The sequence below is a fragment of the Marinobacter sp. EN3 genome, assembly GCF_000475315.1.
Classification (GTDB): domain Bacteria; phylum Pseudomonadota; class Gammaproteobacteria; order Pseudomonadales; family Oleiphilaceae; genus Marinobacter; species Marinobacter nauticus.
Map to the genome: position 1 here is coordinate 571663 of NZ_AXCC01000001.1, position 217291 is coordinate 788953.

General features: G+C 57.3%; 202 protein-coding genes, 6 tRNA genes, 1 pseudogene and 1 riboswitch (1 of these 210 cut by a window edge). Of the genes and pseudogenes, 70 read left to right on the forward strand and 139 right to left on the reverse strand.

Annotated features, from left to right (window positions below; genetic code table 11):
• The 9 genes in view from Q675_RS22185 to Q675_RS22225 are tightly spaced (at most 34 nt apart) and all read left to right on the forward strand, a layout consistent with a single transcriptional unit that may run on beyond the window.
• On the forward strand, positions 1-57 hold the 3' end of the coding sequence (locus tag Q675_RS22185; protein ID WP_023010542.1) for a pyocin activator PrtN family protein. It extends 207 nt beyond the left edge of the window; 57 of the gene's 264 nt are visible here — the last part of the coding sequence; its start codon lies off the left edge, out of view; its stop codon occupies positions 55-57.
• Positions 58-77: 20 nt separating this feature from the next.
• Positions 78-272, forward strand: a complete 195-nt coding sequence (locus Q675_RS22190; RefSeq protein ID WP_023010543.1) for a hypothetical protein — start codon at positions 78-80, stop codon at positions 270-272.
• Complete coding sequence (locus Q675_RS22195; protein WP_152525347.1) at positions 269-577, forward strand: hypothetical protein; 309 nt, start codon at positions 269-271, stop codon at positions 575-577. Before Q675_RS22190 ends, Q675_RS22195 begins: the two co-directional genes overlap by 4 nt.
• Positions 567-761 carry a hypothetical protein gene (locus Q675_RS22200; RefSeq protein WP_023010545.1) on the forward strand — a complete coding sequence of 65 codons (195 nt, stop codon included), beginning with the start codon at positions 567-569 and terminating at the stop codon, positions 759-761. Before Q675_RS22195 ends, Q675_RS22200 begins: the two co-directional genes overlap by 11 nt.
• A gap of 10 nt (positions 762-771) precedes the next feature.
• A complete protein-coding gene (locus tag Q675_RS22205; protein ID WP_023010546.1) occupies positions 772-1146 on the forward strand; it encodes a hypothetical protein in 375 nt (124 codons plus the stop codon).
• 34 nt (positions 1147-1180) lie between these two features.
• Positions 1181-1555 (forward strand): hypothetical protein, encoded by a 375-nt coding sequence (locus tag Q675_RS22210; RefSeq protein WP_023010547.1) that lies wholly within the window; start codon positions 1181-1183, stop codon positions 1553-1555.
• A gap of 5 nt (positions 1556-1560) precedes the next feature.
• Entirely contained in the window at positions 1561-2406 is an 846-nt protein-coding gene (locus tag Q675_RS22215; protein WP_023010548.1) for a DUF2303 family protein, read from the forward strand.
• Positions 2407-2422: 16 nt separating this feature from the next.
• Positions 2423-2788: a hypothetical protein gene (locus Q675_RS22220; protein WP_023010549.1), complete on the forward strand. Its 366-nt coding sequence runs from the start codon at positions 2423-2425 to the stop codon at positions 2786-2788.
• Complete coding sequence (locus tag Q675_RS22225) at positions 2785-3045, forward strand: hypothetical protein (RefSeq protein WP_023010550.1); 261 nt, start codon at positions 2785-2787, stop codon at positions 3043-3045. Before Q675_RS22220 ends, Q675_RS22225 begins: the two co-directional genes overlap by 4 nt.
• An 88-nt stretch (positions 3046-3133) precedes the next feature.
• Here the strand turns inward: Q675_RS22225 and Q675_RS0119000 are convergent.
• Positions 3134-3436: pseudogene (locus Q675_RS0119000) on the reverse strand (addiction module antidote protein); the annotation flags it as partial.
• Positions 3437-3448: 12 nt separating this feature from the next.
• Positions 3449-3754: a type II toxin-antitoxin system RelE/ParE family toxin gene (locus Q675_RS22230; RefSeq protein ID WP_023010552.1), complete on the reverse strand. Its 306-nt coding sequence runs from the start codon at positions 3752-3754 to the stop codon at positions 3449-3451.
• Positions 3755-4103: 349 nt separating this feature from the next.
• Between Q675_RS22230 and Q675_RS37695 the strand changes: the two genes are divergently transcribed.
• The 4 genes from Q675_RS37695 to Q675_RS38045 are packed head-to-tail and all read left to right on the forward strand — an operon-like array spanning position 4104 to position 5789.
• The gene (locus Q675_RS37695; protein ID WP_023010553.1) at positions 4104-4916 is read left to right on the forward strand and encodes a Bro-N domain-containing protein; all 813 of its coding nucleotides are present in this window, start codon (positions 4104-4106) and stop codon (positions 4914-4916) included.
• A 2-nt stretch (positions 4917-4918) separates the two neighbouring features.
• Complete coding sequence (locus Q675_RS22235; RefSeq protein WP_023010554.1) at positions 4919-5284, forward strand: hypothetical protein; 366 nt, start codon at positions 4919-4921, stop codon at positions 5282-5284.
• Positions 5281-5499 carry a hypothetical protein gene (locus Q675_RS22240; RefSeq protein WP_023010555.1) on the forward strand — a complete coding sequence of 73 codons (219 nt, stop codon included), beginning with the start codon at positions 5281-5283 and terminating at the stop codon, positions 5497-5499. Before Q675_RS22235 ends, Q675_RS22240 begins: the two co-directional genes overlap by 4 nt.
• On the forward strand, positions 5496-5789 hold the full coding sequence (locus Q675_RS38045) for a hypothetical protein (protein ID WP_023010556.1): 294 nt from the start codon (positions 5496-5498) through the stop codon (positions 5787-5789). The genes Q675_RS22240 and Q675_RS38045 overlap by 4 nt, the downstream gene beginning before the upstream one ends.
• An 801-nt stretch (positions 5790-6590) precedes the next feature.
• On the opposite strand, the gene Q675_RS22245 is transcribed toward Q675_RS38045, so the two are convergent.
• Positions 6591-7667, reverse strand: a complete 1077-nt coding sequence (locus Q675_RS22245; RefSeq protein WP_023010558.1) for a site-specific integrase — start codon at positions 7665-7667, stop codon at positions 6591-6593.
• 94 nt (positions 7668-7761) lie between these two features.
• Between Q675_RS22245 and dusA the strand changes: the two genes are divergently transcribed.
• The 5 genes from dusA (at position 7762) to Q675_RS22270 (ending at position 12285) form a co-directional block, all read left to right on the forward strand.
• The gene (gene dusA / locus Q675_RS22250; protein ID WP_031211000.1) at positions 7762-8814 is read left to right on the forward strand and encodes a tRNA dihydrouridine(20/20a) synthase DusA; all 1053 of its coding nucleotides are present in this window, start codon (positions 7762-7764) and stop codon (positions 8812-8814) included.
• Between the two features lie 117 nt (positions 8815-8931).
• Entirely contained in the window at positions 8932-9897 is a 966-nt protein-coding gene (gene tal, locus Q675_RS22255) for a transaldolase (RefSeq protein ID WP_023010560.1), read from the forward strand.
• A 26-nt stretch (positions 9898-9923) separates the two neighbouring features.
• Entirely contained in the window at positions 9924-10373 is a 450-nt protein-coding gene (locus Q675_RS22260) for a TerB family tellurite resistance protein (protein WP_022991577.1), read from the forward strand.
• A gap of 14 nt (positions 10374-10387) precedes the next feature.
• The gene (locus tag Q675_RS22265) at positions 10388-11515 is read left to right on the forward strand and encodes a 3-deoxy-7-phosphoheptulonate synthase (RefSeq protein ID WP_014421087.1); all 1128 of its coding nucleotides are present in this window, start codon (positions 10388-10390) and stop codon (positions 11513-11515) included.
• Entirely contained in the window at positions 11512-12285 is a 774-nt protein-coding gene (locus Q675_RS22270) for a glycerophosphodiester phosphodiesterase (protein WP_011785396.1), read from the forward strand. The genes Q675_RS22265 and Q675_RS22270 overlap by 4 nt, the downstream gene beginning before the upstream one ends.
• A 28-nt stretch (positions 12286-12313) precedes the next feature.
• Here Q675_RS22270 and sthA read toward each other — a convergent pair whose 3' ends face one another.
• From sthA to Q675_RS22320, 10 genes are all read right to left on the reverse strand, one after another.
• Positions 12314-13705, reverse strand: a complete 1392-nt coding sequence (gene sthA, locus Q675_RS22275; RefSeq protein WP_011785397.1) for a Si-specific NAD(P)(+) transhydrogenase — start codon at positions 13703-13705, stop codon at positions 12314-12316.
• A gap of 72 nt (positions 13706-13777) precedes the next feature.
• The gene (gene nqrM / locus Q675_RS22280) at positions 13778-14020 is read right to left on the reverse strand and encodes a (Na+)-NQR maturation NqrM (RefSeq protein ID WP_011785398.1); all 243 of its coding nucleotides are present in this window, start codon (positions 14018-14020) and stop codon (positions 13778-13780) included.
• Between the two features lie 12 nt (positions 14021-14032).
• Positions 14033-15082 (reverse strand): FAD:protein FMN transferase, encoded by a 1050-nt coding sequence (locus Q675_RS22285; RefSeq protein WP_031211001.1) that lies wholly within the window; start codon positions 15080-15082, stop codon positions 14033-14035.
• A 9-nt stretch (positions 15083-15091) separates the two neighbouring features.
• The gene (nqrF, locus tag Q675_RS22290) at positions 15092-16318 is read right to left on the reverse strand and encodes an NADH:ubiquinone reductase (Na(+)-transporting) subunit F (protein ID WP_011785400.1); all 1227 of its coding nucleotides are present in this window, start codon (positions 16316-16318) and stop codon (positions 15092-15094) included.
• Between the two features lie 37 nt (positions 16319-16355).
• Positions 16356-16964: an NADH:ubiquinone reductase (Na(+)-transporting) subunit E gene (gene nqrE / locus Q675_RS22295; RefSeq protein WP_011785401.1), complete on the reverse strand. Its 609-nt coding sequence runs from the start codon at positions 16962-16964 to the stop codon at positions 16356-16358.
• The gene (locus tag Q675_RS22300; protein WP_014421083.1) at positions 16964-17629 is read right to left on the reverse strand and encodes an NADH:ubiquinone reductase (Na(+)-transporting) subunit D; all 666 of its coding nucleotides are present in this window, start codon (positions 17627-17629) and stop codon (positions 16964-16966) included. Before Q675_RS22300 ends, nqrE begins: the two co-directional genes overlap by 1 nt.
• 2 nt (positions 17630-17631) lie before the next feature.
• The gene (locus tag Q675_RS22305; RefSeq protein ID WP_022991580.1) at positions 17632-18435 is read right to left on the reverse strand and encodes a Na(+)-translocating NADH-quinone reductase subunit C; all 804 of its coding nucleotides are present in this window, start codon (positions 18433-18435) and stop codon (positions 17632-17634) included.
• Positions 18428-19636, reverse strand: coding sequence for an NADH:ubiquinone reductase (Na(+)-transporting) subunit B (locus Q675_RS22310; RefSeq protein ID WP_011785404.1), 1209 nt, complete (start codon positions 19634-19636; stop codon positions 18428-18430). The genes Q675_RS22305 and Q675_RS22310 overlap by 8 nt, the downstream gene beginning before the upstream one ends.
• Before the next feature lie 4 nt (positions 19637-19640).
• Positions 19641-20987 carry a Na(+)-translocating NADH-quinone reductase subunit A gene (locus tag Q675_RS22315; RefSeq protein WP_023010562.1) on the reverse strand — a complete coding sequence of 449 codons (1347 nt, stop codon included), beginning with the start codon at positions 20985-20987 and terminating at the stop codon, positions 19641-19643.
• Positions 20988-21310: 323 nt separating this feature from the next.
• Positions 21311-22714: a glyceraldehyde-3-phosphate dehydrogenase gene (locus Q675_RS22320; RefSeq protein WP_412917493.1), complete on the reverse strand. Its 1404-nt coding sequence runs from the start codon at positions 22712-22714 to the stop codon at positions 21311-21313.
• Between the two features lie 237 nt (positions 22715-22951).
• Here Q675_RS22320 and mfd point away from each other — a divergent pair, with 237 nt between their 5' ends.
• Positions 22952-26473, forward strand: a complete 3522-nt coding sequence (mfd, locus tag Q675_RS22325; RefSeq protein WP_023010564.1) for a transcription-repair coupling factor — start codon at positions 22952-22954, stop codon at positions 26471-26473.
• A 29-nt stretch (positions 26474-26502) separates the two neighbouring features.
• Complete coding sequence (locus Q675_RS22330; RefSeq protein ID WP_031211002.1) at positions 26503-27297, forward strand: CsiV family protein; 795 nt, start codon at positions 26503-26505, stop codon at positions 27295-27297.
• Here Q675_RS22330 and Q675_RS22335 read toward each other — a convergent pair.
• Genes Q675_RS22335 through Q675_RS22355 form a run of 5 tightly spaced genes read right to left on the reverse strand, consistent with a single transcriptional unit; the run spans position 27278 to position 31518 of the window.
• A complete protein-coding gene (locus Q675_RS22335) occupies positions 27278-28066 on the reverse strand; it encodes an S-methyl-5'-thioinosine phosphorylase (RefSeq protein ID WP_023010566.1) in 789 nt (262 codons plus the stop codon). The two genes, Q675_RS22330 and Q675_RS22335, sit on opposite strands and share 20 nt — an antisense overlap.
• Positions 28063-29304 carry a mechanosensitive ion channel family protein gene (locus Q675_RS22340; protein WP_023010567.1) on the reverse strand — a complete coding sequence of 414 codons (1242 nt, stop codon included), beginning with the start codon at positions 29302-29304 and terminating at the stop codon, positions 28063-28065. Before Q675_RS22340 ends, Q675_RS22335 begins: the two co-directional genes overlap by 4 nt.
• 23 nt (positions 29305-29327) lie before the next feature.
• Entirely contained in the window at positions 29328-29828 is a 501-nt protein-coding gene (locus Q675_RS22345) for a L,D-transpeptidase (RefSeq protein WP_023010568.1), read from the reverse strand.
• A 58-nt stretch (positions 29829-29886) separates the two neighbouring features.
• A complete protein-coding gene (locus Q675_RS22350; RefSeq protein ID WP_011785412.1) occupies positions 29887-30564 on the reverse strand; it encodes a TetR/AcrR family transcriptional regulator in 678 nt (225 codons plus the stop codon).
• Between the two features lie 60 nt (positions 30565-30624).
• On the reverse strand, positions 30625-31518 hold the full coding sequence (locus Q675_RS22355; protein ID WP_023010569.1) for a hypothetical protein: 894 nt from the start codon (positions 31516-31518) through the stop codon (positions 30625-30627).
• Between the two features lie 157 nt (positions 31519-31675).
• Here Q675_RS22355 and Q675_RS22360 point away from each other — a divergent pair, with 157 nt between their 5' ends.
• Positions 31676-32293, forward strand: coding sequence for a riboflavin synthase (locus tag Q675_RS22360; RefSeq protein ID WP_023010570.1), 618 nt, complete (start codon positions 31676-31678; stop codon positions 32291-32293).
• Between the two features lie 3 nt (positions 32294-32296).
• Here Q675_RS22360 and Q675_RS22365 read toward each other — a convergent pair whose 3' ends face one another.
• The 5 genes from Q675_RS22365 to Q675_RS22380 form a co-directional block, all read right to left on the reverse strand.
• Positions 32297-33436, reverse strand: a complete 1140-nt coding sequence (locus Q675_RS22365) for a class I SAM-dependent methyltransferase (protein WP_023010571.1) — start codon at positions 33434-33436, stop codon at positions 32297-32299.
• A 195-nt stretch (positions 33437-33631) separates the two neighbouring features.
• Positions 33632-34687, reverse strand: coding sequence for a class I SAM-dependent methyltransferase (locus Q675_RS22370; protein ID WP_031211003.1), 1056 nt, complete (start codon positions 34685-34687; stop codon positions 33632-33634).
• Positions 34688-34820: 133 nt separating this feature from the next.
• On the reverse strand, positions 34821-34994 hold the full coding sequence (locus tag Q675_RS38280; RefSeq protein ID WP_014421070.1) for a hypothetical protein: 174 nt from the start codon (positions 34992-34994) through the stop codon (positions 34821-34823).
• 126 nt (positions 34995-35120) lie between these two features.
• Positions 35121-35798: a carbonate dehydratase gene (can, locus tag Q675_RS22375; RefSeq protein ID WP_011785417.1), complete on the reverse strand. Its 678-nt coding sequence runs from the start codon at positions 35796-35798 to the stop codon at positions 35121-35123.
• 68 nt (positions 35799-35866) lie between these two features.
• Positions 35867-40747, reverse strand: coding sequence for an NAD-glutamate dehydrogenase (locus tag Q675_RS22380; RefSeq protein ID WP_022991590.1), 4881 nt, complete (start codon positions 40745-40747; stop codon positions 35867-35869).
• A 143-nt stretch (positions 40748-40890) separates the two neighbouring features.
• Between Q675_RS22380 and Q675_RS22385 the strand changes: the two genes are divergently transcribed.
• The 6 genes from Q675_RS22385 to Q675_RS22410 are packed head-to-tail and all read left to right on the forward strand — an operon-like array spanning position 40891 to position 47864.
• The gene (locus tag Q675_RS22385; protein WP_011785419.1) at positions 40891-41853 is read left to right on the forward strand and encodes an AAA family ATPase; all 963 of its coding nucleotides are present in this window, start codon (positions 40891-40893) and stop codon (positions 41851-41853) included.
• A gap of 31 nt (positions 41854-41884) precedes the next feature.
• A complete protein-coding gene (locus tag Q675_RS22390) occupies positions 41885-42823 on the forward strand; it encodes a DUF58 domain-containing protein (RefSeq protein ID WP_023010573.1) in 939 nt (312 codons plus the stop codon).
• Positions 42820-43287, forward strand: a complete 468-nt coding sequence (locus Q675_RS22395; RefSeq protein ID WP_023010574.1) for a DUF4381 domain-containing protein — start codon at positions 42820-42822, stop codon at positions 43285-43287. The genes Q675_RS22390 and Q675_RS22395 overlap by 4 nt, the downstream gene beginning before the upstream one ends.
• Positions 43284-44303, forward strand: coding sequence for a vWA domain-containing protein (locus Q675_RS22400; RefSeq protein ID WP_023010575.1), 1020 nt, complete (start codon positions 43284-43286; stop codon positions 44301-44303). The genes Q675_RS22395 and Q675_RS22400 overlap by 4 nt, the downstream gene beginning before the upstream one ends.
• Positions 44296-46128 (forward strand): VWA domain-containing protein, encoded by a 1833-nt coding sequence (locus Q675_RS22405; RefSeq protein ID WP_023010576.1) that lies wholly within the window; start codon positions 44296-44298, stop codon positions 46126-46128. The genes Q675_RS22400 and Q675_RS22405 overlap by 8 nt, the downstream gene beginning before the upstream one ends.
• Positions 46122-47864, forward strand: coding sequence for a BatD family protein (locus Q675_RS22410; RefSeq protein WP_023010577.1), 1743 nt, complete (start codon positions 46122-46124; stop codon positions 47862-47864). Before Q675_RS22405 ends, Q675_RS22410 begins: the two co-directional genes overlap by 7 nt.
• 45 nt (positions 47865-47909) lie before the next feature.
• Here Q675_RS22410 and ccmI read toward each other — a convergent pair whose 3' ends face one another.
• Genes ccmI through ccmA form a run of 9 tightly spaced genes read right to left on the reverse strand, consistent with a single transcriptional unit; the run spans position 47910 to position 55151 of the window.
• A complete protein-coding gene (ccmI, locus tag Q675_RS22415; protein WP_023010578.1) occupies positions 47910-49184 on the reverse strand; it encodes a c-type cytochrome biogenesis protein CcmI in 1275 nt (424 codons plus the stop codon).
• A 33-nt stretch (positions 49185-49217) separates the two neighbouring features.
• A complete protein-coding gene (locus Q675_RS22420; RefSeq protein WP_023010579.1) occupies positions 49218-49700 on the reverse strand; it encodes a cytochrome c-type biogenesis protein in 483 nt (160 codons plus the stop codon).
• Entirely contained in the window at positions 49700-50236 is a 537-nt protein-coding gene (locus tag Q675_RS22425) for a DsbE family thiol:disulfide interchange protein (RefSeq protein WP_023010580.1), read from the reverse strand. Before Q675_RS22425 ends, Q675_RS22420 begins: the two co-directional genes overlap by 1 nt.
• Positions 50233-52230: a heme lyase CcmF/NrfE family subunit gene (locus tag Q675_RS22430; RefSeq protein ID WP_023010581.1), complete on the reverse strand. Its 1998-nt coding sequence runs from the start codon at positions 52228-52230 to the stop codon at positions 50233-50235. Before Q675_RS22430 ends, Q675_RS22425 begins: the two co-directional genes overlap by 4 nt.
• Positions 52231-52264: 34 nt before the next feature.
• Positions 52265-52744, reverse strand: a complete 480-nt coding sequence (gene ccmE / locus Q675_RS22435) for a cytochrome c maturation protein CcmE (protein ID WP_014421059.1) — start codon at positions 52742-52744, stop codon at positions 52265-52267.
• Positions 52745-52758: 14 nt separating this feature from the next.
• Positions 52759-52992, reverse strand: coding sequence for a heme exporter protein CcmD (ccmD, locus tag Q675_RS22440; RefSeq protein WP_011785431.1), 234 nt, complete (start codon positions 52990-52992; stop codon positions 52759-52761).
• A 3-nt stretch (positions 52993-52995) separates the two neighbouring features.
• Positions 52996-53739, reverse strand: a complete 744-nt coding sequence (locus Q675_RS22445) for a heme ABC transporter permease (RefSeq protein WP_014421058.1) — start codon at positions 53737-53739, stop codon at positions 52996-52998.
• A gap of 58 nt (positions 53740-53797) precedes the next feature.
• Positions 53798-54523 (reverse strand): heme exporter protein CcmB, encoded by a 726-nt coding sequence (gene ccmB / locus Q675_RS22450; RefSeq protein ID WP_023010582.1) that lies wholly within the window; start codon positions 54521-54523, stop codon positions 53798-53800.
• On the reverse strand, positions 54513-55151 hold the full coding sequence (gene ccmA / locus Q675_RS22455; RefSeq protein ID WP_023010583.1) for a cytochrome c biogenesis heme-transporting ATPase CcmA: 639 nt from the start codon (positions 55149-55151) through the stop codon (positions 54513-54515). The genes ccmB and ccmA overlap by 11 nt, the downstream gene beginning before the upstream one ends.
• A 160-nt stretch (positions 55152-55311) precedes the next feature.
• Here ccmA and Q675_RS22460 point away from each other — a divergent pair, with 160 nt between their 5' ends.
• A complete protein-coding gene (locus Q675_RS22460) occupies positions 55312-56676 on the forward strand; it encodes a flagellar hook-length control protein FliK (RefSeq protein ID WP_031211004.1) in 1365 nt (454 codons plus the stop codon).
• The gene (locus Q675_RS22465) at positions 56673-56993 is read left to right on the forward strand and encodes an EscU/YscU/HrcU family type III secretion system export apparatus switch protein (protein ID WP_011785436.1); all 321 of its coding nucleotides are present in this window, start codon (positions 56673-56675) and stop codon (positions 56991-56993) included. Before Q675_RS22460 ends, Q675_RS22465 begins: the two co-directional genes overlap by 4 nt.
• On the opposite strand, the gene Q675_RS22470 is transcribed toward Q675_RS22465, so the two are convergent.
• The 18 genes from Q675_RS22470 to flhA form a co-directional block, all read right to left on the reverse strand.
• Entirely contained in the window at positions 56973-57824 is an 852-nt protein-coding gene (locus Q675_RS22470; RefSeq protein ID WP_227499488.1) for an ATP-binding protein, read from the reverse strand. The genes Q675_RS22465 and Q675_RS22470 overlap by 21 nt on opposite strands.
• Positions 57749-59197: an ATPase, T2SS/T4P/T4SS family gene (locus Q675_RS22475; RefSeq protein WP_023010587.1), complete on the reverse strand. Its 1449-nt coding sequence runs from the start codon at positions 59195-59197 to the stop codon at positions 57749-57751. The genes Q675_RS22470 and Q675_RS22475 overlap by 76 nt, the downstream gene beginning before the upstream one ends.
• Positions 59194-59394, reverse strand: a complete 201-nt coding sequence (locus Q675_RS38375) for a hypothetical protein (protein WP_023010588.1) — start codon at positions 59392-59394, stop codon at positions 59194-59196. The genes Q675_RS22475 and Q675_RS38375 overlap by 4 nt, the downstream gene beginning before the upstream one ends.
• 26 nt (positions 59395-59420) lie before the next feature.
• On the reverse strand, positions 59421-59813 hold the full coding sequence (locus Q675_RS22480) for a DUF2802 domain-containing protein (RefSeq protein ID WP_011785439.1): 393 nt from the start codon (positions 59811-59813) through the stop codon (positions 59421-59423).
• Between the two features lie 62 nt (positions 59814-59875).
• Positions 59876-60364 (reverse strand): chemotaxis protein CheW, encoded by a 489-nt coding sequence (locus Q675_RS22485; RefSeq protein ID WP_011785440.1) that lies wholly within the window; start codon positions 60362-60364, stop codon positions 59876-59878.
• Between the two features lie 129 nt (positions 60365-60493).
• A complete protein-coding gene (locus Q675_RS22490; protein ID WP_023010589.1) occupies positions 60494-61270 on the reverse strand; it encodes a chemotaxis protein CheW in 777 nt (258 codons plus the stop codon).
• A complete protein-coding gene (locus tag Q675_RS22495) occupies positions 61263-62060 on the reverse strand; it encodes a ParA family protein (protein ID WP_011785442.1) in 798 nt (265 codons plus the stop codon). The genes Q675_RS22490 and Q675_RS22495 overlap by 8 nt, the downstream gene beginning before the upstream one ends.
• A gap of 21 nt (positions 62061-62081) precedes the next feature.
• The gene (locus tag Q675_RS38195; protein WP_157680627.1) at positions 62082-62228 is read right to left on the reverse strand and encodes a hypothetical protein; all 147 of its coding nucleotides are present in this window, start codon (positions 62226-62228) and stop codon (positions 62082-62084) included.
• A gap of 23 nt (positions 62229-62251) precedes the next feature.
• Entirely contained in the window at positions 62252-63034 is a 783-nt protein-coding gene (gene motD, locus Q675_RS22500) for a flagellar motor protein MotD (RefSeq protein WP_011785443.1), read from the reverse strand.
• A 19-nt stretch (positions 63035-63053) separates the two neighbouring features.
• The gene (locus Q675_RS22505) at positions 63054-63794 is read right to left on the reverse strand and encodes a flagellar motor protein (RefSeq protein ID WP_011785444.1); all 741 of its coding nucleotides are present in this window, start codon (positions 63792-63794) and stop codon (positions 63054-63056) included.
• Positions 63794-64939, reverse strand: coding sequence for a protein-glutamate methylesterase/protein-glutamine glutaminase (locus Q675_RS22510; RefSeq protein ID WP_014421049.1), 1146 nt, complete (start codon positions 64937-64939; stop codon positions 63794-63796). Before Q675_RS22510 ends, Q675_RS22505 begins: the two co-directional genes overlap by 1 nt.
• A gap of 33 nt (positions 64940-64972) precedes the next feature.
• Positions 64973-67102: a chemotaxis protein CheA gene (locus Q675_RS22515; protein ID WP_023010590.1), complete on the reverse strand. Its 2130-nt coding sequence runs from the start codon at positions 67100-67102 to the stop codon at positions 64973-64975.
• 18 nt (positions 67103-67120) lie between these two features.
• The gene (locus Q675_RS22520; protein WP_014421047.1) at positions 67121-67906 is read right to left on the reverse strand and encodes a protein phosphatase CheZ; all 786 of its coding nucleotides are present in this window, start codon (positions 67904-67906) and stop codon (positions 67121-67123) included.
• Between the two features lie 21 nt (positions 67907-67927).
• Positions 67928-68311 (reverse strand): chemotaxis response regulator CheY, encoded by a 384-nt coding sequence (gene cheY, locus Q675_RS22525; protein ID WP_011785448.1) that lies wholly within the window; start codon positions 68309-68311, stop codon positions 67928-67930.
• Between the two features lie 160 nt (positions 68312-68471).
• Positions 68472-69215 carry an RNA polymerase sigma factor FliA gene (locus Q675_RS22530; protein WP_023010591.1) on the reverse strand — a complete coding sequence of 248 codons (744 nt, stop codon included), beginning with the start codon at positions 69213-69215 and terminating at the stop codon, positions 68472-68474.
• A gap of 32 nt (positions 69216-69247) precedes the next feature.
• The gene (locus tag Q675_RS22535) at positions 69248-70060 is read right to left on the reverse strand and encodes a MinD/ParA family protein (protein ID WP_011785450.1); all 813 of its coding nucleotides are present in this window, start codon (positions 70058-70060) and stop codon (positions 69248-69250) included.
• A gap of 73 nt (positions 70061-70133) precedes the next feature.
• Complete coding sequence (gene flhF / locus Q675_RS22540) at positions 70134-71447, reverse strand: flagellar biosynthesis protein FlhF (protein ID WP_023010592.1); 1314 nt, start codon at positions 71445-71447, stop codon at positions 70134-70136.
• A gap of 55 nt (positions 71448-71502) precedes the next feature.
• Positions 71503-73677 (reverse strand): flagellar biosynthesis protein FlhA, encoded by a 2175-nt coding sequence (gene flhA / locus Q675_RS22545; RefSeq protein ID WP_014421044.1) that lies wholly within the window; start codon positions 73675-73677, stop codon positions 71503-71505.
• Positions 73678-73900: 223 nt separating this feature from the next.
• On the opposite strand from flhA, the gene upp reads away from it, so the two are divergent.
• Positions 73901-74539 carry a uracil phosphoribosyltransferase gene (gene upp / locus Q675_RS22550; RefSeq protein ID WP_011785453.1) on the forward strand — a complete coding sequence of 213 codons (639 nt, stop codon included), beginning with the start codon at positions 73901-73903 and terminating at the stop codon, positions 74537-74539.
• 2 nt (positions 74540-74541) lie between these two features.
• Positions 74542-75798, forward strand: coding sequence for a uracil-xanthine permease family protein (locus Q675_RS22555; protein WP_022991613.1), 1257 nt, complete (start codon positions 74542-74544; stop codon positions 75796-75798).
• Between the two features lie 52 nt (positions 75799-75850).
• Here the strand turns inward: Q675_RS22555 and flhB are convergent, their stop codons facing one another.
• From flhB to Q675_RS22670, 23 genes are all read right to left on the reverse strand, one after another.
• Positions 75851-76987, reverse strand: coding sequence for a flagellar biosynthesis protein FlhB (flhB, locus tag Q675_RS22560; protein ID WP_011785455.1), 1137 nt, complete (start codon positions 76985-76987; stop codon positions 75851-75853).
• 2 nt (positions 76988-76989) lie between these two features.
• A complete protein-coding gene (gene fliR, locus Q675_RS22565; RefSeq protein ID WP_022991614.1) occupies positions 76990-77775 on the reverse strand; it encodes a flagellar biosynthetic protein FliR in 786 nt (261 codons plus the stop codon).
• 4 nt (positions 77776-77779) lie between these two features.
• Positions 77780-78049, reverse strand: coding sequence for a flagellar biosynthesis protein FliQ (fliQ, locus tag Q675_RS22570; protein WP_023010593.1), 270 nt, complete (start codon positions 78047-78049; stop codon positions 77780-77782).
• Between the two features lie 8 nt (positions 78050-78057).
• Complete coding sequence (gene fliP / locus Q675_RS22575; RefSeq protein ID WP_011785458.1) at positions 78058-78819, reverse strand: flagellar type III secretion system pore protein FliP; 762 nt, start codon at positions 78817-78819, stop codon at positions 78058-78060.
• 4 nt (positions 78820-78823) lie between these two features.
• Complete coding sequence (fliO, locus tag Q675_RS22580) at positions 78824-79273, reverse strand: flagellar biosynthetic protein FliO (protein WP_023010594.1); 450 nt, start codon at positions 79271-79273, stop codon at positions 78824-78826.
• 1 nt (position 79274) lies between these two features.
• Complete coding sequence (gene fliN / locus Q675_RS22585; protein ID WP_023010595.1) at positions 79275-79775, reverse strand: flagellar motor switch protein FliN; 501 nt, start codon at positions 79773-79775, stop codon at positions 79275-79277.
• Positions 79768-80766 carry a flagellar motor switch protein FliM gene (gene fliM / locus Q675_RS22590; protein WP_014421039.1) on the reverse strand — a complete coding sequence of 333 codons (999 nt, stop codon included), beginning with the start codon at positions 80764-80766 and terminating at the stop codon, positions 79768-79770. Before fliM ends, fliN begins: the two co-directional genes overlap by 8 nt.
• Before the next feature lie 42 nt (positions 80767-80808).
• A complete protein-coding gene (gene fliL / locus Q675_RS22595; protein WP_023010596.1) occupies positions 80809-81309 on the reverse strand; it encodes a flagellar basal body-associated protein FliL in 501 nt (166 codons plus the stop codon).
• Positions 81310-81490: 181 nt separating this feature from the next.
• A complete protein-coding gene (locus tag Q675_RS22600) occupies positions 81491-82675 on the reverse strand; it encodes a flagellar hook-length control protein FliK (RefSeq protein ID WP_023010597.1) in 1185 nt (394 codons plus the stop codon).
• A gap of 97 nt (positions 82676-82772) precedes the next feature.
• Positions 82773-83123, reverse strand: a complete 351-nt coding sequence (locus tag Q675_RS22605; protein WP_011785464.1) for an Hpt domain-containing protein — start codon at positions 83121-83123, stop codon at positions 82773-82775.
• Positions 83124-83146: 23 nt separating this feature from the next.
• Positions 83147-84871: a fused response regulator/phosphatase gene (locus Q675_RS22610; RefSeq protein WP_023010598.1), complete on the reverse strand. Its 1725-nt coding sequence runs from the start codon at positions 84869-84871 to the stop codon at positions 83147-83149.
• A 10-nt stretch (positions 84872-84881) separates the two neighbouring features.
• Positions 84882-85187 (reverse strand): STAS domain-containing protein, encoded by a 306-nt coding sequence (locus Q675_RS22615; protein ID WP_014421036.1) that lies wholly within the window; start codon positions 85185-85187, stop codon positions 84882-84884.
• 137 nt (positions 85188-85324) lie between these two features.
• Positions 85325-85768 carry a flagellar export protein FliJ gene (gene fliJ, locus Q675_RS22620; RefSeq protein WP_011785467.1) on the reverse strand — a complete coding sequence of 148 codons (444 nt, stop codon included), beginning with the start codon at positions 85766-85768 and terminating at the stop codon, positions 85325-85327.
• Positions 85768-87159, reverse strand: a complete 1392-nt coding sequence (gene fliI / locus Q675_RS22625; protein ID WP_011785468.1) for a flagellar protein export ATPase FliI — start codon at positions 87157-87159, stop codon at positions 85768-85770. Before fliI ends, fliJ begins: the two co-directional genes overlap by 1 nt.
• Positions 87140-88030, reverse strand: coding sequence for a flagellar assembly protein FliH (locus tag Q675_RS22630; protein WP_023010599.1), 891 nt, complete (start codon positions 88028-88030; stop codon positions 87140-87142). The genes fliI and Q675_RS22630 overlap by 20 nt, the downstream gene beginning before the upstream one ends.
• Positions 88030-89073 (reverse strand): flagellar motor switch protein FliG, encoded by a 1044-nt coding sequence (gene fliG, locus Q675_RS22635; RefSeq protein ID WP_011785470.1) that lies wholly within the window; start codon positions 89071-89073, stop codon positions 88030-88032. Before fliG ends, Q675_RS22630 begins: the two co-directional genes overlap by 1 nt.
• Positions 89066-90772: a flagellar basal-body MS-ring/collar protein FliF gene (gene fliF / locus Q675_RS22640; RefSeq protein ID WP_023010600.1), complete on the reverse strand. Its 1707-nt coding sequence runs from the start codon at positions 90770-90772 to the stop codon at positions 89066-89068. Before fliF ends, fliG begins: the two co-directional genes overlap by 8 nt.
• 15 nt (positions 90773-90787) lie before the next feature.
• The gene (gene fliE, locus Q675_RS22645) at positions 90788-91156 is read right to left on the reverse strand and encodes a flagellar hook-basal body complex protein FliE (RefSeq protein WP_011785472.1); all 369 of its coding nucleotides are present in this window, start codon (positions 91154-91156) and stop codon (positions 90788-90790) included.
• Between the two features lie 255 nt (positions 91157-91411).
• On the reverse strand, positions 91412-92857 hold the full coding sequence (locus tag Q675_RS22650; protein WP_023010601.1) for a sigma-54-dependent transcriptional regulator: 1446 nt from the start codon (positions 92855-92857) through the stop codon (positions 91412-91414).
• 23 nt (positions 92858-92880) lie between these two features.
• Positions 92881-94116: a sensor histidine kinase gene (locus Q675_RS22655; protein ID WP_023010602.1), complete on the reverse strand. Its 1236-nt coding sequence runs from the start codon at positions 94114-94116 to the stop codon at positions 92881-92883.
• A 213-nt stretch (positions 94117-94329) separates the two neighbouring features.
• A complete protein-coding gene (locus Q675_RS22660; RefSeq protein ID WP_011785475.1) occupies positions 94330-95778 on the reverse strand; it encodes a sigma-54 dependent transcriptional regulator in 1449 nt (482 codons plus the stop codon).
• Between the two features lie 70 nt (positions 95779-95848).
• On the reverse strand, positions 95849-96178 hold the full coding sequence (locus tag Q675_RS22665; protein WP_023009853.1) for a hypothetical protein: 330 nt from the start codon (positions 96176-96178) through the stop codon (positions 95849-95851).
• A gap of 80 nt (positions 96179-96258) precedes the next feature.
• A complete protein-coding gene (locus Q675_RS22670; protein ID WP_023009852.1) occupies positions 96259-97617 on the reverse strand; it encodes a DUF1329 domain-containing protein in 1359 nt (452 codons plus the stop codon).
• Between the two features lie 219 nt (positions 97618-97836).
• Between Q675_RS22670 and Q675_RS22675 the strand changes: the two genes are divergently transcribed.
• On the forward strand, positions 97837-98319 hold the full coding sequence (locus tag Q675_RS22675; protein WP_023010603.1) for a DUF6586 family protein: 483 nt from the start codon (positions 97837-97839) through the stop codon (positions 98317-98319).
• Between the two features lie 57 nt (positions 98320-98376).
• Positions 98377-98637, forward strand: a complete 261-nt coding sequence (locus tag Q675_RS22680; RefSeq protein ID WP_011785479.1) for a hypothetical protein — start codon at positions 98377-98379, stop codon at positions 98635-98637.
• Between the two features lie 7 nt (positions 98638-98644).
• Here Q675_RS22680 and Q675_RS22685 read toward each other — a convergent pair whose 3' ends face one another.
• Positions 98645-99139 carry a cell division inhibitor SulA gene (locus Q675_RS22685; protein WP_014421027.1) on the reverse strand — a complete coding sequence of 165 codons (495 nt, stop codon included), beginning with the start codon at positions 99137-99139 and terminating at the stop codon, positions 98645-98647.
• 39 nt (positions 99140-99178) lie between these two features.
• Entirely contained in the window at positions 99179-99790 is a 612-nt protein-coding gene (gene lexA, locus Q675_RS0119020) for a transcriptional repressor LexA (RefSeq protein WP_031210455.1), read from the reverse strand.
• Between the two features lie 166 nt (positions 99791-99956).
• On the opposite strand from lexA, the gene Q675_RS22690 reads away from it, so the two are divergent.
• The 3 genes from Q675_RS22690 to Q675_RS22700 are packed head-to-tail and all read left to right on the forward strand — an operon-like array spanning position 99957 to position 102383.
• Positions 99957-100958: an amidoligase family protein gene (locus tag Q675_RS22690; RefSeq protein ID WP_022991632.1), complete on the forward strand. Its 1002-nt coding sequence runs from the start codon at positions 99957-99959 to the stop codon at positions 100956-100958.
• Complete coding sequence (locus Q675_RS22695) at positions 100951-101688, forward strand: gamma-glutamyl-gamma-aminobutyrate hydrolase family protein (RefSeq protein ID WP_031210454.1); 738 nt, start codon at positions 100951-100953, stop codon at positions 101686-101688. The genes Q675_RS22690 and Q675_RS22695 overlap by 8 nt, the downstream gene beginning before the upstream one ends.
• Positions 101689-101699: 11 nt before the next feature.
• On the forward strand, positions 101700-102383 hold the full coding sequence (locus Q675_RS22700; protein ID WP_023009851.1) for an SIMPL domain-containing protein: 684 nt from the start codon (positions 101700-101702) through the stop codon (positions 102381-102383).
• A 9-nt stretch (positions 102384-102392) separates the two neighbouring features.
• On the opposite strand, the gene Q675_RS22705 is transcribed toward Q675_RS22700, so the two are convergent.
• Complete coding sequence (locus Q675_RS22705; RefSeq protein WP_023009850.1) at positions 102393-106160, reverse strand: translocation/assembly module TamB domain-containing protein; 3768 nt, start codon at positions 106158-106160, stop codon at positions 102393-102395.
• Positions 106157-107905: an autotransporter assembly complex protein TamA gene (locus Q675_RS22710; RefSeq protein WP_023009849.1), complete on the reverse strand. Its 1749-nt coding sequence runs from the start codon at positions 107903-107905 to the stop codon at positions 106157-106159. The genes Q675_RS22705 and Q675_RS22710 overlap by 4 nt, the downstream gene beginning before the upstream one ends.
• Before the next feature lie 205 nt (positions 107906-108110).
• Here Q675_RS22710 and Q675_RS22715 point away from each other — a divergent pair, with 205 nt between their 5' ends.
• Entirely contained in the window at positions 108111-109115 is a 1005-nt protein-coding gene (locus Q675_RS22715) for a hypothetical protein (protein ID WP_023009848.1), read from the forward strand.
• Positions 109116-109128: 13 nt separating this feature from the next.
• Here Q675_RS22715 and Q675_RS22720 read toward each other — a convergent pair whose 3' ends face one another.
• The 4 genes from Q675_RS22720 to Q675_RS22735 form a co-directional block, all read right to left on the reverse strand.
• Positions 109129-109638, reverse strand: coding sequence for a shikimate kinase (locus Q675_RS22720; RefSeq protein WP_023009847.1), 510 nt, complete (start codon positions 109636-109638; stop codon positions 109129-109131).
• Entirely contained in the window at positions 109635-110861 is a 1227-nt protein-coding gene (gene sstT, locus Q675_RS22725) for a serine/threonine transporter SstT (RefSeq protein ID WP_014421019.1), read from the reverse strand. The genes Q675_RS22720 and sstT overlap by 4 nt, the downstream gene beginning before the upstream one ends.
• A gap of 126 nt (positions 110862-110987) precedes the next feature.
• Positions 110988-111064 (reverse strand) — tRNA-Met (locus tag Q675_RS22730).
• A 108-nt stretch (positions 111065-111172) separates the two neighbouring features.
• On the reverse strand, positions 111173-112489 hold the full coding sequence (locus tag Q675_RS22735) for an acetyl-CoA C-acetyltransferase (RefSeq protein WP_023009846.1): 1317 nt from the start codon (positions 112487-112489) through the stop codon (positions 111173-111175).
• 191 nt (positions 112490-112680) lie between these two features.
• On the opposite strand from Q675_RS22735, the gene Q675_RS22740 reads away from it, so the two are divergent.
• Positions 112681-114087 (forward strand): 3-oxoacyl-ACP reductase, encoded by a 1407-nt coding sequence (locus Q675_RS22740; RefSeq protein WP_022991640.1) that lies wholly within the window; start codon positions 112681-112683, stop codon positions 114085-114087.
• A 131-nt stretch (positions 114088-114218) separates the two neighbouring features.
• On the opposite strand, the gene Q675_RS22745 is transcribed toward Q675_RS22740, so the two are convergent.
• The 6 genes from Q675_RS22745 to Q675_RS22770 form a co-directional block, all read right to left on the reverse strand.
• A tRNA-Val gene (locus Q675_RS22745) sits at positions 114219-114294 on the reverse strand.
• Positions 114295-114303: 9 nt separating this feature from the next.
• Positions 114304-114380: transfer RNA gene (locus Q675_RS22750), tRNA-Asp, on the reverse strand.
• A gap of 42 nt (positions 114381-114422) precedes the next feature.
• A tRNA-Val gene (locus tag Q675_RS22755) sits at positions 114423-114498 on the reverse strand.
• 179 nt (positions 114499-114677) lie between these two features.
• Complete coding sequence (locus Q675_RS22760; protein ID WP_022991641.1) at positions 114678-114947, reverse strand: hypothetical protein; 270 nt, start codon at positions 114945-114947, stop codon at positions 114678-114680.
• A gap of 45 nt (positions 114948-114992) precedes the next feature.
• Complete coding sequence (locus Q675_RS22765) at positions 114993-115850, reverse strand: DUF2846 domain-containing protein (RefSeq protein WP_022991642.1); 858 nt, start codon at positions 115848-115850, stop codon at positions 114993-114995.
• 117 nt (positions 115851-115967) lie between these two features.
• Entirely contained in the window at positions 115968-116927 is a 960-nt protein-coding gene (locus Q675_RS22770) for a hypothetical protein (RefSeq protein ID WP_023010605.1), read from the reverse strand.
• A gap of 186 nt (positions 116928-117113) precedes the next feature.
• Here Q675_RS22770 and purE point away from each other — a divergent pair, with 186 nt between their 5' ends.
• From purE to Q675_RS22800, 6 genes are all read left to right on the forward strand, one after another.
• Positions 117114-117605 (forward strand): 5-(carboxyamino)imidazole ribonucleotide mutase, encoded by a 492-nt coding sequence (gene purE / locus Q675_RS22775; protein WP_011785495.1) that lies wholly within the window; start codon positions 117114-117116, stop codon positions 117603-117605.
• Between the two features lie 163 nt (positions 117606-117768).
• Positions 117769-118887 carry a 5-(carboxyamino)imidazole ribonucleotide synthase gene (locus tag Q675_RS22780; protein ID WP_023009845.1) on the forward strand — a complete coding sequence of 373 codons (1119 nt, stop codon included), beginning with the start codon at positions 117769-117771 and terminating at the stop codon, positions 118885-118887.
• Positions 118888-118960: 73 nt separating this feature from the next.
• Complete coding sequence (sodB, locus tag Q675_RS22785) at positions 118961-119539, forward strand: superoxide dismutase [Fe] (protein ID WP_011785497.1); 579 nt, start codon at positions 118961-118963, stop codon at positions 119537-119539.
• 256 nt (positions 119540-119795) lie between these two features.
• Positions 119796-121856, forward strand: a complete 2061-nt coding sequence (locus tag Q675_RS22790) for a putative bifunctional diguanylate cyclase/phosphodiesterase (RefSeq protein WP_023010606.1) — start codon at positions 119796-119798, stop codon at positions 121854-121856.
• Between the two features lie 23 nt (positions 121857-121879).
• A complete protein-coding gene (locus tag Q675_RS22795; protein WP_022991647.1) occupies positions 121880-122467 on the forward strand; it encodes a LemA family protein in 588 nt (195 codons plus the stop codon).
• 10 nt (positions 122468-122477) lie between these two features.
• Entirely contained in the window at positions 122478-124457 is a 1980-nt protein-coding gene (locus Q675_RS22800) for a M48 family metallopeptidase (RefSeq protein WP_023009843.1), read from the forward strand.
• An 89-nt stretch (positions 124458-124546) separates the two neighbouring features.
• Here Q675_RS22800 and gspD read toward each other — a convergent pair whose 3' ends face one another.
• From gspD to Q675_RS22830, 6 genes are all read right to left on the reverse strand, one after another.
• Positions 124547-126496, reverse strand: coding sequence for a type II secretion system secretin GspD (gene gspD, locus Q675_RS22805; RefSeq protein WP_022991649.1), 1950 nt, complete (start codon positions 126494-126496; stop codon positions 124547-124549).
• Between the two features lie 34 nt (positions 126497-126530).
• The gene (locus Q675_RS22810) at positions 126531-127379 is read right to left on the reverse strand and encodes a type II secretion system protein N (protein WP_022991650.1); all 849 of its coding nucleotides are present in this window, start codon (positions 127377-127379) and stop codon (positions 126531-126533) included.
• 1 nt (position 127380) lies between these two features.
• Positions 127381-128172: a type II secretion system protein N gene (locus Q675_RS22815; RefSeq protein ID WP_023010607.1), complete on the reverse strand. Its 792-nt coding sequence runs from the start codon at positions 128170-128172 to the stop codon at positions 127381-127383.
• Positions 128173-128338: 166 nt separating this feature from the next.
• Positions 128339-129991 carry a chaperonin GroEL gene (gene groL / locus Q675_RS22820; RefSeq protein ID WP_023010608.1) on the reverse strand — a complete coding sequence of 551 codons (1653 nt, stop codon included), beginning with the start codon at positions 129989-129991 and terminating at the stop codon, positions 128339-128341.
• 76 nt (positions 129992-130067) lie between these two features.
• Positions 130068-130355, reverse strand: a complete 288-nt coding sequence (gene groES, locus Q675_RS22825) for a co-chaperone GroES (protein WP_011785505.1) — start codon at positions 130353-130355, stop codon at positions 130068-130070.
• 196 nt (positions 130356-130551) lie between these two features.
• Positions 130552-131109: an FxsA family protein gene (locus Q675_RS22830; RefSeq protein WP_023010609.1), complete on the reverse strand. Its 558-nt coding sequence runs from the start codon at positions 131107-131109 to the stop codon at positions 130552-130554.
• Positions 131110-131181: 72 nt separating this feature from the next.
• On the opposite strand from Q675_RS22830, the gene Q675_RS22835 reads away from it, so the two are divergent.
• Both Q675_RS22835 and Q675_RS22840 read left to right on the forward strand, forming a co-directional pair.
• Positions 131182-131943, forward strand: a complete 762-nt coding sequence (locus tag Q675_RS22835; protein ID WP_023010610.1) for an SDR family oxidoreductase — start codon at positions 131182-131184, stop codon at positions 131941-131943.
• A 23-nt stretch (positions 131944-131966) separates the two neighbouring features.
• Complete coding sequence (locus Q675_RS22840) at positions 131967-132290, forward strand: MGMT family protein (RefSeq protein WP_023010611.1); 324 nt, start codon at positions 131967-131969, stop codon at positions 132288-132290.
• 42 nt (positions 132291-132332) lie between these two features.
• On the opposite strand, the gene Q675_RS22845 is transcribed toward Q675_RS22840, so the two are convergent.
• Positions 132333-133847 carry a fumarate hydratase gene (locus tag Q675_RS22845; protein WP_011785509.1) on the reverse strand — a complete coding sequence of 505 codons (1515 nt, stop codon included), beginning with the start codon at positions 133845-133847 and terminating at the stop codon, positions 132333-132335.
• Positions 133848-134324: 477 nt separating this feature from the next.
• Between Q675_RS22845 and Q675_RS22850 the strand changes: the two genes are divergently transcribed.
• Positions 134325-137135 carry a hypothetical protein gene (locus Q675_RS22850; protein ID WP_023010613.1) on the forward strand — a complete coding sequence of 937 codons (2811 nt, stop codon included), beginning with the start codon at positions 134325-134327 and terminating at the stop codon, positions 137133-137135.
• Positions 137136-137246: 111 nt separating this feature from the next.
• Here the strand turns inward: Q675_RS22850 and Q675_RS22855 are convergent, their stop codons facing one another.
• Complete coding sequence (locus Q675_RS22855; RefSeq protein ID WP_023010614.1) at positions 137247-138302, reverse strand: CaiB/BaiF CoA transferase family protein; 1056 nt, start codon at positions 138300-138302, stop codon at positions 137247-137249.
• A gap of 186 nt (positions 138303-138488) precedes the next feature.
• Here Q675_RS22855 and Q675_RS22860 point away from each other — a divergent pair, with 186 nt between their 5' ends.
• Entirely contained in the window at positions 138489-139505 is a 1017-nt protein-coding gene (locus tag Q675_RS22860) for an AraC family transcriptional regulator (RefSeq protein ID WP_023010615.1), read from the forward strand.
• A gap of 10 nt (positions 139506-139515) precedes the next feature.
• Here the strand turns inward: Q675_RS22860 and Q675_RS22865 are convergent, their stop codons facing one another.
• Together Q675_RS22865 and rmuC are read right to left on the reverse strand one after the other, a co-directional pair.
• Positions 139516-140391 carry a hypothetical protein gene (locus Q675_RS22865; RefSeq protein WP_023010616.1) on the reverse strand — a complete coding sequence of 292 codons (876 nt, stop codon included), beginning with the start codon at positions 140389-140391 and terminating at the stop codon, positions 139516-139518.
• 4 nt (positions 140392-140395) lie between these two features.
• Positions 140396-142042, reverse strand: a complete 1647-nt coding sequence (gene rmuC / locus Q675_RS22870) for a DNA recombination protein RmuC (RefSeq protein ID WP_023010617.1) — start codon at positions 142040-142042, stop codon at positions 140396-140398.
• A 250-nt stretch (positions 142043-142292) separates the two neighbouring features.
• Between rmuC and Q675_RS22875 the strand changes: the two genes are divergently transcribed.
• The 4 genes from Q675_RS22875 to Q675_RS22890 all read left to right on the forward strand — a co-directional run bounded on the left by Q675_RS22875 (position 142293) and on the right by Q675_RS22890 (position 146078).
• On the forward strand, positions 142293-142676 hold the full coding sequence (locus Q675_RS22875) for a hypothetical protein (RefSeq protein WP_023010618.1): 384 nt from the start codon (positions 142293-142295) through the stop codon (positions 142674-142676).
• A 132-nt stretch (positions 142677-142808) separates the two neighbouring features.
• Positions 142809-143615: an ATP-dependent zinc protease gene (locus tag Q675_RS22880; RefSeq protein WP_022991663.1), complete on the forward strand. Its 807-nt coding sequence runs from the start codon at positions 142809-142811 to the stop codon at positions 143613-143615.
• Positions 143612-145129, forward strand: a complete 1518-nt coding sequence (locus Q675_RS22885) for an inactive transglutaminase family protein (RefSeq protein ID WP_014420997.1) — start codon at positions 143612-143614, stop codon at positions 145127-145129. Before Q675_RS22880 ends, Q675_RS22885 begins: the two co-directional genes overlap by 4 nt.
• Position 145130: 1 nt before the next feature.
• The gene (locus Q675_RS22890) at positions 145131-146078 is read left to right on the forward strand and encodes an alpha-L-glutamate ligase-like protein (protein ID WP_031210452.1); all 948 of its coding nucleotides are present in this window, start codon (positions 145131-145133) and stop codon (positions 146076-146078) included.
• Positions 146079-146148: 70 nt separating this feature from the next.
• On the opposite strand, the gene Q675_RS22895 is transcribed toward Q675_RS22890, so the two are convergent.
• Positions 146149-147744 (reverse strand): BCCT family transporter, encoded by a 1596-nt coding sequence (locus Q675_RS22895; protein WP_023009832.1) that lies wholly within the window; start codon positions 147742-147744, stop codon positions 146149-146151.
• 272 nt (positions 147745-148016) lie between these two features.
• Here Q675_RS22895 and Q675_RS22900 point away from each other — a divergent pair, with 272 nt between their 5' ends.
• Both Q675_RS22900 and Q675_RS22905 read left to right on the forward strand, forming a co-directional pair.
• Positions 148017-149660: an FMN-binding glutamate synthase family protein gene (locus Q675_RS22900; protein ID WP_023010619.1), complete on the forward strand. Its 1644-nt coding sequence runs from the start codon at positions 148017-148019 to the stop codon at positions 149658-149660.
• 110 nt (positions 149661-149770) lie between these two features.
• A tRNA-Pro gene (locus tag Q675_RS22905) sits at positions 149771-149847 on the forward strand.
• A gap of 50 nt (positions 149848-149897) precedes the next feature.
• On the opposite strand, the gene Q675_RS22910 is transcribed toward Q675_RS22905, so the two are convergent.
• Positions 149898-151163, reverse strand: coding sequence for an MFS transporter (locus Q675_RS22910; RefSeq protein WP_011785521.1), 1266 nt, complete (start codon positions 151161-151163; stop codon positions 149898-149900).
• A 2-nt stretch (positions 151164-151165) separates the two neighbouring features.
• On the reverse strand, positions 151166-152350 hold the full coding sequence (locus Q675_RS22915; protein ID WP_081698829.1) for an MFS transporter: 1185 nt from the start codon (positions 152348-152350) through the stop codon (positions 151166-151168).
• A 90-nt stretch (positions 152351-152440) separates the two neighbouring features.
• On the opposite strand from Q675_RS22915, the gene Q675_RS22920 reads away from it, so the two are divergent.
• Positions 152441-153163: a Crp/Fnr family transcriptional regulator gene (locus Q675_RS22920; protein ID WP_023010621.1), complete on the forward strand. Its 723-nt coding sequence runs from the start codon at positions 152441-152443 to the stop codon at positions 153161-153163.
• Here Q675_RS22920 and Q675_RS37700 read toward each other — a convergent pair.
• Both Q675_RS37700 and putA read right to left on the reverse strand, forming a co-directional pair.
• Positions 153160-154548, reverse strand: a complete 1389-nt coding sequence (locus Q675_RS37700; protein WP_023010622.1) for a diguanylate cyclase domain-containing protein — start codon at positions 154546-154548, stop codon at positions 153160-153162. The two genes, Q675_RS22920 and Q675_RS37700, sit on opposite strands and share 4 nt — an antisense overlap.
• 146 nt (positions 154549-154694) lie before the next feature.
• Entirely contained in the window at positions 154695-158324 is a 3630-nt protein-coding gene (putA, locus tag Q675_RS22925; protein ID WP_023010623.1) for a bifunctional proline dehydrogenase/L-glutamate gamma-semialdehyde dehydrogenase PutA, read from the reverse strand.
• A 199-nt stretch (positions 158325-158523) separates the two neighbouring features.
• Here putA and Q675_RS22930 point away from each other — a divergent pair, with 199 nt between their 5' ends.
• Complete coding sequence (locus tag Q675_RS22930) at positions 158524-158976, forward strand: winged helix-turn-helix transcriptional regulator (RefSeq protein ID WP_011785524.1); 453 nt, start codon at positions 158524-158526, stop codon at positions 158974-158976.
• A 1-nt stretch (position 158977) separates the two neighbouring features.
• On the forward strand, positions 158978-160114 hold the full coding sequence (locus Q675_RS22935) for a glycerate kinase (protein WP_023010624.1): 1137 nt from the start codon (positions 158978-158980) through the stop codon (positions 160112-160114).
• On the opposite strand, the gene Q675_RS22940 is transcribed toward Q675_RS22935, so the two are convergent.
• Positions 160103-160744 (reverse strand): Crp/Fnr family transcriptional regulator, encoded by a 642-nt coding sequence (locus Q675_RS22940; protein WP_022990937.1) that lies wholly within the window; start codon positions 160742-160744, stop codon positions 160103-160105. The genes Q675_RS22935 and Q675_RS22940 overlap by 12 nt on opposite strands.
• Positions 160745-160856: 112 nt before the next feature.
• Between Q675_RS22940 and Q675_RS22945 the strand changes: the two genes are divergently transcribed.
• Positions 160857-161045 (forward strand): DUF2892 domain-containing protein, encoded by a 189-nt coding sequence (locus Q675_RS22945; RefSeq protein WP_011785527.1) that lies wholly within the window; start codon positions 160857-160859, stop codon positions 161043-161045.
• Between the two features lie 90 nt (positions 161046-161135).
• Here Q675_RS22945 and Q675_RS22950 read toward each other — a convergent pair whose 3' ends face one another.
• The 21 genes from Q675_RS22950 to Q675_RS23050 form a co-directional block, all read right to left on the reverse strand.
• On the reverse strand, positions 161136-161501 hold the full coding sequence (locus Q675_RS22950; protein ID WP_011785528.1) for a MerR family transcriptional regulator: 366 nt from the start codon (positions 161499-161501) through the stop codon (positions 161136-161138).
• Positions 161482-161784 carry an integration host factor subunit alpha gene (ihfA, locus tag Q675_RS22955; protein WP_011785529.1) on the reverse strand — a complete coding sequence of 101 codons (303 nt, stop codon included), beginning with the start codon at positions 161782-161784 and terminating at the stop codon, positions 161482-161484. Before ihfA ends, Q675_RS22950 begins: the two co-directional genes overlap by 20 nt.
• A 3-nt stretch (positions 161785-161787) precedes the next feature.
• Positions 161788-164160, reverse strand: a complete 2373-nt coding sequence (pheT, locus tag Q675_RS22960; protein WP_023010625.1) for a phenylalanine--tRNA ligase subunit beta — start codon at positions 164158-164160, stop codon at positions 161788-161790.
• Between the two features lie 62 nt (positions 164161-164222).
• Entirely contained in the window at positions 164223-165221 is a 999-nt protein-coding gene (pheS, locus tag Q675_RS22965) for a phenylalanine--tRNA ligase subunit alpha (protein WP_011785531.1), read from the reverse strand.
• 137 nt (positions 165222-165358) lie between these two features.
• Positions 165359-165712 (reverse strand): 50S ribosomal protein L20, encoded by a 354-nt coding sequence (rplT, locus tag Q675_RS22970; protein ID WP_011785532.1) that lies wholly within the window; start codon positions 165710-165712, stop codon positions 165359-165361.
• A 50-nt stretch (positions 165713-165762) separates the two neighbouring features.
• Positions 165763-165954, reverse strand: a complete 192-nt coding sequence (rpmI, locus tag Q675_RS22975; protein ID WP_007151842.1) for a 50S ribosomal protein L35 — start codon at positions 165952-165954, stop codon at positions 165763-165765.
• A gap of 92 nt (positions 165955-166046) precedes the next feature.
• On the reverse strand, positions 166047-166592 hold the full coding sequence (infC, locus tag Q675_RS37795) for a translation initiation factor IF-3 (protein WP_081698830.1): 546 nt from the start codon (positions 166590-166592) through the stop codon (positions 166047-166049).
• Positions 166589-168514, reverse strand: coding sequence for a threonine--tRNA ligase (gene thrS, locus Q675_RS22985; RefSeq protein WP_023010626.1), 1926 nt, complete (start codon positions 168512-168514; stop codon positions 166589-166591). The genes infC and thrS overlap by 4 nt, the downstream gene beginning before the upstream one ends.
• 151 nt (positions 168515-168665) lie before the next feature.
• On the reverse strand, positions 168666-171266 hold the full coding sequence (locus Q675_RS22990) for a TRAP transporter permease (RefSeq protein ID WP_023010627.1): 2601 nt from the start codon (positions 171264-171266) through the stop codon (positions 168666-168668).
• Positions 171267-171346: 80 nt separating this feature from the next.
• Complete coding sequence (locus tag Q675_RS22995) at positions 171347-172330, reverse strand: TAXI family TRAP transporter solute-binding subunit (protein ID WP_011785536.1); 984 nt, start codon at positions 172328-172330, stop codon at positions 171347-171349.
• Positions 172331-172517: 187 nt separating this feature from the next.
• Positions 172518-174905, reverse strand: a complete 2388-nt coding sequence (locus Q675_RS23000) for an efflux RND transporter permease subunit (RefSeq protein ID WP_023010628.1) — start codon at positions 174903-174905, stop codon at positions 172518-172520.
• A gap of 46 nt (positions 174906-174951) precedes the next feature.
• A complete protein-coding gene (locus Q675_RS23005; RefSeq protein WP_023010629.1) occupies positions 174952-176100 on the reverse strand; it encodes a WD40/YVTN/BNR-like repeat-containing protein in 1149 nt (382 codons plus the stop codon).
• 145 nt (positions 176101-176245) lie between these two features.
• A complete protein-coding gene (locus tag Q675_RS23010) occupies positions 176246-177634 on the reverse strand; it encodes a DUF1329 domain-containing protein (RefSeq protein WP_023010630.1) in 1389 nt (462 codons plus the stop codon).
• Between the two features lie 205 nt (positions 177635-177839).
• Entirely contained in the window at positions 177840-180482 is a 2643-nt protein-coding gene (gene pepN, locus Q675_RS23015) for an aminopeptidase N (RefSeq protein WP_023010631.1), read from the reverse strand.
• 31 nt (positions 180483-180513) lie between these two features.
• Entirely contained in the window at positions 180514-181350 is an 837-nt protein-coding gene (locus Q675_RS23020; protein WP_031211007.1) for a DUF2797 domain-containing protein, read from the reverse strand.
• The gene (locus tag Q675_RS23025) at positions 181347-181646 is read right to left on the reverse strand and encodes a YeaC family protein (protein ID WP_011785542.1); all 300 of its coding nucleotides are present in this window, start codon (positions 181644-181646) and stop codon (positions 181347-181349) included. Before Q675_RS23025 ends, Q675_RS23020 begins: the two co-directional genes overlap by 4 nt.
• A gap of 175 nt (positions 181647-181821) precedes the next feature.
• Positions 181822-182496 (reverse strand): rhomboid family intramembrane serine protease, encoded by a 675-nt coding sequence (locus tag Q675_RS23030; RefSeq protein ID WP_011785543.1) that lies wholly within the window; start codon positions 182494-182496, stop codon positions 181822-181824.
• 16 nt (positions 182497-182512) lie between these two features.
• Positions 182513-183526, reverse strand: coding sequence for a metallophosphoesterase (locus tag Q675_RS23035; protein WP_011785544.1), 1014 nt, complete (start codon positions 183524-183526; stop codon positions 182513-182515).
• A 2-nt stretch (positions 183527-183528) separates the two neighbouring features.
• Positions 183529-184413 carry an NAD(+) kinase gene (locus tag Q675_RS23040; protein WP_011785545.1) on the reverse strand — a complete coding sequence of 295 codons (885 nt, stop codon included), beginning with the start codon at positions 184411-184413 and terminating at the stop codon, positions 183529-183531.
• Positions 184414-184489: 76 nt separating this feature from the next.
• Positions 184490-185725 carry a DNA repair ATPase gene (locus Q675_RS23045; protein ID WP_023010633.1) on the reverse strand — a complete coding sequence of 412 codons (1236 nt, stop codon included), beginning with the start codon at positions 185723-185725 and terminating at the stop codon, positions 184490-184492.
• A gap of 133 nt (positions 185726-185858) precedes the next feature.
• Positions 185859-187922 carry an NADPH-dependent 2,4-dienoyl-CoA reductase gene (locus tag Q675_RS23050; protein WP_011785547.1) on the reverse strand — a complete coding sequence of 688 codons (2064 nt, stop codon included), beginning with the start codon at positions 187920-187922 and terminating at the stop codon, positions 185859-185861.
• Between the two features lie 135 nt (positions 187923-188057).
• On the opposite strand from Q675_RS23050, the gene Q675_RS23055 reads away from it, so the two are divergent.
• Complete coding sequence (locus Q675_RS23055) at positions 188058-189104, forward strand: AraC family transcriptional regulator (protein ID WP_023010634.1); 1047 nt, start codon at positions 188058-188060, stop codon at positions 189102-189104.
• A 23-nt stretch (positions 189105-189127) separates the two neighbouring features.
• Here the strand turns inward: Q675_RS23055 and Q675_RS23060 are convergent.
• Together Q675_RS23060 and Q675_RS23065 are read right to left on the reverse strand one after the other, a co-directional pair.
• Positions 189128-189204: transfer RNA gene (locus Q675_RS23060), tRNA-Asp, on the reverse strand.
• A 118-nt stretch (positions 189205-189322) separates the two neighbouring features.
• Positions 189323-190354 (reverse strand): AraC family transcriptional regulator, encoded by a 1032-nt coding sequence (locus Q675_RS23065; RefSeq protein WP_031211009.1) that lies wholly within the window; start codon positions 190352-190354, stop codon positions 189323-189325.
• 236 nt (positions 190355-190590) lie between these two features.
• On the opposite strand from Q675_RS23065, the gene Q675_RS23070 reads away from it, so the two are divergent.
• Positions 190591-191466, forward strand: a complete 876-nt coding sequence (locus Q675_RS23070) for a MaoC family dehydratase (RefSeq protein ID WP_022990953.1) — start codon at positions 190591-190593, stop codon at positions 191464-191466.
• A 3-nt stretch (positions 191467-191469) separates the two neighbouring features.
• On the opposite strand, the gene Q675_RS23075 is transcribed toward Q675_RS23070, so the two are convergent.
• Genes Q675_RS23075 through Q675_RS23085 form a run of 3 tightly spaced genes read right to left on the reverse strand, consistent with a single transcriptional unit; the run spans position 191470 to position 196157 of the window.
• Positions 191470-193038, reverse strand: coding sequence for a response regulator (locus Q675_RS23075; protein WP_022990954.1), 1569 nt, complete (start codon positions 193036-193038; stop codon positions 191470-191472).
• A 51-nt stretch (positions 193039-193089) separates the two neighbouring features.
• Positions 193090-193710 (reverse strand): response regulator FixJ, encoded by a 621-nt coding sequence (gene fixJ, locus Q675_RS23080; RefSeq protein WP_014420970.1) that lies wholly within the window; start codon positions 193708-193710, stop codon positions 193090-193092.
• A gap of 38 nt (positions 193711-193748) precedes the next feature.
• Positions 193749-196157, reverse strand: a complete 2409-nt coding sequence (locus Q675_RS23085; RefSeq protein ID WP_022990955.1) for a Lon protease family protein — start codon at positions 196155-196157, stop codon at positions 193749-193751.
• A 226-nt stretch (positions 196158-196383) separates the two neighbouring features.
• Here Q675_RS23085 and Q675_RS23090 point away from each other — a divergent pair, with 226 nt between their 5' ends.
• Positions 196384-196773, forward strand: coding sequence for a PilZ domain-containing protein (locus tag Q675_RS23090; protein ID WP_014420969.1), 390 nt, complete (start codon positions 196384-196386; stop codon positions 196771-196773).
• Here Q675_RS23090 and Q675_RS23095 read toward each other — a convergent pair whose 3' ends face one another.
• The 4 genes from Q675_RS23095 to Q675_RS23110 form a co-directional block, all read right to left on the reverse strand.
• Positions 196774-197235 carry a flavodoxin family protein gene (locus Q675_RS23095; RefSeq protein WP_022990956.1) on the reverse strand — a complete coding sequence of 154 codons (462 nt, stop codon included), beginning with the start codon at positions 197233-197235 and terminating at the stop codon, positions 196774-196776.
• 32 nt (positions 197236-197267) lie between these two features.
• On the reverse strand, positions 197268-198311 hold the full coding sequence (gene recA, locus Q675_RS23100) for a recombinase RecA (protein WP_011785554.1): 1044 nt from the start codon (positions 198309-198311) through the stop codon (positions 197268-197270).
• 157 nt (positions 198312-198468) lie between these two features.
• Entirely contained in the window at positions 198469-198969 is a 501-nt protein-coding gene (locus Q675_RS23105; protein WP_014420967.1) for a CinA family protein, read from the reverse strand.
• Positions 198970-199006: 37 nt separating this feature from the next.
• Positions 199007-200107 carry an FAD-dependent oxidoreductase gene (locus Q675_RS23110; RefSeq protein WP_014420966.1) on the reverse strand — a complete coding sequence of 367 codons (1101 nt, stop codon included), beginning with the start codon at positions 200105-200107 and terminating at the stop codon, positions 199007-199009.
• 73 nt (positions 200108-200180) lie between these two features.
• Here Q675_RS23110 and Q675_RS23115 point away from each other — a divergent pair, with 73 nt between their 5' ends.
• Together Q675_RS23115 and Q675_RS23120 are read left to right on the forward strand one after the other, a co-directional pair.
• Positions 200181-200885 (forward strand): TIGR04283 family arsenosugar biosynthesis glycosyltransferase, encoded by a 705-nt coding sequence (locus tag Q675_RS23115; RefSeq protein WP_023010635.1) that lies wholly within the window; start codon positions 200181-200183, stop codon positions 200883-200885.
• Complete coding sequence (locus Q675_RS23120) at positions 200882-201505, forward strand: TIGR04282 family arsenosugar biosynthesis glycosyltransferase (RefSeq protein ID WP_023010636.1); 624 nt, start codon at positions 200882-200884, stop codon at positions 201503-201505. Before Q675_RS23115 ends, Q675_RS23120 begins: the two co-directional genes overlap by 4 nt.
• A 794-nt stretch (positions 201506-202299) precedes the next feature.
• On the opposite strand, the gene corA is transcribed toward Q675_RS23120, so the two are convergent.
• Complete coding sequence (corA, locus tag Q675_RS23125) at positions 202300-203409, reverse strand: magnesium/cobalt transporter CorA (RefSeq protein ID WP_227499491.1); 1110 nt, start codon at positions 203407-203409, stop codon at positions 202300-202302.
• Positions 203410-203512: 103 nt separating this feature from the next.
• Between corA and Q675_RS23130 the strand changes: the two genes are divergently transcribed.
• The 4 genes from Q675_RS23130 (at position 203513) to Q675_RS23150 (ending at position 207435) form a co-directional block, all read left to right on the forward strand.
• Positions 203513-204283, forward strand: coding sequence for a hypothetical protein (locus tag Q675_RS23130; protein WP_200861820.1), 771 nt, complete (start codon positions 203513-203515; stop codon positions 204281-204283).
• A gap of 207 nt (positions 204284-204490) precedes the next feature.
• Complete coding sequence (locus Q675_RS23140) at positions 204491-205288, forward strand: undecaprenyl-diphosphate phosphatase (protein WP_023010640.1); 798 nt, start codon at positions 204491-204493, stop codon at positions 205286-205288.
• Between the two features lie 87 nt (positions 205289-205375).
• Positions 205376-206734 carry a magnesium transporter gene (gene mgtE / locus Q675_RS23145; RefSeq protein ID WP_023010641.1) on the forward strand — a complete coding sequence of 453 codons (1359 nt, stop codon included), beginning with the start codon at positions 205376-205378 and terminating at the stop codon, positions 206732-206734.
• Positions 206735-206841: 107 nt separating this feature from the next.
• Positions 206842-207435 (forward strand): tyrosine-type recombinase/integrase, encoded by a 594-nt coding sequence (locus Q675_RS23150; protein ID WP_023010642.1) that lies wholly within the window; start codon positions 206842-206844, stop codon positions 207433-207435.
• Positions 207436-207984: 549 nt separating this feature from the next.
• On the opposite strand, the gene Q675_RS23155 is transcribed toward Q675_RS23150, so the two are convergent.
• Positions 207985-208269 (reverse strand): hypothetical protein, encoded by a 285-nt coding sequence (locus Q675_RS23155; RefSeq protein ID WP_022989550.1) that lies wholly within the window; start codon positions 208267-208269, stop codon positions 207985-207987.
• Between the two features lie 558 nt (positions 208270-208827).
• Here Q675_RS23155 and dmeF point away from each other — a divergent pair.
• The 3 genes from dmeF to Q675_RS23175 all read left to right on the forward strand — a co-directional run bounded on the left by dmeF (position 208828) and on the right by Q675_RS23175 (position 212156).
• The gene (gene dmeF / locus Q675_RS23160) at positions 208828-209793 is read left to right on the forward strand and encodes a CDF family Co(II)/Ni(II) efflux transporter DmeF (protein ID WP_022989549.1); all 966 of its coding nucleotides are present in this window, start codon (positions 208828-208830) and stop codon (positions 209791-209793) included.
• A gap of 51 nt (positions 209794-209844) precedes the next feature.
• Positions 209845-210013: riboswitch (yybP-ykoY riboswitch) on the forward strand.
• Between the two features lie 8 nt (positions 210014-210021).
• The gene (locus Q675_RS23170; RefSeq protein WP_023010643.1) at positions 210022-210579 is read left to right on the forward strand and encodes a manganese efflux pump MntP family protein; all 558 of its coding nucleotides are present in this window, start codon (positions 210022-210024) and stop codon (positions 210577-210579) included.
• Between the two features lie 887 nt (positions 210580-211466).
• On the forward strand, positions 211467-212156 hold the full coding sequence (locus tag Q675_RS23175) for a VIT family protein (RefSeq protein ID WP_022989546.1): 690 nt from the start codon (positions 211467-211469) through the stop codon (positions 212154-212156).
• Positions 212157-212852: 696 nt separating this feature from the next.
• Here Q675_RS23175 and Q675_RS23180 read toward each other — a convergent pair.
• The 4 genes from Q675_RS23180 to istA form a co-directional block, all read right to left on the reverse strand.
• On the reverse strand, positions 212853-213599 hold the full coding sequence (locus Q675_RS23180; RefSeq protein WP_023010644.1) for an inovirus-type Gp2 protein: 747 nt from the start codon (positions 213597-213599) through the stop codon (positions 212853-212855).
• 257 nt (positions 213600-213856) lie between these two features.
• On the reverse strand, positions 213857-214768 hold the full coding sequence (locus Q675_RS0119030) for a DUF3987 domain-containing protein (protein WP_081698831.1): 912 nt from the start codon (positions 214766-214768) through the stop codon (positions 213857-213859).
• Positions 214769-214778: 10 nt separating this feature from the next.
• Complete coding sequence (gene istB, locus Q675_RS23185; protein WP_023010646.1) at positions 214779-215519, reverse strand: IS21-like element helper ATPase IstB; 741 nt, start codon at positions 215517-215519, stop codon at positions 214779-214781.
• Positions 215506-217011 (reverse strand): IS21 family transposase, encoded by a 1506-nt coding sequence (istA, locus tag Q675_RS23190; protein WP_023010647.1) that lies wholly within the window; start codon positions 217009-217011, stop codon positions 215506-215508. Before istA ends, istB begins: the two co-directional genes overlap by 14 nt.
• Positions 217012-217291: the final 280 nt, after the last annotated feature.

Below are 217291 nucleotides of genomic sequence, written 5' to 3' on the forward strand. Positions count from 1 at the left end.
ATCGACGACCAACGCCGCAAAGCCCGCCGGGAGTGGGACCAGGTAAACGCGGCCTGATAACGAAAGGGTAGCCCGACATGGACATCAAGACAGTCACCAGCACGTTGCGGCCGCTGTTCAACCTCTCCAATGAGGTGACGGAGACCAACTTTAGTTACCAGATGCTGCTGGCCACGCAAATTCTGCAAACCGGCAAGCCGGTGGAGCAGATGACTCTCGCGGAGATTCAGCAGCTGATCGAACAAGCCAACGATGAATACGAAGGATCGTGAACCCAGGAGAACGCATGAAGACCATTGAGGAAAGCGAACTGCTCAGCTGGAAGGCTATCTGGCAGGCGGTAAAGGACGGCAAGCGCGGCGACATCATCCGCGCGATCGACCAGCACGTGCACCGGTACCCGGAAGACCTGCACGACGAAGTGCGCCGGCGGGCAGTGCACATTGTGCGGTCCACCCAGCGCGCCCCGGAGGAGGTAGCCGAACGCATCCGCCGGGTGTCAACGACTATCCGGATATTGCAAAAAGGCCGCTTTACCGGCCGCGGAGTCACCACGGAGACAAGCCATGCAAATTGATTTGCCAGAGAACACCCGCGTCATCGACCTGATCCGGCTTGCCAAGGCCCAGGGCAAACGCCTGGTGTGGAAGCAGGACGGATTCCGGTACCGGCCACACGTAGAGGAAGCCGCCAATGATCAGCCACCTGTTGTTACTCGCCTGCGCCCTCGGTTGCGTCTGGTGGATAGCAAGAACCAGTGAGGACCACATCATGATCACCATGAGAGCCACCGCCAACGATATCGAACGCGCCCTGCGTGACCTGCACGATCTGGCCGCCAACGGCAACTGCAGCAACGCGCGCCACGCCGGCCAGTTCCTGCTGGCCCTGTGGGACGGCGACCTGAACCCCCTGAACCTGCGCGAGTTCAAGTACCTGGAACCCCGCTACATGCGACAGGCCCTGCAGTTGTTCACCTTCCTGATGACCACCGGCACGGACCTGCAGAAGTTCATGGGTGCGGAGGCGATCGACAGGGTGGCAGATAACCTCAGCGCCATGAACTGTGACACCTTCCGCGACCGCTGTAACAGCGGCACCCGACCGGCAGCGCCACCCGCACCAGCGGCCCGCACGTTGCCCTGATATCACCAATAACAGAACCCACAGGAGTATCACCATGGATGCACCAGCACCCAACCACCGGGACACCGATGTTGTCCGCTTCCTGGAAGACCTGGACGGCGGCGTATTCCTGCAGAAGATCGCCCGCGCCATCAGCGAAGTGGCCGGCGGAGTTGTGGACCACGATGCCAAGGGCAACCTTGACCTGAAGCTGAACTTCCAGCGCATCGGCAACAGCTACCAAGTGAACATCGCCCACACCCTCAAGTACACCGTGCCCACCATGCGCGGCAAGATCTCAGAGGAAGACACCACTGAAACCCCGATGCACGTGAACACCGGCGGCAAGGTGAGCATCTTCCCGGAGAACCAGAACCAGTTGTTCACCCGCAAAGGTGAGCCACAAACCCCACAAAACACCGAGGAATGATCCCCATGGAAAAGCAAGCGCTTGAATACCTGTCCGCCACCCTGAAGGCCAACGGCGCACTGGAAGCAGTGCTGGAAGAATCCTGCCATACCGCTATCCCGCTGCCGGAAGGTGTGAAAATTGAGAGCCTGGAACGCTTCATGCCACTTCGCCGCCGGTACCGGGGCGAACTGACCACCACCCAGATTGACCAGTTCGCGGAGTACACCAACCAGATGGCCGGTGAAGTTCAGGCCAACGGCGCAGAGCCAGACGTGACCATCCCATGCTTTGTGGATCCGGAGTTCATGACTGCCAAGGTGTTCTTTGATTTGGGCACGATCGAAGAGCCGGGCCACGGCGACCACACCGCGCACCTGAAGCTGCCGAAAACCGCCGCCTTCCAGGAACTGCTGGGCAAGGATGGCCGTGCCATGGACCAGAAGGAACTTGCCGAATGGCTGGAAGACTGGGCACCGCAGCTGGAAGCCACCAACGAGGAAGGCACCGCCCTGCCCCTGCCCTCAGCAGTGGCAGCCGTGCGCCGGATCACCATTGGCGCGAAGCAGGAAACCACCAGTGAAGACAAAACCTTCGGTGGCCGCCGCAGCGCCATGAGCGAGATCGAAGCGCAGAACAAAGACACCCTGCCGGCCTTCATCGAATTCACCTGCGAGCCCTACCACGGCCTGCCCAGCCGCACATTCCGCCTACGGGTAAGCCTGATCACCGGCGAAACACCGCGCCTGATAATGCGCATCGTGCGCCTGGAGCACCACCAGGAGGACATGGCCAACGAATTCCGCGAGAAGCTGGAACACGAACTGGACGGCCAGTTTGTGGACACCTTCGTGGGCAACTTCAAGCCGTAACAGAGGACGGAATTTGATGAACCAGGAACAAATGATTGACCTGCTCAGAGAGCGCACCCTGAAGATCTGCGAACTGTCGCTGGAAGTCAGCAAGCGCGGACTGGCTCAGGCATTCGTTAGCCTGTTCGGCAACACCAAAGCTATGAGTGCAGATGTCCAGCCAATCGATGCAGTACACAGAGAAGACTCTGCCTTGCCAAGGCCGGGGAAACTGGCCGAGGTGGACATTCTTTTCTACTTCTATGACTTCCACAACCAGCAGGAGCAGGAAGAGCACTTCCGGGAGCAACTGACGGAGGCGGACCAGTACATTGCCTACCTCCAGTTGCTGCTGGCTCAGGACAAGCCGATCAAGATGGCGGCTATGCGGGGTGCGGCGTGATCACCGCCCGCCTGAACAGACTCCTGGCCGCCTACCAGCAGGCCAGGAGGCTGGTAGGCAATGCAAACCGGGGCAAGGCCATTCCCGGAGTGGCCCTGCGCTGGTGCGCTCGGATCCGGCAGGCCATCAAGGCAGAGATTCTGGTGGTGGAAGCGGTGATCAGGCCGGAGCGGCTTTTCCAACTCCGGCCACAGATTATCCCTGGAAACATTCCAGCAAACGAGAGAGAACTTAAGCGTGTTTCAACCTGCTACTAGAGCGACGCTTAACTGCGGAAGTCTTCAGGCCGCGACGGCTATGGTGCGTATAGGTAGCCGTTGCCGTTCTGGTGACTTGCGGCTTAGCAGGCTCAGCTCGCAGGTTGACACCCAGCCCCTTCAGAATGCGATTGATAGTCTCAAATCGCGGCTTTGCACCAGGGCTCAACGCCTTATAAAGACTCTCCCGGCCAAGGCCGGTATCTTCCGACAGCTTACTCATACCCCTTGCTCTGGCGACCTCACCGAGCGCTTCAAGAAGCTCGTCCATGTCACCATCAACAAGAATCTCGGACAGGTAGGCAACGATGACCTCATCATCATCCAGGTACTCCGCCACATCGAAGGGGCGAACACCGTACTTTTCAATTGCTTCCTGATTAACAGTCATATTCATCACCTCTCACGGGTTCTTCCCGTGAATATCAGCAGCCATTTCCTTGGCCTTCTCTATGTCTTTATCCTGAGTGGACTTATCTCCGCCAACCAGAAGCCAGTAAACCTCGTCTTCAACCATCGTGTAGTAAAGACGATACCCCGGCCCCGTGAACAACCGCATTTCAGAAACACTGTCGCCAACGGGTTCATGGTCACCAAAGTTGCCCTTACGGGCCCTTTTAATCCGGCGAAGTATGCTGGCCTTCCCTATCGGATCCCTCAGCTTAGCCAGCCAATCACTGAAAACATCCGTTTCGTTCAGTTTGTTCATGATCAAAGTGTATCCAACCGAATACAGAAAAACAATGCAGGAATAGTAACGAATAGTACAGAAAAATTGACCACCAGAAACCGCCCGGCCTATACTAACCCCGTCGCTGCAAAATCAGCGGCCGGGTTTGGCGACCCGCGCAGTACAGGAGAGCACACCGCGTCTCCGTTCGAGTCAGCGGTTTTTTTGTGCTCAGAGCATGGCAAGCCCAGCGTTATGGGGCGGGCCGTGCGGGAGACCCTTCGGGGTCTGCCGGATCCTGTACCCGGTTCGCCAACCCGTGCGGTCCCGCTCCACCTGTTTGGCGACAGGTCGGCGGGTTCCTTAACCGAGTACAGGAACCAATGTCATGCATAATCACACCCAAGGTGCGCCCGCACCGTCCGGATACCTGGTATTTGAAGGCACTGAACTCTCTATTATCGACCACAACGGCCAGCCCTGGCTCGCAGCAGCCGACCTTGCCCGTGCATTAGGCTACTCCAGGGCCGATAAAGTAAGTCGTTTGTATCGCGAGAACTCTGACGAATTCACAAGCGGTATGACGGAGACCATCACTCTCAGCAGCGGGGGCTCATCCGAGAACACCGATTCGGGGTTCTCGGGAAACCTCACTAAAACAGTCCGCATTTTCTCCCCACGCGGCTGCCACCTCCTGGCCATGTTCGCCCGCACAGACAAGGCGAAGCACTTCCGCAAGTGGGTACTGGATGTACTCGACAAAATATACATGCATCCACCCGCCGACCGCGCCAGCTACCAGTTGCGCGAACAGCTCTCCGCTGCCATCCGGTCCGTCACGGTCGGCTTCCGCAGCAAAGGCGCGTCCTACGCCATCAACGAACGCATCCGTAACCACTTCGGAGTGCGCCGGGTGGAAGACCTCACCACCAGGCAAGCGCAGGATGCCATCTTCATGGTGGAGCAGCTGCGGCCAATCACCCAGCGCTGGGTGAAAGCCATGAACCGGGCAGAGAAAGACTTCATCCGCCAGGTGCTCAAGGTAGAAACCGGCCCCATGCTCAGCGCACCCACACTGGTGTGCCTGGATATCGACAGCAACGGCATCGTGAACCCCTTGCACCATCCAGAGCTGGACAAACTGCAGAAAGCCAACCGCGGCATGCACGACATGCTGGCACTGTTTCAGGAGGAGGAGTAACCATGACTCAGGCAATCAACCAACTGACCACCGAGCAAATGACCGAATGGCTGTATGGCCGCGCGGAAGAAATCTTCCTGCTGTGCGCCATCATCAACCGCCGTGGGTTGGCCCATGCCTTCTGTGACCTGTCTGGCCATATTCAGTCGCTGGACAGTGAGGTATTCCCGACGGACTCCAACTACTGCCCGTCGGAAGCAACCCCGGCAGTAGCAAAGGTAAGGGTGCAGCTGGACTTCACATCATTCCTGATCGATCAGGCACCCGACGATTACCAGGCCCGCATGCAGCAGATGGACGACTACGCCGCCCTGCTGGACAGAATCATTGAAGCCGGCAAACCCATCACAAGGGAGAACGCAGCATGACACACCCACTCACCGGCGGCATGAGCGCCACCCAGATCCGTCAAACCCTGCAGGCCATCGACCTGCTGCAGCCAGCGGTCAAGCTTCACCACATGAACCTGGAAGACCAGGCGGATGTACTCGAGGAGCTGGAGCGCAAGGGCAAGTCACTTTCCACCATCACCCTGCGGGAATTGTCGCTGGTGGTGCAAAAGCAGCAGCGGAAGGCGGTATGAGCTCAGAGGTAAAGGGCGGCTTCCTTGCACGGAATGCCGCCCTGCTCTGCCAGGACAGCCAGTTCCGGCTGTATCTCGACAGGCGCAGGGCGGCCAAGTTTAACCTGGACATTCCCGATGGCACCCACACAGAGGAGGATGCCCGGGAATTCATCCTGCAGGCCTGCGGCATCCAGTCACGGGCGCAACTGGACCACAGCCCGCAGGCTGCCACGGTTTACCGGCAGATCAGGTATCACTACCAGCGTTGGCAGGATCGGCAGAGCCGGCGAGATCCGCTATCTCGGTGAACAGGTAATTGCACGCATCAGCAACCCGCCCCGAAACAAGCCCTGCTGACAAGACCTCCTGCAGCCGGCTGCCAGTTTTGGCCAGATCACCGATGGCCACCAGGGCTTCCTCGCACTGGTTCCGTTTGTTCAGCTTCTCATTCGTTTGCATCTCTATACTCCTTTGAGATTAAAAGAAAAGTGTGGCCACACTTGAGAAGCTATAACGGTTCTTCCAATCTGCAAGGAGGGAGAAGATCACATTTAACAACGTTTTTACAAAGTGCAGGGTCGCCGCACGCCATCCAAAAACACAACCTGTAGTGCTAAACGGATAAGAAAAACCCACATATAGTTGACAAATAGTTACAAAACGATGAGCATTGGAGATGAATGGCTCTATCTTTAGAACCGTTCGGAATGGGTAGGAATTGCTGTGTTGAGGTTGCAGCCCCAACACAGCAGGGCGGGCCCGATAAATCACCTAGCAGCCGCCACCGATGTCGCAATCGGGTGTGAAGAGTAGTTTACTGAGTGCAAACTTTCAACTTTTCACCATTAGGATTCTTCTGCTGGGTTTAGCCAACAGGTGTTAAAGCAATGGCTGACTCCAAGAAACCCGGACAAAGCTCCGGCCGCGACGGCGGTATATATCGTGAAACTGGCCCACGAGGGGGCTCAACCGACAACTGGGCAACGGTACCCGACAACAAACCGTTACCTCCAACCTCGAAACCAGGAAACAGCTGGCACAGGGTGCGGAGAACCCCAGACAGTAACCGTTAAATCGGTTAAGAAAGGCGGCGAGTCCGCCTTTCTTTTTTATCTCACATTCAAACGCGGTCGATAGCGCCATCCTTCATACTTGTCGTGAGGCTCATGCTGGCTCAGATGGGTGTACCTCTGAAGAGAAGACCAAGTGGTATGCCCACTCACCCCCGCCACCCGCGGAATATCCCATCCACGCTCGAATAACCAGCTGATGCACTCGTGCCTGAGATCATGAAAGTGCAGGTCCGCAATGCCCAGGAACTTGCACCACTCCGTAAACCGGGTACTGATGGATTTTGAGTTGAAGGGGAAGATTCTCTCATCCACCTCCGGCTGCTGCTGGATGATGGACCAGGCCTCATCAGTGAGATAGACACGCCGGTTATTGCCGGCTTTCTGGCTCGGGTGCTTCATATCAGGAACGATCACACTCTGGGTCCGCTCATCCAGGTCAGTCCATCGGATCCTGGTAATTTCATCCTGACGGCGAGCTGAAAACAGCGCAAACAGTATGACATCGCCAGTGCGCACCTTGCGCCGGGACTCCGTAGACTTACCGTATTCAAGAATCTTCTCCAGCTCACCGAGTGTAGGCCTTCGATCCCGTTTGCCGGGCTTCGCCACCAAGCGCTCCCGGCGGCAGGTCTCTGCAGCATCGTTCAAAGCATCCAGCGCCACGGGTATTCCCCAGGCACTGCGTGCAGTCTTGAGCACGCCACGCAGCCAGATCAGGTCATTGGCAGCCGTCTGCGGCTTCACCGTTTTGACCCGCTCGGCAACGTGCGCCACAAAATCCTGACTCTGGATCTCCAGCGCATCGAGCTTTGCCAGGTCATAGGTCTGGAGCCGCTCCATATCCATGGCCTTGCTTCGCCCAAAGCCAGCGCCAAACTCTCGCTGGTACCGGACGATCAAATCACCGATGGTCACACCACGATGACGAACCTTATCAATAGCGCCGGGCTCCTGGAGCTCCAGTTCACGACGGTTTGCCCAATCTTTCGCCAAAGCCTTACGGTCAAAGGTGCGGCTTTCACGATATACTATCTTCCCTTTCCGCTTGAGGCGGATCGCAGCCCGGTATGATTTGGTACCATCGGCACGGGTTCTTGCAGTAATGGTAGGCACGGTGCTCCACGCTCCCTGATGCGGTGCTCCAAACGGATTTCGGGAGCACTTTTGGAGCACCAATACTACAAAAACGGGTAAAAATGGGCAATAAATGGTCTATAATAGCGAGCTAGAAAAAGCAGGAAATTCAGCGGAAAGCAGCGCAAACACTGGCGGGAAGCTATCTCGTCGGCTTTCAGTCGCTCCAATGATGGACTGGACCACCCCGCACTTTCGTTACCTGGCCCGCATCCTCAGCAAGCGGGCGCTGCTTTATACAGAAATGGTCACCACAGGTGCGCTCATCCATGGCGATACCGAGCGCTTTCTGCGCCACGATGTTTCAGAGTATCCGCTGGCGCTTCAGCTCGGCGGCAGCGACGCTAACGAGTTGGCCCATTGCGCGCGTCTGGCGCAACAGTTCGGATTCAGCGAGGTTAACCTGAACGTGGGTTGCCCCAGCGACCGGGTGCAGAACAACATGATCGGCGCCTGCCTGATGGGTCATCCAGACAAGGTAGCAGAGGGCGTGGCCGCAATGATTGAGGCCACCGACCTTCCGGTTACGGTAAAGCACCGCATTGGTATTAACGGCCGGGAATCCTGGGACGAGCTGTGCGAGTTTATTGAAACCGTGGCAGCAGCCGGCTGCAAAACGTTCATTGTGCATGCCCGCATCGCCGTTCTTGAAGGCTTGAGCCCGAAGGAGAACCGCGATATTCCACCCCTCAAATACGACTGGGTGTATCGTCTGAAACAGGCCTATCCGCACCTGGAAATCATCATCAACGGCGGCATAAAAACCTTCGGGGAGTGCCACGAGCACCTGACCCACACCGATGGCGTGATGCTGGGGCGAGAGGCCTACCACAATCCCTGGCTGCTGGCCGAGGTAGACGCTGAGCTTTTCGGCGAGCCACCGGCCGTTACCAGTCGCCATGAGGCGCTCCGGGCCATGTTCCCGTTCATTCAGCAGGAGCTGGACCGGGGCGTGTACCTCACCCACATTACCCGCCATATCATGGGCCTGTTCCTCGGGCAGCCGGGGGGACGGCAGTTCCGCCGCCATCTGAGTGAGAATGCCAACAAACCCGGCTCCGGGCTGGAAGTAGTCGAACAGGCGCTGGCGAAAGTCAGAGAACCGGAACCCAGTTTGGAAACCTGATCGCCACCATACCTTTTGTTGTCTTGTTACTGTCGTAAGCTGCCGTTATTGTAGGAGTTAAAAGGGCATTGTGGATGAATGCCCGAATAACACCGAACCATCGGGGTGACAGGACGAATGAACAGCAAACTCGCACAGCTTAAAACCATGACCACGGTTGTGGCCGACACCGGCGATATCGAAGCTATCCGGCAGTGGCGCCCGGAAGACGCCACCACCAACCCTTCTCTGTTGCTGAAGGCCGCGGCCTCTGAGGCGTATCGGCCCATGCTGGAAAAGGCCGTGGCCCATGCTGCACAACACGGTGGCTCGGATGCCGAACAGCTGACGGTCGCAACCGACATGTTGGCAGTGCTGGCTGGCAAGGAAATTCTCGGGCTGATTCCGGGCGTGGTCTCCACCGAGGTAGATGCCCGGTTGTCCTTCGACACCTCTGCCACTCTGGAACGTGCCCGCCGCCTGGTGGACTTTTACGATCGCCAGGGCGTGGACACTAACCGTGTTTTGATCAAGATCGCCTCCACCTGGGAGGGTATCCGTGCAGCAGAGCAGCTTGAGAAGGAGGGCATCCGCTGCAACCTGACGCTGCTCTTTTCTTTTGTGCAGGCAGTGGCGTGCGCCCAGGCCGGCGCCCATCTGATTTCACCGTTCGTTGGCCGTATCCTCGACTGGCACCTGGCCAGCTCCGGGCGCGACAGCTATCCGGCCGAGGAAGATCCTGGCGTACTTTCGGTTTCACGCATCTACAATTACTACAAGGCCAATGGCTTCAACACGGTGGTAATGGGTGCCAGCTTCCGCAACACCGGCGAAATCGAAATGCTGGCCGGCTGCGACCGGCTCACCATCAGTCCGGCACTGCTGCAGGAGTTGAAGGATGATCAGGGCTCTCTGGCCAGGAAACTCAACCCGGAGACGGCCTCCTCGCACGACAAGCCGGGCCAGATTAACGAGAAGCAGTTCCGCTGGGAATCCAACGAAGACGCCATGGCCACCGAAAAGCTGGCTGATGGCATTCGCCGTTTTGCGGCAGACCAGATCGAACTGGAGCACCGGGTCCGCCAGCTCGCCCAGGCGGCCTGACATTTGTTGAAACGAAGTAACTGACCATGATCGAACGCCTGAAGAAACTGTTTTCCGTTGCCGAGTCAGAGCCGGTCGAGCCGGATGCACATCAACTGGCCGTGGCAGCCACGGCCCTGATGGTGCAACTGTCACGGGTCGATAACCAGGAAGATGAGCGGGAACTGAAGACCATTGTCGACTGTGCGGTGAGGGCTCATCAGATTACCCGGGAAGAGGCTGAGGAAATCCTGCACGATGCCCTCGCCCACGCCGAGGACGCCACATCGTTGTATCAGTTTACCGGGCAGATTAACGATCATCTGGATCAGCAACAGAAGCAATCCCTGTTGGAGAGCATCTGGCGGGTAGCCTTTGCCGACGGCCGTATCGACAAATACGAGGAACACCTTATTCGCCGAATGGCAGACCTGCTGCATCTTAATCATCGCGAGTTCATGCAGGCCCGGCACCGGGCGGAAGAATCCGCATCCTGATTCAAGGAGATTCCATGTTAGCCATTCTTCACCCCAATACCGCTCTCGATAGTGAAGCCTATCGCCAGACCATGGAATACCTGGAAAACCTTCCGGGCGTCAGTATCCGGGTACACGAAATTCAGGGTGCCAGCCAGCGACTGACCGAAATCTACCTGCTGGGCGACACCAAATCCCTGGAAAAAGCAGAAATTGAAGCCCTGCCGGCGGTGGAACGCGCCATCCGGATTTCCGAGGATTACCGGATTCTTGGGCGCCACAAGGATGACCAACGCCAGAGTGGGTTTACTTATAACGGCGTGGAGTTCAGCCAGAACAACCTGAACATTTTCGCCGGCCTTTGCGCGGTGGACGTACCCGAGCATGTGGAAATGATGCTGCAGGCGCTGGAAGACAACGGTGAGGTATGTACCCGAATGGGTGCCTACAAGCCGCGCACCAACCCTTACTCCTTCCAGGGCCACGGCAAGGGCTGCCTGCCCTGGGTGTTCGAGAAAGCAGGCAAGCATGGCATCAAGGTGATTGCCATGGAAATCACCCATGAAAGCCATATCGAGGAAATCGACACCTGCCTGGAAAAACTCGGCCGGCCAACCGGCGTGATGTTGCAGGTAGGCACCCGCAACACCCAGAACTTCGAGCTGCTCAAGGCCATTGGCCGGCAGAGCACCTACCCGGTGCTCCTGAAGCGTGGTTTCGGTATCACCCTGAACGAATCCCTGAATGCAGCCGAGTATCTGGCCAGCGAGGGCAACGCCAACGTCATTTTCTGTTTACGCGGTATGAAAACCGAGGCCGGCCTGCCCCACCGCAATATGGTGGACTTTGCCCATGTGCCTGCGGTCAAACGCCTGACCCGCATGCCGGTGTGTGTGGACCCATCACACTCCGTGGGCAGCCGGGACCAGTCACCGGATGGTATTCTTGATGTGATGCACGCGACCGCACAGGGGGTCATTGCCGGCGCCAACATGGTGCTGGTGGACTTCCACCCAAAACCGGAGAAAGCCCTGGTTGACGGCCCTCAGGCGCTTCTGATGAGCGAACTGCCGGCCTACCTGGAAGATATTCGCCTGTGCCACGAGACCTGGAAGAAACGCCAGGCCATCTACCAACGCCTCAGGGAAACTACAGCAGAATGATCGTTTATGGTCACCGTGGAGCCAAAGGAGAGGCTCCGGAAAACACCATGCCTGGCTTCATCCATGCCCACCGGCATGGCATCCGGCATTTTGAGCTGGATCTGGTGCTGTCTAAAGACGGCATCCCGGTACTGGTGCACGATCTGACCGTGGACCGCACCACCGGCCAGAAAGGCAGTGTCGGCAAGTATACCGCCGCCGAACTGGCCGAGATGGATGCGCGCCGCAATACCAGCTCATGGTCCCGGAAAACCGGTATACCCTCGCTGGAGAATCTGCTCGATCAGTTTGATGACATTGAGCACCTTCAACTGGAAGTGAAAAAGGATGCACGGCACAGGCTGAACATCCTGTGCAATCGCCTGACCGAGATCATCCAGCGCCGGGATTTGTACCAGACGGCCGCCATCACCTCGTCCGATCCCTGGTTTCTGCGAGAAATCCGGCGGCGCGACAAAAACATACGCATCGGCCTGGTAGCCGAGCGCAAGTTTCCCAAGCCACTGAACCTGGCCACCCGGCTGGGCTGCGAATATTTCTGTGTGAACTGGAAAATTCTGACCAAAGGCATGGTCGAGACGGCACATCGACGGAACATGCATGTCTCTACCTGGACGGTTAACCGTATCCACGACATGCTGCTTCTGGAAGAGATGGGGGTCGACAGTATTATCACCGATTACCCCACCAGCACCCGTATGTTTTTCGACAACCGGGCCAAGGCGGTGTTGAATCTGCCGATCCGGGAAACCTCACCAGAGCCCGCCTGAAGCAAGGCTCTGGTGGGCAACGGTCTGATCAGAAGATACGGTTCAGGCCGTTGAGGGCAGCTACCCGATAAGCTTCCGCCATGGTCGGATAGTTGAAGGTGGTATTGATGAAGTAGTTCAGGGAATTGGCTTCCCCTTCCTGATTCATAATGGCCTGGCCGATGTGAACAATCTCGGCAGCCTGGTCACCAAAGCAGTGTATCCCCAGAATTTCCCGGGTCTCCCGGTGGAACAGAATCTTCAGCATGCCCACGGCTTCGCCGGTAATCTGCGCCCTCGCCAGATCCTTGAAGAACGCCTGGCCGACATCGTATGGCACTTTGGCTTCGGTCAGTTCGCGCTCGGTTTTACCAACAGAGCTGATTTCCGGAATGGTATAAATGCCGGTAGGCACGTCGTCCACAAAGCGGAAATACTCGTCCTGGGTAATGTCAGACGAGGCCGCCCGCCCCTGGTCGTAAGCGGCACTGGCCAGGCTTGGCCAGCCAATCACATCGCCGGCGGCATAGATATGCTCGACTTCCGTGCGGTAATGCTCGTCTACTGCCAGCTGGCCCCGGCTGTTCGGTGTCAGGCCCACGTTCTCAAGCCCCAGATTCTCGGTATTGCCGCTACGGCCATTACACCACAGGAAGGCATCGGCCCGAATCTTCTTGCCGGATTGCAGTGACAGTACAACGCCGTGATCGTCACCTTTCACGGATTCATACTGCTCATTGTGGCGAACCAATACACCGTTGTTACGCAGGTGGTAACTCAGGGCATCGGAAATTTCATCATCCAGGAACGACAGCAAGCGACTGCCCGGGTTGATCAGGTCTACCTTCACACCCAGTCCAGCAAAGATAGAGGCGTATTCCGACCCAATGACACCGGCACCGTAGATAATCAGGGTACGCGGGGTGTGGGACAGATTCAGAATGGAGTCTGAGTTGTAGATCCGATGATGACGGAAGTCGACATCGGGCGGCAGGTACGGGCGGGAACCGGTGGCAATGATGGCCTGTTTGAAATGGATGGTTTCCACGGACTTGTTGCCACGGATTTCCAACCGGTGCTTGTCGACAAATGCGGCACGGCCGTTGATAAGGTCTACCCGGTTACGGGAATAGAACTGAGTGCGCAGCTTCACCTGTTTGCCAATCACCTTCTGGGCGTTCTGCAATACCCGCGGAAAAGAGAACCAGCGCGGTTCACCAATGTCCCGGAACATCTGGTTGGTGTTGAAGGTGATGATCTGCTTGACCGAGTGACGCAGTGCCTTGGACGGAATGGTGCCCCAGTGGGTGCAGTTACCGCCAACCGTAGGCTTGTCTTCAATGATCGCGACGCGCCTGTTGTGCTTCGCCGCATTCATTGCCGCCCCTTCTCCCGAAGGACCGGCGCCAATAACCACCACGTCGTAATGATGCTCTGCCATGCGCGCACTGACTCCTTATCTACACTCTGAAAGCGTAGCTATAGTTATTAATGTATTGTTGGCCTGGAGCGGTTATTTGTCGGCCTTGGTGGCATCGTATGCCAGGTCTTCCGCTTTTACTGGCTCATCCGAGCCGCTCCGGCTCTCTTCGCATTTCTGGGTATTGCCCCCGCAAATCTCACAGGAAGTACTGATTCCCAGAGCGCCAATACCACCGCAGGTTCCGCTGATCGGCTTTCGACCGAAAATCACACCGATCGACATACCGGCAATCAGCAGCACCACAATAAACAACACCAAAAGAAAGGTACCCATTACTGCCCTCCTTTACTGGACAAGGTAAGACGAGAACGCCGGTGTCTGATGGGTTTCAAAGCCGTTGTCTCCCCTCACAATAAAAAATGCGGGAATGTTTTCACGGGTTGCCAGGCCCATGGCCTTGTCAAAACCCATCACATTAAAGCCGGTTGCCAAGGCATCTGCCGTGATACAGTCTTCTGCAATAACCGTAACCGATGCCAGTCGATGACCAATCGGCTTTCCCGTCTCAGGGTCTATTGTATGGGAGTACCGCTGGCCGTTCGATTCGTAATAGTTACGATAATCGCCGGACGTCGCCATGGCCTGAGCATCCAGCGCCACCACACTATTTACTGCCCGGCCCTGCTCTATCGGTTGCTCAATAGCCAGACGCCAGGCGGTACCGTCCGGCTTGCGTCCATTGGTACGCACTTCGCCGCCCACTTCCACAAGGTAAGCGCCAACACCTTCACTGTCGAGGTAACGGGCCACCGCATCCACGCCATAGCCCTTGGCAATACCCGACAGATCAATGTACTGGGGCTTCTCGCTGCGAATGGCACTGGCCAATTCATCGAACTCCAGGTGCTCCCAACCGGTGCCACCAAGTACGGTGTTCAGTTCATCGTCGGAGGGTATCTGTTCAGGCCGCGCCTTGGGCCCAAACCCCCAGAGATTCACTACCGGGCCAATGGTCACGTCGAACGCCCCACCCGTCAGTTCAGCAATCTCGACTGACCGCCGGATAACCTCGAACAATGCCGGCGAAAGCTCAACCCACTCCGACTGGTCCCGCAGACTGTTCAACTGAGACAGCTCGGAATCCGGCTTCCAGGTCGACATGGCATTGTCCACCTGATCCAGCGTGCTCTCGATGCCCTTGGCCAGAGTCTGAAGCCGTTGCTCATCTTCTGGCAATACGACGTTAATGTGATAGGTCGTCCCGAAAATCCCGCCAGAGATCTCCCAGACTTTTTCTTCTTCCTGAAACGAACAACCCGCCAGGGTGGCCAGAGCCAGCGCCATAAAGACGCTGACCACGGCTACCCTGGCGGGTCGGAACATGCGGGATGTCATGCGGTCTGATTAACCTCCGAAGTCATCCAGCATGATGTTCTCGTCCTCTACACCAAGATCTTTCAACATCTTGATCACAGACGCGTTCATGATTGGGGGTCCACACATGTAGAACTCACAGTCTTCCGGAGCCGGATGGTCCTTCAGATAGTTTTCGTACAACACGTTGTGGATAAAGCCCGTAGGGCCGTTCCAGTCATCGGTTGGCAGGGGGTCTGAAAGCGCCACGTGCCACTCGAAGTTGTCGTTCTCTGCAGCCAGACCGTCGAAGTCTTCCACGTAGAACATTTCGCGTACGCTACGCGCACCGTACCAGAAGCTGATCTTGCGCTTGGAGTTCAGGCGTTTGAGCTGGTCGAAGATGTGAGAACGCATCGGCGCCATACCGGCACCACCACCGATGAATACCATTTCCGCATCGGTATCCTTGGCGAAGAACTCACCAAACGGTCCCATCACGGTAACCTTGTCGCCCGGCTTCAGGTTGAACACGTAAGTGGACATGATACCCGGCGGATGGTCGGTACCAGGAGGTGGCGTGGCAATACGGATGTTGAACTTGAGAAGACCTTTTTCTTCCGGGTAGTTCGCCATGGAGTAGGCCCGGATGGTTTCTTCCTTGTTCACGCCCTTGTAGCGCCAGATATCGTGCTTGTCCCAGTCTTCGTGGAACTCTTCCTCGATATCGAAATCCTTGAAGTTGATTTCGTACGGAGGGCACTCCAGCTGTACATAACCGCCAGCGCGGAAGTCTACCTCCTCGCCTTCCGGCAGCTTCAGTACCAGTTCCTTGATGAAGGTGGCCACGTTGTGGTTGGAGATAACCTCACATTCCCACTTCTTCACACCGAAGAACTCTTCCGGCACTTCGATCTTCATATCCTGCTTCACAGGAACCTGGCAGGACAGGCGCCAGCCTTCTTTTTCTTCACGGTTGGTGAAGTGGGTCTTTTCCGTCGGCAGCATGGCGCCACCGCCGTCCAGAACCTTGCACTTGCACTGGGCACAGGTACCGCCACCGCCACAGGCAGAGGACAGGTAGATGCCGCTGTTGGCCAGAGTACCCAGCAGCTTACCGCCCGCGGCGGTCTTGAGCGTGTGCTCGGGGTCGTCGTTGATCTCAATGGTCACGTCACCGGTGCTTACCAGCTTGGAGCGGGCTGCGAGGATAACCGCAACCAGCGCCAGAACGATAACGGTGAACATGACCACGCCGAGAATAATTTCTGTATTCATGGTCTCGCCTTTTCGTTAAACCGAATCACCGGGTGAATTACAGGGAGATGCCTGAGAACGACATGAAACCCAGTGACATCAGACCAACGGTAATGAAGGTGATGCCAAGGCCACGCAGTCCGTTCGGAACATCGCTGTACTTGAGCTTTTCACGGATACCCGCCAGAGCAATGATGGCCAGAGCCCAGCCAACGCCAGCGCCGAAGCCATACACCAGACTCTCGCCAAAGGTGTAGTCACGCTCAACCATGAACAGTGACGCCCCAAGGATGGCGCAGTTAACCGTAATCAGCGGCAGGAACACACCCAGCGCCGCGTACAGGGCCGGAATGTATTTATCCAGCACCATTTCCATGATCTGTACGATCGCGGCGATAACACCGATGTATGTCAGCAGGCCCAGGAAGCTCAGGTCCACATTCGGCAGACCGGCCCAGTCCAGGGCACCTTCACGCAGGATGGTGTTATAAAGCAGGTTATTCACCGGTACGGTGACGGTCAGTACCACCACAACGGCGATACCCAGACCAGTCGCCGCTTCGATCTTCTTGGAGATGGCCAGGAAGGTACACATCCCCAGGAAGAACGCCAACGCCATGTTTTCAACAAAGATCGCCTTAAGCAGGAGGCTCAGATAGTGTTCCATCAGAAGGCCTCCTTGACGGTATGGCGAGACAGTTTGTAGTCAGGCTCTTCTACTTGCTCCGGCTTCCAGGTACGCAGGCCCCAGATCGCCAGGCCGATGATGAAGAACGCACTCGGCGGCAGCAGCAGCAGACCATTCGGTACGTACCAGCCGCCTTCGTTAACGACAGGCATCAGGCTTACGCCGAACAGCGAACCGGCACCCAGCAGCTCACGGAAGAACGCCACGAACAGCAGAATAACCGAATAACCCAGGCCGTTACCGATACCATCCAGGAAGCTCATCAGCGGCGGATTGGTCATGGCGAAACCTTCCGCGCGGCCCATAACGATACAGTTGGTGATGATCAGACCAACGAATACCGATAGCTGCTTGGAGATTTCATAGGCATAGGCCTTGAGAATCTGGTCTACCACGATGACCAGGGAAGCAATGATGGTCATCTGCACGATGATCCGGATACTTCCCGGGATCTGGGTTCTTACCAGAGAGACCGCCAGGTTGGAAAATGCGGTAACGGCTGTAACCGCCAGACACATGACGATACTCACGCTCATGCTGGTGGTTACCGCCAGCGCCGAACAGATACCAAGGATCTGAAGGGCGATCGGGTTGTTACTGAAGATTGGTTCGAAGAGAACCTGTTTGGCTGTTGAGCCTGCCATGATCAGACCTCCCCTTCACGAAGTTTTTTCAGGAACGGGGCGAAGCCGCGCTCACCCATCCAGTAGTTCACGAGCTGCTCGACACCACGACTGGTCAGTGTGGCACCAGAGAGCGCGTCAATCTTGTGTTCCTTGTCCTTGGCATCGGCGCTGACCCCACCTTTCACCAGACGGATCTGGGGTTCGGTCGGATCGTCACTGTAGAGTTCCTTGCCTACCCACTGCTGTTTCCAGCGCGGGTTATCAACTTCACCACCCAGGCCCGGCGTTTCCGCGTGGGCGTAGAAACCCAAACCTTCAATAGTATTGAGGTCGCCTTCAAGGGAAACGAAGCCGTACAGGGTAGACCACAGACCGTAGCCGTGAATCGGAAGCACCACACGAACCAGCTCGCCGTTCTCGCTCAGGGTGTAGACCTTGGCAACGTTCGGACGACGCTTGATGCCAGCTTTGTCTTCAGACGACGGGATGTTGGTCGACATCTCCGGATCGGAAGCAGCCTTGTACATGTCGTACTTCATGGGATCCTGAACCCCCACAGCAGACGGCTCTACAAAATCGCCCTTGTCGAGGTCGACCAGGCGGACATCGAAGCGTGCAAACGTCTCTTCAATGTCCTGCGCGGTTGAGCCTGGCTCAAGCATGCCGGCGGCAGAAAGGATGTTAGTTTTGATGTCCAGATTCTGGTTCTGGATCTGCGCGGGACGGAGCATGACCGCAGCCGTGGAAACCACAACCGAGAACACAATACTCAGTACCAGCGCCACCATCAGGGTTCTGGAGACGGTATCTTTTGCTTTAGCCACGAGCAAGCCTCCGTTTGATGTTGGCCTGAACCACGTAGTGGTCCATCAGCGGCGCAAACAGGTTAGCGAACAGGATCGCCAGCATGATGCCTTCAGGGAAGGCCGGGTTGATCACACGGATCAGCACCGTCATCACGCCCACCAGGATACCGAAGCACCAGCGACCGGTGTTGGTCATGGCGGCAGATACCGGATCCGTTGCCATGAACATCATACCGAAGGCAAAGCCGCCCATAACCAGGTGCCAGTGTGCCGGTACGCCGAACATCGGATTGGTTTCTGAACCGATAAGATTCAGCAGCAGCGACATACCGATCATGCCGATCAGCACACCACCGACAATCCGGTAGGAGGCGATCTTCATGGCCAGCAGGATCAGACCACCAATCAGAATGGCGATAGTGGAAGTTTCACCCATGGAGCCCTGAATGGTGCCCACAAAAGCGTTCATCCAGCCAATCTGGGCTTCCAGTGCTTCGAGGCCACCAGAGGCAGCCCAGCTCAGGGCCGTAGCGCCACTGAAGCCGTCTACCGCCGTCCAGACGGTATCGCCGGAGATCTGTGCCGGATAAGCGAAGTACAGGAAAGCACGGCCGGTCAGTGCCGGGTTCAGGAAGTTCTTGCCGGTACCGCCGAACACTTCCTTACCGATAACCACACCGAAGGTGATACCCAGCGCCACCTGCCAGAGCGGGATGGTCGGCGGGCAGATCAGCGCGAACAGAACGGAAGTGACGAAGAAACCTTCGTTCACTTCGTGCTTGCGCACGGTCGCGAACAGGACTTCCCAGAAGCCACCTACAATAAAGGTAACCGCGTAAATGGGCACGAAATAAGCCATGCCATAGACGAAGTTATCCCACAAGCCAGCGCCGGCTCCGGTTACCGCCAGTGCGGTAATGAATGCCTCACGCAGTCCACCGTCGGCAATCATCGCATCCGGGTTGGAAGCCAGGAAGTTGTTGGCCTGGAAGCCAATGTTCCACATGCCGAAGAACATGGCCGGGAACGTACACAGCCACACCGTGATCATGATGCGCTTGAGGTCTATGCCGTCACGCACATGAGCGGTGGTTTTGGTCACGCTCGCAGGCGAATAGAAAATGGTATCAACGGCTTCGTACAGTGCATACCAGCGCTCGTACTTGCCGCCTTTCTCAAAGTGGTGCTCGATTCCATCGAGAAACTGTCGGATTGCCATCGTATTAGCCCTCGATCTCGATTCGGGTCAGGTTCTCACGGAGAATCGGACCGTATTCATATTTGCCGGGGCACACGAAGGTGCACAGCGCCAGATCTTCTTCGTCCAGCTCCAGGGCACCCAGTTTCTGTGCCATTTCAGTGTCGCCCACAATCAGCGAGCGCAGCAGCTGCGTTGGCAGAATATCCAGAGGCATCACCTGCTCATAGGCACCCACCGGCACCATCGCACGCTCACTACCGTTGGTCGTGGTCGTGAAGTTGAACAGCTTGCCGGGATTGAGCTTGGACAGATAGATGTTCAGCACGGAGAACTTGTTGGGACCCGGCGACAACCAGCCCATGAACTCGCGTTTGCTGTGTTCTTCCAGAACAGTAATCTGGTTGGCGAACCGCCCCAGGTAAGCACAGGGGCCATCACCGCGACGGCCACCGAACACAGAGCCGGAGATGGCACGGACTTCACAGTCTGTGGCAACTTCACCGTCCAGAAGTTCCGGCAGGCTGGCACCCAGACGGGTACGAACCAGGCGCGGCTTCACAGCCTTGGGGCCACCAATAGCGACAATGCGCTCGACCGGCACTTCACCGGTTTCGAACAGCTTGGCGATATCGATCACATCCTGGTAGTTGATAAACCAGACAGTCTTGCTGGCCGATACCGGGTCCAGGTGATGGATATGGGTACCGACATTGCCTGCCGGATGCACGCCATCAAACTGATGCACTTCGATATTGTCAGCCTTGGGCACGGCAACGTTAGAGCCGGGCTTGCCGGTCACAAACACTTTGCCGTTGGTCAGGCGGGAGATAATAGTCAGGCCTTTTTCAAAAGCCTTGCTATTTTCGCCGATGATAACGGTGGGGTCTGCCGCCAGCGGATTGGTGTCCATAACAGACACAAAAATCGAATTCGGCGCAGAGTCGATCTCAGGAACCTTGCTGTAGGGACGTGTACGGAAAGCTGTCCACAGGCCGGACTCTACCAGGTTATCAACCACCTGCTGGCGTTCCAGGCCGGCGAGGTCGGAATCGCTGTAGCGGGCATAGGTTTCCGCATCGTCGCCATCAATTTCGATCACGACAGACTGGAAAACGCGACGCTCACCGCGATTGATTTCTTTCACCACGCCTGCAGCGGGGGAAGTATAACGAACGCCTTCGGTCTTCTTGTCCGTGAACAGCAGCGTACCGCGCTTGACACGGTCTCCCTCTTTCACAGCCATCGTCGGCTTCATGCCGTGATAGTCAAAACCGATGAGCGCCACGTGGCGAACCGGCTTGCCGTCAGTAATGGTCTGTTCGGGAGCGCCGCTGATGGGAAGATCCAGGCCTTTTTTGATCTTGATCATTAGCCTCATCCAATCATCAGAAACTATTCTGTGGATTTGTAACGCCCGGCCCCTGCGGCCCTGGTTTCCTGTCCGGATTGCGCCGAACGGCTGCACCTTGAGGTTCAAATGCCATAGCAGTTGCTGCTGTTTGCCATTTGACGCAGGAAAAGATGAGAAACGGGGTGCCAGACATACCCAAAATCGCGCCAATTATAGAGATTAAGGAAACCTATTTCCACCGGTAACAAAAATGGTTTTGTACGGCCGAAGTAACAAAAAACCCCGGCAGCTGGCGCTACCGGGGCTTTCTGTCAATCAACTGCCGAGACCGGCCTACGACTTTAGTCGCGGGCGCGCTTCGGGAAGATCGGATAGGTTACGCCGGCCATCTGGTTCACACAACGCACAACCTGGGCGCTGTAGCCGAATTCGTTGTCGTACCACACGTACAGGATCAAACGCTTGCCATTGGCGATGGTAGCCTGGGCATCGACGATACCGGCATGGCGGGAGCCCACGAAATCGGTGGAAACCACTTCCGGAGAGTTCACGAAGTCGATCTGCTTCTGCAGCTCGGAGTGAAGCGCCATATCGCGCAGATATTCGTTTACCTGCTCGCCATCCACATCGCTTTTCAGGTTCAGATTCAGGATCGCCATGGACACGTTCGGTGTCGGCACCCGGATCGCATTACCGCTCAGCTTGCCTTTCAGCTCCGGCAGTGCTTTGGCAACAGCTTTGGCCGCGCCGGTTTCGGTAATAACCATGTTCAACGGGGCGCTGCGGCCACGACGACTGCCCTTGTGGTAGTTGTCGATCAGGTTCTGGTCGTTGGTGTAGGAGTGAACGGTTTCAACGTGGCCATCCTCAATGCCGTACTCGTCATTGATGGCCTTCAGTACCGGAGTGATGGCGTTGGTGGTACAGGAAGCAGCAGACAGGATCTTGTCTTCGTCGGTGATCCAGTCGTTGTTGATGCCATAAACGATGTTCTTGATGTCGCCCTTGCCCGGCGCAGTCAGAATCACTCGACTGACACCCTTGGACTTCAGATGCAGGCCCAGGCCCGCTTCATCGCGCCACTTACCGGTATTGTCGACCACGATGGCGTTGTTGATGCCGTACTCGGTGTAGTCCACCTTGTCCGGACCATCGGAGTAGATCACCTTGATAAAGTTGCCGTTGGCGATCAGCGCAGAGTTCTCGGCATCGACCGTGATGGTGCCATCGAAAGGACCATGCACGGAGTCACGACGCAGCAGGCTGGCACGCTTTTCCAGATCGTTGTCAGCACCACCCTGGCGAACAACGATCGCACGCAGGCGCAGGTTGTTGCCGCCACCGGCTTTTTCAACCAGGATCCGCGCCAGTAGTCGGCCGATCCGGCCAAAGCCGTAAAGCACCACATCCTTCGTTTCTTCCTTGGCATCCTTGGCCGCCTCTTCGGCGTACTTGCCAACCACCGGGCCGATTTCCTTTTTCAGAAACTCGGTGAGGTCACCGCCCTCTGCCTTGAATTTGACCGCCAGCTTGCCAATATCCACGTGAGCGCGGCCAAGCTCCAGCTTGTCCATCGCCTCGAGAATGGGCAGCGTATCGTGAACAGACAGCTCGCTGTCCTCAACCTGACGCACAAACCGGTGGGCGCGGATGATATCGATAACAGACTGGTTAATGATCGCACGGCCGTATACGGACGTAACAACGTTGTTTTTACGGTACAGGCGGCCGATCAGCGGGATCATCGCTTCTGCGGTGGACTCCCGGTCAGTCCAGTTGGACAGGTGCTGGTTGATCTGTTCGTGACTCACGGTTGGAACCTCGTATAGCACTGGAAATAATTTGGGGCGCACATTATCCAACTTAAAAAGCCGTACGGCAAATAGCCGTTTGTATGCCCCGACCATGACACTGTCACAACCGGGCGATAGAATAGCGCCGCCCCGGTTAATGATGCATCTATTCAGGAGAACGCTTGACCCATGACCCAAGGCCAGGCCCAAGCCCCGCTTATCGCCCCCGCTGCCCCTGAAAAGGCTGCCGACCACAGAAAATGGGGGCAGCTGAACGGCTGTGCAGACGCCTTGGCCATCTGCGAGAGCGCCCGCGCCCACAAAGGTCTGACGCTGGTCATTACCCAAAGCACCAGCGAAGCCATCCAGCTGGAGCAATCCATCCGATTTTTCCTGGGGCTGCCCACGGAAGAAGACGGTGCCACCGTTACCTCCGACGGCATCGAACTTTTATCCCTGCCGGACTGGGAAACGCTGCCCTACGATCTTTTTTCGCCACACCAGGACATTACCTCGCGGCGGATTCGCTCCCTGCACCGGTTACCCACCACACGCCACGGCATTCTGGTGGTACCGGCCCGCACCCTGATGCACCGGCTGGCGCCCCCGAGCTACCTGCAGGGCAATACCCTGCTGCTGGAAGTGGGCCAGACCCTGGATATCGACAGCTGGCGCATGCAACTGGAGGCCGCCGGCTATCATCACACCGACAATGTGTACGAACACGGCGAGTATGCGGTGCGAGGGGCCATCCTCGATATTTACCCCATGGGCTCGAACCTGCCCTATCGCATTGATCTGTTCGATGACGAAATCGAGACCCTCCGGACCTTTGACCCGGAAACCCAGAGATCCATCGATAAAACCGAACGCATTGAACTTCTGCCGGCCAATGAATTTCCCTGGCACAAGGAAGCCCGGTCAGGCTTTCGCAATCGCTGGTTTGAATATTTCCCCAATGCCGACAAAGACGCGCCGGTTTACCAGGATGTTACCCACGGCATCACACCGCCTGGCATTGAGTACTATCTTCCACTGTTTTTCGATGAAACCGCCACGCTGTTTGATTATCTGCCGGGCAGCACCCTGGTATTCACCGCCAACGGTCTCAATGATGCCGTCAATGCCTTTGATGCGGAAACCCGGGCCCGTTACGAAGACCGCCGTCACGATCGCCTGCGCCCTATTCTGTCCCCATCCGAGCTGTTTCTGCAGCCGGATGAAGTGTTCGGGCAACTCAAACACCACCCCCGCATTACCTGCAGCAGTCAGGCCGAAGACGGCGCGGGCGCCAGCAACTGCGGTACCGAATCTCTCCCGGATGTCGCCATGGACGGGCGCGCCGCTGATCCGGCTGGGCGCCTCAAACGGTTCATCCAGGAGTTCCACGGGCGCATCCTGATCTGTGCTGAATCGTCCGGGCGCCGGGAGGCGCTGATTGACAACCTGGCCGATCACAAGCTCAAGCTGTCAACCGTGCAGAGCTGGTCGGAATTCCTCGAAAACGAGAGCACCACTCTGGCCATCACCATTGCCCCACTGGAACAGGGCATGGTGTTGCCCGGCCAGAATCTGGCACTGATTACCGAATCGGCGTTGTTTGGCGAGCGGGTGCTGCAGCGTCGTCGTCGCCAGAAACCAACCGAAACCGACGATGCCGGATACCGGGACCTGTCTGAACTGAGAATTGGCGCACCGGTCGTGCATATCGACCATGGCGTGGGGCGCTACAAGGGGCTGGAGACACTCACCGCCGGCGGCCAATCCGACGAATTCCTGACCCTGGAATACGCCGGCGGCTCCAAACTCTATGTACCGGTGTCCAGCCTGCACCTGATTTCCCGTTACGCCGGCACCGATGAGGAACACGCACCGCTCCACAAGCTCGGAACGGAGCGCTGGAGCAACGCCAAGCAAAAAGCGCTGGAAAAGATCCGCGACACCGCAGCAGAACTGCTGGATGTTTACGCCCGCCGGGAAGCCCGGAAAGGCTTCCAGTTTGAAGACCCGAAAGAGGCCTATCGGGCCTTTGCTGCCGGATTCCCGTTCGAGGAGACGCCGGACCAGCAGGTGGCCATCGAATCGGTGTTCGAGGATATGACCAGCGAACGCCCGATGGACCGACTGGTATGCGGCGATGTCGGCTTCGGTAAAACCGAAGTCGCCATGCGCGCAGCTTTTCTGGCCACCTGGTCTGGCAAACAGGTGGCCGTTCTGGTACCCACTACTCTTCTGGCCCAGCAACATTACGAGTCGTTCCGTGACCGGTTCTCGGATACGCCGGTAACTGTAGAGCTTCTGAGTCGCTTCCGCAGCGGCAGCCAGACCAGCAAGGCCATCACTGCCATAGAGGAAGGCAAGGCAGATATCGTCATTGGCACCCACAAGCTGCTGCAAGGCGATATCAACTTCAAGAATCTGGGTCTGGTGATTATCGACGAAGAACACCGGTTTGGCGTTCAGCAGAAGGAAAAACTGAAATCCCTGCGGGCCGAGGTGGATATGCTGACCCTCACCGCCACACCGATTCCCAGAACCCTGAACATGGCCATGGGCCACCTGCGCGACCTGTCCATTATCGCGACCCCACCAGCCCGCCGGCTGTCGGTGAAAACCTTTGTGCGCCAGCGCGACGACGCCATGGTGAAAGAAGCTATTCTCCGGGAAATCCTGCGGGGCGGTCAGGTCTATTTCCTGCACAATGATGTCGCCACCATCGAGAAAACCGCGGAAGATCTTCGCAAACTGATTCCCGAGGCGCGGGTGGGTGTGGCACACGGCCAGATGCGCGAGCGCCAGCTGGAACAGATCATGTCGGATTTCTACCACAAGCGTTTCAACGTACTGGTGTGCACCACTATTGTGGAAACCGGCATCGACATCCCCAGCGCCAACACCATTATTATTGAACGAGCAGACAAATTTGGCCTGGCGCAGCTGCACCAGCTTCGGGGTCGCGTGGGCAGGTCTCATCACCAGGCGTACGCCTATCTGCTGACACCACCGCCAAAGGCCATTTCCACCGATGCCAGGAAGCGACTGGATGCGATTTCCGAATCCCAGGACCTGGGCGCAGGCTTCATGCTGGCCACCCACGACCTGGAAATCCGGGGCGCTGGCGAGCTGCTGGGTGAAGAACAGAGCGGTCAGATCGAAAGCATCGGCTTTACCCTCTACATGCAGCTGCTGGACGAAGCCGTAAAAGCGATTCGCGACGGCCGCACGCCCAACGCCGAATTGCCTCTCAGCCACGGCACCGAGATGAACCTGCGCATTCCGGCCCTGATTCCGGACGACTACCTGCCAGATGTCCACAACCGCCTGATGCTGTACAAGCGCATTGCCAGCGTGAAGGATCGTGAGGCATTAAAAGAACTTCAGGTTGAGATGATTGACCGCTTCGGATTATTACCAGCCCCGGCCAAGAACCTCATGCGCCAGGCACAGCTACGTTTGCAGGCAGAGACTCTGGGCATCGTGAAAGTGGATGCCGGTAAGGAATGGGTGCGGCTTGAGTTCGGGGCAACGACACCGGTCGACCCTCTCGAACTGGTTAAAAAAGTGCAATCCGCTCCGGATCGATACCGGCTCGAAGGCGCCAACAGCTTTCGCTTCCGGCTGAATGATGACTCAACCGATGGTAAACTCGACGCCATCGCAGCGATGCTCGAAGAACTGGCGCCCGACAAGGCCCCGGCAAAGGCATCATGACAAAAAAGGATTCAGGTGGAGTAACGCCCTTGCAAGCTCACATTTTATGCTCCCGGCAAACCCTGGCCAGTGCCGCGCTGTTCGCCTCAGTTGCATTCACACCGGCAACCCTGTGGGCCCAGGGCGCTTCAGGCAATGTCCCGAACGACTACTACCGGGCAGAGCTGGTGATTTTACAGCGTCTGGTGGACCCGGCCGGCATTGAAGAGCAGATGGCGAACAAGTCGGTGGAACCTGTCGAAGAGGCCGGCAAAACCCTTTGGGTGGAGCAGGAATCCGGGGAGCGGGTAACCGAACTCAACCTGGTACCCCGCAACCAACTGCACCTGGGCGAGGCGGCCAACCGGCTCGAGCGAAGCGGTAACTACCGGGTATTGGCGAGTGCCGGCTGGTATGAAGCCTTTCCGCCCGACTACGAGGGCGGACCTCTGCGTGTCGCAATCGGTGACTGGCTGGCCGAGTCTGGCCAACGAGCGGTGGAAGGCCAGATCACCATTGACCGCCAGCGCTACCTGCACGTTAATGTGCAGCTTAACCACTGGGCCGTCAGCGACGATCCCGAGGCTGTGCCGGCAGAGCCTGAAACACCGCCTCAGACCGAAGCGGTTGCGGAGTTTTCCGATCAGGACTCTGGCAATACACTTGATAGCGAAACCGGTGGTTCAGCATCAGAAGGCACCGGTACCGCTTACCAACTCCGTCCGGCACCAGTAGAACTGGTGACCTGGATTCGTGAAACGCGGCGGATGCGCAGTGAGGAAATCCACTTCATCGACTCCCCCACCGTCGGCGTCCTGGTTTTCTTCAAGAAGATTGAGGGGTAAGCGCAAGCTGCCCCAGACTTGCCATGGAACGCTCCAGAATCTGCCGAACGCCGGACATGCCCTGGGCAATCGCTTCTTCAATCTCGGCCATGGTAATAATGTGGTCGGTTTTACCCGCAGCCCAGTTCACCACCAGCCCGAGGCTGACGTACCGCAAGCCCAGCTCTGCCGCCAGCACTGCCTCGGGCATGCCGGTCATACCAACGATGTCACAGCCATCCCGCTCCATCCTGCGGATTTCCGCCGCCGTCTCCAGCCTCGGCCCCTGCGTCGCGCCATAGACGCCAAACCCGGAAAATGACAGCGACGCCGCGCGAGCAGCATCAATCAACACCTGACGCGCTTCCTGATCGTAGGGCCAGGTAAAATCGATGTGTGTGACGTCCTCCAGCTCGCCTTCGAAGAAAGTGCTGGCCCGGCCCCAGGTGTAGTCGATCAGTTGATCCGGGATCACGATGTGGGCCGGCCCCATATTGGCATGTATGCCACCAACCGCGTTTACACCCACCAGCACCCGAGCGCCGGCATCATGCAACGCCTGAATGTTGGCCCGGTAATTGACCTGATGGGGCGGAATCCGGTGCGGGTTACCATGACGCGCCAGAAAGATAACAGGCTGATCACCCAGTTGCCCCCGCACCAGCGTGGAGGAGGGCTCCCCCCACGCAGTTGTCACTGTCTCTTCTCCGGTGATCTGGATATTGCTCAGGCTGGTCAGCCCCGTACCACCGATAATGCCTACCGGCACATTGTTATTCGTTCCTGTCATTCCCCGTCTCCGGATTCTGAATCGGCTTCGCCGTAGCCACCTTCATGGTCAACATTCTTTCCGGATTTTCCGGAATCCGCATCCTGATCGGCGGACTTGTCTTTGGAATCCTCACGCCTGGAGGAATCGCGCCCGTCTACCCGCACCCCATCCGGCAGATGCAGCGTGCGCGTCGGGAAGGCCACCTCGGCGCCATGGTTTTCGATGATGTCACTGATTTTCAGTAACACATCTTCCTTCACCTCATGGAAACGCACCCACTGGGTGGTTTTGGTAAAGGTGTATACCATGATATCCAGTGACGATGAATTAAACGCCAGAAAATTAACGATCAAGGTCTCGTTGGCATCAATCTCTTCATGATTCTTCAGCATCTCCCGGATTTCGTCCACGATGGTTTTCATGGAATGCACATCGGCATAGCGAATGCCGATGGTCTCGTAGATCCGGCGATTGGTCATACGTGATGGGTTTTCCACTGCAATAGTGGTAAACGCCGCATTGGGGACATAAAGCGGGCGCTTGTCGAAGGTGCGAATGGTGGTCAGTCGCCATCCGATATGCTCAACCGTACCCTCAATGCTCCGATCCGGGGATCGAACCCAATCCCCCACCTTGAACGGACGGTCCAAATGGATAATGAAACCACCGAAAAAGTTCGCCAGGAGATCTTTCGCGGCAAAACCAACCGCGATGCCCCCGACACCACCAAATGCCAGCACGCCCGAAATACTGAAGCCCAGGGTTTGCAGGGCGGTCAGAGCGGCGGTAATAATCACAACCGCGCGCGACAGCTTGCTGATGGCATTGACCGTGGTGTAATCCATCGGCTTGCGCATCTTGATCGGAGAGGTGAGGATATTCTCGAACTGTTTGATCAGCCGAATAAAAAACCAGACCACCACCCAGACAAAACCGATCTGAAGCAACGTTCCGTTAGCCTTGAAGACCTCAGCCTCGGAAAAATGGTGAGCCACTTCGGCAGCCCAATACACCCCTTGGAGCCACACGAAAGCCACGACAGGGCGACGGACCGCGTGCAGAATAGCATCATCCCAAAGGTTATGAGTGCTGGCGAATTTGCGCTCCAGCGCAGAAATCACATGACTGGCAATATAGGCAACCGCCGCCGTCCCCAGCACGAGCAGGAAAACCAGCACACCGGCCCGCCAACCTTCAGATAGCAACCCGAACTGCTCTATCCAGCCATTCAGTACACCCAAAACTTCGCCAATCATCCTGTCCCTCTGAATTATGCGGATTAATAGATACTGACTGGAGTCCCCGCTGGAACCCGGTCAAAAAGCTCAACAATATCGGTATTGCGCATCCGGATGCAGCCATGGGATCTGGCAACTCCCATAGGTTCACTGTCCGGCGTGCCGTGGATATAGATAAAACGACGAAAAGTGTCTACCCCCGGCCCACGGTTTCGCCCCCATTCACAGCCACAAAGCCAGAGTATACGGGTAAGAATCCAGTCGCGCCCCGGGTTCGCTGCCGCCAGACTCTGGCTGTAGATCTCGCCAGTGGGGCGGCGCCCACGATACACCGTATTTAATGGCTGCCCTGCCCCGATTCGGGCGCGGATATAATGCTTGCCAACAGGGGTACAGCCACTGCCGTCGGCCTGGCCGGGGCCATTCAGGCCGGTGGATACCGGGTAGCGGGCAATGATATCACCCGATTGAGTAGCCAGTGTCAGGAACTGATTGGCGATATCAATGGACAGGGTAACCCCGGGGGGCTTGTTATCGGGCATTGGTAACGACTTCCCTCCGGCTGCGAACCAGAGGGAAGACTACCCGAGGCGGGGGAGTTCAGGCAACCGAAACGCCTGAAGCGGTAGGCGGCACCAGCATTTTGTCTGGAGCCTTCATGCCTGCGGCCAGGAACGGCACCAGGCGTGCGGCAATTTCCTGAACCGTGGTTTCAACGCCGAGCTTGTTTTCGAGAATATCAATCAGGGCATCACTGCTGGACATGGTGAAGGCCGTCGCTCCCAGCATGAACTGGATGCGCCAGTAGCGATCAACCGAGGACAACTCAGGCGTGGCCTCTTTGAGCAAGCGCATGAAACGACCAAATGGCTCACTGTATTCCTGTTCGAGAAATTTACGCAGGTGGCCCTGAGACTGGGTATAGGCAAGACCGAGCAGGCGCATGAAGATGGATATGCCTTTCTCATTACGCTGAGGCATGCGCACGGCACTTTCCGTAAGCGCCCACAGGGTCTGGTTCAGCGTGGGCGGCTGGCCATCACAACGCTCTTCGAGTTCATCAAAGGCGGTATCCAGGGTGGCCGAAAACGGCGTCAGGAACCGGGCGAACACGGCGTGGATCAGGGCATTCTTAGACCCAAAGTGATAATTGACAGCGGCCAGATTTACCTTAGCCTTACTGGTAATCATACGAAGCGATGTTTCCGAGAACCCACGCTCGGCAAACAGCTCTTCGGCAGCGTCAAGAATGCGGTCAACGGTATCAGACTGCGCCATTTTGTTGTCAGAGCCTCTAGCAAACGTCTGTTTGAAACATACGTTTGAAGGTCTGTCATGTCAAGCTCGGTCTTCAGGAACCGCCGCCACTGCCTGCCAACCCCGGTCTATCGCGTCCTGATTGCCGTCGAAAAACGCTTGCTGGACTTTGCCATAGGCTTTCTCGGCTTCCAGCAGATAGATAAGATACAGCCGAACATGTTCCCGCCGGGTAAGATAACGCGGCAACACCCGTTGCTCAGACAGTCTGAGCAATTCACTGAAGCGGGTATGACGCAGTGTCGGGTTGTACTCTGCCATACGCGCACACTGCCATATCAGCCCGTCCTTTCCCTCCAGGTGGGCCGCATGTTTGCGGGCATCCCGAAGCATGCGCTGACGGCGAATGATCAAATCCATATAGGAGGGGCTGGACGTGTAAATCCGACGGATAAACGGCACTCCCAGCAACAGAATAATCACGAAAGCGCCAAAACCGCCACCGGCTACCCAGGCCGGCACAAAACCGGTCAAACCACTGAGGAAAAACGTCGCAGCCAAAAGGGCACTGAAGATCCAGAGGTCCCGGCTACGCCGCGCAGCTGCCATCTGATAGTTATCCGGCCAGTCCGACATAGCCAGCAAGTTGAAGTCCATCAGCAGAACCCGGTCACACTGCCGTAGCATAAGACGCAGCTTGCGCTGTCGTGACTCCGCCAGCGCCTGCTCGATATCCGGGCTCTCCGACCCGGTCTCGGCAGTCCGATCCTGCGATTCCTGCGCCTCGGGCTGCTCGCTGCCGGATTCAGTATTCTGGCCCTGGTCATCACCAGCCTGCAGGGCAGCGGTTCTTTGCGCCGCATTGAGGGCGGATTCCGGTGTCGCCGGCACCGGATCAGCAGCCCGGCCGGGGCGAAGCACCGCTCCGGATGCGTTGGCCGGATCCGTCTTGTCTACTGCTGTATTTTCCGCCATTGAGCTCACTGTTCTTCAGGTTCTTTATGCAAGTATCGACCTTTACGAATAATTCTTGAATGTCGGCTTTGCCGGCATACGCGGCTTGCTGGCTTCTTGGCAACACTGACAGGCACCGGTATGCTTGCGCCAATCAACGGGTTTCAGGAGATTATGTATGTTTACCGGTATCGTTCAGGGCATTGCACGGGTCGAAAACGTGATCGCGGCGCCGGGCCTGAGTACCTTTTTGATCGATTTCCCGGAAGATCGGGTTCAGGGCGTAACCATCGGTGCCTCGGTTGCCATCAACGGCACCTGTCTGACGGTTACCCGCCAGGAAGGCCACCGGCTGTACTTCGACGCCATGCAGGAAACCCTGCGCTTGACCACCCTCGGCGACCTGAAACCCGGCGACGAAATCAACTTCGAGCGCGCCGCCCGAATCGGCGATGAAATCGGCGGCCATCTGCTCAGTGGCCATATCCACACTACCGCAACCATCGTCGATATTCTGCGGCCGGAAAACAACGTGACCCTATGGTTCGAACTACCGGAAACCTGGGCGAAGTACATCTTCCCCAAAGGCTACATTGCCATCAATGGCGCCAGCCTGACCATTGGCGAGGTGGAAGGTAACCGCTTCAACGTCCACCTTATCCCGGAGACCCTGCGTGCCACCACGTTTGGGAAGGCCACTAAGGGGCAAAAGGTCAACATCGAGATTGATAGTCAAACCCAGACCATCGTGGATACCCTCGCGCGCCTCGGCTACGATCGCCCGGCGACGGTCTGAGAATCACACCGCGCCATTCCGGGCTTCGAACACCACGAATTTCGGGCTTGCAGCTCTCTGTTCAACGCTGCTGAAGTACTGTTTCAGGGAACGGTGATACCCCAGGTGGCGATTGCCCACCATCAATACGCGACCGCCCGGTGCCAGATGCCGGGCGGCATCCCTGAACAGTCTCAGTGCGATGTGATCGCCCACCACGCCACCCTCATGGAAGGGTGGGTTCAGTAGAATAAGCTGATAGTCAGGCAAATCATCTGCAATGCCGTCCTGATGCCATAAGCGTACGCAATCGCCGCCCTCGTACCTGCTCAGGTTATGCTCAACACTGGCAATGGCCTGGCTGGATACGTCACTGAAATGCACTTCGGCACCCGGTCTGCCGGCAAGCGCAGACAACCCGAGCACGCCGTTTCCACACGCCAGATCCAGAATCCGCCCGGCCGGGGGCACTCGACTAACCGCCTGAGGAATCAGCGGTAACAACTCCCGCGTGCCAATATCCAGCTTTTCTCTGGCAAACACTGCGGGCAGTGCCTCAACCGGCCCGGGCAATCCTGCCACCGGGTAGCCGCGCCATTGCTCCTGCCATTCCGGCAATGTGGCCGAGCCACCACGACACACCACTACCCGCGCCTTTTTGCGGGCAGGCAACACCTGTTCGGTAACCACCGCACTGGCGAACACATCAACACTACGATCGGGCAGATGCTTGATCATACCGCCCGCCAGTATGCGTCCGTCTTCCGCCAGCACGCTGTTGAGCCACCGTAACAACCAGGCCAGATAACCGGCCTGACGGGGAATACGGAGCAGCACCAGATCAAAGGGCCCTGAGGGTGGCCGACTCCAGTTCAAAACCGCGGGGCAGTCGGGCAACGCCGGATTGAGCGAAGCGTTCGTCAACAGGGAGTGGGCGAGCGTCGCGCTGTCGGCAACTGTCTGCGGCTGATAGCAGGCAAGCCCGAGGGTCAGCGCACCAAACTGGTCGTCAACCACCAGCACGCGCAAACCGTCTGCCAGATAAGGCTCCGCAGCCGACAACAACAACTCGTCGGCAGCGTCCCAGGCGCGCAGCCCAGCCGTTCCGCCAGGCCGGATCAGGCGGAGGTCACCGGCAGGTGTCTGGAGTCTGGCAGTTGTCATTTTGGGCTTCCGTTGGCAGCTTTCGGGAAAATAAACACTTTTAGGCTGTTTATTCTAGAAATTAAACCTAAGTTAGGGGTGTTCACGCCGAACACCCTTTCCGGTCATGCCCCAGCCCTGACCCGGCTGGACGGCCGCATTTTTCCGGACAAGATCTTTTGCCCCTTACCCCAGGGGCTTTTTTCTGTCTGTTTTTCAGCCCGACTTTTTCCGAAATGCCCGGTAAACGGTAAACCGCCGGTCCTGCGCGAGTTTCTCAACCGGGCCGATGTGTTGTCGAATCAGGGCTTCATACGGCAGAAAACTGTTGGCCACCAGCCTCAGCTCGCCGCCGTGCGCGAGATGCGCGGCCACCTGGGCCAGGAACTGCTCGGTCATGGATGTATCGGTTTTTACACCGGTGTGGAAAGGCGGGTTGCTGATCACGGCCGGCCAGTTGCCTTGAACGACAGCCAGGCCATCGGCGGCAAAAATCTCACCGTTTACTCCTGCCTTACGGTAGCTTTCCCGGGCACAGAACACGGCCTGCGCCTGAACATCGGTCCCATCTACTCGAATCGGCTTCTTCCCCGCCAACTGATGAAAACCATGCAACCAGGATCCGATAACGCCTGCACCGCAAGCGAAATCGAGCACCCGATCGACACCCAGGGGTGACTCAGCCAGGGTTTCCAACAACATCCGGGTGCCATCGTCCAGTCGACCCAGACTGAAAACGCCTGGCAAGCCGGCAACAGAGAGCGCCACGCCAGCGCAGGAAAGCTCCGTCCAGCTGAGCCAGTCAGTCAACCGGAATTCGGTCAGGGGTTGGGTATTTCTGCCGCACCAGACCTGGCAATGGCGGGCGCTGTCGACCTTTACAACCTCCCCGGCGACGACGGAAAACTGCTTTATGGCACCGGCAATGCCTTCCTTCTTCTCGCCAATAACCACCAGTGCCGCACCTGGTTTGCCGAGGTAACGAGCCAAAGCCAGGCGGAGCTCACATTCAGCCCGGGCTTTAGGCAAAAATACCACCACGGTATCGCAAGAGCCCTGCTGCTGCCGATCTGGCTCGTAACCAAAACAGCCAGCCCAGTCACTGTCATGGGACAGGATTTGCCAAAGACCGGCGTGCTCGGTCATCGCGATACCGGGAAACGGGCATCGGTGCAAAAGCGATGCATCCGAGACGCCTAACAGCGCTGGGCGTCCATTCAACAGATGCGCATTGCGGAGCAGAACTTCGTGGGTATTGGGCAGTGCAGACATGGGTAGCGGACCATTGCCAGAATCATGAGCCGCGTATGCTAACCGGAAAAAAGCCCCGAGTCTGCCCTGTGGCATCAGTCGGGGCTGTCGCTATCGGGGTCGGCCTCTGGGGCCGCCCGGGAAGAGCCAGATATTATTTGTAACGTGCAACCGTACCCACACGCAGGGCGTCTTCAGGTGACATTCCCCAATCTTCCGGGGTGCGTGCTTCGGTGCGCTTGGCCTCAGCCCTTGCGCTATCCATGGCAGAACTTTCGTTTCTGCGGGTTCCCAGTGCCTGCAGGGCTTTCTGCATCAGTTCTTTCATGGTTTACCTCCCTTACTGCTTACAGTTGCTACTGTAACAGACGCGGAAGGTCACTACTGTGATGACGCCACGGGTCAGGAAGTGACGGGCATCACGATTTTTTGACAGTTTTTGACAATCTTCGCATTATATTTTTTGGCGCCCGGAGCGGACCGGTCGCTCGATCAGCTCATCCAGGCTGGACTGACGAATCGTTTCCCGGTCTGCCTCACTGGCGATCGACAGCCCCATATCCCTCAACAACCCGTCGGCCACGTCGTAAACGAAACCGTGCACGGTCAATGGCTGGCCGCGACGCCAGGCTTCCTGAACGATGTTGTTCTGGCACACATGCCCCACCTGCTCTACCACGTTCAGCTCACACAGGCGGTCTACCCGGTCCTGTACATTGGGAATGGCGTCCAGTACGGACTGGTGACGGTCACGCACGTCCTGAACATGGCGCAGCCAATTTGAAATCAGGCCAAAGCCTTCGTTCAGCAATGCCGCGCGCACGCCACCACAACCGTAATGCCCCACTACCAATACGTGTTTGACCTTCAACACTTCGATGGCGAACTGGAGCACCGACAGGCAGTTGAAATCTGTATGCACAACCACGTTGGCCACGTTTCTGTGCACGAAAAGTTCACCGGGGAGCAAGTCCACAATCTGGTTCGCAGGTACCCGACTGTCGGCACAGCCGATCCACAGGTACTCCGGTGCCTGCTGGTTCGAGAGCCGGTCAAAGAACTTCGGGTCCACCGACTTGATGCCATTGGCCCAGGCCCGGTTCTTGTCCAGTAGATGTTTCAGTGGTGCCATTATCTTGTTGCTCCTGCCATTGATTCCCGCTGCGGGATTGAACGGGAATCAACGGCATAACGCAATAGTCAGTTGGTCGTTACGTCTTCCGGGCTCTGATGCATGGTGCTTTGCGCCAGGTCCAGCAGCTCCCGCAGTGCGACCGAGAACATGGCGTATTCCGGTTCCCTTACGCCTTTGAGTTCCGCCAGCATCGCGTTCCAGCGATCAATCATGTGCTGGTTGCGCTGCTCCCAGGCGTTCACACTATCGGTGACTTTCTCCGGGCTTTCAGCGGTTTTCAGCACACCGGTGGTCAGAGCCCGTTGCTGCCAATCCAGATCCTCCCGGAAGCTTTCCCGCGCCAGGGCCTGCCAATGGGAACTTGGCGTCAACGCTGCGATGGCATTAGCGAACCAGGTCAGGTCGAGACGGTCACCCAGATCGTAGTACAGGTTGGCCACTGTTTTCAGCGGCATGCCTGTGGCTTCCTGTGCCTCGATAATACCAAGAGAGGAATACAGATAGCCGGTTCCTGCCAGCACCGACGCCAGTTCCTTCGGCAAGCCCGCAGCCATCAGCTGATCATTGCGTTTTTCCCAATTGGCACGAGCCTGGTCGCCAAGGTATTCCGGCAGACCCGAGGTAATGGCCCAGACGCTGTCGGCAAACCGCTCCATGTGACTCTGGATATTGAGTTCTGCCCGGCGATTACGAAGCAACCAGCGCACAGCCCGACGCATCAGACGCATCAGATCCTGCATCAGCTCCATCTGCAGATCCGCGGAAACGTGGAAATCCAGCGCTTCAATCTTGTCCCACCAGCTGTCGATGCGGAACACATCCCGGGCAATAATCCAGGCCAGGGCAATGGATGCTGCGTCCGCCCCGGTAGACTGGTTCAGGCGCTCCACAAAGGTAATGCCCATGTGGTTAACCATGTCGTTGGCGATCTGGGTTGCGATGATCTCCCGTCGCAGCTGGTGTTCACCCAGCTCTTTCGAGAAACGCTTGGTCAGATCCCGCGGGAAGACCTTGTACATCTCACCCGCCAGCAGAGGATTGTCCGGCAGATTACTGTCGATCAGCACCTGCTTCAGATCCCCTTTGACGTAGGAAATCAGCACCGACAGTTCCGGCCGCGTCAGCCCTTTCTTGGCCAGCTTGCGCTCTGACAGGGTTTCGTCATCCGGCAGGAACTCCAGTGCCCGGTTGAGCTTGCCTTCGCTCTCGAAGGTATTCATCAGCCGACGATACTCCTCCAGCCGGGTGGCGGCATCCTCGCTGGCGATACTGATGGCCTGGGTCTGACGGTAGTTGTTCTTCAGCACCAGCGAGGCAACATCATCAGTCATTTCCTCCAGCATGATGTTGCGCTGCTTGCCAGTCAGATCGCCCATGGCCACCGCCCGGTTGAGCAGGATCTTCATGTTCACTTCATGGTCAGAGCAGTCCACGCCGCCCGAGTTGTCGATGAAGTCAGTATTCAGGCGACCACCCTTCAGGGCGTATTCAATCCGCCCCATCTGGGTGAAGCCGAGGTTTCCGCCCTCACCTACAACCTTGCAGCGCAGCTCGGCACCATTGATCCGCAGGCCATCATTGGCCTTGTCGCCCACGTCGGAGTGGCTTTCACCGCTGCCCTTCACGTAAGTGCCAATACCACCAATCCAGAGCAGGTCCACTTCGGCCTTGAGGATGTGACTGATCAGCATATTGGGCGGAACGCGGTCCGCCTTGATGCCCAGCAGCTTTTTCATTTCCGGGCTGACCGGAATGGACTTGGCATTGCGGCTGAATACGCCGCCGCCCTTTGAAATCAACTTGCTGTCGTAATCGGTCCAGGCGGAACGCGGCAGTTCAAACAGGCGCTTACGCTCCTTGTAGCTGCGTTCGGCGTCCGGGGTCGGGTCAATGAAGATGTGGATGTGGTTGAAGGCGGCCACCAGCCGGGTTTTTTCCGAGCACAGCAGGCCATTACCAAACACATCGCCCCCCATGTCACCGATGCCGATGGCGGTAAATTCATCCACGGCCGGGTTGATGCCCATCTCACGGAAATGCCGTTCCACGGAGACCCAGGCGCCCCGGGCAGTAATGCCCATTTTCTTGTGGTCATAACCGTTACTGCCACCGGAGGCGAAGGCATCTCCCATCCAGAAGCCATATTCCGCGGCCAGGCCATTAGCGATATCGGAGAAGGTGGCGGTGCCTTTGTCAGCCGCCACCACGAGATAGTGATCGTCTTCGTCATGGCGGATTACCCGCTCCGGCGGCTGGATGCCAGAATCCACCAGGTTATCTGTGATATCCAGCAAGCCCCGGATGAATGTTTTGTAGGCCGCAATACCCTCTGCCTGGAATGCCTCCCGGTCAGACGGATCGGGCAGACGCTTGGCCACGAAGCCACCCTTCGCGCCCACCGGGACAATGACGGCGTTTTTCACTTGCTGCGCTTTTACCAGGCCCAGGATTTCTGTGCGGTAGTCCTCGAAGCGATCCGACCAGCGCAAACCACCACGGGCCACTTTGCCACCACGCAGGTGAACCCCCTCCACACGAGGGGAATACACAAAGATCTCGAACATGGGTAATGGCAGCGGCATGTCCGGAATCTGCGACGGGTCAAATTTCACACTGATGTAGGGCTTGGGCTGGCCCTCGCCATCCGGCTGGTAGTAGTTGGTGCGCAACGTCGCCTGCATCAGCTCCAGATACAGCCGTAGCACGCGATCCTCACTGAGGTTTTCCACTTCATCCAGGCCGGCGTTGAATTCGATTTCCAGTTTCTGCTGGGCCGCCTCGCTTTTACCCTTACTCTTGAAACGCTCAGGGTTGAATCGGACCTCAAAGTACTCCAGCAGGATCCGTGTCAGGTTGACGTGGTTGACCAACGTGTTGGAAATGAACGTCTGACTGTTGGAGAACCGGATCTGGCGCATGTAGCGGGCGTAAGTACGCAGCAACGCGATCTCACGCCAGCTCATGTAGGAGGACAACAACAGGCGGTTAAAGGCGTCGTTTTCGGCTTCACCGTGCCAGACCCGGCGGAACAACTCTTCGAAAATCGGGCGAATACGGTGAATATCCACCATGTTGCCGGTGTGGGATTGCAGGGTAAAGTCATGAATCCAAACCGTTTTACCCGTTCGATCAATCACCTCGAACGGATGCTCGCCAATCACCCGGAAACCGAGATTGTCGAAAATCGGCATCACATCCGACAGTGGCAGCGGCTCGTCCGGATAAAACAGTTTGAAATGCAGCGTGTTCTCGTCTTCTTCCAGGGCCCGGTAGAAGCTCATGGCCAGATCATCGTCGCGGGCAGAGGCAGTGATGTGCTCCAGGTCGATGGCCGCCCGGCGAGGTGAAAACATGTCAGTGTAGCTGGCGGGGAAACCGCCTGCCCAGACGCGATACAGCTCATTGCCCTGCTCTTCGCCATAGGCTTCGCTCAATGCCTCGTAGAGGCCGTCTCGCCAGGACTGGGCGAGCTCAATAACCTTGTCGCGGATCTCCGCCAGCGGCAACTGGCGGTTTTCCACCTGTGGCACCCGGATGGTGAACTGTACCCGGGCAAGCACCGACTCGGAAAAATGAGTAACAAACTCAATGTCCTCGGCCTCCAGGCGATCCAGCAGCACCTGTTCCACCTTCAGGCGCAGCTCCGTGTTGTAGATGTCCCTGGGGAAGAAGGCCAGACAGGTTACAAACTGGCCGTAAACATCCTCCCGCATGAACAGCTCAATCCGGCGACGTTCCTGGATGTACAGAATGTTCTTGGCAACACGCAGCAGTTCGTCGGTTTCAATCTGGAACAGCTCGTCCCGCGGATACAGCGTCAGGATCTGCTCCAGCTCCTTGCCAGCGTAATCGTCGGTCAGGAAGCCGGATCGCTTCATCACGCTCTGGAACTTGCGCCGTAACAGCGGAATCTCATCGGGACGCTCGTTGTAGACTCGAGCGGTGTATAGACCGAGGAAGCGGCGCTCACCCACCACTTCGCCCTTGCTGTTGAATTTCTTGACCGCGATGTAATCCGGATAGGCCGGCCGGTGCACGCGGGACCGCTGCGCCGATTTGGCGAAGATGAAGATGTCATCGGAACGGGTCATTTCATGGCGGGTACGCTGTGGCAGCTCATTCAGCCGAACCCGATCCGGGCGTTCGTTGTTGACCCGAAGAATACCCAGCTCCGAGTTCTCCACCCGGCGTACCACCATGCCCTGCTTGTCCTTGGCAAAGTCGTATTCGTCGTACCCCAGGAATGTGAAGTGGTCATCCACCAGCCAAGACAGAAAAGCCCGGGCTTCTTCCTTACCTTCCTCACTGATTCCAGCCGTGGTGGCATCCAGCTCCTTGACGATCTCGCTGACCTTCTCTTTCACAATCGGGAAATCACCCACCGCAATGCGTACCTCATGCAGCACTTTCTGCAGAGTCTGCTCCAGGTCGCGCAGGTCTTCCGGGGCACTGTGGCGGTCGATTTCAAGCACGATGAACGCTTCGTAGCTTGCGTCCTTCGATGCCTTTTTGGTGGTGTGCAGTTTCTTCAGCTTACCATTGTCATCCCGCTCCACTCGCAGGATGGAATGCTGAATGGAGTGGGTGCCGATTTCCCGCTGATTGATGGCCATGCGCAGGGAATCAATCAGGAACGGAATATTGGGATGGAGAATGAAAACAACGCTGTGGGTGGACTGCCAGCCGTCGCTTTCCAGGTCCGGGTTGAACACCGAAACCGGGGTTTCATCGGCACTGCGTTTTTGCAGGAATTGCCACGCCGCCAGGACGGCACCGTAGGTATCCGAGAAGCGGCGACTGACCAGCTCCTCCAGAGGAATATGAGCATAATGCTGTCTGGCAAAATCCGCGATCTTCTTTGCCTCGGTTTTTGCAATCTTTTCTGAGAACGCATCGGCCAACTGTTCGAAAAACTGATCCTTGCTGGCGATTGTCAGCGCATTCATATCCGACCTCTGGTTTGTGTGAAAGAAACGTAATCAGGGTATCGTCACATAAGCATAGTCAAACCCTTGATTTTTGCCGGCCAGACGCCAAAACTGCGGCAATCACTTACGCAGGCATTCATACATCAAGAGCAGTTATTTTCATGTCGTTACAGCAAACGTTCGGTGATCTCAGAGCACAGCTGGCCAAGCGTATTATTGGCCAGGACAAACTGGTCGACCGGCTACTAATTGCCCTTCTGGCCGATGGCCATCTTCTGGTTGAGGGCGCGCCGGGGCTGGCCAAAACCACCGCGGTGAAAGCACTGGCCGACCATCTGGAGGGTGACTTCCACCGGATCCAGTTCACTCCGGATCTGCTGCCTTCCGATGTCACCGGCAGCGAAATCTACCGCGCGGAGACCGGCACCTTTGAATTCCAGCGCGGCCCCATTTTCCACAACCTGGTGCTGGCCGATGAAATCAACCGGGCACCGGCGAAAGTCCAGTCGGCCCTGCTCGAGGCCATGGGCGAACGCCAGATCAGTGTTGGCATGAGAACCTTTCCCCTGCCCAAACTGTTCATGGTGATGGCGACCCAGAACCCGATTGAACAGGAAGGCACCTACCCGCTGCCGGAAGCCCAGCTTGATCGCTTCCTCATGCATGTGGTGATTGACTATCCCTCTGCCGATGCCGAGCGTGAGATTCTGCACCTTGCGCGCAGTGACTACCGTCAGGGAATCCCGAACGTAGACATTCGTCTAACCCAGGAACAAGTGATGGCCGCCCGGCAGGCGGTTTCGGATATCTACATGGCGGAACCTGTGGAGCAGTACCTGCTGGCGTTGATTCTCGCCACCCGCGATGCCGCAACCCTGGACCCTGAACTCGCTCGATGGACCGCCTTCGGCGCCAGCCCCCGCGGCACTATCGCACTGGACCGATGCGCCCGGGCACTGGCCTGGCTCGATGGACGGGATTACGTGACACCGGACGACGTTCAGACCATGGCTTACGATGTGCTGCGCCACCGGATTCTGTTGACCTTTGAAGCCGAGGCCGAAGGCATGACCGCCGATTCCGTGTTGCAGAGGCTGATCGACCGGGTTCCGGTTGCCGCCTGAGGTGTTGCTGACAGGAGACCATCACAGCGTCATGGCAGATTTCAGCCCAGCCACTCTCATTACTCTGCCGGAGCTGGTGCGCCTGCAGGCAGATGCACGAGCTCTGAAGCTGCCATCGGTAAAACCGGTCCGGTCACGCCAGGCCGGGCTACGCCAATCACGGCAGAAAGGGCGCGGAATGACGTTTTCCGAAGTGCACCAGTACCAACCCGGTGATGACATTCGCAGCATAGACTGGCGGGTAACGGCCCGGCGCCAGGCACCACACACCAAGCTGTACGAGGAAGAGCGGGAACGACCTGTACTGTTGATTGTCGATCTCGGGCCGACCCTGTTCTTTGCCAGTGCCGGCGCCTACAAACAGGTCCGAGGTGCTCAGGTTGCGGCTCTGCTGGCTTGGCTGGCACTCTGGGCGGGTGACCAGGTGGGGGGCTTGGTGTTCAATGACCGGGACCTGGCCGTACTCCGGCCCGCCCGGCGCCGCAAGTCCGTCTTGCGCCTACTGGATCACCTGGCCAATCACCAGCACCAGGGCAAAACACCACCAGCCCCCGCAACGGACTCCAGCCATGGGCTGGACACAGCGCTGGCAGAAGCTCGCAGGGTCACACACACCGGTTCCCGCGTTTTTATCATCAGTGACTTCATGAACATCACCGAGCAGACCACCACCCTTCTGGGCGCCATGAGCCGGCACAACTCGGTCAGCGCCATCCGCATTCAGGACCCGCTGGAAAAGGCTCTGCCTTCATCCGGCCGGTTTGCCGTTGCTGGCCCGGACGGCCCGATCTGGTTCGATGCCTCGAATCCTCGCTTCCAGCAGGCCTGGCAAGGCAAAATCGACGCCCATGAGCAACGTCTGGCCGACTGTTTTCGGGCATCCGGCGTGGCTTCTGCAACGCTGTCGACCGGAGAGGATCCGGCTACGGCCCTGCGCCTGATGCTGGGCCCGGGAGGTCGCATCGGATGAACCCTCAGGATCCCCTGGCACAGCTTCGTGATATCCAGTTACCAGCTACCGGTGGTTGGTGGCCCCCGGCCCCTGGCTGGTGGCTGCTGGCAATATTGACGATTGCCGCTGTGTTGGCATTTGCGTGGCTGTGGCGCCGTCAGCGCCGAAAGCACCGCTGGAAACGCAGCGCCCGGACTGAACTGCAACAGCTTGAAAGCAAGGCCCGGCCTGCGCCGGAATGGTTCGCGGCGCTCAATGCCCTGCTCAAACGAGCAGCACGGCAGAGCCATCCGGAGAAGCATCCAGAGGCCATGACCGGGCAGCAGTGGATCGACTTCCTCCTGGCAACCGCGCCGAAAGACCGCATCGCCTCCCGCCCCGTCGTTGAGGCCATGGTCACAAGCACCTGGCAACCACGTCCCGGCGCACAGACTGAACAGGCGCTGGCGTTCGCCAGAACCTGGCTGGAGGCCCAGTCATGATCAGTCTGGCTTACCCGTGGGTGCTGTTACTGGCATTGCTTCCGCTGCTGTTTGGTTACCGCAAGCGCCAGAGCGAACCGGTGGATGCTCCGGTCATTCCGGTCGGGCACTGGTTGTCCGGAATGCCGGGCGTGAGCTCCCGGGGGCAGGCAACGCCGCTCTGGCGCCAGCTGTTGTTATTGCTGGGCTGGCTATGCCTGGTGGTCGCCCTGGCCCGCCCTCAGCATGTTGGCGAAGAAATCCAGATGCCCGTAACCGGCCGCGATCTGATGTTAGTGGTCGATATTTCTCCCAGCATGGACGAACAGGACATGGTGCTTCAGGGCCGTAGCATCAACCGCTTGCAGGCGGTGAAACGGGTGCTGGATGATTTCATAGACCAGCGTGAGGGCGACCGGCTGGGGCTCATTCTGTTCGGCACCGAACCTTACGTTCAGGCGCCACTGACCTTCGACCGGGAAACGGTACGGACCCTCCTGTTCGAGGCAGGCCTGGGCATGGCTGGCCGGGCCACCGCCATCGGGGACGCCATCGGATTATCGGTGAAACGTCTGCGCGAACGCCCGCAGCAACAGCGAGTGGTGATCCTGCTGACAGACGGGGCAAATACCGCTGGCCAGGTCAGCCCGGACAAGGCCACGGAAATTGCCCAGGCAGCCGGCGTGCGGCTTTACACCATCGGCATCGGCGCCGATACCATGATCCAGCGCGGGCTGCTGGGTTCAAGGCGGGTCAATCCCTCAAGGGACCTTGATGAGGAACTGCTCACGCGCATGGCAGAACAGACCGGTGGCCGGTATTTCCGGGCCCGAAGCCTGCCAGAGCTGGAAATGATCTACGACAGCATCAATCAGCTCGAACCGATAGAACAGGACGGCCAGTTCTACCGGCCGGTGACAGAACTCTACGCCTGGCCGGCCGGCATGGCCGCCGGGCTTTGGCTGCTATTGATTGCCCTGCGACTGGCCTCCAACCGCTATCAGCAAAACACCGCTACGGAGGCTGGCCATGGCTGACTTCCATTTTCTGCGCCCCTTGTGGTTAATGCTGTTACTGGCGGTTCCAGCCCTGTTTCTGGCCCGACATCAACTTCGCCAGGGTGAGACCGGATGGGCCCGATACATCCCCGCTCACCTGTTACAGCCCCTGATTCGTTCCCGGGCCGACGAAACTACTGGCACCACCCGATCGCCCCTGTTGCCCCTGAGTCTAGCTCTGGTTCTGCTCGCAATCGCCCTCGCCGGGCCAAGCTGGCGACAGGCACCGACTCCCCTGAAACAAACCCAGGACAGCCTGGTCATTCTTCTGGATCTGTCACTTTCGATGCTGGCCACCGACGTAGAACCGGACAGGCTGACCTTGGCCAAACGCAAGGTCCGCGACATTCTCGAGCAGCGAAAAGGCGGTTTGACGGCGCTGGTGGTCTACTCCGGCGACGCCCACACGGTAACGCCACTTACCGGCGACACCCGCACCATTGAGGCCATGCTTAGCGTGCTGGACCCCACCATCATGCCTGCCCAGGGCAACCGCGCCGATCTGGCCGTGCGGCAGGCGGTCGACCTGCTGGACCAGGGCGCACCGGGCCAGGGTCGCATACTGCTGATCTCCGAGGCGGTACCGGAACAGCAATTCAGTGCAATCCGTCAGCAACTGGCAGAGACTCCCTATCCCCTGAATACTTTGGTGGTGGGCACCCGCGAAGGCGGCCCCATCCCCCTGGCAAAGCGCGGATTCATTCGGGACAACGGCAGGATTGTCATCAGCCAGGCCGAACCAGACTCCCTAGCCCAACTGGCCAGCATCAACGGCGGAACCAGCCACGAACTGACCCTGGATGACCAGGATATTCGCGCCCTGGCCCTGGAGCCATCACAGACCGACGAATGGCAGAACGAACAGGACGGCATGACCGTTAATCGCTGGCAGGACGACGGTTACTGGCTGCTCTGGCTGGTGCTGCCGTTACTCATTCTGGGCTGGCGTCGGGGAGCCTTTGCCATTCTGGCCTTCGCGCTGATTCCGCTGGCAGGCGCTCCGCGCCCGGTTCAGGCTCTGGACTGGGGCAGCCTGTGGCTGCGAGAAGACCAGCGTGGGCCAGATCTTATCCAGCAGGATCCGTCCAGGGCCGCTACCATTCTGGAGCAGCCGGGTTGGCGCGGCTCAGCGCTCTATCGCGATGGCCAGTACAGTGACGCCGCGGAAGCCTTTGCCAATCAACCGGGAGCCGCCGGCGACTACAACCGGGGCAACGCCCTGGCCCGGGCCGGCCAACTGAAAGAGGCCATTGACGCCTATCAACAGGCACTGAAGCAGCAGCCGGATTTCGAAGATGCGCGCTTTAACCAGCAACTGGTTGAGCAACTCCTGAACCAGAAACAGAAGTCTCAGGGCGAGGGAGAAAGTGACAACAACCACGAAAGCAACGATCAGAATTCCGGACAGCAGAATGGCTCCGGAGGCCAGGGCAATGACAGCCAGGACAGCGCCGGGCAGGATTCTGCAAACAACAATGGCGAGAATCAGGATCCCCGGCCTGGCGAGCAACAGCAGCCCTCCGAGAACGGCGAAAATTCACAGGATAACGCCGGAGAGCCACAACCGGAGGATGGCTCACAGGAGCAACAGCGGAATGCCCAGGCAGGCCCGGACGGGCCTTCCGGAGAGGGGCAGAGTGGTGCCAGTGCGCCCGCCGAAATATCAGAACAACCCCTGAGCCAGGGCCAGGAGCAGTGGCTGCGGCGCATACCGGATAACCCCGGCGGGTTACTGCAACGCAAGTTCCTGCAACAGTACCAACAACGACAGACAACACCCGATGAGGGCGACACACCATGGTAACGCGCGTTATCTCCCTTGCCGCGACACTTCTTTTTTTGTTCCTGTCAGCCGCCAGTCACGCTGCCGACAGACTGGTGGTGGAACCGGATCGAACCCAGCTCTACGAAGGTGAGGTACTGACCCTGACCGTCAAGGGCTCCATGAAAATCGACATTAATCTGAGCAATCTGTTCAGCTTCGATCTGTCACAGTTGCCTTCGCCAGATATCGAAAAGGTGGAGCCGGATTTCGAAATTCTGGCCCGCAACCAGCGCTACAGCGTGCAAACCGTCAACAACGAAATGGTGGGCGAAATAACCTGGACCTATCAGCTCGCCCCGACCAGCACCGGCACACTGACAATCCCCGAACTGACGTTCAAGGATTCCGTTTCCGACCCGGTCGACATCGAGGTTATTTCCGGCACACCGCCGGATCAACCGGCGGCCACTCGTGACAGCTTTATCGAGCTGTCCGCAGACAAGGCGGAAGTGTACGTTCAGGAACAGCTGGTACTGACCATACAGTTGTTCTTCTCCGGCAACCTGATCCGGGGAGAGCTGTCGGAGCCTGAGCACCCGGACGCCATCATCGAGTCACTGGGCAAACAGCGTGAGTTTACCCGCTATCGCGACGGAATCCGGTATCGGGTGGTTGAGCGGCGTTACGCCATCTTTCCCCAAACACCGGGCACTCTCACCCTGGAGCCCATCCGGTTTGAGGGCCAGGCCAGGGATGCCTCGGGCCAGCTGCGCTTCCTGCGTGACCGGCAGCAACTCTATGACGTTCCGGTCAAACCCGTACCTGCCGGGTATCCGGACAATCAGCCCTGGTTACCTGCACGAAGTCTGACCCTGAGCGACGAGGGCCTGCCGTCTACCCAGGAGCTTGCCGTCGGCAGCAATCTCAGCCGGAAAGTGACTCTGCAGGCGCAAGGATTGCCCGCCGAAGCCCTGCCGCCTATCTCCCGGGAGCTACCGGACGCCATCCGCAGCTACCCGGAACAGCCCCTACGCAATACCGAAACCACTCCAGAGGGACTTCGCGCCACACTGCAGCAGGTGACCGCCCTGGTGCCCGTCCAGGCGGGCGAAACCACCCTGCCCGCGCTTCGTGTTCCCTGGTGGAACACCGAGACCGACCAGCTGGAGGAGGCCGTGTTGCCGGAGCGCCGTTTCCGGATAACCGGCGACCATGCCACCGCCGCACCGCCCGCGCAGACAACGGGCGATTCAACGGCGCCCACGGATTCACCGGTAACCCCGGATACAGCCCCTGGTTCGGAAACCTCCGGCAACACTTTCTGGCTCTGGGGTACGGTTCTGTTTGCGGCGCTTTGGCTGCTGACCCTTGCGCTCTGGTGGCGGGCTCGCCAACCCCCAGCGTCCGGCCCCAATGAGGCGGAAGATGACAGCATCAAGAACGAACGTCAGGCGTTTGAAGCATTACTGGCGGCTGTCAGACGAGGCTCCGGGGAGGCGTCAACGCTGCTGCTGCGCTGGGCCCGGCTGCGCTTCCCAAGGCTCTCATTTGATTCCGTTTCGGATCTGTTCACACTGACAGAAGACCGCTCGCTAAAAACCGCCTTTGACCGTTTTCAGGCCGAACTTTATTCGGGCCAGCACCATACCCACGAAGAAAATGCGAGGCAACAACTGCAACAGGCACTGGAAAGCCTGCGCCGGAACACCGCCCGGGACAACGAAGCGTCATCACCCGACCTGCCGCCGCTGTATCCCTCGTCTCTCTCGCGCTGATTCCGGCCCAGAAAAAAGCCCGTCGAAGTGACGGGCTTTTCAAATTCAGTTGGTCAGTTCCTGGTTAATCACCAACTCCACAGGTGGTTCCGCTTCCGCCGGGGGCAGCACCTCTGCCTCAACCCGGCCTTCCCAGTCTCCCGGCTGCGGATTAACACTGCCTGAGCGGCTCAAACGGGCGACCACCACCACATCTTGCTGGGCAGAAATCGCAGATTCAGGGGACATGGCATAACGATCATCCAGCCGGATCTCGGCGGGCAAATCGCCAGCTGTCATCCTGGCAACAGCAACCGGCGCACCGCCCGCCGCAGCCGCTGGCCGCGCAAAGATGAACAGCACGGTATTGTCAGCCACTTGCTGGCGCAAACCCTCGTCCAGCGATACCCGTAAGGACACGCCCGGTCCAGCAGCCTGCTGAGGCTCGGAGGCAACTCCCTCAGGCGGGGTCTCGCCCAGGCGTCGGTAGGCCTCCTCGATACCGCCACGGATGGCCCCGAGCTGCGGATGGTCCGGCGCCACCTCGGTAATACGCTGCCAGTATTCAATGGCTTCCCGGTAGTTTTGCTGACCGAAGGCATTGATGCCCATCAGCCCCAGCGCATTGACCTCATCCGGGTTCAGGGCCCGGGCAGCCGCAATGGCATCGGTAACCGCCGGGGTCATCTCGCCTTCGCTGGCAAAATAGTTAGCCTGTGCAGCCAGCCCCAGGGCCACCGCGCTGGCGTTTCGATCCTCAGATACTACATCGGCAAGACGGTGATAGGCCTCCGCCGCTTGCTCATAGCGCTCAAGACGCATATAGGTCTGCCCCAACATCGCCCAACCATCGGCATTGTCCGGGCTTTCTTCAAGTCGCTTTCGCAGTTGGTCGGCCAATTCCGCCATGCGGGCCGTCTGGTCGCCCTGCGTAGCATTCATTTCCTGCATCGCAAGGAACTGCTCCACCTGATCCATGGAACCCCATTCCTGATACCCGAAATAGGTGCCCACCGGTAACACCAGGATCGCCAGCAAGGCGACAACCATGGCGCTACGCCGCCCGGGCACACGCCGCTGGGTAACGGGTTCTTCCGGTACATCATCGAGCATGGCGCCCGCCAGCTCTTCCTTTAGCTGCTTGTAGCTCTCGTCATCCAGTATGCCGGCCTCGTGCTCGTCCTCCAGCTCTTTGAGCCGGGTGCGATAGGCCAGCAGGTTCTGATTTCGCAGATCCGCCTCAAGGCGGGCCCGGGGTTTATGAAAAAAGACTGGATAAAGCACAAAGGCCAGGGCCACCAGAATGAGTACGGTCCCGGCAATCCAGAAGGTATCGGTCATGGAAATATCGTCACGTCTCGAAATGAATGGGAGTTATCGGCGGTCAGCCTTGTCACTTTGACTGGCCAGAATCTGCTCTGCCCGGGCCCGGTCTTCCGCACTCAGGGGCGGCTCGTCTTCTCGCCTTCGGGCACGCCACACCACACCGGCCACAATCAGAAAACCGCCAATGGTGGCAATCGCCGGAAAGGCCCAGAGGAGAATGGTGCGGTTATCCACCGGCGGTTTGTACTGAACGAATTCGCCAAAACGGTCGACCAGAGCACCCACGATCTGATCATTGGAGGCCCCCTCCTGCATCATGCGGTAGACCTCGTCCCGCATATCCTTGGAGATCGGCGCATTGGAATCGGCAATGTTCTGGTTCTGACACTTGGGACAGCGCAATTCTGAGATCAATTGCTGATAACGCTGTTCTTCAGCCCGGGTATCGAAGTCATAGACTTCTGACACCTCGGCAATTGCCGGGCCCGAGAGCACCATCAACACGGTTAAGAAAGCGGGTAACAAACGCATCAGCTGTTCCCCCGGGCCTGAGCGATAACCGGCAAGAGCACTTCTTCCCAGACTTTCTGGTTCACAACGCCTACGTGGCGATAGCGCACCACGCCCTCTGCGTCGATAACAAAGGTTTCCGGCGCACCATACACGCCCAGGTCAAAACCCAGGGTTCCCTTCGGGTCGAAGATAATGGTCTCGTAGGGATTACCCAGCCGGTTCAGGAACCGGAAGGCACTTTCCCGCTGATCCTTGTAGTTCAAGCCCACAATTCGAACTCCCTGTTCCCGGGCCAGATACATCAGGTATTCATGCTCATCCCAGCAAGAGGGGCACCACTCGGCCCATACATTCAACAAGGATACTTCGCCCTGGAAAACTGAGGGATCCAACTGAACCTCCGGATTGTCCAGAGACTCCAGGCTGAATTCGGGAACGGGCTTGCCGACCAGAACGGATTCCAGTTTGGTGGGGTCCTTGCCCAGGCCGGCAAACAGGAATACCCCCACGCCGACGGCAATTACCAGCGGCAGGAACAGCAATACCCGCTTCATGAGGACGCCTCCGCCACTTTGCCCGGCGCTGCCGGCTCGCCACTTTTCACGGCTTCCTCATCGCGCACGCGAATACGGTAACGCTTGTCCGCAATCGCCAGGAATCCGCCAATGGCCATCACCAGGGATCCGAGCCACAGCCATCTCACTAACGGTTTGTACTGCAGCCGGATAGCCCAGGCGTCGTCACTGATACGCTCACCAATGGCTACAAATACATCCCGGAACAGGCCGGCATCAATGTCCGCTTCGGTCATCACACTCATGCCAACGGGATACTGTCGCTTTTCCGGATGGAGGTCGGTCACGAGTTCCCCATCCAGGTAAACATTGAAGCTGCCGTACTGGGCGGTAAAGTTGGGGCCACGACGCTCACCAATGTCGGTGAATACAATCTCATAATCCCCCACCATAGCGCGGTCACCCGGCTGCATGCGCACATCACGCTCAATCCCGTAGTTGGAAACCACCGTCGCACCGGCCATCACCATGGCAAGCCCCAAATGCCCGAGAACCATGCCCCAGTAACTGCGGGACTGGCGCTTCAGGCCATGCCAGCGCCCTTTGCGGGAGGCGGATTTATCCCAAAGGTCCCAGGCGGTGGCCACCGCTACCCACATGGCCGCAAACACACCCAGGAAGGCCCAGGGTGCAAACCCTCCGTAGCCGATCATCACCCCCGCGCTGGCAATCAGACTGACGGCCAGCGGCCACAGCAGCTTGCGGGCCAGCCAGCCGCCGTCCGTCTTCTTCCAGCGCGAGAAAATCCCCGCGCCCAGCAGCAGGCCGGTTGCCACCGCCAGGGGACTGAAGGTGGTATTGAAGAACGGCTCACCAATAGACAGCTTGCCAAGGTCCAGATAATCCAGCACCAGCGGGTAAAGTGTGCCGATGGCTACCAGCATCGTGGCAGATACCAGCAAGACATTGTTCAGGAGCAGGAAGATTTCCCGGGACAAGGAGCCATAACGGGAGCGGACATGCACTACCGGCGCCCGGAAGGCGTACAGTGTCAGGCTGGCCAGAATGGTAATGCCCAGCAACGCCAGCAGGAAACTGCCCCGCTCCGGATCCGACGCGAAGGCATGGACGGAGGTGAGCACACCGGAACGAACCAGGAAGGTACCCAGCAGGCTCAGTGCGAAAGTGACAATAGCCAGCAACACGGTCCAGCTCTTGAAGACCCCGCGTTTTTCCGTGACTGCCAGCGAGTGCATCAAGGCGGTACCCGAAAGCCAGGGCAACAGGGAGGCATTTTCAACCGGATCCCAGAACCACCAGCCGCCCCAGCCGAGCTCGTAATAGGCCCACCAACTGCCCAGAGCGATGCCCACCGTCAGGAAGGACCAGGCAACCGTGGTCCAGGGGCGCGACCAGCGAGCCCAGGCCGCGTCCAGTCGGCCGTTGATCAGTGCCGCAATGGCAAACGCAAAGGCCACCGAAAAACCAACATAACCCATATAGAGCATGGGCGGGTGCATGATCAGGCCAATGTCCTGCAACAGCGGATTCAGATCCTGCCCATCTGCCGGTACGTTCGGCAGCAGACGGTCAAACGGGTTGGAGGTCAGAATGATAAACAGAAGGAAGCCAACGGAGACCATGCCCAGAACCGACAACACCTGGGAGACCATCACCGAAGGCAGTTTACGGCTGAAGATGGCAACGGCCAGCGTCCAGCCTATGAGCATCAGTATCCACAAGAGCAACGAGCCCTCATGCCCGCCCCAGACCGCGCTGAACTTGTAGTACCAGGGCAACATGCTGTTGCTGTTATTGGCCACATAGGCCACCGAGAAGTCATCCACCAGAAAGGCGTGGGTCAGGATCGCAAACGCGAGGGCGGTGAACACAAACATGCCGGACGCCAGTGGCCGGGCAAATGCCTGCAGGCTGTCACGCCCGGTCAGAGCGCCCGCAAGCGGCACCACGGAGAGAAGTACTGCCAGCAGCAACGAGAGAATCAGTGCAAGCTGTCCGAGTTCCGGATACATCGGGTTTCTCCAACGTCAGAAATGAATTGGGCGCTCAGTACGCCGTGGTTTCCGCGGCTTTTTCCACATCAGCAGACTTGTGCTGCCCCTTGGAAGAGCGCTCCAGCGCCTCGGCCACTTCCGGTGGCATATAGTTCTCATCGTGCTTGGCCAGAACCTGATCGGCCACGAACACGCCCTGTTCATTCAGCCGCCCCATGGCGACCACGCCCTGCCCTTCGGCGAACAGATCAGGCAGTATGCCCTCGTACTGTACCGGCACCGACGCGGCATAGTCGGTCACCCGGAAGTTCACCTTCAGGCTGTCGGTATCCCTTGCCACACTGCCCTCTTCAACCATGCCGCCGGCCCGGATCCGGACATCAACCGGCGCGTTACCCGCTGCAATTTCCGTAGGATCGTAAAAAAGGTTGATATTCTGTCGGAGTGCATAGGTGGTCAGGCCTACCGCAATGGCAATACCGGCCACCAGAAAGAGCACAATGGTCAGTCGTTTTTTTCGGATCGGATGCATGGATTACCTGCTGTTTATTCCTGGGAAACTTCGACACGGGCGAACGTAGCGGCCTGTTTGGGCCGGGCACTGGTGCTGCTTTCCTGCTGCTGGTATCGGCGTTTGCAGCTGGCCATAACCGCCTGATGATGCCGGGACGACCAGATCATCAGGCCCACCAGAAGAACGGCGAAAACGGCATAACAGGCCCAGACATAGGGACCATGGCCTTCCATTGCGATAAATGCTGAAAAAGAATCAAACGCCATCGGTCAGCCTCTCCCCGCCATCACCAGCTCTCTCACCCAGCGGGTTTTTTGCTCCCGCACGACAATTTCGGTTTTCATGCGCAGACACGCCAGCCAGCCAAACAACAGGTATAACCCGAGCACCGAAAGCAGCAGCGGAACCCACATCTCAACGGGCATAGAGGGCTTTTCGGTGAGTTTGAACGTGGCCGGCTGGTGCAGTGTATTCCACCACTCCACGGAGTATTTGATAATCGGGATATTTACCACCCCCACCAGCACCAGCACCGCTACCGCCCTGGCAGCAGATTTTTCATCATTGATGGCCCGATCGAGGGCGATAGCACCGCCATAGAGGAACAGCAGAATAAGCATGGAAGTCAGCCGGGCATCCCACACCCACCAGGTCCCCCAGGTAGGCTTACCCCAGACAGCGCCGGTGAATAACGATAGGAAGGTAAACACCAGGCCAACCGGCGCCACGGCTTTCACGAAGACATCCGCCAGTTTCATGCGCCAGACCAACGTAACGACGGCGGCGGACGCCATCATGATGTAAATGGATTGGGCGAGAAAGGCAGTGGGAACGTGGATAAAAATGATGCGATAGCTGTTGCCCTGCAGATAGTCCTTGGGAGCAAACGCCAGGCCCCAGACCAGGCCGGCAAGGAGCAGAATGATACCGATCGCCAGCAACCACGGCATAAACCGGGTTGCAATCCCGAAGAACCATTTGGGAGAACCCAGTTTGTGAAAGAATTGCCACATCAGTTGGTCACCATCTTCACTGTTATCGTTTGGTTGGTTGCCGGCCCCAAAGAACCGATCAGCTGTTCGAAAGACTGATTCTCAGGGCCGCTGCCGAGGCGAAAGGCGACAGGGTTACCGCCAGAACCAGAAACGCGCCCATCAGAGCCAGGTATCCGCCAACCGGCGCGCCTTCAGCTGCCGCCGATACCGTGCCAGTACCAAAAATCAGCACGGGAATGTACAGCGGAATGATCAGCAGTGACAAGAGCACGCCTGCCGAGCGCAATCCCAGGGTCAAAGCGGCGCCAATAGCTCCGATCATGCTCAGTACCGGGGTGCCAATCAGGAGCGTTAGACACAGAATTGCAATAGAGTTCCCGTCCAGGTGCACCATAACGCCTAAAACCGGCGCTAACAGCACCAGTGGCAGACCTGTCAACACCCAGTGTGCGGCTGTTTTGGCCAGCACCAGCAGGAACAGAGGCTGAGGCTGCAGTACCAGCTGCTCCAGGGTCCCATCGTCAAAATCGTGACGAAACAGATGGTCCAGCGACAGCAACACCGACAGCAAAGCCGCTACCCAAAGGATACCGGCTCCGGACTGTTTCAGAAATGCCACTTCCGGGCTGACTCCCAGGGGAAAAAGGGTTACTACCATGATGAAAAACAGTAACGGGTTCAGCAGATCCTGCCGCTGCCGGAAAGCCACCCGGACATCCCGGGCAAAAACTGCCGCCATGGCGGCTATCGGGCCAACCGATTCAGACACCGGCTTCAGTGCCGGCCGCCGATCAGCATTCATGCACACCTCCGGCACCCAGGGTGATGCGGTTCATACCCGGCAACTGGAGTTCATGGTGGGTCGTCACCAGCACCGCCCCCCCTTCCGCGGCACGTTGCTGTAGCATCGACTCAATCGCTCGGACACCGTCTGCATCAATCGCAGTAAAGACTTCGTCCAGCAGCCAGAGTGGCTCGTCGGCAATCAGCAACCTGGCTAATGCCACACGGCGTTGCTGCCCGGCAGACAGATTCCGGCATGGTACGTTTTCAAATCCTGCCAGCCCGGTACCTGCCAGTGCCTGAACCAGCACCTCGTCGCTCACCTCCCGACGGCCGGCCATCAGCGCTTTCAGGTTCTCGACCGGGGTAAGCAATGGTTTGATGCCGGGCCGATGGCCAATGTAAAGGGTGTTACGAAGAAAAGACTCGCGTTGCCGGGCCCTGGGCTCGCCGCACCACAGCAATTGACCCGACCAGGCGTCGTTCAGGCCAGCAAGGATTCGCAGCAATGTTGTCTTACCGGTACCGTTGGGGCCCTCGACACGGGTAACCGTACCGGGCAGTATGGAAAAGGACAGATTCTGGAACAACAGGCGCTCGTCCCGTTCACACTCAAGATCTATCGCCTGTAGTAACGGCTCGGACATCAGGGCTCCGTTTCAGAGCGATGGATGCGCAGCAGGCATCAGGTGCATGTAATGAAGGACACACGGGTGCCAACATGAAATCAGGGCATTCACTGCCAGCGCGGCGTATTATAACGAAAGCGCCAGCATATTACTCTTGCCCGACATCAAATCGACACCAATGAAACTGAACGGCGGACCACCACCCTTACCCCCGAAACAGCCCGCGCCGGACCAGTCCCCCCGGAGTCCGGCCACGGTTACTCCCGGCAACAGCACGGCGCCCGGGGCTGCGCTTTCGGCCAGACAACAACTGGCCCAGTTACAGCTGGCTGATCGGGAGACAGCGTTGGCCAAAGTGGCCGAGATCCTGAGGCAGAAAGGCGGGGGCCATGAGCTGTTGCTGGAACTGCGCGGACAATCCCTGAAAGTCGCTGCCGGCAACCAGCCACCGGATCTGTCCGTGGGCGATCTGATCAAGGTCATGCGGGCCGGTAACGAATTGCAGCTGATAGGCAAGCTGGCGCCGGGCCAGGAGAGTGCCGTTGCCCGGGCCCTGGCCCAGCGACTACCCTGGCAACAGAGCCTTCAGGCTGGCCTGACACAACTGTTCAGTGCCATGAGTCAGGGCCTGAAACTGCCACCCCCACCCGGGCAATTGCCATCTACCACCAGCGCACAGCCTCTGCCAGTGCCCGCACAGCAGGCCTTGCAAAAGCTGATCAACCAGTTACCCAAGGCTGACGCCCTGGCGCCAGGCGCCGGCAAGACCGAATCCATGGCCACTCAGGTGCGGCAGTGGTTGTCTGAAAGCGGCCTGTTTTCCGAGGCTCGATTGCTACAGACCGGCCCTTCCGCCGCCAGCCAACCGGATCTTAAACTGGTACTCGCAAAGGTGGTGTCGGCTTTGCTCACCAGCCAGAACCAGGGGCCGGAGCAATTCAACCGGCTGACCCCCCTGGCCAGCCAGGATTTGCTACAGGCCCCATTACAGTTTCCCAGGGCACCAACGCCCGCGGCCTCTCAGAACACCGGGGAACCTGCCACGGTCGGGCAGACCCTGCGACTGCTTGCAGGCATGTTGAACCGGATTACGGTAAACCAGTTGCACAGCCAGACCTTGAATGCCAGGGCCGGCGGCGAACCTGGCGTGCCCGTGAACACTCTGCTGATTGAACTGCCATGGTTAACGCCGCAACAGGAACCCCGAACGGCACAATTGCGACTGGAACAGTACTCACAGGAGAAAGACGGCAACAAACGACCGGAACGGACCAGTGCCAGTGAGTGGCGACTGTCTCTGTCTATGGATCTGGACGATGCGGGCCCGCTGCATTTCGATGTCACCTTCCGGCCGCCGTCCGTGAGCGCTATGGTCTGGGCTGAAAATCAGGCCACGCTGAGAACCGTGCATCGCGAGCTGCCGCTGCTGCGCCAGAGCCTGAACGACCTCGGGCTGGAAGTTGCTGACCTCGATTGTCGCAGGGGCAGCCCTCAGCAGATGCAAACCCGGCTGGAGCACCGATTGGTGGATACCAAGGCATGACCGAAAACGCACAGAACAATATCCCGGCCGCTGTCGCCCTCAAGTACGACGGTGAACGGGCACCGGTTATCTCGGCAACCGGCACGTGGGAACTGGCCGAGGAAATCATCCGGATTGCCCGCGACAACAATGTTCCGCTGTACGAGAATGCCGAGCTTGCCGGCATTCTGGCGCGTCTGTCGCTGAATGAAGAGATTCCGGAAGAGTTGTACCGGGTGATCGCGGAGATTCTGGCGTTTGCTTTCCACATCCGGGGCCGGACACCCGGAGATGCCCGGCCAGAAGAAGATAACCCGTCAGTGGATCAGGGAACGTAACGCCCAGGCCTGTTGCCAATGCTCACCTTTGCGTGGCGCCACAGTGGTATCGAAGTAATGCTTCAGGCGTCGGCGGTCCTCCGGCTGATCCTTCAGGGCCGAGCCTATAACGTGGTGCATCATGTGTTCAACGGTCATGGCGCCGCCACCGTAATACCACGCATTCAGGCTGGCGGCGTGGGCCACGGATACGGCCTCGGCGGTGGACAGGGCCGCCCCTGCCAGCCGGTCGGTGCTCCGCCCGTCCAGAGTCTGCCCGTTACGCAATTCGTGGAAGATGGTCACCAGCACTTCCACCACCGACTGCTCCAGCGCCACATCGATTCCGGCACGCCGGTTGGCTCTGGCCACTTCCCGAAGAACCACATCGATCTCATCGTTCAGGTGCCGTATCGGCCGGATTTCCTCAAAGTCCATCCGTCGTTTCAGGGCCGCACTCATGCTGTGAACACCCTCATCAACACTGTTTGAGGTGGCCACCAGGTTAAAGCCTTCCCGTGCCAGAATAACGCCGTCTTCCCCCGGCAATTCCGGGATCACCACGACCCTGTCGGACAATACAGACAGCATGGCATCCTGCAGCGCCTGCGGGCAGCGGGCGATTTCTTCAAACCGGACCAACTGCCCCTCCATCATGCCCCGCAACAGCGGGGTTGGCACCAGCGCCTTTCGGCTGGGGCCCTCGGTGCGAAGCAGAGCTTCGTTCCAGCTGTAGAGCAACTGGCTGACCTGGCTGATGGCGCCGCCCTGCAAGGTCAGCGTGGAATTACCCGAAATCGCCGCAGCGAGCAGCTCCGACAGCCAGGATTTGGCCGTACCCGGCTCCCCCACCAGCAAGCACCCCCGGGACGTACACAGGGAAATGATGATCCGGACCACCATGGCCCGGTCGGCCCGACCACCAGCACCAGACCCGCCGGGTTATCCAGCAGGCGCTGATAACGGGAACCAATGGCCGATGACATCCCCAACTCAGCGATGGTCATTGCCCGACCGGTTTGCGGCAACAGACGGATAATCGCGTTCTCACCGTGCAGTGAGGGCTGGGTCTGGATCCGCAAATCGTAGGAGGTGTCTCCGAGCTGTAGCCTGGAACGCCCACCCTGGGGTAACCGGTGCTCGGCGATATTCAGCTCCGCCCGGAGCTTGATGACGTTGATAACGCCTCGAATTTCCCGGGCCGACAACTGGTATTGCGGTAAATCGTGCAGATCGCCATCCACCCGCAAACGAATGCGCACCCGGTTCTCATACTGTTCGATATGAATATCGCTGGCCTTCTCGCTGACGGCATCCAGCAGAATAGCCTCATACACAGACACCAGATACGGGCTGATGTGTTTGTTGCTGTCCTTGCCGAGCAGATCATTGCCCGATGTATCCGGTTTTTCGGTGCTGCCCACCGACACGCCATGCTCCGCCACAAAGCGGCTGCCCTTGACAGTCAGATCCAGCGCCGACCAGATCCGCCGGAAGTCCGTCGGTGTCACCAGCAGACAGACAATTCGATGCTTGGGTGTCAGCCGTTCCATCTGATCGGTACGTGCATCCGGGTCGTCGGTGACCACGGTCAACGTGCTGTCCTCTTCCGACACCGGGATCACGCGGGAGAGATCCAGAAAGGTTCGGGAAAAACGCCGGAACAGGTCCGTATTCAGATGACTGAGTACGTCATCACCATCGGTAAACGTCATGCCCCGCTGCTGGGCAAGAGACCGGTAGAGATCAATCTCTTCCAGATTCAACCGGCGACGCAGGACATCCAGTACCCGTTCGTTTTTGGTCGCCGCCTCGGTGCGGGCATCCGCCAGTGCCGCTTCGGAGACCACGCCAAGATCAATCAGAATCTGTTCAGAGTTACGGTTGAAATCCACCCAGCCCAGGGTTCTGACCCGCTCCAGCTTGTCGCCCCTGCGCTGGAACATGGCGACACTGGGCACCGGCCCCGCCCGACCCTCCAGGCAAACCAGGTTCCCGCCCTCGCGCAGGTTCGGCAGAAGCGCCTTGGGGTCCTGAATGAAGGTCGTACACAGAATCAGGTCACAGGGCGCGTCCAGTTCCAGCCCGGTATCTGCCGAGGCCTGAACAACATCCACATTATGGACGCCGTGCTTGAAAAAGCGCTCGCGGGCTTTTTCCACCAGTGCCGGGTTGCGGTCAACATAAACCACCCGGTGAGCCAGATCCGCCAGCACGGCGGTCACATAACCTGAGCCGCCCCAACGTGCATGACAACCTGGTCAGGCTCGATCTCTGGCATCAGGCTCAGCAGGTGTCGAACCGTTTCTTCTCTGGGTATTGAGTGGCCGGTGATGGAGGGGACGAGATCGGCACCGGAAACAAAATCAGGGCGGGAAACAACAGCGAGGGCCTCAACGGCCCTCTGATAGAGCTTCTTCATTCAGCAGCATCCGATAAAACGCCGGATCAGGCCGCCTGTCGCCGCTTCAGGGCAGATACCAGTTCGGCCTCCGGACGGGAAATTCCGCAAGTATTCATAAGATCGTCGATATCCGCTCCAAGATCAACCAGTCGCGCGGCTTCGTCGTAGGAAATTCGCAACGGATCATTCTGCCGCATTTCTTCCAGAGTGTTCTTGAGCTCATGAATCTGCCGCTCACAGGCTACCAGGCGCTGCCCCACGCCGAGGCTGCCACTGGTAGTGGCATGCAGTTCACGGCCAAGGGTATCGCAACGCTGCTTGACAGAAGCCTGTAAGGCCCGGATACGCCGGCCATGGATAACACCCTGAACCAGAACCAGAGTGATGGCTGCAGCGGTCAGGCCCCAGGGGAGCCAGGAGGGAATGGTGAAACTCATAATGGACGTCTCCGTTGTTGGTGACCCCGGGAGACGTCCATCACTGCGCTGTGAAAAGCCGGTTACAGCGACGCGATTTCAGCCCACTCGTGGTCTGACAGCATCTTGTCGAATTCGACGAGAATGATCAGCTCGCCGTTCTTGTTGCACACGCCCTGGATGAACTTGGCACTTTCCTCGTTCCCCACGTTCGGTGCAGTTTCAATTTCACTGGCCTTGAGATAGACCACCTCTGCCACAGAATCCACCAGAATGCCCATCACCTGGCTGGACGACTCCATGACCACAATCCGGGTGGCATCGGTCACTTCCGCGTCCGCCAACCCGAACCGGCGACGGGTATCGATGACCGTAACCACGTTACCCCGCAGGTTGATGATCCCCAGCACATAATCCGGGGCTCCGGGAACCGGCGCGATTTCCGTGTAACGCAGCACTTCCTGGATCTGCATCACGTTGATGCCATAGGTTTCGTCATCCAGGCGGAAAGTCACGTACTGCAGTACCTGATCGTCCTGGGCCTGATTTTGCTGTCCGCTCGGGGATGCCATAGCACTCTCTCCTTCTCGGCTGCCCGGCGGGCAACCTGATCGTCAAAAATTCATCATCAGTGCCCAATACTATAGTTAAGGGCACAAACCGTGCCAGCCTCACACGGTTTCATTGAGTAACGGACCTGTTTAACTCAGATCCAGATGGTGTTCACGCTCTGCCCGCACCAGCAGATGCGCCATGGTACGCACATCGATCAACGCACACATGTGGTCAACCACGGTGCCCGCCAGCCAGGGGCGCTTGCTGCGCGCTGTGCGCCAGCGCACTTCATCCGGCCGCAGCGTGAAAGACTGGGCCACATCGTCACAGGCCAGCCCCCACTCACTGTCATCCAGCCGGATCACAAACCGATAATTGTCCCGGGCACCAGCCGGTACCCGGCCAGCCATAATCCACTCGGCGGTGTCCACAACCCGCAGGTTGTGGTCCCGATCCGGCCGTATCCCCATGTACCACCGGGGACTGCCAGGAATTGGCCGGATCTCTTCTTCAATACGATGGATGGCGCCCAACAGAACCAGCGGCACCGCCAACTGCAGCCCGGCCACCGTAAAAATCAGGCACTCGAACGGCTCTTCCGACCAGTCCGGGCGCGCCGGTGGCACCTCGCCATCGTTGCCCGGGGCCGTGACCGGCGCCTCCGTCTGAACCGGCTCCGGCGCTTTCTGTTCCACCACAGGTGCCTGAACGATTGGGCGAGGACGGGCTCTGGTGACAGGCTTTGCTTCGGTTTTTACCGGTTTCGGCGGCTCCGGTTCCGGTTGCGCCACTAACGGCTCCGGCTCAGGCTGTATCTGTTCTTCCTGCAACGCAGTGCTGGTGGCGGTGTGCAGCAATTCATCCAGATAACTGGCAATGGCCGCTTCCGGCGCTGCCAGTTGCGTCATTTTTCTGTCAGCCATGCTGACGCTCCTTCACCGAACCGGTTCGCTTCAGGAGGTCGTCCAACAGATGATCATAGGCCCGGACACCGTGGGTTTCCGCATCCAGTTGCGAGGGAATAACCCCGGCCTGGCTGGCATCCCGGAATTTGGTATCAACCGGTACGGCGAAACGCCAGAGGGTATCCTGATAGGTCTTGCGTAACAGATTAAGGCTCTTGACCGAAGCCTGCGTCCGGCGATCATAGAGTGTGGGAACGATCATGTACGGTAATTCGTTCTTCTGGGAGCGCATGATCATTTGCAGGGTGTGCAGCATTCGTTCCAGGCCCTTGATGGCCAGAAACTCGGTCTGTACCGGAATCACCAGGTACTGGGCAGCGGCCAGTGCATTCACCATGAGCACACCCAGTGACGGCGTGTTGTCGAGAATCACGTAGTCAAAATCATCCCACAACTGGGCCAGGGCACGGGAGACAATCAGCCCCATACCCTCAACGCCAATCATCCGACGCTCCAGGGTGGCCAGTGCAGTACTGGCAGGCAGCAGCGACAGCCCGGGGCAACCGGTATCGGTGATCAGTTGCGCCGGCAGGCCTTCAGGAACCTTGCCCTGATGCTGAAACAGGTCAAATACGCTGTGGGCGATGGTATCCGGGTCATAACCAAACCAGCTGGTCAGCGATCCGTGCGGATCCAGATCAACCACCAGCACACGCTTGCCGCGCTGGGCCAGCAGTCCGCCCAGGGCGACCACAGAGGTTGTCTTCCCCACTCCACCTTTTTGATTGGCTACAGCCCAGATACGCACGTTTTGTTCTCCGGTAACGGCTCAGCCTGGCGTCATGCGCCGGCCTCTGTTCAACTTATCGGCAAGGATACGGGTAACTTGAAAGCCGAATCGATGGTTTTGCGGCAACCCCTTGCCGATTCGGACGATGAACAACAGGTAATACAGGAAGTGTGCCAGCTCAGCCATACGCATCTGCCACCGGCAGGTGATCAGCGCACCGCCCCCCGGATGCTTGCATCCCGGGAGATCAGCAGAACCACCCGGCGGTTACGCCGCCGGCCCTCCTCGGTATCGTTGCGGGCCACAGGCTGGTATTGACCATAACCCACCGCTGCCAGGCGCTCTGGCTCGATGCCCTCCATCATCAACATCCGGGCGACAGCCGCTGCACGGGCGGTCGAAAGTTCCCAGTTGGACGGAAAGCGGCTGGTACGAATGGGTTGGTTATCGGTAAAGCCTTCCACCTTGACCGCATTGTCGCGGTTGCGCAGTACACTGGCGATCTTTTCAATGACTTCAAAAGAGTCGTAATGGGGCTCAGCATCACCACTGCCAAAGAGCATGCTGTTCGGCAGATTGAGTTCAATCCACTCGCTGCTGGTTTCCAGACTCACTACCCCCTGATTGATCAGTTCGTCGAATTCCATGGCAAGCTGGTTGGCCATGGTTCGCAAAGCCTCGGTGCGACCCTCGGCATCCAGTTCCGGATTACGGGGCGCCTCGGTAACCGGCGGCGGAATAACATCTTCATGCTGTTGTTGCGGCGCCCGGACCGGCTGGCCGCCTACGGTGACCGGTTGCAATGAGCGCTGGGGGGCGTTAAAGACACCGGTGAAGGTTTCCGACAGCACCTTGTACTTGCCCTCATTCACGGACGATACCGAGTACATCACCACGAAAAAGGCAAACAGAAGCGTGATGAAATCCGCGTAGGAAATCAGCCAGCGTTCCTTGTTGTGGAGATCATCCTGGGGTGGTCTGCGACGGCGCATAGGAAGCCCTGGCCCGGAATTACTGCAGGAAGCCCCGCAGTCTCAATTCGATGGATTTCGGGTTTTCGCCCTCGGCAATGGCGATAATGCCATCGATCATCATGTCCTCATAACGGGTGCGTTCCTTGATGATGCCCCGCAATTTATTGGCCACCGGAAAGAACAACAGGTTGGCCAGGGCAACGCCGTAGATGGTCGCCACAAAGGCCGTGGCGATGCCGCCACCCAGTGATTGGGGATCTTCCAGATTGGTCATGACCTGAATCAGGCCCATCACCGCGCCAATAATACCGATAGTGGGGGAATACCCACCCATGGCCTCATAGACTCTGGCCGACTCCAGATCGCGCTGCTCCCGGGTTTCCAGGTCGACTTCCATGATACTGCGAATGGACTCGGGCTCGGCACCATCAACCAGCAACTGCAGCCCTTTCCGGGCAAACGGCTCGGGCTCTCTCTCCGCAAGCCCTTCCAGGCCCAGCAGGCCCTGTTTGCGGGCTTTGACGCTCCAGTCGATGACCTTGCCAATGCCATCTTCCAGCGAGATGTAGGGCGGAATAAACACCCAGCGAACCTGACCGAAGGCACGCTTGAGCATCGGCCAGGAGGTTTGCAGGATGGTCGCCGCCAGAGTTCCGCCCACCACGATCAACCCGGCCGGGCCGTTGAACAGCGAACTGACAGCGCCTCCTTCCAGCAGATTGCCACCCAGGATGGCCACGAACGCCAGGATGATTCCGAGCAGGCTCAGAATATCCATCAGCTCACACCTTCAACCAGCCGCGCGCCAATATCCTCCAGCGCCAGAATCTCGTCGCTCAGTCCGGCTTTGGCCACAGCCATCGGCATGCCATAGATGACGGAGGATTTCTCATCCTGGGACCAGATCACGGAACCGGACTGCTTCATCATCCTGCAGCCTTCCTTTCCGTCGGAACCCATACCAGTAAGGATCAGACCCAGGGTTTTGCCTGGGAAGCTCCTGGCCAGAGAACCGAAGGTAACATCCACACAGGGTTTGTAATTCAAGCGGTCATCGCCCGGAAGAATCCGCACTTTTGCCTGCCCGCCGCGACTTTCAATCATCATCTGCTTGCCACCGGGCGCCAGCAGGGCCAGTCCCGGACGAAGCACGTCGCCGTCCTCGGCCTGGCGCACCTCAATGCGACACAACTTGTTGAGCCGCTCGGCAAAGGCCGGAGTGAAGCTGGCGGGCATGTGCTGAACCAATACGATGGGCGCGGGAAACGAAGCCGGTAACGCCGTGAGCACCTTTTGCAGCGCAACGGGGCCACCGGTGGAAGTGCCGATGGCTACCACACTGTAGTGCCTGGCGGCCGTTTTTCTGGTGGGTTTACGAACCGGCTCGGAGGTCGCAGGGTCTTTACGGGGTTCCGTCGTTACCGGGCGGTGCAGGCGCGAACCGGCGCGCTCGACAGGTTCACGGCGAGGTTCCGCAGCCGGTGCCGCCGGCCTCGGGGCCACAGGCGCCGATCGGGCACCCGGGCGGCTACCGGCCACATCCAGAATACGCTGGATAAGGATTTTCTGAAGTTGACTGGTGTCCCTGGCAATTTCCTCGAAGTTCTTGGGCAGGAAATCCACTGCCCCGGCTTCCAGGGCATCCAGGGTAACGCGGGCACCTTCATAGGTCAGGGACGAGAACATCAAAACCGGGGTGGGATGTTTGCGCATGATCTCGCGCACGGCAGAGATGCCGTCCATCACCGGCATCTCGTAATCCATGGTGATCACATCGGGGCGCAGTTTTTCTGCCAGCTCGACACCTTCCCGCCCGTTGGTGGCGGCGCCTACCACTTTAATCTGGCCCGAGGCCGTCAGGATTTCCGTCAGCCGTTTGCGAAAAAAGCCCGAATCATCCACGACCAGGACAGAAACTGTCATCCATTTCTCCTACACAATCCCGGAAATTCCTGCTCAGCCGTAGTGCTGCAGGAGGCTCGGCACATCAATAATCAGGGCGATACGGCCATCACCGGTGATGGTGGCGCCGGCCATTCCTGGCGTCCCCTGCAGGGCCCGGCCCAGAGGTTTGATCACCACCTCTTCCTGGCCAATCAGCTGATCAACGACAAAGCCGACCTGTTTGGTCCCCATGGCCACAATCACCACGTGCGCAATCTCCGGCTCGGCCTGACCTGCCGCACCGTGCACCAGCCAGCGCTTGATGTGGAACAGTGGGAACACTTTGTCCCGCACGACAATACACTCTTTGCCGTCGACAATGTTGGTCTTGGTCAGATCCAGGTGGAAAATCTCCACCACATTCACCAGCGGCAGCGCGAAAGACTGGTCACCAAGCATGATCATCAACGTTGGCATAATGGCCAGAGTCAGCGGCACCTTGATGATAATGCTGGTGCCCTTGCCCTGTTCGGACATGATATTGATCTGCCCATTGAGCTGGCCGATCTTGGTTTTCACCACGTCCATGCCGACACCCCGACCAGAGACATCGGAAATCTGGTCCTTGGTGGAGAAACCGGCCGCAAAAATCAGATTGAAGCATTCGTTATCGGTAAGGCGGTCTGCCGCATCCTGATCGTACAGGCCCTTCTCGACCGCCTTGCGGCGCAAGACATCAGGATTCATACCGGCGCCGTCGTCGACAATGGACAGCAGAATATGGTCGCCTTCCTGCTCCGCCGACAGAGTCACGGTTCCAGCGCGAGGTTTGCCGGCCTTTTCCCGTACGTCCGGTGCCTCGACACCATGATCCACGGAATTTCTCACCAGGTGCACCAGGGGATCGGCCAGAGCTTCAACCAGGTTTTTATCCAGGTCGGTTTCCTCACCGTGCATGACCAGATTCACTTCTTTCTTCAGACTGCGGGCCAGGTCGCGCACCACTCTGGGGAAACGGCCGAAAACTTTCTTGATCGGCTGCATCCGTGTTTGCATGACGGCAGCCTGCAGATCCGTGGTCACCACATCGAGATTGGCCACTGCCTTGTGCATGTGTTCGTCTTCGCTTTCGGAACCCAGACGCTGCAGGCGGTTACGCACCAGCACCAGTTCGCCCACCATGTTCATGATGTCGTCCAGGCGCTTGGTATCAACCCGAACCGTGGTTTCGCCCGCTGGTGCGGCCTCACGGGCAGGTGCAGGCGCAGGGGCCGGCTTGGAAGCGGCCTTGCTCTCGGCTTTGGCTTCCGCTTTCTTTGGTTCCGGGGCTGGTTCGGCCTTGCTTGATGGAGCCGGCGCAGGCTTGGGCTCACCTGCGGCAGCCCCCGCGCTTGGGCCTGCACCCTTGCCATGCAGTTCGTCCAGCAGGTTCTCGAATTCGTCGTCGGAAATCAGATCGGCGTCACCGGATGATTTCTCCGAGCCACCGCTGGTGTCGATATCTGCCTTGGGCGCTTCATCTTCCGCAGGCGCGCCGGCAAACTGGCCCTTGCCGTGGAGTTGATCCAGCAGGGCCTCAAATTCATCGTCGGTAATCTCATCACTGTCTGAGCCGCCGGCGGATTCTGCCGGGGTGCTCACCTGCTCGTTGCCGACCGGTTTCTGGCCATCGGATTTTTCATCCGCCAACGCGTCCAGCAGCTGCTCGAACTCTTCGTCAGTGATATCGCCCTGATCCCCTTGCTGTCCGACATCCGCAGACGACGGCTCCTGTGCCGGGGTTGGTGCTTCCACCGCCGGTGCATCCTCGGACTCGGGTTTGGCGAGTGCATCCAGAGCTTCAATCAGTTCGTCCGGCGCGGGCGTCGGTTCTTCCCGGTTGCGGACTTCTTCGAACATGGCATTAACGTTGTCCAGCGCCTCCAGCACCACGTCCATCAGGTCCGGTGTTACCTTGCGCTTGTGATTCCGGAGAATATCAAACACGTTCTCCGCAGAGTGGCAGCAATTAACCAGTGCCTCCAGCTGAAGGAAGCCTGCGCCCCCTTTCACGGTATGGAAGCCACGGAAAATGGCGTTCAGCAGATCGCTGTCATCGGGATGCTGCTCCAGATCCACCAGCTGCTCCGACAACTTTTCGAGTATCTCGCCGGCTTCTACCAGGAAGTCCTGCAGGATCTCTTCATCAGCATCTAACGCCATGCGTCACCCTCTTTATTATCAGAATCCGAGACTGGACAGCAGATCGTCCACATCGTCCTGTCCCGAAACTACATCTTCCCGCTCATCGGCCTTGATCTGGGGCCCTACCCCTTTTTCGGCCGATTCTTCTTTTTCTTCAATCTGATGCACTGTGCCGGTCAGTTGATCAACGTGGCTGGCCATCACCACCAGACCAAGAAGGTTGTCTTCCACCTCTTTCACCAACGCGGTGACCTTCTGGATAACCTGACCGGTAAGATCCTGAAAATCCTGAGCCAGAAGGATTTCCGACAGGTTCTGGTACAGACTGTCGGAGTCTGTCGTCAGGCCAGCGAAGAACTTGTCGATGCGACCGTAAAGCTCCCGAAACTCCGCAGGCTCCATTTCACGACGGCGCAGACGCTGCCACTCATCCCGCAGGGAAACCGCTTCATCCCGCATGGCGTGAGCCACCGGCATGCTTTCCTCAACCAGATCCATGGTGCGGTTCGCCGCCTGGCTGGTCATCTGAACCACATAGGCCAGACGGTCAGAAGCGTCGCTCATCTTCGACAGCACTTCTTTCTGCTCGGCATTACGCGGGTCTATCTGGAAGTTCCGGATTGCCTCATGGAGGCTGCGGGTCAGTCGCCCCACTTCCCGATACAGACTCTGATCGCGAACCTCGCTCAGTTCATTGATCAGGGTCATCGCCTTGGCATAATTCCCGGCGTTTACATTCTCGGCCAGGTCGGAGGCCTGCTTTTGAAGCTTCTCCGCCACCTCCGGATCAAGGCCCTGATGGTTCTGTTTGGTATCACTCATGGCGAGCCATCCGACCTCTGGTTACTGGATTCGTTCGAAGATTTTCTCGATCTTTTCCTTCAGCACGGCTGCCGTGAAAGGCTTGACCACATACCCGTTCACCCCGGCCTGAGCCGCAGCCACGATCTGGTCCCGCTTAGCCTCTGCCGTTACCATCAGAACCGGCAGGTTCTTCAGGTTTTCATCAGCACGGACAGCCTTCAGAAGGTCAAAGCCCGACATGCCGGGCATGTTCCAGTCAGTCACCAGGAAGTCATACTTGCCGCTTCGGAGCATGGGCAACGCGGTGTTGCCATCGTCTGCTTCATCCGTATTGGTGAAGCCGAGATCTCGCAGCAGGTTTTTGATGATGCGTCGCATTGTGGAGAAGTCATCCACAATGAGAATTTTCATGTTCTTGTCCAATGGGACCTCCAGTCAGTAACACCCGGAATTCATTCAGCCTTTTGGAAGTCTAGCAGGCTGCTACCTTAAGCGCTTATTGTGTGGTGTTTGCGCACGTTGTAAAGCATCGTTTACCAAAAGCTACACAGCTTGCTGAGAGAGAAACACAGCACCTGGCCGATCAGTCGTTGTCACCATCCCGCCACTCGGCCAGCCGGCTGCGAAGTCGCAACGCCGCCTGGCTGTGAATCTGGCTTACCCGGCTCTCACTGACCCCTAGCACCGCACCGATTTCCTTGAGGTTGAGCTCTTCCTGGTAATACAGGCTCAATACCAGCTTTTCACGCTCAGGCAACTGCTCAATGGCGTCTGCGAGACTTCGCTGGAAAGCGCCTGAAGCAATACCGTCCAGCGGATTATCACTCGCTTCTGCTTCTTCTATCGGCAGCTCGCCGGATTCATTGAGCTCATCAAGACTAAAAAGTCTACCGCTGTTAGCGTCGGCGAGTGAGGCATGGTACTCGTCCAGACCAATGCCAAGCTCTTCAGCTACTTCGGCATCCTGGGCCTCGCGCCCGGTACGATCTTCCACCTGCTTGATAGCACTGGCGATTCGCCGGGCGTTGCGATGCACTGAGCGGGGCACCCAGTCGCCTTTGCGGATCTCATCCACCATGGCGCCGCGGATGCGAATCCCTGCGTAGGTTTCAAAGGTGGCACCTTTGCCGGAAGAATAGCGCTGCGCGGCCTCCAGCAGGCCAATCATACCGGCCTGCATAAGGTCTTCCAGCTGCACTGATGGCGGCAGCCGGGCCATGAGATGAAGGGCGATTTTCTTGACCAGCGGCGCATGCTCTTCAATCAGGGCTGAAGGGCTCCTGGCGCCGGCCTGATGGTAAATTCCCAGATGTTTCGCCAATGTCATGTATCCGGTTTTCTTGTAGGACTGGATTCAGATCAGACTTCGACGAGCCGCTCCACGAAGAATTCGAGATGCCCCCTGGGAGAGGACGGCAAAGGCCAACTGTCCACTTTTTCGGCCAGAGCCCGGATAGCCAGCGAGGCTTTCGCCCTCGGATAGGCATCCAATACCGCTTTCTGTCTTTGGACGGCTTTCTTGACGGCCTCGTCGTAAGGCACGATACCTACATATTGTAGTGCCACATCCAGAAAACGCTCGGTGACCCGGGTCAGTTTTTCAAACAGATGGCGGCCTTCCTGCTCATTGCGGACCTGGTTTGCCAGGATACGGAAGCGGTTGGTGCCATAATCCCGGTTCATCAGCTTGATCAACGCGTACGCATCGGTAATGGAAGTAGGTTCGTCGCAGACCACCAGCAGAAGTTCCTGCGAGGCCCTGAGGAAGCTGACCACCGATTCAGAAATACCTGCGGCGGTATCCACAATCAGAACGTCAATCTGGTCGCCCAGCTCACTGAAAGCGTTGATCAGGCCGGCATGTTCCATGGCGCTGAGCTGGGTCATACGCTGGGTGCCGGAGGAAGCCGGTACAATCTTGATACCACCAGGGCCATTCACCAGCACGTCTTTCAGATCACAATCGCCGCTGAGTACGTCTTGCAGATTTCGATTAGCGGTAATGCCGAGCAACACATCGATGTTGGCGAGCCCGAGATCCGCGTCCAGCAAGACAACCCGGCGCCCCTTCTGGGCCAGGGCGATACCGAGATTGACCGAAACATTGCTCTTGCCGACACCGCCCTTGCCGCCGGAAACCGCAATCACCTGAACCGGATGTGGTCTGCTCATACTGTTATCAGTCTCTTACTACGTTCTTGTACGGGCACGCGTGCCGGTGTTTTATTCTGGTCGCCAACGAGGCTCAGGCACCTTCGGCGACTGTCTGTGCGCTCTGCACGGCCTTAAGCCGTTCTACGCCCAGGCGCACTAACGGAATGGCCTCCGCCCTCTGGAGATCTTCCGGTATCTTCTGGCCATCGGTGTACCAGGCCACCGGTAAGCTGGTCTCCATAACGAACCCGAGCGCTTCGCCCAAGGTCAGGGCCTCATCAATCTTGGTCATGATGCAGCCTGCAAGGCTTGCCATCTTATAGCAATGCCACACGGATTTCATGATACGTGGCTGACTGGTGGCGGAGACCACCAGATGTGTACGGATATTGTGATCGCTGCGAGCCAACTCCGCCAGTTGTTCCTGGTAACCGCGGTCGGCACTGGTCAGGCCGGCAGTGTCAATCAGCACCAGGTGTCGATCCGATAACTCATCAAGAATGTCATCCAGGGAATGGCTCTCATCCACCACACGCACGGGCACATTCAGGATGCGGCCGAACACGAAGAGCTGCTCATGAGCGGCCACACGATAGCGGTCGGTGGTCACCAGTGCCAACGAATCCGGACCATGCTCAAGCACGTAGCGGGCCGCCAGCTTGCCAATGGTGGTGGTTTTGCCAGACCCGGTTGGCCCGACCAGGGCATAGATACCGCCGGCATCAAGCCAGTCTTCGCGACCGGTACGAACGCCGGTCGCCAGCATTTTCAGTGACTGCTTCCAGCCGTCCTCCAGACGCCCGGCCCGGTGCCGACGGGACAGAGAGCCGGCCAGCTCCGCGCCCAAACCGAACTCCTGCAGGCGCTCGGCCAATCGTTGCTGAACTGCGCTGTTGCCGGTCGGCGTGGCAGTTGCAGCCTTACCACTGACCAGATCACGCAGAGAGCTGATTTCGGCACGCATACTGGCCAGTTCATCGGCATAGCCACCGGCGCCGGATTCGCTACCCGCAAACGGCTTTGCCAGCGCTTCATCACTGGGACGTGACGCCGGAAAATCGGCAGTCTCGAAAGACAAGGACGACGCCACGCCACCTGAGGCGCCACTTCCTGCGCGCTTTTCCCGAACCTCACGAATGCGACTGCGGGACCGGTTCAGCTCCTCTTCCAGCCGACGATGCTGCTCGGCCTGCATCTCTGCCAGCCGGGAGCCGTTGGTGGCTTCAACCGCCCTATCGCCAAGACGCTGACGCGCCATGTTTTCGTCGTAGTCGAGTGCCGTCACGATCTCAACACCACCATCAACCCGGCGGTTAGACAGAATAACGGCATCCGGCCCCATTTCGTGGCTTACCTGCTTCAGGGCCTCAGCCATGGACTGCGCAAAAAACCGTTTTACTTTCATGCTGTTTCATCCTCCCACCGGCAAGCACTCTGGCTCCCCGCGATGCTCCGTCGGTTTATTGACCCACAGAAGCGACTATCGTGATCTGTTTGTTATCCGGGATTTCCTGGTAAGAGAGCACATGCAAACGCTCTACCCCGTAGCTGGCAAACTTCGCCAGTACTGGCCGCAAGGGCCCCGAAACCAGCAGGATGGCGGGCTTGCCGAGCATTTCCTGGCGCTGCACGCTGTCCTGAAGGGATCGTTGCAGCTTTTCCACCATGTTGGGCTCAAGCACCAGACCAATGTCATCCTGACCGCCGGATTGTTGACTCTGCTGAACAGACTTCAGCAATAACTGTTCCAGGTCTGGATCCAACGTGATAACAGGGATTTCGGCGTCGTTGCCACAAATACTCTGAACAATCATCCGGCGCAGCGCCTGGCGGGCTACCGTGGTCAGTACTTTCGGGTCCTGACTCTTTGGATGCACGTTCACGATGGCCTCGGCAATGGAGCGCATATCCCGCACCGGCACTTCTTCTTTCAACAGGTTCTGCAAAACTTTCAACAGGATGCTGATGGAAATCGTGGTCGGCACCAGTTCCTCCGCCAGCTTGGGCGAAATCTTCTCCAACTGGTCCAGCCACTTCTGGGCTTCTTCGTGGCCAATCAGTTCATGAGCGTGTTTCTGCAGGATCTGATTCAGATGTGTCGCCACCACGGTACTCGCATCCACCACGGTGTAACCCAGGGTCTGGGCCTGATCCTTCCTGTCGGACTCAATCCAGATGGCGTCCAGGCCGAAGGCGGGGTCCTTGCCGGCAATGCCTTCAACTTTGCCAAACACCTGCCCCGGATCAATGGCCAGCTCCCGCTCCGGATGGATCTCGGCCTCGGCAATGGTCACGCCCATCAGGGTAATCCGGTAGACGTTCGGCATAAGATCCAGGTTGTCGCGAATGTGCACCGAGGGCATGAGGAAGCCCAGATCCTGCGAAAGCTTCTTACGAACCCCCTTGATCCGACTGAGCAATTGTCCACCCTGGGATTTGTCTACCAACGGAATCAGGCGGTAGCCTACCTCCAGCCCGACAATGTCCACCGTGGCCACGTCATCCCATCCGAGCTCGCGGGTTTCTCCCGGCGCCGGCAGTGCCTGCCCCTCGCCACCCGGACGATCCGGAGAGATTTCCGCACCCTGCCGGGCCGCACCACCAGCCATGCCGCCACGGCCAACAAAACCACCTTCATCCTCAACCGTTTGCTGCTGTTTCTTCCAGATAAACCAGGCTGCGCCAGCGGCCAGCAAACCAAGGCCGAGAAACGCGATGTGGGGCATCCCCGGAATCAGGCCAAGCAGAATCAGGATACCGGCCGCAATGCCCAACGCTTTGGGAGCGCTGAACATCTGCTGAATGATCTGGCCACCCATGTCCTGGCTGGAGGTGACCCGGGTAACCATGATGGCGGCAGACGTGGAGAGCAACAGCGAGGGAATCTGGGCAACCAGACCATCACCGATGGTCAGTAACGCATAGCGCTCCATTGCCAGACCAAAATCCAACCCGTGCTGCATCATGCCGATAGCCACACCACCAACGATGTTGATCGCCAGGATCAGCAAGCCTGCAACGGCATCGCCTTTCACAAACTTCGAGGCGCCGTCCATAGAACCGTAAAAGTCCGCTTCCTGAGCGATTTCCGAACGGCGTGACTTCGCCTCGTCCTGATTGATCAGCCCGGCGTTCAGATCGGCGTCAATCGCCATCTGCTTGCCCGGCATGGCATCCAGAGTGAAGCGGGCACTGACCTCAGACACCCGGCCGGCACCTTTGGTGACAACCAGGAAGTTGATGATCATAAGGATGGCGAAAACCACCAGACCAACAGCGTAGTTTCCCCCAATCAGGACTTCACCAAAGGACTCGATGACTTTACCGGCAGCATCACCGCCCTCATGGCCGTTCAGCAATACAATCCGGGTGGACGCCACGTTCAGGCCCAGCCGCAACAGGGTGGCCACCAGCAATACCGTGGGAAACGAGGCAAATTCCATCGGCCGCATGGCGTACACACAGACCAGCAGAATGACGATGGACAGAGTGATATTGAAGGTGAAGAACACATCCAGCAGGAACGCAGGCATGGGCAGAATCATCATGCCAAGCAGCCCCATCAGCATCAGGGGGATGCCGAGGTTCCCCCGCGTCAGGGATTTGACGTTGTTAAGGACTAGAGCTCTGTCCATGCCGGGTCTGTCTCCACGTATCTGTGCCTGCGGGCATTTTCCGGGTCGAAAATCTGACACCAGGGGTCGCTTTCCGGGTGGTATCGCAAGAACCGTACCAGCCCTTGCAAAATTTGACGTCTGCGCACCTTTCAACGCCTGACGCAGCGGCCCAGATACGGTATCCTTTCGCCATTTGCATTATCCCGATTCAAGCCAGAAACCCGAACACACAGGTGACCCCATGCCGATCCATGAAGTGAAGCACCCTCTGATCCGCCACAAGCTCGGCCTCATGCGCCGCGCCGACATCAGTACCAAAAACTTCCGAGAGCTGGCACAGGAAGTTGGCGCGTTGCTGACTTACGAGGCCACCAAAGACTTCAATCTTCAGGAAAAAACCATTGAGGGCTGGGCCGGCCCGGTCTCCGTGGAGCAGATCCACGGCAAGAAGGTAACCATCGTGCCCATCCTACGTGCCGGTCTGGGCATGCTGGACGGTGTCCTGAGCCTGATTCCGGTGGCCCGGGTGAGCGTGGTTGGCCAGATCCGCAACGAAGACACCCTCGAAGCGGAAACCTACCTGGAAAAACTGGTAGGCGAGCTGGATCAGCGCATGGCCCTGATCATCGATCCGATGCTGGCTACCGGCGGCTCCATGATTTCCACCATCGATTTGCTCAAGAAGGCCGGCAGCACCGAAATCCGGGCCCTGGTTCTGGTGGCTGCGCCGGAGGGCGTGGAAAAGGTTCTGGAAAAACACCCGGACGTGTCCATCTACACCGCGTCGGTGGATGAGCGCCTGAACGAGAAAGGCTACATTCTGCCGGGCCTGGGTGATGCCGGCGACAAGATCTTCGGCACCAAGCAGAAGGACGTCTGAGCATGCAGGACCATAACAACGATCCGGTCTGGAAACAGGCTATTGCCGGTTCCCAGATGCTGCTGGTGGCTTTTGGCGCCCTGGTACTGATGCCACTGATTACCGGCCTGGACCCGAACGTCGCGCTGTTCACTGCCGGCCTGGGCACTCTGATTTTTCACATTGTCACCGGTGGCCAGATCCCGATCTTCCTGGCTTCATCGTTCGCGTTCATCGCGCCCGTGCTGGCCTCTAAAGGCCGCTTTGGCCTGGAAGAAACCCTCGGTGGCCTGATGGCCGCAGGCATTCTGTATATCATTCTGTCCGGGGCGATTCGCCTGCGTGGTACCGGCTTCATTACCCGGCTGCTGCCTCCGGTGGTGATTGCACCGGTCATCATGACCATAGGCCTGGGGTTGGCTCCGGTAGCAGTGTTTATGGCTACAGGCAAAACCGGTGACGGCCAGACTCAGCTGGTGCCCTACAACACTGCCATATGGATTGCCATGATCTCTTTGGCCGTGACCATCATCATGTCGGTCTGGGCCAAGGGCATTTTCCGGCTGATCCCGATCATGTTCGGTGTCCTCGTGGGTTACCTTCTCTCTGCCATCATGGGCATTGTTGACACAACGCCGATCCAGCAGGCTGAGTGGCTGGCAATGCCAAACTTCGTAGCACCGGCGTTCAGCTGGGGCGCTATCCTGTTCATGATTCCGGTCGCCATCGCACCGGCCATCGAACACATCGGCGACGTTCTGGCCATCGGTAACGTTACCCGCAAGAACTATCTGGAAAAACCGGGCTTGCACCGTACCCTGCTGGGTGATGGTCTGGCCACCAGCGCTGCCTCGCTGCTTGGCGGTCCTCCCAACACCACGTATTCCGAGGTAACCGGTGCGGTGATGCTGACCAAGAACTTCAACCCGAGAGTTATGTGGTGGGCGGCGGTGGTTGCCATTGTTCTGGCGTTTGTCGGCAAGTTCGGCGCCGCGTTGCAGACCATTCCGGTACCGGTTATGGGCGGCATCCTCTGCCTGCTGTTCGGTTCAATCGCCGTTGTCGGCCTGAATACCCTGATCCGACATCAGGTGGATCTGTCCCAGTCCCGTAATCTGGTGATCGTAGGCGTGACCCTGGTCTTTGGTATCGGCAACATGGCGCTGGGCCAACTGGAAGGCATCGCCCTGTGCGCAGTGGTTGCCATCATCCTTAACCTGATCCTGCCGGGCGAACGGGAAGCCTGGGGCAAGCGGATTCACGAGCACGAATCCAGCTGACCCCGCGGAAAGCAATACCCTGCCTCTATTCCGGTCCCCGGAATATAGGGCTTCAGATATCACGCCGCATATCGGGCGGAATCGGGAAGTCCGGCATGCCGGGCTTCGGCCCCCGGCCCTTGCGGAACTGACGCAACTGGAAGACGTAGGCCAGCACCTGAGCAATGGCCATGTACAGGCCGTCCGGAATCTCTTCACCAATATCGGTATTGTGATACACCGCCCGTGTCAGCGGCGGTGTTCGCAGCACCTCGACCTTGTTCTCCCTGGCAATTTCCATAATCTTGAAGGCCACCTCGTCTGCCCCCTTGGCTACCACCACTGGCGCGCCCATGGTTTTCTGATCGTACTTCAATGCCACGGCATAGTGTGTCGGGTTGGTAATCACCACATCGGCCTTGGGAACATCCTGCATCATCCGGCGCTGGGCCATCTCCCGCTGGAGCTGGCGAATCTTGCCTTTGACCTCCGGCTTGCCCTCGGTGTCCTTGTATTCGTCCTTGACCTCCTGCTTGGTCATACGGAGCTTTTTCTGGTGATCGTAGATCTGGAAAGGCACATCGATGGCGGCAATGGCAATGGTGGCGCAGGACAGGAAGAAGAAACTCCAGCCCAGGGTCCACAGCACGTGCTCCATGGCAGGTACGGTCGGCTCTTCGGCAATCGCAAGCAAGTCTTCGGTGCGAAGGTTCAGAATCAGGATGGCGACCGCCATCACCAGGCCCACTTTGGCAATGGCCTTGACCAGCTCGATCAGAGAGCGCATGGAGAACATTCGTCCCAGGCCCTTGATCGGATCCATCCGGTTGAATTTCGGTGCGATGGCCTTGGCACTGAACAGCAGACCGCCAATGCCAATGGAGCCGGCAATGGCGGCAATCAGCAACATCACCAGTATCGGTGACAGCGCCCAGGCGGCCTCTTTGGCCGCCAGTATCAGTTGAACACTCATATGCCGGGTATCAAAAATTGCTGAGCGCTCGATTACGAAGGAGTCGCGCATGATGGACTCAATAGATGCGCCAAGCGACGTACCAAAAATCAGAAGCCCGCCAGCGCCGGCCAGCAATACCGCCATGGTGGCCAGTTCCTTGGAACGGGCCGTCTGGCCCTCCTCCTTGGCCTTTTCCAGGCGTCGGGGGGTAGGCTCTTCGGTTTTTTCCTGACTGTTGTCGTTCTCTTCGGCCATGGTCAGGGTTGCCCTTGCAGAGCGCGCATGAAATCAAACGTTTCCCGCGTGTACTGATCGAAGTGTGGCAGGAAATTGGCGTGTAAGACCCAGATAGCAAACAACCCAAAAATCAGGCCAATCGGAAAGCCGAGGGCGAAGATGTTCATCTGAGGCGCCGCACGGGTCATTACACCGAAAGAGATGTTCACAATCAGAACCGCAGTCACGGCCGGCAATGCCAGCAACATGGCAGAGGCAAACATCCATGAAATGCGATGGGCCAGAGCCCACACGCCATCCTGCCCCAGCCCCTCCAGGCCAATAGGCAAGGTGTAGAAACTCTCGATGAACACCTCGAAGGCCACCAGATGGCCATTCATCACCAGAAACAGCAAAGTAATGGTGATGGTGTAGATCTGAGCCAACACTGGCACGTTAACACCATTGGCGGGGTCTACCATGGAGGCAAAGCCCAGGCCCATCTGCATGGCAATCATCTGCCCGGCGATCACAAACAACTGCCAGAGTGCGGTCAGCGCGAAGCCCAGGCCGATACCAATCAGGATCTGCTGCAGCGTGATGACGACCGCGTCGGCACTTAGCGCTTCCACCTGGGGAACGGGAGGGATCATGGGCACAATCAGGATCGTCATCAGTAGCGCCAGCCCCAGCCTCACCCTCGCAGGCACCAGTTGAGTACCGAAAATAGGGATGACCATGAGAAAACTGGCCAGCCGGAATAATGGCCAGATATGCTGCCCCACCCACTGGCCGATCAGATCTGCACTGAACTCCGCCGGCAGCATGGGCTCAGCCGATCAGATAGGGAATGCGGGAGATCAGCCGGTTGGCGTGGTCCAGCAAGGTGGTCAGCATCCAGGGCCCGGCGGCAATGATCACGATCAGTGTGATCAGGAGGCGAGGCAGGAAACTGAGGGTCTGTTCGTTGATCTGGGTAGCAGCCTGGAAGGTACTGACCACAAGACCAATTGCCAGCCCCGGCCCGATGATGACGGCAGACAGCAAAACAATCAGCCAGAGCGCTTCTCGCAGTATGTCGATAACCGTTTCCGGAGTCATGATACCTCCTAGATCCCGTAACTGGCGGCCAGGGTTCCCATGATCAGGGCCCAGCCATCCACCAGCACAAACAGCATGATTTTAAACGGCAGCGAAATGATAATGGGTGACAGCATCATCATACCCATGGCCATCAGAACACTGGCCACCACCATGTCGATGATCAGGAATGGTATAAACAGAATAAACCCGATCTGGAACGCCGTCTTCAGTTCACTGGTGACAAACGCCGGCATCAGAATCCAGAAAGACACGTCCTGCGGTGTTTCATACTGAACATCGGCAATCCTCATGAACAGCGCCAGGTCGTCTTCTCGAGTCTGCTCCAGCATAAACTTGCGAAACGGCTGGCTGGCCAGCTCCACCGCCTCCAGTGAAGTCACCTCTTCCTGCAGGTAAGGTTGCAGGCCCACCCGGTTCGCCTCTTCCAGCACCGGCTTCATGATAAAAATGCTCAGAAACAGCGCCAGCCCCAGCAAAATCTGGTTGGAGGGTGTGGCCTGTAGCCCCAGAGCCTGACGAAGAATCGCAAAGACCACGATGATCCGGGTAAACGAGGTCATCATCATCAGCATGGCCGGCAGGAAAGTCAGCGCGGTCATCAGCGCCAGGATCTGCAGGGTTACCGAGTACTCCTCGGTGCCGTTCTCGCCGGGCTCAACCGTAAATGCCGGAATGCCGGGCAGATCAGCCTGGGCCAGGGCGGGAAGACAAAGGCCGGCAATCAGCGCAAGCCAGGGAAAACCGCGTTTGAGAATGGCCACCACCATGACGTTAGTCTTTCCTCTCTGGCGCTGACCAGGATTTGCCAATCATGGACTGCAGCTTGCGGGCGAAGTCACTGGAGCCGGCATTGCCGGCATCCACCACCGGCTGATCAAATACATGCAGGGTCCTGATCGTGCTGGGAGTAATACCAAGCAGAATCTGCTGCTGACCCACTTCCACCAGCGCAATACGTTCCCTGGCACCGATGGCCAGCACAGACACCACCTTGATAGCGTTGTTGTTCATACCGGTCATGCCGCCCATCCGACGGATCAGCCAGGCACAACCGTAAATGATGGCCACCACCGCCAACAGGCCCGCTCCCAGGCTCAGTATCGTCGCTACAGTATCCGGGGCACGCCCACCAGAGGCAGCGATTTCGCCCGCCTTTGCCGTTTCCTCGGCCAACAGCGGCAGCGGAGCCCACAACAGCAACCAGCCCGTCAGTCTTGCCATATTATTTCTGCAGCCGTTTGATTCGCTCACCCGGACTGATCACGTCCGTCAACCGGATACCAAACTTCTCATTGACCATGACCACCTCACCGTGGGCGATCAGGGTGCCATTGACCAGCACATCCAGTGGCTCGCCCGCCAGCCGGTCCAGTTCGATCACCGAGCCCTGGTTCAGCTGGAGCAGATTGCGTATCGGAATCTGGGTGTTGCCCACTTCCATGGAGATGGTGACGGGGATATCCAGGATCACGTCGATGTCCGGAGACTCGCCACCACCAGCGCCCTGGTCCGCGCCAAACTCCTCCATGGGCGCGGTGCGCACGTCCTGGCGTTCGGCTTCAGGTTGGTCGTCGCCACCTTCAGCCTCAGCCATAGCCGCTGCCCACTCGTCTTCCCGGGAGCCCTCTGTATCGCCAGACTCGTCCATTGCCGCTTCCCACTCGGCCGCCAGCTTTTCGTCTTCGCTGAGTTCCTGCTCGTCTTTCTTGTCGTCGTCAGCCATTGCGTCCCACCTTCAGTTGTTTCTTTACCTTGGGCAACTTGGCCCGGTCGTGAATCCTCAGCGCCAGCTTACCGTCGCGGGTGCCCAGCGTTGCCTTGTAGATTGGAATACCATTGGCGGTCACCGTCAGGTACTCGGGAATCTCTACCGGAATCACATCGCCAGCTTTCATCCGGGCAATGTCACGCAACGATATGCGGCGCCGGCAGACGGTGGTATTGATGGGCACATTGACCTCTTTGATGTCCTCCTGCAAGGCGTTTACCCAGCGTTCGTCGACATCATCAATATCACTCTGCACACCCGCATCCAGCACATCGCGGATTGGCTCGATCATGGAATACGGCAGTGCGAAATGAAGTTCGCCGCCCCCCCCATCGAGTTCAATATGGAAGGTGCTGACCACGACCACTTCGCTCGGGCTGACGATGTTGGCCATGGCCGGGTTGACTTCCGAGCTGAGGTATTCGAATTCCACCTGCAAGACCGCATGCCAGGCTTCTTTCATATCGTGGAAGACCTGATTCAGTACCATTTGCACAATTCGGGTTTCGGTCGGTGTGAATTCCCGACCCTCGATCTTGGCATGGCGGCCCTCACCACCGAAGAAGTTGTCCACCAGTTTGAACACCAGCTTGGCGTCCAGCACGAACAGGGATGTACCGCGTAACGGGCGAACCTTGCACAGGTTAAGGCTGGTGGGTACGTACAGGGTATGGATGTACTCACCGAACTTCATGATCTGGACACCGCCGGTGGAGACATCGGCATTGCGGCGCAGCAGGTTGAACAGACTGATACGGGTATAGCGGGCAAAACGCTCGTTGATCATCTCGAGCGTTGGCATGCGGCCACGGACGATCCGATCCTGGCTGGCGAGGTCGTAGTTCTTTACGCCGGTATCATCGGTCTCTTCATAGGTATCGATGTCACCATCATCCACCCCGTGGAGGAGGGCATCGATCTCGTCCTGTGACAGTAAATCCTGCATACCTGTTCCTGCCCCTAACTGTTGGTTATCCGCCCGGTATGATTACTGAACCACAAAATTCCGGAACAATACCCGGTCGATTGCCGGCTCCCCTTCCTGCTCCAGCACCTGATTCACAGTCTGCAGCATGCTGTCGGCCAGCGTCTGACGACCTTCCGGCGTTTGCAACTGCATGAAGTCGCTGCTGCCCAGTACCATCACCAGTTGGCTGCGGATAAGCGGCATATGAACATCAGCAGCGGCCAGTGCCGCAGGATCTTTGGCTTCGAATGACACATAGACCTGGGCATAGCGCTGGCGACCCTGCGCCTGAACGGTAGTCACCAGGGCTTTCTCAATTTCGGTATAACTGCTGACGACAAACGCGGGCTCTGCCGAAGTCGTGGTTTCGGCGTCATCTGCGCCGGGCAATCCTCCGCCCAGGAACCAGAGTGTCCCGACCACGGAAAGGCCCACCGCCAGGATAATGATGATCACCAGCATGATGATCAGTTTCAGCTTGCCTTTTTTGGCAGGCGCTTCGGTCGCAGTATTTTCGGCCATAACACTCGCTTGTCACTTTTTTGGCGTCCGGGAAGCTCCGAACAACCTTTCTCCGATGTGATGCAAAGGCCGGGCCAGACAGCCCATCCCCTGTATTCAGAACCGCAGTTTAGCGTTGCCGGAGGGGATGGGCAAAGAAGTCGGAAGACAGCAGGCTGAATTGGTCAGATATCATCCGGACTCAGGCAAAAACGTCCACTTCACCCCGCCAGCCCAGATCAAGCTGGCCGGTGCTCAACGACTCTGCATCAGCATCGTGGCTGGCCAGTGATGATCCACCAGAAGACCGACCATCGCCCTCACCGGCCTCACCACTCTCGCCACCGGCCTGCTGACCGCCCTGGTCAGAGACATCAAACTGCCCCAGGGACAACCCCTGTTCACCCAGCATGTCGCGGAGCCGGTGGGAGTGCTGTTCGAGCTGCTCCCTCACCACCGGGTTGGCCGCATGCACAGTGACGCTGGCCTGATCGTTGTGGACTTTCACCTTGACTTCCATTGGCCCCATATCCGGAGGCGTGAGGTGTATTTCGGCAACCGACATATTGCGGGCGGTCAGCCAACTGAGCTTGCCCATGACCTTGTCGCCCCACTCCGCCTGTCCAACCGGCACATCCACCGAGGTGGTGTAGCCCCGGAGCGGAATGTTGCCATCCGCAGCCAGTTTTCCGGGCTGTGCTGCCTGCTGCGCTGCGGTATCCATTACACTCTGGAATCTGGGATTGGAGAGCAGACTGGTCGGATCAACGGGACGGGCGCTCTCAGCGCTTGTCGCACCGGCAAGCAGGTCGGTTAGCTGCATGCCCGGAGCCAGAGCGGTGCTGCTTCCCCCGGCAGATGATTGCCCCTGCAGGCCCTTGATCAGTCCGGAAGTGGCCTGAGTTCCTGTGAGCGCCATATTTGATGCCAGGCTCTCAGGTCCGCCCGTACCGGATTGGTTGGCGGCTGCAGGATACAGCGACTGAAGATTGGCGAATGTCAGGGGCATCAGCGGTTCGGCAACGACCAGGGCATCGTCTGCCTCAGTATCGCCGGTATTGCTTGTGTCACTGGCCGAGGAAGGACGGGCCGGTGAATCGGAGTCCGCTACCTGCGTTTGGTCAGTGGGCGTATCGTTTTTTTCTGGCCGGGTACTGGAGGCTTCGGCTTTCTCATCGGCCCGGTCGGCCGCCTTGCGTTCCTGCGCGGCATCAGCCTGATCCCGACGTTCGGCGCGCTTGGCATCCATCCGCTTCTGCTCGGCCCTGGACAGCTCGTCAAAACGACTGTCACCGGCCTCCGGGTCCTTCCGGCCTTGCGATTTCGCTGCACCGACCTCTGGCTGACTCGTTTTCGCCGGTGCCTGGGGAAGTATGGTCTGTTGCATGGCAACCTCTTGCCGCTTTAGATCTCAGGTAGCCCCTGTTCGGAGCGTTTTCCTGAGAGCTGCAAAAGCGGTGCCAAACCTTCACAAGGGCTGACGTTCAGGCCTCCTGGCCAAAGTTTTGCAAACGTCGAGCCACCTCCGAAAACTCGGCCTCAATCCGTTCAAGCACTGCAGGGGCCTGTTCCAGAGTGGCGTCCTTGCCCAGTTGCTCGGCCTCAAAACACAGGCCTCCGAGCCTGGGAGCACCGATATTGATGCAACTGCCCTTGAAGCTGTGCGCGGTCTTGGCGAAGTGCTCCGGGTCGGCCGTTGCCAGCGCCTCTTTCAGGCCGTCAATGCGTGAACGGGAGTCTGCCAGGTAGGTCTGGATCAGGACATCAAACTCGTCTTCCATCACATCCTGCAGTTCGGCCAGCGCCTCCACGTCAAGATGGGGTTTGTCGTTCATTCGCTATCCTCGTTTGTCGGCACTCAGGCGCCACTGATTATGGCCGCGTCGGGGAACCACCAATCATAGACGATTTCCACGCGATTGCCCCGGCCGTGAACCTTGAGATTTCGCGTCATACGCCGGAGGATCTCCAGCCCCCGGCCCGCGTATCGGCCAGTTGAAGCCGCCTGCTGTTGCATCACTGTGTCAGAATATTCAGTGAAATCAAAACCATCACCACTGTCTTCACAGACAACGGTAAGGGTACCTCCACCCTCCCTGGGCTGATGCTCAAGAGAAAACCGTATGAAATGCCCATCGGTGTTCCCCAGTCTGCGCGTTCGCTCCTGGTAATAGCGGCTGAAACCGCCAGGTGACGTTTTCCACTCTGAGGACAGGGCCAGAACACCGTGCTCAAGAGCATTGTTGTAGAGTTCCGACAACAGGGTGTAGACCTCGCCGCTTCGGCTCCTCAGTCCGGGCACCTCCATACAGATATGCAGTAAAAGCGGCAGGGGGTTGAAGTCTGCCAGTGTCTGTTCCCTCAGCTCATAGACGCAGCGCCAGTCCGCCGGGCCCGTCAACGCCGATTCAGGAATCTTGTCGGGCATTGCTTCTGGCGCCTCGGCCCGGACCATTTGCAGGCAGCAGAGCGTCAGGTCATCAGCCAGCTCTGGCTTCCCGGTGTGCTGCTGCATTCTCTCCAGCAGGGCCTCGAACGGCTCCTGCCCTGCTTCCAGACCCGCCAGAACGCTCAGGACACCTTCCTCGCCCAGGCTTTCACCGCCACTATTGGGCGCCTCGGGGAGCCCGTCGGTCATCATCACCAGCCAGTCGCCCGGTGCCGCATCCAGCACGGTCATGGAGGCCGAAAACTGGTCCGGCTCCTGAACGCCCAGCGGCAGATGCCGGGACGGAATGGCGACGCGGTCGCCTGCGGCACGCAACAGCCAGCCATCCGGCAAGCCACCATTCCAGACACGCAGGCTGTTGTGTTTGAAGTCAGCCTCAACCATCAAACCACAACAGAACATGCCTGCCGGCAGTATTCGCCGAAGCTTGCGGTTAATTTCCCGGAGGACATCCGGGGCGCCGAAGCCTTTGGCCGCCATCCCGTAGAAGATTTCAGCAACCGGCATGGCGCCAATGGCGGCAGGTAATCCGTGCCCGGTGAAATCACCCAGAAACACCAGAGTGCCGCCCCCGGGGCGCTGAGCAGCAAACAATACATCACCGTTGAAAACCGAGAGGGGGGATGCATGGTGGCGGATGTTGGGGGCATCCAGACAACCGGTATGGGCAATATTATCAAACACCCGCCGCGCCGTGCGCTGCTCGTCCAGCATCTGCTGATTCTGGCGCCGAATATGGTCACGCTGGTCCGACAATGCCTGGTGCAACCCCCTCATACGATTAAACGCGTTGATCTTCGCTTCAAGAATCACGCGATTGTAGGGTTTGACGAGAAAGTCGTCGCCGCCGGCTTCAAGACACCGGGCCAGATCACCCGCCCCCGACAGGGAGGTGAGAAAGATGAGCGGCACCAGGCGCTCGCCTGCCAGAGCCTTGATTTGACGAGCGGCCTCCATTCCGTCCATCCGCGGCATCAGGGCGTCCAGCAACACCAGATCCGGCTGGGTCTCCCGGAACAGATCCACCGCCTCGGTACCGTCTTCGGCTTCAATCACGGTATGGCCCAGGCGCTTTACCAGCCGCGCCAGAATCAACCTGTCGCTGGCACTGTCCTCGGCAAGAAGTACCTTCAAGGGAATCGCCTCAGCGAATGCTGAACAACTGCTCGAAGTTGGAAATGGAGAGAATTCGCCGGACATCGCTGTTGCAGTTCTCGATTGAGATGCGGGCGCCATCTCCGCCAGCATGATCCCTTAACAGAAGCAACATGCCCAGAGCAGAGCTGTCGAGGTAAGTGGTGTCTGAAAGATCAATGACGTAGTGGCTGACGGTGGGTTCGCTGTGCTCGTAGGCATCCCGAAAGGATTGATGGGTACTGAAATCGAACCGACCCTCCACGCAGATCGTGAGGGTCTTGCCGTCATCGCTCCGGCGTGTCTCTATAGGCATTCCTGAACCTCCCGGCACATTCCACCAATGACTTTCCTTCGCTGCCAGCCATTGATGGCAAGCTTATCTGGTAAAGGATAGTCAAATAAACGGAAATTGCATCCGGGTTATCTGATGCAGATCACCGGGGACTTCAATTATCGCTGTCGCCGGGCAAAGGCCCGACCGGCAGCTTCGTCCGCCAGTTTCTGGTCTCTGAGATCCTGTTCCCGTTGTTCCTGTTGCCGGCAGGACTCAATGTATTTTTCCATACCACGGCGACGTTCCCAGGCCTGTTGCCACTCCCGGCGCCTGGCTTCAAACACCTGTTCAGCCTGTTGCAGCTGCCGCTGTTGCTGGGCAATCACCTGGTCCAGCTGGGCGATAAAAGCCTGCCAGGCCTGCAGTCGCGCCACAGGAACAACACCCTGCTGGCTCGCGCGGATCTGGTCACGATACTCCTGCTGATAGCGCTCCAGGTTCTCCACCTGTTCGCGGTGCGCCTCCACCTGCTTTCGGGCCTCACCAAGGCGTTCCAACGCTTCCTGTTCTTTCCGCTCTTCAAGGGAGAGGACAACTTCAAGCCGTTTCGATCGCAGCATCAGACATTATCCCGATTGCCGGCGGGGTTCGGCACCGCCGTCTTTCTTCGTTCCGGTGAACGTCGTTCCGGCACTACCGCCATCAGTTGCTCAATCGCCTCCGTGAGGGGAGCACTTTCATTCAGCCCCTGCTGCAGAAACTGGCTCATATTGCCTATGTGCTGAATGGCAAAGTCAGTCTCCGGGTCGGAACCTTTCACATAGGCACCCACACTGATCAGATCACGGGCCTGCTGGTAACGGGAGTAAACCTGCTTGAATCTCTGGGCCCGGGAGAAATGCTCAGAATCAGTCACCTGGGGCATTACCCGGCTGATAGAGGCTTCCACATCAATCGCCGGATAATGGCCCTCTTCCGCCAGCCGCCGGGATAAGACGATGTGACCATCAAGGATGGCCCTGGCTGCGTCGGCAATGGGATCCTGCTGATCGTCGCCTTCCGTCAGAACGGTATAAAACGCGGTAATGGAACCACCGCCGGGTCGGCCATTGCCTGTGCGCTCAACCAGTTGCGGCAGCTTGGCAAAAACCGAGGGCGGATACCCCTTGGTCGCCGGTGGTTCGCCAACGGCCAGGGCGATCTCCCGCTGTGCCTGGGCATAGCGGGTGAGAGAATCCATTAAAAGAAGAACGCGCTTACCCTGATCGCGGTAGTATTCGGCAATTCGGGTGGTGAGCATGGCAGCGCGCAGGCGCATCAACGGCGAGTCATCTGCCGGAGCGGCTACAACCACGGAACGAGCCAGGCCTTCATCGCCGAGAATGTCCTCGATGAATTCCTTGACCTCCCGGCCCCGTTCACCAATCAACCCAACCACGGTAATGTCTGCATCCGTGAACCGGGTCATCATTCCCAGCAGCATACTCTTACCGACACCACTGCCGGCAAACAGGCCGAGACGCTGCCCCTGCCCTACGGTCAGCAACGCGTTGATTGCGCGGATTCCCACATCCATGGACTGGCGCACCGGAGCCCGGTTCAATGGGTTGATGATGTCGCCGGTCAGCTGCACTCTGGCCTCTGCCTGCAACGGTCCCTTGCCGTCCAGCGGGTCGCCAGCACCATTCACCACTCGCCCCAGCATTTGCGGGCCCACCGGTACCCTGCTGGCCGAGGCCAGAGGAATCACCCGGGCTCCGGGCTTGAGACCTTCGATGGCAGTCAGCGGCATCAGGTAAACCTTATCTTCCTCAAACCCCACCACTTCCGCTTCCACACTGGTGGCGCTATCACCCTGAATCAGACAACGGTCCCCCACCACCATCGGGCAACCCACGCACTCCAGCGTGAGACCCACCATGCGGGTGAGCCGGCCAGACAATTCTGGCGCAGGCTCGTCGCTGATGGCCCCCTGAAGCTGCCGTAACCGTTCAGCCAGGCGTGATGTCATCGTCCTGGCTCTGGTCGTTGAATTCGTCAGACTCGGATTCTGGTGGTGATGTCATGCCCGAATCACTCAGCACATCCCGGTGAAAATCGGTCAGCTCCCCCATACTGGGTGCCAGCTCCTCCTGATCCGGACCGGCAGGCTCCGCCAGCTGTTCTTCCAGCATACCCTGAACCACCCGCTGGAAGCGCTTCTCCACGGTGTAATCCACCAGACTATGGCGCGATTCCACTATACAGCCACCAGGCATGAGAGTGTCGTCCTCAATGAGGACCGCCGGTGATTCCAGGCGCTCTGTGACTTCCCGTACCGGCTCGATATCGTCGGGGTGAATATGAATGCGTAGATTGTCGGCGGTAGAGGGCAGTGACGACAGAGCCCGACGCACCACCTGGCGAATCTGGGAGGAATCAATGCTGAGCTCACGGAAGACCACCGCCCGGGCCAATACGGTAGTGAGGTTGACCAGCACCGCTTCCAGCTCGTCTTCATGGCGTTCGATGGGCAACAACAGCTCACCCATCAGATGCTCCAGCCGTTCCATCCGGGAGGCAACTTCCTGACGCGTCTGCTCCGCTGCCTGCTGCTCACCCTCGCTCCGACCCTCCGCCTCGCCTGCGGCGTAGCCATCTTTGTGCCCGTCTGCGCGACCCTGCTCAAAGCCTTCCGCGTAACCAGCCTGCCGGCCCTCCTGAAAACCGTCCTCGCGGGCAGCCTGGCGAATCTCTTCCAGGTCGGCCGCGGTCAGCGGCTTGACTTCCTCTTCCTCGACAACCTGGTTTCCGCGCTCATCAAGCAGAGGCAATTCCCACCGTTCCCAGGCGGTCATCTGTTCTTTCGGTATGCGCTTGCTGTCCTGATCGGAATCTTTCATCACATCATTTCTTCGCCACTACCACCCAGCGAGATCTCGCCGGCTTCAGCCATACGGCGAGCAACGGTGATAATGTCTTTCTGGGCCGCTTCGACTTCGCTGACCTTGACCGGCCCCTTGGCTTCCAGATCATCCTGCAGCAACTCCGCAGCACGCTTGGACATGTTCTTGAAGATCTTCTCCTTGACGGCTTCGTCGGCACCTTTGAGCGCCACCACCAGCACCTCGGAGGACACCTCTCGAAGCAGCGCCTGAATACCCCGATCATCGATATCCTTGAGGTTATCAAACACGAACATGAGGTCTTCAATGGTGGACGCCAGATCAGGATCCATGTCTTTGATGGAATCCATCAACGAGCCCTCAATCCCGCGATCCATGAAGTTCATGATATCGGCCGCTCGCTTCACACCACCAATCCGACTGGTCTGGGAGGCCGCGCCACCGGAGAACTGCTTCTCAAGGATGTCGTTCAGTTCCTGCAGGGCCTGTGGCTGAATGCTTTCCAGCGACGCCACCCGCATCATCACATCCAGTCGCACTTTTTCATCAAGTGTGCCAAGAATTTCAGCGGCCTGGTCCGGGTCTAGGTAGGAGATAACAATGGCCTGAATCTGGGGATGCTCGTAACGGATAATATCGCCCACAGCCCGGGGCTCCATCCACTTAAGAGTATCCAGGCCGGTGGTATTGCCGCCAATCAGGATTCGGTCAATCAGGCTCGCGGCCTTGTCATCACCAAGCGCCTGGGTGAGCATCGCCCGGATATAATCGTCATTACCAACCCCCAAACCGGTCTGGCCGCCGACAGCGTCCACAAACTGGTTAAGCACGTAGGTGACGTCGTCCTTGCTGACGTCTTTCATCTGCGCCATGGCGACGCCAACCCGCTGAACCTCTTTCGGCCCCATGTGCTTGAGCACCTCCGCAGCGTCCGCTTCACCCAGAGACATCAGCAGGATCGCTGCCTGCTCCACTCGCGGAATCTTGCGCTGCGGCTTTTTCGGGGCATCCCCCTGCAACTGGCCGTTTTCTTCAGTCATCGACGTTCACCCACTGGCGCATAACCTGTGCAACCCTGGCGGGATCTTCCGCAATCAGGCCTTTGAGTGCATTCAACTGTCTATCATAGCTGTCTGTGGCGCCCGGCAAAAGCAGGTCATCCTGAGACGACATGGCATCGCGTAGTGCCTGCCCGCCTTCGATATCAGCAAGGCCACCATACTCCCCCTCTTCTCCGCCTTCACCACGCTCGCGGCGGCCGCCACCGGACAGCGTCTTCAGGGTGGGGCGCAGCAAGCCAAGAACCAGAATCAGAATGACCAGTCCTGCCAATACCTGCTTCATCAAATCCCAGAACCAGGGCTGCTCCCAGAAGCCCGGAGCTTCAAACTCCACCGCTTCCTCTGGGGCAAACGCCGTATTCATGACGGTAACGCTGTCTCCGCGGGACGCGGAATAGCCAACCGCATCACGCACCAGCATGCTCAGCCGTTGCAGTTCGGCCTCTGGCCAGGGTTGATAGCTCACCTCGCCGGTTTCCGGGTCGACCACTTTCATGTCATCCACGGCAAGGGCCACGGTCACCCGCTTGACCGCACCCAGCTCCTGACGGGTGTAGCTGACGGTACGATCCAGTTCATAGTTCCGGGTGGATTCACTCCGGACATTCACCGGCGGAGCTGCAGGAGCGCCATCTTCCCCTGGGGCGGCAGTGGCCTGCTCCGGAACCGTCGCAGCCCCTGGCGGCTGATTGGCCAGCGCACCGGGAATGCCACCCTGGGCTCCCGCCACACGCTGCTCAGACAACTCGCGCTCACTGCGCACCGCCTGTTGCTCCGGATTGTATAACTCCTCGGCACGCTCGACCGCAGAGAAGTCGAGGTCGGCGGTGACTTCCGCGCGGTAACGCCCTTCCCCGACAATCGGGCCAATCAATGAGGCGACACGGCGGGTCAGCCGCTCTTCAACCCTGGACGTGTATTCATACTGGTCTTTCATCCGGTCTGTTTCGGCCTGAACCTCATCGCCCGTCAACAGATTGCCGTTCTGGTCAACCACGGTCACCTGATCCCGGTTCATCATCGGAATGCTGCCGGCCACCAGGTTGACGATGGCCCGAATCTGTTCTGGCTCAGGACGACGGCCCGCAAACACTTCAAGAAACACCGAGGCGGTCGGTTCACGGGCATCCCGGATAAACACCGAACGCTCGGGAATGGCCAGGTGCACCCGGGCATTTCGAACACCACGCATGGCGGCGATGGTCCGGGCCAGTTCGCCCTCCAGTCCGCGCCGGTAGCTGATGGTTTCCATAAACTGGGACGTTCCCAGACCACGTTCCTGGTCCAGCAACTCATAGCCCATGGTTTTCTGGTCAGTCACGCCTTCTGCGGCAAGTTTCAGGCGCGCGTTATAGACCTGCTCAGACGGCACCAGCAGCGCTCCGGTGCGGGGGTCCATCTTGTAATCGATACCATTGCTGTCGAGGATGGTGGTCACGTCCTGCGGGTTGTAGGCAGACAGATCCCCCACCACCGGCTGGTAATTGGGCTCCTGAGCCCAGAGCACCACAGCCACACCCAGTGCCACACTGGCGGCCAGCCCCACCATAAGCCCGACCTGGCGGAGCAGATTCAATCGGTTGAACCCGAGCAAAAGATTGCTACGGCTCTCAGGAGTATCACTCTCCTGGGTAGCCGGCAGGTCAGAGGCGGCGGTTTCCGCGGGTACGCTTGCCATGCTGTTGCTCCGTTATCAGATCGGCATATTCATGATGTCTTCATAGGCGCGCACGACCCGGTTACGCACCTGGGTCAGAGCCTCGAAAGACACGGAAGATTTCTGGGCAGCAATCATTACCCGGGTAATGTCCACGTTTGGATCGCCCATTTCGTAGGCCGTCCTGAGTTCACTGGCCTGACTCTGGACCTCGTGTACATTGTTGACGGCCTTGCCCAGCATATCGCTGAAGCTGGGAACTTCCTGGGTTTCCTGAACCTGTCGTGGGCCATCGATGCGGCCACGTACGGACTGATCCTGTTCAATCCTCTGGTTCTGCATCATCTGGGTACGCAGATTCCGGATCTCAGACAGAACATTGTTTATGTCGGCACGTTGAACCATCACACTCTCCCGGCGACCCTGTCGGGTCTGTACTTGTTGCTGACTCAAATGAACTGAAAGCAAGCAACAGGCCAGAAACAATTAAACCATTTATTTCAACGGGTTAATAAATCATTGCACAGCGGAAGGCGTCTGCGCGACAAAGAATTGACAGGGATGAAACCAGACCGAAAAAGAAGACCAGGCAGGCAAGTAAAAAAACGGCACCCCGAAGGGTGCCCGAAGGAGTATAAGGTCGACAACAAAGGCCCTGACTCAGGCCATGGCCAGCTCCGCATCAAGATCGATACCGGCATCTCGCATCTGGGCCAGTTTGTAACGAAGCGTTCGCGGGCTGATGCCCAGTTGCTCCGCGGCCCGGTTGCGCCTGCCACGCTCTTTCTTGAGGGTCTGGATAATAATACGGAACTCCTGTTGGCGCAGATCATCTCCGAGTGAGCCAATCGCCTCATCAGCCGCTGAATCCGCTTCCAGCCCCGCCTCGGGGTCTGGCAAGTCGGCCGCTGGGACCTCAATGGATCTGGCGGAAATGGCGGGCTCGGCGGGTGCACCAAAGTCAGCGGCACCGGTAATCCCAAGCTCCAGACAAAGATCGCCGGCATGGATTACATTACCCTGATGCAACACCAGCGCCCGCTGAATGGCATTGTCCAGTTCCCGGACATTACCCGGCCAGGCATGAGCCATCAGTGCCTTACGGGCATCCTCGGCCAGGGTGATGCCGGTCAGCTTCATCTTGCGGCAATGCTTTTTCAACAGTGAACGGGCGAGGGGCAGAATATCCAGCGGCCGCTCCCGCAGGGGCTGCCACCGCATCGGAAACACCGTCAATCGATAATAAAGGTCTTCGCGGAACTTGCCCTCGCGCACGTAGTCCGCCAGATCACGGTTTGTGGTCGCCAGCACACGAACATCCAGCTGAATGGTCTTGCGACCACCGACGCGCTCCACTTCCCGCTCCTGCAACACTCGCAGCAGCTTGGACTGCAAACCAAGATCCATTTCGGAAATCTCGTCCAACAGGATGGTTCCGCCATTGGCCTGCTCGAATTTACCTGGGGAGGCTGCAACGGCACCCGTGAATGCACCTTTCTCGTGACCGAACAGAATGGCTTCCAGCATATTCTCCGGAATAGCGGCACAGTTGATCGCGACAAACGGCTCATCCGCTCGGGGTGACTGCTGATGGATATAGCGGGCCAACACTTCTTTACCGGTACCACTCTCACCGGAAATCATCACTGTGGAATCGCTGGCCGCCACTTTCGCGGCCAACTGGAACATGCGTTTGCTGACCGGATCCTCAGCCACCGGCTCATCGCCAGCCTTCTGGCGGCTTCCGCCCACGACCCGACTGACCGCTTCCACCAGAACCTGAGGCTCAAACGGCTTGACCAGATAATCGATGGCACCAGATTGCATGGCAGACACCGCGTGGCTGATCTGGCCGTACGCGGTAATCAGCATCATGGGCAGCCCCGGATACAAGCGCTGAACTTCCGCCAACAACTCATGGCCGGACATGCCGGGCATATTGACATCGCTGACCACCATATCGACCGGCGCCCGGGCCAGGCTTGCCAGCGCATCTTCAGCGCTGGCCGCTTCCCGCACCTGGAATTTCGCCAGTTCCAGCGTCGTTACCAAAGCTTCGCGCAGGTCGTGGTCATCTTCCACAATCAGAATCTGGGCCTTTGCCATGCTATGCACCTCCAACCTGTTCTTTAAAACCGGGCTGTCAGAATAGGCAGCCGAACTATCGCGTCGGCGCCTTGCTGTCCGGGGGATGAAATCGAAAACTCGCCCTGATGGGCCTTGACCACAGCCTGCACCACGGCCAGCCCGAGGCCGGTGCCATGGGACTTGGTGGTGTAGAAGGCTTCCATAATCCGACCTGCCTCACCAGGCTCGAACCCGGGTCCATTATCGGAAACCCGGATTTCCAGGCGGCCAGAGGTAGCGGAAACGACGATTGAAACGTCGGCTGCCCCCGCCTCCAGACTGTTATTCACAAGATTGGTACAGGCGCCGACCAGGGCATCGCGATTGCACATCAGCCGGCAAGGCGCCTGCACCTGGTTGTCCAGGGTCACCTGCACACCTGGCGCAAGCTTGAGTCCATCAACAGCAGACTCGAGCGCTTCCACCAGGCGCGACGAATCCAGCTCTTCCGCCAGTCGGGTTTCACCGCGGGCGAAGATCAACATGTCGCGAACCTGCTGTTCCAGATGGGTCAGGCGGGACATCAGCCGGGAAGCGCAACGTTGACGTAGCTCCTCATCGAGATCCGGCTGGCTCAGATGACCACCATAGAGGATGGCGGCGGACAGCGGTGTGCGAATCTGGTGGGCCAGGGACGCAACCATCTTACCCATGGCAGAGAGGCGCTGGGCATGAGCCAGTTGCGACTGGAGCTGGCGCGTTTCAGTCAGATCGGTCAGCAGGATCAACTGACCCGGCTGATTCTCCATGGTACGGATCTCAATGCTGACCCGGCGACCATCCTTCAGGGACACCTCATGGCCATCATCGTTACGGGGCGCGAAACAGCGGCGGATAACGTCAATCCAGCGCTCGCCCTCAAGCGGTTCGCCCAGCAAGGCAATGGCGGCCGGGTTGCTCTGGCTGACAGTGCCATGTTTGTCCAGCACCACCACACCCGCAGGCAGGGCATTGAGCAAGGTAGACAGGCGATCTGCCAGCTGCTCTTTCTGCTCCAGCTCCTGCTGGCGCTGTCGCGATTCATAAGACAGCTCACCGGACAGCTGGTTCACCCGAGACTCGAGTGTGCGATAGGAATCGGTAATCTGGCGAGACATGCGATTGAACAGTTCCAGCGCAGAATCTACAGCCTCATCGTCCTGCTGTGGAAACAGTGCTGTCACCTTGTCGTTGACATCAGCCGCAGCGTTGGCATCCGGGTGGTGGCGGGACTCCATAACGACATGTGCGTGGCTCATAACCTTTCCCCCTGACAGGCCCGGCGGGGCCATCAATACTTTTGTTCGGAAAGGTTAAAGCTAACAACGTGCCAATTAGGATTTATTGTTTATTTTCAAACAGTAACGAAATCAACGATACCCAGGGTGACGAATTACCGTCGGCCAGAAACAACAATGGCGTCGCAGGTTACAAACCTTTGACGCCACCTTTTACCAGCCACCCCGGTGTCATCAGGCTTCTTCTGAGTCGTCCCTCAGACCATACTTTCGCACTTTCTCCACCAGCGTCGTGCGCCGTATCCGCAGCTTCTCGGCGGCGCGGGCGACTACGCCGCTGGCTTCATCGAGAGCCTGCTGAATCAATTGCTTTTCGAGATTGGAGAGATAATCCTTCAGATCAATGCCGTTCACCGGCAGCAACGCTGGCGCATCCAACCCCACCAGCCCTGGTATGGAAGAGGGCATACCGGAATCCTCTACCGGGCGATTCTCGTCGTAATCATCCACATAGCGGAACTTCTTCGGCAATTCCTGCACTCCGATCACGCCATAGGGATGCATGATGGCAAGACGCTCCACGAGGTTCGCCAGCTCACGGACATTGCCCGGCCAATCATGACGACACAGGCTCATGATGGCCGCCGAGTTCATCCGCAATGAACCACGCTTCTCTTTTTCCATCCGGGAAATCAGCTCGTTGATCAGCAGTGGAATGTCTTCGACTCGCTCCCGGAGTGCCGGCATTTCGATGGGGAACACGTTCAGCCGGTAGTACAGATCCTCCCGGAAATCACCGGATTCAATCATGTCCTCAAGATGCTTGTGGGTCGCCGCAATCACCCGTACGTCAGCGGTCTGGGTGCGGTTACTGCCCACTTTTTCAAAGGTGCGTTCCTGCAGTACCCGCAGTATCTTCACCTGCATGTTCAGGGGCATATCGCCAATTTCATCCAGGAACAAGGTGCCGCCTTCCGCCATCTCAAAGCGCCCTACCCTCGCCGTAATGGCACCGGTAAACGCGCCTTTCTCATGGCCAAAGAGCTCGCTCTCCAGCAGCTCTGCCGGAATAGCACCACAGTTCACCGGCACGAAGGGCTTATCGCGGCGGGAAGAATGGTAATGCAGATTGCGAGCAACCACTTCCTTCCCAGTACCGGACTCTCCGGTAATCAGCACGCTCACATCCTTGTCGGCCACCTGCTCCATCAACTGGCGCACTTGCTGGACTTTACGACTGGTTCCCACAAGGCTGCGGAACAGCTGCACACCACGCTGCTGGCCGCGCTGCTGGTTGCGGCTGAATTGGTCCCGATAGATCTGTGCGCGGTACAGGGAATCCACGAACTTGGTGTAGTTCAGCGGCCATTCCATCCGCGCAATCACTCGTGCCGCATCGTCCTCTGACAAACCCTTGAGCTCAGGGTCGCCAACCAGCAACACTGGTACACCGGTCATGGCCCGGCACACCTGCTCTATGGCGGAACAGGCGCCGGATTCGGTGCCGTTGACGACCGCTACCGAAACACTATCCCAGGCCTGATCATCGTCACTCGCCAAAAGCGCCAAAGCCTCGTCGCCGGAAATCACCTGCTCTTCACCGACAAACTCCAGAATGGTGACCAGATCTCGCCGCCTGGTTTCATCCTCACTCAGCACCAGCACTTTGTTATTTTTGGACATTCACAGGAATCTCTTCATGGATTTGTGCGGTATTTAAGACCGTATGCCGGCCCGAGTCAATTTTATGACGCTATCTTTGACGATTCGAGGAGACGTTCTGATAGGTTTTGGCGGCGTTACGGTTCTGGCTGACCCCCTTCAACGAGGCTTTCGCCTCGTCGCGGGCCTTCACAGCGGCAGCATCAGCCTCGGCCACAAAACGATTCAGCGCTTCCAGTCGCTCTCGCACCAGTGCGGCATCAATTCGGCCCTGCTCGAGTTCAGCCATCAACGGTTCCACCGTCGGTCGGACCCGGGCATTAAGCTGGCCCAAGCGTTCCCAATCCTGGTTGTCCAGGGCCAGGGTTAATTCGTTTTGAAGCTGATCCAGATCGGAAAGGAGGTTTTCAGGGTTGGCCATTGGCAATCTCCGGGGTCTGCGGGACAGACTGGCCAACGAAAGGGCGCCACCGGAAACGATGGCGCCCCGCAAGCGGACGGTTAACGCCGTGCAGCGCGACGGGCCGCAGAGGCGGTAAACTCGTTACCACGATACCCCGGCGCGAAATCATAGGCGGGGTAACCATTGTCCAGACCATCAATGTAATAACGGTTTGCCTTCAGATCATACGTCATTTCCATGGTGGTCCAGAAGACCGGCTCGCTGTAGTAACTGATATTGTGAGCCTCGGAAACGCGCCATAGCTCGCCCTTCTCGTTGTACTCCTCAGAAACCAGAATCTGCCAGCTATCTTCGTCAATGTAGAACACACGGCGCTCATAAATGTGGCCGATACCGGTACGACGCTTGGCCTCTACCACCCACACCCGATGCAGCTCATAGCGAGCAAGACTCTGGTTGATGTGGTTGGGGCGGATGACGTCCTCAGGGCGAACACTGGAATCGTGAAGCTTGTATCCGTTGTAGGGAACCAGCAGCTCCCGTTTACCTTTGAGTTCCCAGTCATACTGGTTTGGAGCGCCGTTATACATATCTTTTTGGTCTACCGAACGCAGAGAGGACGAATTCGGCAGGTCTGTCTCGTAGGCCAGGTTCGGAGACCGGCGCAGGCGTCGGGAGCCGGCGTCATAACGCCATGCAAGGCGAGGTGAACGAACCTGATCCAGAGTCTCGTGCACCAGGGTGATGGTGCCCGCCAGCGTGGTTGGGGCGATCGTCTCGGTTTTCAGGTAGAAGATCTTGTTGTCGATATCGGCAAGATCCGCGCCTACCTGACTGTACGCGAAGAAATAATCATAGTGATTGACCACCGGGTTGAAGGAACCGTCTTCCTGAGGGGTGGCTGAAGCACTACGGAAGGACACTTCCTCACCACGATACCGGAGAATGTGGTTCCAGATCGCTTCCAGACCATTCTGTGGAATGGGGAACGGGCTGGTCATGATGGTGTCTCTTACCCCGTTTCCATTATCCAGCAGCTCGGCGGTCAGGGCATTCTGGCGAAACTTCTCGTATACATGTTCGGGAAACGCCGCTGTCCGACGGGTTTCATACACCGGCATGAAAAATGCCGGGCCATATTGCTCCAGCATCCGGATGTGGCCGTCCGACAACTTATCCCGGTAAAGATCAAGGTTATCCCCCGTCACCACATACAGGGCGTCATCGCCAGGGAACGGATTGATTTCTACAGACCCCTCGCGCCAATTCGCCGGTGGCGTGGCAAGCCCGCCATCCCAGGCTGGAATGGTGCCCGCCGCGTTGCCCGCGCGCTCGGCACCAACCGGTGTCAGCTCATTGTTCAGGCGCGCGGCTTCAGCCTGTGTTACCTTTGCCAGCAGCGGACTGGACGCCCCCATAACAGCAACTGCGATGGCAGCAATAAATCGGTTTCGCATCCTCAACCTCCAGCGTGAGTCACATGAGTGGTCAATACTCACCCAATTTGACGCTCTTTGTGCCAGTTTCAAACGCCCGTTTCAAGTGGTTGTTTGTAGTTTCTTGTGACAAGAGCATTTCCACAAAGCGGATAGAGCGAGAAATAAACAGCCAAAAATGATAAACTCCCAAAGTTTTACCGGCCCTGTTTCTCTGGTTTTTCGTTCGCAGGTTTCCTCATGGCATCACAATGGCACACCCTGGTTTCGCAAAAGCTGTTTCTGGCCAAAACGTTACTAGTCCGGGTTGAACAAGACGAAGCGGCGACTGCGCCAGAACGAGAAGCCCAACTGCAAGGTGCCATTGAGTTGTTGCTGCGGGCTCGCGGACTCCTGCTGGTAATGATTGCCCGATGTCACCAGAACAAGGTCGACAGACCGGCCTCCATTGACGAGCTGGAGGCGCTGTTTCCCTATGCGATTGCGGAAGGCGGGATGTTGAAGGAACTGGCTGAAACACCAGGCAGCTGGTGGCAACAGCTGAATCAGTTGGAGGCTGCCGCTGGAGAACCGCCCAAGACACGGAAAACCGTGACGGAAGAAAACATCATTGCGGTTTCGGCGGATCAGGGGCCAGATCGGTCCATTCAGGCTCTGAACAAGATACTGGCTGCCATGACCGTATTGACCAGAGAGATATACGAGCAACACAGCGAGTGGTAATCCGCCTGCCGGAGCCAATCCATTAACATACGCTGACAGCAGATATAGGTTGAATGAATGTCACCTTCGTTTTTTGAAATTGTACAACTCGCCGACGGCGACTACGCGCTTCGCCGGATTGATGACGACGCAGCTCCACTTGTGCGCATCTCATTCTCTGACGAGGCCAGAGAAATGCTGGAAGACCGGGACATGAACGTCGCCAAGGCGATGATTGCCGCTGGCATCGAGGCCGCTGGCAACATCAGCCACGACATTGACTGGGAAGAGGACGAAGGCGAGTTCGCCGACAATCAGCCCCACTACACCTTGCATTGAGCACCCGTTATCTCTGGCGCAACACCACACCGTGGCTATTACCCTTGGCAGATGCCTTTTGCAAGGTTTCCAGCGCTGCACGGCCCAGCTTGTGAGTCCAGAGCACAACGGCATGGCAGGTGCCTGCGCCCAGCGCTCGCTCAGCCAACTCTTGTGCCGGGAATTCTGCCGTTGACCGCAACACAAGAATCTCACTGGCCACAATGCCGTGCATTTTCTGCCACTTGGCCACCAGGGACTGGGGAGGATCAATCCACGCCAGCCAACGTTTCTCCTGGTTGAGTTGTGTGAGCATTGGCAGCAGCAACTGGAAATTCTCCACCTGCTCCTCCGGAAGAATAATCTCGGTAACATTGCCACCGAAGCCAGACGCTGAACGTCGCTCCGAACCGGACGCTGCTGCCCTGGCCGCCGGTGCCCTTTGGCCAGAGGAAACCGCGCCAGCCGCAACAACAGCTGCCGGCTGAAATGCCATGTTCTGAGTGAAGCTCAACTGTTCCATTACTCACCTACCTGCGCCATGCGCTGCCGAATACGGTATTCAGTGAAGATCGGAGCGGCGGATAACGCCTACGCCGAGACCTTCAATAAACAATTCCTGCTCCGCGAGATCGACTTCAATCGGAGCAAACTCCTCATTCTCTGCAATCAGCCAGACCTTGTTGCCTTCCCTGCGGAAACGCTTGACGGTGACCTCCTCTCCGACACGAGCGACAACAATCTGACCGTTATGGACATCCTGGGTACTGTGCACCGCCAGTAAGTCACCATCCAGAATCCCGATGTCTTTCATGCTCATCCCCCGTACCCGCAAAAGGTAATCTGCTGAAGGAGAGAAGAAGCCCGGCTGCAGCGTGCAGTGATCTTCAATATGTTCCTGCGCCAGAATCGGGCTGCCGGCGGCAACCTGCCCGATGACAGGGAGGCCCAGATCCTCTTCGGCCTCCGGCAAGCGAATGCCCCGGCTGGCCCCCGGGACCATCTCTATGGCGCCCTTCCTTGCCAGAGCCCTCAGATGTTCTTCCGCCGCGTTGGCGGAACGGAATCCCAGCTCTGCGGCAATTTCAGCCCTGGTGGGCGGGTAGCCGGTTTCATCCACGTAACGTCGGATAATGTCCAGCACCTGGGATTGTCTTGCGGTCAGTTTCATCAGTCGGGCTCCGGAATTTCGATCCTGTTTTTTTATACAGTGAACTGACTATATACAGTGTTTTATCCAGTGTAAAGCCCTCTACGTTTCGTTTCCTTCCTGTAACGGGCGACCAACAGCCTGTATGTTATGGTGACGCAAACCAGACACAGGGAAGCCACACACAACCATGACCGCACACGACCGCTGCAAGATGCCGGAACAAACGACAAACCGGGACGGCCAGGAACGAAAAGTCGGGGTTGAGATTGAACTGTCCGGCCTGACCTACGAGGCCCTGGTCCAGCATGCCGCCCGATTGCTTGGGGGCGAGCCGGAGCTGACATCCCGTTATGTCACCCGACTGGATACGGACGCCGGAGCATTCACCATTGAGCTGGACTCTGATCCTATCAAAGACCTGGATCTTGCCGACGAGCGGCTCCCGGAATCCATTCGGGAACTCGGCAACCACGCCATGGACGTCATTGATTTTGCCGCCGAGAAGATTGTGCCGTTAGAGATTGTGGGGCCACCGCTCGCAATGTCGGCTCTGGGCATGATCGAAAATCTGGTAGACGAACTGCGAGACCTGGGTGCTGAAGGCAGCCGGGAGGCCATCTATTTTGCGTTCGGGCTTCAACTTAACCCGGAACTGCCCGATCTTGAACCAGAGACCCTGGTACGTTACCTGCAGGCGTTCGCACTGCTGTATGACTGGCTCAAGTCCCGGCATCAGCTGGATATCAGCCGGAAGTTCACCACCTACATCGAGCCCTGGAGCAGCCGCTACACAGACAAGCTGATGGCGGACGATTACCGTCCTGACCTGGACACACTGATGAGGGACTATCTGCACTACAACCCTACCCGGAACAAGGCATTGGATCTTCTGCCACTGTTCGCTCATCTGAACGAATCGCTGTTGTCCGAATACGTTCAGGACCCCAGGATCAAAAGTCGTCCTACTCTGCACTACCGGCTGCCGGATTGTGATATCGACAATCCCAATTGGCACTTCTCCACAGTCTGGAACGATTGGGTAGTGCTGGAGCAGCTTGCCAACAACCGTCAGGATCTTGATGCCCTGCGGGGCGAATTCCACGACTCCCGGAAGTTCAGCTTCCGCAATCTCACCCGCTCCTGGCGTGAGACCACCGATGAATGGCTGCATCAGCACGGTTATGTCTGACTGGGAAAGCGAAACGGACATCCCCGGCCTCACCATCGGCATCAGTGGCCCGGCCCGGCGAAGTATGGCCCATCGGCTGATCAGCCTGGGCCTGCGCCTGCATGGCGCCAGAACACACTACATCCGCCCGGGCGACCGTACCAACGTCGAACTACTGGACGGGCTGGTACTCTCGGGCGGCACCCACGTGCATCCGGGCCGCTATGGTCAACAACCCCAGGTGACGGCCAGGTATGACCTGAAACGGGATGCTACCGACACCGAGCTTCTCCGCCAGGCGGAGGCGATTAACATTCCGGTGCTGGGTATCTGCCGCGGTGCACAGTTTATCAACGTCTTTCACGGCGGGTCCCTGTGCCAGAACGTTACCCCGTTGCGGGTACATACCCGACATCGACCTTTGTTATTACCCCTCCAAACGGTTCGCCTGGTCCGGGACAGCCGTCTGGGAGGCCTGATGTACAGCCACGTGATTGGCGCCAACCGCATTCACAGCCAGGCCATCAAGCGCCTTGGACAGAATCTCAGAGTGACGGCCGTGGACAACGACCTGTTTGTGCAGGCCATCGAAAACACCGGCCGACAATGGTTGATGGGAGTGCAATGGCACCCCGAATACCTGCTTTACCACACCGGGCACCGTCGCATCTTCAGCCACTTTGTGCACGCTGCCCGGGCCCGGAAACTGGAACGACTGGATAACCGGGAAGGCCAGGAGTTCCACTCATAAGGAGAATGACCATGATCAAACGTCGACTGCCACTTGCGCTCGCCGCCGCCGTCACCGTAATACCCGCGGCAGCCAGTGCCGGAGAAGTGAGCCTGAGTGGCGAAGGTATTGTTCGTTACGAACCAGACAGCGCCAGACTACAGTTCTCGGTCACGGCCGAGCACCCGGATGCCGCAAAGGCCTCTGAACAGGTGTCCGACACCATGGACGAGTGGCGCCAGGCCATTGCGGCCTATCGTAATGAGCTGGACGACTATTCTGATGCCGATCTCAGCGTTTACACTCGCATGCTTCCTGTACGGGAACAAGGCCAGGATCCGAAGCGAGTATCGGTGGCAAGCCAGACCGTCAGCTTCTCGATCAACGATCTGGATCTGCTGAATCCGTTGATTGGTGAAGCCAACAAGCTGGGGCTGCAATATCATCTTGGCAGCCACCAGTTTTTCCACTCAGACGAGCAGGGGCTGGAACGCGAGGCTCTGGCAAGGGCCATCGCCGATGCCAGAAGCCGCTGCGAGTTTGTCGCCAAGCAACTCGAGCAACGTTGTGGCGAAGTGGTCAGTCTGAATGTGAATGGCGGCCATCGTCCGGTACCGATGATGCAAGCGGAATCGAAAATGGTCGGTGACGCCGTTTCAAGCGTGGGCCCCAGGGAAATCCAGGCCACCGTCAGCGCCACCTTCGAGCTGGACTGACCTGGCCACTCAGAAGTTCCGTGTATAGAAAATATCCAGTGAGGCCGCCAGACCACTGGCGGCCTCCAGATAGAAGTAGCGGCCCAAATCGTAGCGCAGGGCTACCGTGGTAATGGGTTCAAATATGCCAACACCATAACGGAGGCTTAGTTCGTCTGTGATATAGCCGCTCGCCACCACGGAGGCCTGCTCCCCTGAACCCTCCGCCTCCAATGTCAGGTTACGGATACCCAGCTCGTTTCCAATACCTTGTGTGATCTTGCTGGCCTGGGTAAGACCCAGTGACAACGCAGCCCGGCTCATCTGCCCCTCATCCCCCTGGCCCCGGGGCGGACGGCCAAGAATAACGTACGACAAGGCATCACTCTGCGGCATCGACGGTTCCGAGAACACTTCCGTTTCCGGCTCATCCACCGGGCCGGACAACCGGATCCCGGCAACCACCGTATCAACTTCACGGACTGCCTCAATGTCCAAATAGGGTCGGGTCAGCGCACCTACAAAGAGAATCCGTGCCCGGCGCAGGTCCAGTTCCTGGCCAAAGGCTTCATAGCGACCATTCACTAACTGCAGCGCACCCCGCGTATCCATGTTGTTGCCAATGCGCAACGTGCCTTCGAGGTTGCCGGTGACACCAAACGCGGCAAACGACACCTCATCCTCACCGACCACCACCGTCACATCCATCAGCATCGACCGAATGGCAGGTTCTTCCCGTTCGACACCCACGATGACTTCATCCTCGGAAACCGATACCGCCGATGGGGGAACGCTCTGGATTTCGATTTCGCCTCTGGGCACCTCAACGCGGCCGGAGACCGACAGCTCTCCAGATTTGAAGGCAATATCCAGATCCGGCGCCACCTCCAACCGGGCATAAGGTTCCAGCGTCACCGGCAGCCGTTCGCCTTTCAGGTTGATCGCGACTTGCGGCGACTGTGCCCACTCCAAGCTCCCGGAGACCTGGCCCTTACTGCGATCATTGCTTTTCCAGCGCCCGCTGATATCGGCCGACTGCCCCCTAAACTCAAGCACTACAAGCAATTCCTCCAGTGGCAGGGGAAGGCCAGGATCAAACACTCGCCCTTCACTAAGCACCAGCTCGCCGGTGACGTCAGGCTTCATCAAGGGACCGTTCAAACGACCACTGCCATTAACCCGCCCCTGAATGTCTTCAATACCGTTAAATGCCGAGAGGAAGGCAAGATTAAGGGCCTGGAGCCGGAATTCACCATCAACCGTGCGGTCACTGGCCAGAGGATCCACAGCAAGATCCAGGTCAAACTGGCCAAGTTCCGGGCCGCTGAAATCCAGGCTGACATTGGCCTCATCCGGTTTAAGATTAGCCTCAACCACTAGCTGGTCATGAGTGATGGGCTGCCAGTCGTCCAGCACCAGAACCCCGAACTCGCCGGCGCCAGCATCAATCCGGATAGTGCCATCAGGACCCGCATCCGTGAGTGCTACGGCAATGTCGGCGTCTATAGTCGATTGCCACCGAAAAGTCTCTGGAAACAACGGTGCCAAAGCACTGGCCGGGAAACCTCGCACTTCATAAGCAATGCGGGAGTCTGGCCACAGTCTCTGGTCAGCCGCACAGACCGAGCTTTGCTGCCAGCGCCAGCAGTGACTGCCAAGTTCAAGAGTCCCGGCCACGTAGGTGAGATCCGCTCTCGTATCCAGCTGCCAGATCTGCCCTGGCTCTGGTACGGAAATCCGACCCCGGGTCAGCTGTCCGCGCCAATCCGGTAGTTTCTCTCCCAGCCCGCCCGCGAATTCCAGCTCAACCGAAGCTTCAGGATGATCGACTTGCAAAGCCAGGGTGTGGCGCTCCCGGGTGCCGCTGAGGGACGCTACAACCTTGTCGAGTTCCTGGCCAGCGAGACGCAGCTCAGTGCCCGACAGATCAAGGTCCAGCACCCCGTCACTATCAAGTCCCGCCTCAAGCTGCGCCTCGGTAACCAGGAATTGATCCTGCCAGGCCAGATTGCCCGCCGTCAGTGAGAGCTCAGCTTCCGGAGCTTCCGGCGAGCCAGCCAGCCGAAGCCGTCCGGCAGCCTCCCCACCCAGACCAGCCAACAGTTGTTGCGGTGCGGCAAGATCAAAGCGCAGGTCGCCCGCCAGAGATTCGCCATACCGTCCACTGCCCTCAAGCCGGTTATCCCCGACGGACAGGTTGAAGTTTTGCACAACCCAGTCTCGCCCCTGGGTGGACAAGGTTCCTTTTGCCTGTGCCGGCTGCTGCCGCCATTGGCCGCTGAGATCCAGATCTGCGAATAATTCGGGCAGCGCCCCCTCCCGCAACTGGCCTCGGGTAGCCGCCGTTCCATTCAAACGCGCTTCCAGTTGCGGCACCCAAAAGCCCGGATTGAATCGATCGAGCTCAAACTGCGCCTCCCAGCTCAGCGGCCCGGAAAACACCAGTTCTGCCTGTCCGGAAAGCGCGCCGGCACCGGTGGTCATGTCCAGCTGGCTAAGGCTCACCGATTGCAGATCCCCTATCAGCCGGGATGTCAGTTCGGCTTCACCCAGGGGCCCCGCCACTGAAGCATCCAGCGCTGCCTGATAACGACCATTACCATACTGAACCTGGCCATCCAGACGTTTCAGCACAACCGGTGGCGGCTCCAGGCCCGGAATCAGGCCGTACCAGGGAAACTCCTCCAGGGTTATGTCTGCGCTGGCATCAATACCGTCACGCCAGGATACCTTGCCGTTCGCACCGAAGCGGCCATCGGAATTGCCCTCCCGATCCCGCGCGATCATCGTAACCTCGACGCCGGAAGCGCCTTGGAGGGTCACCAGACCCTGAACTGACGCCTCCACTGGCCCGGTGGACGCCGGGAGCATCGCCCGGGTTCGGGTATCGAAGCCCCGAGCCAGGCTACCATCGAGTTCCAGCCGCCATTGGCCCAGCGTCAGGGTTTCAGGCACGGCGCTGTGCGGCCAAAATTTCGGCGACTGAAGCTTCAGGGTAGCCGGCAGATCGACATCAAGCGGATCCAATTCCCCCTCAAGGCGGGCATCGAGGTAGCCGCTGCTGGCGCCTGCCAAACGAAGATCCCGGGCGCTGCCGGACAGATCCAGGGCAATCTGCCAGTCGTCTCCGCTCGGTGGTGGCAAGGTAACGTTGACTGAAAGATTCAATGGCCAGTCCCGACGCATCTCGGCTCGGCCATTGGCGGTCACCAGAATATCACCGCGTTCATACAGAAGGTGGTCAATGTTCAGGGTGGCACCCGACGCCCGGGAATCCAGCTCGACCCGATTCCAGACCAGGTTGTCATTTACCGTCAGTGCCCCGAGCCGGACTTCACGGATATTCACACCCAGGGGCAGATTGACTGAAGGCAACTGGATATCACCTCGTGGCTGATCAGCCTGGTCGGGGGATTCCTGCACAGTAACCGCGATACTGGCCGCCTTGAGCGTGTCCAGACATACCGTCAGCTCAAAAAGGCACGACGGTGACCAGTCAATTTCCGGTTCGCTCACCTGAACGCCAACACCATAGCCCTGCCAGACCAGGCCATCGGCCCGCCACTGCCCCAGCATCGAGCCCTCGGCAGCTTCCGTCCGCAGGCCTGGTACCTGTTCAATGACCCAGGCGGTTCCCGTCTCACTGCGCAGGGCCAGCAGAACTGCAACCACCAGCAACAGGGGCACCAGCAGCAGTACCAGGACAATCACCAGCGGCCAGAACCACCAATGCCGGGATTTTCGGGTTTCCGGTTCGGCATCCGGGGCCTGTGTATTTCTGGATTGCGCCTCGGTCACAGTTCCGGCCCCATGGAAAAGTGAATCCGCCAGCCACCGCCAAGCTCCTCATTCAAACCCCTGGCAACATCCAGGCGAAGCGGTCCCACGGGGCTGACCCAACGAATCCCCACCCCAACACCGGTCGCCAGCGGATCAAAGACATCGTTCACGGCATTACCCTCATCCACAAAGGCGGCCACACGCCAGTTCCTGGCAAACTCATACTGGTACTCAGCACTCCCCACAATGAGATATCGACCGCCAACGGCCACACCATCGCTGTCCTCCGGTGAAAGCGTCTCATAACCATACCCTCGTACGCTTTGGTCACCACCGGCAAAGAACCGCAGAGAGGGCGGCACATCGGAAAAATTATTGGTGGCAACACCGCCGAAGTTGAATCGGGCAAGAAAACGATGGTTGTCAGCCAAGGTGTACAGACCCTTGGCAAGCAGATTGACATGCAGAATATCCGCATCTGAAAGCACAGCCCGGTGGGCCCCGGTAACATCCAGCTGTAAACGGAATCCCCGGGACGGATCCAGTGGCGAATCCGCCTGCAGCTTTGAATAGCTCACACCCGGCAGAAGCAGGCTGGAGGTTCCTCGCTCACCGTCACCAATGCGAAAGCGCTCGCCTTCCCAGCGCATCGACAACACCTGCATCCAACCGTTGTCCAGTTGATGGTTCCATTGCTGACCGAAGGTCAGGCGTTCGGACTCAACGTCTTCCACATGTTCCCGCTGATACCCGGTGCCCAGGCGGATGGAATCGGTCATGGGCGGGTCAAGAGGCAGTTCGTACCAACCACTGACACTCTGGCGCAGTTCAGAGAGCTCGGTATCTGCCCCTCTCTTGTGCCCCATGGAGTTAATATAGTGCTCACGCCAGTTGCCGCGGAAACGCGGCCCCACATCGGTCGAGAACCCGACACCCGCAGAGACCGACCTGGGAGGCCTTGGGGTCAGACCGATATTCACTGGAATAACACGATCCTCGGCCTGGGAAGGTGAGGCATCAATGTCGACGCCAGAAAAATACCCACTGTTGGACAGATCCCGGTTAAGCCGCGCCACCTTGTCAGCATGAAACGGCTCGCCCGGCTCTGTGGTCACAAATTGCCTCAGCAACTGCTCCTCAAAACCATGGCCTTCGAGAAAGGTGACTTCACCCAGTTGGTAGCGTTCACCGGTGCGATAGGTAAGCAGGATATCGGCGGCGTTGGCTTTCGGGTCAACCTTCAGCTTTCGGGTCTCATACTCACCATCAAAATAGCCCAGGCGCCCTGCCCGGTTCTGTATCGACTGCCGTAAACCGTCGTATTCACCATGATTCAGAATGTCACCCTCCCGAGGGCGCTCCGGAAGGTCTTGCACCAGGTCGGGATCGTCTGCCCCCGGACCCTGAATATCCACACGCCGGGACCGCACGCGCACTGGCTCGCCCGGAATAATGGTCAGCACCAGCTCCGCCGACGCTTCATCCTGTTCATTGACCTGCCAGCGAATGGTCGGGTTGTAATAACCCAGAGCCCGGACTGCTTCTTCCACCTGAGAGACGGCGCTGGAGGCATAGCGGCGAAGTCCGTCAGCGGTTCTGTCCTGCACCTCACCCAGCAGGATTTCCGCGTTCTCCTGTAATTGGTCGTAATCCCCCTCGACCTCCACCCGAACCTGGTTGGCTAATACAGAACTCGCCTGCCATAACAGCAGCCATATCACCGACCTGATTGCTGCTTGAATGTGAGTCCCGAATAACCGCATCAAAGGATGGCTGCCCTGACCAGATAAAGTGAGTGTTCCCTGTCACAGGGGCGAGAGTTTACCCGCAAGACCGGGGCGCTATCCATGCCCGCCGTATTAAGATTAGCAGCATAACGCCGCTTCCGTTGCCACCGCCAGTCTCGTACCCGTTCCAGAAATAGGCTAACCTGTCAGACACTTATAGAGCCATAGACAGGTCCTACGGATGCTTCATGTAAACCGCGAAAACCTGAAATCCAGTCATCAGCTGATCTGGTTCGTGATCGACTTTCTGATGCTCGGCCTGTTGATCGTCAACCTTTCGTTCATCATCTGGGATTCCATCTACAACTTCGTGGCTGTGCAGAATCTCCTCAAAGACTACGCGCCGGCACTGCAATCTGCCTACCACCCCATTCATGAACGCTTCATCTTCTACGACCTGATCTTCGTGGCCATTTTCCTGAGCGAATTTGTACTGCGCTGGGGTTATTCAATCAGGGCAAAAGTCTATGACCGCTGGTACTTCTATCCGTTCATCCACTGGTACGATCTGGTGGGCTGCATTCCGGTTGGCAGCCTCCGGTTTCTGAGAATCCTGAGGGTGATCTCTATTATCTACCGGCTGCATCAGTACAAGATCATCGATTTCACCAACACCCGGCTGTTCCGGTTCGTTAATTTCTACTACGAAGCATTCATGGAGGAGTTGTCTGACCGGATTGTCCTGAAAGTACTCAGCGGTGTTCAGGAAGAAGTTCGGCGGGGCTCGCCTCTGTTTGAGCGTATCCAGCAGGATATTCTTTATCCGCGGCGGGAAATGCTGTCAGACTGGATTTCAGAACGGGTGGCAGTGGCAGCCAAGGAGGGTTACGTACCAAATCGCAGCGCATTGAGGGCCTACCTGGAAAACCGGGTTGACCAGGCCTTGAAGCAGAATCTGGAGCTATCCCGATTGAAATACCTGCCAGTGGTGGGGCCAACCATCCAGGACACACTGGAGAATGCGGTGGGTGACATTGTCGCCAATGTGATTCACCAGATTCTCGAAGACCTGGCCTCCACTTCTAACCATGCGTTTATTGAAGATATCGTCAACGTGTTCCTGCCCGAACCTGGCCAACAACAGGAAGAGGCCGAAAACGAAGCGCTAATCAACCTGATACTGGAGGTGATCGACGCCATCAAGGACCAGGTCCGGGTCAAACACTGGCGCGAGAATCTGCCCTGACAGGAGTTGCTCGTTACTGTGGCAACCCATCGATGACCGCCTGACAGACCTGTTCCTGGTTCAACCCCTGGCCCTTGATGGCCAGGTCCGCGTAGCGGGTATAAAGGGCGAAACGCTCTTCAAATAACGCTTCCAGCGACTGGTCGGGCCGACGGGAGATACCGCGGAGGCTGTAATTGCCGATACGTCTGCGCACCTCATCCAGAGAAATATCGAGAAACACTACGGTGCCCTTCTGCCTCAGGTGTGTCATCGCGGCCTCACTGTACACCGCGCTACCACCGGTGCTAATGACCTGACCTTCAACCTCAAGAGCCAGCAGTACCTGCTCTTCAATCCGGCGCAGGGCCAGATAGCCGTCCTGGTCAACGATCTCCTGCAGCGTTCGCCCGGCCTGCTCCTGTATCAGCAGATCGGTATCGATAAACCCCAGGCCCAGGCGTTTTGCCACCAACACCCCGACGGTGCTTTTGCCGCTGCCAGGCATGCCGATAAACACCAGATTTCTGCGCCCGATGGTCATGCTGCTTCACGAGCCTCTGCCGAACGGCAGGCCGCCGCGGTGAACAGAACATCGGTTGATGAGTTCAATGCGGTTTCGGTGGAATCCTGAACCACGCTGATGACAAAACCAATGGCAACCACCTGCATGGCCACTTCCGTGGAGATACCAAACAGACTGGTCGCCAGCGGAATAAGCAGCAGTGAACCCCCAGCCACGCCGGAAACCCCGCAGGCCGCAATAGACGAAACCACACAAAGCAGCAGTGCGGTCGGGAAATCCACCGGAATACCCAGGGTATTCGCAGCCGCCAGGGTAATCACGGAGATGGTGATGGCGGCACCGGCCATATTGATAGTGGCACCAAGCGGGATGGAAATAGCGTAAGTATCCGGGTCCAGCCCCAGCCGGTCACACAGGTTAAGGTTAACCGGGATATTGGCAGCGGAACTGCGGGTAAAAAAGGCGGTGATGGCACTGCCCCTTAAACAGGCGAATACCAGGGGGTAAGGATTCTGGCGGGTGTGGAGGAAGACAATCAACGGATTGGTCACCAGAGCCACAAACAGCATACAGCCAACGATGACCGCCAGAAGGCGGCCGTATTCCAGCAGCGCGCCGATGCCGGCATCTGCCAGGGTATTGGCAACCAGCCCGAAGATTCCCAGGGGCGCAAACCGGATAACGGCCCGGACAATGCCGGAAATTGCATCGGACAGGTCGTTCACCACTTGCCGGGTGGCGTCACGGCCCTGGCGCAGCATTAATCCCAGACCAACGGCCCAGGCCAGAATAGCAATGAAGTTCCCCTCCATCAGGGCGCTGACCGGATTCGTCACCGCGCTCAGCAGAAGATTGCGCAGGATCTCGACGACCCCGCCAGGCGGGTTGCCGCTGACCTCCGGAAGCTCCAGCGTGAGTTCCGTGGGGAAGACAAAGCTGGCGATCACCGCTACCACAGCCGCCACCAGCGTACCGATCACATAGAGCAGCAACACCCCACGAATGTGGGTTGGCTGTCCCTGCTGGTGATTGGCAATGGCTGCCGTCACCAGCGCAAACACCAAGATAGGCGCAACCGCTTTCAGGGCGGATATAAACAGTTGGCCAAGCAGAGAAACCGATTGGGCAGTATCAGGCCAAATCACGGCCAGCAAAACGCCGGCAATGATTCCGATGGTAATCTGGGGTATCAACCCCATCTGCAGCAGGGGGCGTACAACGCCAAGTCGCCGGGAAGACATCTTTGGGCTCCTTTTGCTTGGTCAGAAAGGGGCATCACCCGGCAATAATGGCCATGGGAATAATCTGCCGCCCAGAAAGCAAAAAAGGCAGATCAGTGAAGGTAACTGACCTGCCTTTTTCTTTTTTGGTAGCGGGAGCTGGATTCGAACCAACGACCTTCGGGTTATGAGCCCGACGAGCTACCAGACTGCTCCATCCCGCATCAAACTTTTCATCAATCAGGTAGAGGCCCGATCAACGTGGCGCGAATACTATAGCTCTGGCCGCCAGCTGTCAAAGAGGATTTCGGTTATTACCTATCCCGCCCGGATCAGCGCTCCAGAATTGCCGTCACGCCCTGGCCGCCAGCGGCGCAGATTGAGATCAGGCCACGACCACTACCTTTCTGCTCCAGCAGCTTGGCCAGCGTGGCGACAATACGGCCTCCGGTCGCGGCAAACGGATGCCCCGTGGCCAGACTCGAACCCTTCACGTTCAGCTTGTCGCGATCAATGGTGCCCAATGGTTTTTCCAGCCCGAGGCGCTCCCTGCAGAATCCCGGATCTTCCCAGGCTTTCAGGGTAGATAAAACCTGTGCCGCAAATGCCTCGTGAATCTCATAGAAGTCGAAATCCTGAAGGGTCAGGCCGGCCCTTTCCAGCATCCGGGGTACGGCATAGGCTGGCGCCATCAGCAGGCCCTCTTTCTTGTCGACGAAATCCACAGCAGCCACTTCGGAGAAGGTCAGCCAGGCTTTGACATCCATGTTATGGGCCTTTGCCCACTCTTCGCTGGCCAACAGCACTGCCGACGCGCCATCGGTCAGCGCCGTGCTGTTGGCTGCAGTCATGGTGCCGTTTTCCCGATCAAAACAGGGCTTGAGGGTGGCCAGTTTTTCCAGCGTGGTGTCCGGACGCAGGATATTATCTTTATCGAGACCGGCCATGGGAGTCATCAGATCGTCGAAAAAGCCCTCCTCGTAGGCCTTTGCCAGCTTCTGATGACTCTCCCAGGCCAGGCGATCCTGATCTTCACGGGCGATACTCCATTCTTTGGCAGTCACCTGGCAGTGGTCCCCCATGGACATGCCTGTACGGGGCTCGCCGTTCTCCGGAATCTCCGGCACCAGATGGCTCGGCCGGAAACGGCCAAGAATTTTCAGGCGCTCCTTGGTGGTCTTGGCACGGTTGAGGTCCAGCAGGATTTCCCGGAGCCCTTCGCCCACCCCGATCGGCGCATCAGACGTGGTATCGGTGCCGCCGGCAATGCCGCACTCGATCTGCCCCAACGCGATTTTGTTCGCCACCAGAATCGCGGCTTCCAGGCCGGTTCCGCAGGCTTGCTGGATATCGTAGGCCGGTGTTTCAGGTGCCAGACCACAGCTGAGAACCGATTCACGAGTCAGGTTGAAGTCCCTGGAATGCTTGATCACGGCGCCCGCGACCACTTCGCCCATTTTCATGCCGTCCAGATTAAAGCGATCCACCAGCCCACGAAGCGCCGAAGTCAACAATTCCTGGTTACTGATCTTGCTGTAGGCAGTATTGGAGCGGGCAAACGGAATACGGTTACCGCCAATAACGGCAACCCGTCGAATGCCCTGGCTTGCCCCTTTCACGGGTGATGAGGTTTTCTTTGCCTGTGCCATCGCTGTGTTTCCTTGTGAGTCAGATGATTCTGTTTCGGTTCACCGATACTGTTGATGAGTCTAGCGCCTGACGGCAGTCTCTCATTGGCAACTCTGACAACGCACAACCTGCGTTCAGTCAATACAATAGCTGGAAGATTCCTTACCCTTTAGGCTAATTTGCAATCAACCAGATGCACAAGGAAGAAAACATGTCTGACCTCTACCTCAAACTCGTGAATACCCCGGTGGGAAAAACCGCCGCCCAGTCTCTTGGCTTGCCGTCACCGGCCCCGCTGAAACGCCTCAAGCGAGTGGATCAGCCTTTTATTGAGGGCGACGTCCTCATTGGAGCCGGCAATGGTGCCCGCGCCATCGCCACCCTTGGCAGCATTGTTGGCGCCAGCCCGGCCACCCTGCACCACGCCACCGGGCCGGAAACCCTGGCCGAATCGGCCAAGACAAGCAACAAGGCTCAGGCACTGGATATCACCGGCGAGGTCTCCGGCAAGTTCTCGGCACTGATTTTCGATGCGTCCGGCCTGCAGAAACCGGATGAATTGCGCGCCCTGTATGACTTTTTCCACCCCACTATCCGGAAACTGGCGACGAATGGCCGGGTTCTGGTGATTGGCCAGGACCCGCACACTTGCCGCAAGGCGCCCCAGGCCGCTGCACAACAGGCACTGGAAGGCTTCGTACGAGCCGTTGGCAAAGAGATCGGCAAAAAGGGCGCTACCGCGAACCTGGTCTGGATAGCACCCAATGCTGAAAACCAGCTGGATTCCTCGGTTCGGTTCTTCCTGTCGCCACGCTCAGCCTACGTCTCCGGGCAGGTGGTTCGCATCGGCAAAGCCGACGAAGCCAAAGCCACCAATCCGGTCGCACCATTGGCAGGCAAAGTGGCCCTGGTGACCGGCGCGTCCCGAGGCATTGGCGCCGCTATCGCTGCAACCCTCGCCAGAGATGGGGCAACCGTCATCGGGCTCGACATTCCGCCGGCACTCGAGGAATTGCAGAAAGTAACCGGCGCTCTGAAAGGCAAGGCGCTCGCCTGCGACATCACCGACGAAAAGGCGCCAAAGCTGATCGCAGACTTTATCGAAAAGGAAACCGGCGGTGTCGACTTCGTCATCCACAACGCCGGCATCACCAGAGACAAAACCCTAGGCAACATGCCCGAACATTTCTGGGATATGACCATTGCCGTCAACCTGACCGCAGAAGAGCTGATTGACGAGGAACTGGCTGAGCGCAAACTGATACGGGAAAACGGCCGCATCGTCTGCATTTCTTCGATCAGCGGCATCGCAGGCAATTTCGGCCAGACCAACTACTCCTGCGCCAAAAGCGGCGTGATCGGCTATGTCGAAGCCATGGCCCGTCATCTGAAGAACGGCATCACCATCAATGCCATTGCCCCGGGCTTTATTGAGACCCAGATGACCGCCGCCATGCCGTTTACCATCCGTGAGGCCGGTCGACGCATGAACAGCCTGTCTCAGGGCGGGCAACCGGTTGATGTGGCCGAGGCTATCGCCTGGTACTGCAACCCAGCGTCTGCGGGCGTGAACGGGAACGTGGTTCGGGTATGTGGCCAATCCCTGATCGGCAAGTAATTCAGAAAAGGCACTACAGGAAGAGGCCGGTCAGGGTAACCCTGCCCGGCCTTTTTGCGGCTCACCAAAGGAGCTTGGCGTTTTCTGAGGGAATAAAAAAAGCAGACCAGATTGGTCTGCTTTTTAGAATCTGGTGGGTGGTGCAGGGATCGAACCTGCGACCCTCGCCTTGTAAGGGCGATGCTCTCCCAGCTGAGCTAACCACCCAGGGTAAGGTGGCGGAGCGGACGGGACTCGAACCCGCGACCCCCGGCGTGACAGGCCGGTATTCTAACCAACTGAACTACCGCTCCGCATCGATTCAGCTTTGCCGAATCTGAACTCTGTTTTGAAAGTGGTGGGTGGTGCAGGGATCGAACCTGCGACCCTCGCCTTGTAAGGGCGATGCTCTCCCAGCTGAGCTAACCACCCACTTTCGCTGCCTTACTTTACTTCAGGCTCAAAACAGTCACTTGCTGCGCTTGGCGCCTGCTGAGTCAGCGTTGCTGTCTCAACCAAGTGAGACGCGCATTTTAAGCATTTCGCTCACTGTGTCAAATGTTTTTCCGAAAAATACTGAACTTTTTTCCGAGACGCTCTCAGGCGAACATTTATTGATCAAAATCAGAACGTTGTACTGTTTTACCCTGCTCAGGGAAGTGCCGTATTTCCGCAGACTTCTGGCCTGCCTGCTGCCCCTTTCGCTTCAGAGCCAGCTCACTCACTCGCGCCCGGCGCTCGCCAGGCACCGCCTGACTGGCAAGCGCCTGGTTAAGGTCATCCAGGCGTTGCCGAGCCTCCCGCCAGGATTCCTCAAGCAACGGACCAACCTGCCCGGCCAGCCTGCCAATACGCAGCCGGAACGTATCTTTGAAGGACATTTTTTTTATCTCTCTTCACTACACCATCCCCAGTGTAGACATTGCCTAGAAGATCCACCAGCCTCCCGATTCTGCCTCTTCCCTGCGCTCGCGCTCAAGTTCCAGTTGGGCATACTCCTGCTCCAGCGCCTTCAGCTTGCGATCGGCTTCCAGCGGTACCGTTGGCCCACCCCCGAATGGCCAGAACCAGGAGGTCTCCTCATATTTACCCTGCTGCTGCAGACGCTCAATCTCCAGCTCGCGCTCCTGCTCAAGAGCCAGCTTCCGCTTCTCGTAGTCGGTATCTTCGTTAACTTCGACAATCGACGTTGCGGCATGGTTCGGCGCCAGTAGATCGCTGTTCAGGAACAGCGTGGACACAATTTCGTCCGACTGCATGGCGTATTCACGGGTAACCAGTTGCAGCTCGCCGGAGGCCAGCGGGTGCTCCGGATCCAGGTCCGGATGAGGACGCGAGGGCTCCTCCAGTTCGTTGTATCTCAGGTAGTAGATCTTGCCAGGCTCCACCTTCAGAGTGGCATCCGCAATCAGGCTCAAACTGAAGGAGTTCAGGCCTTCAAGCCCAAGCAAAGGCCGACGCATGGCGATGTGCCGTTCACCGGGGCTCACTTCCAGCCAGGTAAAGCTGTTATTGCGAATGTTGAAATAGTGCTTGTCGTCAATATAGACGCTGGGAGACTCGATCTCATCCGCCGCCCATTGGGAGTGGGTACGGTAGAAATACAACAAGGCATTGCCCTGATCCCACTGATCGGTGTCGATATGCACGAAATCATGGCCCGACACCGGGTGGAGAAAGCCACCCACACTCTTGCCGATAGACTGATAAACGGTGCAGCCAGACAACACCAGAAAGCACGCCACAACGGCGGCACTTTTAACGAAAGGCACTCGGATTTTCATTGTTATGCACTCTTCATCCCTTATCGAGTAGGGACGATCATAACAACTGGCCACCACAAGAAATGAGAGCTACCGCAAGGGATGAATACAAACCGTTACATTCACCCCCGGCAACCGTTACTGCCCTGAGTTCGACGCCCTGAGCTGATTGACCTCCTCCGACAGGCGCACGAGGCGTGAGGTAAGTTGGGCACGGGAAGCATCGATGGATTCCACGGTCCGGGCCAGTTCTGCCAGTCGATTCCGCAGCGCCCGAACATCACCGGCTCCTGCGAGGCCGTCCGTTCGAGCCTCGACGGAGGACAGCCGGCTTTCAATACCATCGATACCCAGTTTCTGCTCCTGCTCAAACCGGCGGATACGGCTCTCTACCACCTGATCGATATCACCGATCTGCTGACTCAGCCTGGTCAGTTGCGACGTCGCCTCATTATTTGCCTGCTCCAGCGCAGCCACAGACGTCTCCAGCTTCTGGCTCAGTTGGGCGATATCTCCAGCAAACGTGGTACGAACCTGCTCGAGCGTGGTTTCCAGATCTGACACCGATTTGCCGGTCTCGGCCAGATTCTGATCCAGCACCGAGAGCCGCTGACCATGCTCCTCAAGCTGTTTCCGGTTGCGCTCATTAGCAACCACCCAGAGCTTGCGGATTTCACTGTTGGCGGTCTCAACCTTTTCCGCATTGGCCGCTATCTTTTCCTCCAGAGAGGCACCCCGCTCCTGCAAGGATTCCCCGGTTTCCGAAAGCTCGCCCTCAAAACGGGCCAGCGCCAGCTTACTTTGCCGCGCCCAGTAATCCGCCTCTTCCAGTTGACTCTCCAGCGCCGCGATGCGCTGACTCTGGCTATACCACCCTGCGCCAGCAGCCACCGCAAGCCCGAAAATCGCCCCCCAGACAAGAACTCGTCCACCACGACCACCGCCTCCGCCAGAGCCCGCAGCTGCACCTGGCGGCCTGGCTTTGGGAGCCCCACGCCCAGTCTCACGCTCTTTACTGGCACGAGGGGTTCGCGCTTCCCCGGCGCCGATCGGGGGTTCTGCTCTCAGCTCATCTTCGTCCGGGCGGATGGGTTCCATTACAGCTCCTGGAAATGGATGGTTTAATTGTATAACCGACGATAATACCTGCAGTTACGGACAGGTTAAAATGAAGGCTTTTAAAGAAAGCGCTCCGGCACCCGGACGCCCGGGCTTGCCGTGTTGCACGGCAACTGGCCAGAACATACAATGGCCGGCTTTCCAATTATCACAGGACTGTTGCTTATGCAGCCGCTTGTTGGACTCATCATGGGCTCCAAATCTGACTGGCCCACCATGGAACACGCTGCCGATATGCTCGACAAACTCGGCGTGCCCTACGAAACCCGGGTTGTCTCCGCCCATCGCACACCGGATCTGCTTTTTGATTACGCCAAGACCGCGGCCGATCGCGGACTGAAGGTCATCATCGGTGGCGCCGGCGGCGCGGCGCACCTGCCGGGCATGGTTGCCTCACAAACGTCTTTGCCGGTGCTGGGCGTGCCCGTACAATCAAAAGCACTGAATGGCCTGGATTCGCTGCTTTCCATCGTGCAGATGCCAGGCGGCATTGCTGTTGGCACATTGGCGATTGGCAAGGCCGGCGCCACCAACGCAGGCCTGCTGGCAGCACAGATCGTTGGCACGTTCGACGACAAGGTTCGCCAGGCAGTGGAAGACTTCAGGAAAAACCAGACCCAGACGATTCTGGACAACCCTGACCCCAGGGATCAATAACCTATTACCGAGACCAGGCGAGCGGGCCGGGGAGGGCTTTCCAAAACACGCTACAAGCACCTCGCTGTGCGCTTGTTTCGGGCCGTCCATGGCCCTCAACAGTTTTGGAAAGCCCTCCCCGGCCCGCTCTGGCGTCGCCCCAAATAAAGAGCAGGAGAACCAGATGAGAATCGGTGTACTCGGAGCCGGCCAACTCGGGCGCATGCTGGCCCTTGCCGGATACCCCCTCGCAAAGGAATTTGTGTTCTACGACATGTCCGGCAGCCCCAGCGCTGGTCTGGGGGAAGTCATTGTGGATCGCGACGGCAGCTACCTGGACGACTTCCTCTCCCGCGTCGACCGCGTAACCTACGAATTCGAGCACCTGCCTGTTGAAGTGGCGGAGAAGCTGGCCCAACACAAGCCGGTTCACCCCTGCCCCAGGGCACTTCAGGTTTGCCAGAACCGGGAGGCAGAGAAAACCCTGTTCGGCCAGCTTGGCATTCCAACGCCGGAATGGAAAATCGCTGATAGCGCCGCTTCCCTGAAAGCCGCTGCCGAGGCACTTGGCTGCCCGGTGGTAGCCAAATCCATCACTGAGGGCTACGACGGCAAAGGCCAGGCCGTCCTGAGAGATCCGGAACAGGCAGAAGAAGCCTGGACCGCCATCGGCCACCCCAGGGTAATCGTGGAGAAGTTCGTTAACTTCAAACGCGAAGTGTCCATCATCGCTGTTCGCGGTGAGGATGGCGATGTGGCCTTTTACCCCATTGCCGAGAACAGCCACCACGAGGGCATACTGCGCTACTCCATTGCCCCGGCACCCGGACTGCAACCCCACATCCAGCAAGATGCTGAAAAGTACATCAAGGCACTATTGAACGAATTGAACTATGTGGGCGTACTGACTCTGGAACTGTTTGAGACCGAGGACGGCCTGGTAGCAAACGAGATGGCTCCACGGGTCCACAATTCCGGGCACTGGACCATTGAGGGTTCCATGACCAGCCAGTTCGAGAATCACATTCGCGCGGTCAGCGGACACGCTCTGGGCAATGTTCAGGCACGCGGCCTGAGCTGCATGATTAATATCATCGGCGAGCACGGCGACATTGAACGGATGCTGGAACTGCCCTACGCTCATCTTCACCTCTACAATAAAGGGGAGCGCCCAGGGCGCAAGCTCGGGCATGTGAACATTCTGGCAGACAGTTATGAAGAGCTGGTCTGGCGGGTCCGGAACTGCGCTCAGTTTCTGCCCGGCAGCCCCGAGTTTAAAAGCTCTCTCACAACAAAGGGTTGATTTAACTCAAACCGCCCTTATATTGCGAGAGTGTCAACTCACATAAACAGAGAGAACCAGGGAGAACGACCTCATGGCATTTGAACTTCCCGCACTGCCTTACGAAAAAAACGCACTGGAACCGCATATCTCTCAGGAAACCCTTGAGTACCACTACGGCAAACATCACAACACCTACGTAACCAAGCTGAACGGTCTGGTTGAAGGTACTGAGAATGCCAACAAGTCTCTGGAAGACATCATCAAGAGCGCCAGCGGCCCGCTGTTCAACAATGCAGCCCAGGTATGGAACCACACCTTCTACTGGCACTGCCTGAGCCCGAACGGTGGCGGTGAACCCACCGGCGCTGCCAAAGAAGCCATCGAGAAGGCCTTTGGCTCCTTCGAAGACTTCAAGAAAGAATTCAACGACAAGGCCGCCAACAACTTTGGTTCTGGCTGGACCTGGCTGGTGAAAAAAGCTGACGGCAGTGTTGCCATCGCTAATACCAGCAACGCCGAAACTCCGCTGACCGGCGCCGACAAGCCGGTACTGACCGTTGATGTATGGGAGCACGCCTACTACATCGACTACCGGAACAGCCGTCCGAATTACCTGGAAGCGTTCTGGAACCTGGTCAACTGGGATTTCGTGAACGAAAACCTGGCCTGATCCAGCCGGAACAACGGTAGGTAGCAACAACCTGACCGTTGACCAAACGCCCGCACGGGAACCCCTGCGGGCGTTTCTGTATCTGAATGCGACGAAACCGAAACAAATCGACACACGCATCCACAAGAAACTCTGAAAAAATCGTCCATACTCCATGAAGTTGAAAGGAATCTGAACCATACTGTCATGTGCCGCGTGATAGATCCTGCCGCAGGGTCCGACAGAACCAATCAGACAGATGAGCCAAGAACAGCGGATGCAAAAAACCTTTGAAGTAGAGAACCACCTCGGATACCGCATTCTCCGATGGGTACTGCTCGTCGCGTTGCTGAGCGGTATTCTGATGAGCGCGGTACAGGTGGTGCTGGATGCAAAGAGGGTATCCGCTGAACTGGAGCGTGATGCAGCCCAGACCCTTGCCATGGTGGAAGACTCTGCCACCCAGGCCGTTTTCAGCATTGATGACACGCTCGCCCAACAGGTGGTGGATGGACTGTTCGCCCTGGAACCCATTCACATGGCCAAAATCACCCATCCCGACGGTGATGAACTGGGTGATCGGCTACGGCCTCTGCAGGACTCCCCGTTTCGCCCTTTAACTGATCCGATATTCGGCCAGGTTCGCGAATACCGCGAGAGTCTCACGCGAGGCAGCAATCCGGATCTTGTCTACGGCTATCTTGAGGTTCACTACGACACCGCCCCCTATGCTCGAACCTGGCTCGGCCGAGCAATGGTGACGTTTGCATCAGGCATTGCCCTGGCACTCATTCTTGGCATCGTACTGTTCGTGGTGTTCCATCTGCTGCTGACCCGCCCGCTGCTGCGCATTGTGCAGTCGGTCAAAAAGGTTGATCCGGCACATCCGGACGATCGTCTGGTGTCGATTCCGGAAGGACACCGGGCCGATGAGCTTGGCCTTTGGGTTAACGCCACCAACAATCTGCTTGTGGCTATCGGCGACACCCAGAAAAAACATCGTGAAGCCGAAGACCGGGTCACCCGCCTTGCCCGCTACGACACACTGACCGGCCTGCCCAGTCGGGATGCCTTTATGGAAGATCTGCAGGGCGCTATCGAACGGGCCAGAGAAGGACACAGCTCGATCGCGCTTATGGTCTGTGGCATTGATGACTTCAAATCCGTCAATGAACAGTGCGGTTTCCGTACCGGGGACACCATCCTGCAAACCGTCGCCAGTCGCCTGACCGCCAATCTTTCCTCAGACAGATTCAATGTCGCCCGACTGGGCAGTGACCAGTTTGTCATCGTTGAAAAGCACCTGCGCGATGGCTTCCAGGCAGCAGAAACCGCCGAGAAGGTACTCGCTACCATCGGCTCCCCCATCAATTCGGGCAACCACCGGATTTCCATGACCGCCACCCTGGGGATTTCCCTGTTTCCGTCAGATGCCGACCAGGCCGATCGCTTGCTCCAGAGCGCCGAACAAACCATGGCACTGGCGAAGCAGACCGGGCACAACCACTTCCAGTTCTATGTGGCCAGCATCGACAAGGAAATTCGCGAACGCAAACAGATGGAAAAGGACCTGGCCCAGGCCCTCGCAAACCACGAATTCCATCTGGTCTACCAGCCACAGATCAATCTGGAGACCCGGCGCGTTATTGGTGCAGAAGCACTGCTGCGGTGGGAACACCCTGAACACGGCATGATTCCCCCGGACCTTTTCATTCCGGTAGCGGAAGCGAATGGTTCCATCTTCGAGATTGGTCAATGGGTCCTGGATCAGGCTTGCTGGCAGGCCGCTCGCTGGGCATCCGAAGGTACTCACCTCAGAATCGCCGTGAACCTTTCCGCCGTTCAGCTACGCCAGGAATCCATTGTTGACGATATTCTCAACACCCTGAAACGTCATAATATTCCGGCGGGACGCCTGGAACTGGAAGTGACCGAAACCAGTTTTATGACCAACCTCACCGATGCGGTCGCCAAGCTGCATCGGCTGCATCGGGCCGGCATCAGTATTGCGGTTGATGATTTCGGCACGGGCTATTCATCGCTGACCTATCTGAAGCAGATGCCGGTACAGCATCTGAAGATCGACAAGCAGTTCATTCGGGACCTGCTGATCAACGAGGAAGATACCCGAATTGCCAACACCATCATCGACCTTGGCAAGAGCCTGAATCTGACCGTCGTCGCAGAAGGTGTGGAAACAGCAGAGCAGGAGTATTACCTCAGCCAGCGTGGCTGCGCGCTTGCTCAGGGGTATTTCTTCTCCAAGCCCCTGTTACCCAGAGATTTTGAGAATTTCGTACAGACTTTCCACGCCCGGATCGTGGAAAATAACGCCTGAACCTTTAGCCCTTAGGAGTAGTCATGGGAACGACTGTCATCGGTCTTGTAGTAATTGCCGTTGTCATCCTCTATCTGGTGTTTATCTACAACCAGCTCGTCTCTTTGCGCAACCAGTTCAAGAATGGCTTTGCCCAGATTGATGTCCAGCTGCAGCGCCGCCACGATCTGATCCCGAACCTGGTGGAATCCGCCAAAGCCTATCTGGACCATGAAAAGTCCACCCTCACCCAGGTGATGGAAGCGCGCAATAACGCGGTCAGTGCTCAGAAAGATGCCGCCCGAGACCCAGGCGACAGTACCAAGATCCAACGCCTTGGAAGTGCCGAGAACCTGCTGACCAAAGCCCTCGCCAACTTCTACGCCGTGGCCGAGAATTACCCTGAGCTGAAAGCCAACGAGACCATCCAGCAACTGATGGAAGAACTCTCCAGCACCGAGAACCGCGTAGCGTTCGCGCGCCAGGCATATAACGATGGCGTGATGACGTACAACATCTTCCGCGAGAAGTTCCCTAACAATATCGTGGCCGGCCTGTTTGCGTTCAAGGAAACCGCCCAGCTGCAGCTCGAATCTCCAGAGGCCCGCCAGGCTCCGAAAGTCAGTTTCTGAGGCCTGATTCATGGCGAGCCCCGGTTTCTTCCAGCGCCAGGCCAATGCCCGGCGCAACACTGGCCTGTTGGTCGTTCTGTTTCTAACCGCAGTCACCCTGATTACTCTGGCGGTCTGCCTGGTGGGTTACATGGTCACCCGCAGCCAGACCTCAGCCCTGCCCTTCCATTACTGGCTGCTGTCCAGCCACGGCCTGACGACCGCCGGTGCGGTGGTCGCGCTGATTGGCATCGGTTCCCTGGTACGCTGGGTGGATCTGGCCGGAGGCGGCACCCGGGTAGCACGAATGGTGGGCGCTCGAGCTATTGATCCGGATACCCGCGATCCGGAAGAACGCAAACTGCGCAACATCGTGGAAGAAATGTCGATTGCCAGCGGCGTGCCGGTACCGGAACTCTACGTGATGGACCATGAAACCGGCATCAACGCCTTTGTCGCCGGCTATACCCCTGGTGAAGCGGTGATGGTGGTCACCCATGGGGCCCTGACACAGCTGAACCGTGACGAACTCCAGGGCGTGGTAGGCCACGAATTCAGCCACATCCTCAACGGCGATATGCGCATCAACGTGAGGTTGATCGCCCTGCTGGCCGGCATCCTGATGATCGGCCAGATTGGCCAGTTTCTCCTGAGAGCTGGCTTCTACAGCAGTGGACGCAGCCGAAATCGGGACGGCCGGGCACAGGCTGCCATGGGCCTTATCGGGTTGGCCTTGATGGTGATCGGCTATGTCGGCGTGTTCTTTGGCCGGCTCATTCAGTCGGCCGTCTCACGCCAACGGGAGATGCTGGCCGACGCTTCATCCGTTCAGTTCACCCGTAACCCCGAAGGCATTGGCGCAGCCCTGTTCAAAATCGGAATGAAAGGCGGGTATCTGGACACCACCAGCCACGCCAGCGATATGAACCACATGTGCTTCGGCGAGGCGGCACGGATGAAATTCACTTCCCTGCTGGCTTCCCACCCTCCCATTGACGAGCGGATCAACGCCATCCAGCCAGGGCTGATGGCCCGCCTGCGCAGCAGGCTCAGGGATACCGAACCGGGATCACGTTTGCAGGGGCAAGGCACCAGTCCGGAGAAGGCAGGCATCGGAGACCTGGTAAGCCAGGTGGTCGAACCCGCTCAAGGCACCCGAAAGTACAGCCTGTCCCCTCTGGCAAGCTCCCTGAGCAACGAATCTCCGACGGCAGGCCCTGCGCTATCCAGCCGCGTTGGCACGGTTTCCGCGGACAGCGAGCGCTTCGCCAGCAACCTCCTGCAGAGGCTGCCATCGACCTTTCGCAACCTGTTATACACCCGGGCTGGTGCTGTACAGCTTTGCTATGGCCTGGTGATTTACGAACTGGCGGACGTCGAGCAAACCGAGAGGCTTGCTCTCATTCCAGAGCACTCCGTGCTGGGCGCCCAACCCGAATTGCTTGGCAAACTGCTGCCATCCCTGCTCGAACTTGGCGAGCGTGCACGTTTTCCAATGCTTGAACTGGCCATGCCGGCATTGCGAAAGCTCGATCCGGAGGAGAGGGATACCCTTCTCGCAAACGTTCAGAAGCTGGTTCAGGCGGACAACCGGGTGACCCTGTTTGAGCTCGCGCTCACCACGTTTTTGTGGCGGCATCTGGGCCGTGGTTCCGGGCAGGTCGTGCCCGTGAAATACCGAAGCTTCCGGCAAGTCAAACCCGCCATAGAACAAGTGCTGAGCCTGTTCGCCCGGGCCGGCACCGAAGCACCGGAAAAGGCTCAAGGGCTCTATCAGGAGGCTATTTCAGGGTTTGGCAACGGAAACGACGAAACCCTGCACAGCAAGATCACCATGCAGAACCTGAGAGCTGCTCTGAATGTTCTCAGCCAGCTCTCACCACTGCTGAAGCCTGCCATTATTGATGCCTGCGGACATTGCATCAGCCACGACGGTAAGGTGGAAGTTAAGGAATACGAATTAATGAGACTGGTCGCTGACCAACTGGACTGCCCTATGCCCCCGCTCTGAGGGCAATCGAAAGCACTGCTCCACTTCACATCGCCAACGGGAGTATCAGACAGCGTGGTTATCCACGCTGTCTGGCCAGAACCATTTGATTACTGCCGACGGCCTTCAAACAGCATATCGACTGACGGATCGGTTTCTTCCTGGGGCAAGCCAAGCTTCTCGCGCACTTCCAGGTTCACATCCCAGAGGCGGTTAAACTTTTCAGTGGTCGCCGCCACGGCATCTGCCTTACCCAGCATAATCGTGGGGCGCAGGAAAACCAGCAGGTTGCGCTTAACGCGGGTCTCGGATTCAGAAGAGAACAGCCGGCCGAGTACCGGGATATCGCCCAGCAGCGGCACCTTGCTCTTGCTGACCTGATAATCATCCTTGATCAGACCGCCCAGCACCACGGTCTCACCATCATCCGCCAGCACGGTAGTTTTGATCTCACGTTTGTTGGTGATCAGATCAGAAGCGTTATCTACAGCGGTCGTGGAAATGTCTTCAGTCGTCTGCTCAACCACAAGTCGCACCAAGCCATCTGCACTTATGGTCGGCGTCACTTTGAGTGAAAGGCCCACATCACGTCTTTCGATGGTAGTAAACGGGTTGGTGGTCCCGTCTCCGGTGACAGTGGACTGCCCAGTACGAAACGGTACGTTCTGTCCGACGATAATCTCGGACTCCTGATTATCCAAAGTAATGATACTGGGTGTGGACAGCAGGTTTGCAGCCGCCGAGGAGGAAAGCGCCTGAATAAGAACACCCCAAGTAACGCCGTCCTCATCGCGCTGTCCCGCACCGACCGTCAATCCACCTGCGAGTTGTGGGATGGTGTCACCCACCAACGCCCCAATTACTGAGTTAAGCCCAACCATACCCTGACTGCTCGTCAGATTAGTCCCCAGTACAGGAAACGAACCTGCAGACTCATCGCCAGCCGCCAGTTGCACCCCGAGCTGATCCCCCAGCTCATCACTGATTTCCACAATGGCCGCTTCAATCATAACCTGGGCACGGCGCACATCCAGCTGTGCTACAATCTGCTCGGCTTCCTGCATCAGGGAGGGGTCCCCCCGGACGACGAGAGCATTCAGCCCTTCGTCGGCAAAGACTGAAAAGCTGCTGCCCGGATTCCCGGCAGAGCCACCCGAACTGCCGCCAGCGCTACCCTCTTTCACTACCTCACCCATCACACCTTTGAGTATTTCGGTCAGGGTCTTGGCATCGGCATGACGAAGACGAATCACCTTGGTGGTTCCGCCACTTGCAGACGGTTGGTCCAGTTGGAGAATCAAACCGCGCATCTTGTCCCGAAAGGTTTCGTCGCCCCGCAGAATCAATCGATTGCTGCGCTCGTCGGCTGTCACGCTGTATTTGCGTGCGGCATTCTCACCGCCAGCGCGGCCAAGCTCTTCCGGTGCCAGCTCCTGCAGCAGGGTCACCATGTCACCAACCCAGGCTTCCTGCAGCTGAATCACTTCCACTTCGTATTTAGAGGGGCTGTCCAGTTCCCGCACGATCTGTTCAATGCGAGCGATGTTAGAGGCATGATCACTGACAATCAGGGCGTTTGCCGCAGCCACGCCCGCCAAATGGCCGTATTTGGCGACCAGGGGACGCAGAATCGGAACCAGTTCCAGGGCGTTGGCATTATCAATCTGGATAACACGGGTAATCAATTGCTCGGAAGGCGTTTGCGGAAACCTGTTCAGGTTCTCTGCAGACTGTTTGGCATCGACCTGCTGGACAATTTTGACGACTTCCTCTCCGGGGATCGCAGTAAAACCGTGCACATTCAGCACTGCCAGGAAAAGATCGTATATTTCGTCCTTGTTCATGGGGGCACTGGACAATACCGTCACTTTCCCTTTAACCCGGGGATCCACCACAAAGCTGTAGCCGGTTATGTCTGCCACCTGGGTGACAAAGGCCCGAATGTCCGCATCCTTGAGGTTCAGCCTCCAGGTTTCTTCCTGCGCCTGAGCCAGCGAAGCCAGCGGCAATAAAAGCGCGAACATGATTGCCTGGAGGAGGTTGATCTTGTGGTTATACATCTGGCGATATCGTCCTGTTATTTTGAGTACCCTGTCAGCGCCATTGTTCGGGTATGGCGTAACTGACCGTCAGCAGGGTTCCGTCACGTTCAATTTCTATATCCAGCTGCGGCTGGCTGCGCCAACTGTCCAGCAGCTGCTTGTCCTGCTCGATGTCGCCCAGAGGCTGACCGTTCACCGAGGTAATGATATCTCCCGGACGCAGATTCACGGCGTTCAGCATGGCGTTCGAGCCATCATACACATACCCGCCGCGATCCTCTGCAGGCTGCAGACCGTAGGTTGCCAATGCAGCCACGCCTTCACTGTCCAGCCGCGCTCTGGCGTCTTCCAGGTAGGTATCCGGCGATTCTGCCGTTTGCACAGGCTCTTCCGCAACCAGAGCTCCGGTATCCATCTGTTCCTCAAACGCCAGGGATTCATACCTTCCTCCCCGGCGTAGCAGGATTCGTCCAGCTTCGACTTCCGCCAGCTCAGCATTGCCCGGCAACTGGTCGCCAACCCGATAGTATTCGGTTTCGCCGTTACTTCCGGCAACTATAGCACCGGAGTCCTCAGGACGCTGCCCGACTAGCACACCCTCCAGCCTCAGGCGCAACCCGGTTTCCGGTGCCGATCGACGCACCACATCGGCCACGCCAGCCTGATTTTCCGGTCGCCCGAAGAATTCATAACCGGCGATCGGAGCCCCGGACACGCTGTTACGAGCGTCATTACCGGCCGCCGCCTGCCCAAAGATTTCCGGTACGGGCCGGTCATTCCAGGCGAACAACCAGGTCACTTTGGCAAGCTCGACCGCCAGGTAGAGCACCAGCGCAAGCAACAGCACATTCGCCAATGTACGCGACAAACGTTCCTGACTCCGAACGGGCAACTTCATCATATTACAGCCCTCCGGGCAGCAATGGCTGCCGGACCCGGAATACCACATCACCCGGTCTTGCGGAGTCTGGCCAGGGCTGTTGCGCCAGATCGACCATGCGTTTGTAGACCCGCAGCTCCATCATGCCATCCCAGAGAATGCTGGCATCAGCCGCCGGCCCGCTTGCCCCCTGCTCTGCCACCACCAGCGCAACGCCTCCGTCCACGGTATCCAGGTTCGCCTGCATGGGTGGAAACTCAGCCTGGCCTGTCTGATTACCCATGGGCCAGGTAACCGTGCCACCGCCCCAGCGCCCGAGCCCGTCTGCTGACTTCAGGCGACCGTCTGCCCAGGACATCTCGAAGCGATCCACAGACACGGTTCCCTCAATCATGGCGCCACCGCTCTGGCGTATGAGCTGCTCGAACTCGGCAACCGCTACCACGCCATTGGCACTGACTTCAAAATTACCCTGCCAACCGGCACTGGCAACCCCTTCCACGCGGGATTGTGACGAAGACACAGAAAACTCCAGCGGTATCGTCAACCCAGTCAGCGAGGGCCAGCCCAGCTGCCATTGCAACCTCGCCGGAAAACCGGCCACAACCACGCCGGCAGCGCCGCTCCACAGGCGGCCGGATACCTGCTGCACCCGGACCTGGTCTGGTAACTGTACCTGCGCCGATGCCTGCTGCCAAAGCCAGCCAGCCGGAACCAGAACAATCAGCGTGATCCCGTAAACCAGCAGACCGAGCAACAGCAGCAGAACCACTTTGCCAGGGCCGGGAAAGGATTTGGGTGGGGATTCAGTCATTGCAATTGGCACATTTAAAAACCGGTAGTCGAGTCTAACAAAGCCATTGGGCAAGTTCATGACAAAAAAACGAAAAACCCCGCGCCAGTGTGAACCAGCGCGGGGTTTTCAGGGGTAGATCGGGCCAGGCCTCAGAAACTGAGACCTGTTCGGGATCTGGCCGGCATTACATTATGCCACCCATGCCTCCCATTCCGCCCATGCCACCCATATCCGGCATACCACCGCCGGCTTTCTCGTCTTCCGGCTCGTCTGCAACCATCGCCTCGGTGGTGATGATCAGAGAAGCGACAGAAGCCGCTGCCTGCAGGGAAGAACGGGTTACCTTGGCGGGATCCAGGATACCCATTTCCAGCATGTCGCCGTACTGCTCGGTAGCAGCATTGAAGCCGAAGGAGCCTTCGCCTTCTTTTACCTTGGCAACCACCACAGAAGACTCACCGCCTGCGTTGAATACGATCTGACGCAGCGGAGCTTCCATGGCGCGACGCAGAATGTTCACACCGGCTTTCTGCTCGTCGTTGATGGCGTCTACCTTGTCCAGAGCCGCAATAGCGCGGATGAGGGTAACACCACCACCAGCTACGATGCCTTCTTCAACGGCAGCGCGGGTGGAGTGCAGAGCGTCTTCAACGCGGGCCTTCTTCTCTTTCATTTCAACTTCAGAGCCGGCGCCCACTTTGATGACAGCGACGCCACCAGCCAGCTTGGCGACGCGCTCTTGCAGCTTCTCTTTGTCGTAATCAGAGCTGCTGTCTTCGATCTGCTTGCGAATCTGCTCAACGCGAGCGCTGATATCAGCCTCGGCACCAGCGCCACCGATGATCGTGGTGTTTTCCTTGGTCACATTGACACGCTTGGCAGTACCCAGGTCATCCAGAGTGGTGTTTTCCAGGGTCAGGCCGACTTCTTCGGAAATCACAGTACCGCCAGTCAGAATGGCGATATCCTGCAGCATTTCCTTGCGACGGTCACCAAAGCCAGGCGCCTTCACAGCGTTGACTTTCACAATGCCGCGCATGTTGTTGACCACCAGAGTAGCCAGGGCTTCGCCTTCGATGTCTTCAGCGATGATCTGGAGCGGCTTGCCAGCCTTGGCAACGGCTTCCAGCACCGGCAGCAGTTCGCGGATGTTGGAGATCTTCTTGTCGACCAGCAGGATGTACGGGTCTTCCAGCTCGGCAGACATGTTGTCCTGGTTGTTGATGAAGTACGGGCTCAGGAAACCGCGGTCAAATTGCATGCCTTCAACCACGTCCAGCTCGTCTTCCAGGCCACGGCCTTCCTCAACGGTAATGACGCCTTCTTTACCCACTTTTTCCATCGCGTCTGCGATGATCTTGCCGATGGTTTCGTCACCGTTGGCGGAGATAGTACCGACCTGGGCGATCATGCGGCTGTCGTCGCAGGGCTTGGCCATTTCACGGATGGCTTTAACAGCTTCGGCGGTACCTTTGTCGATACCACGCTTCAGGTCCATCGGGTTCATGCCGGCAGTCACGGCCTTGATACCCTCATTCACGATGGACTGGGCCAGTACGGTCGCCGTCGTAGTACCGTCACCAGCAGTTTCGTTGGCCTGGGAAGCGACTTCCTTCACCATCTGCGCGCCCATGTTCTCGAACTTGTCTTTGAGCTCGATTTCCTTGGCCACAGATACGCCGTCCTTGGTCACAGTCGGAGCGCCGAAAGACTTCTCCAGAACCACGTTACGACCTTTGGGGCCCAGTGTTACCTTGACCGCGTCCGCCAGGATGTTAACACCTGCTACCATGCGCTTACGGGCGCTATCACCGAATTTAACGTCTTTTGCTGCCATGTCTTCTATTCCTGTTCGTTAAACCGAAAATTGAACCAATCGGATTAATGAGCGTTCGTGCCTGTCGCTGTTGCGATCACTCAAGCACGCCGTAAATATCGTTCTCACTCATGATGAGCAGCTCTTCACCGTCAACCTTCACGGTGTTACCGGCGTACTGACCGAAGACCACGGTGTCACCCACCTTGACCGCCAGTGCACGGGTTTCGCCGTTATCCAGAATGCGGCCATTACCCACAGCGATCACTTCGCCCTGGGAAGGCTTTTCTTTGGCATTACCCGGCAGCACGATGCCACCCGCAGTTTTCTCTTCTTCTTCCTTACGGCGTACGACAACACGATCGTGTAGCGGACGAATTTTCATTGCTCTGTTTCTCCAATAGTCAGATTAATGTGGCAATGACAATTGCATGTTAAAAATGTCTGGCCGGAGAACCGGACCCGACAAATTGCCCCGGCATCCAAGCCACTGATAGACAGCGGTTTTCAGCCTGAAGCGAATCTGTGCTGTGTTAATGGGGTTGAGCGAAAGGTTTTCAACACCCGCAACGAAAAAAATTTCACTTTTTTTCCTGCTCATCCTGATCAGACTGCCCCTGCTGGAGCTGGCCCCTATCAGTCCGGGTCTGATCCTGGTACTCGCCTTCAATGATGTTGCCGTTGGCATCACGATCGAATGGTCGCTGCTGGCCAAAAGGGCCTTGCCCGAAGGGCCCTGCACCGCCTCCAGCGCTGAAAAAGAAACTCCGGCCGTGATTCTGCCCCGCCACCGTCATCCGCTTCAGCGCCTGCGATGCCAGCCAATGGCGAGAGCCCGGCAACAGACACAAAAAGCCGAAGGTGTCGGTGATAAACCCCGGCGTGAGCAACATAGCGCCGCCGACCGCCAGAATCAGCCCCTCGGCTACTTCCTTGGCCGGTAACTCGCCGCTGTTGAGGCGCTCATTCGCCCGTAACAAGGTCGCCAGGCCCTGCTGGCGCAGCAACCAGGCCCCGATTACAGCCGTCAGAAACACCAGCCCGACCGTGTTCAACACGCCGATAACGCTACCAACCTGAATCAGTACCGCCAGCTCGGCAATGGGCATAACGATGAAAAGAAAAAAGAAAACGGGCAAAATGCCTCCCCATAAAAACGATGCAGACACACAGAGAACGTAAAACACCTCTGAACTTAATTAGGGCAAACCATGAAACTTCAAGATTCTGTTATCGCAATCACTGGTGGCGGCCAGGGCCTCGGCCGCGCAATGGCTGAATACCTGGCAGCCAAAGGCGCCAGGCTGGCACTCATCGACCTGATGGAAGACAAGCTGGCTGAAGCCGCTGAGGCCTGCAAACTGGCCGGTGGCGACGCCAAAACCTATGTCTGTAACGTCGCCAAAGAAGAAGACGTTGAGGTAACCTTTCAGGCAATCATCAATGACTTCGGCCACCTCAACGGCCTGGTGAACAACGCCGGCATCCTGCGCGACGGCCTGATGGTGAAATTCAAGGACGGCAAACTCGAGAAGCGCATGGAGCTAGCCCAGTGGCAGTCCGTGATCGACGTTAATCTCACCGGCGTTTTCCTGTGCGGCCGTGAAGCGGCCACCCGCATGATCGAAAACGGCGACCATGGCGCGATCATCAACATCGCCTCCATCTCCCGCGCCGGAAACATGGGCCAGAGCAACTACTCCGCCGCCAAAGCCGGCGTATCTGCCCTGGTGCCAGTGTGGGCCAAAGAACTCGCCCGCTACGGCATCCGCTGCATGGGCATCGCCCCAGGGTTTATCGAAACCGAAATGACCGCCTCCATGAAGCCCGAAGCCCTGGAGAAAATGACCGCCGGCATCCCCCTGAAACGCATGGGCAAGCCAGAGGAAATCGCCTCAGCGGTAGCGTTTATCTTCGAGAACGACTACGTTTCTGGCCGCATGATCGAGGTGGACGGCGCCCTGCGCCTGTAACCCGGCCAATACCGGAGCTCTGAATGAACGAGTCCGAAAAGGAACCGACAAAGGAGCAGAAAATCTGGCAGGTAGTGGCCGCGATTCCGAAAGGGAAAGTGGCCAGCTACGGCCAGGTAGCCGCCATGGCCGGCCTCGGACGCCAGGCGCGTTTCGTTGGCCGTGCCCTGGGCAAACTGCCCGCCGGCCACTGCATTCCCTGGTATCGGGTTATCCGGAGCAATGGCCAGATCGCTTTTCCTGAAGGCACGGAAACCTGCCAGCTTCAAACAGAGAAACTGAGGCTGGAAGGGGTGGAAGTGTATAAAGGAAGGGTAAAGATGAAGGACTTTCAGTGGCAGCCTTGAGCCGAACGCCCAAGGCTGCCACCGGACCAACAAAGACTCAGATCAAACCGCCTTGGCGGCAATGATCTTGTCGTGCCACTCAACCGGGCCGGTCTGGTGCACGGAACTGCCACGGGAATCCACGGCTACGGTTACCGGCATTTCTTCCACCTCAAACTCGTAGATGGCTTCCATACCCAGCTCTTCGAAGGCCACCACCTTGGCGCCCTTGATGGCCTTGGAGACCAGGTACGCAGCACCACCCACCGCCATCAGATACACTGCGCCGTGCTTCTTGATGGCGTCGATGGCAACCTGGCCACGCTCGGCTTTGCCGATCATGCCAGTCAGGCCGGTTTTTTCCAGCATGGTGTCAGTGAACTTGTCCATGCGGGTTGCAGTAGTAGGGCCGGCGGGACCAACCACTTCTTCGCGCACCGGATCAACCGGGCCCACGTAGTAAATGAAGCGGCCTTTCAGATCGACCGGCAGCTCTTCACCGCGCTCGATCATATCCACCATCTTCTTGTGGGCAGCATCACGGCCGGTCAGCATCTTGCCGGACAGCAGAACGGTTTCACCCGGCTGCCAGTCTTTCACGTCTTCCGGAGTTACAGTGTCCAGATTCACACGGCGAACATTCTCGCCAACTTCCCAGGTGATTTCCGGCCAGTCGTCCAGGCTCGGCGGGGTCTGCAGGGACGGGCCCGTACCATCCAGCACAAAGTGTGCGTGGCGGGTAGCGGCGCAGTTCGGAATGATCGCCACCGGCTTGTTGGCCGCGTGGGTGGGGTAATCCTTAACTTTCACATCCAGAACGGTGGTCAGGCCACCCAGCCCCTGGGCGCCGATGCCCAGCTCGTTCACCTTCTCGAACAGCTCCAGGCGCAATTCCTCGGCACGATTGGAGGCACCGCGGGCCTGCAGATCGTGAATATCGATCGGATCCAACAGAGCCTCTTTCGCCAGCTCCATCGCCTTCTCAGCGGTACCACCAATACCAATACCCAGCATGCCAGGCGGACACCAGCCAGCACCCATCTGCGGCACCATCTTCAACACCCAGTCCACGACCGAGTCGGACGGGTTCAGCATGGCAAACTTGGACTTGGCTTCAGAGCCACCGCCCTTGGCTGCCACGTGCACGTCTACGGTGTTACCGGGCACCATCTTGTAGTGGATGATGGCGGGGGTGTTGTCCTTGGTGTTCTGGCGCTTGCCGTCCGGATCTGCCAGCACAGAGGCCCGCAGCACGTTGTCCGGATGGGTGTAAGCACGGCGTACACCTTCGTTGATCACGTCGTCCAGCGCCATGTCGCACTCGAACTTCACATCCATACCGATGTTCACGAACACGGTGACGATACCGGTGTCCTGACAGATCGGGCGATGGCCCTGGGCACACATGCGGGAGTTGATCAGAATCTGGGCCATGGCATCCTTGGCCGCCTGGGACTCTTCCTTCTGGTAGGCCTCGTACACGGCCTGAATGAAATCCTTCGGGTGATAATAGGAAATGAACTGCAGCGCATCGGCTACGCTTTCGATCAGGTCGTCCTGGCGGATCACGGTGGTCATAGTGGCCTCATCAGCTTTCTGATTATCGGAAGTATGCGGAGCCACCAAAGCAGCCCCCTGCTTATATAAGGAAGCGAGAGTTTACCAGAAATTCGACACAGCGGTTGATGCGACAGAAGGCGCAAATGCTATGTACGCCAGCGAAAATAGCTATGACGGTAAAACCAATTCGCAACAATTTGTTAAAACAGGCATTACCCGGCCACTGGAACTCGACAAACGGCGGAGCGGCCACTATTTTTGATTGAGGGCCACTCCAAGGGTGCGAAGAGGGTTTCCAGAAGCAGAATCACACTTTTGGCTGATCAACACTTGCTACTCTGTCGCTATAGTCGAAGCTACAGAAATTGGCTTTTAAGTGCTGGCTACAATTTCAGACAACCAACAAATCAGAAAAGGCAATGCGCGGAATCCTGGGGCCGACCGGTTCCGTCTACGCCGGATATAACGACACAACAACAGGAAAAGGTTCCACCCATGTTCAAGAAAACTCTAATAAGTCTTGCCGTGGCTTCTTCCCTTGGGTTGACGGGCTGTTTTGACAGTGGTTCCACCGGGAAAAATGCGAATCCGGATTATAAGATTACTGACACAACCCTCGCAGATACCAGGCCGATATTTAATCCCAATCCTCTCTCAGACGATTTCGAAGTAAATTTCAGCAAAGATATAAGCGTTCCGGCTAGCTTTGATCTCCACCTGCTACTCAAAGCGTCTCTTGGGCCAAACTATGACTTTACTGATGTGCGCGGATTTGGCCTTGCTGGCCACTCCGTTAACTCACACATCGACATCGAATTCAACGGCTCACTCGAGAAGGGCAGTATCGAGGCGGGTCAGTCCGTTTTCCTCGTGCCACTCAACACGACTCCACTTGCAGAAAGCCTGAACAAGCTCGAGCTCACGTCAAACCCAGCATTCATTGACCTCAGCTCTGAAGCCGGGCCTTTTGATCTTGCGAAATATGAGTCACAACGCATCCGAGCAACAGCCATCTCTCTGAACAATGAAGAGAACAACGTTCTGAGGATCACCCCCCTTGAGCCGCTCGAGCCACAAACAAAATACCTGGTGATCGTGACCTCAAACGTCAAAGATTCAGCAGGAAAATCGACTGGGCCTTCTCAGACATATAAAGGTTTCACAGAACAGGCGCTTGGAAACCCAGCGCTGAAATCGGTAGTGGATGTTGTTCAGGCATCAGACACGCTGGGTGAGCTATGGCTTACAAAGGCCGGCATTGATGCGGATATAACACTCGCCTACACAGTGACAACCACTAACACTGAAACTGTTTTCAACTCAATCGCCTCCCCAGCAACCTACCTGGAAACCTTGGGCCAGCAAATTGTTGTTTACTCAGCACTGCAAAAAGCCCGGGAACTTATTCAGGCGGAAATTGCAGCAGGCGATAGAGAGGCTTCAGACTTCACAGCCACTAACATTTTTGCCAGAGTGCAAGCTGCATTGGCGAAAACCGGAGAGGCCGCAGCCGCAGATCCGATCGTTCAGGCCGTTGGTCCGTATATTCAAAACCCCGCTCTGATCGCGGACAACATTGTTCCCGCGACAGTCCCCGCACTTCCGTTTCCGAAACCCAGGACAGCCAGATTCTACAATCATCAAGACGCGGAAGATCTGCCATTTATACCTGCCGATGCCAATAATCCACTGAACCAGGCTGCTAGTGTCGTCAAAGTAGCTGAGGGCGCAATCGAGTTGCCCTACTATCTTGACATTCCCAACTCAGCTGTTGAGGAGAGCGTCAAGTTAACAATCGGTGGAAAGTGGTCTGGCTCAACAACTCTGGAAGATACGATCAACGAACAGATTGATACGCTGAGAAATAGCAGCCCGGGTCTGGCGAACCTGCCATCATTTGCCTTCCCACGCGATGCAGACGGAAAGACGTTCAACGTCAACCAATACATGCCTTTCCCGGAGCAGAAAGGTTCTGTTGCCGTTCCGGTAACCGTGTTCTATCCGAAGACTGGTTGTGCCACTGGGTCCGGTATAACTGATGTCGTTATCTTCCAACACGGCATCACCACTGACCGTAGCGTTGCGGCACTGCCCGCAATTAATATGGCAGCCCAAACCCTCGAAGCAGGCAAGTGCGTAGCGACTGTCGCAATAGACCAGCCACTCCATGGCTTGGCGGGTGGCCCTCTGCCGGGAGCGTTACCAGGGCTAAGTCCAATTTCAGCTTTTGGGGATATTTCAGCTGACTTCTCAGAGGGAGCGGTCATCAGTGAGCGCCATTTCATGGCAACACGCGATAATGATGCCGATGGGTTCGCCGCTACATTCGCGGACACTCTGGCTGATGTAGAGAGTGGCAGCCTGTTCCTGAACCTTGTGAGCCCAGAGACGGCCCGCGATAATATTCGTCAGGCGGTCTTGGACCTGCTGAATCTCTCGGCAACTGTGAATTTTGCCAAAGAGTTGAACCCACTAGCATTCAACTTTGCAGAGGTTGGCACTGTTGAATTAAGTGCTGCCAAGTTCCACTTTGTGGGACACTCACTCGGCGGAATATCAGGACTGCCCTTCGCGGCACTGTCCAAAGATCCTGTAGTTCGCGGCAGTTACGCTGCACTGGGATCTCAAGCAGCCTTTGCGGATCTTGATTCCATTGCACTCATGAATACTGGGGGCCAGTTGACGCGAATCGTTGAGAACTCTGGAGCCTTTAGCCAGGTGGCGTTGCCCGCGCTTGATGCTGCTGGCTTTTCACAAGGTACCAGTCAGTTTGAAAACTTCATGTATATCTTCCAGTCTGTCGTGGACGATATTGATCCGGTTAACTATGCCAAGCGCCTCGGCGAGGATCTCGGTGCAAGCAACCTGTTGATCTCATCCGTTGTTCCAGATTTGACTGTACCCAATGAGGCTAATGTGAATCCTTTGCGCCAGGCGACGAGTTCGCCATTGACCGGTACAGAGCCACTCATGGCACTGCTAAACCTGGGGGCAAATGGTGGCGATCTTGTTGATAGCAGCATCGTTGACAGCACCCTTGGCGCGCCCGCAGGTTTGGTTTCAACCTTCTTCGATGGCACCAACCCTTGCACTGATGCGAATCACGGCACCTTTGTGGCCCCTGCGGTTCCAGCAGATCAAGACGATCCAGACCCCATTTGCCCGAATGGCAGCAATACCTCTGATGCATTCGCTGAGATGATTGCCCAGGTTATTGGCAACATCACAGGTGCCGGCATACCTGGAGGCGATCGACTGAGCCCAAGCCCCACCATTGAGCGGGTTCTCGACCAAGACAAACAGTAAGTCCTGATTGAGACCAAAACTGAAACTTTGCCCCGGCTTTTAGCCGGGGCTTTTATTATCGGGGATTTGGAGGAGTGATATTTCTGTTAAAGATGAAAACAAGCTAACGAGTTAGAACTTCATGACCGATCCGAGCTGCCGCTGCCCCACCCCATCCCCCCGATCCCGCTCAACCACCATTCGCCGAGCCTTAATCTGAGGATGCTCCGCCGCCTCCTCAATGCTCAGCACCGGCTCCACACAAGCATCCACTTCCGCAAAAACCTGCCGCCACTCGGCAAACGTCTTCGCCGCAATCTTTTCCTTAATCGCCGCTTTCAGTGTTTGCTGGTGCTCCGGGTTCTGGCTCAGGGCAAAGCTTTTCATTTCGCTGATGCCCAGCGTGTCACACAACCGTGCCGAGAACTGCGGTTCCAGGCTCCCGACAGACAACCAGCGGCCATCTCTGGTCTGGTAATAGTCGTAGAAGGTGCCACCATTGAGCATGCCGCTTTCGGGCTTCTGAGGCTGTCCGCCTGCCAGGGCAGCAGCACCCGCCATGGCATTCAGGGCGAAGGCGGCATCGGTCATGCTGATGTCGATAAAGGCGCCCTCTCCGGTTTCCTGGCGTTTGATGACCGCAGCGAGGATGCCCATCACAGCGTGATGGGAGCCTCCGGCCACGTCGGCAATCTGAATGCCCATGGGTGGTGGACCGCTGTCGGCACGACCGCAGTGGCTGGCAACACCGGAAATAGCAAGATAGTTGATATCGTGGCCTGCCCTGTCCTTATAGGGACCGGTTTGGCCATAGCCCGTAATGGCACAGTAAATCAGCTTGGGATTGATGGCTTTGAGTACCTCATAGCCTATCCCGAGGCGGTCCATGACGCCCGGGCGAAATTGCTCCACCACGATGTCGTAGTCCTGAACCAGCTGCTTGACCCTTTCAACACTCTCGGGCTGCTTCAGGTTCAGTTGCAAGGTTTGCTTGCCGCGACTGAGGTAGGAAAAGGTGGTGCTGAATTTGCCGTCAAACGGTGGCATTACCTTGGCCAGATCCACCCGGTCCGGAGCTTCAATTCTGAGCACTTCCGCGCCCATATCGGCGAGCATCATGGTGGCGTAGGGTCCGGGCAGCAAGGTGCTGAAATCCAGAATTCTCAGGTTGGCGAGCGGGGCTGCCATAAAGCGTCTCCTTGTTTTTGGTCGGCGGCAATAACTTTGTCTCATGCTGCCGGGTTTTGCAGGCCGGGCCAACTGCCGGTTCCTTCATTCGTATTGACCGTTTCTTCCATCTTCCGGCAAATCATAGGCTTGCATTGTCGTGTCGGGCACTTATGATGAAGTTCGTTCTTTCTTCTGGCTGCCTCTATGTCAACACTTACGGTCTCCCGACATTTTGTTGAAGCTTCCCTGTCCGGCGTTGAGCGCCTGGGCCTGGACGGCCGCGCACTGCTTCAGGAGGCCGGGATCTCGCCGGATCTGCTGCGTATCGAAATGGCACGGGTAAGCAGTGACCAGTTCAGCAGGCTGATGCAGGTAATCTGGCAGCGCACTGGCGATGAGTTTATGGGCATGGGGCCACGCCGTGCCCGCTCCGGAACGTTCGCCACCATGTGTGCGTTGGTGGTCGGTTGCCAGACGCTGGAAGAGGTATATCAACAGGCCTTCCGGTTCTCTCGGCTGTTCGAACCGATGGTGTCCATGGAGCTTGAAATCCTCAATGACCGTGCGCGCCTGGTCACGCGAATTGAAGGCAGCATCCACGACCCGGACTATTTTCTGCGCGAGAGCATTCTGGTGATCTGGCACCGGCTGGGCAGCTGGCTCATTGGCCAGCCCGTAGAACTGGAGCAAGCTGAGTTCGATTACCCGAGGCCAGACCACGGGGACGAATACCGGCACATTTTTCATTGTCCGCTGGCGTTCGAGTCCGACTGTACGGCATTGACCTTCAGCAAACGTTTCCTCTCCGCCCCGGTGATTCGGGACAAGCCGGAAATGCGACAATTCCTGAAAACCTCCCCGGCAGACCTGCTGTCACGACCGGATGAGAGCAACACCTGGACCGGTCGTATTCGGGGCCTGATTGGCCGTGACTTCTCCAAACCCATGCCGGATTTCGACTGGATAGCACAAGAGCTGCACACCAGCCCGCAAACCCTCAGGCGCCGCCTGAAGCAGGAGAACACGTCGTTTCAGGAGATCAAGGATCTATTGCGGCGGGATATGGCCATCTACTATCTGGCCCATCCGGAGATGCCCATCAACGATATTGCCGAACGGGTAGGCTTTACCGAACCATCCACCTTCCATCGGGCCTTCAAGAAGTGGACGGGGGTCACCCCGGGCGCCTGGCGGGAAGGCGAACGGGGCGATCTGGTCTGAACACCCGGCCTTACGAACTTCCCTGCTGCAGGTTCCGGATCAAGCGCCCCAGAGTTCGGGCAATGTCCCGGGCCTGATCGCGATTCTCCGCCAACTGGAAAAGCCGGGAGCCGTCCCGCGGATCATAAACCCAGCAGGCTCCGACCACCGGTTCACAATCCCAACGCAACTGAGGATTCACACCGAATACCGACAGAGACAGGGTTCTGCGAACGGTGGTGCCATCGGGATTGCGCTCGATGTCCTGAATACTGATATTGCCATCATCCAGAGCCACCTGGTACTGGCGATCTGCTGGCCTGTCCAGGCGCACCACCGTTTTGTCACGCCGCCAGCCAGCGGTCTCAAGCAGAGTATTCAGATGGATGACCAGAGCCTCCCTGTCCGAGCCTGCCAGATACAGCTGGCGCAGCGTCTTCACATCCTGTTCATTCGCCGGCTCAATCACGGCCACGGGCTCGTTGGCACTGGCCTGCCCTTCGGCCAGAGCGCGAACACTGGCACGGCTGGCCTTCTCAATGTCCGTAATCAGCTTCAGGCTTTGCTGGTAATGCGTGCCCTCTGCCCCGGCCCGGGTAATGTATTGCTCCAGTGCTGAACGTGCCTCATTCAGATGATTGGCCTGCAACATGGCCCGGCCGCGATAGTAGTAATACTCGGCGGGCTTCTCTCCCTCCATGGCCTGAAGGCGGTTCAGGTACTCCCCTGCCTCACTCCAGTTCTCTGCTGCAACGGCTTCTTCAGTCGCCAGCATCAAGCGGCGAATCTCGTGTTCCGGAGCCAAGGCATGGGCGAATCCCGCCTGCAGGGCAAGAACAGAAGACAACACCAGGCCCGCAAATACCCTGTGACCAGGCAAACGCCTTTTTTTCATGGATGACAACATACCGCTACTCCTGTTGGTCCTCTGCCCGGGCTTCCCCGGCGTCCGTAGGCTCCCTGTCGATGGCGGGCGTATCTCCCGGCTCATCGGCGTCTTCAGAATCGACCTCGGCCTGATCCACTATCGACTTGGGCAACTCTTTTTTAACCCTGACCCCCAGCTCCACAAACCGATTGGCCTGGGAAATCAGATTACCACGGCCCCGGGTCAGGGTATTCATGGCATTATCGTAGGTGCCCTGGGCCGTGTGTAACTGGCTTCCCAGCTTTTCCATAGCCTCTACAAACACCCGGAGCTTGTCATAGACCGCGCCGGCGCGATCGGCAATGCGGCGGGCATTCTGGCTCTGGCGTTCATAACGCCAGATATTCTCAATGGTTCTCAGTGTCGCCAGCAGGGTGGTAGGCGTCACCACAATAATCTTCCGCTCAAATGCTTCTGCGAAGAGATTCTCGTCCTGCTGGAATGCTGCCACAAATGCCGGCTCAATGGGCATGAACAGCAGCACGAAATCGGGAGAATGCAGCCCGTTAAGCTGACTGTAATCTTTCTCGCTCAATGCACGGATGTGATTGCGAACCGCCTCAACATGCTGCTTCAGCGCCGCAGCGCGTTCTTCCTCCTGATCTGCGGTCACCCACTGCTGATAGGCCACCAACGATACTTTGGAATCAATCACCAGATTTCGCTGGTCCGGCAAATGCACGATGACATCGGGCCTCAACAACTGATTATCTTCGTCCCGGTAACTCCCCTGGGTTTCGTACTCGACCCCTTTGCGCAGGCCCGACCGTTCCAGCACCCGCTCCAGGATCAACTCACCCCAGTTGCCCTGAATTTTCTTGTCACCTTTGAGAGCGCGGGTCAGATTGGCGGCTTCTTCGGTAATTTGCCGGTTCAGCTCCTGCAACGATTTTATTTCGCTGCGAAGCGCCTGACGATCCCGGGTTTCCGTGGTGTAGACATCCTCAACCCGTTTGCGGAAATCCTGCAGCTGGTCGCGGAAGGGGTTAAGCAAGGAGTCCAGGCTGGTTTTGGATTGCTGGCTGAAGCGCTCACTTTTCTGCTCGAAAATCCGGTTCGCCAGGTTCTCGAATTCCTGTTTCAGTGCATCTCGATTTTTTTCCAGCAACTCCAGTTTTTCCGAGGCACTACGGCGCTCTTTATCCAGAGTGACCTGCTGCTCGCGTAACTCGACCTTCAACTGGCCCAGCTCTTCTGAGAGCGTTTCAGCCCGCTGCTGGTATTGACTGCTCTCACTTGCCAGTTGCGCAACCCGATCCTGTTTTGCCGCCAGCTCCGAGTCCAGAGCCGCCAATCGGTTTTCCAGGTTGGCGGACTGCTGTCGCCAGTGCTCGATGCCCTGCTCCAGCTGCCCAGAGCGGGCTTTCTGCTCCTCGAGTGCGGCCTGCAGATGTTCAACTTCCTGTTCATGCAACGCCTGCACCTGCTCGCTATCTCTCAGTTGCCTGTCCCGGGTGTCCAGTTCCTCGCGCAAGGCAGACTCGGTGGCTCTATCCTGACGCCGACGCCACAGCAGCCAGATCATGCCGGCCAGAAGCAAGGCGGCACTCGCCACCAGAGCAAGGAACCAGCCTGCCAGCCATTCCGGACGTTCAGCCATGGTGAGGGTAAGCGCATCTAGCACCAGCATGTTCTCCTTGGTCTTCGTTGGTCAGTTCAGGGCATGGCCCCGGGATCAAAGCCTGACAGTCTACCGCAATGCTCACCCTTTTTTCTTGTTGGCGGAACGGTGCCACCAGGCCGGCCTCGACTGTTTGGCATTTATCAACATTGCGTCAATCCACCTATGGACGCAGAGCGTAAATTGCTCTACAACGGTTAAAAAGCACCCAACCGGAGTGCTAAAGCCGTAAACGGAAAGCTGACTGGCAGGTCGGAGCATGTTCAAGGAATTGTGGAGAAAATTCGGGTCCGATTTCCTGCAGGCTACCTGTGTGGAAGACGAACAGACATTGTCTTCGGAAAATCAGCGCTCAGCGGACAAGCATGTGCGGGTTTTGCCTCACATCACCCACACGGGCGAGTTCCACCTTGAACGGCTGACCCAGTTGCTGAAAAGCCGCTACGGCAAGAGCTTCACGGTGCCTACCGACACCACCTCCAGCGATCGCGCGCTTAAAGATGTCATTTCCTTCGCCGCCCGCATTCAGGACCAGGATATCCAGCGAGAGCTGCTACTGTTCTACCTGAATTGTTCCCCGGTCATCCAGGAGTACCTGAGATCAGAGACGCCGCTGGGCCAGGGGCCTTTCCTGGGCCGGTAAAGATGCGCCTTAACCATCTGTAAAGTCACCACACAGGTACGTTGTAGTATACTCTCCCGCCTGATTGACAACACATCCAATGGCTGAGGCATCCAGTGCCAATAATTCTCACGGCCGGTTCAGGGGATATTCATGGGGTCCAGTGTTTCGCAAACCCGCTCATTGTTCGCAGTTGCCTTAACAGGGCTGGCAGTCGCACTTTCTGGTTGCGCTTCCGATCGTTATTTCATGGTACCGAAAGAGAATATTGAAGAGGTGCGAGCCTCGGTCCAAAGCCAGCGTGCGACCCTTGTTACCATGGAGCAGAATGCCGGTGTAAGGCACGAAAAGCTCCTGCAGCAGAATCAGGATTCTACCCAGACCATTCTTCAGGCCATTGCCACTCAGGTTGAAAAGCCATCGTGCCCACCACCAAAGGCAGCACCTACCTGCCCCGCTTCCCGCGAAGATAAAGGCCGGGCGGATCGCCTCAAAGGCAAAGTCGTTGTCGGTGAGGTCGAAAAGTTTTTCCTGGCTGGCCCCGACCATGTCTATACCGCCCGAATCGACAGTGGCGCGGAAACCTCTTCCATACACGCCCGTAACGTCCAGCGCTTTGAACGGGATGGCAGCAACTGGGTACGCTTTGAAGTGCCCGTTCCCGGTACTGAGGATGCCGAGTGGGTAGCCATGGAGAAAGAAATCTCCAGGCGCGTGAAGATTATCCAGTCCAGTGCCGATGAGTCAGAGCGCCGGGTGGTGGTGGAGCTTCAGTTTGCCATCGGCGACCACCAGCAGGTGGCTGAGTTTACGTTGGCCGACCGGACAAATCTGACTTACGAAGTCCTGATTGGCCGCAACGTATTGCGAGACGTCATGTTGATCGATGTCGGCAAGGAATTCGCAACCGAGTTGCCCGAATCCTACCTTGAACAAGCGGCAAACGGAGAGGAAGAATGACGGTACGCTCCCGGGTCCCGTTTTACGTGTTTGTCTTCCTGTTGATTGCGGCAGGGATAGCGATCGCCACCTGGCGCCATCTGGAACTGGGTATTCCGTGGATGACCGGTGAACAACGTCCGGTCTGGATGATTGAGGCGCGAGTCGATTTTGAGGGCCAGAACAGCCCGGCTGAAGTGAGCCTGCACATCCCGGAGCAACCGCCCGGCTTCCGTATCCTGACGGAGCAGGCCGCCTCGCCCGGCTACGGCTTCTCAATTCTGGATAGCAACAGCGGGCGCAGGGCCCAGTGGACAAAACGAGACGTCGCCGGTCCTCAGACTCTCTATTTCAAGGCACAGTTTGTACCGGATGAAGACGCAATTCATACTCCGCCAGTGCGTAAACCCCGGGCATTGACGGTTTTCTGGGAAGAGCCCCAGGCCACCGCCGTAAGAGAGCTCCTGACCCAGGCTTCCGAGCGATCCAGTTCCCCGGAGAGCATGACCCGCGAGCTGATCCGCCTGATGCAGCCAGACAATCGCACCCAGAACACAACATTACTGGTATCTGACGACAACTATCTGCAACTGCTGGTGAAGATGCTGAACCACGCTGGCATCGCTGCGCGCACCGCAGATGCCCTGAAGCTTGAGGATGCCCGCCGTCGCCAACAACTGGTGCCATTTCTACAGATATACAACGGCAAGCGCTGGCTTACCTTCGACCCGCGCACCGCAGAACAAGGTGTACCGGAAAACCTGTTGCTCTGGAGACAGGGGGCAGATTCCCTCCTCGACGTGGTGGGTGGCGACGACTCCCAGGTAAGCTTTTCCATGCTGCGGCAGACCGTGCCGGCGCTGCAACTGGCAACGCTGGAGTCCAACGCCAATGGGCTGAGTGTGCTCGGTTTCTACCAGCTACCCATCGAAGAACAGAGCATGTTCCGAATGCTGCTGTTGCTCCCCATCGGCGCTCTCATTGTCGCCTTCATGCGGATTGTCATTGGCATCCGGACATCGGGCACCTTCATGCCGGTCCTGATCGCCGTGGCCTTTGTACAGACCACTCTGGTGCCAGGGCTGATCGCATTTCTGTCCGTTGTAGCCATTGGCCTGCTGTTGCGCGGCTATCTTTCCAGCCTGAACCTGCTGCTGGTATCACGCATATCGGCGCTGATCATTCTGGTGATCTTCATCACCGCGGGGCTCAGCATCATTGGCTACCAGATGGGCTTTAACACCGGCATGACCGTCACCTTCTTTCCCATGGTGATCATCGCCTGGACCATCGAGCGTATGTCCATTCTCTGGGAAGAGGAAGGCGCCCGCGAAGTGCTGGTGCAGGGTTCAGGCAGTCTGTTTGTGGCCATCTGCGCCTACCTGGCCATGAGCACTCCGCTGGCTGGCCACCTCACCTTCAACTTCCCGGAGTTACATCTGGTTATTCTCGGGCTGATCCTGCTGATGGGTCAGTACACCGGCTACAAGCTCAGCGAGCTCAAGCGGTTTACCCCGATGAAGGCCTACGACTGATATGGACTGGATCTCTCCACGCAGGCTGAAAAATCTCGGGATGCTGAACATGAACCGGCGCAATGTAGATTACATTGCCCGGTACAATGATCGCACCTCCTACCCGCTGGTGGACAACAAGTTGAAAACCAAGCTTGCGGTCAGCGAATACGGCGTAAAAACCCCCAAGCTGCTGCAGGTGGTTCGCCAACAACACGAAATCTCCCATTTTCGGGAAATGGCAGAGGATCTGGCCGGTTTCGCCATCAAGCCAGCAAAAGGCTCTGGCGGCAAGGGCATTACCGTGATTACCGGGCGAGACGGCGACGACTTTATCAAGGCCTCCAGCGCCCGCATTTCCGTCGCCATGCTGGAGCGTCACCTTACCAATATTCTGGCTGGCCTGTATTCCCTGGCCGGTACCCCGGATGTTGCCATTGTTGAAAACCTGGTTCAGTCCTCCCCGGCACTCGCCAAGTACTCCTTCCAGGGCGTTCCCGACATCCGGATCGTGGTGTTTCAGGGATATCCCGTCATGGCTATGCTCCGTCTGGCAACCACCGCGTCCGACGGTAAAGCCAACCTGCACCAGGGGGCTGTTGGCGTCGGGCTGGATATCGGCTCTGGCCAGAGTCTGAACGCAGTTCAGTTCAATCGGCCGATTACCCTGCACCCGGACACCGGGCTGGCTCTGGAGAATATCCGGATTGAAGACTGGGAAAACATGCTGGAAATGGCAGCCCGATGCTATGAGGCCACCGGCCTGGGATATATGGGGGTAGACCTGGTGGTGGACGCCAACGAAGGTCCTCTTCTGCTCGAACTGAACGCCCGGCCCGGACTGGCCATTCAGATGGCCAACGGCTGCGGCCTGCTGCCCAGACTCAACGCGATCGAGAGCCTCAAGCGCCCGCACTTCAGCCCCAGAGAACGAGCGCTGTTTGCCATGGAAAGCTTTTCCCGGCGCTGACGATCAGTATTTGGGCATAAAAAAACCGGAGCTGGTGTGGCTCCGGTTTTTTTTTATTCAGACCCGCTGATCAGGAGGTCAGCTCACCCCTTTGCAGAAGCAACTTCCTCTCGTGGGTCAGGCCTTTCAACAAGCCCCAGGTCATCAGCAGAAGTATTACAGTAAAGGGCAACCCGGCACTGATGGCAACCGCCTGGATCGCACCCAGAGCGTCTTCGCCACCGCCGAAGATCAACGCCGCCGCAATGGCACCTTCCATGACCACCCAGAATACACGCTGAGCCGTCGGGGCATCGGTTTTGCCGCCAGCGGTGATGCTGTCGATCACAAGCGAGCCGGAATCCGACGAGGTTACGAAGAACACCAGCACCAGGATAATACCGACGAACGAGACAATGCCGGTCCAGGGCAGCTGCTCAAACATCTGGAAGGTCGCCAGAGAAACCTCGGTCAGCCCTTTGTCTGCGAGCACACCAACGCCTTGCTGGATCTGTTCCAGTGCCGTGCCACCGAAACCACTCATCCATACGGTGGTGATCAAGGTCGGGATAATCAGAACCGCAGTGACAAACTCACGTACTGTCCGGCCTTTTGAAACCCGCGCGATAAACATACCTACGAACGGTGACCAGGAAATCCACCAGGCCCAGTAGAATACAGTCCAGCCCTGGAACCACGCCTCGTCTTCACGACCAAACGGATTACTCAGCGGCACAATGTTGGCCACGTAGGTGGAAGAGGTTACCCAGATGGTCTCCAGAATGGTCATGGTCGGACCGGCGAAGATCACGAAGAACAACACGATGCCCGCAGTCGCCATGTTGATGTTACTGAGCACCTTCACGCCGCCGTCCAGGCCACGCAGCACGGAAATGAGCGCCAAGGCCGTAACGCCAACAATGATAGCCATCTGCACATTGGTGCCAGAACCTACCTGAAACAGGTAATCCAGGCCGGAGGCAGCCTGCTGGGCACCAAAGCCAAGTGACGTGGCCAGACCAAAGATGGTGGCCACAACCGCGAGGACATCAATGATGTGCCCCGGCCAGCCCCACACCTTGTCTTTCAGCAGTGGGAAAAACGCGGAACGGATGGTCAGTGGCATGTTCTTGTTGAACGCAAAGAACGCCAGAGACAGGGCCACGATGGCGTAGATTGCCCAGGGGTGCAGCCCCCAGTGATAAAGGGTTGCTCCCATCGCCAGATCACGCGCTTCGGGAGAGTTGGCAGCCACGTTGAAGGGAGTTTCATACCAGCCTGTATAGTAGGCCACCGGCTCGGCCACGGCCCAGAACATCAGGCCGATCCCCATCCCGGCTGCGAACAGCATGGCAAACCAGGACATGGTTGAGAATTCGGGCGTTGCATCCTGTCCGCCCAGCCGGATCTTGCCCACCGGCATGAAGATCAGCGCAAGGCTGACAACCACGAAAATGTTGGCGCTGAGCAGGAAGAACCAGTCAAAACTGGCAATAATGTCCCACTTGGCCCCATCAAGAGTCTCCTTCGCCGCTGCCGGAAACATCAGGGTTCCGATAACAAACAGAACCACAATGATGGCCGCTACCGGGAAAACCCAGTTATGAAGATCCAGGCCGAACGGATTGATATTATCCTGGCCTGCGACGTAATCCGTCTGATATTCGTCTTTCACTACCTCGCCCACGTTGGCGCCTCCTGGTCTGGTGTGATCACTGAATATGCTGAGTGAATGGATAACGCAATGAACAATCATTCATACGTTACAAGCCGGTCATTTTATTACTTTGAACTCAAAACATCAAAAGCAAGAAAAATGCCTTTTTTATCTACATCAGCATAGTCCAGATTTTGCAGAGGCAAAGATTGTTCCCTGAAACAGGTCTACTACCCGGACAGGTAACGTAGTTATACTGCAAGGTTTCTCCGGCACCCGCCCGACAGCAATCAGAGGTATTCATGGAAAAAACCACCACCTTCCCTTTGCGCTATTCTGCTTATGTCCTCAGCATCGCCGGGCTGCTGGTGTCGTTACCGGTAACGCTTTGGCTTGGAGCAGGCTATCTGTTTCCGGTGATTTTTGGTGCGCTCACAGCCCTCGGCACCTGGGATTTACTGCAGCGAAAGCATACTGTTAGCCGAAACTATCCCATTATGGCCAACTTCCGGTATCTGTTTGAGTCCATCGGCCCGGAGATCAGGCAGTACTTTATCCAGTCCGATACGGAGGAGCGGCCCTTCTCGCGGGAACAGCGCACTATTATCTACCAGCGGGCGAAGAACGTGCTCGACAAGCGACCATTCGGCTCACAGTTAGGCATGTACGAGGAGGGCTTTGAATGGATGAACCACTCGCTCACCCCAACCCGACTCGACAGCAGTGACTTCCGGATTCTGATCGGCAAAAACTGCGAGAAACCTTACAGTGCCAGCGTTTTCAATATCTCCGCCATGAGCTTTGGCTCACTCTCCGCCAACGCCATTCTCAGCCTGAACACCGGTGCAAAGAAGGGCGGCTTCTACCACGATACGGGGGAAGGATCGATCTCCCGCTACCATCGGGAACCCGGTGGAGATCTGGTCTGGGAAATCGGTTCCGGCTATTTCGGTTGCCGGCATCCCGACGGCTCCTTCAATGCCGAGATGTTCGAAAGGAATGCCACCCTGGACCAGGTCAAAATGATAGAGGTCAAACTATCTCAAGGGGCAAAACCAGGCCACGGTGGCATTTTACCTGGTGCAAAAGTGACCCCCGAAATCGCTGAAGCCCGAGGCGTTCAGGTTGGCGAAGATTGTATTTCACCCGCCAGCCATTCCGCCTTTTCCACCCCCATTGAACTGCTGGAATTCCTCGAACAGCTGCGAAGCCTCTCCGGCGGCAAACCGGTCGGCTTCAAGCTCGCCATTGGCCACCCCTGGGAATGGTTCGCCATCGTTAAGGCCATGCTGAAGACAGGCAAAAAGCCCGATTTCATCGTGGTTGATGGCGGCGAAGGCGGCACCGGTGCGGCGCCACTGGAGTTCATCAATCGCCTTGGCATGCCGATGACTGAAGCCCTGCTTCTGGTTCATAACACACTGGTGGGTACCCACCTGCGCGAAGACATCGCCATTGGCGCCGCAGGCAAGATTACGTCCGCTTTCAATATTGCCCGTACCCTTGCTCTCGGAGCGGACTGGTGTAATTCCGCCAGGGGCTACATGTTTTCCCTGGGCTGCATCCAGGCATTGAATTGTCATACCGGCCGCTGTCCCAGCGGGGTCGCAACGCAAGATCCCCGTCGTGGCAATAAACTGGACGTCCCCTTGAAAAGCGAGCGGGTATTCAACTTTCATAAGAATACCCTGGATGCCCTCCAGAATCTGCTTGAGGCCTCGGGGCTCCGGCATCCCTCTGAGCTTGGCCCGGAGCACATCGTCCGTCGCGTCTCCAAAACCGAAGTGCATAGCTATCTGGACCTGTTTCCGTTCCTCGAACCGGGAGCACTACTGGAGGGCAAAACCGGCCTTAGGGTGTTCGACAAGTACTGGGAAAGCGCCCAACCGGATACCTTCGAGCCGCCGGAATTCATCCTGGCACTGCGGGAGACCAAGTTACGTTGATTTCGAGAGAAATTCGCCAGCCCGGTGTTTATTTTTAGCCTGGGCTGGTGTAGACTTCGCTCCCGCTAAGCCACTGAGATAAACCTTGTTTCTCGGCGGCTTGCAGTTTACGGGGCGTAGCGCAGCTTGGTAGCGCACTTGCATGGGGTGCAAGGGGTCGTAGGTTCAAATCCTACCGTCCCGACCAGAATTCCCTACACAAAGCCCGGGCCGAAAGGTCCGGGCTTTGTTGTTTTATCAGGCCGCAACCGCCTGCCCTCGCTTCTCCCAGGGGTATTCCCGAATCGGCAGGTGAATCAGTGCCGACAAGGCCCCGACGCCAACACCGATCCACCACACCAGCGTGTAGTTATGGTAGAGGTCGTACAGGGCTCCACCCAGCCAGACACCAAGAAAACCGCCAAGCTGGTGCGAAAAGAATACCAGGCCATAGAGCGTGCCCATGTACTTCAACCCGTAGATGTGCGCAACCAGGCCGGAAGTCAGCGGCACCGTCGCCAACCACAACGAACCCATTGCCACCGAGAAGAGCACCACGCTTTCAGGAGTAATGGGCGCCATGATAAAGGCGGCAGAGACGATTGTTCGTAACAGGTAAATCGTCGCCAGAAGGTACTTGCGCGAGTAACGGTTACCCAACCAGCCGGCCATCAGTGTGCCACCGATATTGAACAGACCGATCAGAGCAATTGAGATGGCGCCGAGCCCGGACGCTGACGTTACCCCCAGCACGTAGATCAGGCTGTCTGGCGTAATTGGCCCACACATTTCGGTTATAAACGCCGGAAAATGCGCGGTGATGAACGCCAGTTGGTACCCGCAAGAGAAAAAGCCGATAAAAATGAACAGAAACGAGGGGTCTTTCACCGCTCGCTTCAGCACCACTCCCATCGGTTCATCGGTCGAGACCGAGGGTGCCGCCTTGGGTGCCCGCATAAACAGAAGGGCAAGCATCGACACCGTAATGAAACCGGCCAGCACCATGAACACGCTTTGCCAGGGCATCTGGCTCAGCAGCGCCTGCGCGACGGGCGGGCCAATGATCTGCCCTGCAGAACCGGCTGCGGTTGCAATACCCAGCGCCATGGAGCGATGCTTTTCCGGGGCAGAGCGCCCTACGACAGCGAGGATGACCCCGAATCCGGTTCCGGCAATCCCGAACCCAACCAGCATTTCCAGAAGCTGGTGCTGGCCCGGGGTAATGGCGAATGCCGAGGCAACCAGCCCGACCACGTAACAGATACCGCCCACCAGGATAGCTTTGCGATCACCGTAGCGTTCGGCAAAAGCTCCAAAAATCGGCTGCCCGATGCCCCAGAACAGGTTCTGTATGGCGATGGCCAGAGAAAAGGACTCCCTTGGCCATGCAAACTCCAGGGCTATCGGCAGTTGAAACAGGCCGAATGAGGCCCGCACGGAAAAGCCAACCAGAATAATAATACAGCCTGCGACAAGTACAGGGTTGATCAGTCGATCATAGGTGCCGGAGGCCGTGCCAGACATGGTTACAGATTCCTGGAGCTGAACAGTCGGTGCGCCAGAATAAGCGCGAAGCCAATCAGTATACCTGAAGCAGCGAAAGCCAGGGTAAAGCCGCTCAGTTCAAGTAGCAGGCCAAAGAACAGGGGCGCCAGAAAGTGCACCGCCCGGTTTGCCATCAAACGCATACCCAATGCCCCTGCACGCCGCTCACGTTCCACAGATTCCGCCAGGATCACCATGGATAAAGGCTGGGTAAGACCGGAACCGATACCGACCAGCATGGCCAGGGCAGCCATCAGCAGCAACTGCTCAGACGCCCCCAGAAAAGCCAAGCCAGCGGCAAGGGTACCGAGCGAGAGTAACACTGTCGGCACGCGGCCTCCGGCAAGTGCAATAATGCGCGCCATAAACGGCCGAACCAGCATGGACACACCGGCTCGAAGACTGACCAGAACTCCGATAATCAACGGGCTGATGGCCAGGCTCTCCAGGTACACTGGCAAATAGCTGCCGTAGACCCCGAGCGCGAACATCCCCAATACCGTGACCAGAATCGACAACTGCACCCCACGGTTACTGCCGACAAGCTGCCATTGCGCCCGGAAACCCGCCTGCTGTCGGGTAACGTGAATACGCTCCCTCGCCTGCCCGGTCAGGCGGAGTGTTACAACGCCCGAGACCAGTGCAAACAGAGCCATCACAAGGAACACGTACTCGGTATCGGAAGACTTCAGCACAACACCGGCCAACAGGGGGCCGATAACCTGCCCGCCCGACAGCCAGGTGGCATACCAGCCAAAGTACTGCTCCAGCCTCGGCCCGGTGCCCAGGTTGGAAATGATGGTCTGGGCGGCCAGCACCATCTGGAGGTGAGCCAGCCCCACCAGCAACTGGCCTATCACAAGCCCCGCATAGCCATACCAGGTATGCATCGATAGCAAACCTGCCACCATAATGCCCGCCCCGGCCAGTAGCGTGGCCCGTCCACCATAACGACTGACGACTCCACCGAGGGGAATGGCAAGCACCAGCGGTAAAAGATACTGAGCACTCAATACCGCCCCCAGAACAAGTGGAGAGGCACCGAGCTGAAGTCCGTAAACGGGCACCGCCACGATGAGCATCGAATAGACAACAAAGCAGAGTGTCAGTGAGAGACAGACAACAACAAAGTTCTGGGCAGCTTCAGTTTGCTGATAATTGCGCATTGAATATTTGGTTGTGCTAGTGTCCAAAAAAGCGTGTGTATTCCATGTTCATATGTACACGGCAAACTCACACTGACCCGGGGGATAGATATGAAAGAGGCACCATCATCTCCGGAGCAAAACCATCTACTCGCGGCCTTGCCAAGCGACGCTAAAGAGCGGATCTTTCCGAATCTCAGGCTGGTTGACCTCAAGCTGGGCGACGTAATCTATGAATCCGGCCAGCCCATTGAGTTTGTCTATTTTCCGACTGACTGCATTATCTCTCTTCTGTACGTTATGCTGAACGGCGCTTCGGCCGAAATTTCTGTGGTCGGCAACGACGGCATGGCCGGGATCGCGGTGTTCATGGGCGGAGAGAGTACCCCCACCCGAACCATTGTGCAAAGCCGGGGCTACGCCTACCGAATGCCCTCCCCAGAACTCAAAACCGAGTTCAACAATCACGCCGACATACGTGTTCTGATGCTGCGCTACACCCAGGCACTGATCACTCAAATGTCCCAGACTGCCGTATGCAACCGCCACCACACCATAGACCAACAACTCTGCCGCTGGCTGCTCCTGTCTCTGGATCGACTTCCTCAAAACAGACTGTCCATGACTCAGGAGTTGATCGCCAATATGCTGGGAGTTCGTCGGGAGGGAGTAACGGAAGCCGCGGGAAAGCTACAAAAGCTGGGGGTTATTCAATATCACCGTGGGCAGATCACAGTGATGGATAGGCCCAGGCTCGAAGCACTCTGCTGTGAATGCTACGACGTGGTAAAACAGGAAACCGACCGGTTATTTCCTGGCAAGGTCACGCTTTAGGTAAGTTGTCGCAGGCTGTCGGTGGCGATGATCAGGCTGCCGGTGAAAGGTGAGCGATTCAGATTTTTGATTCGGTACATATCGACATCTGCGCTCCTTACCAGATCTTCCACAGATTCACCGTTATCCGGATATACACTCATCCCGATGCTGAGTTGAAGTGAAACCTCCTGTCCACCAATGTGCATGGGTACTGCGGCGGCTCGGCGAATCTTTTCGGCCACCGCATCAATATGATCGGGCCGGGCGAGTTCGCTCAATAGCACCACAAACTCATCTCCCCCATAGCGACAAACGGTATCCGCCGCCCGGACACAGCTTCTCAGCTTGCCCGCCAACGCACTCAGAATCATGTCACCAGCCTGGTGGCCCAGAATGTCATTAATACCCTTAAAATTATCTAGATCGATAAACAGCAACCCCATCTGTTTATCGTGCCGGCGCGCCATTGCCAGTGCCTGATCAAACCTCTCATAGAAGGCATTGCGGTTCTGCAGCCCGGTCAGTGCATCATGCTGGGCCAGGTGAACCATCCGGTTCATGGCTTCCTGTGAAAACCGGGCTTCTCGAAATACGATAACCGCCCCGACAACCGTGCCCTTGCGATCATGAACAGGCGCTGCGGTGTCTTCAACCTCTACCTCCACGCCATTGTTGATCACAACAAGCATGTTCGCCTCCAGGGCCACGGGGCCATCAGAGTGAATCGCTCTGTGTGCAGGATCATCTACCCGATGGCCCGTGGTCACCTCACACAATTGAATAATCTCGTTCAGAGGCTGGCCAAGCACTTCCGTTCGGCTGTATCTGGTCAGTGACTCCGCTGCCAGATTCATGTAGGTGACCAGCCCGTTGATGTCGGTACTGATGACCGCGTCGCCAATCGCATCAAGCGTTACCCGGGCCCGATCCCGCTCCTCAAACAGCTGTTGCTCCGCTTTTTGACAGGCCCGTTGTTTCGACTTGAAGCCGGCTATGTCCTCGGCGGTATGCACATATCCATGGCCGGATACCGCGTCTGCCAGCAAGATTGCATTGCGACGAACCCAGACCGTTTTACCATCGGAGCGCCTTATGCGGGACTCACATCGAAAAGAGGCCTGTCCAAGTACCGCGTCATTCCAGTGTTTTATAACTTTTTCACGGTCCTTCGGGTGGATAACAGCACTCCAGTGAGAGCCGATTAACTCGTCTCCGGACCAGCCGGAAAGTTCCTGATAGGCAGCGTTGCTGTATAGACAGATACCATCCCGGTCAGTCACCAGAATGCCCAACGGCAGCATGTCACTCAGGGAAAACCCGTCATTCTTTTGACCATCTCGGTGTTTCGGGCCAGTCGACAAGGGAAAGAAATCGCGATATCGAAGATTGGAACGTTTATCCATGCAGAGGCTCCCGGTGTTTATAATCCAACGCTAGCCCCATAACACAGTCTCGTCAGTTCGCTAGCGCACACACCGGTGGCCAGACAGAAAAAAGCCAGCCTCCTGAGAGGCTGGCCTGGTGCCTGGCAATCAATCGCGAACCGGCTCTATTCAGCCGACGCAATCAGGCTGGCGTTACCGCCGGCCGCTGTGGTGTCGATACACAGATGCCGCTCAATCACGTAGCGCTGATCCAGCTTGTGTTCGGTGATCACCGGCAGCAGCGCGCCCTCACGCTTACTCAGCGCCATGCGGTACTGCTTGAGCAGCGGCTTCTCGGCTACGCTCACCACCGCTTCAAAGCCGGTCAGATGGCTCAGAGCGTCCGGATCAAGCATGCCATCGCTGGCAACAACCGGAAGTCCGGCCTTGATGGCATCGGCCAGTGCCTTCTCGGCGCCCAGTGCAATCACCACCACCCTGTTACCCTGCGACAGAGCTGTGCCCGCCTGCTCGACAGCAGACTCGGCGTCTGGGCCAAGGCATAGCACAAGCCCGCGACCATGGCAGGACAGATGGTTCTGCTCGCCCGTCGGCCCCGGCATTTCCTCGTACCCCTCGTCCAGAGGCGCCGGCACCTTGCCGAAAAAGGGCTCCAGCAACGCCTGGCGGCCTTCCGCCTCCGGTACTTCCACTTTAGCGAGCTTATCGATCAGCTTCTGGGCCTTGTCAGCACTGAGCACCTTGTCGCTGGACTGAGCCGGCTTTTCAACCACCTCACCGCGCAGGAAGCGACGCACGTATTGCGGCCCACCGGCTTTCGGCCCGGTGCCAGACAGCCCTTCACCACCGAATGGCTGGGAGCCGACGATGGCACCGATCTGGTTGCGATTCACGTAGGTGTTGCCCACCTTGATACGACTGGCAATGTGCTCGATCCGCCGGTCAACGCGGCTATGAATACCGAAAGTCAGGCCGTAGCCCTTGGCATTGACGGCGTCAATCACCTTGTCGATGTCCTTGGCTTCAAACGTGGCCACATGCAGAACCGGGCCGAAGATTTCCTCTTCCAATTCTTCAATTCCGCTCACCTGAAGCACTGCCGGCGATACAAACAGGCCCTTCTCCGGCACATTCAGTTTCTTGAGCAGCTTGCCCTGCTGCTCGAATTTCTGGCAATGGTCAGTAATCTTCTTGCGGGCATTTTCGTCGATCACCGGGCCCACATCGGTCGACAACTGCCATGGATCACCAATACCCAGTTCCTCCATGGCACCGTAAAGCATTTCCAGCAAATTATCGGCAATGTCCTTCTGCACATACAGCATGCGAAGTGCAGAGCAGCGCTGGCCGGCACTCTGGAAGGAGGATGCCAGCACGTCACGCACCACCTGCTCCGGCAACGCGGTGGAATCCACAATCATGGCGTTCAGACCACCGGTTTCTGCCACCAGCGGTGCATCCGGCTCCATGTGTTCGGTCATGGCCTTGTTGATCCGCTGTGCGGTCGCGGTTGAACCCGTGAAACACACACCGGTCACCCGGGCATCGGACGTCAGGCCGGAACCCACGGTGGCGCCGGTGCCGGGCAATAACTGAATCGCGGCCCTGGGTATGCCGGCCTTATGCATCAGCTCTACAGCACGGAAGGCCAGCAGCGAGGTTTGCTCTGCCGGCTTGGCGACTACCGCGTTACCGGCCGCCAGGTTCGCCAGTATCTGTCCGGTAAAGATCGCCAGCGGGAAGTTCCAGGGCGAGATGCAGCACATCACACCACGGGCTTCGCCGTCATTCTTGTAACGGATGCCTTCGTTGGCATAGAACATGGCAAAATCCACGGCCTCGCGAATCTCGGCCACGGCATCCAGCAGGGATTTGCCTGCTTCTCGGGTGGTTAGCGCAAACAGCTCGTGCACGTTCTCTTCGTACAGGTCGCCGACCCTGCGAATCATGGCCGCACGCTCTTCCGCCGGTACCGAAGACCACTGTTTGAAGCCCTCCTGAGCGGCGTCCAGAGCCGACGAAATATCCGCCTCTGAGGTATAGGTGATGTGACCGACCAGGTCGTCCGGGTTTGCAGGATTCCGCACCTCAACCACTTCGTCACTGACAGAATCCACGGCCAGTATCGGGCCACCTTTCCACTGATGGCTATTGTAACGGTTACGACCTTCATCAATCTCAGCCACCGTCACCGGATCCGTAATATCCCATCCTTTGGAGTTTCGACGCTGCTCACCAAAGATTTTCGACGGATGCACAATCGCTTTGCTGGACAGGTTATGGCCAAGGCCCACCACCACATCAATAGGGTCTTTGGCGATTTCTTCCGGGGTGATGCTGGTATCCACAATCTGGTTAACAAAGGAACTGTTGGCACCGTTCTCCAGCAACCGGCGAACCAGGTAAGCCAGCAGGTCTTTGTGAGCACCCACCGGCGCGTAGATCCGGCAAGGCACACCACTGTCCTCCAGAACCTGATCGTGCAGGGATTCCCCCATACCATGCAGGCGCTGGAACTCGAATTTATCCCGACTCAGATCCTTGGCCAGTTCCAGCACCGCTGACACCGAATGGGCGTTGTGGGTGGCGAACTGCGGGTAGATACGGTCGGTCATGCCCAGAAGCTTGCGAGCACCGGCCAGGTAAGCGACGTCGCTGCAGGCCTTGCGGGTGAAGACCGGAAAGTCTGACAGGCCCATCACCTGGGCACGCTTGATCTCGGCATCCCAGTAAGCACCTTTAACCAGCCGCACCATGATGCGGCGATCCAGTTTTTCAGAAAGCGCATAGAGCCAGTCCAGGGTCTGCGAGGCACGCTTGCCGAACGCCTGGACCACAACACCAAAACCTTGCCAGTCTTTCAGTTCCGGGTCGGACAGGATGGCCTCAATCACATCCAGGGAAAGATCCAGACGATCCTGCTCTTCGGCATCAATATTGAAGCCCATGTTGGCCGCTGCCGCCTTTTTGGCGAGCTTAAGTGCCCGGGGCATGAGCTCATTCATCACCCGCTCTTTATGCCCGTACTCATAGCGTGCCAGCAGCGCCGACAGCTTCACCGAGATACCCGGATTCGTTCTTACATCGCCTTTGCAGCGCTTGCTGATGCTGTCAATGGCATCAGAGTACGCCTGGTAATAACGCTGAGCATCGGCATCGGTGCGCGCCGCTTCGCCCAGCATGTCATAGGAATAGGTATAGCCCCGCTCTTCCTGGGACTTGCCGCGGTCCTGTGCCTCTTCAATGGTACGACCCAGTACAAACTGGCGCCCCATTTCCTTCATGGCCTGGCCCGCCACGGTTCGCACAACCGGTTCGCCCAGGCGCTTTACCAGCTTACGCAAGGTATCACCCACACTCTGGCGCTCGGAATCCTTCAGCAGGTTGCTGGTCATCAGCAGGGCCAGGGTGGCCGAGTTGATCATTCCGGATTTGGCTTTGCCCACGTGAGCCCCCCAGTTGCCCGAGGTGATCTTGTCTTCGATCAGGTCCTGGATGGTGAGGTTGTCGGGTACCCGCAGCAAAGCCTCCGCCAGGCACATAAGAGCCACCCCTTCTTTGGTGGTCAGCCCATATTCGGCGAGAAACTTTTCCATGATGGTCGGGCGGGCGCTGTTGCGCACATCCCGCACCAGCTCTGCCGCCCGGGCCGAAATGGCCTTGCGGGTTTCATCCGACAACTGGGCCTCAGCAATCAGCCGGTGGATCACTTCGTGTTCATCTGCCAGGTAGTTTGCACGGATCGCCTGGCGAATGTCGTTAAGTTCCGGTGCCACAGATTGCTGAAGACTCATGGTGTACCCTCCTGATTGTTTGAATACTGACCGCATTTTAGCGAAGCAGGTACATGCAATTAGCCTGTTCAGCATCACAATAGATTATTATTTTCCTTTTTTGGTACCTGAAAAATTACCTATAAGCCTGCACTTTCGCTAATATTGGACGTTTCGGCCTTTTAAAAAAATTCATCCACTATCTCAAAGGATAGCAGTCATGGCAGATCTCGACAGAATCGATCTTTCCATCATCCGGGAACTGCAAAAGAACGGCCGTATTACCGTGACAGACCTTGCTTCCCGGGTCGGTTTATCAAAGACTCCCTGTCAGGTACGAATGAAACGGCTGGAAGATCAGGGATACATTACCGGCTACAGCGCCATGGTGAATCAGACCAAGCTGGGGCTCTCTCATGTTGCGTTCGCCCAGGTCACCCTGAATGACACCAGCAGCAAGGCACTGGCGGCGTTCAATGAGGCCGTCCGGCAAATCTCCGCAGTGGAGCAGTGCCATATGATGGCGGCGAATTTCGACTATCTTCTGAAAATACGTACCCGCAACATGGCTGAATACCGCCAGGTTCTGGGAGAACAGATCTCAAGCCTGCCCCACGTACTCCAGACCAGCACCTTTGTCGTGATGGAAAACGTTAAAGACCGAGGACAGTAAGATGCGGATCGTTGTTGCCCCCGACTCTTTCAAGGAATGCCTCTCAGCGCAGCAGGTTGCCTCTGCCATCGCCCGTGGTTGGCGCAACGCTGCCCCGGAGGATGCGATTGTAGAAATCCCCCTTGCCGATGGGGGTGAAGGAACCACAATGGCCCTGACAGAGGCTCTGGGCGGGCAACTGCATACGGTGGCCGTCACGGGCCCGCTGGGTGAGCATATCGAGGCCCGCTTTGGCCTGGCCAATAACAACGAAACCGCCGTGATCGAGGTAGCTGAAGCCAGTGGCTTGCATTGTGTACCCGCCGGGGCCCGTGATGCGCTCCGGGCAACCAGCCGTGGTACTGGAGACTTGATTCTGGCAGCCCTGAAACACCGGCCGAAAACATTGATCATGGGCCTGGGAGGAAGCGCCACAACGGATGGCGGCGCTGGTATGTTACAGGCTCTGGGGGCGCGCCTGCTGGATAACCAGGGCGAGGAAATCGGGCCCGGCGGTGCGGGCCTGGCACGACTGGCCACGGCAGACCTTGAACCTGCCATTCGCAGACTCAACGGCATCCAGTTGATTGTGGCCTGTGATGTCACCAATCCGTTGCTGGGCCCGGAGGGAGCGGCAGCGGTTTTCGGGCCACAGAAAGGCGCCAATGAAGACGACGTTCGTCAGCTGGACGCCAGTCTTGCGCATTTTTCCCGTCTGGTTAAGGCGCAGGGCCTGGACATTGCCAGCTTTCCCGGCAGTGGCGCGGCCGGGGGTATCGGTGGCACGGTCAAGGGTATTCTGGGCGCCCGACTCCAACCGGGAATAGAGCTGGTGATGGAGGCCGTCAAACTGGAGCAGCATATCCGCAACGCGGATCTGGTGATCACCGCGGAAGGTGCCATCGATGCTCAAAGCGCCTTTGGAAAAACGCCGGCCGGGGTGTCCAGACTGGCACATGCCTGCGGTGTACCAGTGATTGGCCTGTGTGGAAAATTAGGGGCTGAACTGGCTCCGCTCCATAGCGTTGGGTTAACAGCGGCTTTCTCGATCACCCCCGCGCCCATCACCCTGACGGAAGCCTATGGCCGGGCAGAAGCGAACCTCGAGAAGTCTTCAGAACAGCTGGCGCGCCTGTCGCACAGTTTATCACGCCGGTGAAGCGGTTTTCCGTAATCCGGTGAGTTCTACCCGGCCGCGGGCCAACCGAACCTGGCCCCGGCGTTCGAGTTCTTTCAGCAGTCGGCTGACCACTTCCCTGGCCGTTCCCAGCTCCACGGCCAGCTCCTGATGGGTAATATTCAGTACACTCTGACCATCAGCCGCACGTGCCTGAAGCCACTCCGCCAGACGCTCATCCATACGGTGAAACGCTACTTCTTCAACCAACAACATCAGATCGTCAAGTCGACGGCCATAGGACTCCATAATCCCCAGCCGGAACTCTGCCGACTGATCCATCAGCCGATCGAACAATCCGCGCGGGATAATGGCGGCTTCTGCCTCATCTTCAACGATGGCTTCAGCCCGGTAGCCACGCCCCGTCATCAGACAGCCAATGGACAACGTGCAGATATCGTCAGCGCCCATACGGTAGAGCACGATGCTGTGGCCAGATGCTCCGGTCATCTGCACCTTGATACTGCCATCCAGCACCAGGGGAAGCCCCCGGCAATGTTCTCCGGCACTGAACAGCACCTGCCCGGGAGGGAAACGCATGGCCTGGAGACCCTCCAGGGCATCTTTGCGCAGGGAGTCGTGTAGTGTGTCGAGAATACTGTGCCTGGCCATTCCGCATTGCCTTGTATCGAAAGTCGTCTGCCTGTGTGACTTTATCACTGAACCCGACCAATAACAGGCCTATAGTCAAACCATCATCCGACATCACACAGGAGAGACCAAGATGACGGTAAACATGGGTTCCGCTGATCGTATTATTCGTGCCATCGTGGGTGTTGTCCTGCTGGCCCTGGTCTTTGTTGGCCCTCAGACACCCTGGGGCTGGATTGGCATTGTACCGCTGGCCACAGCACTGGTGGGTAACTGCCCTGCCTATTCCCTGCTCGGCATCAAGACCTGCAAAACAAAATAGGCCTGCAAGCTCCAGAAACACAAAGGCCAGAGCAGCTCGCGCCACTCTGGCCTTTTGTCGTTCTTCAATGCAGACAGGCTTACGGCTGCCTCAACGCACCGGCGTGTTCAGCACATCCAGCACTTCCTCAAGCTCGGTGATCATCTGACGGATCAACTGCTTGTACTGTGAGGTATCATCCTTCACTTCGCTGCTGCTGAGCTTCTGTTTGGCACCACCAATGGTGTAGCCCTGATCGTACAGCAGGCTGCGGATCTGGCGGATGGTGATCACATCCGCGCGTTGATAGTAACGGCGATTGCCCCGGCGCTTGACCGGCGACAGCTGCGGGAATTCCTGCTCCCAATAGCGCAACACATGCGCCTTGACCGCACATAGCTCGGCTACTTCACCAATGGTGAAATAACGCTTCCCCGGAATAACCGGGAGCTCATTGTTATGACTGGGTTCCAGCATACGCTTCTACTTTCTGCTTCAGTTTCTGACCTGGTCGAAACGTAACTACGCGCCGTGCACTGATGGGAATTTCCTCACCCGTTTTCGGGTTCCGTCCCGGTCGCTGCTTCTTGTCCCTGAGATCGAAGTTGCCGAAACCCGACAACTTCACCTGCTCGTTGTGGCTGAGTGCGCCTCTGATTTCGTCGAAGAAAGCTTCCACCATTTCCTTGGCTTCCCGCTTGTTAAGCCCCAACTCCTCGTACAAGCGCTCCGCCATGTCCGCTTTCGTCAAAGCCGCCATCTGTCAACTCCTCAGTGTTGCCCCCAACTCTTCCTTCAGGGCATCGATAACCCCATTGAAGAGCGAATGCACTTCGTCCTCGTTAAGCGTGCGTTCAGGATGCTGCCAGAACAGGCTCAGAGCCAGGCTTCGGTTACCCTCACCCAGGCTTTCACCTTCATAGACATCAAACACACGCAACGCCGTGAGGTGCTCGCCAGCATGTTTACGGGCCACATGTTCTACCTGGGCGAACGCCACATCGCTCCCGATAATGATAGCCAAATCCCGGCGAACTTCCGGGAATTTTGAAATATCTTTGAAATTAGGCACATAACCGGCAACGATCGAATTCAAGAATAGCTCAAACATCAGGATCGTGCCATTAAGTTCAAGATTTTTCTGAACTTGTGGATGCAGTGCACCCAGCCAGCCCACATGCTCGCCATCCCTCAACAGTTCCGCCGTCTGGCCCGGATGCAGCGCAGGGTGCTGGCTGGCAATAAAATCAACCTCGATGCCAAGCAGTCGGAACAGGCTTTCCAATTCCCCTTTTACATCAAAGAAATCCGTGGTTCTGCGACCGTTTACCCAGTTTTCGGGATTCTGGTTACCAACCACCACCCCTGCCAGCATCGGCTGCTGACTGATGCCATCGGCATCCTGAACGAATCGCAAACCGGTCTCAAACAGACGAATACGGGGCTGCTGCCGGTTCTGGTTGTAGCCCACGGTTTTAAGCAGGCCGCTCCACAGCGTCGTGCGCATCACCGAAAGATCCGACGAGATGGGATTGGCCAACGCAATCCCCTCACGTTCCGGATCCACCAGCTGTTGAACCTTGGGATCAACAAAGCTGTAGGTCACCGCTTCCTGGTAGCCCTGGGCGACGAAAAAGTTACGCACAGCAGACAGCGGCCGAACCGCTTCTTCCCGGGCCCGCAGCCCAAGCGAGCCGGTTGGCTCGGTGACCGGCAGATTGTTATAACCAAAAATGCGACCGACCTCTTCGATCAGGTCTTCTTCGATGGAAATATCCGGCCGGAAGCTGGGCACACTGATACGCCAGCCGTCTTTCAACAGCTTGTCGATGTGCAGGCCAAGCCGGCTGAGAATCTCTTCAACGGTAGTGCGGTCAATTCTAAGCCCCAACACATCCGCCAGGCGCTGCTCACGCAGATCAATCACCCGCGCCTTTGGCAGGTGTTCCTTGCTGGCCACTTCGACAATTTCGCCGGGCTCACCCCCGACAATAGCCATCAGCAGACCGGTTGCCCGCTCCATGGCATCCCGTGCCAGCTCATAATCCACGCCCCGCTCAAAACGGTGGGAGGCATCTGTATGCAGGCCATATTGACGAGCCTTGCCGGCCAGCGTGATCGGGTCAAAATAGGCGGATTCAAGCACCAGATCCCGGGTTTTCTCACTCACCCCGGAATGCTCGCCCCCCATCACACCGGCAATGGCCACTGGCTTCTCGTGGTCGGCAATCACCAGAGTTTCCGGAGTAAGCTCGACCTCCTGACCGTCCAGCAATACCAGTTTTTCGCCCGAGCCAGCCATGCGCACAACAATCCCACCTTTGATCTCATCCCGGTCAAAGGCATGCATGGGCTGGCCCAGTTCCAGCATGACGTAGTTGGTGACATCCACCGCCGCATCAATGGAACGGATACCGGAACGACGCAGCTTCTCCTGCATCCAGAGCGGCGTTTCTGCCTGCAGATTGACGTTTCGCAGAACACGCCCCAGATAACGGGGGCAACCCTCAGGGGCTTCCACCCGGATATCAGGCACTTCCGAGTGCACCGCTTCCACGTGCGGAATGGAAGGCGCATTGGTGACCAGGCTGTTCAACACGCCCACTTCCCGGGCCAGGCCCTTGATGGACAGACAGTCGCTGCGATTCGGGGTCAGATCCACATCAATGGTGATGTCATTCAGCTTCAGATAGTCAACCACCGGCTGCCCAACCTGGGCATCCTCCGGGAGCTCCATCAGGCCGTCATGGTTATCGGACAAGCCCAGCTCGGATTCCGAACACAGCATACCCTCGGAGGGCTGCCCCCGGAGCTTGGCTTTCTTGATCTTGAAATTGCCGGGCAGCACAGCGCCCACCTCGGCAAAAGGCACCTTCAGCCCGTCGCGAACATTGGGGGCACCACAGACCACCTGCACGGTCTGCTCGCCATTGCTCACCTGACACACCCGCAGCTTGTCGGCATCCGGATGGGGCGCAACGGAAACGACCTCACCCACAACCACGCCGGAAAATTCGCCAGCCACGGCCTCAAAGCCGTCGACTTCCAGCCCCGCCATGGTGATCTGGTCCATCAACTCCTGAGAGCCAATGTTCGGGTTTACCCACTCGCGCAGCCACTGTTCACTGAATTTCATTATCCTGGTCCTGTCCTGATTCGGTTGATTCTGAGCCTGTTACGCCAATTCCTGGTGTCGTATCAACGGAACTGACGAAGGAAACGCAGGTCGTTTTCGAAGAACATACGCAGGTCTTTTACTCCATAACGAAGCATGGCCAGGCGCTCGACACCCAGACCAAAAGCAAACCCGCGATATTCCTCGGAATCAATACCGCAATATTCGAACACTTTCGGATGCACCATGCCGCAGCCCATCACTTCCAGCCACTTGATGCTGCCATCCGGCTCACGTCCCCATTCAATATCCACTTCCGCCGATGGTTCGGTGAACGGGAAGTAGGAGGGACGGAAGCGAACTTTCAGATCCCGCTCAAAGAAAACCCTGAGGAATTCCTCCACGGTGCTTTTCAGGTCCGCGAAGCTGACATTCTTCTCCACCAGCAGACCTTCCACCTGATGGAACATAGGGGTGTGAGTCATATCGGAATCACAGCGATAGACCCGTCCGGGGCAGATCATGCGGAACGGTGGCTTGCCTGCCTCCATGGTCCGAATCTGTACCGGCGAGGTGTGGGTACGGAGCAAGGTACCCGGATTGAAATAGAAAGTATCGTGCATGGCACGAGCCGGGTGGTGCCCGGGAATATTCAGAGCTTCGAAGTTGTGGTAATCGTCTTCGATTTCAGGCCCCTGCTCTACGCTATAACCGGCACGGGCAAAGATTTCCTCAATGCGCTGCAGGGTGCGGGTTACCGGATGCAAACCACCCAGGTCCTGCCCCCTTCCCGGCAGTGTTACGTCAATGGATTCCGCCGCAAGCCTGGCTTCAATGGCCGCTTTCTCAAGATCTGCCCGCCGTGCGTTGATGGCTTGCTCCACCTGCCCCTTGGCTTCATTGATCTTCTGGCCGGCCGCAGGGCGCTCCTCCGCAGAGAGCTTGCCCAGAGTTTTTGCCTGCTGGGTAATCACACCCTTTTTGCCGAGGTATTCCACACGAATTTGATCAAGCGCCTGCAGGTTGTCGGCCTTTTCTACGGCATTCAACCCGTCCTGAACCAGTTGCTCCAGGTTTTCCATTGACCCTGCTCCAAACCAGAAATGGGGTAGGTTAAAACAAAAATAGGGGAAGAGCGTGCCCTTCCCCTATCAGAAGGCGCCGTCATGAAACATGGGGCGCCCGGATCGATCAGCAATCGATGAAAGAGCTTAAGCGATCACAGGGACGCTTTGGCCTTCTCAACAACAGCGGCAAACGCCTGCTGTTCGTTCATGGCCAGATCAGCCAGAACCTTACGATCGATTTCAACATTCGCCTTCTTCAGACCAGCGATCAGACGGCTGTAAGACAGACCGTTTGCACGGGCGCCAGCGTTGATACGGGCAATCCACAGAGCGCGGAATGCACGCTTACGGTTGCGACGGTCACGGTAGGCATACTGACCGGCCTTGATAACCGCTTGCTTGGCAACGCGGTAAACACGGCTACGGGCACCGTAGTAACCTTTGGCCTGATTGAGAATCTTCTTGTGACGACGACGTGCTACCACGCCACGCTTTACACGAGCCATACTTTAATCCTTCTACCTTTACTTTCTAAGGAATGATTCGCGCGGCTGAATCAGCACGCGGTCATGCGCTTGATAGACGCTACGTCCGACTTGGCGATGAGCTTGGTACCGCGCAGCTGACGCTTACGCTTCGGGCTCTTCTTGGTCAGGATGTGGCTGGTGAAGGACTGCTTGTGCTTGAAGCCAGTGGCGGTCTTCTTGAACCGCTTGGTAGCTCCGCTCTTGGTTTTCATCTTCGGCATTTTTAAAACTCCGCATTCTATTTTGGATAAACAATTGTGCCCCTGAACGACAAATCCCCCGCTAATGCGGGGGACCCGTCATCGGATCAGGTTCACTTCTTCTTGCGGGGTGCGATAACCATAGTCATCTGCCGGCCTTCCATTTTCGGCCGCATCTCAACCTGGGCTATTTCTGCCACATCTTCCTCAATCCGCTGCATGAGCTTCATACCAATTTCCTGGTGTGCCATCTCACGTCCACGGAACCGGATTGTGATCTTGCCGCGGTCCCCGTTCTCAAGGAAACGTAACAGGTTGCGTAGTTTGACCTGATAATCCCCTTCTTCCGTTCCTGGTCGGAACTTCAGCTCTTTGACCTGCGTCTGCTTCTGCTTTTTCTTGGCAGCCGCCTTGGCCTTTTTCTCTTCAAAGATCTTCTTGCCGTAGTCCATTATCTTACAGACGATCGGATCGGAATCCGTAACCTGCACCAGATCCAGGGTCGCCTCTTCCGCCATACGCAGTGCGTCTTCGATCGGAACAATCCCGACCTGATTGCCTTCGGCATCAATCAGTCGGACTTCAGTTGCGTCAATGTTCTCATTGATAGGCGCCTTGGGTGCGCGCCCACCCCGATTCGCTCGCTGTTTAATAATCAGATCTCCGTTTTGGTTCTACCTTTGCGCTCGACGTCGGCTGCAAGCAGCTTTTCAAAATCGTCGACCGACATGGTTCCCAGGTCTTCGCCCTTACGTGTCCGGACGGCAACGGCGTTGTTCTCGATTTCTTTATCGCCAACAACAACCAGATAGGGAACCTTATTTAGAGTATGCTCGCGGATTTTAAAGCCGATCTTCTCGTTTCTCAAGTCAGCATTAACCCGATAGCCTAAAGAATCCAGTTTTTTGGCCAGATTCTGACAGTAATCACGCTGTTTATCGGTAATATTCAGGACAGCAACCTGTGTCGGTGCCAGCCAGGTTGGGAAAGCACCCTCGTACTCCTCGATCAGGATACCGATGAAGCGCTCAAAGGAACCCAGTACAGCCCGATGCAGCATAACCGGCGTTTTGCGCTCGGAATTGTCGGCCACATACTGCGCCCCCAGACGACCCGGCATCGAGAAGTCGACCTGGATGGTACCACACTGCCATACCCGACCGAGGCAATCTTTCAGAGAAAACTCGATCTTCGGGCCGTAGAAGGCACCTTCGCCCGGCAACAGCTCCCAGTCAACCCCTTCACGGTTCAGCGCCTGCTCGAGCGCTGCCTCGGCTTTGTCCCAGACTTCGTCCGACCCTACCCGCTTTTCAGGGCGGGTGGACAGCTTGTAAAGAATTTCACTGAAGCCGAAGTCTGCATATATCTCGTGCAACATGGCAATAAATGCAGACACTTCTTCCTGGATAGCATCTTCCTCACAGAAGATATGGGCATCATCCTGGGTAAAACCACGCACCCGCATCAGGCCATGCAACGCGCCAGAAGCTTCATTCCGGTGACAGGAGCCAAACTCGGCCAGGCGCAGCGGCAGATCCTTGTAGCTCTTCAGCCCCTGATTAAACACCTGCACGTGACACGGACAGTTCATGGGCTTGATGGCGTAATCGTGCTTCTCGGACTCAGTGGTAAACATGTCATCCTTGAACTTGTCCCAGTGGCCGGACTTCTCCCACAGGGTCCGCGACACCACCTGAGGCGTCTTGATCTCCTTGTAGCCATGCTTGTGCTGCTGGACACGCATGTACTGTTCCACCTCCTGATAGAGGGACCAGCCATCCGGATGCCAGAACACCATACCCGGGGCTTCTTCCTGCATGTGGAACAGGCCCAGCTTCTTGCCAATCTTGCGATGATCCCGTTTTTCGGCTTCTTCCAGGCGGTGCAGGTAGGCCTTGAGGTCTTTCTTGTTACCCCAGGCAGTACCGTAGATGCGCTGCAACTGCTCATTGCTGGTATCGCCACGCCAATAGGCCCCGGCCACCTTGGTCAGCTTGAAGGCCTTGAGCTTACCGGTGCTGGGCACGTGAGGACCACGGCACAGATCGATGAAGTCGCCCTGACGATAGAACGACAGGTCTTCCTCTCCCGGAATGTCTTCGATGATGCGAACCTTGTACTCCTCGCCCATCTCGTTAAACAGCTTGATCGCTTCGTCCCGGGACATAATGGAGCGGGATACCGGAAGATCCTGTTTCGCGAGTTCTTCCATACGCTTTTCAATGCGCGCCATGTCTTCATTGGTAAACGGGCGCTCATATTTGAAGTCGTAGTAGAAGCCGTTCTCGATTACCGGACCGATGGTGACCTGGGCGCCAGGGAACAGCTCCTGAACCGCCATGGCCATCAGGTGGGCAGTGGAGTGGCGAATAATATCCACGCCGTCTTCATCACGCTCCGTCACGATCGCCAGCTCTGTATCGTTTTCAATCAGGTGGCTGGTATCCACAAGCTTTCCGTTAACCTTTCCGGCCAAGGCCGCTTTGGCCAGGCCCGCGCCAATGTCTGCGGCAACGTCGTGTACGGTTACGGGTTCAGCAAAACTGCGATGACTGCCATCTGGCAGGGTAATGACGGGCATGTTTATCTCCTCGTGGTTTCTCAGCGGTGATCTATACCAAAGATCACTTGGTTGCCGGGCTGCGCGACACAAACCGCGAGCCGGATTTGAGGGCGAGTCTAACAGAAAAAAACCCGGCAGCAACGCCGGGTTTTTACGGAGCCGAAGCCAATCAGGCCGGCTGGGGTTGGGCCTCCTCCCGTGCCTTGCGCCTGAGCTGACCGAAAGCGACCAGACCCAACAGCAACAGTGCCGGGATAAACATCAACTCTTTCGGTGGCCGCTCCAGCTCAATCTGGACTGCATCAATGGTCCAGCCAAACTGGATACCGGCATCTTCCGCAGCACTGCCAAAGTTGACGAAATCCACCACCAGATCACCGCCCTGCTCTGACACTTCCAGGCCTGCACCCGCCAGGCGCTCCTGCGCGGTTTCACCTCCAGGGATCTCAAGCTCGACGTAGGTGGTGACATCACTGCCATCCAGCGCCATGCCTGATACCTTCAGCACCACCTCACCATCAGCAGGCACATCCGCCACGTATTCCATAACGGCGGTCCCCGGCCGCTCTTCGTTCGGCGGATAGATCATGTCCCACCAGAAACCGGGCCGGAACATGGTGAAGGTAATCAGCAACAACAACAGGGTTTCCCACTTCCGGCTCCGGGTGAACCAGAAGCCCTGGGTTGCCGCCGAGAACACCAGCATGGCCGTGACGGCGCTGAACACCGTAACCAGCAGATCAAACCAGCCAGTCAGACCAATCAACAACAGCTGCGTGTTGAAGATGAACATGAACGGCAGAATGGCGGTTCGAATATCGTAGGTAAAACCCTGGACACCCGTTCGGATCGGGTCTGCTCCTGAGATTGCGGCCGCCGCGTAGGCGGCCAGCCCCACGGGCGGCGTATCATCCGCCAGTATCCCGAAATAGAACACGAACAGGTGCACCGCAATCAGCGGAACAATCAGGCCATTCTGGGCCCCCAGGGTTACGATAACCGGAGCCATCAAGGTGGAAACCACAATGTAGTTGGCGGTTGTCGGCAACCCCATGCCCAGAATCAGACTGATCACAGCGGTGAAGATGAGCATCAGCAGCAGATTTCCGCCAGACAGGAATTCCACGAATTGGGTCATCACCAGGCCGATACCGGTCAGCGTCACTGTACCAACTACGATGCCGGCCGTTGCTGTCGCAACGCCGATACCCACCATGTTCCTGGCGCCGGTCGCCAGCGAATGGAACAAGTCACTGATGCCGCCGGTGAATTCAGACATCAATCCGCCATGCTTGCGGAAAAATGCCTTCAGCGGCCGCTGGGTAATAACGATAAAGATCATGAACAAGGTTGCCCAGAAGGCAGACAGCTGGGGCGAAAAGCGTTCAACCGTCAGACACCAGACCAGCACCACCACCGGCAGCAGATAGTAGAGCCCGGTTTTAACCGTGGGCCCCACCTCCGGCAACTCGGTCATATCTTTGTTGGGATCGTCTTCCTCCAGCTCCGGGAATCGGGTGGCGTATCCAACCAGTCCCGCATAGATCAGAACCAGAATTGGCCCGAGCACCCAGGGCGCAGCCTCACCCAGCACCCCTTTGGTCCAGCCAACCCCGTAATAAACCGCGAAGGTCAGTACGATCAGGCCAATCAGAATGACCACCCAGTTCAGCATGCGCTGGGCCAGGGTTGGACGATTCAGCCGCTCTACCCCTTCCATCTTCAGCTTGCAGGCTTCCAGATGGACGATGTAAATCAGCGCAACATAGGAAATCAGTGCCGGCAGAATGGCGTGCTTGATCACCTCGAGATAGGAAATCCCCACGTACTCGACCATCAGGAAGGCCGCGGCACCCATGATGGGCGGGGTAAGCTGACCGTTGGTGGACGCAGCCACTTCAACCGCGCCGGCTTTGGTTGCCGGGAAACCGACCCGTTTCATCAGGGGGATCGTGAAGGTACCGGTGGTCACCACATTGGCGATGGAGGATCCGGAAATCACTCCACTCAGGCCACTGGAAACCACCGCCGCCTTGGCCGGGCCTCCGCGCATATGCCCCAGCATGGCGTAAGCCACCTTGATAAAGTAGTTACCGGCTCCCGCCCGCTCAAGCAAGGCACCGAACAACACAAACAGGAAAACAAAGCTGGTAGACACCCCAAGAGCAACCCCGAATACCCCCTCGGTTCCGAGCCATTGGTGGGAAGCCAGCTTGTTCAGGCTCACGCCTTTATGAGAAATCACATCCGGCATGTAAGGGCCGGCCAGTGAGTAGGCAATAAATACCGCCGCAACAACAGTCAGCGGGAGCCCAAGGGCCCTCCGGGTAGCTTCCAGCAGCAATACCAGGCCGCCCAACGCCACCCAGAGATCCATGGTGGTTGGTGCCCCCGGCCTCTGCGAAAGAGCATCATAAAAAACATAAAGATAGGAAGCCGCAAATGCAGCAGCCAAAGCCAACACCCAGTCATATATGGGCACCTTGTTGGCATGCACCCCCTTGATCATCGGGAATGCCGAGAATGCAAGAAACACCGCAAACGCCAGATGGATTGAGCGCGCTTCGGTGGAATTGAATATTCCGAAATTCAGAATGAACGGCAGGGGTGATGCAATCCAGAGCTGGAACAACGACCAGCACACCGGAACGATGAACAGGATAACCGCTGCAGGCCCGGTCAGCGCCCGGCCTCCGGTTTCGGTCTGCAATACCTGTTCTACCTTGCTGGCATCAACTCCCGCCCCGGTACCGGGGTCATTCTTTGCCATAGAATGTTCCTGTGATGGGAAATAACCTTACTGAATCAACAGAGCGGGCCTCAGCCCGCTCTGTTGATATTCCTGGCCGATCAGTCGATCAGGCCAGCCTCGCGATAGTACTTGGCCGCGCCCGGGTGCAGCGGCGCACTCAGGGCATCAGAGACCATTTCTTCTTTCTTCAGGTTGCCGAAGGCAGGGTGCAGACGCTTGAAGCTGTCGAAGTTCTCGAACACGGCCTTGACCACTTCGTAAACGACATCTTCCGGAACGTCAGTTGAGGAAACGAACGTAGCAGCCACACCGAAGGTGGTTACATCTTCGTCGGAACCACGGTACATACCACCCGGAATAACTGCCTTACGGTAGTAGGGGTTTTCCTTGATCAACGCTTCCGTCGCCTTGTTGTCAACGGCAACAATTACGCTGTCACAGGACGTGGTGGCTTCCTTGATGGCACCGGAGGGGTGGCCAACGGTGTAGAAGAAAGCGTCAATGTTGCCATCGCACAGCGCCTGGGATTGCTCGGCAGCCTTGATCTCAGCCGCCAGCGAGAACTTATCCATGGTCCAGCCCATTTCATCCATCAGCACTTCTGCTGTGGCGCGTTGGCCAGAACCCGGATTCCCCACAGACACGCGCTTGCCTTCCAGGTCTTCAAAGGTCTTGATGCCGGAACCTTTGCTGGCCACCACTGTGAACGGCTCAGGATGCAGAGAGAATACCGCTCGCAGCTTCTCGTTCTTGCCCGCATCTTCAAACTGGCTGGTGCCATTGTAGGCGTGGTATTGCCAGTCGGACTGGGCAACAGCCAGATCCAGCTCGCCCTGGCGAATGGCGTTCAGGTTGTAAACGGAGCCACCGGTACTCTCAACCGAGCAACGGATACCATGCTCCTTGCGATCCATATTCACCAGGCGACAGATAGCGCCACCCGCCGGATAATAAACGCCGGTAACACCACCGGTACCGATGGTCACGAAGCGCTGTTCCTGCGCGGAAACCGCAGAGGACGCGGCACCCAGGCTCACGGCGGCTGCAACGGCAAAAGCGGACGCTTTGAGTTTCAGTGTCATGTGTGCTCTTCCTTTTCTTGATAGTTATAGTCGATCACCCGCACGGGTATACGGGCAAACATCCGGTTCGTTCTAGAACATAGAACACTTCTGGCGATAAATAAAGGAAGGATTAGCACGCTAACCAGCTGACCTATCAACAAAAAAGCCCGCACAGGCGGGCTTTTTTGCTGGTTCAGGGCGATTTTCAGGACTTCGCAGTCCGTGCTTTCGCCAGCATCTTGTCCGGGCGAAGCAGGAATCTCGCCAGGGCCGGCAGCAGCCAGATTGCCCCTACCATGTTCCACAGGAACATGAAGAACAGCAGGAAGCCCATGTCCGCCTGGAACTTGATCGGAGAGAATATCCAGGTCACAACACCAAGACCCAGAGTCACACCGGTAAAGATAACGGCCTTACCGGTGGAGCGCAGGGTCTCATAGTACGCCTCCTGCAGCGTCTTGCCCTCCAGCAGGAACTTTTCAAGTTTGCTGTAGATATAGATACCGTAGTCCACACCGATACCCACACCCAACGCAATCACCGGCAGCGTGGCCACCTTGATGCCTATACCGGACACCGCCATGATCGCCTCACACAGGATGGAGGTCAGGCCCAGCGGAATCACAATACAGGCCACAGCCCGGATGGAGCGGAAGGTCAGGAAGCAGAGCAAACTCACTACGCCATACACCAGCAGCAGCATCATGTCCTTGGCGTTCGAGATCACCTCGTTGGTCGCCGCTTCGATACCGGCGTTACCAGCTGCCAGCAGGAAGGTATGCTCCTCGTTGCTGTTGGCATCGGCGAACTGCTCGACCCGCTCGACTACCGTTTCCAGAGTTTCCGCCTTGTGATCTTCCAGGAACACCAGAACCGGCGTGAGGCTGCAGTTGGTATTGATCAAACCTGCCGGCGCGTCACGAATGGAGGCATTGATGATGGTCTGGTTGCGGGAAATCTCGTACCACTTCCAGTTACCCTCGTTCAGAGCCTTCGTAACCAGCTTGGAGACATCAGCCAGGGAGGCGGAGCTCTGCACACCCGGGGTGTTCTGCAGTTCCCACTGCAGACTGTCCATGGCCCGGAGTACGTTGTACTGGGTACATTGTTCTTCCGGGGTCTTCACCATCACCACAAGCACGTCTGCACTGGTGGAATAATTGTTGATGATGTAGGCGTTATCCTTGTTGTAGCGGGAATCCGGGCGCAATTCGGGCGCCCCCTGGTCCAGGTCACCCACTTTCAGGTCCTGCTTGTAGTACATGCCCAGCCCCAGGCCGATCACCGCGATCAGCAGGGAAATCGGCGCAACCCCCGGATGGGAGAAGTAGGACATGACCCGCCACTTGCGGTCCTGCTTTTCACCATGATTCTGAACATGCTGGACACCGCCTTTGGAGATGCCGATGTAAGACATGATCAGAACGTGCAACACCAGGTTGGTGATAATGACGAACGCCACACCCAGACCGGCCGCCACAGCCAGATCACGAATAACGTCGATTTCAATAAACACCAGCGTGAGGAAGCCGACAGCATCAGAAATCAGCGCCAGCATGCCCGGAATGTAAAGAGCCCGGAACGCCAGACGTGCTGAGGTGACGGCATCGAAACCTTTGGCCGACTCAACCGCCATGGCATTAACGATCTGAACACCATGACTGATACCGATCGCGAACACCAGAAACGGCACCAGTACCGAGTATGGATCCAGGCCATAGCCCAGCAGCCGCAGGGCCCCCAACTGCCAGAACACGGCAATGATTGAGGTAAAGATCGGCACCAGGGTTCCGGCGATGCAGCGGGAATACCAGAACAGCAGCAGCGTGGTCAGCAGAATGGTAATGCCGGCAAACCAGGCAATGGAGCCGATGCCTTCAATCAGGTCACCGACTTTCTTGGCGAAACCAACAATGTGAATATTGACGTTCGGATTCTGTGCTTCGTACTTCTCCCGGATCTTCTCTTCCAGCTCACGGGAGAATGCTGCGTAATCCAGAGCCTCGCCGGTTTCCGGATTTTTCTCATACAGTGGCGCATACACAATCGTGGATTTGAAGTTGTCTGAAATCAGACGACCCACCTCGTTCGAACGCAATACGTTCTGGCGCAGCTGCTCCAGACTCTCCCGGGAGCCATCGTAGCCATCCGGAATCACAGTACCGCCCTGGAAGCCTTGCTCGGTAACCTCTACCCAGCGAACGTTCGATGTCCACAAGGTTTTCAGGCCGGAACGGTCCACCCCATTCAAATAGAATACCTCATCGGTGATCTGCTTGAGGGTTTCCATGTATTCGGCAGTAAAGATGTCGCCTTCTTCCACGGCAACCGCAATCCGGACGAAGTTACCCAGGTTGTCCAGGTCATCCCGGTGATCCAGCATATTGACGACGTACGGATGCTCCAGCGGAATCATCCGCTCAAAACTGGCATCCGGCTGGATCTTGATAGCGTTGTAGCCAAGAAACAGCGTCAGCACAAAAAAGGCGATCAGGATCAGCGCCCGGTTGTTGAAAAGTAAACGCTCAAGGAACGGTTCCGCCTTGGGCGTTGTCAGGTAATGTTCACCCCTGTCATGCATCGGGTCAGACATTAAAAAACCCCTCTATCCATTAATCCGTTGATGCCACACCAGGGCGTTAATTCAGGTTCCGGCCGCGAGCGTCGGTAATCTCAACACCGCCTTCGCCGACCAGCAATAGATTGGTTCCCGGCAATGGAACCACACCCATGACACCTTCCCGGTCATTGCGGAAGTAGGGGCGGAAGCTTTCACCATTGTTGGTGCTCATCAGCACTGCGCCGCCATTTCCCACCAGGGTAATGCGTCCATCCTCGGCCACCGCCGCGTTATTCAGGGTGGCGCCGCCCTCATTGGGCACCATGGTCCAGCTACGGCCAAGATCGGTCGACAGCAGAGTGTTGCCCCGCAAGCCGAACGCCAGCACCTCGTTCACCCGTCCGGTTCCGGTGACGCCAAACAGGGAGCCATCGTATGGGCTTTCCCGCTTCTCCCAGGATTCGCCGCCGTCAACAGAAACGTGAATCTGACCAGCTTCACCGACCACCACCAGCGCGCCACCCGCTACCTCGGTGATGCTGTTGTAGTGGAAGTTGGTTGGGTTATCGAGTTTCGGCGCCCAGTCTTCCCAGGTCTGCCCACCATCCTGGGTTCGCAGAATCATGCCATAGGCACCCACCACAAAACCGTGGTTCTCGTCTTCGAACCAGACATCAAGGAACGGGTTAACCGGCCCGATTTCCATATCTGCCTGGGTGTTTTCGAGGGCGAAGAACAGATCGTCAAGCGCCCACTCCAGGTCAGCCTTCTCTTCTTCCGGAGCCTGTTCAATGCGCTCTTCCAGCTCAGCAATCTGGTCTTCCTTGCTGGCAATCACCAGCTCGGCGGCCTGAATACCATCGAGCTGCAGCTCCCAGGTCTCCCCGGAATCGCTGGAATGCAGCACAACACCGCTGTGGCCAACCACCCAGCCATGCTGCTCGGTGCCAAAATCAACGGCGGTCAACGTGACCGCCACCGGCACCTCGGCCTGCGTCCACGACTGGCCCTGATCGTCGGAATAGATTACGTGCCCACGCTCACCCACTGACACGATTCGATCGCCTGCGCGGGTTGCGTCGGTCAGTAGTGACTGGGGAGCCAGTTCTGTTGGCCTCGCCGGTGTCTCGATAATATCCGCGAGTGCAAATGCCGCTGGAGCTGCCAGTGCCATAGAGAGGCCAAGGCAGGCAGTTCCCAGTGTCTCGCACATGAACCTTTTAGCCATTCAGATTGCCTTTACGTTGGTTAAATCCTGATGCGCCTGCTGCACGACTGGCAGCAGCCTTCGCAAACAAACCGGCAGCCCCCTGGGCCGCCGGTCGACATCCTGCTTGTGGCCTCAGGCGCCGGATCAAACCGGCGCCGAAGCCTCAGCGTACGCTTCGCCTGCGCAAAGAAGCTGGCGAGAAGTACCGTGTGTTTGGTACATCATTGGTAAATACACGGGTATTCGGCTCTTCGGTATCCAGACCCAACACGTGATATCGACGGGCCTGGAGATCGTGATACACATCAAGCACCGTCCAAACCCCCGGCAACTCGTAGTAGTTCTTGGGAATACCCATGGTCACACGCCAGAGATTGCCGCGACCGTCATACTGGTCGAGCAATACGGTGTTCCAGCTGTCTTCATCCACATAGAAGCGACGCTTACCATAGATGTGACGCTCACCATCCTTGAGGGTCGCTTCGACCACGTGCACGCGGTGCAGCTCCCAGCGGGTCAGATCAGGATTGAGGTGGGACATACCCAGAATTTCAGAGTAAGGCGTACCCTTCTCACCGATCCGGTAATTGTTGTAGGGAATGTAGATTTCCCGAACACCTTCGTAATCCCAGTTATAGCGATCCATGGCACCGTTGAAGATATCGGTGTCATCAGCGGTACGCAGGTTATCAGAGGCCGCAATCGGTGAGTCGTAGCCCAGGTTCGGAGCACGGCGGACACGACGCTGACCAGCGTTATAGCCCCAGCCATTGCGCGGATTGATGATCTGGTTCAGGGTTTCGTGAATCAGAATGGCGCCACCGGCAAGACGGGGTGGCGACTGAGTGAACGAGAGATAGTAGAAGATCACGTTGTCCAGATCTTCTTCACCACCCTCAGGGTTGTAGAAGTTGAAGAACGCTTCCTGCTGAGAGGTCACCAGGCTGTAGTCGCCGTTGGTCTGAACCGCCACCTCACTGGAGCGCCGGGTGACAGACACACCGCGCCAACGGGTCAGGTGGTTCCAGATTACCTGCCAGGCCTTTTCTTCGTTATTGCCGTGAAGAATCGGGAAAGGATAGCCACCAAAGGCACCCTCAATACCCTCTGCCTCACCCACAATCTCGGCATTCACCGCGTTCTTACGGGTGTTTTCAGCCACCCATTCGGGCACCGCGTGGGTGCGCCGGGACTGATACACGGGTATGCGGAAGGTAGTCGGGTAGGTTTCCAGCATCGCCCGGACGCCATCGGTCAGATACTCGCTGTACTGATCCATGTTGGAGGCTGTAATGGTAAACAGCACTTCGTCGTCGGGGAATGGATTGATATGGTGCTGCCCGCTGCCCTCGTAGCCAGCCGGCGGCTCCGTCAGGCCGCCATCCCACGCCGGAATGGTGCCGGCATCGTTACCGGCCTTGGGTGAACCGAACGGGGTGAGATCCTGGCCAAGGCGCGCTGCCTCGGATGAAGACACTGCCGCCTGAAGTGGCGAAGCAGCAAAGGACAGAGCCAGCAACCCGCCAAACAAAACGTTTTTGTTGTATCTCATTGTGCAACCTTAAATCCGTCTGGAAGCCTCTGTGGGCCTTTTTGTTATCGTCTGATGCAATCACAGACTTTCTGACAGATTAGCCGATCCGGCAACATTGTCTATCGACCGAAAGTGCGATTTTGTATCCGGCTGTGACGACGGCTTTACAATCACAGCCAGACAAAGGGCCCCACGGCATCAGTCACGGGGCCAGGCTCCGGCGTTAGTCTGCCAGGCTCTTGTGTACTACTTCATACACGTCTCGGGACAACTCGGCTTTATCGCGAATCCGCTCCAGTGCCGATTTCATCTGTTTGCTATACCCGGGCGCGAACTTCCGCCAACGGGTCAGCGGTGCCACCAGTCGCGCCGCAATCTGAGGATTGCTGTCATCCAGTCGGCATACCTGCTCGGCAAGGAATTCATACCCGCTGCCGTCAGGATTGTGGAATGCCGCCAGGTTCTGGGCCGCAAAGGCACCCACCACAGAGCGCACCTTGTTCGGGTTCTTCCAGTCAAACGCCGGGTGGTCGAGCAACTGCCGGATCTGCGGCAGCTGACCTGCGCGGTCACTTGAGGCCTGAACCGAGAACCACAGCTCCACCACTTGCGGGTCGTCGCTGAACTGCTGGTAGAACGCCTCCAAGGCCTCGGTACGGTCTTCCGCGAAATCAGAATTCACCAAGGCTCGCAGTGCACCGAGCCGGTCAGTCATGTTATCAGCGCCTCGGAACTGCTCTTTGGCCAGCGCCAGCGCTTCCTGATCACCAATATGCAGCAACCAGCCCAGCGCGGTGTTACGGAGACTGCGGCGGGCAATGGCCTCGGGCGTCAGCTGGTAATCGCCCTGCCCGGCGTTGCGCCGATAACAGGCCATGAGTTCATCCCGCAGGCCTTCAGCCAAATAACCAAGCACCTTTTCACGGGCCTGGTGAATGGCAGCAACATCAGCCTGCTCCGCCAGCTCAATGAGATAGGCCTCTGAAGGCAACTGCAGCATCTTTGCCATCAGAGCCTGATCCAGCTCGCTGTCCTGCAGCAACGACCGATAGGCATCCACCAGGCGCGGCTCCACCCCGGCAGACTCCGGAGCCCCCACCAGAGACTGAATAACGTCCACGGCCAGGCGCTGACCTGCGTCCCAGCGGTTAAAACCGTCCGGATCATGGCTCATCAGGAACAGTAGCTGCTCCCGCGTCCAGGGGTAGTGCACCCGCACGGGGGCAGAAAAATCTCTCAGCAGAGAAGGTACCGGGCACTCTGACAGGCCCTCAAACTCAAAGCAGTGTTCCGCCTGGCTCAGCTCCAGCACCCGCTCCAGAGGCGCTTCGCCACTCTCACCACTCAGTTGCAAGGGCAGAGGCTGGCCGTCAGCGCCCAGAAGCCCGAGCGCAAACGGAATATGCTGCGGCTTCTTGCCGGTCTGGCCCGGCGTGTCAGGAATACTCTGGCGCACGGTAAGTCGATAGACACCGCGCGACTCGTCGTACTCATCAGACACCGAAACCACCGGCGTGCCGGCCTGCTCATACCATAGCCGGAACTGGCCCAGGTCCCGCCCGGACGCGTCTTCCATAGCGCGAACAAAATCATCGGTGGTGACCGCCTGCCCGTCATGGCGCTGGAAGTACAGATCGCTGCCCTTACGGAACATCTCGTCACCAAGGAGGTTGTGGATCATCCGAACCACTTCGGCACCCTTTTCGTAGATGGTCAGGGTATAGAAGTTGGAGATTTCCATGTAAGACGCCGGGCGCACCGGGTGGGCCATGGGGCCGGCATCCTCGGCAAACTGTGCTGTGCGCAACAGGGTGGCATCCTCTATTCGTTTCACCGTCGGCGATCCCATATCGGCAGAGAACTGGGAATCCCGGAACACCGTAAAACCCTCTTTCAGGCTCAGCTGAAACCAGTCGCGGCAGGTTACCCGGTTGCCGGACCAGTTATGGAAGTATTCGTGGGCGACGATGGCCTCGATACGCTGGAAGGCGGCGTCCGTAGCAGTCTCCTGACTGGCCAGGACACAGGAAGAGTTGAAAATATTCAGCCCTTTGTTCTCCATGGCGCCCATATTGAAGTCGTCCACCGCCACGATCATGAAGATATCCAGGTCATACTCCCGCCCATAGACCTCTTCGTCCCAGCGCATGGAACGCTTGAGGGCATCCATGGCGAAATCACACTTCTTCGCGTTGCGGGGCTCGACATACATCCGCAGATCAATGTTGCGGCCGGAACAGGTAGTGAAGGTGTCTTTTTTCTCCACCAGGTCTCCGGCTACCAGGGCAAAGAGGTAAGCCGGCTTGGGGAACGGATCTTCCCAGGTGACAAAATGGCGACCATTTTCCAGCTCGCCCTTATCCACCGGGTTACCATTGGAGAGCAGCACAGGATAGGCGCTTTTGTCTGCCTCGATACGGGTACGGAAGCGTGCCATGACATCCGGCCGGTCCGGATAGAAGGTAATGCAGCGAAACCCTTCCGCCTCGCACTGAGTGCAGAACATACCGGAGGACTTGTACAAACCTTCCAGCCGGGTGTTGTTCTGAGGTTCGATCCAGGTCACTACCTGCAGCTCGAATTTTTCCGGCACCGAGGGCACGACCAGCGCATCGCCACGGTCTTCGAACTCACCGGTGCGTAGAGGCGAGCCATTCAGGGCAACCGATTCCAGTTGCAGACTATCACCGTGCAGAAACAGAGGGGCAGCGCTCTCCCCGGAGTCCGGGTTGCGGCGCACAGTCAGGGTACTGTGCACACGGGCGCCGTCTTCAAATAATTCGAAACGCAGATCCACCTGATCAACCAGATACGCAGGAACCTTATATTCACTCAGGTAAATGGTTTGTGGCTGGTTGGTTCGCATTCATACTCTCCAGAGAAAAGACATGGCGGATTCAGTCAAGAACCCGGAACCGGACTTCATAGCCGGTAAACTTGCGGATATTGATTACACCGGTGTCGAGCATCAGATACTGGCCTTTGATACCTTCCAGCAAGCCTTCCACTTCCGGCGTTTTGTCCAGATTATGGGTTTTCACCTTGGCCGGCCATACCTGAACCGGATAACCCAGCCCAAGTGTGGCTTCGTCCACAATTCGTATGCTCTCTTCACCATGCTGCGCCCGAAATTGCGCCAGGTCGTCTGCGATCAAGTCCAACAGCCGCTCACGCTCCTGCACCAGATCCAGCTCCGGCACATCACCCTTTAGCATGGCTCGCCAGTTGGTGCGGTCAGCCACGTGGTTCTTGCACGCCACTTCCACCAGACCAGACAGGTAACGGCTGGCGACCCGCAGCATCGGTATCGCCGTTACCGCCCCCTGATCAATCCAGCGGGTCGGTACCTGGGTGGCCCGTGTTATACCCACTTTCAAGCCGCTGGAATTGGCCAGATACACAACATGTTCAACCATGCAGTTGGCCTCGCCCCACTCCGGCTCCCGGCAGGTACCCAGGTGATAGTGGCATTTTTCCGGGCTCATGATACAGCTGTCGCAGGCGGCCAGCTTTCGGAAACACGGATAGCAGTAGCCCTGATTGAAACTCTTTTTGGTGGTGCGATCGCAATGAATACAGCGAATCACGCCATCAAAATTCAGCCGGACCTTATGACCAATAAGGTCATTCAGGGTAATGCGGTTGTCGCCGATGGCCAGGTTATAGGCCACCGGGTCGCCGGCCTCGGCCGGCATCTTACGAAGCCGGCCGGTTACGTCAATGGATTCGCTCAAACCTTGACCTCAACAAACTGATCAGGGTCCACATCGTTGTTGCCCTGGCGATCTTTGCGGAACTGCACAGACGGATCGCAAGCGGTACCGGCTTTCTCGCCACGGTCCAGGTATCCCACTCGCTGTTCTTCCGGCACGTTGTGCTTCTCTTCATAATAAATCACCGCTTCCAGGCTGATAGCGCGCTGCTCACGGGTCAGCGCGCGACCATCTGGCCATTTGCCAAGCTCAATGGCCCGTTTCAGGTTGCGGTAAACCGTCGGGTCCAGCCGCTCAATCAGTTCTTCGTATGTCATTCCCGCCTCCTGAACGTTTCTTCATATAAAAAAATGCCAAGACCGTTTGACAATTAAAAATGATAACGATTATCATTAATTCACCAAATGACAACGGTCGTATCATTTGGTCTCTCTCATCAGGAGCTAAAAGCTCTTTTAACAGCCTCACCTTTTGGTGGGGCTTTTTTTTGTTTCAGCGTCGGTATCGACGAGGAGGCATGATCGCCGCCATCGCCAACCCGGCCAGAAAACCGCCCAGGTGTGCCTCATTGGCCATGCGACCCACGCCAATCATCTCCGGCACTGGCGTAAAGCCAATGATCATCCACACCAGCGCAAAGGTCACGAGTGCCGGCGGGAATTGGAAACGCGGCAGTCTTCGCTGGCTCAACCAGCAATAACCGAGAATACCGTACACCACCCCCGAGAGCCCGCCGAACAGCGGGCCGGACACCAGATACTGTAGAAGATTGGACGCCAGACTGGTGGCCAGAAACAGTCCTACCAGCCGTGCCCGGCCGTCCATCCATTCGATCTGACTGCCCAGGAACCAGAGCATCACCGAGTTGAAGATGATATGGGTCCAGCTGAAATGCAGGAAATCCGGCGTCAGCAGCCTCCAGACCTGGCCTCCCGAAAGGGTGATAGAGAGCGCTTCCAGGCGCCCTGCCAGTGTGCTGAAGGTATCCCAGCTGAACGGCCGGGGGTCGACAATCATCATAGCGGCGGCAAAATTGCTCTGCCCCATGCCGGTCAGCCATACCATCACCACGGCAACCACGATGACGCCAATGACAAAAGGGGCATGACGGGGCGCCGGCTGCCAGCGGCCGCCAGGAGTGATCGGGGAAGACGACGGACTATCCAAAACTACCTCTCTGGTGTTAGCGGGCGACACTATCTTCGCTGGTCGGGTAATCGGGCTGCTCCGGCCGGTCAACATCAACCCAGACAAATTTGTCCGAAGAGAGCACTTTTTCCCCATCAAACCGATAGGCCACCAATTTGCCATACTTCACGGCGCTGAAATCAATACACGCCACATTGTGCTTGAGCGGAGCAGGGGCACCCTCCATCCAGTAATGCCCGACAAACACCGGCGGTGCGTCCAGTGGATAGGTAATCAGCTGCTTGCGCTCCTCCTCGCGCAAAGTCCTGCTGGCCACCTCCGGCGGCAGCGGGTCCGGCTGGAACACCACATCTGCATAGGTTTGCGGGTCGTCTGCCCAGAACTTGGTACGGAAGAACTGCCGGACGTAGCCATCCCGGCCCGTAATGGACATCCCTTCCGGCAGGCGCAGGTCAGTTCCGCGCAACAGGGTATCCATCACCTGCCCGGCAAAGGATTCGATGGCCGCCGAGGCGTGCAGGAAATCCTCGTCGATACAGGCGCCGCCCTGGCTCTGGCGGAACTGATCAATCAGGGTCTGATCCCAGCAGGCATGCACCACGCGGAAGCCATCCTCATCAATGAACAGCGGAATGCTATAAAACCACTCCAGAAATTCGTTCCATTCATGTGGATACGCATCAAACTGCTCAAGGGTTTCCTTGATCAGCCGATCGTGGCGGGCATTGTGTTCCCTCAGAAATTTCTTGCCGCTGCCTGGCCGTGCCCGGGTGCAGTAACCCAGTGCGTTGTACTCGTGGTTGCCCATGACAATTCGGGCAAAGCCGTGTTCCACCATGTCACGCACCAGGTGCAACGCTTCCCGGATTCTCGGCCCACGATCAATAATATCGCCGATAAAAATGGCCTGTCGGCTGGGGTGCTGGTAAATGCCGTTCCGCTTCCGATACCCCATCTGCTCCAGCAATCGCTCCAGGGTATGGGCGCAGCCGTGGATGTCACCAATAACGTCGTAGCCGCGATGTGCGGTTGTCTTGATTGCCGCCATGATCAACTCGCTGCTATTTCGCTTGCCCAGCCCAGCTTGTCCCGGCAGGTCGCGTAAAAATTGTGATCGGTGGGATGAATCAGACGGATCTTGAATGGTTTTTTGGTGATTCTGATGATATCCCCCGGGGCACAGGCAATGTTCATCTGACCATCGAAGCTGACCTGTGGATAGGTCTCATTGGTTTCGCCGATCACCAGTTTGATCTCGCTTTTACCATCCACCACGATCGGCCGACTGCTCAGGGTGTGGGGGAACATGGGCACCAGCACCACCGCATCCAGCTTCGGATGCATAATCGGGCCACCAGCCGACAGCGAATAGGCCGTGGAGCCGGTGGGCGTCGCCACAATCAAACCATCTGAACGCTGGCTGTAGACGAAATGACCGTCGATAAACAGGTCAAAGCCAATCATCCGCGTGGATTTGCCCGGGTGCAGAACCACGTCGTTCAATGCCGAGCCATACCCCAATGGCTGGCCATTACGCTCAACATGGCCATCCAGCAAAAACCGGGACTCTTCGATGTAATCGCCCTCAAGAACCCGGGCCAGGCGCTCTTCAAGATCTGACGGCGAGATATCGGTCAGAAATCCCAGTCGACCGCGATTCACGCCAAGAATAGGAATCTTGGACTTGGCCAACTCCCTGGCGGCGCCCAGCAGGCTACCATCACCCCCGACCACGATCACCAGATCACAGATCTCACCCAGGAGCTTCTTGCTGGCCACCTGCAGACCATGGCCCGGAATCATGGTGGAAGTGTCTTCCTCGATGATCACATGGTAATTGTTGGCGGTAAGGTACTGCTTGAGCTGCCGTAAAGACTCCACCACCTTGACGCTGCCCATGCGCCCGACGATGCCGATATTCCTGAACTGGTCCATGAAGTGTCCCGTGGTCTCTGAATGAAACAGGAAACAGTTTAACGAAACTCGGGCAGATTCTGAAAAAAGATACCGGTCAGTCCTTGTGCTGCTCGCAGCGGTCGTCCTGTCCGGGCTCGAATTCGGCCGGCTGGGTCACGCGCATGATTGGCTCACCACAGGCTTTGCCATCGCCATCCACGTGTTTGCATACGGGGTGCTCGTAGTGGGCGAGCCATTCCCGATAGGCTGGCTCATTCATGCCACAGCGCTCTGCGGCATAGGCCAGTGGGTTACCGAAGTAAGTGTCTATGTCTTCGTAGGGCAATGTAAGGTGGCCGACACCGGGGTGATAGGCCACCAGGAATACCGCCTGGGTGCGCAGCTGCTCCAGCAGAGAATCTTCCGGCGGCTGGCGATGGCGAAGTTCATGGTTTTCCTGCTCCAGCGCCACAATCTTGTCGTCCCGCAGTTCCAGCTCCCGCTGTTTGCGCTCCAACTGTTCCCGCAACAACACCGTCTCGGCATTGGCGTTGGCATCTTCCCTACCCTGCTCGGCACTGCCCTCAGCCATTTTCTCCTGCATGGTGAGGTATTGCTCATTGCGCTGGGACAGGCGTTTTTTCAATTGCTCGTTGGTCAGTTTCAGGCGTTCGTGTCGCTGCTCCAGGTCCGCCAGCTCACTGCGCAGCCCCTGCATTTCATTGCGATGCTCACGCTGAAGGTCAGCCAGTGAATCCCGATGGACGCTCTGGAGCGTCTTGATTCTGAGCCGTTGCTCGCGGAGGACCTGAGCCAGACGCGCGCGGTCACGGCTACCATCGTCACTATTCGATTGCGGGGTCGGGGCCGTGAGTACCGGGATATTCTCTTCTTCGGGCTCGATCTTCTGAAAACGGAGAGTATTGGCGTCAACCGCCTTGCGAATGGCCTGAAAATGGTTGTTTCCGGGGGTCATGTCCGGGTCCCAGAGTTCATTGGCAAACTCCGGATCCGGACACTGACTACGACACACCAGCCTGATAGGGCCGCCCCCCATGTTGGGGCCTTTGGCGCCCTGCTCTGCCAGAGCTTCAATGGGGACATTCCAGTGGCTGTCTGCGCGCCCCTCCTCATCAAACCAGATGCGGAAGAACACCAGAGAACGCACATTCAGATCGGAGCTGAGATTGACGAGAACCGCCCGGACATCAGTTTCGGCCAGGTCTGACAGACCGACATAGCCATCCAGGAAAGCGCCAAATTCCGACAGCCTCATCTGCCGGGCAACCTGGCTACCGTCCATAAAAAATACCGCCGAATAACCTTCAGCGGCCTGGCTGGCATTTACCATCAACCTTCTCCGTGCCCCGGGAATCTCAGTTCCGGACGCTCGCCAGCGCCCTTTGGTTCCAATTCAAACACTTTCCGACATAGTCTAGCCAGACAAGTGCCGAAGCACAGAGAAAAACTGCAACGATTTGTGATCAAATCTCCGCAGCGAGTCGACTGCCCTGGTTAATGGCCCGTTTGGCATCCAGCTCGGCCGCCACATCGGCGCCACCAATCAGGTGTACCGGAATGCCTGCTGCCTCGACACCCGCCTGCAGCTCGCGAAGCGGCTCCTGACCCGCACACACAATGATGGTATCCACCGGCAGGATCTTGTCCTCACCCTGCTCTGCACCTTTCGGCGTAACCGTGATGTGCAGACCTTCATCGTCGATCTTGCGATAAGTCACCCCCGGCACCATCTGAACATGGCGATTCTTCAGCGAGGTTCTGTGAATCCAGCCTGTGGTCTTGCCCAGATTCTTGCCCACTTTGGAGGCCTTACGCTGCAGCAGATAGACCTCGCGAGCCGGTGCCGGCACTTCCGCCGTAACGCCCTGGATACCGCCACGATGCTCTACCGACAGGTCCACGCCCCACTCCTTCATGAAGTGTTCGGTATTCAGCGAGGGAGAATCGCCCTTGTGGACAATAAACTCGGACACATCAAAACCGATACCACCGGCACCGATCACCGCCACTCGCTGGCCCACGGGCTTGCGCTCCAACAGGGCGTCGAGGTAACCGATAACGTTCGGGCGATCAATGCCCTCGATATCCGGAGTGCGGGGTTCCACACCAGTAGCCAGAACCACTTCATCGAAACCACCCGCTTTGAGTTCCTCGGCGGAAACCCGGGTATTCAGACGTACATCGACCCCGGTCTTGTCGAGCATTTTCCGGAAATAACGCAGGGTTTCGTAGAATTCCTCCTTGCCCGGAATACGCTTGGCCACGTTGAACTGGCCACCGACTTCGCTGCCGGCATCAAACAGGGTCACCTTGTGACCACGCTCCGCGGCCACGGTGGAAAACGCCAGGCCCGCAGGGCCGGCACCGACTACCGCGATGGACTTGGGCTGCGCCGCTTTAACGTAAGCCAGCTCGGTTTCATGGCAGGCCCGCGGGTTGACCAGGCAGGAGGTCAGCTTGCCGCTGAAGGTATGATCCAGACAAGCCTGGTTACAGCCGATGCAGGTGTTGATCTCGTCGGCACGATCCTGCTCCGCCTTCAGCACCAGCTCAGCATCGGCCAGGAACGGCCGGGCCATGGAGACCATGTCGGCATCGCCGTCCGCCAGGACTTTCTCGGCGACATCCGGCATGTTAATCCGGTTGGTGGTCACCAGAGGAATGCTGACCTCGCCCTTCAGGCGCGCTGTTACCTTGGTAAATGCAGCCCGGGGCACCGAGGTGGCAATGGTCGGAACACGGGCCTCGTGCCAACCGATACCGGTGTTGATAATGGTGGCTCCGGCTTTCTCGATTTCCTTGGCCAGGTGAACCACTTCTTCCCAGGTGCTGCCGTCTTCAATCAGGTCCAGCATGGACAACCGGTAGACGATAATAAAGTTCTCACCCACCCGCTCACGCACCCGGCGCACAATCTCCAGCGGCAGACGGATACGGTTCTCGTAGCTGCCGCCCCACTGGTCGGTGCGGTGGTTGGTGTGAGCGACGATAAACTGGTTGATGAAGTAACCTTCAGAACCCATGATCTCGACACCGTCATAGCCGGCCCGCTGCGCAAGAGCGGCGCAATTCACGTAATCGTCGATCTGCTTCTGGATACCGGCTTCGTCCAGCTCCCTGGGTTTGAAAGGGTTGATGGGCGCCTGAATAGCAGAGGGTGCCACCAGCTCCGGAGAGTAGGCGTAGCGGCCAGCATGCAGAATCTGCATACAGATCTTGCCACCTTCGTCGTGCACCGCCTTGGTGATGACCTTGTGCTTGTCGGACTCTTCCTCGGTATTCATCTTGGCCGCATGCTGGAATACCGCACCTTCCGTATTCGGGCCTATACCACCAGTCACGATAAGACCAACGCCGCCACGGGCGCGCTCAGCGTAAAAAGCAGCCAGGCGCTCAAAACCGTTTTTCACTTCCTCAAGGCCGGTGTGCATGGACCCCATCAGGGTACGGTTGCGTAACGTGGTAAAGCCCAGGTCCAGAGGCTTCAGAAGATTCGGGTATTTGCTCTCGCCGGAAGCAGTGGTCATGGAATTCTCCTCATCTGATCAGGTGTCGGGACACACGCCCATTTGTTATGGGCATAACACTACCGAGCTTGACCACTGCCAACAATATCCAAAAACAATATTTGATTATCCCTGAACAACATCGATAATAAGCCTATGATCAAATCCCGAACGCCGGCCCGGAATGCCCTGGGCGATATCAGCCTGCTCTATGTCTCCGTACTGCTGAGGGCCGTTGCTGCCGAAGGTGGAGATCCGGAACAGCTGAAAGCACGGTTCCATCTGAGCGCTCCGGAACAGGCGGCTGTCGATGCCCGTATCAGCATCCCCAGATTCATGCGACTGGGCCACGCCGCTATCAATGCCACGGGGAATACGGCGCTGGGGCTGCGCATGGGGGCGCTGTCACGCCCGGTCGACGCCGGCATGGCGGGGCTCGCCGCCGAAACCGCCGGGACAGTCGCCGGGGCACTTGAATTGCTGGTGCGATATTCACTCCTCACCAGTCATAATTCCCGCGGGGCTCCCAGCTTTCAGCGCGCAATGAAAACCGTGAGCTTCTATTCCATTCGCCCCTACAACCAATACAACTATTTTGTCGTGGATTCTGTGCTGGCCGCCTGGACCCAACTGATTCGACACATGACCGGCCGCTACGATGTACTGGAGCGTGTCCGGATTGAGTACCCATCCATTGGTCAGGACGAACTGTTCGAGAGCTGGTTCCGATGCCCCGTGGAATTCGGGGCTCCGGCAAACGATATCCGGATCAAGGACACAATCTGGGAGCTGGTACCGGCGCAGGCCCAGAGAGGCATGAATGAGAAACTGGTGAGCCTGTGCGAACAGGAGCTGCAGCGAATCCAGCGAGGGTGGAGAATTACCGATCGCGCCCGCCATCACATGGCGCCATTACTGGTGGGAGGCAAGGTGTCGGTGGACGTTCTGGCCGCAAAAATGGGCCTGACGCCCTGGACACTGCAACGACAGCTGGCCGAAGAAGGCAGTGGATTCCAGCAATTACTGGACACTACCCGCCAACAACTGGCCTGGGACTACTTGAAGGAAACCGACAGCTCGCTGGCAGAAATTGCCTGGCTGCTCGGCTTTGCCAACCCACCGGCATTTCACAAGGCATACCAGCGATGGCATGGCATCAGCCCGGGCGAACATCGAAAGATTCTGAGGATCAGGAAAAACTGAGAAGACTTCAGGGGAGGTAAAAATGGCGGAGCGGACGGGACTCGAACCCGCGACCCCCGGCGTGACAGGCCGGTATTCTAACCAACTGAACTACCGCTCCGCGTAGCTGCCTGAGCTGTCTTGCGACTGCTCTGTGACAACGAGGGCGCATTATAAAGAGGCCCTCGTTTATGTCAACGATTTTGCCAAACTTTTTTCAGATTTGCCTGAATCGCCACTTACATGGCATCAACCATTGCATCCTTGCCCTGGGCGGTCTTGCGGTATTCAATCGGTGTCATGCCAGACCAGCGCTTGAACGCCCGATAAAACGTACTGGGTTCTGAAAAGCCGGTCAGATAGACAATTTCATCAATGGATTCATCGGTGGTGGCCAGTAGCTGCCGTGCAAGACGGTAGCGGAAATCCGCCAATACCTGATTAAAACTGGTCTCGGCCTCGGTCAGCCGGGTTCGCAGGGTCCGGGGCTTGATCCCCAAACGCTCAGCCACGGCATCAAGCGTGACTTCGCCGCTATCGAGCAATTCCGCGATGATGCGCTCCACCTGGCCAACAATGTCCTTCTTCTCGAGCCGGGCCACCTGCTCACTGGCGAAGCGTTCATGCAGGGCCAACAGTTCGGGTTCCGCATGAGGCGATGCATGGGACAGCAATTCGGCGGGGAAATAAAGCCGGTTCTCCTCAGCACCGAACACCACGTCACAACCCAACACCTCACGAACATGGTCCTGACCCTGCTGCCGATCATGCTCGAACTCAATCCGGGATGGGTAGAAATTGCCGTCGGTAATGGATTTGAAGAAGGTAATCAGGCCTTGAACAAAACACTCATTGAAGTGTTTCAGACGGCGAACATCGTCTGAGGCGGTATCCAGAACCATGCAGGCTTCATCGCCAGCCACGAAAAAATCCGTGTTGGCGGCATCGCTGAGCAAGCGCTGATAATTCTGGGCGCGGCGCAAGCCCTCGCCAAACGTCGGACTGCTCAGGAACAGGTATTCCAGTACCTGCCCCTTGTAGGCGGGGAGCAATGGCCCAAGGTGCAAACCAACATCGGGGTCACCGGATACATCCTCCACCGCCTGCCAGAAATAGAGCTGGGCGCTGTGGGGAGTCCTTAGCTGATCCGTGTATACGTACTGCTCGTTAACGCCAAGGCGGCTGAAGATGGCGTCGGTATCAATACCTCTTCGCTTCATCGCCTCGTATATCAGGCGCAGCATCACGCCTGCATCACGTAGTTCCTGCATAGTATCCCGCTTTTTTATTTATTGGTTACTACTTTGACCTGCCGGACAGGGCCCGGAGCACGCCAGGTCAATGCCAGATCTGGCTGGGTTTGCCAGACTTTCGTCGTACATTAGAGCATATCAGGCCACATACGCACAGTTGTACCAGAAATTGGCAATGCCCAATATAAAATCACATTGCCATCAAGACATGCACATGGATGCCGGCCCCGGGGCCGACCAAGGAGAACGCTACGATGTCCGCGCCACTGGTTTATCACCACACGCCCCCCGCCCTCTTGCCTCTGTACGGTAAGGCACTGCTGCCGAAATCCGGAAAGAACCACCCCGAAGCGGTGCAGATTCCGAGGCTGGAGGCCAGTCTTCTGGGCGTTACAACGGACATTCCCGCACTCCGCGATTATATGAAAGTCTGCAATTTTCAGCCGGGAACCCGCCTGCCAGTGACCTGGCCGCATATCCTGGCGTTCCCCCTGCACCTTAAGCTGCTGACCGAACCCGCATTCCCGCTGCCGTTGCTGGGGTTGGTCCATCTGAGAAACAGCATCACCCAGCATCGCCCTCTGGCCGCAGGCGAAAATCTGGATCTCAAGGTTATCCTCGACAACCAGAAACGCACCGACCGGGGCCTGGAATTTGACCTGGTTACGGAAGCCAGAGCCTCAGGACGCCTGATCTGGGAGGAAGTCAGTACCAACCTGTTCCGGATAACCAACGGCCCCGTTAAAACCAGCCCCAAACCGAAACCGGAGCTGGAAACCTACCCATTCTCCGAAGCGATCAAGGCCCCGGAAAACCTGGGCCGGCAATACGCCAAAGTCTCGGGGGATCGAAACCCGATCCACATGCACGCCCTGAGCGCCAGAGCCTTCGGTTTTCCACGGGCCATTGCCCATGGCATGTGGAGCAAAGCAAGGGCACTGGCGCTGCTGGAGAACCAGAAGGGCTGGAAGGATGGCCCGGTGCGGGCCAGTTGCCAGTTCAAGAAACCCCTGCTACTGCCGGGAAACGCGATGCTGAACTGGCAGACAGGAAAAGATGGCTGGGATTTCCAGTTACTGAATGCGAAAGGCGATGCCCCGCACCTGACCGGGCGCATCGACTGGCTGTAGCGCTTATTCCTCCGGAGTGCAGGGCTCGCCTTCGGCTCCGGAAACAGGCAGGGTAAACCAGAAGCAGGCGCCACCATCGTCCGGTCGCTCGTATCCGATTTCACCGCCCTGAGCCTGAATCAATGAGCGGCAGGTGGCCAGCCCGATGCCCATACCCTCGTCCTTGGTGGTATGGAACGGATGAAACAGTTTCTCTTCGGCTTCCTCGGCGACCCCTATGCCATGGTCCCGTACCTGAACCCGCACGCAATGGTCGCCGCAACGGCGGGCACTCACTTCCACCGGCGTTGAGGCCCCGGCACTGCGGGTGGCTTCAAGGGCATTGCGTATCAGGTTCAGCGCCACCTGCTGCACCTGTATGGGATCGGCCAGCACATCCGGCAGAGAATCCTCTACCTGTACCTCGATACCACCTTCGTTGTTGCGCATGTCGACTTCAGCAAACTGGCGGGTATCCTCCAGCAAGCCGGGAACCGAGAGTATTTCTTTGCCAGTGGCAGGCTTTTTCATGAATCGCCGGATCCGGCGAATGATTTCGCTGGCGCGGTGGGACTGGGCCTCGACCTTGTCCAGGGTTTCCTGCAGCAAATCCAGGTCGGGTTGCTCCTTGCCCATCATACGCTTGGCCACACGGGCGTAATTGGTGATTGCCGTCAGTGGCTGATTGACTTCATGGGCAAAACCCGCCGCCATCTCGCCCATGGTACTCAAACGGGAGGTGTGAGCCAGCTGGTCGCGCTGCTCCTGAACCAGGGCCCTGGCATCCTCCAGGGCCTGCTCGTTTTCAAGCTCAGTGGTGATATCCCGGAACACCACCACCGCACCGTGGAGTTCTTCGTCATCCAGTTTTGGCGTTGAGCGATATTCCGCGGGAAAACCAGAGCCATCAGCCCGCAGCATGCGGATATCACGCTGATTCTCGGCCACACCCTGCCGACAGGTGGCCATCACCGGCAAGTTGTCTTCCGAATCCGCCGCAGTCGAGAAATGCAGCTCAAAAAAGCTCTTGCCGATCAGGTCTTCAACCGGACAGCCCATGATCATGCCCGCGGCGGGATTGGCAAATTCAATGATGCCATTCTCGTCGAGGCCGTAGATGCCCTCGCTGATGGAATTGAGAATCCGGGCCTGATCACCCTGAAGCTCGCGGTTCCGGGCCTGCAATTCACGCTCAAGGCGGATCACCTGGGCATGGGTTTTCACCCGCGCAATCACTTCCTGGGACTGAAACGGCTTGGAAATGTAGTCCGCGCCACCAAGAGAGAAACCTTTTACCTTGGCCTGCAGATCATCCAGCGCCGACAGAAACACCACCGCGCAGTCGGCCGTTTGCGGATCGGCTTTCAGGCGCTCGCACACCTCATAGCCGTCCATTTCCGGCATCATGATGTCCAGAAGGATGACTTCGGGGTGGTGCCGGTGGGCAAGGTCCAGTGCTTTTTCGCCTTCGTTGGCGATCAGCAACCGGTAGCCTTTGTCTTTCAGGGTCTCGTAGAGGACTTTCAGGTTCTGCGGGTTGTCGTCCACCAACAGAACCGTCACCTCGGAGTTCTCACTGACAGTTTCAGTCATAGAAATACGGCCGGTTAAAAACGTTCGGACATGATGACGGTGCCGGCCGTCCTAGTCGATAAGGTCCTTTACGGACAGGACCATACGTACCAGATGGGCCAGGGAATGGGTGCCCATTTTGTGCATGACGCGGGAACGGTGAATCTCCACGGTACGCTGGCTGATCTCCAGCTCAATGGCGATCACCTTGTTGGCCTGGCCGGCAATCATGCGATCCATGATCTCACGCTCACGGGGCGTCAGGCTCTTCACCCGGCGGATGATTTCCTGTTTTTCGTCCAGGGATTTACGCTGTTCCTGATCCTGCTCAAGGGCCGCCTCGATCTTCTCCAGCAGGGCCTCTTCACGGTAGGGCTTCTGGATGAAATCCACGGCGCCCTCTTTCATGGCGTCCACCGCCATCGGCACATCGCCATGGCCGGTCACAAAGATGATGGGCAGGATCGAATGCTTGTCGTTAAGCTTCTTCTGAAGCTCCATGCCATCCATCCCGGGCATACGGATATCCAGCACGATGCAGCCGGCCATCTTGTCGGAATAGTCCTTCAGAAAGGCATTGGCGCTTTCGTAGGTTTTCACCGGCTTGCTATCGGATTTCAGCAACAACTCCAGTGAATCACGAACGGCTTCATCGTCCTCTACCACGTACACAGTTTGCTGGATCTCAGTCATGGATCTGTACTCTCCTGTCCGTTTTATTATGGTGCCGGTCAGTGAATGGACGGATCTTTATGATCGTCCCGGGCGTGCTCCTGACGCTCATGCTCGCGCATTTTTTCGAGCCGTTGCTGAATAATGCCAAAAACACTCTGCTTGGGGTACCTGCCTTTCTCATCGGCTTTGCCCGCCGGCTTGCCCAGCAACAGTGTAATCGCCTCTTCCACCCGGGCAACCGGGTACACGGCAAACCGCCCTGCCCGGGCCGCCTGCACCACTTCGCTGTCCAACATCAGGTTCTGGACATTGGTGGTTGGAATGATGACACCCTGGCTGCCGGTCAGACCACCTTTAAGCTCACAGGTGGCATAGAAGCCTTCCACCTTTTCGTTCACACCACCAATCGGCTGAACCTCGCCAAACTGATTAACAGAGCCGGTAATGGCCAGATCCTGCCGCACCGGAATGCCGGACAAGGCCGAAATCAGCGCACAGAGTTCCGCCAATGAGGCACTGTCGCCATCCACCTCGCCATAGTTCTGCTCAAAGGTCAGGCTGGCAGACAGGTGCATGGGATCGTTCACGGCAAAATGAGAGGCCAGCCAGGAACTCAGAATCATCACGCCCTTGGAGTGGATATTGCCGCCCAGCTTCACATCGCGCTCAATGTCCATGACTCCGCCATCTCCATAGTAGCAGCTTGCGGTCACACGATTGGACAAACCAAACTCGAAGCCACCGGTGGACAATACCGAAAGCGCGTTTACCTGACCTACGCAGGTGCCCGTGGTGGTCACCAGAGTGGAACCGTCCCGGATGGAATCATAGAACTGATCACGGATGCGACTGCTGCGGTAACGGGCGCTCTCCAGCGCACGTTCCACATGTACCTCAGAAATCAGCTTGGCACCAGCCTGGCGGGCCCAGAAATCCGACTCTCGCAACAGGTTGGCGATGTCGGCAGCATGCAACGACAGCCTGTCCTGATGGTCGGCCATGCGGGCACTATGCTCGATAATGCGAGCCACCGCCTTGTTGGTGCAATGCAACAGTTTCTTCTCAACCACAAGGCTGGAGATGAACTTGGCGTACAGCAACTGGCTCTCTTCGGTGCGGTACATCTCGTTTTCGAAATCCGCCGTTACCCGGAACAGCTCGGCAAACTCGGAATCGTATTCCTGCAGCAGCATCCAGGTTTCCCGATCGCCGAACAACACAATCTTGACGTTCAGGGGAACCGCCTCCGGCTCGATGGAAATGGTGCCGGACAGGGTCAGCTCCCGCTCCAGGGAGTTGATCTGGATAGATTTTGATCGCAATGCGCGCTTCAGACCATCCCATACGAACGGCTGCTCCAGCACCTTGATGGCGTCCATCAGCAGATAGCCACCGTTGGCCCGGTGCAGGCTTCCGGCCCGAATCAGAGAGAAGTCGGTAAAGACCGTGCCCTTGTAGGTCACGTTTTCCACATAGCCGAACAGATTGTGATAGGTGGGATTATCTTCCACCACCACCGGTACTTCATTGGTTTTCTGATGCACCAGCACATTGATGAGGTAGCGCCGGGGCATTCTCTTGTCCAGTGCGGCCCAGGCAATGGCAGCCTGCTCCTCGTCGTCTTCCAGGAAGATATCCAGGTTATCCACCAGGTCTTTGCGAACGGCCTCCAGGTAAGTAACCACATCGGGCTGTTCACGATATTTCTCTACCAGCTCGTCAATCTGATGGCCGGAAATACCCTCCAGGGTCTCCTGGTTCAGAGCCTGCTGTTTGTCGGCATATTCCTGTTCCCAGTCCGCCATCTTCCGCAACGCCTGGCGCAGCTTCTTCTCGAGCTTGTTGATCGAGTCCTCAAACTTGTCCCGCTGCTCCTCGGTCAGAGCCTGGAAGCTTTCCGCGGTGTGAGGCTCGTCGCCATTCATGGCGACCAGGCGATAGCCACCGGGGGTGGTTACCGTCAGGCTTACCTTTTTCCGTTTGGCCTGGGCGGCCACTTTGGCCAGCTCATCTTCCTGCCTCTTGCCGTAATCATTCTTCAACTGCTCCGAGCGTTCCAGAAAACTGTCGCTGTCGAAAGTCTGGGGGATCGTCTTCACCAGCCGGGTCATCAGCTTTTCCATGTCCTGCTTCAACTGGGTACCCATACCTCCCGGCAGCTGCAACAGCTTGGGATTACGCGGTTCCTCGAAGCTGGCGACATAACACCAGTCATGGCTTTGCTGCAGCGTGTCCACATGATGCTCAAGGTAACGCAGCATCATGGTTCGCTTGCCCAGCCCATTCCGCCCCACGGCATAGACGTTGTAGCCGCCATGGGGCATGGCCAGGGCAAAGCGCACGGCCTCCTGGGCACGGTTCTGGCCCACGATTTCGGCCAGGGGCTCAAGTTGCCTTGTGGTCTTGAATGGCAGGTCTTTGAGGACGCAGGCTTTATACAGCTGATGCAGGGGCAGAGACTTCAAATTGGCTTCCCGTAACGGTCAGTTTTGTCGGATTTCAGGCCCGCCATTGTAGTGCCTGGGGCCGGGTCTGTCGCGTACCTCGTCCGGTTTTATCGAAAGGGGCCAGAGCCGACAGCAAGTGCCAACTTGGTCACAAATCCGGCCGTGGTCATTTTTCATGCAAGCCGTCGATTACTACACTTCATCTCCCGGACGGAATCCGGCCACAACAAGTACAAGACACGTGATGACTGAAAACATGACGAATAATTCCGCAGATCGCCGTATCAAGGATCGTTTTCCGGCGTCCTGCCTGAGGGTTCAACTGCGTGAGCGCGGTTTCTTCGGCCGTGGCAAACAGCCTGTGGCAGTTACCTGCCTGGACATGAACCGCTATGGTATGGCGGTTCTCTGCCCCCGGCCAGTGGATGTAGGTGTGCGACTGTTTCTTGATATCGAGGGCAAGTACATCAGTGAATCCCGGGTCGGCGCCCGGGTTATCGCCTGCCAGCCCTACCAGGCGGGATATCGGGTCAGCCTGCAGTTTGCCTATTGCCTGGATAAAAATGCCTACTCACGAACGATGGACAACGCACTGTCCCGTATTGAAGGCTTCTACAACCGCTACGCCAGTTGATCAGATCAGGCCGGCGTCAAGGCTGGCCGCCACTGTCATACCCAACTCGTAACACTGCTCTTCAAACTCGGGCCGGAATTCACCCCGGCATACCAGTGCATCCTGCACCAGCTTCCAGTGCAGCCCTGTGGTTATGGCCTCAATAGCTCGGCGGGTTCCGGTACCATCATGGCCGGCACGGATATAAAAGGCAAAAGGCAGGCCCTGGGTTTTCTCCAGGCAGGGATAGTAGCTGCGGTCGAAAAAGTCTTTCAGCGCGCCAGACATGTAGCCGAGGTTTTCCGTGGTGCCCAGGATAATGGCGTCGCATGCGAGGATGTCTTCGGGGCCAGCTTCGAGAGGCGCCTTTACCACCACCTCTACCGCTTCGATGTCCGGATTACGGGCGCCATTTTCAATGGCACTCCGTAATCCCAGGGTATTCGGAGACGGGGCATGGGCCACAATCAGCAGTCGCTTCATGTCACGCCTCCTTTTCTTTCTCTTTTTAAAATTTACAGCAGTTCGCCATTGGCTTCAGCAGGAGCCTCCGCCGTTTCTTTCTTGACCGGCTTGGGCATCAGCTTGTCACGCACCTTGGCCTCGATTTCATTGGCGATATCCAGGTTCTCTTCCAGGAACTTACAAGCGTTTGCTTTGCCCTGGCCGATCTTGTCGCCGTTATAGGCGTACCAGGCACCGGACTTGTCCACAAAGCCTTCTTTCACGCCCATATCGAGCACTTCCGCCATGTGGTAGATGCCCTTGCCGTACATGATCTGGAACTCCGCCTGCCGGAACGGAGGCGACACCTTGTTCTTGACGACTTTTACGCGGGTTTCGTTGCCCACCACCTCGTCGCCGTCTTTCACCGAACCGATACGGCGAATATCCAGACGCACAGAGGAATAGAATTTCAGGGCGTTACCACCGGTGGTGGTCTCGGGGCTACCGAACATAACACCAATCTTCATACGGATCTGGTTGATGAACACCATCAGGCAATTGGCGTGCTTCACATTACCGGTAAGCTTGCGCAGTGCCTGTGACATCAGGCGAGCCTGAAGACCCACGTGGCTGTCGCCCATCTCGCCTTCGATTTCCGCTTTCGGGGTCAGTGCCGCAACCGAATCGACTATGATCACGTCCACCGCGTTCGAGCGCACGAGCATGTCGGCAATTTCCAGCGCCTGCTCACCGGTATCCGGCTGGGAAACCAGCAGCTCATCAACGTTAACACCCAGCTTTTCCGCATAAACCGGGTCCAGTGCGTGCTCGGCATCCACAAAGGCACAGGTTTTACCCTGTTTTTGCGCTTCCGCGATAACCTGCAGAGTCAGCGTGGTTTTACCGGAGCTCTCCGGGCCGTAAATCTCAACGATCCGGCCGTAAGGAAGACCACCAATGCCCAGAGCAACATCCAGCCCAAGGGAGCCGGTGGATACGGCAGGAATCGCCTCACGGGGCTGGTCGCCCATCTTCATTACAGCACCTTTACCGAACTGGCGTTCGATCTGGCTCAACGCCGCGCCGAGTGCTTTCTTGCGGTTATCTTCCATTCTTGCAAACCCTCGTTACCAGGGCCGCTCAACCTTGTTGGCCAATGCGGCAGAATCCGGAGAAAACCTGAATAGCCATCCAGTGTTTTCCTGTATATTTGAACAGTATTAAAACATATGGCCAGAAGGAGACCAACCCCCGGAAAGGTGAAAATCCTCACAGGGTTTCGACAAATCCGGTAACTCCTTCTAATACATACAAAACCGACTGCCGGCGCACCTGATCCCGATCGCCATCGAAATGCGCTACCCGGGCTTCGGTGTTGTCAGCCCGGCTGCCCCAGGCAAACCAGACCGTACCAACCGGCTTGTCTGCACTACCCCCACCCGGCCCGGCAACACCGCTGACAGCGACAGCGATATCCACGCCTGTGGCACGTATGGCACCTGTCACCATCTGTCGCACCACCGGTTCACTGACCGCCCCGCACTGCTCCAGAGTATCAGCCTGTACGCCAAGGATGGCCTGCTTCGCGGCGTTACTGTAGGTCACCAGACCCGCCATAACATAGGCGGACGAACCCGCCCGGTCAGTCAGCACCTTGGCCACCCAGCCACCGGTGCAGCTTTCAGCGGTAGCGATGGTCATCCGCCTGCGCTCAAGCGCCGCCGCCAGCGCGTCACCAGCCTTGGCCAATTGCCCGTCGGTCACATTCATACGGTTCTCCCGTTTCCTATAATGCCCGTCGCCAGTCTCAGGCTCCGGGAAAACTGTCAACAAATCCGCGATCAATGCGGTCTTTCCACTTCCAGACCCAGGCGCCCGAAAACGTCAAGGGGCCATAACTACCAATCGCCGTGCAGTCTCCCGCCGCCAACAGGTACAACGAAAACCTGCGCGGATAGAAACGCACCAACGGTTTACCCGATATCGCAGCCGCAAGATTGCGGGCCAGTATCGGCCCGGCACGAACCGCGTGTACCCCGGAACGGTCCAGCCGTTGGTCAACCCGGCTACAGGCATCTCCGGCCACAAACACATTGTGGTGAGACGTGCTGCGATGGCTGGCGTCTACCCTGACAAAACCGGCTTCGTCTACGGCCAGGCCGCTGGCTTCCAGAAAGGGCAGAGCCCTGCCACCGGTAGATACCAGAACCGCATCGGCCCGCATTCGTCGCCCACCAGCCAACCGGACCCCATCAACCACCGGTTCGCCATACTCCTCAACAATCTCGACACCGCAGCGCATCAGCGCCCGCCGCACCAGGCGGCGAAAGCGGGGACGAAAGCCCGGCACTACACCATTGCTGCCGGCCACCAGAACAACGCCCGCCTGGTCGCAGTCCGCTGATCGCCGGGCCAGGGCCATAGCGATCTCCGCACCTCCAGCGCCTCCACCAAGAACAACAATGCGCGGGCGCGCTCTGGCGCGCAGGGATCTTTCGGTTGCCGGCCAGTCTTCAGCAAATCGTTCGACGGGCTTAACACCGAGGATCATGCTGTCCGGCTCGTTCAGCACGGCACTGTCACTGGCCGATCCAACATCGACAGAGAGCAGATCGTAGGGCACCCGTTCACCACTTGCCAACACGACCTCCTGCTCGGCTGCCCGCAATTCAACAGCCCGATCGAGCACCAGCCTGCCACCGGCGGCGATCACCGTGGGCTCGACCAGGACACGACACTGATCGAAGCGATAGTGCCCGGCCAGCCAGCCCGGGATCATCCCGGAGTAGTACTGCCACCGGGACGGTGACACCACCACCAGCTCAGTTTCCGGCAACGGCTCGCGCGCGAACTGACGCAACGCCACCATGTGAGCGTGGCCGGCACCCAGCAAAACCAGTCGTTTCATAACCTCATCTCCCGCCTGCCATGCTCACCACCCCGAGCTCTGATATGCTCCTCTCAGGAGGCCACCAAAATCCATGTTGCGACACCCAATACGCGAAGAAGATCCCCGGATGGCGATCATCGTCCCCGTTCTCAACGAGATCGACGGTATCGAATCACTGCTGAGCCACCTGGAAATCTGGCGTCAGCGGGGCGCCGAAATCATTGTGGTGGATGGCGGCAGCGACGACAAATCGGACAGTCTCATTGAAGCGAGGGGGTTTCCCCTGATTCGCTCTGCCCGCGGACGCGCAACCCAGATGAATGCTGGAGCACGCAGCAGCCAATCGCCTTTCCTGATATTCCTGCACTCGGACACCCGGTTGCCGGAGCATGCGGACACGCAAGTAATGACTCACCTGGCACGCTCAGAAACCAGCTGGGGCCGTTTTGATGTTCGTATCGACGGCCGCTCCCGCCTGTTGCCGATCGTTGGCGCCATGATGAATCTGCGCTCGAGACTGACCGGCATCGCCACGGGCGATCAGGCCCTGTTTATGACTCGAACCCTGTTCGAGCAGGTCGGAGGCTTTCCGGAACAACCACTGATGGAAGATGTGGAAATCTGCAAACGCCTGAAACACATCACGCCCCCGGTGTGTCTGAGTGACAGAGTGGTCACCTCCGGCCGGCGCTGGGACCAGCGCGGCGGCTGGCGGACGATCTTTTTAATGTGGCGGTTGCGCTGGGCCTATTGGCGCGGCGTTCCCGCAGACCAACTGGCAGCCCGTTACCGATGAACCAGACACGTATTATTGTTATCGCCAAAGAACCCCGGCCCGGAAAGGTAAAAACCCGCCTGATCCCGGCGTTGGGCGAGGCCGGTGCCGCCCGGCTGGCAGACCGCATGCTGCGGCACACTCTGGCGCAGGCCCTCGACGCCAATATCGGCCCGGTGGAGCTCTGTGTCAGCCCGGATCCTGCGGCAGAATACTGGCAACAGTTGGACCCTGGTGACCGAGCCATCCTGTCTTCCCAGGCTGACGGTGACCTGGGCCATCGCATGGCGGAAGCCGCCAGACACGCCCTGACAGCCGGCTTACCGGTGATCCTGATCGGAACGGACTGCCCGGATCTTGGCGCCAACCGACTCAGGCAAATGGCCGGCGACCTCCTGAACCACGATGCCTGCCTTTGTCCGGTCGCCGACGGCGGCTATGCCCTGCTGGGGCTCCGGCGTTTCAGCCCGGCCCTCTTCACGGATATACCCTGGAGTACCGAACAGGTGGCCGCCATCACCCGACAGCGTCTGGCGGCCCTGGGGTGGCGGCTGGCGGAGAGCGAAACCCTGAACGACGTCGACGAACCGGCTGACCTGCAAAGGCTGGCGACAGACTATCCCGGGCTGATGATGTCCTGAATGACTGACCGGCTGCCGACACCTCCGGACCGTGGTACCATCGCGGGTTTTGGTATCCCGAACGGCGTGCCACCGACCTTGCCGATGTTTACCCGGAAGAATTGAGGAACTATGACGGACCTGTCCAAGCACACCCCGATGATGCATGAGTGCGTTAACACTGTTTTATAAGGTTTTTTTAAACTTTCGCTCGAAAAACTACACTTAACGTTACACTTTACCCCAGGATTGCAATAGACCTGCCTAGACCGCTTTGGTTCAAACCGCCAGCTTGGCCTCCTGCTCTGACATCAATCAGCATAAACAGAAAAGGCACCTTCTCCGTTCGTAGATTGTTGATCTTGATAGCTGGACACGAAACAAGCCGAGACGGGGTAATTTGAGGGGTGGACCCAAGCGTCCAACAAACGACCGTTTTCTGATACACGCATGGTCGGAAAAAGGATGTGATCTGAGATCGCGATGCGGGAAGCCGGAAACGGGCAAAAGATCCCAACGCAACGGCAGTCACAAAGCCAGCTTCTAAACAAGAGCGAACATTCGCACGCTCATGATTCCTGAGTATGTTTGGCGTCATGGTGGCGCCTTTGTCCACATCAAATGGCGGAAAAATTCAAATCAGCTCAGAGACTAAAAGAGATACGACGCTTCGGTCTCTTTTCACGGCCACTCTGGCATCTGCATTGATCGCCCAACTTTCACCAGCTGAGATCAGCTTCGCACCGTTTGCAGGTTTTCACATGAGCGGTTCGGCGGACATTGAAACCGCGGGAGCCAAGGGCTGGCGTTCAACCCTACATCCAACCACGACGTTTGAAGAACCAGATCAGCCCCCCGGCGATACCAATCATCACACCCCAAATCAAAGGATAACCGTAGTGCCAGCCAAGCTCCGGCATGGACCAGGGGCTGTCAGGATTCTCAAAGTTCATGCCATAGATCCCGACCACAAAGGTGAGGGGGATGAAGATGGTAGCGATGATAGTGAGCACTCGCATCGTTTCGTTGGTGCGCTGGCTGATGCTTGACAGGTAAATATCCACCATGCTGGTGGCCATTTCCCGGAAGCTCTCCAATAGCTCGATGATCTGCACGCTGTGGTCGTGGCAGTCGCGGAAGTAAATCTGAGTGTCGGCACTGATCAGCGGGTCTTCTGCCCGCATCAGGCTGGTCATTAGCTCCCGCTGGGGCCACAGCACTCGGCGCAGCATCAGCAACTCTCGCTTGAGGCCGTGAATACCGGCCAGGGTTTTCTGCTTGGGGTTTTCCAGCAGTGCCGCTTCCATTACCTCCAACTGGTCGCCGAACTCCTCCAGCACCGGGAAGGCGGAATCGGTAATCAGATCCATCAGGGCATACAGCAGGTAATCGATCCCCCGGGAGGTAAAACGCCGATTGTTGGGCATACGCATCCGTTTGCGTACCGGCTCGAACGGGTCTTCGTCCAGCGGGCACAGGCAGATCAGGTAATCTTGCCCCACGAATAGACTGATCTGAACAATCTCCAGAGTGGTGCCATCGTAGAACGGCATGGCGGCGATGATAAAGAGCTGGTCGTCGTACACTTCCAGTTTCGGCCGCTGGCCGGTGTTAAGCACGTCTTCCAGGGCCAGATCGTGGAGGTCGAACAGGTCGCCGAGCTTGCGCAGGGTGTCCGGGTCGGCCTGGCCGTTTATTTGCACCCAGGTTTTCGAGGGCCGATCCAGATAATCCCGGCAGTCGGCTGCCCGGCCCAGGCTGACCTCTTCCACGTGGTCATCGGTGTAGTCCATCAGGTGAACCGTGACTGGCCTTTTATGGTCGGTCGCTGCCACCAGGGTACCCGGCGCCGTGCCAGGGTCATGATAGTGTTTGCTGAAATAGGCCATCTGCCCGCCTTTTAATTGTTCCGGTTTGCGCTGCATGCTGGCCTGATTATGCTATGTTTCGGACAACACGCCACTTTTTGCTCGTTGACAGAAAGTCTGGATGCCGTTTCACCGGCTGTCCAGACCCACGGGAGCCAACGTGACCGAACACCCCAAACCCCGCCAAAACCAGCCGGTGCTGATCCGGAACCTGGCCACTGCCATCGAGCAGTCCGAGATCCCGCTGACCGTCTACGGCACCATTTTCGCGACCATGGCGCTGCTGTGGATCTTCCAGGCAATTCACCCGGACCTGACCCTCGGCCTGTTTACCGAGCTGCTCGGCGCCGCCTTCACCCTGTTCATCATCGATTCGCTGCTGGTGCGCTCCAAGGCCAACCGCTGGAAACTGGTGCGCGGGCACATTGACTACCTGATTGCCCGCCACATCAACCGGCTTCGGGACGGCGTGGCCGGCCGAGCCTTCGGCTTTGACCCGGACATTATCGAAGGCGTGGAAGAAGCCGAGCAGCACGGGCGAATCCGTTCCGAGCGCGCCCGCTTTCTGCACGAGCTGGAAACCCGCACCGGCGAAGAACTGATGGGCAAATTGTGTGACAACAGCCTGTTCAGCGAAAGCAGCTACGAGTATTTCCAGGAAAAGGCCCGGGACTTGTGGGACATACTGAATATGAAGTATTCCGAGTACATGGAACCTTCCCTGGTGTCACTACTGATGCGGCTGCACACCGATCTGAGCGACGTTTGCGGCCACATCCGCCAGTACCGCAAGGCGGACCGGCACCCGGAGGATGCAGCTTTCTATCACCAGATCGGCCGCCTGGGGATCAGCCACAGTCTGCTGACGGTCATTGAACTGGTGTACGAGCTCAAACACCAGGGCTATTCCGAGTCTGCCGCGCTGACATGAGCCGCCTTGTCGCGCAACTGCAGACTTCAGCCCGACACCACCCGACCGGTGAGAATTGCCAATAACACGCGGCACAGATTCGCGGCCCGAGCAGGGAGGCGGCTGCCGATCACATAACCCTTTGCCTGTTCCGGCTGGCCACCACCTGATACGATCCCCCGCTGGCAATCTGACAGCGATTCCCCGCCAGCAAAGGGACAACATTTCATGGACTACTTCCAGGCATTTTTCCTAGGCATTCTGCAGGGATTGACCGAGTTTCTACCCATTTCCAGCTCCGGCCACCTGATCCTGATCCCCGCTTTCTTTGACTGGGAAGATCAGGGTGTCGGCTTTGACCTGGCTGTGCATGTGGGCACTTTGCTAGCGGTGGTGCTGTACTTCCGTCAAGACGTGTTTGGCATTACCCGCGATGGGCTTACCTCCCTGGCCCGGCGCCAGATGGTCGGCCAGGGCAACATGGCCTGGTTCCTGGTGATCGGCACCATCCCCGCCGGCCTGGCCGGGCTGGCGCTGCTGGATATGATCGACAACGAGCTTCGCGCGGTGGAGGTCATTTTCTTTACCACCCTGGTATTCGGGCTGCTGCTGGGTTGGGCCGACTGGCGACCCAACCAGGGCCGGACTCTGGACGACCTGACCTGGAAAGATGCCATTATCGTGGGCTGTGCACAGGCTCTTTCGCTGATACCGGGCACTTCCCGCTCCGGTGCCACCATCACCGCCGGCCTGTTTCTGGGAATGAGCCGGCAGACCGCCTCCCGGTTTTCGTTCCTGCTGGCCATTCCGATTACCGCCCTGGCTTCGGCGGTGAAGCTGTTGGAAGCGGCCACATCGGAGGTCGCCGTCGACTGGTCCGGTTTTCTGGTGGGCGGGGTTACTTCGTTCATCATGGCAATCATAGCCATCCACTTCTTCCTGAAGTGGCTGAACAAGGTGGGCATGTGGCCCTATGTGCTCTACCGGATTGTTCTTGCACTGGTTATATACGCTGTCCTAATGTAAATGCCGTTGGCATGTCACCTGGTTGAGCCAATGAAATAGTTCAAGGCGCGTCTCGGACAGTCTTTTTTCTTATGTAATGGGTTGCTTATGACCGAAGCTATTGAATTGGAGCTGAAAGATCAAATCAGGGAGTTACTGGGTCAGGATAACTGGGAGCAGGCGCTAGCGCTGCTCAGCAGTCGTCACCCGGCAGATGTCGGCTCTGTTATCGACGAACTTGAGCCTGACTACGCTTACGGGCTTTTTGACCGCCTGGAGCTAGCCCGGCAGGCAAAAGTTCTAGCCTATCTGTCCACGTCCCACCAACTCAGCATGGTTCGCCGCCTGAATCAGCATGCATTGGCCCGCCTTTTTACCGAAATGAACGCCGATGAACGGGCCGACCTGTATCAGGAGTTGCCGGAGGATGTACAAGAAATCCTTATGCCGGCGCTGGCCAAAGCCGAACGGGAGGACCTCTTGCGACTGGCCGGTTATGAGGAAGGCACCGTTGGCGCCATCATGACCAGCGAGTACGCAACACTTCCGGGCCACATCAGTGCACGGCGGGCGGTAGAGCGTTTGAGAGCGCAAGCACTGAACAAGGAAACCATCTACATTGCCTATGTTCTGGACAGTGAGCGCCGGCTGCTCGGCACCATAACCCTGGCCGGCCTGGTGATCGCGCCCGACGATCAGAAAGTCGAGGAACTGATTCACCGGGATACCGTCAGCGTCAATGTCCATGATCCGCAGTCCCAGGCCGCTAAACTGATTGCAGACTACGACCTGCTGGCTATTCCGGTGGTGGATGACCACGAAGCTATGGTGGGTATCGTGACCCACGATGATGCCATGGATGTTCAGGAAGCCGAGGCGACAGAGGACTTCCACAAGGGCGCTACCGTCGGTGCCATGCCCAGTGGAGTTGGCCAGGCAAGCCTGAAAACACTTTACCAGAAACGTATTTTGTGGCTCATCCTCCTTGTATTTGCCAATGTTTTTTCCGGCGCCAGCATCGCCTTGTATGAAGACACCCTAGCAGCGCACATCGGGCTGGTGTTTTTCCTGCCCCTCCTCATCGCCAGCTCTGGCAACGCGGGTACGCAGTCGGCCACACTGATGGTCCGGGCCATGGCAACGGGCGACGTGGTCACCAGGGACTGGGGACGAATGCTACTCAGGGAGGTTAGCGTGGGGCTTGCCCTTGGCCTGACCATGGCTTTCGCCGTGGCGGGGATAGGTCTCGTGCGGAGCGGCCCGGAAATGGCAACAGTAGCCGCACTGACCATGGTCATCGTGGTACTGGCCGGGAGCCTGATCGGTATGTCGCTGCCATTTCTGCTCAACCGGCTGAATCTGGATCCGGCAACGGCCAGCGGGCCAGTGGTGACGTTCATCGCTGACGTCGCCGGCATTCTCATCTATTTTGCGATTGCAACAGCGATACTGACCCTTCCCACCTGAGGTACCAAAGACCGCTCTGACCATTCGCTTTGCGACCAGGTTGGACAACAGGAAACAATTTTCTGAGCCATACTTAAAGGCCCTTACCCTCCGAAGAGGGCCACACCATGACATTTCCTATCAGCAAAGCTCCCTGGAACAAGGGAAAGCTCGTTGGCCAGAAACTACCGCTCAAACTCGAACAAATATGGGCTATCCGTATTCGGTTGGAGATTGCTAATAACATCCGAGAGCTGGCAATGTTTAACATGGCAATTGATTGCAAGCTCCGGTCCTGCGATTTGGTAAAGCTCTTGGTTCGAGATATTTCCAGAAACGGAGAGGTTCTGGATCGGGCGCAAGTCACTCAGCAGAAAACCAGTCAACCTGTTCAATTTGAGATAACGAAAAAGACGCGCGAATCGGTCGAAGCGTGGATCGAATTGCGCGGACTCTCAGGTATGGATTATTTGTGGCCGAGTCGGATGAGAAAGTTCGACCACATCACTACCCATCAATATGCCCGTCTCGTCAAAAAATGGATAACCAGCATTGGACTTGATCCTTCAGTCTACGCAACCCATTCGATGAGACGTAGCAAAGCTACATTGATCTACAAGAAGACCAAGAATCTGCGAGCTGTACATGTAAACATCCCTGTTTCAGTTGCACCGCTGATTAGAGTTTTCCGCTCGTTGGTGTTTCGCCAGGTATTCCTGTAAACATCCCTGTTTTAGTTGCACCGCTGATTAGAGTTTTCCGCCCGTTTGTGTTTTGCCAGATATTCCCATGGCGTCAGGACTTCCAGTGAATCGGAGGCGGAGGTAACAGGTCGCGCGGCCCAGGAAAAGGTCCACTTTGTGGTCAATCTGGACGTTCGCTTTGCGACCAATCCGACCTGATGAACCTTTCGGTACACTGCATGTGCTTTAACTTATGCGCAGTGTTGTTGTTCATCGAACTAGCCAGCCTCAATAACTCTCTCTGAAACAATGGTCTGGTTGGCCAGCGGCTTGGCCTGGTTCACCAGATACTTCATACAGCATGAAAATCGTGCTTCTCATGAACCTCCTCGGCCCGCTGAGCTTTGGTTGCTGCTAAACAAAAGCGAACGTTCGAGTCAGGTCTTTCCTCCGGAGCTTCAAGGCCAATCACAGTCATTTCATCCAGTATGATTGGCGGGCCAACTTCCAGACGCTTATGATTACATGTGGTGTTAACGCGGGGATCTTGTGTCGACCGGTCATCCTAATTGTCGCCGAACACCCCCGCTAACGCTGCCGCACCATCTCGCCCCACGGGCTGTCAAAGTTGCCATTTTCAAGGCGCGTCAGCACCACCCTTCCCTCCGGCGTAACCAACTTAATCTCGTTATCGGCGACCTCATAATCAAATTCGACAGCCTGATCGAAAAAACCAATCATCCGCACAGTTCCATCGCCATCAAAAATGAACTCAAAGCCCGATTGGTCAGCCACATAGGTGCCTTCAATACCCCGCCCGGAATCGCAGCCTGCCAGTAGAAACGCCAGCCCGAGTGTATATAGCGTTCTCATAAATCCCCCTACCCAGAGCCATCATAACTAAATGCCTATGCACCACCCGTGCCTTTTCCGAAAAGCACTTTACAGATCACCGGTTACCGAGGTTCCAGAGGGAGCTTTCCGGGGATAAACGTAAAAAAAGCTGACAATCAAGCAACAAGCCAGTGCCTTGGCAAGCCCCCAAGCCGAGCATCCGCTTTGCGACCGTCCCGTATCCCAGGCTCACTAAACAAAAGCGAACATTCGTACTGCGTCTTTAGATAATTGCTATGTTGCTGGGGAGGTTGGAATTGCTCAGTGTGTTTGTGATGTTTTCGCCGCGTTTTTGGCGCAGTTGGATTGGTGGGATGGCCGGTCTTGCTAACAAATTATGCATGGCCAGCAAGGCGTCGAGTGGCAAAAAAAGTCCGCTTTCCAATATGATTTGATTTCACAGTCGTTTGGTGGGATCACCCGGGCGGTGCCCATTATTTTGTTACCATAGCGTCCGTTTGATATCCCTTTAGGTATAGATCAAAAGACTGCCTCGGCTTTCCCGACCGCCATTCCACGCTCGCCAGGAACACTGCCATGCACCACGAACGACTTGACCATTGGCAACACGACCACATTTTTGGTCAGGACAAAAGACGCTCCGGTGAGGCCCGCACACTTGTTGTCGTAGGCCTCACGCTTGCGATGATGGTGTGGGAAATTCTGGCCGGCATAATTTATGGCTCAATGGCATTGTTGGCAGACGGGCTTCACATGGGGTCGCACGCAGTAGCGCTTGGTATTGCTGCATTCGCCTATGCCTATGCCAGGAAGAATGCAGGCAGCGCACGGTTCTCTTTTGGTACGGGTAAAGTTAATGCGCTTGGTGGTTTTACCGGCGCGATTCTACTGGCAGCCTTCGCCCTCTACATGGTCATCGAGAGCGTGGGACGGTTTATACAGCCAGTCCCCATTTCCTTTGACGGTGCGATTTTTGTTTCCATCATCGGCCTGGTGGTCAACGGCGTATCGGCCTGGATATTGGGGGGTGCAGAGCATGACCATGGACACAGTCACGGCCATGATCACGGGCATCACCACGACCATTCTCACCATGATCATAACCGCCGTGCCGCCTACTTTCATGTGCTTGCGGATGCTCTGACATCGGTTCTGGCCATTGTGGCACTGTTAGCCGGAAAATATGCTGGTTGGAATTGGATGGACCCTATGATGGGTATCATCGGTGCCATTCTGGTCACCCGTTGGTCCTGGCATCTGTTGAAAGACACTTCGAAAGTGCTCCTTGACGAACAGCATCAAGACCTGGAAAAAACTGTCAAACAGGCCGTCGAAAATAACGATGCAAAAGTCGGTGACCTGCACGTCTGGTCGATTGGTCCCAACATTCATGCTGCTATTGTTTCGGTGGTTTCGCACCAGCCCGAATCGCCTTCGGTCTACAAGGATCGCATTCAGGCCCAGTGTCGATCCCTGGTGCATGTAACGGTCGAATTACACCAATGCACCGAACACCACGCTTTCGCACCGGAAACTTGCTGAGCCTGCAATGAAGGCAGGGCAGTTTGCGATCCCTATGGATGATTGCTATATTCGCGCTTCGTTGGGGAGTAGCCTGCTTCCGAAGTTCGGAAGAGTTCGTATCAACATAATTGGCCATATGCCATGGTACGAACACCTCTCGGTTGGCGAGACCATCGATATATCCATGCCCAAGGTCGGGCGTGTGGATATATCGTGGACTCGAAATGCCCGACCGGAGCCAGTTAGATGAACCCGATTACCCTTCTTTTACTTGCCTTTGCCATGTCCACAGATGCCTTTGCCGCTGCAATTGGCAGAGGTGCGACGCTAAAAAGCCCTCGTCTTCCAGAAGCCTTTAAGATAGGTCTCATCTTCGGTTCAATAGAAGCCATTACACCATTGGTAGGATGGCTGATCGGAAAGTCAGCATCTGGTTATGTGGAAGCGTGGGATCACTGGATCGCGTTTGCGCTACTGATGATTCTCGGTCTTCATATGATTTATGAGGGTATGAAACCCGAGGAAGACGGCGTAGAAAAGCCGGCGGAAAAGTCCTTGCTCCGGACCTGCATTACCGCTTTCAGTACCAGTATTGACGCCATGGCGGTGGGCGTGAGCCTGGCATTTATCAACGTCAATATCTGGATTGCTGCGGCTTTAATCGGACTGGCAACAACCCTGATGGTGACTATTGGCATAATGCTGGGCCGCGCTATCGGAGCTGTGATGGGGCACCGAGCAGAAATATTCGGCGGTCTTACGCTGGTTGCGGTGGGCGCCTGGATATTATACGGCCACCTGTAAGTTTCGTTTCTGAGGCTCAGAGTCACTTAGGCCCGGCATTCAAACCGGCGAGCATCGGTGATTTCAGGTATTAAACTGTTGCCTTGACTTCATCGATGGCCTGCCGACCTGGCTGTAGAGGCCAGACAGAATCGTCGAGGAAATGTCCGGATGCGATTGATGCGTATGGGTGATTGCCATGTTAACTCCCACGGTTGACTACAATGATATTTGAAATATCCAGCAATCTTGAAATCAGTCCTGAAGTTGTCTCTGAGCTGTTTACGATGGAAGGGGTCAATAGGGAGCTAAGTCCTCTCATCCGCAGACGGCCCCCTCCGAGTGGTCAAACAAGGCAATCTCCGATTGGCCTACTGGTAGGGTGCTGTTTTCAAGCTGGATACTCCTGTTTGGTATCGTGCCTATCGATCGACACAAGTTCTTTTTCGCTAGCATCGATCGACAAGTGGGATTCGCGGAAGAATCCAGCTCGTTTTGCAATAGGTTGTGGCGCCATCATCGGAACATAGATCGATACGGGACGGCATGCAGGCTAACCGACACTGTCGAATTTCAATGCAGGTTGCCCATGTTCACCTTGTTACTGACACCGGTTTACCGGTTCATTTTCAAGCATCGCCATCAGGTTCTCAGGTCTGCTTATGGTCGATCTTTCGATGCACCGCGTGCTGATTAGCACGCACACTATTCCAGACCGCGTCATTCTTGAATTCCGCGGGATAACGTTGGTTGCTCATGGCACTCTCTGCTATGCTCTAATCATAGGCTAGAAGTTTCTAGTGGACCCGGGTAAGTCCACCCTTTACATTGCGCCTTCGGCTCCATTTCATGGGCGCGCATGCTGCAAACGTTAGTAACTTTCTCTTCCTTTTTAATTGGAACTTGGTATGAGGCATGCTGAAAGGCACAGGACAGAACGGATTGGCTGGCTCCGTGCTGCGGTTCTGGGCGCAAATGATGGAATTGTATCTACCGCTAGTCTGGTTCTTGGGGTTGCGGCGGCAGGGGCGGACTCGAAGGCTGTCTTGGTTGCTGGTGTTGCCGGTCTTGTTGCAGGCGCTATGTCGATGGCAGCGGGTGAGTATGTGTCAGTCAGCTCTCAATCTGATACGGAGCGGGCGGATCTTGCCAGAGAGAGTGGAGAGCTCGTTAGGGAGCCCGAACAAGAACAAGCGGAATTGGCTGAGATCTACGTAAGGCGAGGGTTGGATCCAGAGCTTGCAAGCACAGTAGCAATTCAGCTCATGAAGCATGATGCGCTTGGGGCTCACGCACGCGATGAACTTGGTATTTCAGAGGTATCGACGGCTCGCCCGATTCAGGCCGCGTTTGCGTCGGCAGGTACATTCTCGGTTGGCGCGGCACTTCCCCTGCTCATCGTTTTGTTGTTGCCGAGTCACATACTTATGTGGGCTGTTCCAAGCAGCTCTCTCTTGTTCCTTGCGTTGCTGGGCTCACTAGCAGCAAGAACGGGGGGCGCTCCCGTTCTTGTGGCTGCTTCTCGGGTAACTTTTTGGGGCGCCCTGGCAATGGCCCTGACTGCGGGGATCGGTGCCCTTTTTGGGGTGGCCATTTGATTTGCCTACAGTGCTTTGTATCGCCAAAGAAGGCGCTGCTGCCGGACATATTTTCCACTGCGCTCCAAATTTGCCGTAGAGCGCGGCGTTATTCCAAAACCTGAATGTTCGCTTTGCGACCTTACCGGACAACTTATGATGTCGGTTTCAGGCCACTTTATTTTTACGTGAGCAGTTGCCCATAACGGGTGTTATGTTCAAAACCCGGTTTATGGCATTGTCACAGAGTAAAAGCAACATCTGTTAGTAAACGGTCGGGAGTTGAGACCAACCCGTTGTGTACGCTGGCTATTACTGCTTTCGTCAAATAGCATAGCTGAGCCCTGTTTCCAGCGCCATGTAAAGGGCAAGGTGACTTTATCTTTGGCAATGGTCCGCCGATTTTTCGTGACTTGAATAAAACATATATTGCAGGCCAAACGCTATAAACTGAACGGAAATGGTAATCAAGCAGTAGGGGCGACCAACCAATGGTAGTCGCTTATCGTAGTCGTGAAAGACTTATACAGGCGCAGTGCATTCAGCTTTATTTTAAGGCTTATTCAATACATGTTGACGGACACAAAGCATGGCCTGGAGGCAGGCCCGCTAGAACTACTTCATCTTCTCAACGAGCGCCTAGACCATCAACTGCAAACCCGGTAAACGACTAACTCGATACCGGGTGCAGTGAAAGCGGTTCAACAAACCCAGGCGTTACCAGTCGGTAAACTTCAGTCGTGGAGAAACAAAAGGACGACAACCGTCACAGAAGTTTTTAGTTTCTACTTTTGCCAAATAAGAGCTTACCCAAAATAGATTCTGAAACATTTGCTCATCCCCTCTTTGCAGAAGCATAGAGCCAGAACGAACATAGCCTTGCCCCATGCTCTCATGTACCCCTCCATTGGCAAAATGAATCAACCCCTCAATTTCATACGCCCTCATCCCTAATGCAAAAGCCCATGCCTCATAAAGACGTGAATAAAGATTGTCGCATGATAAGTCCCACTTCCCGGTACCTCGAATAGCATTCCCATTTAGAAGAATAAGTAGATGAAAGTGTGGTTTACACTGTTGCTGATCATACTCTCGAGCGAACAAGACCATTAAATCATGATTCCTATTACCCGGGAGCCTATCAAGAGCTCCCTTGAGGTGGGACCTGAAATGGTGCAGAAAATCATTATTGAGAAATCCTTCCTCGTACCCCCAATAGCTAGCTGGAAACCTCAGATCAATTCTCAGAGCCAAGACTCGGCTATGTTTTGCTAGCTGCTCCAGAATACTTAGTCTAATTCTTTCCAACCATTCTTTTATCAAAGGGCCTGCCGACGTCTGTACTGGAAGCCCAAGATATAGTTTATCGTAGTGGAGATTAAGATTTTTATTCTCCACTAATCTCTTCCTCTGTGCTTCTCTATATTTTTTCATCACCAAGCTCTTACCACCCTTTATATCCATACACCCTGCTGCACTTAACAATCAAAAACTAATTAAATGCTGACGCACAAAAATACAATATTACTATTAACCGCATTCAGGAATTATTAGGACAACCCCTGAACCCTCACCAAGCACAACAACACCCAAAAATAAAGACAAAAAATAAAAATTATTAAATAGTAACCATTTGTGTTGCTCCAAGACCTGGAGCCATTGATATTCCTGATACAAATATCAGGAATATCAGACTTCAAACTCCAAAATAGACTTCGAAATTACAGCAAGCTTCTGTAGTCGGTGGCCGGGACTCTGTTTTCCAAACAAAAATGACCCCATTGGAAGTTGTCATGTGGATAGCGCGGGTGTAGATCAACAACCAACATCCCACTATTGGCAACAAGAATCGAAACCTCCCCAAGCCGAGCCAATTCATTCAAATTAAAATCTAGAACAGGCTTATTCCTCATGCGAGAAGGCCCACTCTGACGAATTTTATTTTTTCTAACAAAACGACGCCCATCATCCCGTACGCCTTGAAGATAATCTCTAAGCGCTCCCAGATCCTTCACATATTCGGGAGTCGACTCAAAGCACCGCAAAAAAACGTCAGAGAAGTAAAAGCCCATCACTTCTGCATCTTTCAGAACATCAATCGATATCTTCTGATCCTCTCCATATTCAATGCAGGATAACAATGCGGCAATCCTAGTAATGTTTTCAGCGAGTTTTGAGCCATGATCCCTCGCATACTGAAATCGCCCATTTATTCGTAAGTTCTGCTCGATTTCATTGTAAAGCCACTCCCAGTAAATCTTGGCTTCCTCAGTAAAACGAAGTATCTTCCTACCAGTCTTTGACTTTTCAACATGCCCCTCTTTTTTACAGAGTATTTCATTTGCTCTTTGAAGGTAGTCTTGATAACCATCACAATCTCCCTCAAGCGATCCCCTCAATAGCCTAGTACCTTGTGAGCTATCTGGATTACACACGAGGAAGCGCGCCAAAAAACCAATCCCGAGTGACTCATCTCCTCTTTTTTTCATAAATTTAGCTACTGCACTTGGCTGCGCCATGATAGAGACCGTCAAACGGGCATCATCTACAGTAAAGCTCTCGGAACTTTTGCGAGTAACGTTTGTCAATGGCCATTTATTTTGACCCACCTTTGGCCAATAAAATTGACCCACCCTTTATAGTCTAGCTTGTAACTTTCTGCTTCAGTCGATAGCTTTCTCCTCCCAACATAAAGATGTGTGAATGGTGGATGACCCGGTCAATGATCGGCACCGCCACGTTGTCGTCGTGGAAGAACTCGCCCCAGCTGGTGAAGTCCTTGTTGGTGGTCAGTATGATCGACCGGTATTCGTACAGGCTGTTGATCAGTTGGAACAGGTTATAGCGGGCCTGCCGAGTCATGGGCAGGTAACCCAGTTCATCAATGATCAGTAGATCGTATTTGGCCAAGGCGCTGACCCGCTTTTTCAGCTCACCCTTCATCTCGGCCAGTTCCAGCTCTTCCACCAGATCCAGGGCATTGCGGAACAACACCCGGTAGCCAGCTTCCACGGCTTTGTGGCCGATCCCGATGGCCAGGTGGGTCTTGCCCACACCCGGCGGGCCAATGAACACCAGGTTGTTCCGTTCGTCGAGGAACTGGAAGTCCAGCAAGGCATTGACCTGACGTTTGGTGATGGTGGTCTGGTGCCGGTAGTCAAAGCCCTCCAGGCGCTTCTCGACGGGGAACGCGGCCATCTTCCGGTTCCGACGGATACGCTTGTCCTGGCGCTGGATCAGTTCGTGTTCGGCAAGCCGGTCCGCGAAGCTGAGATAGGACATCTCGTTGGCTTCAGCCTCGGCCAGCAGGCTGGTCAGTTCGTCGGCGGCCGCGCTCAGGCGCAGACTGCGGTAACGGGACACGGTCTGTTCAAGCTGGCTCATGGGTCACCCCCTGGCCACTGGAGTGGCCAACACGGCGGTAAGCACTTAGGTCCAGTGCTTCCTTGGGTTCTGGCAGAGGTTCCGGCTGCCGCTCCCGGAGAACGGCGGCCTGGGCCGCTTCAAGGTAGCTTTGCAGCCGTGTGGCGGTCATGCCACGACGCTCTGCCAGCGTCGTGATCAATGCCGGATCCACGGGTGCATAGCGCTTGAGCAGGTCACGGGTAGCCACCAACTGATCCTTGTAGATCTTGGGCTCGGAACGCTTGAGTTGCTGGCACAACCGTTGCCCGACTTCGCTACCGATCATCTCATTGATCTTGCTCTCAAGGGTGGCCACCCGCTCGGCATGATCGCGGTAGTGATGGGTGTTCTTGATCACCTTGCCTTTATCGGAACACAGCGTATGGCTGGCAATGACGTCGCCTGTGTTCAGGTCGCTGATATGGAGTTGGCCGCCGGACTCCAGAACGCCCACCCGGGCCTGCTGCCAGGCCATGGGCACAGAGTACTTGTTGGCCTTCCAGGCGATCAGGCCGGTCTTGTCGGCCCGACGTGTCTCGTGGGCCACCGGCTGCACGCAAGCTGGTGACAGATAGGCCTCCAGGTGTTCTCGCTCATCCCGTTCGAAGCGTTCCCTGGGTGGTTCGCCGGTGGTGCCGTGGATGCGGACATTGGCCACGCTCTCAACCCAGTCCTGCACGTGCTGGCGCACGTGTTCCTGATCCCGGAAGACTTCACCGTAAAGGCAATCCTGCTTGACGTACTTCACGCCGGCTTCCACCTTGCCCTTACTCTCCGGATCGTAGCCTTCGCAGGCATGGATCCGGAACCCTGCCGTGGTGGCATACTCATGGAACCGTTGATTGAGGCTCAGCTCCCGGTACTGCTCGTTGATCACCACCAGCTTGGTCTGATCGTAAACGCACTCCTCGGGCAGGCCGCCGAAGTAACGCAGGGCTTCGTCATGGAGCTGGATAAAGGTCTGGGTATCCAGCGGCCGGAAGGCCAGACCCACGTACATCAACCGCGAGTAAGACAGCACGAACACCACAAAATGCAGCGTGCGTTCTTCGCCACTGATCAGCACGCCTCGCAACTCACCGGGGTCCACCTGGCACTGAACACCCGGCACATCGTCCAGAATGGGTTCGTAGTAGCGCATCTGGGCCGAGGCCACTTCCTCCTTGAGCGCTCGCACATAGCGGCGAAGGGAGCGATCTGAGGCCGGTAAGTCGCCGACCTTTGCCTGAAGCTTACGGGCAATCTTGACGGCGCTGAGCTTGGGAAATTGCTTGAGCAAATGCACCAGGTACTCCCGGTGATCGTCGAGGCGCTTAGTGCGTGAGGGATCTTCAATCTGTTCCGAAATTGCGTTCTCATCCATCCGCAGATACTTGCGGACGGTATTGCGGGACAGCCCCAGTTCCTGACTGATGGCGCGGATCGACAATCCTTTACCGTTATCGTGCAGTGCCTTGATCTTGTGTATCACAACCCACTCCTTCACTGACATGCCCCCGGCCATCAATAAAAGCGGGGGACAGTAGCTGGTTCTGTGGCCTGACGGCCACCCGGGGGTGGGTCAAAATTAATGGCCAGTAGTGGGTCACTTTAATTGGCCATTAACAACGTTGAACGGCTCAGCTGACCAAAGCTTGTTAAGCCGAGGTAAATCTTGGACAATTCTGCCATTCAAGATGGTAGCGCCTTCATCAGATACCAAAGCTGCGCTCCCGCAACCTTGGTTCAACTGCATATTCCGGCCCATCGTG

What these genes read in the sequence shown, in the direction of transcription:
- nqrF (WP_011785400.1), bottom strand. Translation starts at nt 16,318, where the DNA reads ATGAATACAGAAATTATTCTCGGCGTGGTCATGTTCACCGTTATCGTT.
- Q675_RS22340 (WP_023010567.1), bottom strand. Translation starts at nt 29,304, where the DNA reads ATGATTGGCGAAGTTTTGGGTGTACTGAATGGCTGGATAGAGCAGTTC.
- Q675_RS22935 (WP_023010624.1), top strand. Translation starts at nt 158,978, where the DNA reads ATGCGGATCGTTGTTGCCCCCGACTCTTTCAAGGAATGCCTCTCAGCG.
- Q675_RS22915 (WP_081698829.1), bottom strand. Translation starts at nt 152,350, where the DNA reads ATGCGCAATTATCAGCAAACTGAAGCTGCCCAGAACTTTGTTGTTGTC.
- Q675_RS22520 (WP_014421047.1), bottom strand. Translation starts at nt 67,906, where the DNA reads ATGAGTGATACCAAACAGAACCATCAGGGCCTTGATCCGGAGGTGGCG.
- Q675_RS23175 (WP_022989546.1), top strand. Translation starts at nt 211,467, where the DNA reads ATGAGGCATGCTGAAAGGCACAGGACAGAACGGATTGGCTGGCTCCGT.
- sstT (WP_014421019.1), bottom strand. Translation starts at nt 110,861, where the DNA reads ATGTCTTCCCGGCGACTTGGCGTTGTACGCCCCCTGCTGCAGATGGGG.
- dmeF (WP_022989549.1), top strand. Translation starts at nt 208,828, where the DNA reads ATGCACCACGAACGACTTGACCATTGGCAACACGACCACATTTTTGGT.
- fliM (WP_014421039.1), bottom strand. Translation starts at nt 80,766, where the DNA reads ATGCAGGATTTACTGTCACAGGACGAGATCGATGCCCTCCTCCACGGG.
- Q675_RS22350 (WP_011785412.1), bottom strand. Translation starts at nt 30,564, where the DNA reads ATGGCGCAGTCTGATACCGTTGACCGCATTCTTGACGCTGCCGAAGAG.
- Q675_RS22345 (WP_023010568.1), bottom strand. Translation starts at nt 29,828, where the DNA reads ATGCCCGATAACAAGCCCCCCGGGGTTACCCTGTCCATTGATATCGCC.
- Q675_RS22270 (WP_011785396.1), top strand. Translation starts at nt 11,512, where the DNA reads ATGATCGTTTATGGTCACCGTGGAGCCAAAGGAGAGGCTCCGGAAAAC.
- Q675_RS22365 (WP_023010571.1), bottom strand. Translation starts at nt 33,436, where the DNA reads ATGACAACTGCCAGACTCCAGACACCTGCCGGTGACCTCCGCCTGATC.
- nqrE (WP_011785401.1), bottom strand. Translation starts at nt 16,964, where the DNA reads ATGGAACACTATCTGAGCCTCCTGCTTAAGGCGATCTTTGTTGAAAAC.
- Q675_RS22675 (WP_023010603.1), top strand. Translation starts at nt 97,837, where the DNA reads ATGGCATCACAATGGCACACCCTGGTTTCGCAAAAGCTGTTTCTGGCC.
- Q675_RS22445 (WP_014421058.1), bottom strand. Translation starts at nt 53,739, where the DNA reads ATGTGGCAATTCTTTCACAAACTGGGTTCTCCCAAATGGTTCTTCGGG.
- Q675_RS22315 (WP_023010562.1), bottom strand. Translation starts at nt 20,987, where the DNA reads ATGATCAAGATCAAAAAAGGCCTGGATCTTCCCATCAGCGGCGCTCCC.
- Q675_RS23050 (WP_011785547.1), bottom strand. Translation starts at nt 187,922, where the DNA reads ATGACCACTGCTTCCGGCGAGAGCAAATACCCGAATCTTCTGAAGCCT.
- Q675_RS22395 (WP_023010574.1), top strand. Translation starts at nt 42,820, where the DNA reads ATGAACCCTCAGGATCCCCTGGCACAGCTTCGTGATATCCAGTTACCA.
- Q675_RS22690 (WP_022991632.1), top strand. Translation starts at nt 99,957, where the DNA reads ATGACCGCACACGACCGCTGCAAGATGCCGGAACAAACGACAAACCGG.
- Q675_RS22615 (WP_014421036.1), bottom strand. Translation starts at nt 85,187, where the DNA reads ATGCCTATAGAGACACGCCGGAGCGATGACGGCAAGACCCTCACGATC.
- pheS (WP_011785531.1), bottom strand. Translation starts at nt 165,221, where the DNA reads ATGGAAAACCTGGAGCAACTGGTTCAGGACGGGTTGAATGCCGTAGAA.
- Q675_RS22240 (WP_023010555.1), top strand. Translation starts at nt 5,281, where the DNA reads ATGACACACCCACTCACCGGCGGCATGAGCGCCACCCAGATCCGTCAA.
- Q675_RS22265 (WP_014421087.1), top strand. Translation starts at nt 10,388, where the DNA reads ATGTTAGCCATTCTTCACCCCAATACCGCTCTCGATAGTGAAGCCTAT.
- Q675_RS22740 (WP_022991640.1), top strand. Translation starts at nt 112,681, where the DNA reads ATGTCTGACCTCTACCTCAAACTCGTGAATACCCCGGTGGGAAAAACC.
- Q675_RS23105 (WP_014420967.1), bottom strand. Translation starts at nt 198,969, where the DNA reads ATGAATGTGACCGACGGGCAATTGGCCAAGGCTGGTGACGCGCTGGCG.
- rpmI (WP_007151842.1), bottom strand. Translation starts at nt 165,954, where the DNA reads ATGCCGAAGATGAAAACCAAGAGCGGAGCTACCAAGCGGTTCAAGAAG.
- istB (WP_023010646.1), bottom strand. Translation starts at nt 215,519, where the DNA reads ATGAGCCAGCTTGAACAGACCGTGTCCCGTTACCGCAGTCTGCGCCTG.
- Q675_RS22695 (WP_031210454.1), top strand. Translation starts at nt 100,951, where the DNA reads ATGTCTGACTGGGAAAGCGAAACGGACATCCCCGGCCTCACCATCGGC.
- Q675_RS22480 (WP_011785439.1), bottom strand. Translation starts at nt 59,813, where the DNA reads ATGAGTTTCACCATTCCCTCCTGGCTCCCCTGGGGCCTGACCGCTGCA.
- Q675_RS22680 (WP_011785479.1), top strand. Translation starts at nt 98,377, where the DNA reads ATGTCACCTTCGTTTTTTGAAATTGTACAACTCGCCGACGGCGACTAC.
- Q675_RS22515 (WP_023010590.1), bottom strand. Translation starts at nt 67,102, where the DNA reads ATGGCGTTAGATGCTGATGAAGAGATCCTGCAGGACTTCCTGGTAGAA.
- Q675_RS22650 (WP_023010601.1), bottom strand. Translation starts at nt 92,857, where the DNA reads ATGGCAAAGGCCCAGATTCTGATTGTGGAAGATGACCACGACCTGCGC.
- Q675_RS22670 (WP_023009852.1), bottom strand. Translation starts at nt 97,617, where the DNA reads ATGCGAAACCGATTTATTGCTGCCATCGCAGTTGCTGTTATGGGGGCG.
- Q675_RS22900 (WP_023010619.1), top strand. Translation starts at nt 148,017, where the DNA reads ATGGAAAAAACCACCACCTTCCCTTTGCGCTATTCTGCTTATGTCCTC.
- rmuC (WP_023010617.1), bottom strand. Translation starts at nt 142,042, where the DNA reads ATGCTGGTGCTAGATGCGCTTACCCTCACCATGGCTGAACGTCCGGAA.
- Q675_RS22600 (WP_023010597.1), bottom strand. Translation starts at nt 82,675, where the DNA reads ATGCAACAGACCATACTTCCCCAGGCACCGGCGAAAACGAGTCAGCCA.
- ihfA (WP_011785529.1), bottom strand. Translation starts at nt 161,784, where the DNA reads ATGGCGGCTTTGACGAAAGCGGACATGGCGGAGCGCTTGTACGAGGAG.
- Q675_RS23045 (WP_023010633.1), bottom strand. Translation starts at nt 185,725, where the DNA reads ATGGTAAATGCCAGCCAGGCCGCTGAAGGTTATTCGGCGGTATTTTTT.
- upp (WP_011785453.1), top strand. Translation starts at nt 73,901, where the DNA reads ATGCCGATCCATGAAGTGAAGCACCCTCTGATCCGCCACAAGCTCGGC.
- Q675_RS22735 (WP_023009846.1), bottom strand. Translation starts at nt 112,489, where the DNA reads ATGGCACAGGCAAAGAAAACCTCATCACCCGTGAAAGGGGCAAGCCAG.
- Q675_RS22875 (WP_023010618.1), top strand. Translation starts at nt 142,293, where the DNA reads ATGTTCAAGGAATTGTGGAGAAAATTCGGGTCCGATTTCCTGCAGGCT.
- Q675_RS22400 (WP_023010575.1), top strand. Translation starts at nt 43,284, where the DNA reads ATGATCAGTCTGGCTTACCCGTGGGTGCTGTTACTGGCATTGCTTCCG.
- Q675_RS23120 (WP_023010636.1), top strand. Translation starts at nt 200,882, where the DNA reads ATGAACCAGACACGTATTATTGTTATCGCCAAAGAACCCCGGCCCGGA.
- groL (WP_023010608.1), bottom strand. Translation starts at nt 129,991, where the DNA reads ATGGCAGCAAAAGACGTTAAATTCGGTGATAGCGCCCGTAAGCGCATG.
- Q675_RS23005 (WP_023010629.1), bottom strand. Translation starts at nt 176,100, where the DNA reads ATGGCTAAAAGGTTCATGTGCGAGACACTGGGAACTGCCTGCCTTGGC.
- Q675_RS22655 (WP_023010602.1), bottom strand. Translation starts at nt 94,116, where the DNA reads ATGAGCCACGCACATGTCGTTATGGAGTCCCGCCACCACCCGGATGCC.
- Q675_RS22630 (WP_023010599.1), bottom strand. Translation starts at nt 88,030, where the DNA reads ATGAAAGATTCCGATCAGGACAGCAAGCGCATACCGAAAGAACAGATG.
- Q675_RS22920 (WP_023010621.1), top strand. Translation starts at nt 152,441, where the DNA reads ATGAAAGAGGCACCATCATCTCCGGAGCAAAACCATCTACTCGCGGCC.
- Q675_RS22880 (WP_022991663.1), top strand. Translation starts at nt 142,809, where the DNA reads ATGGGGTCCAGTGTTTCGCAAACCCGCTCATTGTTCGCAGTTGCCTTA.
- Q675_RS22860 (WP_023010615.1), top strand. Translation starts at nt 138,489, where the DNA reads ATGTCAACACTTACGGTCTCCCGACATTTTGTTGAAGCTTCCCTGTCC.
- Q675_RS22285 (WP_031211001.1), bottom strand. Translation starts at nt 15,082, where the DNA reads ATGACATCCCGCATGTTCCGACCCGCCAGGGTAGCCGTGGTCAGCGTC.
- Q675_RS22930 (WP_011785524.1), top strand. Translation starts at nt 158,524, where the DNA reads ATGGCAGATCTCGACAGAATCGATCTTTCCATCATCCGGGAACTGCAA.
- Q675_RS22210 (WP_023010547.1), top strand. Translation starts at nt 1,181, where the DNA reads ATGGATGCACCAGCACCCAACCACCGGGACACCGATGTTGTCCGCTTC.
- Q675_RS23140 (WP_023010640.1), top strand. Translation starts at nt 204,491, where the DNA reads ATGGACTACTTCCAGGCATTTTTCCTAGGCATTCTGCAGGGATTGACC.
- Q675_RS22260 (WP_022991577.1), top strand. Translation starts at nt 9,924, where the DNA reads ATGATCGAACGCCTGAAGAAACTGTTTTCCGTTGCCGAGTCAGAGCCG.
- pepN (WP_023010631.1), bottom strand. Translation starts at nt 180,482, where the DNA reads ATGCGAACCAACCAGCCACAAACCATTTACCTGAGTGAATATAAGGTT.
- ccmA (WP_023010583.1), bottom strand. Translation starts at nt 55,151, where the DNA reads ATGTCCGAGCCGTTACTACAGGCGATAGATCTTGAGTGTGAACGGGAC.
- Q675_RS22230 (WP_023010552.1), bottom strand. Translation starts at nt 3,754, where the DNA reads ATGAACAAACTGAACGAAACGGATGTTTTCAGTGATTGGCTGGCTAAG.
- Q675_RS22190 (WP_023010543.1), top strand. Translation starts at nt 78, where the DNA reads ATGGACATCAAGACAGTCACCAGCACGTTGCGGCCGCTGTTCAACCTC.
- Q675_RS23010 (WP_023010630.1), bottom strand. Translation starts at nt 177,634, where the DNA reads ATGAGATACAACAAAAACGTTTTGTTTGGCGGGTTGCTGGCTCTGTCC.
- Q675_RS23055 (WP_023010634.1), top strand. Translation starts at nt 188,058, where the DNA reads ATGATCAAATCCCGAACGCCGGCCCGGAATGCCCTGGGCGATATCAGC.
- fliP (WP_011785458.1), bottom strand. Translation starts at nt 78,819, where the DNA reads ATGGTGGTGGCCATTCTCAAACGCGGTTTTCCCTGGCTTGCGCTGATT.
- Q675_RS38375 (WP_023010588.1), bottom strand. Translation starts at nt 59,394, where the DNA reads ATGAAGAAGCTCTATCAGAGGGCCGTTGAGGCCCTCGCTGTTGTTTCC.
- Q675_RS22420 (WP_023010579.1), bottom strand. Translation starts at nt 49,700, where the DNA reads ATGCGTTTGTTACCCGCTTTCTTAACCGTGTTGATGGTGCTCTCGGGC.
- Q675_RS22765 (WP_022991642.1), bottom strand. Translation starts at nt 115,850, where the DNA reads ATGAAAATCCGAGTGCCTTTCGTTAAAAGTGCCGCCGTTGTGGCGTGC.
- Q675_RS23110 (WP_014420966.1), bottom strand. Translation starts at nt 200,107, where the DNA reads ATGAAACGACTGGTTTTGCTGGGTGCCGGCCACGCTCACATGGTGGCG.
- Q675_RS22780 (WP_023009845.1), top strand. Translation starts at nt 117,769, where the DNA reads ATGAGAATCGGTGTACTCGGAGCCGGCCAACTCGGGCGCATGCTGGCC.
- Q675_RS23000 (WP_023010628.1), bottom strand. Translation starts at nt 174,905, where the DNA reads ATGTCTGACCCGATGCATGACAGGGGTGAACATTACCTGACAACGCCC.
- Q675_RS22885 (WP_014420997.1), top strand. Translation starts at nt 143,612, where the DNA reads ATGACGGTACGCTCCCGGGTCCCGTTTTACGTGTTTGTCTTCCTGTTG.
- Q675_RS22865 (WP_023010616.1), bottom strand. Translation starts at nt 140,391, where the DNA reads ATGTTGTCATCCATGAAAAAAAGGCGTTTGCCTGGTCACAGGGTATTT.
- Q675_RS22660 (WP_011785475.1), bottom strand. Translation starts at nt 95,778, where the DNA reads ATGTCCAAAAATAACAAAGTGCTGGTGCTGAGTGAGGATGAAACCAGG.
- sodB (WP_011785497.1), top strand. Translation starts at nt 118,961, where the DNA reads ATGGCATTTGAACTTCCCGCACTGCCTTACGAAAAAAACGCACTGGAA.
- fliL (WP_023010596.1), bottom strand. Translation starts at nt 81,309, where the DNA reads ATGGCCGAAAATACTGCGACCGAAGCGCCTGCCAAAAAAGGCAAGCTG.
- Q675_RS23070 (WP_022990953.1), top strand. Translation starts at nt 190,591, where the DNA reads ATGTCCGCGCCACTGGTTTATCACCACACGCCCCCCGCCCTCTTGCCT.
- Q675_RS22510 (WP_014421049.1), bottom strand. Translation starts at nt 64,939, where the DNA reads ATGACAGTTTCTGTCCTGGTCGTGGATGATTCGGGCTTTTTTCGCAAA.
- Q675_RS22490 (WP_023010589.1), bottom strand. Translation starts at nt 61,270, where the DNA reads ATGGCTGACAGAAAAATGACGCAACTGGCAGCGCCGGAAGCGGCCATT.
- Q675_RS22485 (WP_011785440.1), bottom strand. Translation starts at nt 60,364, where the DNA reads ATGGCATCCCCGAGCGGACAGCAAAATCAGGCCCAGGACGATCAGGTA.
- Q675_RS22335 (WP_023010566.1), bottom strand. Translation starts at nt 28,066, where the DNA reads ATGACAGGAACGAATAACAATGTGCCGGTAGGCATTATCGGTGGTACG.
- Q675_RS23170 (WP_023010643.1), top strand. Translation starts at nt 210,022, where the DNA reads ATGAACCCGATTACCCTTCTTTTACTTGCCTTTGCCATGTCCACAGAT.
- Q675_RS37695 (WP_023010553.1), top strand. Translation starts at nt 4,104, where the DNA reads ATGCATAATCACACCCAAGGTGCGCCCGCACCGTCCGGATACCTGGTA.
- ccmI (WP_023010578.1), bottom strand. Translation starts at nt 49,184, where the DNA reads ATGACCGATACCTTCTGGATTGCCGGGACCGTACTCATTCTGGTGGCC.
- Q675_RS23025 (WP_011785542.1), bottom strand. Translation starts at nt 181,646, where the DNA reads ATGACATACGAAGAACTGATTGAGCGGCTGGACCCGACGGTTTACCGC.
- nqrM (WP_011785398.1), bottom strand. Translation starts at nt 14,020, where the DNA reads ATGGGTACCTTTCTTTTGGTGTTGTTTATTGTGGTGCTGCTGATTGCC.
- Q675_RS22460 (WP_031211004.1), top strand. Translation starts at nt 55,312, where the DNA reads ATGAAACTGAACGGCGGACCACCACCCTTACCCCCGAAACAGCCCGCG.
- Q675_RS22890 (WP_031210452.1), top strand. Translation starts at nt 145,131, where the DNA reads ATGGACTGGATCTCTCCACGCAGGCTGAAAAATCTCGGGATGCTGAAC.
- can (WP_011785417.1), bottom strand. Translation starts at nt 35,798, where the DNA reads ATGGCACCACTGAAACATCTACTGGACAAGAACCGGGCCTGGGCCAAT.
- Q675_RS22555 (WP_022991613.1), top strand. Translation starts at nt 74,542, where the DNA reads ATGCAGGACCATAACAACGATCCGGTCTGGAAACAGGCTATTGCCGGT.
- Q675_RS22845 (WP_011785509.1), bottom strand. Translation starts at nt 133,847, where the DNA reads ATGACCACCGTGATCCGCCAGGACGACCTGATCGAAAGCGTAGCCGAT.
- Q675_RS23150 (WP_023010642.1), top strand. Translation starts at nt 206,842, where the DNA reads ATGACATTTCCTATCAGCAAAGCTCCCTGGAACAAGGGAAAGCTCGTT.
- groES (WP_011785505.1), bottom strand. Translation starts at nt 130,355, where the DNA reads ATGAAAATTCGTCCGCTACACGATCGTGTTGTCGTACGCCGTAAGGAA.
- Q675_RS22215 (WP_023010548.1), top strand. Translation starts at nt 1,561, where the DNA reads ATGGAAAAGCAAGCGCTTGAATACCTGTCCGCCACCCTGAAGGCCAAC.
- Q675_RS22760 (WP_022991641.1), bottom strand. Translation starts at nt 114,947, where the DNA reads ATGTCCTTCAAAGATACGTTCCGGCTGCGTATTGGCAGGCTGGCCGGG.
- Q675_RS22535 (WP_011785450.1), bottom strand. Translation starts at nt 70,060, where the DNA reads ATGAGCAGACCACATCCGGTTCAGGTGATTGCGGTTTCCGGCGGCAAG.
- Q675_RS38280 (WP_014421070.1), bottom strand. Translation starts at nt 34,994, where the DNA reads ATGAAAGAACTGATGCAGAAAGCCCTGCAGGCACTGGGAACCCGCAGA.
- dusA (WP_031211000.1), top strand. Translation starts at nt 7,762, where the DNA reads ATGGTCTATAATAGCGAGCTAGAAAAAGCAGGAAATTCAGCGGAAAGC.
- Q675_RS22810 (WP_022991650.1), bottom strand. Translation starts at nt 127,379, where the DNA reads ATGATGAAGTTGCCCGTTCGGAGTCAGGAACGTTTGTCGCGTACATTG.
- Q675_RS22720 (WP_023009847.1), bottom strand. Translation starts at nt 109,638, where the DNA reads ATGACCATCGGGCGCAGAAATCTGGTGTTTATCGGCATGCCTGGCAGC.
- Q675_RS23040 (WP_011785545.1), bottom strand. Translation starts at nt 184,413, where the DNA reads ATGGACCAGTTCAGGAATATCGGCATCGTCGGGCGCATGGGCAGCGTC.
- Q675_RS22950 (WP_011785528.1), bottom strand. Translation starts at nt 161,501, where the DNA reads ATGCTGGAACCCAGTCATAACAATGAGCTCCCGGTTATTCCGGGGAAG.
- Q675_RS22390 (WP_023010573.1), top strand. Translation starts at nt 41,885, where the DNA reads ATGGCAGATTTCAGCCCAGCCACTCTCATTACTCTGCCGGAGCTGGTG.
- Q675_RS23090 (WP_014420969.1), top strand. Translation starts at nt 196,384, where the DNA reads ATGACTGAAAACATGACGAATAATTCCGCAGATCGCCGTATCAAGGAT.
- rplT (WP_011785532.1), bottom strand. Translation starts at nt 165,712, where the DNA reads ATGGCTCGTGTAAAGCGTGGCGTGGTAGCACGTCGTCGTCACAAGAAG.
- mfd (WP_023010564.1), top strand. Translation starts at nt 22,952, where the DNA reads ATGACCCAAGGCCAGGCCCAAGCCCCGCTTATCGCCCCCGCTGCCCCT.
- Q675_RS22200 (WP_023010545.1), top strand. Translation starts at nt 567, where the DNA reads ATGCAAATTGATTTGCCAGAGAACACCCGCGTCATCGACCTGATCCGG.
- Q675_RS22300 (WP_014421083.1), bottom strand. Translation starts at nt 17,629, where the DNA reads ATGGCAGGCTCAACAGCCAAACAGGTTCTCTTCGAACCAATCTTCAGT.
- Q675_RS22990 (WP_023010627.1), bottom strand. Translation starts at nt 171,266, where the DNA reads ATGGCAAAGAATGACCCCGGTACCGGGGCGGGAGTTGATGCCAGCAAG.
- Q675_RS22355 (WP_023010569.1), bottom strand. Translation starts at nt 31,518, where the DNA reads ATGGCGGAAAATACAGCAGTAGACAAGACGGATCCGGCCAACGCATCC.
- Q675_RS38045 (WP_023010556.1), top strand. Translation starts at nt 5,496, where the DNA reads ATGAGCTCAGAGGTAAAGGGCGGCTTCCTTGCACGGAATGCCGCCCTG.
- Q675_RS22945 (WP_011785527.1), top strand. Translation starts at nt 160,857, where the DNA reads ATGACGGTAAACATGGGTTCCGCTGATCGTATTATTCGTGCCATCGTG.
- fliJ (WP_011785467.1), bottom strand. Translation starts at nt 85,768, where the DNA reads ATGCTGCGATCGAAACGGCTTGAAGTTGTCCTCTCCCTTGAAGAGCGG.
- mgtE (WP_023010641.1), top strand. Translation starts at nt 205,376, where the DNA reads ATGACCGAAGCTATTGAATTGGAGCTGAAAGATCAAATCAGGGAGTTA.
- Q675_RS22385 (WP_011785419.1), top strand. Translation starts at nt 40,891, where the DNA reads ATGTCGTTACAGCAAACGTTCGGTGATCTCAGAGCACAGCTGGCCAAG.
- Q675_RS22790 (WP_023010606.1), top strand. Translation starts at nt 119,796, where the DNA reads ATGCAAAAAACCTTTGAAGTAGAGAACCACCTCGGATACCGCATTCTC.
- corA (WP_227499491.1), bottom strand. Translation starts at nt 203,409, where the DNA reads ATGCAGCGCAAACCGGAACAATTAAAAGGCGGGCAGATGGCCTATTTC.
- Q675_RS22855 (WP_023010614.1), bottom strand. Translation starts at nt 138,302, where the DNA reads ATGGCAGCCCCGCTCGCCAACCTGAGAATTCTGGATTTCAGCACCTTG.
- Q675_RS22310 (WP_011785404.1), bottom strand. Translation starts at nt 19,636, where the DNA reads ATGGCAATCCGACAGTTTCTCGATGGAATCGAGCACCACTTTGAGAAA.
- putA (WP_023010623.1), bottom strand. Translation starts at nt 158,324, where the DNA reads ATGAGTCTTCAGCAATCTGTGGCACCGGAACTTAACGACATTCGCCAG.
- pheT (WP_023010625.1), bottom strand. Translation starts at nt 164,160, where the DNA reads ATGAAATTCAGTGAACAGTGGCTGCGCGAGTGGGTAAACCCGAACATT.
- recA (WP_011785554.1), bottom strand. Translation starts at nt 198,311, where the DNA reads ATGGAAGATAACCGCAAGAAAGCACTCGGCGCGGCGTTGAGCCAGATC.
- motD (WP_011785443.1), bottom strand. Translation starts at nt 63,034, where the DNA reads ATGCGCCGTCGCAGACCACCCCAGGATGATCTCCACAACAAGGAACGC.
- sthA (WP_011785397.1), bottom strand. Translation starts at nt 13,705, where the DNA reads ATGGCAGAGCATCATTACGACGTGGTGGTTATTGGCGCCGGTCCTTCG.
- ccmB (WP_023010582.1), bottom strand. Translation starts at nt 54,523, where the DNA reads ATGAATGCTGATCGGCGGCCGGCACTGAAGCCGGTGTCTGAATCGGTT.
- Q675_RS22685 (WP_014421027.1), bottom strand. Translation starts at nt 99,139, where the DNA reads ATGGAACAGTTGAGCTTCACTCAGAACATGGCATTTCAGCCGGCAGCT.
- Q675_RS22605 (WP_011785464.1), bottom strand. Translation starts at nt 83,123, where the DNA reads ATGAACGACAAACCCCATCTTGACGTGGAGGCGCTGGCCGAACTGCAG.
- ccmE (WP_014421059.1), bottom strand. Translation starts at nt 52,744, where the DNA reads ATGCATCCGATCCGAAAAAAACGACTGACCATTGTGCTCTTTCTGGTG.
- Q675_RS23095 (WP_022990956.1), bottom strand. Translation starts at nt 197,235, where the DNA reads ATGAAGCGACTGCTGATTGTGGCCCATGCCCCGTCTCCGAATACCCTG.
- Q675_RS22770 (WP_023010605.1), bottom strand. Translation starts at nt 116,927, where the DNA reads ATGGAACCCATCCGCCCGGACGAAGATGAGCTGAGAGCAGAACCCCCG.
- Q675_RS22505 (WP_011785444.1), bottom strand. Translation starts at nt 63,794, where the DNA reads ATGGATATTCTGAGCCTGCTCGGAATCATCCTGGCGTTCGTGGCCATC.
- Q675_RS22465 (WP_011785436.1), top strand. Translation starts at nt 56,673, where the DNA reads ATGACCGAAAACGCACAGAACAATATCCCGGCCGCTGTCGCCCTCAAG.
- fliE (WP_011785472.1), bottom strand. Translation starts at nt 91,156, where the DNA reads ATGGTTCAACGTGCCGACATAAACAATGTTCTGTCTGAGATCCGGAAT.
- Q675_RS22850 (WP_023010613.1), top strand. Translation starts at nt 134,325, where the DNA reads ATGTTCAAGAAAACTCTAATAAGTCTTGCCGTGGCTTCTTCCCTTGGG.
- fliO (WP_023010594.1), bottom strand. Translation starts at nt 79,273, where the DNA reads ATGGCAAGACTGACGGGCTGGTTGCTGTTGTGGGCTCCGCTGCCGCTG.
- thrS (WP_023010626.1), bottom strand. Translation starts at nt 168,514, where the DNA reads ATGCCCGTCATTACCCTGCCAGATGGCAGTCATCGCAGTTTTGCTGAA.
- Q675_RS37700 (WP_023010622.1), bottom strand. Translation starts at nt 154,548, where the DNA reads ATGGATAAACGTTCCAATCTTCGATATCGCGATTTCTTTCCCTTGTCG.
- Q675_RS22940 (WP_022990937.1), bottom strand. Translation starts at nt 160,744, where the DNA reads ATGGCCAGGCACAGTATTCTCGACACACTACACGACTCCCTGCGCAAA.
- Q675_RS23155 (WP_022989550.1), bottom strand. Translation starts at nt 208,269, where the DNA reads ATGAGAACGCTATATACACTCGGGCTGGCGTTTCTACTGGCAGGCTGC.
- tal (WP_023010560.1), top strand. Translation starts at nt 8,932, where the DNA reads ATGAACAGCAAACTCGCACAGCTTAAAACCATGACCACGGTTGTGGCC.
- Q675_RS22710 (WP_023009849.1), bottom strand. Translation starts at nt 107,905, where the DNA reads ATGCGGTTATTCGGGACTCACATTCAAGCAGCAATCAGGTCGGTGATA.
- Q675_RS38195 (WP_157680627.1), bottom strand. Translation starts at nt 62,228, where the DNA reads ATGGCTGAGCTGGCACACTTCCTGTATTACCTGTTGTTCATCGTCCGA.
- Q675_RS23180 (WP_023010644.1), bottom strand. Translation starts at nt 213,599, where the DNA reads ATGGATATAAAGGGTGGTAAGAGCTTGGTGATGAAAAAATATAGAGAA.
- Q675_RS22700 (WP_023009851.1), top strand. Translation starts at nt 101,700, where the DNA reads ATGATCAAACGTCGACTGCCACTTGCGCTCGCCGCCGCCGTCACCGTA.
- Q675_RS22370 (WP_031211003.1), bottom strand. Translation starts at nt 34,687, where the DNA reads ATGTCTGCACTGCCCAATACCCACGAAGTTCTGCTCCGCAATGCGCAT.
- Q675_RS22205 (WP_023010546.1), top strand. Translation starts at nt 772, where the DNA reads ATGATCACCATGAGAGCCACCGCCAACGATATCGAACGCGCCCTGCGT.
- Q675_RS23075 (WP_022990954.1), bottom strand. Translation starts at nt 193,038, where the DNA reads ATGACTGAAACTGTCAGTGAGAACTCCGAGGTGACGGTTCTGTTGGTG.
- flhB (WP_011785455.1), bottom strand. Translation starts at nt 76,987, where the DNA reads ATGGCCGAAGAGAACGACAACAGTCAGGAAAAAACCGAAGAGCCTACC.
- Q675_RS22795 (WP_022991647.1), top strand. Translation starts at nt 121,880, where the DNA reads ATGGGAACGACTGTCATCGGTCTTGTAGTAATTGCCGTTGTCATCCTC.
- Q675_RS22840 (WP_023010611.1), top strand. Translation starts at nt 131,967, where the DNA reads ATGAACGAGTCCGAAAAGGAACCGACAAAGGAGCAGAAAATCTGGCAG.
- Q675_RS22405 (WP_023010576.1), top strand. Translation starts at nt 44,296, where the DNA reads ATGGCTGACTTCCATTTTCTGCGCCCCTTGTGGTTAATGCTGTTACTG.
- purE (WP_011785495.1), top strand. Translation starts at nt 117,114, where the DNA reads ATGCAGCCGCTTGTTGGACTCATCATGGGCTCCAAATCTGACTGGCCC.
- Q675_RS22800 (WP_023009843.1), top strand. Translation starts at nt 122,478, where the DNA reads ATGGCGAGCCCCGGTTTCTTCCAGCGCCAGGCCAATGCCCGGCGCAAC.
- Q675_RS22835 (WP_023010610.1), top strand. Translation starts at nt 131,182, where the DNA reads ATGAAACTTCAAGATTCTGTTATCGCAATCACTGGTGGCGGCCAGGGC.
- Q675_RS22715 (WP_023009848.1), top strand. Translation starts at nt 108,111, where the DNA reads ATGCTTCATGTAAACCGCGAAAACCTGAAATCCAGTCATCAGCTGATC.
- fliG (WP_011785470.1), bottom strand. Translation starts at nt 89,073, where the DNA reads ATGACTGAAGAAAACGGCCAGTTGCAGGGGGATGCCCCGAAAAAGCCG.
- Q675_RS23035 (WP_011785544.1), bottom strand. Translation starts at nt 183,526, where the DNA reads ATGGCGGCAATCAAGACAACCGCACATCGCGGCTACGACGTTATTGGT.
- fliQ (WP_023010593.1), bottom strand. Translation starts at nt 78,049, where the DNA reads ATGACTCCGGAAACGGTTATCGACATACTGCGAGAAGCGCTCTGGCTG.
- Q675_RS22320 (WP_412917493.1), bottom strand. Translation starts at nt 22,714, where the DNA reads ATGATCCCGCTGATCGGCCGCCTGTACCGTAAAAACAACGTTGTTACG.
- Q675_RS22425 (WP_023010580.1), bottom strand. Translation starts at nt 50,236, where the DNA reads ATGAAGCGGGTATTGCTGTTCCTGCCGCTGGTAATTGCCGTCGGCGTG.
- Q675_RS22665 (WP_023009853.1), bottom strand. Translation starts at nt 96,178, where the DNA reads ATGGCCAACCCTGAAAACCTCCTTTCCGATCTGGATCAGCTTCAAAAC.
- Q675_RS22430 (WP_023010581.1), bottom strand. Translation starts at nt 52,230, where the DNA reads ATGTATCCGGAACTCGGACAGCTTGCACTGATTCTCTCGTTGCTGCTG.
- fixJ (WP_014420970.1), bottom strand. Translation starts at nt 193,710, where the DNA reads ATGACTGAGATCCAGCAAACTGTGTACGTGGTAGAGGACGATGAAGCC.
- ccmD (WP_011785431.1), bottom strand. Translation starts at nt 52,992, where the DNA reads ATGGCGTTTGATTCTTTTTCAGCATTTATCGCAATGGAAGGCCATGGT.
- Q675_RS22815 (WP_023010607.1), bottom strand. Translation starts at nt 128,172, where the DNA reads ATGACTGAATCCCCACCCAAATCCTTTCCCGGCCCTGGCAAAGTGGTT.
- fliF (WP_023010600.1), bottom strand. Translation starts at nt 90,772, where the DNA reads ATGGCAAGCGTACCCGCGGAAACCGCCGCCTCTGACCTGCCGGCTACC.
- Q675_RS22360 (WP_023010570.1), top strand. Translation starts at nt 31,676, where the DNA reads ATGTTTACCGGTATCGTTCAGGGCATTGCACGGGTCGAAAACGTGATC.
- Q675_RS22995 (WP_011785536.1), bottom strand. Translation starts at nt 172,330, where the DNA reads ATGACACTGAAACTCAAAGCGTCCGCTTTTGCCGTTGCAGCCGCCGTG.
- Q675_RS23115 (WP_023010635.1), top strand. Translation starts at nt 200,181, where the DNA reads ATGTTGCGACACCCAATACGCGAAGAAGATCCCCGGATGGCGATCATC.
- fliR (WP_022991614.1), bottom strand. Translation starts at nt 77,775, where the DNA reads ATGCTGCCGGCGGAGTTCAGTGCAGATCTGATCGGCCAGTGGGTGGGG.
- Q675_RS22380 (WP_022991590.1), bottom strand. Translation starts at nt 40,747, where the DNA reads ATGAATGCGCTGACAATCGCCAGCAAGGATCAGTTTTTCGAACAGTTG.
- Q675_RS22220 (WP_023010549.1), top strand. Translation starts at nt 2,423, where the DNA reads ATGAACCAGGAACAAATGATTGACCTGCTCAGAGAGCGCACCCTGAAG.
- flhA (WP_014421044.1), bottom strand. Translation starts at nt 73,677, where the DNA reads ATGGACAGAGCTCTAGTCCTTAACAACGTCAAATCCCTGACGCGGGGG.
- Q675_RS23065 (WP_031211009.1), bottom strand. Translation starts at nt 190,354, where the DNA reads ATGCAGGAACTACGTGATGCAGGCGTGATGCTGCGCCTGATATACGAG.
- fliI (WP_011785468.1), bottom strand. Translation starts at nt 87,159, where the DNA reads ATGACATCACGCCTGGCTGAACGGTTACGGCAGCTTCAGGGGGCCATC.
- Q675_RS22235 (WP_023010554.1), top strand. Translation starts at nt 4,919, where the DNA reads ATGACTCAGGCAATCAACCAACTGACCACCGAGCAAATGACCGAATGG.
- Q675_RS22410 (WP_023010577.1), top strand. Translation starts at nt 46,122, where the DNA reads ATGGTAACGCGCGTTATCTCCCTTGCCGCGACACTTCTTTTTTTGTTC.
- fliN (WP_023010595.1), bottom strand. Translation starts at nt 79,775, where the DNA reads ATGGCTGACGACGACAAGAAAGACGAGCAGGAACTCAGCGAAGACGAA.
- gspD (WP_022991649.1), bottom strand. Translation starts at nt 126,496, where the DNA reads ATGTATAACCACAAGATCAACCTCCTCCAGGCAATCATGTTCGCGCTT.
- Q675_RS22530 (WP_023010591.1), bottom strand. Translation starts at nt 69,215, where the DNA reads ATGACATTGGCGAAACATCTGGGAATTTACCATCAGGCCGGCGCCAGG.
- flhF (WP_023010592.1), bottom strand. Translation starts at nt 71,447, where the DNA reads ATGAAAGTAAAACGGTTTTTTGCGCAGTCCATGGCTGAGGCCCTGAAG.
- Q675_RS22910 (WP_011785521.1), bottom strand. Translation starts at nt 151,163, where the DNA reads ATGTCTGGCACGGCCTCCGGCACCTATGATCGACTGATCAACCCTGTA.